General features: G+C 60.9%; 217 protein-coding genes, 6 tRNA genes, 2 pseudogenes and 1 riboswitch (2 of these 226 running past the window's edge). Of the genes and pseudogenes, 63 read left to right on the forward strand and 162 right to left on the reverse strand.

Features of this window, described 5'->3' with window-relative positions:
• The 4 genes from BUA36_RS00820 to BUA36_RS00835 form a co-directional block, all read left to right on the forward strand.
• On the forward strand, positions 1-33 hold the end of the coding sequence (locus tag BUA36_RS00820) for an SDR family oxidoreductase (RefSeq protein WP_072780587.1). It extends 693 nt beyond the left edge of the window; the window shows 33 of its 726 coding nt (coding positions 694-726); the start codon falls outside the window, past its left edge; it ends in the stop codon at positions 31-33.
• 98 nt (positions 34-131) lie between these two features.
• Complete coding sequence (locus tag BUA36_RS00825; RefSeq protein WP_072780588.1) at positions 132-2036, forward strand: M61 family metallopeptidase; 1905 nt, start codon at positions 132-134, stop codon at positions 2034-2036.
• A 3-nt stretch (positions 2037-2039) separates the two neighbouring features.
• Complete coding sequence (locus BUA36_RS00830) at positions 2040-2357, forward strand: carboxypeptidase-like regulatory domain-containing protein (RefSeq protein WP_072780589.1); 318 nt, start codon at positions 2040-2042, stop codon at positions 2355-2357.
• A gap of 103 nt (positions 2358-2460) precedes the next feature.
• Positions 2461-2877 carry a hypothetical protein gene (locus BUA36_RS00835; protein WP_139260320.1) on the forward strand — a complete coding sequence of 139 codons (417 nt, stop codon included), beginning with the start codon at positions 2461-2463 and terminating at the stop codon, positions 2875-2877.
• Between the two features lie 18 nt (positions 2878-2895).
• Here BUA36_RS00835 and BUA36_RS31055 read toward each other — a convergent pair whose 3' ends face one another.
• The 37 genes from BUA36_RS31055 to BUA36_RS01020 all read right to left on the reverse strand — a co-directional run bounded on the left by BUA36_RS31055 (position 2896) and on the right by BUA36_RS01020 (position 41774).
• Positions 2896-3651 (reverse strand): PEP-CTERM sorting domain-containing protein, encoded by a 756-nt coding sequence (locus BUA36_RS31055; protein ID WP_072780591.1) that lies wholly within the window; start codon positions 3649-3651, stop codon positions 2896-2898.
• Between the two features lie 94 nt (positions 3652-3745).
• Positions 3746-6004: an ATP-binding protein gene (locus BUA36_RS00845; RefSeq protein ID WP_072780592.1), complete on the reverse strand. Its 2259-nt coding sequence runs from the start codon at positions 6002-6004 to the stop codon at positions 3746-3748.
• 14 nt (positions 6005-6018) lie between these two features.
• On the reverse strand, positions 6019-6507 hold the full coding sequence (gene ispF, locus BUA36_RS00850) for a 2-C-methyl-D-erythritol 2,4-cyclodiphosphate synthase (RefSeq protein ID WP_072780593.1): 489 nt from the start codon (positions 6505-6507) through the stop codon (positions 6019-6021).
• On the reverse strand, positions 6504-7250 hold the full coding sequence (gene ispD, locus BUA36_RS00855; protein WP_072780594.1) for a 2-C-methyl-D-erythritol 4-phosphate cytidylyltransferase: 747 nt from the start codon (positions 7248-7250) through the stop codon (positions 6504-6506). The genes ispF and ispD overlap by 4 nt, the downstream gene beginning before the upstream one ends.
• A gap of 8 nt (positions 7251-7258) precedes the next feature.
• On the reverse strand, positions 7259-7945 hold the full coding sequence (locus tag BUA36_RS00860; protein WP_072780595.1) for a hypothetical protein: 687 nt from the start codon (positions 7943-7945) through the stop codon (positions 7259-7261).
• Positions 7942-8493, reverse strand: coding sequence for an NUDIX domain-containing protein (locus BUA36_RS00865; protein ID WP_072780596.1), 552 nt, complete (start codon positions 8491-8493; stop codon positions 7942-7944). Before BUA36_RS00865 ends, BUA36_RS00860 begins: the two co-directional genes overlap by 4 nt.
• A gap of 33 nt (positions 8494-8526) precedes the next feature.
• Positions 8527-8832, reverse strand: a complete 306-nt coding sequence (locus BUA36_RS00870) for a DUF2818 family protein (RefSeq protein WP_072780598.1) — start codon at positions 8830-8832, stop codon at positions 8527-8529.
• On the reverse strand, positions 8832-10337 hold the full coding sequence (nuoN, locus tag BUA36_RS00875; RefSeq protein ID WP_072780599.1) for an NADH-quinone oxidoreductase subunit NuoN: 1506 nt from the start codon (positions 10335-10337) through the stop codon (positions 8832-8834). Before nuoN ends, BUA36_RS00870 begins: the two co-directional genes overlap by 1 nt.
• 19 nt (positions 10338-10356) lie before the next feature.
• Positions 10357-11853 (reverse strand): NADH-quinone oxidoreductase subunit M, encoded by a 1497-nt coding sequence (locus tag BUA36_RS00880; RefSeq protein ID WP_072780601.1) that lies wholly within the window; start codon positions 11851-11853, stop codon positions 10357-10359.
• A 31-nt stretch (positions 11854-11884) separates the two neighbouring features.
• Positions 11885-13981, reverse strand: a complete 2097-nt coding sequence (gene nuoL / locus BUA36_RS00885; RefSeq protein WP_072780603.1) for an NADH-quinone oxidoreductase subunit L — start codon at positions 13979-13981, stop codon at positions 11885-11887.
• Between the two features lie 37 nt (positions 13982-14018).
• Positions 14019-14327 (reverse strand): NADH-quinone oxidoreductase subunit NuoK, encoded by a 309-nt coding sequence (nuoK, locus tag BUA36_RS00890; RefSeq protein WP_072780604.1) that lies wholly within the window; start codon positions 14325-14327, stop codon positions 14019-14021.
• Positions 14324-14953 (reverse strand): NADH-quinone oxidoreductase subunit J, encoded by a 630-nt coding sequence (locus BUA36_RS00895; RefSeq protein ID WP_072780606.1) that lies wholly within the window; start codon positions 14951-14953, stop codon positions 14324-14326. Before BUA36_RS00895 ends, nuoK begins: the two co-directional genes overlap by 4 nt.
• A gap of 87 nt (positions 14954-15040) precedes the next feature.
• The gene (nuoI, locus tag BUA36_RS00900; protein WP_072780607.1) at positions 15041-15529 is read right to left on the reverse strand and encodes an NADH-quinone oxidoreductase subunit NuoI; all 489 of its coding nucleotides are present in this window, start codon (positions 15527-15529) and stop codon (positions 15041-15043) included.
• A 12-nt stretch (positions 15530-15541) separates the two neighbouring features.
• The gene (nuoH, locus tag BUA36_RS00905) at positions 15542-16627 is read right to left on the reverse strand and encodes an NADH-quinone oxidoreductase subunit NuoH (protein WP_072780608.1); all 1086 of its coding nucleotides are present in this window, start codon (positions 16625-16627) and stop codon (positions 15542-15544) included.
• Entirely contained in the window at positions 16627-18945 is a 2319-nt protein-coding gene (nuoG, locus tag BUA36_RS00910) for an NADH-quinone oxidoreductase subunit NuoG (protein WP_072780609.1), read from the reverse strand. The genes nuoH and nuoG overlap by 1 nt, the downstream gene beginning before the upstream one ends.
• A gap of 21 nt (positions 18946-18966) precedes the next feature.
• Positions 18967-20262, reverse strand: coding sequence for an NADH-quinone oxidoreductase subunit NuoF (gene nuoF / locus BUA36_RS00915; RefSeq protein WP_072780610.1), 1296 nt, complete (start codon positions 20260-20262; stop codon positions 18967-18969).
• Positions 20259-20738 carry an NADH-quinone oxidoreductase subunit NuoE gene (gene nuoE / locus BUA36_RS00920; RefSeq protein ID WP_072780611.1) on the reverse strand — a complete coding sequence of 160 codons (480 nt, stop codon included), beginning with the start codon at positions 20736-20738 and terminating at the stop codon, positions 20259-20261. Before nuoE ends, nuoF begins: the two co-directional genes overlap by 4 nt.
• A 17-nt stretch (positions 20739-20755) precedes the next feature.
• Positions 20756-22009: an NADH-quinone oxidoreductase subunit D gene (locus tag BUA36_RS00925; RefSeq protein WP_072780612.1), complete on the reverse strand. Its 1254-nt coding sequence runs from the start codon at positions 22007-22009 to the stop codon at positions 20756-20758.
• A gap of 4 nt (positions 22010-22013) precedes the next feature.
• Positions 22014-22604, reverse strand: coding sequence for an NADH-quinone oxidoreductase subunit C (locus BUA36_RS00930; RefSeq protein ID WP_072780613.1), 591 nt, complete (start codon positions 22602-22604; stop codon positions 22014-22016).
• 17 nt (positions 22605-22621) lie between these two features.
• The gene (locus BUA36_RS00935; protein WP_008450353.1) at positions 22622-23098 is read right to left on the reverse strand and encodes a NuoB/complex I 20 kDa subunit family protein; all 477 of its coding nucleotides are present in this window, start codon (positions 23096-23098) and stop codon (positions 22622-22624) included.
• A gap of 3 nt (positions 23099-23101) precedes the next feature.
• A complete protein-coding gene (locus BUA36_RS00940) occupies positions 23102-23461 on the reverse strand; it encodes an NADH-quinone oxidoreductase subunit A (protein WP_072780614.1) in 360 nt (119 codons plus the stop codon).
• A 160-nt stretch (positions 23462-23621) separates the two neighbouring features.
• Positions 23622-23706: transfer RNA gene (locus BUA36_RS00945), tRNA-Leu, on the reverse strand.
• Between the two features lie 185 nt (positions 23707-23891).
• Positions 23892-24266 (reverse strand): preprotein translocase subunit SecG, encoded by a 375-nt coding sequence (gene secG, locus BUA36_RS00950; RefSeq protein WP_072780615.1) that lies wholly within the window; start codon positions 24264-24266, stop codon positions 23892-23894.
• Between the two features lie 60 nt (positions 24267-24326).
• Positions 24327-25073 (reverse strand): triose-phosphate isomerase, encoded by a 747-nt coding sequence (tpiA, locus tag BUA36_RS00955; protein WP_072780616.1) that lies wholly within the window; start codon positions 25071-25073, stop codon positions 24327-24329.
• A gap of 126 nt (positions 25074-25199) precedes the next feature.
• Complete coding sequence (locus BUA36_RS00960; RefSeq protein WP_072780618.1) at positions 25200-26180, reverse strand: NAD(P)H-quinone oxidoreductase; 981 nt, start codon at positions 26178-26180, stop codon at positions 25200-25202.
• 45 nt (positions 26181-26225) lie between these two features.
• Complete coding sequence (locus tag BUA36_RS00965) at positions 26226-26834, reverse strand: tetratricopeptide repeat protein (RefSeq protein WP_072780619.1); 609 nt, start codon at positions 26832-26834, stop codon at positions 26226-26228.
• Positions 26835-26859: 25 nt separating this feature from the next.
• A complete protein-coding gene (locus BUA36_RS00970) occupies positions 26860-27624 on the reverse strand; it encodes a GIN domain-containing protein (protein ID WP_072780621.1) in 765 nt (254 codons plus the stop codon).
• A gap of 154 nt (positions 27625-27778) precedes the next feature.
• Positions 27779-30238: a family 20 glycosylhydrolase gene (locus tag BUA36_RS00975; protein ID WP_229255581.1), complete on the reverse strand. Its 2460-nt coding sequence runs from the start codon at positions 30236-30238 to the stop codon at positions 27779-27781.
• 8 nt (positions 30239-30246) lie between these two features.
• A complete protein-coding gene (locus tag BUA36_RS00980) occupies positions 30247-31689 on the reverse strand; it encodes an ATP-binding protein (protein ID WP_072780624.1) in 1443 nt (480 codons plus the stop codon).
• Positions 31682-32389 (reverse strand): response regulator, encoded by a 708-nt coding sequence (locus BUA36_RS00985; RefSeq protein WP_072780625.1) that lies wholly within the window; start codon positions 32387-32389, stop codon positions 31682-31684. The genes BUA36_RS00980 and BUA36_RS00985 overlap by 8 nt, the downstream gene beginning before the upstream one ends.
• Complete coding sequence (locus BUA36_RS00990) at positions 32361-33659, reverse strand: ABC transporter substrate-binding protein (protein WP_229255582.1); 1299 nt, start codon at positions 33657-33659, stop codon at positions 32361-32363. The genes BUA36_RS00985 and BUA36_RS00990 overlap by 29 nt, the downstream gene beginning before the upstream one ends.
• 93 nt (positions 33660-33752) lie before the next feature.
• Positions 33753-36386, reverse strand: coding sequence for a TonB-dependent receptor (locus BUA36_RS00995; RefSeq protein WP_072780627.1), 2634 nt, complete (start codon positions 36384-36386; stop codon positions 33753-33755).
• Between the two features lie 46 nt (positions 36387-36432).
• Positions 36433-37572, reverse strand: a complete 1140-nt coding sequence (locus BUA36_RS01000) for an ABC transporter ATP-binding protein (protein WP_072780628.1) — start codon at positions 37570-37572, stop codon at positions 36433-36435.
• A gap of 12 nt (positions 37573-37584) precedes the next feature.
• A complete protein-coding gene (locus BUA36_RS01005; RefSeq protein WP_072780630.1) occupies positions 37585-38403 on the reverse strand; it encodes a carbohydrate ABC transporter permease in 819 nt (272 codons plus the stop codon).
• A complete protein-coding gene (locus BUA36_RS01010; protein ID WP_072781529.1) occupies positions 38400-39314 on the reverse strand; it encodes a carbohydrate ABC transporter permease in 915 nt (304 codons plus the stop codon). Before BUA36_RS01010 ends, BUA36_RS01005 begins: the two co-directional genes overlap by 4 nt.
• A gap of 107 nt (positions 39315-39421) precedes the next feature.
• Positions 39422-40672 carry an ABC transporter substrate-binding protein gene (locus tag BUA36_RS01015; protein WP_072780631.1) on the reverse strand — a complete coding sequence of 417 codons (1251 nt, stop codon included), beginning with the start codon at positions 40670-40672 and terminating at the stop codon, positions 39422-39424.
• A gap of 202 nt (positions 40673-40874) precedes the next feature.
• Positions 40875-41774, reverse strand: coding sequence for a LysR family transcriptional regulator (locus BUA36_RS01020; RefSeq protein ID WP_072780633.1), 900 nt, complete (start codon positions 41772-41774; stop codon positions 40875-40877).
• Positions 41775-41851: 77 nt separating this feature from the next.
• Between BUA36_RS01020 and BUA36_RS01025 the strand changes: the two genes are divergently transcribed.
• The 14 genes from BUA36_RS01025 (at position 41852) to BUA36_RS01095 (ending at position 59209) form a co-directional block, all read left to right on the forward strand.
• On the forward strand, positions 41852-42256 hold the full coding sequence (locus BUA36_RS01025; protein ID WP_072780634.1) for a CidA/LrgA family protein: 405 nt from the start codon (positions 41852-41854) through the stop codon (positions 42254-42256).
• Positions 42253-42933 (forward strand): LrgB family protein, encoded by a 681-nt coding sequence (locus tag BUA36_RS01030; protein ID WP_072780636.1) that lies wholly within the window; start codon positions 42253-42255, stop codon positions 42931-42933. Before BUA36_RS01025 ends, BUA36_RS01030 begins: the two co-directional genes overlap by 4 nt.
• A gap of 173 nt (positions 42934-43106) precedes the next feature.
• Positions 43107-44135: a LacI family DNA-binding transcriptional regulator gene (locus BUA36_RS01035; protein ID WP_072781530.1), complete on the forward strand. Its 1029-nt coding sequence runs from the start codon at positions 43107-43109 to the stop codon at positions 44133-44135.
• A gap of 2 nt (positions 44136-44137) precedes the next feature.
• The gene (locus BUA36_RS01040) at positions 44138-45349 is read left to right on the forward strand and encodes an AGE family epimerase/isomerase (RefSeq protein ID WP_072780637.1); all 1212 of its coding nucleotides are present in this window, start codon (positions 44138-44140) and stop codon (positions 45347-45349) included.
• Between the two features lies 1 nt (position 45350).
• The gene (locus BUA36_RS01045; protein ID WP_072780639.1) at positions 45351-46250 is read left to right on the forward strand and encodes a carbohydrate kinase family protein; all 900 of its coding nucleotides are present in this window, start codon (positions 45351-45353) and stop codon (positions 46248-46250) included.
• 103 nt (positions 46251-46353) lie between these two features.
• Entirely contained in the window at positions 46354-48462 is a 2109-nt protein-coding gene (locus tag BUA36_RS01050) for a TonB-dependent siderophore receptor (RefSeq protein ID WP_072780640.1), read from the forward strand.
• Positions 48463-48465: 3 nt separating this feature from the next.
• Complete coding sequence (locus BUA36_RS01055; protein ID WP_072780642.1) at positions 48466-49917, forward strand: histidine-type phosphatase; 1452 nt, start codon at positions 48466-48468, stop codon at positions 49915-49917.
• Between the two features lie 132 nt (positions 49918-50049).
• A complete protein-coding gene (fdnG, locus tag BUA36_RS01065) occupies positions 50050-53121 on the forward strand; it encodes a formate dehydrogenase-N subunit alpha (protein WP_139260322.1) in 3072 nt (1023 codons plus the stop codon).
• 18 nt (positions 53122-53139) lie between these two features.
• The gene (gene fdxH / locus BUA36_RS01070) at positions 53140-54054 is read left to right on the forward strand and encodes a formate dehydrogenase subunit beta (RefSeq protein ID WP_072780647.1); all 915 of its coding nucleotides are present in this window, start codon (positions 53140-53142) and stop codon (positions 54052-54054) included.
• Positions 54051-54704 carry a formate dehydrogenase subunit gamma gene (locus BUA36_RS01075; protein WP_072780649.1) on the forward strand — a complete coding sequence of 218 codons (654 nt, stop codon included), beginning with the start codon at positions 54051-54053 and terminating at the stop codon, positions 54702-54704. The genes fdxH and BUA36_RS01075 overlap by 4 nt, the downstream gene beginning before the upstream one ends.
• A gap of 83 nt (positions 54705-54787) precedes the next feature.
• Entirely contained in the window at positions 54788-55789 is a 1002-nt protein-coding gene (gene fdhE, locus BUA36_RS01080; protein ID WP_072780650.1) for a formate dehydrogenase accessory protein FdhE, read from the forward strand.
• Positions 55786-57210, forward strand: a complete 1425-nt coding sequence (gene selA / locus BUA36_RS01085; RefSeq protein ID WP_072780652.1) for an L-seryl-tRNA(Sec) selenium transferase — start codon at positions 55786-55788, stop codon at positions 57208-57210. The genes fdhE and selA overlap by 4 nt, the downstream gene beginning before the upstream one ends.
• Positions 57207-59102 (forward strand): selenocysteine-specific translation elongation factor, encoded by a 1896-nt coding sequence (selB, locus tag BUA36_RS01090; protein WP_072780653.1) that lies wholly within the window; start codon positions 57207-57209, stop codon positions 59100-59102. Before selA ends, selB begins: the two co-directional genes overlap by 4 nt.
• Positions 59103-59113: 11 nt before the next feature.
• Positions 59114-59209 (forward strand) — tRNA-Sec (locus BUA36_RS01095).
• On the opposite strand, the gene BUA36_RS01100 is transcribed toward BUA36_RS01095, so the two are convergent.
• Entirely contained in the window at positions 59194-59907 is a 714-nt protein-coding gene (locus tag BUA36_RS01100; protein WP_072780655.1) for an alpha/beta fold hydrolase, read from the reverse strand. The genes BUA36_RS01095 and BUA36_RS01100 overlap by 16 nt on opposite strands.
• Before the next feature lie 142 nt (positions 59908-60049).
• On the opposite strand from BUA36_RS01100, the gene BUA36_RS01105 reads away from it, so the two are divergent.
• Positions 60050-61705, forward strand: coding sequence for a methyl-accepting chemotaxis protein (locus BUA36_RS01105; RefSeq protein WP_084559934.1), 1656 nt, complete (start codon positions 60050-60052; stop codon positions 61703-61705).
• On the opposite strand, the pseudogene BUA36_RS01110 reads toward BUA36_RS01105, so the two are convergent.
• Positions 61702-62283, reverse strand: a pseudogene (locus BUA36_RS01110) (MBL fold metallo-hydrolase); the annotation flags it as partial. The gene BUA36_RS01105 and the pseudogene BUA36_RS01110 sit on opposite strands and share 4 nt — an antisense overlap.
• An 89-nt stretch (positions 62284-62372) precedes the next feature.
• On the opposite strand from BUA36_RS01110, the gene BUA36_RS01115 reads away from it, so the two are divergent.
• Positions 62373-63785 (forward strand): c-type cytochrome, encoded by a 1413-nt coding sequence (locus BUA36_RS01115; RefSeq protein ID WP_072780659.1) that lies wholly within the window; start codon positions 62373-62375, stop codon positions 63783-63785.
• A 42-nt stretch (positions 63786-63827) separates the two neighbouring features.
• Here BUA36_RS01115 and BUA36_RS01120 read toward each other — a convergent pair whose 3' ends face one another.
• From BUA36_RS01120 to rpsO, 16 genes are all read right to left on the reverse strand, one after another.
• Positions 63828-64217 (reverse strand): DUF29 family protein, encoded by a 390-nt coding sequence (locus tag BUA36_RS01120; protein WP_072780661.1) that lies wholly within the window; start codon positions 64215-64217, stop codon positions 63828-63830.
• Positions 64218-64220: 3 nt separating this feature from the next.
• The gene (locus BUA36_RS31490) at positions 64221-64496 is read right to left on the reverse strand and encodes a DUF29 domain-containing protein (RefSeq protein ID WP_072780663.1); all 276 of its coding nucleotides are present in this window, start codon (positions 64494-64496) and stop codon (positions 64221-64223) included.
• Positions 64497-64539: 43 nt separating this feature from the next.
• Positions 64540-65532, reverse strand: a complete 993-nt coding sequence (locus tag BUA36_RS01130) for an AAA family ATPase (protein ID WP_072780664.1) — start codon at positions 65530-65532, stop codon at positions 64540-64542.
• Positions 65529-66884: a phenylacetate--CoA ligase family protein gene (locus tag BUA36_RS01135; RefSeq protein ID WP_072780666.1), complete on the reverse strand. Its 1356-nt coding sequence runs from the start codon at positions 66882-66884 to the stop codon at positions 65529-65531. Before BUA36_RS01135 ends, BUA36_RS01130 begins: the two co-directional genes overlap by 4 nt.
• On the reverse strand, positions 66881-67468 hold the full coding sequence (locus BUA36_RS01140; protein ID WP_072780668.1) for a hypothetical protein: 588 nt from the start codon (positions 67466-67468) through the stop codon (positions 66881-66883). The genes BUA36_RS01135 and BUA36_RS01140 overlap by 4 nt, the downstream gene beginning before the upstream one ends.
• Entirely contained in the window at positions 67465-68259 is a 795-nt protein-coding gene (locus tag BUA36_RS31065; RefSeq protein ID WP_229255583.1) for a vWA domain-containing protein, read from the reverse strand. The genes BUA36_RS01140 and BUA36_RS31065 overlap by 4 nt, the downstream gene beginning before the upstream one ends.
• On the reverse strand, positions 68260-69231 hold the full coding sequence (locus BUA36_RS31070; protein WP_229255584.1) for a hypothetical protein: 972 nt from the start codon (positions 69229-69231) through the stop codon (positions 68260-68262).
• Entirely contained in the window at positions 69228-70214 is a 987-nt protein-coding gene (locus BUA36_RS01150; RefSeq protein WP_072780669.1) for a hypothetical protein, read from the reverse strand. Before BUA36_RS01150 ends, BUA36_RS31070 begins: the two co-directional genes overlap by 4 nt.
• On the reverse strand, positions 70211-71794 hold the full coding sequence (locus tag BUA36_RS01155) for an AAA family ATPase (RefSeq protein ID WP_072780671.1): 1584 nt from the start codon (positions 71792-71794) through the stop codon (positions 70211-70213). Before BUA36_RS01155 ends, BUA36_RS01150 begins: the two co-directional genes overlap by 4 nt.
• A gap of 277 nt (positions 71795-72071) precedes the next feature.
• A complete protein-coding gene (locus BUA36_RS01160) occupies positions 72072-72692 on the reverse strand; it encodes a TetR/AcrR family transcriptional regulator (protein WP_072780673.1) in 621 nt (206 codons plus the stop codon).
• Positions 72689-73054, reverse strand: coding sequence for a DoxX family protein (locus BUA36_RS01165; protein ID WP_072780675.1), 366 nt, complete (start codon positions 73052-73054; stop codon positions 72689-72691). The genes BUA36_RS01160 and BUA36_RS01165 overlap by 4 nt, the downstream gene beginning before the upstream one ends.
• Positions 73055-73182: 128 nt before the next feature.
• Positions 73183-73542 (reverse strand): hypothetical protein, encoded by a 360-nt coding sequence (locus tag BUA36_RS01170; RefSeq protein ID WP_072780676.1) that lies wholly within the window; start codon positions 73540-73542, stop codon positions 73183-73185.
• Between the two features lie 79 nt (positions 73543-73621).
• Positions 73622-74146: a nuclear transport factor 2 family protein gene (locus BUA36_RS01175; protein ID WP_072780678.1), complete on the reverse strand. Its 525-nt coding sequence runs from the start codon at positions 74144-74146 to the stop codon at positions 73622-73624.
• Positions 74147-75003: 857 nt separating this feature from the next.
• Positions 75004-75309: a hypothetical protein gene (locus tag BUA36_RS30105; RefSeq protein WP_139260323.1), complete on the reverse strand. Its 306-nt coding sequence runs from the start codon at positions 75307-75309 to the stop codon at positions 75004-75006.
• 929 nt (positions 75310-76238) lie between these two features.
• Positions 76239-78368 carry a polyribonucleotide nucleotidyltransferase gene (pnp, locus tag BUA36_RS01185; RefSeq protein WP_072780681.1) on the reverse strand — a complete coding sequence of 710 codons (2130 nt, stop codon included), beginning with the start codon at positions 78366-78368 and terminating at the stop codon, positions 76239-76241.
• Positions 78369-78547: 179 nt separating this feature from the next.
• The gene (gene rpsO / locus BUA36_RS01190; RefSeq protein WP_026637007.1) at positions 78548-78817 is read right to left on the reverse strand and encodes a 30S ribosomal protein S15; all 270 of its coding nucleotides are present in this window, start codon (positions 78815-78817) and stop codon (positions 78548-78550) included.
• 147 nt (positions 78818-78964) lie between these two features.
• Between rpsO and bamE the strand changes: the two genes are divergently transcribed.
• Positions 78965-79450 carry an outer membrane protein assembly factor BamE domain-containing protein gene (bamE, locus tag BUA36_RS01195; RefSeq protein WP_072780683.1) on the forward strand — a complete coding sequence of 162 codons (486 nt, stop codon included), beginning with the start codon at positions 78965-78967 and terminating at the stop codon, positions 79448-79450.
• 109 nt (positions 79451-79559) lie between these two features.
• The gene (locus tag BUA36_RS01200) at positions 79560-80372 is read left to right on the forward strand and encodes a hypothetical protein (RefSeq protein WP_072780685.1); all 813 of its coding nucleotides are present in this window, start codon (positions 79560-79562) and stop codon (positions 80370-80372) included.
• On the opposite strand, the gene BUA36_RS01205 is transcribed toward BUA36_RS01200, so the two are convergent.
• The 5 genes from BUA36_RS01205 to pssA all read right to left on the reverse strand — a co-directional run bounded on the left by BUA36_RS01205 (position 80369) and on the right by pssA (position 84232).
• Complete coding sequence (locus tag BUA36_RS01205) at positions 80369-81064, reverse strand: ArsR/SmtB family transcription factor (protein ID WP_072780686.1); 696 nt, start codon at positions 81062-81064, stop codon at positions 80369-80371. The two genes, BUA36_RS01200 and BUA36_RS01205, sit on opposite strands and share 4 nt — an antisense overlap.
• A complete protein-coding gene (locus tag BUA36_RS01210; protein ID WP_072780688.1) occupies positions 81061-81387 on the reverse strand; it encodes an antibiotic biosynthesis monooxygenase family protein in 327 nt (108 codons plus the stop codon). Before BUA36_RS01210 ends, BUA36_RS01205 begins: the two co-directional genes overlap by 4 nt.
• Complete coding sequence (locus tag BUA36_RS01215) at positions 81384-81689, reverse strand: NIPSNAP family protein (RefSeq protein ID WP_072780689.1); 306 nt, start codon at positions 81687-81689, stop codon at positions 81384-81386. The genes BUA36_RS01210 and BUA36_RS01215 overlap by 4 nt, the downstream gene beginning before the upstream one ends.
• A gap of 70 nt (positions 81690-81759) precedes the next feature.
• Positions 81760-83307 carry a 2-isopropylmalate synthase gene (locus BUA36_RS01220; protein ID WP_072780691.1) on the reverse strand — a complete coding sequence of 516 codons (1548 nt, stop codon included), beginning with the start codon at positions 83305-83307 and terminating at the stop codon, positions 81760-81762.
• Between the two features lie 55 nt (positions 83308-83362).
• Positions 83363-84232, reverse strand: a complete 870-nt coding sequence (pssA, locus tag BUA36_RS01225; protein ID WP_072780692.1) for a CDP-diacylglycerol--serine O-phosphatidyltransferase — start codon at positions 84230-84232, stop codon at positions 83363-83365.
• Between the two features lie 185 nt (positions 84233-84417).
• Here pssA and BUA36_RS31580 point away from each other — a divergent pair.
• The 3 genes and pseudogenes from BUA36_RS31580 to BUA36_RS01240 all read left to right on the forward strand — a co-directional run.
• Positions 84418-84747, forward strand: a pseudogene (locus BUA36_RS31580) (catalase); the annotation flags it as partial.
• Between the two features lie 175 nt (positions 84748-84922).
• Positions 84923-85399 carry a sigma-70 family RNA polymerase sigma factor gene (locus BUA36_RS31585; protein WP_371851412.1) on the forward strand — a complete coding sequence of 159 codons (477 nt, stop codon included), beginning with the start codon at positions 84923-84925 and terminating at the stop codon, positions 85397-85399.
• On the forward strand, positions 85396-85590 hold the full coding sequence (locus BUA36_RS01240) for a hypothetical protein (RefSeq protein ID WP_072780694.1): 195 nt from the start codon (positions 85396-85398) through the stop codon (positions 85588-85590). Before BUA36_RS31585 ends, BUA36_RS01240 begins: the two co-directional genes overlap by 4 nt.
• 1 nt (position 85591) lies before the next feature.
• On the opposite strand, the gene BUA36_RS01245 is transcribed toward BUA36_RS01240, so the two are convergent.
• The 4 genes from BUA36_RS01245 to BUA36_RS01260 all read right to left on the reverse strand — a co-directional run bounded on the left by BUA36_RS01245 (position 85592) and on the right by BUA36_RS01260 (position 88057).
• Positions 85592-86347, reverse strand: a complete 756-nt coding sequence (locus tag BUA36_RS01245) for an SIMPL domain-containing protein (protein WP_072780695.1) — start codon at positions 86345-86347, stop codon at positions 85592-85594.
• 61 nt (positions 86348-86408) lie between these two features.
• Positions 86409-87176 (reverse strand): SIMPL domain-containing protein, encoded by a 768-nt coding sequence (locus BUA36_RS01250; RefSeq protein ID WP_072780697.1) that lies wholly within the window; start codon positions 87174-87176, stop codon positions 86409-86411.
• A gap of 88 nt (positions 87177-87264) precedes the next feature.
• Positions 87265-87672, reverse strand: a complete 408-nt coding sequence (locus BUA36_RS01255; protein ID WP_072780698.1) for a hypothetical protein — start codon at positions 87670-87672, stop codon at positions 87265-87267.
• Positions 87665-88057 (reverse strand): hypothetical protein, encoded by a 393-nt coding sequence (locus BUA36_RS01260; RefSeq protein WP_072780700.1) that lies wholly within the window; start codon positions 88055-88057, stop codon positions 87665-87667. The genes BUA36_RS01255 and BUA36_RS01260 overlap by 8 nt, the downstream gene beginning before the upstream one ends.
• A 134-nt stretch (positions 88058-88191) precedes the next feature.
• Here BUA36_RS01260 and BUA36_RS01265 point away from each other — a divergent pair, with 134 nt between their 5' ends.
• The 3 genes from BUA36_RS01265 (at position 88192) to BUA36_RS01275 (ending at position 89780) form a co-directional block, all read left to right on the forward strand.
• On the forward strand, positions 88192-88632 hold the full coding sequence (locus BUA36_RS01265) for a hypothetical protein (RefSeq protein ID WP_072780701.1): 441 nt from the start codon (positions 88192-88194) through the stop codon (positions 88630-88632).
• A gap of 106 nt (positions 88633-88738) precedes the next feature.
• Positions 88739-89473: a LamG domain-containing protein gene (locus tag BUA36_RS01270; RefSeq protein ID WP_167544239.1), complete on the forward strand. Its 735-nt coding sequence runs from the start codon at positions 88739-88741 to the stop codon at positions 89471-89473.
• Between the two features lie 55 nt (positions 89474-89528).
• Positions 89529-89780: a hypothetical protein gene (locus tag BUA36_RS01275; protein ID WP_072780704.1), complete on the forward strand. Its 252-nt coding sequence runs from the start codon at positions 89529-89531 to the stop codon at positions 89778-89780.
• 42 nt (positions 89781-89822) lie between these two features.
• Here BUA36_RS01275 and ilvC read toward each other — a convergent pair whose 3' ends face one another.
• Genes ilvC through BUA36_RS01290 form a run of 3 tightly spaced genes read right to left on the reverse strand, consistent with a single transcriptional unit; the run spans position 89823 to position 93119 of the window.
• The gene (ilvC, locus tag BUA36_RS01280) at positions 89823-90839 is read right to left on the reverse strand and encodes a ketol-acid reductoisomerase (RefSeq protein ID WP_072780706.1); all 1017 of its coding nucleotides are present in this window, start codon (positions 90837-90839) and stop codon (positions 89823-89825) included.
• A 59-nt stretch (positions 90840-90898) separates the two neighbouring features.
• On the reverse strand, positions 90899-91390 hold the full coding sequence (ilvN, locus tag BUA36_RS01285) for an acetolactate synthase small subunit (RefSeq protein WP_072780707.1): 492 nt from the start codon (positions 91388-91390) through the stop codon (positions 90899-90901).
• A 1-nt stretch (position 91391) separates the two neighbouring features.
• Complete coding sequence (locus BUA36_RS01290) at positions 91392-93119, reverse strand: acetolactate synthase 3 catalytic subunit (protein WP_072780709.1); 1728 nt, start codon at positions 93117-93119, stop codon at positions 91392-91394.
• A gap of 461 nt (positions 93120-93580) precedes the next feature.
• Between BUA36_RS01290 and BUA36_RS01295 the strand changes: the two genes are divergently transcribed.
• The 5 genes from BUA36_RS01295 to BUA36_RS01315 are packed head-to-tail and all read left to right on the forward strand — an operon-like array spanning position 93581 to position 97972.
• On the forward strand, positions 93581-94144 hold the full coding sequence (locus BUA36_RS01295) for an RNA polymerase sigma factor (RefSeq protein WP_072780710.1): 564 nt from the start codon (positions 93581-93583) through the stop codon (positions 94142-94144).
• Positions 94141-94554: a DUF3619 family protein gene (locus BUA36_RS01300; protein ID WP_072780712.1), complete on the forward strand. Its 414-nt coding sequence runs from the start codon at positions 94141-94143 to the stop codon at positions 94552-94554. The genes BUA36_RS01295 and BUA36_RS01300 overlap by 4 nt, the downstream gene beginning before the upstream one ends.
• Positions 94555-94603: 49 nt before the next feature.
• Positions 94604-95287 carry a DUF3106 domain-containing protein gene (locus BUA36_RS01305; RefSeq protein WP_229255585.1) on the forward strand — a complete coding sequence of 228 codons (684 nt, stop codon included), beginning with the start codon at positions 94604-94606 and terminating at the stop codon, positions 95285-95287.
• Positions 95277-95789 (forward strand): RDD family protein, encoded by a 513-nt coding sequence (locus BUA36_RS01310; RefSeq protein ID WP_072780715.1) that lies wholly within the window; start codon positions 95277-95279, stop codon positions 95787-95789. The genes BUA36_RS01305 and BUA36_RS01310 overlap by 11 nt, the downstream gene beginning before the upstream one ends.
• A 50-nt stretch (positions 95790-95839) precedes the next feature.
• On the forward strand, positions 95840-97972 hold the full coding sequence (locus BUA36_RS01315) for a prolyl oligopeptidase family serine peptidase (RefSeq protein WP_072780716.1): 2133 nt from the start codon (positions 95840-95842) through the stop codon (positions 97970-97972).
• Here the strand turns inward: BUA36_RS01315 and BUA36_RS01320 are convergent, their stop codons facing one another.
• The 12 genes from BUA36_RS01320 to BUA36_RS01375 form a co-directional block, all read right to left on the reverse strand.
• A complete protein-coding gene (locus BUA36_RS01320; protein WP_072780718.1) occupies positions 97973-98644 on the reverse strand; it encodes an RNA pseudouridine synthase in 672 nt (223 codons plus the stop codon).
• A complete protein-coding gene (gene ltaE / locus BUA36_RS01325) occupies positions 98637-99647 on the reverse strand; it encodes a low-specificity L-threonine aldolase (protein ID WP_072780719.1) in 1011 nt (336 codons plus the stop codon). Before ltaE ends, BUA36_RS01320 begins: the two co-directional genes overlap by 8 nt.
• A complete protein-coding gene (locus BUA36_RS01330; RefSeq protein ID WP_072780721.1) occupies positions 99647-100546 on the reverse strand; it encodes a class I SAM-dependent methyltransferase in 900 nt (299 codons plus the stop codon). Before BUA36_RS01330 ends, ltaE begins: the two co-directional genes overlap by 1 nt.
• Positions 100533-100727, reverse strand: a complete 195-nt coding sequence (gene iscX / locus BUA36_RS01335) for a Fe-S cluster assembly protein IscX (RefSeq protein WP_072780722.1) — start codon at positions 100725-100727, stop codon at positions 100533-100535. The genes BUA36_RS01330 and iscX overlap by 14 nt, the downstream gene beginning before the upstream one ends.
• A gap of 1 nt (position 100728) precedes the next feature.
• Entirely contained in the window at positions 100729-101070 is a 342-nt protein-coding gene (gene fdx / locus BUA36_RS01340; protein ID WP_072780724.1) for an ISC system 2Fe-2S type ferredoxin, read from the reverse strand.
• A gap of 19 nt (positions 101071-101089) precedes the next feature.
• Complete coding sequence (gene hscA / locus BUA36_RS01345; protein ID WP_072780725.1) at positions 101090-102970, reverse strand: Fe-S protein assembly chaperone HscA; 1881 nt, start codon at positions 102968-102970, stop codon at positions 101090-101092.
• 58 nt (positions 102971-103028) lie between these two features.
• Positions 103029-103544: a Fe-S protein assembly co-chaperone HscB gene (hscB, locus tag BUA36_RS01350; RefSeq protein ID WP_072780727.1), complete on the reverse strand. Its 516-nt coding sequence runs from the start codon at positions 103542-103544 to the stop codon at positions 103029-103031.
• 6 nt (positions 103545-103550) lie between these two features.
• Complete coding sequence (gene iscA / locus BUA36_RS01355; protein ID WP_072780728.1) at positions 103551-103874, reverse strand: iron-sulfur cluster assembly protein IscA; 324 nt, start codon at positions 103872-103874, stop codon at positions 103551-103553.
• A gap of 45 nt (positions 103875-103919) precedes the next feature.
• Positions 103920-104312, reverse strand: a complete 393-nt coding sequence (gene iscU / locus BUA36_RS01360) for a Fe-S cluster assembly scaffold IscU (RefSeq protein ID WP_072780731.1) — start codon at positions 104310-104312, stop codon at positions 103920-103922.
• 24 nt (positions 104313-104336) lie between these two features.
• A complete protein-coding gene (locus tag BUA36_RS01365; RefSeq protein WP_072780733.1) occupies positions 104337-105593 on the reverse strand; it encodes an IscS subfamily cysteine desulfurase in 1257 nt (418 codons plus the stop codon).
• 19 nt (positions 105594-105612) lie between these two features.
• Positions 105613-106092, reverse strand: a complete 480-nt coding sequence (gene iscR / locus BUA36_RS01370) for a Fe-S cluster assembly transcriptional regulator IscR (protein ID WP_072780734.1) — start codon at positions 106090-106092, stop codon at positions 105613-105615.
• Positions 106093-106225: 133 nt separating this feature from the next.
• Entirely contained in the window at positions 106226-107002 is a 777-nt protein-coding gene (locus BUA36_RS01375; protein WP_072780736.1) for a uracil-DNA glycosylase family protein, read from the reverse strand.
• A gap of 118 nt (positions 107003-107120) precedes the next feature.
• On the opposite strand from BUA36_RS01375, the gene BUA36_RS01380 reads away from it, so the two are divergent.
• Both BUA36_RS01380 and BUA36_RS01385 read left to right on the forward strand, forming a co-directional pair.
• Positions 107121-108137 (forward strand): S41 family peptidase, encoded by a 1017-nt coding sequence (locus BUA36_RS01380; RefSeq protein WP_072780737.1) that lies wholly within the window; start codon positions 107121-107123, stop codon positions 108135-108137.
• 100 nt (positions 108138-108237) lie between these two features.
• Positions 108238-109935, forward strand: a complete 1698-nt coding sequence (locus BUA36_RS01385; protein ID WP_072781532.1) for a GGDEF domain-containing protein — start codon at positions 108238-108240, stop codon at positions 109933-109935.
• Here BUA36_RS01385 and maiA read toward each other — a convergent pair whose 3' ends face one another.
• Genes maiA through BUA36_RS01400 form a run of 3 tightly spaced genes read right to left on the reverse strand, consistent with a single transcriptional unit; the run spans position 109936 to position 112138 of the window.
• Entirely contained in the window at positions 109936-110580 is a 645-nt protein-coding gene (gene maiA, locus BUA36_RS01390; protein WP_072780739.1) for a maleylacetoacetate isomerase, read from the reverse strand.
• Positions 110580-111602: a fumarylacetoacetate hydrolase family protein gene (locus tag BUA36_RS01395; protein ID WP_072780741.1), complete on the reverse strand. Its 1023-nt coding sequence runs from the start codon at positions 111600-111602 to the stop codon at positions 110580-110582. The genes maiA and BUA36_RS01395 overlap by 1 nt, the downstream gene beginning before the upstream one ends.
• A complete protein-coding gene (locus BUA36_RS01400) occupies positions 111599-112138 on the reverse strand; it encodes a VOC family protein (RefSeq protein WP_072780742.1) in 540 nt (179 codons plus the stop codon). The genes BUA36_RS01395 and BUA36_RS01400 overlap by 4 nt, the downstream gene beginning before the upstream one ends.
• 88 nt (positions 112139-112226) lie before the next feature.
• Between BUA36_RS01400 and BUA36_RS01405 the strand changes: the two genes are divergently transcribed.
• From BUA36_RS01405 to BUA36_RS01415, 3 genes are all read left to right on the forward strand, one after another.
• Positions 112227-113141 (forward strand): LysR family transcriptional regulator, encoded by a 915-nt coding sequence (locus BUA36_RS01405; RefSeq protein WP_072780744.1) that lies wholly within the window; start codon positions 112227-112229, stop codon positions 113139-113141.
• A gap of 98 nt (positions 113142-113239) precedes the next feature.
• Complete coding sequence (locus BUA36_RS01410) at positions 113240-113803, forward strand: FMN-dependent NADH-azoreductase (RefSeq protein WP_167544240.1); 564 nt, start codon at positions 113240-113242, stop codon at positions 113801-113803.
• Positions 113804-113836: 33 nt separating this feature from the next.
• Positions 113837-114406 (forward strand): gamma-glutamylcyclotransferase, encoded by a 570-nt coding sequence (locus BUA36_RS01415; protein WP_072780747.1) that lies wholly within the window; start codon positions 113837-113839, stop codon positions 114404-114406.
• Here BUA36_RS01415 and BUA36_RS01420 read toward each other — a convergent pair.
• On the reverse strand, positions 114398-115555 hold the full coding sequence (locus BUA36_RS01420) for a PA0069 family radical SAM protein (RefSeq protein WP_072780748.1): 1158 nt from the start codon (positions 115553-115555) through the stop codon (positions 114398-114400). The two genes, BUA36_RS01415 and BUA36_RS01420, sit on opposite strands and share 9 nt — an antisense overlap.
• A gap of 175 nt (positions 115556-115730) precedes the next feature.
• Here BUA36_RS01420 and BUA36_RS01425 point away from each other — a divergent pair, with 175 nt between their 5' ends.
• The 3 genes from BUA36_RS01425 to BUA36_RS01435 are packed head-to-tail and all read left to right on the forward strand — an operon-like array spanning position 115731 to position 121017.
• Positions 115731-116318, forward strand: coding sequence for a DUF2760 domain-containing protein (locus tag BUA36_RS01425; protein ID WP_072780750.1), 588 nt, complete (start codon positions 115731-115733; stop codon positions 116316-116318).
• On the forward strand, positions 116315-118162 hold the full coding sequence (locus BUA36_RS01430; protein WP_072780751.1) for an Hsp70 family protein: 1848 nt from the start codon (positions 116315-116317) through the stop codon (positions 118160-118162). Before BUA36_RS01425 ends, BUA36_RS01430 begins: the two co-directional genes overlap by 4 nt.
• 2 nt (positions 118163-118164) lie before the next feature.
• On the forward strand, positions 118165-121017 hold the full coding sequence (locus BUA36_RS01435) for an Hsp70 family protein (protein ID WP_072780753.1): 2853 nt from the start codon (positions 118165-118167) through the stop codon (positions 121015-121017).
• On the opposite strand, the gene BUA36_RS01440 is transcribed toward BUA36_RS01435, so the two are convergent.
• From BUA36_RS01440 to BUA36_RS01480, 9 genes are all read right to left on the reverse strand, one after another.
• On the reverse strand, positions 121001-121627 hold the full coding sequence (locus BUA36_RS01440) for a tRNA-uridine aminocarboxypropyltransferase (protein ID WP_072780754.1): 627 nt from the start codon (positions 121625-121627) through the stop codon (positions 121001-121003). The genes BUA36_RS01435 and BUA36_RS01440 overlap by 17 nt on opposite strands.
• Before the next feature lie 21 nt (positions 121628-121648).
• Complete coding sequence (locus BUA36_RS01445; protein WP_072780756.1) at positions 121649-123361, reverse strand: methyl-accepting chemotaxis protein; 1713 nt, start codon at positions 123359-123361, stop codon at positions 121649-121651.
• Positions 123362-123464: 103 nt separating this feature from the next.
• Positions 123465-124301 carry a type VI secretion system protein TssA gene (gene tssA / locus BUA36_RS01450; RefSeq protein ID WP_072780757.1) on the reverse strand — a complete coding sequence of 279 codons (837 nt, stop codon included), beginning with the start codon at positions 124299-124301 and terminating at the stop codon, positions 123465-123467.
• Between the two features lie 9 nt (positions 124302-124310).
• Positions 124311-126869 (reverse strand): type VI secretion system ATPase TssH, encoded by a 2559-nt coding sequence (tssH, locus tag BUA36_RS01455; RefSeq protein WP_072780759.1) that lies wholly within the window; start codon positions 126867-126869, stop codon positions 124311-124313.
• Positions 126866-127324, reverse strand: a complete 459-nt coding sequence (gene tssE / locus BUA36_RS01460; protein WP_072780760.1) for a type VI secretion system baseplate subunit TssE — start codon at positions 127322-127324, stop codon at positions 126866-126868. The genes tssH and tssE overlap by 4 nt, the downstream gene beginning before the upstream one ends.
• Before the next feature lie 92 nt (positions 127325-127416).
• Positions 127417-127908, reverse strand: coding sequence for an Hcp family type VI secretion system effector (locus BUA36_RS01465; protein ID WP_072780762.1), 492 nt, complete (start codon positions 127906-127908; stop codon positions 127417-127419).
• Between the two features lie 25 nt (positions 127909-127933).
• Positions 127934-129421 carry a type VI secretion system contractile sheath large subunit gene (gene tssC, locus BUA36_RS01470; RefSeq protein WP_072780763.1) on the reverse strand — a complete coding sequence of 496 codons (1488 nt, stop codon included), beginning with the start codon at positions 129419-129421 and terminating at the stop codon, positions 127934-127936.
• A 1-nt stretch (position 129422) separates the two neighbouring features.
• On the reverse strand, positions 129423-129917 hold the full coding sequence (gene tssB / locus BUA36_RS01475) for a type VI secretion system contractile sheath small subunit (protein WP_072780765.1): 495 nt from the start codon (positions 129915-129917) through the stop codon (positions 129423-129425).
• Between the two features lie 9 nt (positions 129918-129926).
• Positions 129927-130526 carry a tetratricopeptide repeat protein gene (locus BUA36_RS01480; protein ID WP_084559939.1) on the reverse strand — a complete coding sequence of 200 codons (600 nt, stop codon included), beginning with the start codon at positions 130524-130526 and terminating at the stop codon, positions 129927-129929.
• Positions 130527-130707: 181 nt separating this feature from the next.
• Between BUA36_RS01480 and tssK the strand changes: the two genes are divergently transcribed.
• The gene (gene tssK, locus BUA36_RS01485; RefSeq protein ID WP_072780768.1) at positions 130708-132039 is read left to right on the forward strand and encodes a type VI secretion system baseplate subunit TssK; all 1332 of its coding nucleotides are present in this window, start codon (positions 130708-130710) and stop codon (positions 132037-132039) included.
• Positions 132036-132818 (forward strand): type IVB secretion system protein IcmH/DotU, encoded by a 783-nt coding sequence (gene icmH, locus BUA36_RS01490; protein WP_072780769.1) that lies wholly within the window; start codon positions 132036-132038, stop codon positions 132816-132818. Before tssK ends, icmH begins: the two co-directional genes overlap by 4 nt.
• Here icmH and BUA36_RS01495 read toward each other — a convergent pair whose 3' ends face one another.
• The 4 genes from BUA36_RS01495 to BUA36_RS01510 form a co-directional block, all read right to left on the reverse strand.
• Positions 132819-133568 (reverse strand): OmpA family protein, encoded by a 750-nt coding sequence (locus tag BUA36_RS01495; RefSeq protein WP_072780771.1) that lies wholly within the window; start codon positions 133566-133568, stop codon positions 132819-132821.
• Between the two features lie 10 nt (positions 133569-133578).
• A complete protein-coding gene (gene tagF / locus BUA36_RS01500; protein WP_072780773.1) occupies positions 133579-134526 on the reverse strand; it encodes a type VI secretion system-associated protein TagF in 948 nt (315 codons plus the stop codon).
• Positions 134523-138071 (reverse strand): type VI secretion system membrane subunit TssM, encoded by a 3549-nt coding sequence (gene tssM / locus BUA36_RS01505; protein WP_072780775.1) that lies wholly within the window; start codon positions 138069-138071, stop codon positions 134523-134525. Before tssM ends, tagF begins: the two co-directional genes overlap by 4 nt.
• Before the next feature lie 100 nt (positions 138072-138171).
• Complete coding sequence (locus BUA36_RS01510) at positions 138172-138927, reverse strand: M15 family metallopeptidase (RefSeq protein WP_072780777.1); 756 nt, start codon at positions 138925-138927, stop codon at positions 138172-138174.
• A gap of 24 nt (positions 138928-138951) precedes the next feature.
• Here BUA36_RS01510 and BUA36_RS01515 point away from each other — a divergent pair, with 24 nt between their 5' ends.
• Entirely contained in the window at positions 138952-139698 is a 747-nt protein-coding gene (locus tag BUA36_RS01515; protein ID WP_229255586.1) for a hypothetical protein, read from the forward strand.
• On the opposite strand, the gene BUA36_RS01520 is transcribed toward BUA36_RS01515, so the two are convergent.
• The 8 genes from BUA36_RS01520 to BUA36_RS01555 form a co-directional block, all read right to left on the reverse strand.
• Positions 139699-140403 (reverse strand): glutathione S-transferase N-terminal domain-containing protein, encoded by a 705-nt coding sequence (locus BUA36_RS01520; protein ID WP_072780778.1) that lies wholly within the window; start codon positions 140401-140403, stop codon positions 139699-139701. It abuts the gene before it with no gap.
• Between the two features lie 69 nt (positions 140404-140472).
• Positions 140473-141336 (reverse strand): substrate-binding periplasmic protein, encoded by an 864-nt coding sequence (locus tag BUA36_RS01525; RefSeq protein ID WP_072780780.1) that lies wholly within the window; start codon positions 141334-141336, stop codon positions 140473-140475.
• Between the two features lie 9 nt (positions 141337-141345).
• Positions 141346-141885, reverse strand: a complete 540-nt coding sequence (locus BUA36_RS01530; protein ID WP_072780781.1) for an STM3941 family protein — start codon at positions 141883-141885, stop codon at positions 141346-141348.
• 185 nt (positions 141886-142070) lie between these two features.
• The gene (locus BUA36_RS01535) at positions 142071-142955 is read right to left on the reverse strand and encodes a DUF6896 domain-containing protein (protein ID WP_208861844.1); all 885 of its coding nucleotides are present in this window, start codon (positions 142953-142955) and stop codon (positions 142071-142073) included.
• A 371-nt stretch (positions 142956-143326) separates the two neighbouring features.
• A tRNA-Asn gene (locus tag BUA36_RS01540) sits at positions 143327-143402 on the reverse strand.
• A gap of 57 nt (positions 143403-143459) precedes the next feature.
• Positions 143460-145643 carry a TonB-dependent receptor gene (locus BUA36_RS01545; RefSeq protein WP_072780782.1) on the reverse strand — a complete coding sequence of 728 codons (2184 nt, stop codon included), beginning with the start codon at positions 145641-145643 and terminating at the stop codon, positions 143460-143462.
• A gap of 412 nt (positions 145644-146055) precedes the next feature.
• The gene (locus tag BUA36_RS01550) at positions 146056-146748 is read right to left on the reverse strand and encodes a DUF3334 family protein (RefSeq protein ID WP_072780783.1); all 693 of its coding nucleotides are present in this window, start codon (positions 146746-146748) and stop codon (positions 146056-146058) included.
• Positions 146749-146758: 10 nt separating this feature from the next.
• The gene (locus tag BUA36_RS01555) at positions 146759-146974 is read right to left on the reverse strand and encodes a hypothetical protein (protein WP_072781535.1); all 216 of its coding nucleotides are present in this window, start codon (positions 146972-146974) and stop codon (positions 146759-146761) included.
• An 87-nt stretch (positions 146975-147061) separates the two neighbouring features.
• Between BUA36_RS01555 and BUA36_RS30115 the strand changes: the two genes are divergently transcribed.
• A complete protein-coding gene (locus BUA36_RS30115) occupies positions 147062-147595 on the forward strand; it encodes a ribosome-inactivating family protein (RefSeq protein ID WP_167544241.1) in 534 nt (177 codons plus the stop codon).
• Between the two features lie 21 nt (positions 147596-147616).
• Here BUA36_RS30115 and BUA36_RS01565 read toward each other — a convergent pair.
• From BUA36_RS01565 to BUA36_RS01590, 6 genes are all read right to left on the reverse strand, one after another.
• Positions 147617-147692 (reverse strand) — tRNA-Asn (locus tag BUA36_RS01565).
• A 67-nt stretch (positions 147693-147759) separates the two neighbouring features.
• A complete protein-coding gene (locus tag BUA36_RS01570; protein ID WP_072780786.1) occupies positions 147760-148386 on the reverse strand; it encodes a hypothetical protein in 627 nt (208 codons plus the stop codon).
• A 144-nt stretch (positions 148387-148530) separates the two neighbouring features.
• Positions 148531-148606: transfer RNA gene (locus tag BUA36_RS01575), tRNA-Asn, on the reverse strand.
• 34 nt (positions 148607-148640) lie between these two features.
• Entirely contained in the window at positions 148641-149969 is a 1329-nt protein-coding gene (locus BUA36_RS01580; protein WP_072780788.1) for a sensor histidine kinase, read from the reverse strand.
• Positions 149970-150128: 159 nt separating this feature from the next.
• Positions 150129-150204 (reverse strand) — tRNA-Asn (locus BUA36_RS01585).
• Positions 150205-150320: 116 nt separating this feature from the next.
• Positions 150321-151517 carry an amino acid aminotransferase gene (locus BUA36_RS01590; RefSeq protein ID WP_072780789.1) on the reverse strand — a complete coding sequence of 399 codons (1197 nt, stop codon included), beginning with the start codon at positions 151515-151517 and terminating at the stop codon, positions 150321-150323.
• Positions 151518-151631: 114 nt separating this feature from the next.
• On the opposite strand from BUA36_RS01590, the gene uvrB reads away from it, so the two are divergent.
• Positions 151632-153704 (forward strand): excinuclease ABC subunit UvrB, encoded by a 2073-nt coding sequence (gene uvrB, locus BUA36_RS01595; RefSeq protein WP_072780791.1) that lies wholly within the window; start codon positions 151632-151634, stop codon positions 153702-153704.
• A gap of 8 nt (positions 153705-153712) precedes the next feature.
• Here the strand turns inward: uvrB and BUA36_RS01600 are convergent, their stop codons facing one another.
• From BUA36_RS01600 to ndk, 22 genes are all read right to left on the reverse strand, one after another.
• On the reverse strand, positions 153713-154660 hold the full coding sequence (locus BUA36_RS01600; protein WP_072780792.1) for an alpha/beta hydrolase: 948 nt from the start codon (positions 154658-154660) through the stop codon (positions 153713-153715).
• A gap of 12 nt (positions 154661-154672) precedes the next feature.
• A complete protein-coding gene (locus BUA36_RS01605; RefSeq protein ID WP_072780794.1) occupies positions 154673-155308 on the reverse strand; it encodes an SdpI family protein in 636 nt (211 codons plus the stop codon).
• Entirely contained in the window at positions 155305-155592 is a 288-nt protein-coding gene (locus tag BUA36_RS01610; protein ID WP_072780795.1) for an autorepressor SdpR family transcription factor, read from the reverse strand. Before BUA36_RS01610 ends, BUA36_RS01605 begins: the two co-directional genes overlap by 4 nt.
• Before the next feature lie 74 nt (positions 155593-155666).
• Entirely contained in the window at positions 155667-156263 is a 597-nt protein-coding gene (locus BUA36_RS01615; RefSeq protein ID WP_072780797.1) for a MarC family protein, read from the reverse strand.
• Between the two features lie 66 nt (positions 156264-156329).
• Positions 156330-157007, reverse strand: a complete 678-nt coding sequence (locus BUA36_RS31075) for a choice-of-anchor E domain-containing protein (RefSeq protein ID WP_072780798.1) — start codon at positions 157005-157007, stop codon at positions 156330-156332.
• Between the two features lie 29 nt (positions 157008-157036).
• A complete protein-coding gene (locus BUA36_RS29870) occupies positions 157037-157696 on the reverse strand; it encodes a choice-of-anchor E domain-containing protein (RefSeq protein WP_084559940.1) in 660 nt (219 codons plus the stop codon).
• A 271-nt stretch (positions 157697-157967) separates the two neighbouring features.
• Positions 157968-158513, reverse strand: coding sequence for a phosphoribosyltransferase (locus BUA36_RS01630; RefSeq protein ID WP_072780800.1), 546 nt, complete (start codon positions 158511-158513; stop codon positions 157968-157970).
• A 17-nt stretch (positions 158514-158530) separates the two neighbouring features.
• Positions 158531-159841, reverse strand: coding sequence for an adenylosuccinate synthase (locus tag BUA36_RS01635; protein WP_072780801.1), 1311 nt, complete (start codon positions 159839-159841; stop codon positions 158531-158533).
• 4 nt (positions 159842-159845) lie between these two features.
• Positions 159846-161006, reverse strand: a complete 1161-nt coding sequence (locus BUA36_RS01640; protein ID WP_072780803.1) for an ATP phosphoribosyltransferase regulatory subunit — start codon at positions 161004-161006, stop codon at positions 159846-159848.
• A 151-nt stretch (positions 161007-161157) separates the two neighbouring features.
• Entirely contained in the window at positions 161158-162072 is a 915-nt protein-coding gene (hflC, locus tag BUA36_RS01645) for a protease modulator HflC (RefSeq protein WP_072780804.1), read from the reverse strand.
• Positions 162072-163376, reverse strand: a complete 1305-nt coding sequence (gene hflK, locus BUA36_RS01650) for an FtsH protease activity modulator HflK (protein ID WP_229215396.1) — start codon at positions 163374-163376, stop codon at positions 162072-162074. Before hflK ends, hflC begins: the two co-directional genes overlap by 1 nt.
• 17 nt (positions 163377-163393) lie before the next feature.
• The gene (hflX, locus tag BUA36_RS01655) at positions 163394-164581 is read right to left on the reverse strand and encodes a GTPase HflX (RefSeq protein ID WP_072780807.1); all 1188 of its coding nucleotides are present in this window, start codon (positions 164579-164581) and stop codon (positions 163394-163396) included.
• A 42-nt stretch (positions 164582-164623) separates the two neighbouring features.
• Positions 164624-164860: an RNA chaperone Hfq gene (gene hfq / locus BUA36_RS01660; protein ID WP_072780809.1), complete on the reverse strand. Its 237-nt coding sequence runs from the start codon at positions 164858-164860 to the stop codon at positions 164624-164626.
• 194 nt (positions 164861-165054) lie between these two features.
• On the reverse strand, positions 165055-166401 hold the full coding sequence (gene der / locus BUA36_RS01665) for a ribosome biogenesis GTPase Der (RefSeq protein WP_072780810.1): 1347 nt from the start codon (positions 166399-166401) through the stop codon (positions 165055-165057).
• Between the two features lie 4 nt (positions 166402-166405).
• Positions 166406-167545, reverse strand: coding sequence for an outer membrane protein assembly factor BamB (gene bamB, locus BUA36_RS01670; RefSeq protein ID WP_072780812.1), 1140 nt, complete (start codon positions 167543-167545; stop codon positions 166406-166408).
• Between the two features lie 46 nt (positions 167546-167591).
• Entirely contained in the window at positions 167592-168224 is a 633-nt protein-coding gene (locus BUA36_RS01675; RefSeq protein ID WP_072780814.1) for a YfgM family protein, read from the reverse strand.
• Between the two features lie 32 nt (positions 168225-168256).
• Complete coding sequence (gene hisS, locus BUA36_RS01680) at positions 168257-169600, reverse strand: histidine--tRNA ligase (RefSeq protein ID WP_072780815.1); 1344 nt, start codon at positions 169598-169600, stop codon at positions 168257-168259.
• Positions 169593-170852 carry a flavodoxin-dependent (E)-4-hydroxy-3-methylbut-2-enyl-diphosphate synthase gene (gene ispG, locus BUA36_RS01685; protein ID WP_072780817.1) on the reverse strand — a complete coding sequence of 420 codons (1260 nt, stop codon included), beginning with the start codon at positions 170850-170852 and terminating at the stop codon, positions 169593-169595. The genes hisS and ispG overlap by 8 nt, the downstream gene beginning before the upstream one ends.
• Positions 170853-170868: 16 nt before the next feature.
• Positions 170869-171867 (reverse strand): RodZ domain-containing protein, encoded by a 999-nt coding sequence (locus tag BUA36_RS01690; RefSeq protein ID WP_084559941.1) that lies wholly within the window; start codon positions 171865-171867, stop codon positions 170869-170871.
• A gap of 13 nt (positions 171868-171880) precedes the next feature.
• Positions 171881-172702 carry a type IV pilus biogenesis/stability protein PilW gene (pilW, locus tag BUA36_RS01695; protein WP_072780820.1) on the reverse strand — a complete coding sequence of 274 codons (822 nt, stop codon included), beginning with the start codon at positions 172700-172702 and terminating at the stop codon, positions 171881-171883.
• The gene (gene rlmN, locus BUA36_RS01700; RefSeq protein ID WP_072780822.1) at positions 172702-173874 is read right to left on the reverse strand and encodes a dual-specificity RNA methyltransferase RlmN; all 1173 of its coding nucleotides are present in this window, start codon (positions 173872-173874) and stop codon (positions 172702-172704) included. Before rlmN ends, pilW begins: the two co-directional genes overlap by 1 nt.
• Positions 173875-173946: 72 nt before the next feature.
• On the reverse strand, positions 173947-174354 hold the full coding sequence (ndk, locus tag BUA36_RS01705) for a nucleoside-diphosphate kinase (RefSeq protein WP_072780823.1): 408 nt from the start codon (positions 174352-174354) through the stop codon (positions 173947-173949).
• A gap of 262 nt (positions 174355-174616) precedes the next feature.
• On the opposite strand from ndk, the gene BUA36_RS01710 reads away from it, so the two are divergent.
• Positions 174617-175297: a Bax inhibitor-1/YccA family protein gene (locus BUA36_RS01710; protein ID WP_072780825.1), complete on the forward strand. Its 681-nt coding sequence runs from the start codon at positions 174617-174619 to the stop codon at positions 175295-175297.
• Between the two features lie 44 nt (positions 175298-175341).
• Here BUA36_RS01710 and pbpC read toward each other — a convergent pair whose 3' ends face one another.
• The 9 genes from pbpC to BUA36_RS01755 all read right to left on the reverse strand — a co-directional run bounded on the left by pbpC (position 175342) and on the right by BUA36_RS01755 (position 190816).
• Positions 175342-177438, reverse strand: coding sequence for a penicillin-binding protein 1C (gene pbpC / locus BUA36_RS01715; protein ID WP_072780826.1), 2097 nt, complete (start codon positions 177436-177438; stop codon positions 175342-175344).
• Positions 177435-183095: an alpha-2-macroglobulin family protein gene (locus BUA36_RS01720; protein WP_072780828.1), complete on the reverse strand. Its 5661-nt coding sequence runs from the start codon at positions 183093-183095 to the stop codon at positions 177435-177437. Before BUA36_RS01720 ends, pbpC begins: the two co-directional genes overlap by 4 nt.
• An 80-nt stretch (positions 183096-183175) precedes the next feature.
• Entirely contained in the window at positions 183176-184519 is a 1344-nt protein-coding gene (rlmD, locus tag BUA36_RS01725) for a 23S rRNA (uracil(1939)-C(5))-methyltransferase RlmD (RefSeq protein WP_072780830.1), read from the reverse strand.
• Between the two features lie 75 nt (positions 184520-184594).
• Positions 184595-185599: an RNA polymerase sigma factor RpoS gene (gene rpoS / locus BUA36_RS01730; protein WP_072780831.1), complete on the reverse strand. Its 1005-nt coding sequence runs from the start codon at positions 185597-185599 to the stop codon at positions 184595-184597.
• Positions 185600-185606: 7 nt separating this feature from the next.
• Positions 185607-186536, reverse strand: a complete 930-nt coding sequence (locus tag BUA36_RS01735; protein ID WP_072780833.1) for a peptidoglycan DD-metalloendopeptidase family protein — start codon at positions 186534-186536, stop codon at positions 185607-185609.
• A gap of 29 nt (positions 186537-186565) precedes the next feature.
• The gene (locus BUA36_RS01740; RefSeq protein ID WP_072780834.1) at positions 186566-187435 is read right to left on the reverse strand and encodes a protein-L-isoaspartate(D-aspartate) O-methyltransferase; all 870 of its coding nucleotides are present in this window, start codon (positions 187433-187435) and stop codon (positions 186566-186568) included.
• The gene (gene surE, locus BUA36_RS01745; protein WP_072780836.1) at positions 187432-188169 is read right to left on the reverse strand and encodes a 5'/3'-nucleotidase SurE; all 738 of its coding nucleotides are present in this window, start codon (positions 188167-188169) and stop codon (positions 187432-187434) included. Before surE ends, BUA36_RS01740 begins: the two co-directional genes overlap by 4 nt.
• A gap of 70 nt (positions 188170-188239) precedes the next feature.
• Positions 188240-190201, reverse strand: a complete 1962-nt coding sequence (locus BUA36_RS01750) for a KGGVGR-motif variant AAA ATPase (RefSeq protein ID WP_072780837.1) — start codon at positions 190199-190201, stop codon at positions 188240-188242.
• Between the two features lie 9 nt (positions 190202-190210).
• Entirely contained in the window at positions 190211-190816 is a 606-nt protein-coding gene (locus BUA36_RS01755) for a toll/interleukin-1 receptor domain-containing protein (protein ID WP_072780839.1), read from the reverse strand.
• Between the two features lie 170 nt (positions 190817-190986).
• Here BUA36_RS01755 and BUA36_RS01760 point away from each other — a divergent pair, with 170 nt between their 5' ends.
• Positions 190987-191967 (forward strand): NADPH:quinone oxidoreductase family protein, encoded by a 981-nt coding sequence (locus tag BUA36_RS01760; RefSeq protein ID WP_072780840.1) that lies wholly within the window; start codon positions 190987-190989, stop codon positions 191965-191967.
• 105 nt (positions 191968-192072) lie between these two features.
• Here BUA36_RS01760 and yoaA read toward each other — a convergent pair whose 3' ends face one another.
• Together yoaA and BUA36_RS01770 are read right to left on the reverse strand one after the other, a co-directional pair.
• Positions 192073-194109: a DNA repair helicase YoaA gene (yoaA, locus tag BUA36_RS01765; RefSeq protein WP_072780842.1), complete on the reverse strand. Its 2037-nt coding sequence runs from the start codon at positions 194107-194109 to the stop codon at positions 192073-192075.
• Positions 194110-194132: 23 nt separating this feature from the next.
• Entirely contained in the window at positions 194133-194333 is a 201-nt protein-coding gene (locus tag BUA36_RS01770; RefSeq protein WP_008450659.1) for a YdcH family protein, read from the reverse strand.
• A gap of 136 nt (positions 194334-194469) precedes the next feature.
• On the opposite strand from BUA36_RS01770, the gene BUA36_RS01775 reads away from it, so the two are divergent.
• Positions 194470-195273, forward strand: a complete 804-nt coding sequence (locus tag BUA36_RS01775; protein WP_072781537.1) for a PP2C family protein-serine/threonine phosphatase — start codon at positions 194470-194472, stop codon at positions 195271-195273.
• On the opposite strand, the gene BUA36_RS01780 is transcribed toward BUA36_RS01775, so the two are convergent.
• The 7 genes from BUA36_RS01780 to BUA36_RS01810 all read right to left on the reverse strand — a co-directional run bounded on the left by BUA36_RS01780 (position 195274) and on the right by BUA36_RS01810 (position 204304).
• Positions 195274-195930: a hypothetical protein gene (locus BUA36_RS01780; RefSeq protein WP_072780843.1), complete on the reverse strand. Its 657-nt coding sequence runs from the start codon at positions 195928-195930 to the stop codon at positions 195274-195276.
• 12 nt (positions 195931-195942) lie between these two features.
• A complete protein-coding gene (gene zapE / locus BUA36_RS01785; protein ID WP_072780845.1) occupies positions 195943-197040 on the reverse strand; it encodes a cell division protein ZapE in 1098 nt (365 codons plus the stop codon).
• 69 nt (positions 197041-197109) lie between these two features.
• A complete protein-coding gene (gene lpdA / locus BUA36_RS01790) occupies positions 197110-198540 on the reverse strand; it encodes a dihydrolipoyl dehydrogenase (RefSeq protein ID WP_072780846.1) in 1431 nt (476 codons plus the stop codon).
• Between the two features lie 3 nt (positions 198541-198543).
• Positions 198544-198867, reverse strand: coding sequence for a PspC domain-containing protein (locus tag BUA36_RS01795; RefSeq protein WP_072780848.1), 324 nt, complete (start codon positions 198865-198867; stop codon positions 198544-198546).
• Between the two features lie 88 nt (positions 198868-198955).
• Positions 198956-200209, reverse strand: coding sequence for a 2-oxoglutarate dehydrogenase complex dihydrolipoyllysine-residue succinyltransferase (gene odhB / locus BUA36_RS01800; protein WP_072780849.1), 1254 nt, complete (start codon positions 200207-200209; stop codon positions 198956-198958).
• 77 nt (positions 200210-200286) lie between these two features.
• Positions 200287-203142, reverse strand: coding sequence for a 2-oxoglutarate dehydrogenase E1 component (locus BUA36_RS01805; protein WP_072780851.1), 2856 nt, complete (start codon positions 203140-203142; stop codon positions 200287-200289).
• 274 nt (positions 203143-203416) lie between these two features.
• Positions 203417-204304, reverse strand: a complete 888-nt coding sequence (locus BUA36_RS01810) for a LysR family transcriptional regulator (RefSeq protein ID WP_072780853.1) — start codon at positions 204302-204304, stop codon at positions 203417-203419.
• 101 nt (positions 204305-204405) lie between these two features.
• On the opposite strand from BUA36_RS01810, the gene BUA36_RS01815 reads away from it, so the two are divergent.
• From BUA36_RS01815 to BUA36_RS01850, 8 genes are all read left to right on the forward strand, one after another.
• Complete coding sequence (locus BUA36_RS01815; protein ID WP_072780854.1) at positions 204406-205242, forward strand: MBL fold metallo-hydrolase; 837 nt, start codon at positions 204406-204408, stop codon at positions 205240-205242.
• A gap of 80 nt (positions 205243-205322) precedes the next feature.
• Complete coding sequence (locus BUA36_RS01820; protein WP_072780856.1) at positions 205323-206612, forward strand: leucine-rich repeat-containing protein kinase family protein; 1290 nt, start codon at positions 205323-205325, stop codon at positions 206610-206612.
• 18 nt (positions 206613-206630) lie between these two features.
• Positions 206631-207011 (forward strand): BlaI/MecI/CopY family transcriptional regulator, encoded by a 381-nt coding sequence (locus BUA36_RS01825; protein ID WP_072780858.1) that lies wholly within the window; start codon positions 206631-206633, stop codon positions 207009-207011.
• A gap of 36 nt (positions 207012-207047) precedes the next feature.
• The gene (locus BUA36_RS01830) at positions 207048-207458 is read left to right on the forward strand and encodes a hypothetical protein (protein ID WP_072780859.1); all 411 of its coding nucleotides are present in this window, start codon (positions 207048-207050) and stop codon (positions 207456-207458) included.
• 5 nt (positions 207459-207463) lie between these two features.
• Complete coding sequence (locus BUA36_RS01835; protein WP_139260326.1) at positions 207464-208237, forward strand: hypothetical protein; 774 nt, start codon at positions 207464-207466, stop codon at positions 208235-208237.
• Positions 208238-208331: 94 nt separating this feature from the next.
• Positions 208332-208434: riboswitch (SAM-I-IV-variant riboswitch) on the forward strand.
• 40 nt (positions 208435-208474) lie between these two features.
• Positions 208475-208801 (forward strand): hypothetical protein, encoded by a 327-nt coding sequence (locus BUA36_RS01840; RefSeq protein ID WP_072780862.1) that lies wholly within the window; start codon positions 208475-208477, stop codon positions 208799-208801.
• Positions 208802-208854: 53 nt separating this feature from the next.
• A complete protein-coding gene (locus tag BUA36_RS01845) occupies positions 208855-209502 on the forward strand; it encodes a glutathione S-transferase family protein (RefSeq protein ID WP_072780864.1) in 648 nt (215 codons plus the stop codon).
• Positions 209503-209530: 28 nt separating this feature from the next.
• Entirely contained in the window at positions 209531-210259 is a 729-nt protein-coding gene (locus BUA36_RS01850; RefSeq protein ID WP_072780865.1) for a class I SAM-dependent methyltransferase, read from the forward strand.
• 82 nt (positions 210260-210341) lie between these two features.
• Here BUA36_RS01850 and gltA read toward each other — a convergent pair whose 3' ends face one another.
• The 7 genes from gltA to BUA36_RS01885 all read right to left on the reverse strand — a co-directional run bounded on the left by gltA (position 210342) and on the right by BUA36_RS01885 (position 216373).
• Positions 210342-211643 carry a citrate synthase gene (gene gltA, locus BUA36_RS01855; protein ID WP_072780866.1) on the reverse strand — a complete coding sequence of 434 codons (1302 nt, stop codon included), beginning with the start codon at positions 211641-211643 and terminating at the stop codon, positions 210342-210344.
• Between the two features lie 59 nt (positions 211644-211702).
• Entirely contained in the window at positions 211703-211984 is a 282-nt protein-coding gene (locus BUA36_RS01860; RefSeq protein WP_072780867.1) for an FAD assembly factor SdhE, read from the reverse strand.
• A gap of 56 nt (positions 211985-212040) precedes the next feature.
• Positions 212041-212751, reverse strand: coding sequence for a succinate dehydrogenase iron-sulfur subunit (locus BUA36_RS01865; protein WP_072780868.1), 711 nt, complete (start codon positions 212749-212751; stop codon positions 212041-212043).
• Positions 212752-212762: 11 nt separating this feature from the next.
• Positions 212763-214541, reverse strand: coding sequence for a succinate dehydrogenase flavoprotein subunit (gene sdhA, locus BUA36_RS01870; protein ID WP_072780869.1), 1779 nt, complete (start codon positions 214539-214541; stop codon positions 212763-212765).
• 2 nt (positions 214542-214543) lie between these two features.
• Positions 214544-214915, reverse strand: coding sequence for a succinate dehydrogenase, hydrophobic membrane anchor protein (gene sdhD / locus BUA36_RS01875; protein ID WP_072780870.1), 372 nt, complete (start codon positions 214913-214915; stop codon positions 214544-214546).
• A gap of 1 nt (position 214916) precedes the next feature.
• Positions 214917-215339 (reverse strand): succinate dehydrogenase, cytochrome b556 subunit, encoded by a 423-nt coding sequence (gene sdhC / locus BUA36_RS01880; RefSeq protein WP_072780871.1) that lies wholly within the window; start codon positions 215337-215339, stop codon positions 214917-214919.
• 248 nt (positions 215340-215587) lie between these two features.
• Positions 215588-216373 (reverse strand): GntR family transcriptional regulator, encoded by a 786-nt coding sequence (locus tag BUA36_RS01885; protein ID WP_072780872.1) that lies wholly within the window; start codon positions 216371-216373, stop codon positions 215588-215590.
• Between the two features lie 236 nt (positions 216374-216609).
• On the opposite strand from BUA36_RS01885, the gene BUA36_RS01890 reads away from it, so the two are divergent.
• From BUA36_RS01890 to BUA36_RS01910, 5 genes are all read left to right on the forward strand, one after another.
• On the forward strand, positions 216610-217599 hold the full coding sequence (locus BUA36_RS01890) for a malate dehydrogenase (protein ID WP_072780873.1): 990 nt from the start codon (positions 216610-216612) through the stop codon (positions 217597-217599).
• Positions 217600-217700: 101 nt separating this feature from the next.
• Entirely contained in the window at positions 217701-218705 is a 1005-nt protein-coding gene (locus tag BUA36_RS01895; RefSeq protein ID WP_072780874.1) for an HpcH/HpaI aldolase/citrate lyase family protein, read from the forward strand.
• Positions 218705-219229 (forward strand): hypothetical protein, encoded by a 525-nt coding sequence (locus tag BUA36_RS01900; protein WP_072780875.1) that lies wholly within the window; start codon positions 218705-218707, stop codon positions 219227-219229. The genes BUA36_RS01895 and BUA36_RS01900 overlap by 1 nt, the downstream gene beginning before the upstream one ends.
• A gap of 86 nt (positions 219230-219315) precedes the next feature.
• Complete coding sequence (gene acnA / locus BUA36_RS01905; protein WP_072780876.1) at positions 219316-222024, forward strand: aconitate hydratase AcnA; 2709 nt, start codon at positions 219316-219318, stop codon at positions 222022-222024.
• A gap of 167 nt (positions 222025-222191) precedes the next feature.
• The gene (locus tag BUA36_RS01910) at positions 222192-223454 is read left to right on the forward strand and encodes a DUF2863 family protein (RefSeq protein WP_072780878.1); all 1263 of its coding nucleotides are present in this window, start codon (positions 222192-222194) and stop codon (positions 223452-223454) included.
• A gap of 31 nt (positions 223455-223485) precedes the next feature.
• On the opposite strand, the gene BUA36_RS01915 is transcribed toward BUA36_RS01910, so the two are convergent.
• Genes BUA36_RS01915 through scpC form a run of 4 tightly spaced genes read right to left on the reverse strand, consistent with a single transcriptional unit; the run spans position 223486 to position 226923 of the window.
• The gene (locus BUA36_RS01915; protein ID WP_072780879.1) at positions 223486-223773 is read right to left on the reverse strand and encodes a hypothetical protein; all 288 of its coding nucleotides are present in this window, start codon (positions 223771-223773) and stop codon (positions 223486-223488) included.
• A 28-nt stretch (positions 223774-223801) separates the two neighbouring features.
• Positions 223802-224266, reverse strand: coding sequence for a CYTH domain-containing protein (locus BUA36_RS01920; RefSeq protein WP_072780881.1), 465 nt, complete (start codon positions 224264-224266; stop codon positions 223802-223804).
• A 2-nt stretch (positions 224267-224268) separates the two neighbouring features.
• Complete coding sequence (locus BUA36_RS01925; RefSeq protein ID WP_072780882.1) at positions 224269-225396, reverse strand: M14 family metallopeptidase; 1128 nt, start codon at positions 225394-225396, stop codon at positions 224269-224271.
• A 33-nt stretch (positions 225397-225429) separates the two neighbouring features.
• Positions 225430-226923 carry a succinyl-CoA:acetate CoA-transferase ScpC gene (gene scpC, locus BUA36_RS01930; RefSeq protein WP_072780884.1) on the reverse strand — a complete coding sequence of 498 codons (1494 nt, stop codon included), beginning with the start codon at positions 226921-226923 and terminating at the stop codon, positions 225430-225432.
• 85 nt (positions 226924-227008) lie between these two features.
• Between scpC and BUA36_RS01935 the strand changes: the two genes are divergently transcribed.
• Entirely contained in the window at positions 227009-227890 is an 882-nt protein-coding gene (locus BUA36_RS01935; RefSeq protein ID WP_072780885.1) for a LysR substrate-binding domain-containing protein, read from the forward strand.
• Here the strand turns inward: BUA36_RS01935 and BUA36_RS01940 are convergent.
• On the reverse strand, positions 227887-227976 hold the final stretch of the coding sequence (locus BUA36_RS01940) for a patatin-like phospholipase family protein (protein WP_072780887.1). Its footprint extends 1017 nt past the window's final position; 90 of the gene's 1107 nt are visible here — the last part of the coding sequence; its start codon lies off the right edge, out of view — the gene reads right to left on this strand; the stop codon is at positions 227887-227889. The genes BUA36_RS01935 and BUA36_RS01940 overlap by 4 nt on opposite strands.

A 227976-nucleotide genomic window follows, 5' to 3' on the forward strand; every position in this document is an offset into this window, starting at 1 on the left:
CACGTGGTCGACGGCGGCGCGTTGCTGGTCTAAGCGGACGTCCGCGCGGACGCTTTCAGGCCGCGCGGACAGCACCATCGCCCTGGCATCAAGGGCTTATCACGTGGCATACATATTGCAAGTCAGGCTGCATGATCAAAAAAACCATTCTCCCCCTACTCGTCACGGCGTGCCTCGCACCGGCGCTTGCCAGCGTCGGCCCTCAGCCTGCGCCGCCAGCACCTGCAATCCAGGCGCCGCGCGATATCCCGTTCAAAGGCACGATCAAACTGCAGGTCGATGCGACCGACAGCGTTCACAAGATCTTCCGCGTGCGTGAAACCATCCCGGTGCAGACAGCGGGCAAGCTCGTGCTGCTGTATCCGCAATGGGAAACGGGCAGCCACTCCGCCACGCAGGAAGCCGCGCCGCTGGCGGGCCTCATCATCCAGGCTGGAACACGGCCGTTGGCGTGGCAGCGCGACGTCGTCAATCCATTTGCGTTTCATGTGGACGTGCCGGCAGGCGTGCGTGAGCTGGAGATCAGCTTCCAGTACCTGCCTGCGGCCACCGGCCCGCAGCTCATGTCGCGCGACATGCTGATGCTGCCGTGGCAGAAGGTCGCGCTCTACCCTGCCGGCTGGTTCACCCGCAATATCGCCGTGCAGGCGGCATTGACGCTACCCGACGGCTTCCAGTTTGCGACGTCGCTTGAAACCGCCAACGCACAGGCCAACCGCGTCGCATTCAAGCCCACCAGCTTTGAAGAACTGGTGGACGCGCCGGTCTACGCTGGCCGTTATTACAAGCGCGTCGATCTCGCACCAGCCGTCCACCTCAACCTGTTCGGCGACACGGCGACGGCGCTGGATCTGCCGCCAGAGTTGGTCAGCAAATTCAGCGCGATGGCGTCGGCTGTGCCGCAACTCTTCCGCTCGCAGCATTACCGGCATTTTGATTTCCTGATGTCGCTGTCGGATGTGCTGCCGGCCGGCGGCGGCTTCGAGCATCAGGAATCGACCGAGATCAACGTCTCGGCCAATTACGCGCATGATCCGGCGGAGCAGATGTTCCTGGCGAATCTGGTGGCGCATGAATTCATTCACTCCTGGAACGGCCGCACGCGCCAGCCCGCCGATCTGTGGACACCCAATTTGAATCTGCCGATGCGCGGCAGCCTGCTATGGGTCTACGAGGGCCAGACGGAATTCTGGGCGCACGTGATGACGCCGCGCCTCGGCATGCGCTCCGTCCAGCAAAGTCTGGACGCGCTGGCCGTAGACGCATCGCTGATGACGCACCGGTCTGGCCGCGCCTGGAAGTCGCTGCAAGACAGCACGGTTGACGCGCTGTACATGCCAGCCAAACCTGTGCACTGGCGCGACTGGCAGCGGCGCGAGGACTACTACCCGGAGGGCGTCATGTTATGGCTGGATGTCGATATGCTGCTGCGCGAACTGACGGACGGGCGCAAGAGCATGGAAGACTTCGCGGCTGTATTTTTCGGCGCCGGCCAGAACACGCGCACGATCAGCACCTACACCATCGAAGATGTCTGCAACACGCTGAACCGGATTGCGCCTTACGATTGGCCTGCCTACTTCAACACGCGCCTGAACGCGCACGACGACAGGTATGTGCTGGATGGCCTCAAACGCGCTGGCTATCGCCTGGTGTACAGCGATCAGCCTACCGCGTTCTTCACGCAGTACGAGGCGGACCTGGGCGGCATGGACCTGTCGACTTCAATCGGGCTATTCGTTGGCAGGAAAGGCGCGGTGAAAAGCGTGGCGTGGGAGGGGCCGGCATTCAAGGCGGGCATCAGCCTGGGCGCGAAACTGGTCGCTGTGGGTGGTCAGCCATACACCGACGACTTGATGAAACAGGCCATCCGCGATGCGGCTGCGCTCAAGCGGCCGATCGAATTGAGCTTTGAAGCGGATGGTGCATCCCACACCGTCAGCATTCCCTATTTTGATTCACTGCGCTATCCGCAACTGGAGCTGATTCCTGGCGCAAAGGATCGCTTACAACTTCTTTTAACTCCATCACACTGAATCATGAAAAAACTGATCTTTGCTGCGCTGTTCGCGCTCACCAATTTCGCCCTGGCCGCAGACAACACCGGCAGCATTGCCGGCGCTGCCGATGCCGGCGCACAGATCGTCGTCACCAATCTGGAGACTGGCGAAATCACCGGCATCATGGCCAAGTGCGACGGCAGCTACCGTGCGGAAGGCCTGAAGCCCGGCCGCTACCAGATCATCGAGGGCGGCCCTCACCATGCCGCGCGCGAGGTCGGTGTCAGTGCGGGCAAAGAGTCTCAAGTCGATCTGGCGCCCGCATCCAAAGCATCGAAATGCAAACCGCACGATTGAGCCAGGCGGCGCTGCGCAACGCAAGGTGAGAATCCGAGGATTTTGCAGACGGGCAAGATGTTATGCTGGGCGCGCCCAGTTTAACCGCACGTAAAGGTCACGAATGTTTCACAAAACCCGCGTTGGATACAACCCGTTTCTTGGCATGCGGGATTGGGGTATTTTTCTCGCCATTTACCTGTCCACGCCTGTCGTTGCTTATCTCATCATCAGCGCGTTGCATTTAAACGCTGCGGCAATTCCGTCCATCCTGATCGGCGCTTTCGTCGGCAGCCTGCCTGCGATGGTGATGTGCCTGCCGGTACACGGTTGGATCGCCAAAGATGATTTCGTCAAATTCAAGACGCAGATCATCAATCAGGGATTTCGGTTGTCGGCTGACTCCGAGGTGCAAAAAATCTTCACGTACAAAAGCGCCAGGTGGACAAGATGGGACTCAAACCGGGTGGTCATCGCTTCTGATGCAGCAAGCGACACCATCCCGGTCATCATTCCATTGTACGTCTACAAGAGGATGTAAGAACCACGGCCAGATGGCTTATGCCTTGCGCCGCGCCAGCAGCGCCAATACGCCCAGGCCAGCCAGCAGCATGGCGTAGGTTTCCGGCTCGGGTACAGGGGGCGTCGGGCCTGGTCCGGGGCCGTATGTCGATGCCGTCAGCGTATTGATGGCCATTGTCACGTTCAGCGCATCGTCACGTGAGGCGTAGGTAAAGCTGTTGTAGATGCCCATCAGGGTGTAGTCGACAGGCTTGATCTCTCCGGGCAGCGCATAGGAATTCAGTGCCAGGTGACGGCTATCGATGAAGTCGATGCCGACTTCCTGCTGCAGGCCGGTCTGGCCATTGGCCGCCAGTGCGACGATGTGCACCGCATCGACGTAGGGGTTGTTGACGACCGAGATCACCGGCGTATCCACCGACGCAAATTTCACGCCGTTGTTGCCCACCGTGTAGTTGACGCCGGCCAGCGTGTTGGCATAACCCGGGCCGCCGTACAGCGCCGACTGGGCGTCGGGCAAGGCTGGCGGTATCGCCAGGAACTGACCCAGCGTGGTGTCATAAAAGAAGTGACCATGCACCTGATCGCCCTTGGTAATCAGGCTACCCGCATAGCTGGACGAACCAACAACCACGCCGGGGCCAGGGCCGGTCGGCGAGGTGTGCGCGTAATAGGTCATGTCAGTGACCGTCGCGGTGAAGTCATAGGCGACGATGCTGGCATGCGCCAGTGGTGCGCTGAGTAACAGCAATGCTGCCGCGCAGGCGGTCGGACGGGTTGGTATCAGATGCATGGCTAGCCTTATCGTAGAAGAGTAATCGTCATATTAAATAATCATCAAAACATAAAACAGATTATAAAACATTATTGTTATTACAATTCTACTTTTATGACCTCATTTCGGCCAATGTCTGCGCCAGCTCCTGTACAAGTCTCACCAACTGCGGAATCACTGCGTCAAGCTCGCCGGCATCGGCCAGCTTTTCGATTTGCGCGCAGCGCGCGTACAGCGTGTCCGCCCCCAGATAGGCGGCAGCGCCCATCAGGCTATGCGCTGCCAGTGCGACTGCCTTGGCATCGTCATCGTTGGCGGCCTGCTCCGCCGCGGCCAACAGGCGCGGGCCTTCAATCAGGAATGCGGCCTGGATCGCGCTGAATAATTTGTCAGTGCCATCCGCAGGCAGCCCGGTTACGCCAAACATGGCGTCCAGCTCCGCCAGTGCCGGCGCCCCTGCAGCCATGGCGCGCTGCTCACCCACCAGAGCTTCGCCCTGTGCCAGCAAGGCTTCCAGCTGGCGTGCGACCTCCGCATGCAAATCGTGTTCGTCTATCGGTTTGGCCAGGAAGCCGCTGGCGCCCGCAGCCAGAAAGCGCTGACGGTCCTCGATGGTTGCATTGGCTGTCAGCGCAATCACCGGCAACGCCGGATTGCGCACGCCATCCCGTCCCGCGCGCAGGCGCTGCAAGGCGGCGATACCGTCCATGCGCGGCATGCGGCCGTCCATGATGACCAGGTCGTAATCGTGCGCCGCCAGCTGTTCCAGTGCCGTCTGCCCGTCTTCGGCGATGGTGACCATGTGGCCCATATCGCCCAGCAGTTCGCGCAGGATAATTTGATTGGTGGTCCCATCCTCGGCACACAGCACGGCCAGACGCGCCGAATGGGGACGTCGCTGCTCTTCCGCGCGCGCCGTCGCTGGCGTGCCACGTTCGAGCGGCAGGTACACGCGGAACACGCTGCCGACGCCTGGTTCGCTGCTGGCCTCGATGCGTCCGCCCATCGCAACAGCGATGTTTTTACAGATCGCGAGTCCCAGGCCGGTACCGCCGTATTTGCGCGAGGTGGCGGCATCGGCCTGTTCGAATTTCTGGAACAGCCGGCCCAGGGCCTCCGCTTCAATGCCGATACCACTGTCGCTGATGGTCAGGACAATGCCGCCACTGTGCTCGGCCGCGCTTACGCGCACTTCGCCATGCTCGGTGAACTTGATGCCATTGCCGACCAGGTTGACGATGATCTGCCGCAGTCTTGTCGGGTCGCCGCGCCACCAGGCCGGCAGTGCCGGTCCGATTTCGGCGATCAGCGAGATGCCCTTGGCTTCCGCACGGTCGGCCAGCAAGCCGACGACGTCATGCAGCAGCGTGTGGAGGTCGAAGTCCAGCGTCTCCAGCGGCATCTTGCCCGCTTCCAGACGCGAGAAATCAAGAATGTCGTTGATGATCTGTAGCAGCACTTCCGCGTTGCTCAGGCTGAGGCGCAGCTTGTCGCGCGTGTTGGAGACAAGCTGGGTATCCTTCAGCGACGAGCGCAGCATGCCGATCACGCCGCCCAGCGGTGTACGCACTTCATGGCTGATCATCGCCAGGAAATCGCTCTTGAGCTGATTCGACACTTCAGCCGCCCGCTGCGCCGCCAGCGATTCCGCATAGCGCGCCTGCGATGCGAGCAAATCCGCTTCACGTGCATGCAGCGTAAGAATTTGCGCTTCCAGCGTTTGCCGGTAACGCACCTCATTATCCAGGCTGCGCGCATGGATCGCGCGTTGACGCGCCAGTGCGCGGTCCAGTCCATGCAGCAGATAGGTGCAGGACACGGTCAGCACCGTGGAGATCAGCAGGAAGTTCACACTGAGGATGGCCCAGTGCGCGGCCTGGCTCACCACCACCACCGCCAGACCGGGCTCGATGCCGCCGAAATAACCAACCACGAACAGCGTCGCACTACACCACAGCAGCGCCGCCATCGCAGCCACGGTGCCGATTAATACCGTACACAGTACCGGCACCGCCAACAGATAGATCTGCGATAGCGGCCCAATCGAAAACAGCAGCACCACCGCAATCAGATAGGCGATGCCCAGAATCGCGGAAGCCCGCAAACGGTAAGGGATATCGCGCCGGTAGTTCAGCACCGCCATCCCGGCAACCGAGACGACGTCGGTCGCCACCAGCGTCCAATGCCCCTGACGCGCGCTGGCCCACATGCTGGGCAGCATGGCGAACAGGCCAAGCCAGAACGCCACCGCGCACAAGCCATCCAGCAACCGGTTGCGCCAGCCCTGCAAGCCTTGATCGCCCCGCCCGAGCGCCTCCATGCGCCGGTGCAGCGCGGCGCGTAGCGAACGTATGGGCAGGCTGTCGATCAAGGACGGCTCGCTGTTTACGCGGCGATCAGCAAGGCGACCGATTCGGCCGCGATGCCCTCTTCGCGTCCCAGATAGCCCAGTTTTTCATTGGTCTTGGCTTTGACGTTGACCTGGCTGATGTCCACACCCAGGTCTTCGGCGATGTTGGCGCGCATGGTCATGATGTGCGGCGCCATCTTCGGGCGCTGGGCGATGATGGTGCAGTCGATATTGCCGATGCTGTAGCCGGTGGCGACCACGCGTTTGGCGGCTTCCTTGAGCAGCTTGCGCGAATCCGCGCCTTTGAATTCAGGGTCGGTGTCCGGGAAGTGCTTGCCGATGTCGCCCAGCGCGGCGGCGCCCAGGATGGAGTCGGTAATCGCGTGCAGCAGCACGTCGGCATCCGAGTGGCCCAGCAGGCCCAGATGATGCGGAATGTCGACGCCGCCGATAATCAGTTTGCGGCCTTCCACCAGCGCGTGGCAGTCGTAGCCTTGGCCGATGCGGAATGGGAGTTTGCTCATATCAGTCTTCCTTCGTCCTCATTGCTGGCCAGGTACATCTCGGCGATGCGGATGTCCGCTGGCAGCGTTACTTTCAGATTGCGTGGATGGCCCTCGATCAGGCGCGGTGCATAGCCCAGCATTTCGATGGCGCTGGCGTCATCGGTGATGGCGTTGGCGTCCGGCGCGCTGCCCAAGGCACGCAGCAGCAGCGCGTAGCTGAACATCTGCGGCGTCTGCGCGGACCACAGGCCGTTGCGCGGCACGGTCGCGGCGCTGACGCTGATGCCGTCGGCGCCGGGGGCGCTGCGTTTCATGGTGTCCACCACCGGCAGTGCCAGCAGACCGCCCGCCGGGTCGTCGCCCACACCGTCGATGAGTTTTCCGATCAGGGCTGGCGTCAGGCCGGGACGTGCGGCATCGTGGACCATGATGAGATCATGCCCGGCCACGGCGCCGGCCAGTTCACGCAGGCCATTCAGCACGGAGTCCATGCGCGTGGCGCCGCCGCAGCGCAGGACGGTGACGCCCTCCAGATCAGCAGGCAGCACGGAGTCGATCACGCCGTCGTCAGGGCTGACCACCACGTAGGTGTGGGCAACCAGCGGGCTGGCGCGGAACGCGTCTACCGCGTGCCGCAGCATCGGTTTGCCGCCGACCGTCAGATATTGTTTCGGCCCGTTGGCGGCCATGCGCGCGCCGACGCCGGCGGCCGGCAGCAGCGCAAAATAGCGTCGTTGTTGCGGTGGTTGATGCGTAGTCATAACTCTCTTTATCTGCGGCGGCGCGCGAGGATCGCGGCGATCTCGCCATTGCATGCTTTGCCCAGGCGGGCGTATTCAGCGGGCGAGTCGATCTTTTCCTGCTCGGCCTTGCCCTTCTCAAATTCATCGCGGATGAAATTGAACCAGGTGCTGTTCACTTCATGCTCCAGCGCCGAACGCGCGGTGCCGGAAGGCGCGTACATCGGCTGTCCGCCGAAACGCTTGTTGAGCGCATCGCGCACCAATGCTTCCACGCGCGCCAGATTGTCGGTGTGCGCTTTCAGGTGGCGCATCTCGTGGTCAAGGATCTCCTTGTACGCACAGGTGCCCGGCGCAAACTCGTTGCCGACGTAAATCCGCACCGGCGAATAATACAGCTCGATCTCGACCTGCGGTGCGATGCACTCATAGCCGCTGGCCGGGTCCTGCAGCACCACCCCACCGACCTTGGCCCGGTGCTGCCCCTGCGTGACGGTCAGGCCCAGTGTCTCCATGCGGCGGTCCATGCTGCCGGTGCGCGCAGTCAGTGCGCGGTATGGTAGCTGGTTGTTGATGGTGTAGCCTTCCTGCCTGGCCGACAGCACCGACACCGATTTGCGTATCGTATCTTCACAGCGGACCTGGAATGGCGTGCGCTCCGCCGCCTGCGCACCGGCAGCGGCAAGCAGGCAGACGAACGCCAGCCAGAGTCTCATAGCTTCCAGTCACCCGCGCGCAGTTTATCCAGCCAGAAGATGCCGATGACGGTTTTGACGTCGGTGATTTTGCCTTCGCGTACCCACTGCAGCAGCTCGTCGATGGTGGCGGTGAAGGTTTCGAGGAACTCGCCCTCATCCAGTTTGGCTGCGCCGGCCTTGAGGCCGCGCGCCAGGTACAGGTCGAGGTGCTCGTCCGAATACGCAATCGCGTTATGGATCTTGGTGACGAATTGCCATTCGCCGCCGGTGTAGCCGGTTTCTTCTTCCAGCTCGCGCTTGGCGGCGAGCAGCGGGTCTTCGCCCTGGTCGATTTTACCGGCCGGGAATTCAATGAACACGTCATGCAGCGGATAGCGGTACTGGCGTTCCATCAGCACGGTGCCGTCATCGAGCAGCGGCAAGATCACCACTGCACCGGGGTGCAGGATGTATTCACGCGTAGTGCGTTTGCCGTCCGGGAGTTGTATGGTGTCGCGCTGGACTTTGAGGAAGCGGCCCTGGTAGGCCAGCTCACCGTCTACACGGGTTTCTTTGAGATTGTCCATTCCTGCTCCACATCGTTGAAGAACGATAGTGTATCAGCCGTGAGGCTTGCGCAGGTAACGAACGGTGAAACCGGGAAAGCCGAGTACCAGGAACATGCAGGCGGAGATCGCGTAGAACTCCCAGGTCTGCGGGAAGCGGGTGCCGATGTTGGCTTCGAGCGTGAAGCCAAGCGCACCAACAACAAGATACAGCGCCGTCATTTCCAGCAGGCGAATGGCGAGTGGCTTGCGCTGCCATTTGCCGCCGACGATGGCGAAGATCCTGTCGTTGAAGAACGGCAGGTTGGCGGCCGCAATAGCAATTGCGATCACCAACCAGCCGGCGGTGGCGGTATCCATCAGGTGGCCAGGGTCACTTTGATGGCGGTCAGGCAGGCTGCCAGCAGCGGGCCAGGCAGGATGCCCAGTGCCACGATGGCCAGGCCGTTCAGGCTCAGCACCAGCTTGACGTCGCCGTAAGCGGCGATTGGGGTGTTGTCGGCCGGCTCATCAAACCAGATGGCCTTGATCACGCGCAGGTAGTAGAACGCGCCGATCAGCGAGAACATCACGGCAAACACGGTCAGCCAGATCTGGCCGGTGCCCAGCACCGAGTTCAGTACCGCGAACTTGGCGGCAAAGCCCATCATCGGTGGCACGCCGGCCAGCGAGAACAGCAGGATGGTCATGACCACAGCGAACCAACCGCTGCGCTTGCTCAGGCCCTTGAAGTCGGCAATGTTGTCGGCGTCGAAACCGGCGCGCGACAGCAGCATCAGCGTACCGAAGGTGCCAACGGTGGTCAGCACGTAGGTGATGACGTAGTACATGGCGCCGCTGTAAGCTGCGGCAATACCGCTGCGGTCGGTGGTGCCCGCCACGCCCGACAGCAGGCCCAGCAGCACGAAGCCGATTTGCGCGATGGTCGAGTACGCCAGCATACGCTTGATATTGGTCTGGGCGATCGCGGTGATGTTACCGATGGCCAGCGACAGCACGGCCAGCACCAGCAGCATCTGCTGCCAGTCGAATGCCATGGGCAGCAGGCCTTCCACCAGCAGGCGGATGCAGATGGCAAAGGTGGCGATCTTCGGTGCGCCGCCCAGCAGCAGGGTCACTGCCGTCGGCGAACCGTCGTAGACGTCCGGTACCCACATATGGAATGGCACGGCGCCCAGTTTGAAGGCCAGGCCCGCCACCAGGAATACGATACCGAATACCAGGATGGTCTTGTTGATGGTGCCGGCATCGATCGCTGCCGAGATGCCACGGATGTCCAGCGTGCCGGTCGCGCCGTACAGCATCGACATACCGTACAGCAGGAAGCCGGAAGCCAGCGCGCCCAGGATGAAGTATTTCATCGCTGCTTCGGTGGCACGCACGTTATCGCGGCGCATCGCCACCAGTGCATACAGCGACAGCGACATCAGTTCCACGCCCAGGTAGATCGACAGGAAGTTCGAGCCCGAGATCATGATGAGCTGGCCCAGCATGGCGAACAGCGCCAGCACGTAGAACTCGCCGCCCAGGTTACCGCTCAGCATGCCACGGTCATCCGCGTACTGGCGCGAATACACCAGCGTCATGCCCACGGTCAGGTAGGTGAACAGTTTCAGCAGGTTGGCCATCGGATCGGAGACGAACATACCGTGGAAGGTATAGGTCGTCGCGCCCGAAGCGAAGTCGCAGTAGCTGAGGCCGGCGCACAGCACCAGCGTCAGCAGCGACAGCACGTAAGTGATCGAACGCTGTGCCTTGGACAGGAACATGTCGATCAGCAGGATGGCCGAGGCGCCGATCAGCACTGCGATCTCGGCGTAGACCGGGACCAGGTTGACGGCCTCTTGTATCATAGGTGTAGTCATTTATGTGTTTCCGTTCTTCTTAAGGCAGCTTGCTGTGTGCGACGTGTGCCAGCAGGTCAGCGACCGAGGTTTGCATCGTGTCGGTGAATGGTGCTGGGTACAGGCCCATGTACAGCGTGGCGACTGCCAGAATGCCCAGCATGAAGAATTCACGGCCGTTCAGGTCAACCAGTTCAGCCACATGGTGGTTGGTCACTTTGCCGAAGATGACGCGCTTGGCCATCCACAGCGAGTACGCTGCGCCAAAGATCAGTGCGGTCGCTGCCAGCAGGCCGATCCAGAAGTTGAACTGGGTGGCGCCCAGGATCACCATGAACTCGCCGACGAAGCCGGAGGTAGCTGGCAGACCGCAGTTAGCCATCGAGAACAGGATGAAGAAGGCAGCGAAACGCGGCATCTTGTTGACCACACCACCGTAGTCAGCGATCTGACGCGAGTGGGCCTGGTCGTACAGCACGCCGATGCACAGGAACATCGCGCCCGACACGAAACCGTGCGAGATCATCTGCATGATGGCGCCCTGCACTGCCATGGCGTTGAAGACGAAGAAGCCCAGGGTCACAAAGCCCATGTGCGCGATCGACGAGTAGGCGACCAGCTTTTTCATGTCTTTCTGTACCAGTGCCACCAGGCCGATGTAAATCACGGCGATCAGCGACAGGGTAATCACAAAGCCCGACAGGTAGTGCGATGCATCCGGCGTGATCGGCAGCGAGAAACGGATGAAACCGTACGCGCCCAGTTTCAGCATGATGGCGGCCAGCACGGCGGAACCGCCGGTTGGCGCTTCCACGTGGACGTCCGGCAGCCAGGTGTGGACCGGGAACATTGGTACTTTGACGGCAAACGCCATGAAGAAGGCGATGAAGATGAAGATCTGCTCTTTCATCGTCAGCGGCGTTTTGTGCCATTGCAGGATGTCCCAGCTACCGGTCTGGTTGTACAGGTAGACGATCGCCACCAGCGTCAGCAGCGAGCCGAAGAAGGTGTACAGGAAGAACTTGAACGACGCATACACGCGGTTGTCGCCGCCCCAGATACCGATGATGATGTACATCGGGATCAGGGTCGCTTCAAAGAAGAAGTAGAACAGCAGGCCGTCCATGGCGCAGAACACGCCCACCATCAGGCCGGACAGGATCAGGAACGCGCCCATGTACTGGGCCACGCGTTTCTGGATCACTTGCCAGGCCGAGATCACCACGATGATGGTGATGAACGCGGTCAGCGGCACGAACCACAGCGACAGGCCGTCAATGCCCAGCGAATAGAAGATGTTGAAGCGCTCGATCCACGGCGCTTTTTCCACAAACTGCATGCCGTGGGCGGCATTGCTGAAGTTGGTAATCAGCGGAATCGTTGCGCCGAAGCTGACGATCGAGCCGATCAACGCCAGCACGCGGCTAAAGCCGGCGTTGCTGTCGCGGCCTGTGGCCAGCACGATCAGGCCGAACAGGATCGGGAGCCAGATCGAGAGGCTCAGGTACGGAGGTAATGAAGATATTGTTGACATCATGGTTATCGTTATCTCTTTGCGTATCAGCTAATTAAGCGTGCCAAAACGGCAGGAAGTAGACCAGGAACCCCAGAATGCCGAGGATCATGACAAACGCATAGTGGTAGATGTAACCAGTCTGCGCCAGGCGGGTCAGCGTCGAGAACCAGCCGACTACTTTGGCGCTGCCGTTGACCAGCAGGCCGTCGATCAGGGTCTTGTCGCCGACATTCCACAAGCCGTTGCCCAGCAGGCGGGCGCCGCCTGCGAACACGATCTCGTTGAACTTGTCCATGTAGTACTTGTTGTCCAGCAGGGTATGGATCGCCTTGAACTTGGCGTAGAACCATGCCGGTACACGTGGATTGATCATGTAGCAGTAGTACGAGAACGCAACACCCGCAATCGCCAGCCACAGTGGCACCGACGTCAGCGAGTGAATCGCCATTGCCACCGGACCGTGGTATTCCTCTGCCAGCAGTTCCATCGCCTTGTGGTTTTCGCCGATGAAGATGACGCCTTTGAAGAAGTCGCCGAACAGCATAGGACCGATCGTCAGCGCACCGATGATCACCGATGGGATGGCCAGCATCACCAGCGGGAACCAGACCACGAATGGCGACTCGTGCGGCTTCTGGCCTGGGGCCAGGCCATGGTGGCCGTGATCGTCTTCCTCGTCATGACCGTGGTCATCGTGGGCGTGGTCGTCGTGCGCGCCATGGGCGGCAGCCGGAGCGTGATGGTCGTCATGGCCGTGAGCATGCGCCTGGCCGAAACGCTCTTTACCGTGGAACACCAGGAAGTACATACGGAACGAGTAGAACGCGGTCACGAACACACCTGCCAGGACGGCGAAGTTGGCAAAGCCGGCGCCCCAGATATGGGTCTCGGCCACGGCTTCGATGATCGAGTCTTTCGAGTAGAAGCCCGAGAAGAACGGCGTACCGATCAGCGCCAGCGAACCCAGCAGCGAAGTGATCCAGGTAATCGGCATGTATTTACGCAGACCCCCCATGTTGCGGATGTCCTGGTCGTGGTGCATGCCAATGATGACCGAACCGGCGCCCAGGAACAGCAGCGCCTTGAAGAAGGCGTGGGTCATCAGGTGGAACACGGCCACCGAATAGGCCGACGAACCCAGCGCCACGGTCATGTAGCCCAGCTGCGACAGCGTCGAGTAAGCCACCACGCGTTTGATGTCGTTCTGGATGATGCCCAGGAAGCCCATGAACAGCGCGGTAATCGAACCGATCACCAGGATGAAGCTCAGCGCGGTGTCCGACAGTTCGAACAGCGGCGACATGCGCGACACCATGAAGATACCTGCAGTCACCATGGTGGCCGCGTGGATCAGTGCGGAGATCGGGGTCGGACCTTCCATCGAGTCCGGCAGCCATACGTGCAGCGGGAACTGCGCCGATTTACCCATCGCGCCGATGAACAGGCAGATACAGGCCACGGTCAGCAGCATCCAGTCGGTGCCTGGCAGGGTCAGTGCGGCCAGCGCTTCGCGCTTGGCAAACACGTCCTGGTAGTTCATCGAACCGGCGTAAGCCAGCAGCAGGCCGATCCCCAGGATGAAGCCGAAGTCACCCACACGGTTGACCAGGAAGGCCTTCATGTTGGCGAAGATCGCGGTTGGACGGGTGTACCAGAAACCGATCAGCAGGTAGGACACCAGGCCCACGGCTTCCCAGCCGAAGAACAGTTGCAGGAAGTTGTTCGACATCACCAGCATCAGCATGGAGAAGGTGAACAGCGAGATGTACGAGAAGAAGCGGTTGTAGCCTTCGTCTTCCGCCATGTAGCCGATGGTGTAGATGTGCACCATCAGCGACACAAAGGTCACCACGCACATCATCATCGCCGACAGTGCATCGATCTGGAAACCGACTTCCATCTTCATGCCAGCCACGGTCATCCAGTTATAGATGGTGCCGTTGAAGCTTGCGCCGTTGATCACATCATTCAGCGTCATTGCCGAAATGATGAATGCTACCAGCACGCCCAGGATGGTCGCCGCAGTCGAGGTCTTGCGACCGACTACGTTGCCGAAGAATTTAGTTCCTAACAAGCCTGCCACAGCGGCGCCCGCCAAGGGCGCCAGTGGTACGACTAGCAGGAGATTAGGGTTAAGTGTAACCGCCATGATGAACCTTAATCGTTATTTTTCGAGAGGTTTTAAATTAGCCCTTCAGGCTGTCCAGGTCTTCTACGTTGATGGTGTCCAGATTACGGAACAGCACCACCAGGATCGCGAGGCCGATTGCCGATTCGGCGGCCGCCACGGTCAGAATGAAGAAGACAAAGATCTGCCCTGCCGCATCACCGAGGTAATGCGAGAACGCGATGAAGTTCATATTCACTGCCAGCAGCATCAGTTCGATGGCCATCAGCAGGATGATGATGTTCTTGCGGTTCAGGAAAATACCCACGATCGAGATCGCGAACAGGATCGCGCCCAGAACGAGGTAGTGAGCCAGGGATAAAGTCATGGTGCCTCCTTAACTTCAGTTTCGGCCTGGCCGCGCGTGGTGACCGGATCGATCTTGACGATCTTCAGGCGGTCATTGCGCTTGACGCGCACGGCGTCGGCTGGGTCGAAGTGTTTGGTGTCCTTGCGCTTGCGCAGGGTCAGCGCTACGGCTGCAATGATCGCGACCAGCAGAATGGCGGCGGCGATCTCAAAGCCGTAGATGTATTTGGTGTAGATCAGCATGCCCAGTTCCTTGGTGCCGCCGATATTGCCGGCTGCAACAGCCTGCTGGTCGAACGACAGGAACGAGCGCCACAGCACGGCGGCCATTTCCAGCACGATCACCACGCCGACCAGCGAAGCGACCGGCAGGTAGCTCCAGAAGCCTTCGCGCAGTTTCTCGGTGTCGATGTCCAGCATCATCACCACGAACAGGAACAGCACCATCACGGCGCCGACATAGACCAGCACCAGCACGATGGCCAGGAACTCGGCCTCCAGCAGCATCCAGATGCCGGCGGCGTTGAAGAACGCCAGCACCAGGAACAGTGCTGCGTGCACCGGATTGCGGGCCGTAATTACGCGCGTCGAGGCCAATACCATGATGGCCGCGAAGACGTAGAACAAAGCAGTTTTAAATTCCATAACTAACCCAAGAGACGTACAGTTTATTGATCACCGGTTGCGGCTGGTCCCCAACCTCGCCAAGGCGAGCCTAGGGCACACCGCATATCACCGATAAGGAGCGTCGGCTGCGCGGGCTTCAGCGATCTGGTTTTCATAACGATCGCCTACGGCCAGCAGCATCTCTTTCGTGTAGTACAGATCGCCGCGTTTTTCGCCGTGGTATTCCAGCACATGCGTTTCCACGATCGAATCCACCGGGCACGACTCTTCGCAGAAACCGCAGAAGATGCACTTGGTCAGGTCGATGTCGTAACGCGTGGTACGGCGCGAACCGTCGTCACGCTGTTCCGATTCGATGGTAATTGCCATCGCCGGGCACACTGCTTCGCACAGTTTGCAGGCGATGCAGCGCTCTTCGCCATTCGGATAGCGGCGCAGCGCATGCAGACCGCGGAAGCGCGGCGACATAGGCGTCTTCTCTTCCGGGTACTGCACCGTGATCTTGCGCGAGAACATGTACTTGCCCGTCAGCGCCATCCCTTTGACCAGCTCGGTCAGCATGAAGCTGCTGACGAAATCTTTTAATCGTTCCATTTTCTTTAGTCCTTACTTCCAGATATTCCAGGAGGTCTGCATCCAGCCAGCAACCAGCACCAGCCACACCAGGGTCAGCGGGATGAACACTTTCCAGCCCAGACGCATGATCTGGTCGTAACGGTAGCGCGGGAAAGTACCACGCACCCAGATGAACACGGAGACCAGGAAGAACGCTTTCACGAACAACCAGAAGAAGCCGCCGAAACCGCCCCAGAATTCCAGGAAGGCAAATGGCGCCGACCAGCCGCCCAGGAACATAATCGATGCCAGGGTCGCAATCAGGATCATGTTGGCGTATTCGGCCAGCATGAACATGGCGTAGGCCATACCCGAGTATTCCACCATGTGACCGGCCACGATCTCGGACTCGCCTTCCACCACGTCGAACGGGTGACGGTTGCACTCGGCCAGGCCGGAGGTCAGGTACACCACGAACAGCGGCAGCAGCGGCAGCCAGTTCCACGACAGGAAGTTGAGACCATGCTCAACCATCATGCCCTTTTGCTGGGAAGCCACGATGTCGCCGAAGTTCAGCGAACCGGACACCATCAGCACGACCACCAGTACGAAGCCCATCGGGATTTCGTAGGAAATCATCTGCGCCGAGGCACGCATCGCGCCCATGAACGAGTACTTCGAGTTCGACGCCCAGCCGGCGATGATGATGCCGTAGACTTCCATCGAGGTAATCGCCATCAGCAGCAGCAGGCCGGCATTGACGTTGGCCAGCACGGCTTCCGGACCAAACGGCACCACGGCCCAGCATGCCAGCGCTGGCATGATGGTCATGATCGGACCGATCACGAACAGGCCAGGGTTGGCCTTGGCCGGGGTAATGATCTCTTTGAACAGCAGTTTCAGCGCGTCAGCGATCGGCTGCAGCAGGCCCATCGGACCGACGCGGTTCGGACCCACACGAATCTGGATCCAGCCGATGAACTTACGTTCCCACAGGGTCAGGTAAGCAACCAGACCCATCAGTGGCAGCAGCACCACGATAATGCGGATCAGGGCCCAGACGACCGGCCACACAGGGCCGAGCACGCTGTTGGCGCCCAGGGTATTGATGGTAGTGACGAATTCAGGCAGCGCCATTATTTCACCTCTCCTGCTTTTTCAACGGTGATGGAGCCGAACATGCCGCCCAGTGCAGCGGTCGATGCGTGAGCAGCGGCCACGCGCACGGCGTTGGCTGGCAGTTTGGCATCGATAGCGGCGACCAGGATCGCACTGCCGGAACCTTGGCTGACCTTGACGTTGTCGCCAGCGGCCACACCCAGTTGCTGTGCCAGCGCGCTCGACAGGTGCGCTTTTGGCGCAGCCGCATCGGCCATCTTTTGCAGCGACTCGGCACGGCGCACGACGGCGTCGGCAAAGTAGATTGGCACGTCGGCGATACGCTCGGTGCCGGTCGACACGGCGGTCGCCGCGGTCAGCGCGACCTTGGTCACGTTGTTCAGCTTGGCCGAAACATCGGTCACGCCAGCGCCCAGTACTTCGTCGCGGATCGCTTCCGAGGTGTCGTAGTCGAAGCCCGGCAGACCCAGGATGTTGCCCAGTACGCGCAGCACTTTCCACGCAGGACGGGTTTCCAGCAGCGGCTTGACGGTGCCGTTGAAGCTCTGTGCACGGCCTTCGGCGTTGATGAAGGTGCCCGAGGTTTCGCTGAATGGCGAGACCGGCAGCAGCACGTCAGCGTAGTCCAGACCATGTTTGTACGCGGACATCACCACCACCATCTCGGCTTTTTTCAGCGCGGCGGTAGCAGCTTGCGGGTTGTACGCATCCAGTTCCGGCTCGGCGTTCAGCAGCAGATAGGCCGACTTCGGTTCGGTGAACACTGGCGCCTTGCCGCCGTTGGCCTTGGCGATGTACGCGCCCACGGTGTTGGCCGCTTCGGTCAGGTAGCCCAGCTTGGCGCCGGTCTGTTCAGCGATCCACTGTGCAGCGGCGTGCAGCGCGCTGGCTTGCGGGTGCTGCGCAGCGGCGTTACCCAGCAACACGGCCTTGTTTTCGCCCGACAGCAGCGAAGCAGCGATGGCAGCAGCAGCGTCGTTGGCTTGTACGCCTTCGAAGCCGGCCGGTGCGGCGATTTCCTTGGCCTTGGCGATAGCCACCACCACTTGCGACAGCGCCGACAGCCACTCCGACGGCGCAACGATCAGTTTGTTCGCGACATTCATCAGCAGGTCGTCGTCGGTTGCGCTCAGCAGCGACAGCTTGGCGCCGCCCTTGACCGCGGTACGCAGACGGGTGGCCAGCAGCGGGTGATCCTTGCGCAGGAACGAGCCGATCACGAAGGCGCGGTTCAGCGCGCCGAATTCGGTGATCGACATGCCCAGCCATGGGGTCACGTCCAGCGCGAAATCGCTTTGACGCAGGCGGGTGTCCACGCTGTCCGAGCCCATGGCGCGGGTCAGCTTTTGCAGCAGGTGCAGTTCTTCCAGCGTCGAGTGCGGGGTCGCGATCGACGCCAGCGCGTTGGCGCCGTGTTCGTGCTTGATGTTTTTCAGGCCGTGCGCGACGTATTCCAGCGCGGTTTGCCAGTCGACTTCTTTCCATTCGCCGCCCTGCTTCAGCATCGGCTGGGTCAGACGGTCAGCGGTGTCCAGGCCTTCGTACGAGAAGCGGTCCTTGTCGGAAATCCAGCATTCGTTGACCGCATCGTTTTCCAGCGGCAGCACGCGCTTGACCTTGCCGCCCTTGACCTGAACGATCAGGTTGGCGCCCAGGCCGTCGTGCGGCGAGACCGATTTGCGGCGCGACAGTTCCCACGAACGGGCGCTGTAACGGAATGGCTTCGAGGTCAGTGCGCCAACCGGGCACAGGTCGATCATATTGCCGGACATTTCCGAGTTGACGGTCTGGCCGACAAACGCGGTAATTTCGGAATGTTCGCCGCGGCCGATCATGCCCAGTTCCATCACGCCAGCCACTTCCTGGCCGAAACGTACGCAACGGGTGCACTGGATGCAGCGCGCCATCTCCTGCATGGAGACCAGCGGGCCGGCGTCTTTCGGCGCCACGACGCGCTTGTCTTCTTCGTAGCGCGACTCGCCCTTGCCGTAGCCGACTGCCAGATCCTGCAGCTGGCACTCGCCGCCCTGATCGCAGATCGGGCAGTCCAGTGGGTGGTTAATCAGCAGGAATTCCATGACCGACTTCTGTGCCTGCACGGCCTTGTCGGAAGCGGAGCGCACAATCATGCCGGCCGAGACCGGCGTTGCGCATGCTGGCAAAGGCTTAGGCGCCTTTTCCACTTCGACGAGGCACATACGGCAGTTTGCTGCGATCGACAATTTCTTGTGATAGCAGAAGTGCGGAATGTAGGTTCCCAATTTGTTGGCGGCGTCCATCACCATGCTACCAGCAGGGACTTCGACTTTTTTGCCGTCTATTTCGATTTCAACCATGGTGATCGTTACCTGTGACGCTTAGATGTAAGCGGGCACGCAGCATTGCTTGTGCTCGATGTGGTGTTCAAATTCTTCGCGGAATTGCTTGATGAACGCACGCATAGGCATTGCTGCCGCGTCGCCCAGCGCGCAAATCGTGCGGCCCTGGATGTTGTCGCAGATCGAGTTCAACACGTCCAGGTCCGACTTGCGGCCCTGACCGTTTTCGATACGGTGGATCATGCGGTACATCCAGCCCGTACCTTCACGGCACGGAGTGCACTGACCGCACGACTCTTCAAAGTAGAAGTACGCCAGACGTTCCATGGCCTTGACCATGCAGCGGGTTTCGTCCATGACGATGACCGCGCCCGAACCCAGCATCGAACCCGCCTTGGCGATCGAATCGTAGTCGAGGTCGGTTTGCATCATGACCTCGCCGCGGATCACCGGCGCGGACGAACCGCCCGGGATCACTGCCTTGATCTTTTTGCCGCCGCGCATGCCGCCTGCCAGTTCCAGCAGTTTGGCGAACGGCGTGCCCAGTGGCACCTCGTAGTTGCCCGGACGCTCAACGTCGCCCGAGATCGAGAAGATCTTCGAGCCGCCGTTGTTCGGACGGCCAATCGCCAGGTACTTCTCCGGCCCCATGTTCAGGATGAACGGTACCGCCGCGAAGGTTTCCGTGTTGTTGATGGTGGTCGGCTTGCCGTACAGGCCGAACGACGCCGGGAACGGCGGCTTGAAGCGCGGCTGGCCTTTTTTGCCTTCCAGCGATTCCAGTAGCGCAGTTTCCTCGCCGCAGATGTAAGCGCCATAACCATGGTGCGCGTGCAGCTGGAAGCTGAACTCGCTGCCGAGGATCTTGTCGCCCAGGAAGCCGGCGGCACGCGCCTCTTCCAGCGCTTCTTCAAAGCGCAGGTATTCCTGGAAGATCTCGCCGTGGATGTAGTTGTAGCCCACCGTAATGCCCATCGCGTACGCACCGATGGCCATGCCTTCGATCAGCGCATGCGGGTTGTAGCGGATGATATCGCGGTCCTTGAAAGTGCCCGGCTCGCCCTCATCTGTATTGCAGACCAGGTACTTCTGGCCCGGGAACTGGCGCGGCATGAAGCTCCACTTCAGGCCGGTAGGGAAACCTGCACCACCACGGCCGCGCAGCGACGACGCCTTGAGGTCGGCGATGATCTGTTCCGGGGTGATTTTTTCTTCGATGATACGGCGCAGCGCGCTGTAGCCACCGCGTTTGACGTAGTCTTCCAGATGCCAGTTATCGCCATTCAGGCCGGCCAGGATGACGGGATCAATGTGTCGGTCGTGGAGTGACGTCATTTCTTGAGTTCCTCCACGAGGGAGTCAATTTTGTCGTTGGACATGAAGCTGCACATGCGGTGATTGTTCACCAGCAGCACCGGTGCGTCGCCGCAGGCGCCCATGCACTCGCCTTCCATCAGCGTGAACTCGCCGTCTGCCGTGGTGTCACGGTAGTCGATGCCCAGCTTCTGTTTCAGGTGGTGCGCCGCGCGCTCGCCACCCGACAGGGCGCAAGGCAGGTTGGTGCACACGGTGATCTTGTGCTTACCAACTGGCTTCAGGTTGTACATATTGTAGAAGGTCGCGACTTCCTGCACGGCGATGGCCGGCATGCGGATGTAGTCAGCCAGTTCCTGCATGGTTTCAGGCGAGACCCAGCCCAGTTCAACCTGGGCGTGCGCCAGCGCGGCCATCACGGCCGATTGGCGCTGATCGTCTGGGTACTTGGCCAGCTCGCGATCGATTTTTTTGTAGCACTGCTCAGATAACAACATTCTTTTGCCTCTCGGACTTAGCGGTCAATACTGCCGAACACGATGTCTTGCGTGCCAATGATGGTCACAGCGTCGGCAATCATGTGGCCACGCGCCATTTCATCCAGCGACTGCAAGTGTGCGTAGTCTGGAGCGCGCAGTTTCACGCGGTATGGCTTGTTGGCGCCATCGGACATCAGGTAGACGCCGAATTCGCCCTTCGGATGCTCCACCGCCGCATAAGCCTCGCCCGGCGGCACGTGGAAGCCCTCGGTGAACAGCTTGAAGTGGTGGATCAGCGATTCCATATTGGTCTTCATGTCCACGCGCGATGGCGGCGCCACCTTGCGGTTGCTGGTCATGACCGGACCTGGATTGTTGCGCAGCCATTCAACGCACTGCTTGATGATCTTGTTCGACTGGCGCAGCTCTTCCACGCGCACCAGGTAGCGGTCGTAGCAGTCGCCGTTGGTGCCGATCGGGATATCGAAGTCCATCAGGTCGTACACTTCGTACGGCTGGTGCTTGCGCAAGTCCCACTGGATGCCCGAACCACGCAGCATGGCGCCGGTAAAGCCCATGGCCAGTGCATCTTCCGGCGCCACCACGCCGATGCCGACGGTCCGCTGTTTCCAGATACGGTTGTCGGTCAGCAGGGTTTCGTATTCGTCGACATAGGTCGGGAAACGGTTGGTGAAGGCTTCGATGAAGTCCAGCATCGAACCCTGGCGGTCCTTGTTCAGGTTATCGATGGCCTTGGCCGAACGGATGATCGATGGCTTGTGCTGCGGCATGCTGTCCGGCAGGTCGCGGTAGACGCCGCCCGGACGGTAGTAGGCTGCGTGCATGCGCGCGCCCGACACTGCTTCATAGCAGTCGAACAGGTCTTCGCGGTCGCGGAAGCAGTACAGGAACGGGCCCATGGCGCCAACGTCCAGCGCGTGTGCACCCAGCCACATCAGGTGGTTCAGGATACGGGTGATTTCATCGAACATCACGCGGATGTATTGCGCACGCAGCGGCACGTCGATACCCAGCATTTTTTCGATGGCCATGACGTAGGCGTGCTCGTTGCACATCATCGACACGTAATCCAGGCGGTCCATATACGGCACGGACTGCAGGTAGGTCTTTTGTTCCGCGAGCTTTTCGGTGCCGCGGTGCAGCAGGCCGATGTGCGGGTCAGCACGCTGGATCACCTCGCCGTCCAGCTCCAGCACCAGGCGCAGCACGCCGTGCGCGGCCGGGTGTTGTGGACCGAAGTTCAGGGTGTAGTTCTTAATTTCTGCCATGTTCTTACTTCCCGTAGTTTTCTTCGCGGATCACACGTGGCACGTTTTCACGTGGCTCGATCGTGACCGGCTGGTAGACCACGCGCTTCTGCTCGGGGTCGTAGCGCATTTCGACATAGCCCGATACCGGGAAGTCTTTGCGGAACGGATGGCCGATGAAACCATAGTCGGTCAGGATGCGGCGCAGGTCGTTGTGGTTCTCGAACAGGATGCCGTACATGTCGAACGCTTCGCGCTCGTACCAGTTGACGGCACGCCACAGCGGCGTCACCGACGGCAGCAAAGGCATGTCGTCGTCGGCGCAGAATGCGCGCACGCGCACCCGCCAGTTGTGCTTTACCGACAGCAAATGGACGACCACAGCAAAACGCTGGCCGTCCCAGGCGCCGTCGCCGTAGTTCAGGTAGTCCACGCCGCACAGGTCGATCGCCTGATCGAAACCCAGCGTTGCATCATCGCGCAGCGTCTGCATGACGCCGTAGTAGTCGGCGCCCTTCACTTCCAGCGTGATTTCGCCCAGCGCAACGAGGGTAGTAACGCGATCGCCCAGGGCAGTGCCGAGGGCGGTTTGGAGTTTTTCCAGATGAGTAGTCATTTCTTGTAGCGCCCCCGTTAGCGTGCGATGGTGTTGGTGCGCTTGATCTTGTTCTGCAGCTGCATGATGCCGTACAACAGGGCTTCAGCAGTTGGAGGACAGCCTGGCACGTACACGTCGACCGGCACAATCCGGTCGCAGCCGCGAACCACGGAGTAGGAGTAGTGATAGTAGCCGCCGCCATTGGCGCAGGAACCCATCGAGATGACCCAGCGTGGCTCTGGCATCTGGTCATAGACCTTGCGCAGTGCCGGGGCCATCTTGTTGCACAGCGTGCCGGCCACGATCATCACGTCGGACTGACGTGGCGATGGACGGAACACCACGCCGAAGCGGTCCATGTCGTAACGGGCTGCGCCCACGTGCATCATTTCAACCGCGCAGCAGGCCAGACCGAACGTCATCGGGAACATCGAACCCGTACGCGCCCAGTTGATCAGCTTGTCGGCCGAGGTGGTGATGAAACCTTCGTTTAATACGCCTTCAATAGCCATGGCTTATTCCCAATCAAGGGCACCTTTCTTCCAGATATACCAAAAACCGACCACGAATTCGGCGATGAACACCATCATCGTAACGAAGCCTTGCCAGCCCAGTTCGCGCATGGATACGCCCCAAGGGAAGAAGAATGCCGTTTCCAGATCGAACAAAATAAAGAGAATTGCGACGAGGTAGTAACGCACGTCGAATTTCATGCGCGCGTCTTCGAACGCTTCGAAGCCGCATTCATACGGGGACAGTTTTGCTGCGTCAGGCTTTTTCGGGCCAAGAATGTGGCCAAGCACTTGGGGAGCGATACCTACGCCGAGACCGACGAGGATGAACAGGAGAACGGGGAGATAATTTTCGAGGTTCACGATTGATGAGCTTATGTTGAACGGTCAGTTGAAAGGACACATCGCGGTGCTATGCGGTGCGCTTAACGTTCGCCCCAATCGTATGACTACTTAGACCAGGATCGAACGACACATCCTCGTAAAAAAGCCAGCTTGGTACCACCCTTGCTGGCCTATATTCTGGTGCCGACGACGAGACTCGAACTCGTACAGCTTGCGCCACTACCCCCTCAAGATAGCGTGTCTACCAATTTCACCACGTCGGCATAAGGCCGTTATTTTACTTCGTTTTTACGCGGTTGTTAATCCCGTATTGCGTCAAAACAAGAAGAAAAACGATAAATCCTTAATTATTTTTGCGTTCAAAACTGTTTCGCCAAGATACTGCTAAAACATTGAGCAAACAACTTAAAAAATTATCAACAGCACAAATTACTACAGCGAGATTATATTACTTTGGAATCGAGTTTGCAGGCGCCGGGGTCGAAGCGGCTGGCGCGGCCGGTGCGGCAGGGGCAGCCGCAGGGTTGGCAGCCGGTGCGGCAGGCGCTGCTTTATCCATCACACCACCGCTGACGCTGCTGCTTTGGTGGGTGGTGATGTACGACAGTGCCAGCGTGGCGCTGAAGAAGATCGCTGCCGCCACGCCCGTCGATTTCGACATGAAGTTCGACGAACCGGTAGCGCCGAACAGGCTGCCGGAGGCGCCGGAACCAAACGCTGCGCCCATGTCGGCGCCCTTGCCGTGCTGCAGCAGCACCAGGCCGATAATGCTGATGGCCGAAACGACCTGTACTACGATAACCAGATTGAACAAGCTGCCCATGTTATTCCATTCCAAAATAAAAGTTTTGTATCGTTTTGTTTCTACCACATAAACAGTGCTTTAAACCGACTGAATAATCCCGAGAAAATCAGTCGCCTTTAATGCCGCACCGCCGATCAGGCCGCCGTCGATATCCGGCTGCGCCATCAATTCTGTTGCATTTTCCGGCTTCATGCTGCCGCCGTACAGGATCTGCACGGCGGTTGCCGCCTCGGCATGCTTGTTCGCCACACAGTCGCGCAGGAAGCGATGGGCGTCCTGGGCAATCTGCGGCGTTGCCGTCTTGCCGGTGCCAATCGCCCATACCGGTTCATACGCCAGCACCAGCTTGGCCACCTGCTCCGGCTGGACCGCGTCCAGCACAGCCTGCAGCTGGGCGCAGATCACCTGTTCCGTCTGCCCGGCTTCGCGCTGCTCCAGCGTCTCGCCCACGCACACCACTGGCGTCAGGCCAGCCTCCAATGCCGCCACGGCCTTCTGCGCCACCAGCTCACTGCTCTCGCCATGATACGCGCGGCGCTCGGAATGGCCGCACAACACATAGGTGGCGCCAAAGTCCAGCAGCATATCAGCTGACACTTCCCCCGTGTAGGCGCCGCTGGCGTGGGTGGACACATCCTGCGCACCCCACGCCACCGCCGTCCCTTCCAGCGCCGCCTGGCACTGCGCCAGATATGGCGCCGGCACGCACACCGCGCAGTCCGCGCCGAAATCGTTCAGACCGGCGACTATGCCGGACAACAATGCCGTATTGCCGGCGCGGTTGCCGTTCATTTTCCAGTTACCGATTACGAGTTTGCGACGCATAGCTGACCTAAAGGTTAATAAGCCCGCCATTTTACCGCGCCCAAAAAGGCAGGGTCAAACAGGCAAAGCGAATCCCCGGCTAGCGAAAACCGTAAATTTACTACGCATTTTACAACGAATTGCCTCTCAAATCACCTGCAACATGATTTTTCCGACGTGCGAACTGCTCTCCATGAGCGCATGCGCGGCGGCGGCCTGTTCCAGCGGGAAGACGGTGTGGATGATGGGCTTGACCTTGCGCTCGGCCATCATCGGCCACACCTTTTCCTTGAGCTTGCGCGCGATCGCGCCCTTGAATTCCGCCGAGCGCGGACGCAGCGTGGAACCGGTCACGGTGAGGCGCCGGCGCAGCACCTGGCCCATGTCCAGCGTGGCCTTGCCGCCGCCCAGCGTGGCGATGATGGAAATACGGCCGTCATCGGCCAGACATGCGATCTCCCGGGGCAAATAGTCCCCTGCCACCATGTCCAGGATGACGTCCACGCCACGGTCATTGGTGAGCGATTTGACCACGGCCGCGAAGTCCTCGGTCTTGTAGTTGATGCCGCGTTCGGCACCCAGTTTCATGCACGCCGCGACCTTGTCGTCACTGCCCGCCGTGGCGAACACGCGGTGCCCCATGACCGAGGCCAGCTGGATCGCCGTGACGCCAATGCCGGAGCTGCCGCCCTGTACCAATAAGGTCTCGCCGGCACTCAAATGGGCACGGTCAAACACATTGCTCCAGACTGTGAAGTAATTTTCCGGAATGGAGGCCGCTTCCAGCATCGACCACCCTTTTGGTACCGGTAACACTTGCTGTACGGGCGCAACAACATACTCGGCATAACCGCCGCCTTGCACCAAAGCGCAGACATGGTCGCCAATATCGAGGGTGGTATAGTCGAGATCGCCGTCGACAATTTCGCCGGCCACTTCCAGGCCCGGGATGTCGGATGCGCCCGGCGGCGGCGCGTAATTGCCCATGCGCTGGAACACGTCGGGGCGGTTGACGCCGGCCGCATGCACCTTGATCAGCACCTCGCCCGCCTTGACGACAGGCATGGGGCGTTCGCACAGTTTCAGGACATCGGCCGGGCCAGGTTGGGTAATTTCAATTGCACGCATGTCTCGCCCTTTACAAAGAAAGGGCGATTTTACGCCAGGCGCGAATTAGCCGCCGCCCGTCCGCGACTTCTGCGGCAGCGGTGTGTTCGGCTTCCAGGCCGACGACAGGGCCTGCCCTTCCTCGATCTGCTCCGGCGTCATGATGCGTACCACGGCCGTACGCTGCTCGGCCGCGTTCATCGAACCATTGGCGGCCGCCAGATTCCACAGCATGTAGGCAATCACATTATCCTGCGGCATGCCGCCGATGTGATAGCGGTACATGAGGCCGAGCGCCTGCTGCGCGTCCGGGTGGCCCTGCTCGGCCGCCTTGCGGAACCACGCCACGGCCTGCTTGTGATCCTGGATCACCGCATTGCCCGTGTAATACATGGCGCCCACCACATACTGCGCGTCCGCCTTGCCCTTGAGCGCCGCCTTGCGGTGCCACTCCAGCGCCGTCTTGTAGTCCTGCGGCACGCCGCGGCCCATGTAATACATCAGGCCCAGCAGATGCTCGGCATCGGCGTTGCCGGCTTGCGCCAGCGGCCGTATCTCTTTTAATGCCACCGCGTAGTTCTTGCTGTTGTACGCAGTCGCCCCTTCGGCGAATCCAGCCATGGCGGCCTGTTGCAGGCCCAGCGCCATGGCGATCGCTAGTATGAATTTTTTCATATCGCGTTATATTTTGTAGGTATGTTTATTTCCAGCTGACCTTGCCCAAACCGTCGACGCTGACGTTGCGGTTCAATGGCTTGCCATAGACAATGACCGATCCCAGGCCGCTCAGGTTCAGCGTTGCATTCGTTTTGGCGTTGACGGTGGCGTTGCCCAGGCCGCTCAGCTCGACATTGACGGAGTCCGCCTGAAACTGCTGCGCATTGAGACCACCGACCCCGCCCAGATCCGCCTTGAGCAACTTGCTGCGCCCGCCCAGCGTGATGTAGCCGGCGCCACGCAAATCCAGGTCAGTACGGTCGTTTTCGCTGACCCACAGATTCATGCTGCCCACGCCGCCCAGATTGGCCTTGACCACGCGGTAATCGCACACCACCTTCATGCTGCCGGCGCCATCCATCGTCAACTCCAGTTCCTCGCCGCTGAAGCCATTGATCTCGGTCGAGCCCACGCCTTCCGACACCACCTCGCGCAGCATCGGCAGCACCAGTTCGGCGCGCGTGGCGCCACGGCCGATCTTGATGCCGCGCCCTTCGGTTTCGAGATGCAAGGTGTCGCCGCTTTGCGACGCCATCAGCTTGTCCAGGTAGCGCTTTTCGCCGATCAGGCGCAGCGAGGGCACATCGCCTTGCCGCAACTTCAGGTCGACGACGCCGTCCAGCTTGACGCGGACCACGCGGGCGTCAATGGTGACCACGCGCGTTTCAGTGTCGTCGGCGGCGTCGGCGCGGCCAAACAGGGCACAGAAAGCGGCAAACAGCAGGCCAAATTGGAAAAGCTTCTTCATGGGGGAAATCCTCGGATGTTGTTACAGCAATCATACCTAAAGCCAGTCGCCGGCCAGCCCGGGATTGCGACGAACTGCACAAAACGGCGACTGGACGACAAAAAGGCAGGAACGGAAGTCAAACCCGTCACTCCCGCGAAAGCGGGAGCGGCGGCTATCGGTTGACGATGCGGGCGACCAGGCCGGAGCGGCCGTTGCGGTCAAAGGCGGCGGCCTGGATCACGCCCCTGGCGCTGATCGGCCCGGTGACGGCCTTGCTCTGCACCGTCGGCACGCTGCCGTCGGTGGTATAACGCAGGGTCAGGCCCGGCAGGATGTGGTTGACCAGCACCTTGCCGCCCTCCACCACCATGCCTGGCGGCGCAATGCGGTACTGGACGTCGCCGCGCTCCAGGTCCAGGCGCGGCAACACCCGCTGCCCCAGCACATTCACAAAACCGGACCATGCCGCCCGGTGCGAGGCGGCCGCCAGCGCCGGATCCGGCGCCCAGGCCCGCTCCGCCACCGCCAGCAGGCGCGGCATCATGAGGTAGTCGAGACGGCCGACATCGCGGATGGTTTCCGAGAACAGCGTCGCCTCGATGCCGCGTATATGACGGCGGCCGGCATCGGTCAGTGCCGGGCCGTAGGGCTGGAAATCAAACACCGTGTCCAGGTCCACATAAGCGCCCCAGTTGACGCCCGGCTCCTCGGGATTGGGGTTGGTCGCCATGTCCAGATACATATTGGTCACCGGCGCCAGCACGATGTCGTAGCCGGCATTGGCCAGGCGGTAGGCGAAGTCCTCGTTGCCCGGCGTGTTATTCCACACATACAGGCTGAAACCACGCTGGGTGAAGCGCGGATTCGGCAACTGCTGCGCGCCGTCCTGCGCCGAGCGGCGCGCGCCCATCTCTTCCCAGCCGGAGGCGAACATGCCATGCTTGCGCAGGATGCCGTCCACGCGGTTGTAGAAGTAGTCCCACAAGTCGGCGGTGCTGGCCAGCTTTTCGCGCTGCATCAGCGCCTGGCTCACGGGCGAACGCTCCCACGCGCCATGCGGCAGCTCGTCGCCGCCCATATGCATGGTCTTCAGCGGCACGCCCGCCTCGCGGTGCAGCGCGGCGACCTGCGCCACCACCTGCTCGACAAACGCGTAGCTCGACTCCAGGCCGGGGTTGAGCACATGGTCGGTGTATTCCTGCGGCGAGCGGTACACCGAGCGGTCGTCGAAGTCGTTCAGCAGATACTTGTCCGCGCCCTCCTCGCCCGCTGCCTGCATGCGGTGATAGCGCGCTTCCATGGCCTTGACGGCGGCACGCGCATGGCCCGGCATTTCGATTTCCGGTATCACCTCGATGTGGCGCGCGGCGGCATAGCGCAGGATTTCGACGTAGTCGGCACGCGTGTAATAGCCGCTGCCATGCAGATCATCGGCGCGCGGGCCGGAGCCATAGGTCGGCGGTAGGCGCTGGCCTTCTTTGGTGCTATGGCCGCGCACCGCGCCGATTGAGGTCAGTTCCGGCAGGCCGGCAATCTCCAGACGCCAGCCTTCGTCGTCGGTCAGGTGGAAGTGCAGCTTGTTGAGTTTATAGGCCGCCATCAGGTCCAGCGTCTTCAGCACTACCGCCTTGGGCTGGAAGTTACGCGCCACGTCCAGCTGGAAGCCGCGATAGGCGAAACGTGGCGCATCGATGACATCCAGCTCAGGCAAATCGATTTGCGCCGCATTCGACGGCAGCGGCAGCAGGTCGTGCAGCGACTGCAGACCACGCGCCACGCCAGCAGCGGTGTTGCCGACGATGTTGATGCCATCATCGCTGCTCACCGTCAGCTCATAGGCTTCCGGCGACGACTGTCCGTCCACCATGCCGATGCGCAGACGCAGCGGCACCGGTGTGCGCGAAGCATCGCCCTGCGGCAGATAGCGCGCAAACAGCTCGCGCGCATAGGCTGTTTCGTATTGCAGGCCGGGACCGGAAATCACTTGCGGCGCACGCGCCAGCTGCACGCGGCCGCTGCCCGCTTTCAGCTCCAGCGGCGTCGGAAACACCGGTGGCAGTGCGCTGAACGGCAGCACCTCCGCGCGCGCGTTGCGGCGGTAGGTTTCCTGCACCGTCACCAGGTCATGCCGGCCAGCGGGCCGTTTCAGCTGCTCCGGGCGCGTCGGCAGCTGCTGCTGGAAGTCCGTGATGGCGTAAGCGACGTCCGGCGCCGCATCAAACACCAGGTACGGCCCGACCGGCGCGCGCGACATGGTGGTCAACATGCTCGGATAGTAGTAGTCCACATTCAGCGTGCGGCCTGCCGGCAGGCCCTTGAAGCCAGCCGTGGGGCGCACACGGAACAAGCTGCCGCCGACCACCTGCTCCAGTTGCAGATTGCCAGCCAGCGGCCCGGTGACCACGCCATCCATGCAGTTGAAGTACAGCGACCAGCCCTTGGCCGGCAGCGGCTGGCCGCGCGTGGCCGTCATGCTCAGGCGTGCCTTGGTACGGCCGCGGCCATCCGCGGTGGGGAATTCATTGCGCAGCACTTCCCAGCGCATCTTCAGCGGCTCCGTCGCTGGCGCGGCTTGCGCACCAAAAGCCAGCGCCAGCGCGCAGGCAGCAACGGTTTTTGTCATCAGTTTCATTGTCTCTCTCATACGGGCAAACGGATGGTGGCGTTCAAGCCGCCCTCCGGGTGATTCTCCAATATCAGTTGGCCGCCATGCGCCTCGATCACACCGCGCGCGATGCCGAGGCCCAGGCCCATGCCATTGTCATTCTGTTCGCGGCCATGCTCCAGCCGCACGTAAGGGTCGAACAGGCTGGCCAGCGCATCTTCCGGCACGCCCGGTCCATGGTCGCGCACCGCGATGGTCACGGCGTCCGTTTCTGCGCGGATGCGGATTTCGGCGCGCTTGCCATAGTACAGCGCATTGTCCAGCAGGTTGCCGATCGCGCGTTTCAGCGCCAGCGGCTTGGCGCGCACCGACAGTCCCGCTTCCTCATAGCCCACCTCATGCCCCGCCAGCCGTGCACTGCGCACCAGGCGGCCCAGCAGTGCATCCAGTTTCACTTCGGCCGGGTTCTCGTGGATATCGCTGTCCTTCACGCATTGCAGCGCGCCTTTCACCATCATATCCAATTCGTCGAGGTCTTCTTCAAACTCATTACGCAAGGCCTCATCGTCCAGCAGTTCCGAGCGCAGCTTGAGGCGCGTGATCGGCGTACGCAGGTCGTGCGAGATGGAGATGAACAGGCGCTCGCGGTCCTCGATGTAGCGCTGTATGCGCTCGCGCATGGCACTGAACGCGCGCGCGGTGTTGATGAATTCGCGGCTGCCCGTCTCCGGCAGCGGTGGCGCGTGCTCACCCTGGCCGAAAGCGCCGGCGGCATCGGACAGCGCAGCCAGCGGCCGGGTAATCCAGCGCACCACCAATAGGCACAGCAGCAGCACCGCCGCCAGCGACAGGCCTTGCAGCGCCAGGCGGTCCCAGGCCCATGGATCATTCGCGCTCAGGAAATAAGGATTCGGCATCAGCGCCGCCATGTACAGCCAGTTGCCCGGTTCAAGTTCGGTCTGGATCACCAGGATCGGCGCCGGTGCGGGCTGCACCAGAAGGATGTGCTGCACCCACGCATCCGGCAGGTCGTTGAGGTGCACGCCTTCCGACACTTCCAGTTCCTCCGGCCAGGCAAACGCCAGATGAAAACCCGGCGAATGCGGCAGGTCGCGTTTGAGCGTGGCGCCGACGGTGGCCTTGACGCTGTCCGCCAGCGACTGCGGCGCCATCTCCTTCACCGGCACATATTCGTGATTGAGGTTGACGAAGAAGCGCGTGCCCCCCATTTCGCGCATCTGCTGGATAATCAGCACGCGGTAGCTGAGCGGCAGGCTGCGGTAAAAACGGATCGCGGCAGCGGCGCTATGCGCCACATACTGAGCGGCGGATTGCGCCTCCACCTGCGATTTGGCGCGCAGCTGCCCGGCCCAGATGGCGTTGGCCGCCAGCTGCGTCACCAGCAGGCCGGCCACCATCACCAGCGTCAAACGGCCCAGCAGCGATGCGGGCCACAGGCGCTTGAGCCGTTCAAGCATGAGAGACGTTCACTTCGGCCGAGAACACATAGCCCGCGCCGCGCACCGTCTTGATTAATGCCGGCTGCTTGCCATCGTCGTTGAGGCGCACACGCAGGCGGCTGATCTGCACATCCAGCGAACGGTCCAGCGGGCCGGAGTCGCGGCCGCGCGTCTCCTCGCACAGCACGCTGCGGTCGAGGATCACGCCTGCGTGTTCGACAAAATACTTCAGCAGCTGGAAGTCCAGGCCCGTCAACGCCAGTGGCGTGCCGGCGCTATCGGTGACCTTGCGTTCCTTGAGGTCCAGCGTAAAACCGACAAAGCGGTAGTAGCGGATGGCCGGCGTCTCCACGGCCGTGCGGCGCAGGATGGCCTTGATGCGGGCCAGCAGTTCGCGCGGGCTGTATGGCTTGGCGATGTAGTCGTCCGCGCCCAGTTCCAGGCCGACGATACGGTCCGTCTCGTCGGAGCTGGCCGTCAGCATGATGATGGGGACGTTGGAGCGCTGGCGCACCTGCTTGCACAGCGCGAAGCCGTCCGTATCCGGCAGCATCACATCCAGGATCACCAGCGACAGCTGGTCCACGTGCGTCTGCAGCTCGGCCAGGAAGCTTTCGCCGTTATGCGACAGCACCACCTCGTACTGGTTCTTCTCCAGATAGGTTTTGAGCAGGACACGGGTTTTTTGGTCATCGTCTACGATCAGTATCTTGCGCACCGTATGCTCCTTGGCTTCTCAGGTTAAACAAGCGGAATAACACGCCCAGGCGGCGTTGCGCCTCGGCCGGTGTGGTCCGGTCGTCCAGAAAATAGCGCTGGATTTCGGCGATGATGGCGTCGCGGCTGGCTTCATCGGTCGCCATGCGGTGCACCAGGCTGGGCGCCTGCACCGCCGCGCCCAGCGCGAACGTGGTCCACGAGGCGCGCGCGCAGCTGTCCATGCGTGCCGGATCGGCGTCACGCCGTACCGGCACCGATCCCTTGAGCGTGTTGTATTCCACCTGCACCGGCGGCGATACCAGCAGCCGCGCCATTTTTTCCTGCGCGGCCATGTGGCGGTAATCGCCCGCAAACATGGTGAAGCTGTCAACGCTGTACAGGTGATACTTCGCTGTCCCCGGCGCCACGCCGCAGGCGAAGTCCTCGTCCAGCGTCATGCCCAGGTCGCGCAGCTCGGGTTTGGCCCAGTCGCCCATCATCATCATGGCCGCTTCGCGCCTGGCGAACTGGCGGGCCACATCCGGCCACGAACGCTCATCGATCTGGCCATTGGCCCAGCCCTTGATGGTGCGCAAGCGCTGCAAGGCTTCGGCGGTACGCTTGTCCGCAGCAGCGGCTGGGTCGCGCCTGACGAACAGCTGGCGATAGAATTCCGGCCCGCTCTCGGCCAGCACCAGGTTTTCGAACAGCGCCGCCACCTGCCAGGCCTCGCTACTTTGTGCCAATGGCACAACACCTGCGGCCTTGAGCTTCTGTGCCGCCGCCTCAAACTCCTCCCAGCTTTGCGGCGGCGCGATCTTCAACTGGGCGAATAGCTGGCGATTGTAGAACAGGGTATTGACGCGATGGATGCCCACTGGCGCCGCCACCACGTGCTTGCGGTGCGTAATCAGTGTCTGTATGGTCGGGAACAGCGTGGTATTCCAGTTGCCGCTGCTGGCCACATTGTCGATTTCCAGCAGCAGGCCGAGGTCCGCCCACTCAGCGATGGAGACGCCGATCATCTGCGACACTTCGGGCGCATCGCCCGCCAGCACGCGGCTCTTGAGCACCTTGCCGGCGCCCAGCCCGGCGCCGCCGGGGATGGCGGCATCCTTCCATTCGATGCCCTCGTCGGCCGCACGCGCGGCCAGCGCGTTGGCTGCCTTGCGCTCCGACGGCGACGTCCACCAGTGCAGTACCTGCAAAGTCGCCGCCGCCTGCGCAGACTGCGCCAACAAGCAGGCGGCCAGCAGGCCGCAGATGGAACGAAGATGTAACCGGATCACACAGCATCCCAAACGGAAATAATGACACGATTGTAATAGAAAAAAGCCCGACGCCAAACAGGCAATCGGGCTTGTGTCAAAACGAAAGCGTTATCAGAACTTGGCTTTCAGACCAAGGCTGTAACGTGCACCATTTTCATACACGCCGACTGGCAGACCGTCGGTGGTATTGGTGCGGATGACTTCATTACCGATGTTCACCGCCGTCAGGTACAGCGACAGTTTCGGCGTGATGTCCCAGCTGGCCGACGCATCCCACTGGCCATAGGCGCTGGTGACGTCCTGGCCACCTTCATCCAGCGCGCCGTACGACTTGGAGCGGTAGTTGTAGGACAGGCGTGCGCTGTAGCCGTTCTTCTCCCAGAAGCCGGTGATATTGGCCTGGTTGCGCGAGTTGCCGATCACATTCAGTTTGCGGCCGGCAGCGTTGGCGCCGGTTTTCGCATCGGTGAAGGTGTAGTTGACGATGGCGCCGAAGCCACTGCTGAAGGCCTGCTGCCACTGGATTTCCAGGCCGTTGACGGTGGCGCCGTTGCCGGCGTTGTAAGGACGCGTCACCGACCGCGATACACCGGCCACATTCTCGGTCGCGGTCTGCGTGTAGATGAAGGTGTCCAGCTTTTTGGCAAACAGCGTGGCGGACAGCAGCGACGCATCGGCGTAGTACCACTCGGTGCCGATCTCCGCCTGGTTGGCGTGGAAAGGCTTGAGCAGCGGATTGCCGGCGGTGGCCGCGTTGGTGGTGCCGCTGACTTCCGTACTGGCGCTCAGATCGCTGTAGGTGTTACGCGCCATCACCCGTGCCACGGCGCCGCGTATCAGCAGGTCCTTGCTGACGTTGTAGACCGCGTTCAGGTTAGGCAGCACGTCGGTATAGCTGCGCGACACGCTACCCAGTGCGTAATTGCCATTGCCGGTCAGGTCCTGGTAGGCCTCGGAAGTCTGGTCGGTCTTGACAACGCGGGCGCCAAAGTCGCCGCGCCATTGGCCGGTAGCGAAGTCCGCACGCACATAGGTGGCGTAGATTTTTTCCTTGATCTTGTAGTACTCGCCCTTGGCTTCCGCATACACCATGGCCTTGTCATACATCGGGAAACCTTTGGAATAGGCCAGGCCATCATCCACCCATGCGTACTGCGTCAGCGAACCGGCGTTGGCCGCTTCCTGGCTCAGGAGCGGCGATGGACCTTTGGACAAGTCGGCCAGCGAGAACGACTGCCAGCCAGGGCTGCCCGGACCAGCGGTGCCGATGATGCGGTGATTCTGCACCGTGGTATCGCGGAACTTGGCGCCAACCTTGATCGACTTGAAGAAATCACCGTTCAGGTCCAGCGTCAGATCACCCTGTGCGTAGTTCTCCTTGGTCTCCATGCGGCGCACCCAGTCACGCGCGCTTTGCAGCGTGAGCTTGGTCGGGTCCAGCGGGCTCATATCGAGGTATTTGACTTCGTAGGTGTCCGGCGCGATGTTGAAGGTGGTGCGGGTGTTACCGACGAACCAGAAGTTGCGGTCATGGTCGCTGCCGCCGGAGCCTTTGGTGGTGCCGGCCTGGCCGTGGAATTTCCAGTTGTCGCCATCGTAGGTGCCTTCCAGGTCCAGCACTTCCGACTTGATGTAGGACTGGCGGAAGATAGGCTCGAACGATACGCCGCCGGTCGGGCCGACGGTGCCGCCCACCAGCGCCTTGGTACCGTCCGAGGTGGTGATGAACTTCGGATTGGTGACCTGGATATTGCCCTTGGCATCGGCCAGGCCACCTGCTTCCCACAGGTAGTTCTGGTTGCTGTTGTCCATGCTCATGTCCGAGTTCATGTAGTTCAGCGTGATGTCGGTATTGACGTTCGGGCGCGCCTGCAAGGTCAGGTTGCCGGTGGTGCGCTCGCGGTCCTGGCGGAAGATGGCCGAGCCGCCGCCCCACGAGGCGTAGGCGCCCGGCGTGACTGCGCCATTCTGGTCAACGATGTTGTACTTGGTCGAGTCGGTGAAGTTTTCCAGGCCGTCGCGGCGCATGGTGCGTTTCTGTTTGCTGATGGCCAGCAGCGCGCCGAAGGTTTTCTCGTCATTGGTCCAGCTGATCAGGCCAGACAGCTGCGGGTCGGTTTTCTTCGGCAGTTCGCTGTAGGTCGCTTCCACCGATGCCTGCGCTACAAAGGACTTGAGCTGGAATGGCTTGCGGGTCTTCACGTTGACCAGGCCACCGATCGAACCTTCGTCCAGGTCCGCCGATGGGCTCTTGTAGACGTCAATGCTGCCCACCAGTTCCGACGCCAGGATGTCGTAGTTGAAGCCGCGGCTTTGCGAGTCGTTCTTCCACCAGTAACCGGAGGCCACGGCCTGGCCGTTCAGCTGCGTGAGGTTGAGGTTCTTGTCGGTACCGCGCACGAAAATGTCGCGGCCTTCACCCCAGGTGCGGTCCACCGAAATGCCCGGCACGCGTTGCAGCGAATCGGCCACGTTCTTGTCCGGGAACTTGCCCACTTCTTCCGCCGTGACGGTGTCGATCACATTGCCGGAGTCGCGCTTCTCGGCCAGGTTGCGCTTCAGGCGTTCGCGGATGCCGCGCACTTCCACGGTATTGGCGTCTGCAGCCGGTACGGCGTCGCTGGCTTGCGCTTGCGCGTCAACCGCGACAGGTTCTGCCGCGTGGCCGTATGCGGCAAAGCCACCGCTCATGGCCAACGCGATTACGTGAGGTAGTATTTTTTTCTTGAGTACCGGCTTGTTCATCAACTTCTCCCTGTTTTTATTAAAAAGTAAAAAAGCTCCTGTGATATCAGGCGCTGCGCACCAAGCCGCGCGGCGCCGATACCATATTTCCGGGGCGCAGGCGCCGCCGCGCCTGGCCCTTTTCGTCAAACACGTGGAAGGCAGTACTTTCGGCCGAGAAGGTAATGCACTGTCCCGGCGCGACATGGCGTTCGCCATCCCCGCGTATTACTACGTCCTCCCTGCCCTCGTGGCTGACGTAGAGGTAATTGGCTTCGCCCAGGTGTTCGACCACACTGACCTCGCCGGTGAAAACTTCCGAACCGCTGCGCGATTCGCTGATGTGCTCCGCGCGCAGGCCCAGCGTGATGCTGTCCCCGGCGCGCAAACCGCTGCCGTCCACTGCGGCGCGTATGGTTTCGCCGCTGTTCAGCAGTGCCGTGACACCGTGGGCATGGGCGTCAACGACGGTAGCGGCCAGGAAGTTCATCCTGGGCGAACCGATGAAGCCCGCCACAAACAGGTTGCGCGGCTGCTGGTACAGGTCCAGCGGCGTGCCGGCCTGCTGGATATGCCCTTCATGCATGACGACGATCTTGTCGCCCAAGGTCATGGCTTCCACCTGGTCGTGCGTGACGTAGACAATGGTGGCATCCAGCTGACGATGCAGCTTGGCGATCTCCAGGCGCGTTTGCACGCGCAGTGCGGCATCCAGGTTGGACAGCGGTTCATCAAACAGGAACAGCTGCGGTTCTCGCACGATGGCCCGGCCGATGGCGACACGCTGACGCTGGCCACCGGACAGCTCGCGCGGCAGGCGCTCCAGCAGATGGTCGATCTTGAGGATCGCCGCCGCTTCACCGATACGCTGCTTGATGGCTGCCTTGTCCTTGCCGGCCACCTTGAGTCCAAAGGCCATGTTCTGGTACACCGTCATGTGCGGATACAGCGCGTAGCTCTGAAACACCATGGCGATGCCGCGCTCTGCGGGCGGCAGTTGATTGACGACACGGTCGCCGATCTTCATGGTGCCGCTGGTGATGTTCTCCAGTCCACACAACATGCGCAGCAGCGTGGATTTGCCACAGCCGGAAGGGCCGACCAGCACCACGAACTCGCCATGCGCAATCTCCAGGTCGATGCCGGCCAGGACGTCGGTCTTGCCATCATACGATTTGCGCAGCTCTTGTAAACTTACACCTGCCATTGAGGCCTCTCCTTATTTCACAGCGCCAGCCGTCAGGCCGCGTATCAATTGGCGCGAGAACAGCGCATACAGAATCAGCATCGGAATCACCGCCAGCGACAGCGCAGCCAGTACCGAGTTCCAGTCCGTGACGTACTGGCCGATAAACTGCTGCACGCCCAGCGTCACCGTCTTGGTGCGGTCGGACGGCGCCAGGATCAGCGGGAACCACAGGTCATTCCAGGCCGGGATCATGGTGAACACCGCCACCGTGGCCATCGCCGGACGGATCAGCGGCAGCACCACCTTGAAGAAGATGCTGACCTCACCGACGCCATCGCAACGCGCAGCATCCTTGAGCTCCGTCGGTACTTGCCGCATGAACTCGGACAAGATCATCACCGCCAGCGGCAGTCCCTGCGCCGTGTACACCAGCACCAGCGCCGTCAGCGTATTGACCAGATCCAGCTTGACCATCAGCTCCAGTATCGACACGGTGCCGAGGCGAATCGGGATCATGATGCCCAGCGCCAGGAACAGCGTCAGCACGCGGTTGCCCATGAAGCGGTACTCCGACAGCGCCCACGCCGCCATGGCGCCAAACAGCAGGATGCAGAACAGCGCAGCCAGCGTCACCAACAGGCTGTTGCCGAAGTAAAGCAGGAAGTTGGTGCTGGCCAGGACCTTCTGGAAGCCGATGAAGGTCAGCGACTCCATGGTCGGCAGCGCCAGCGGATCGTCAAAAATCGCTTCAAGCGTCTTGACCGAATTAATCAGGATCAGCGCAATCGGGAACAGCGCCAGCACCGTGTACGCCATCAGGGCGCCATGCACCATCAGACGGTTCTTCATAGCGCAAACCTCGTCAGACGGCGCTGTACGCCGACAAAGTACACGCCGACACCGGCCAGTATCACAAGGAACATCAGCGTCGCCACCGCAGAACCCAGATAGGCATTGCCTACCTGCGCCTGATAGCCAAAGAACGTGCGGTAGAACAGCGTACCCAGAATATCGGTGGAATAATTCGGCCCGGCCAGCGCGCCCTTGATCGAGTAAATCAGGTCAAACGCATTGAAGTTTGCGACAAAGGTGAGGATGGTGACGAGGCCCAGCGTCGGGTAGATCAGCGGCAGCTTGATCTGCCAGAAAATACGCATGGCACTGGCGCCTTCCACGTGGGCAGCTTCGACGATTTCATCCGGTACGGCCAGCAGCGCCGCGTAAATCAGCATCATCGGCATGCCGATGTACTGCCACACGGAGACCATGGAAATCGCCGTCAGCGCAGTCTCCTCTTCGCCCAGCCACGGCACGAAGAAATCGGCCAGGCCGGCAAAGCCCATCAGCTTTTCACCCACACCCCACAGCGGCGACAGGATAAGTTGCCAGATGAAGCCGATGATGACCACCGACAGCAGCGTCGGCAAAAAGATCAGCGTGCGGTAAGTGCGCGCACCACGCAGCCCTTTGAGGCTGAATAAGGTCGCCAGCAGCAGGCCGACCGGATTTTGCAGCAGCATGTGGACGCAGAAGAATTTGGCGTTGTTGGCTATCGCGTTCCAGAAACCGGCCGACCAGTCGGGGTCCAGCAGCACCGTGCGGAAATTCTCCAGGCCGACAAAGGACGCGCTGCCACCATCATCGGCGCTGAAGAATCCCTGTCCCAGCGTCTGCACCAGCGGCAGCGCGCTGAACACACCGTAGACGATCAACGCCGGCGCCAGAAACAGCAGCAACTGCCAGGGCCGCACCGTATTCACCACATGCTTCAAGACTGCCTCCAGAATTCGATTAAAAAAAGGCCGGCGCCGCGCCCGGCGCCGGCAATGAATCACACTTCATCAAGGGGAGGGATTTCCGTGTGATGCTACTTTTGCTGTGGTTTGTACCACTTGGCAAAACCGTTTTGCAGCCGCGCCGCTGCATCCTTCGGCGCCAGCTTGCCGTTCAACACCTGTGAATTGATATTCCAAAGTTCGCTCTCCATGCTGGGCTGGCCGCGGTTCAGCACCTGCGCATTGAAGCGGATGGTGGAGGCGCAGCTATTGCGCCACTCCGCCATCTGCTTGGCCACCGGGTCGCGCACGGAGATCAGATGATTCGACAGTGAGAAGAAGCCGGTCACGCGGTTGGTGTAGATGTCGGCAAACTCCTGCGAGCCCACCCATGCCAGAAACCTGTAAGCGTCTTCCTTGTTCCTGGCTTTCTTGTTGACGCCTATGCCGATATCCATATGGTCGGAGATAAAGCAGGCATCGCCCGCCTTGCGTACCGGTGGCGCAAACGCGCCCAGTTCCAGTCCCGGCGTCTGGCTGAAGTACGAGATATCCCACGAGCCGGTGGGATAGATCGCCGCACGGCCCAAGGCAAACTGGTTCTGGCTATCGCCATAGGTCTGTGCGCTGGCGCCGCGTCCCAGGTAGGCGCCCATGCGCTGTTCAAACGTCAGCGCTTCGACAAACGGCGCGTCGGTCAGCCTGGCCTTGCCGGCGATGAGCGCCTTGCGCCCTTCCTCACCGCGCCAGAAATTGGGACCGATATTGGTATAAACCATTTGGCTCGATTCCCATTGGTCGGCCGTGCCCAGCGCCAGCGGCGTGACGCCACTCTTTTTCAGCGTCTCCAGCACCGTAAAGAATTCGTCCACCGTTTTAGGCGGTTGCAGGTTCAGTTTTTTGAAGATCTTCTTGTTGTACAAAAAACCGTGGATCACCGAGGCGACCGGCATGCAGAACGTGTCTTTACCGTCATCGGTCTGCCAGGCCACGGTGGCGGTCGGCGAAAAATTCTGCATGCCCGGTTTGCCATCCAGCTTTTCGAGGTGACCTTTTTTGTACAGCGACAGCGAGACGTCGAACGGACGGCAGGCGATCAGGTCGCCCGCCGTGCCGCCGGCCAGGCGCGCGGCCAGGCTGGAATCGTATTCGGTTGGTGCGGTGGGTGCGAACTTGACTTCGATGCCCGGATGGTTTTTTTCAAACGCCGGGATCAAGACCTTTTCCCACAGCGTTTTGTCGTCCACACGCCAGCTTTCAATCACCAGCGTGCCAGCGCGGGCAGCCGTTGCGGAGAGCATGGCGAGCAGCAGTGTGTGTCGAACCAACCGGCGGAAATGCATGTTTGTGTCCCTTTCGTTACAACGATGGGACCATACTAGCTTGCATTTTGCGTAACAGCACTTGCGACCGGTTGAATGCTAAGTCCTTGATTTCACTCAATCTGGTATGCAGCTGGTATTACATTTCCTAACAACGATGGGTATAGACAAACTTTCAACTGCAACGCTACGTAAGAAAAACTTACAAAACTTAACAAAAAGGTCAGCGACCTGTTGTTGGTTTGCTGCGCACCAGGTCCAGCCACGCCCGCGCGGCGAACGACAGGTGGCCGCCACGGCGCCACGCCAGCATCAGATTCCAGTCCAGCGCCGGTTCTTCCAGTTTGGCGATGGTGAACTGGCCCGGTGTCAGCGTGTCGCAAAAGACCTTGGGCAGCAGCGTGATGCCCACACCCAGCCGCACCAGCGAGGCGACGAAATCCCATTGACCACTGCGGCCGGTAATGCGGGGCTTGAAGCCTGCACGCAGGCAGGCGTCGGCGATGATCTCGTTCAGCGCGAAGCCTTCGCCGTAGAAGATGAAGGGACTATCGGCCAGCTCGCGCAAGGCCACGCGCTTGCGGCTGCGCCAGGCAGAGTCCTTCGGCGCCAACAAACACATGGGCGAGCGCACCAGCGGGAAGGAGTCAAATTCCTGCCAGAGCTGCTGGTTGGATGGATGGTCGAGCAAGGTGCCCATCTCCAGCACCCCGCTGCGCAAATCGGCCTCGATGCCGTGTGAGCCGCCTTCAAACAGTTTAAGTTCGATGTGCGGATGGCGGCGGTGATAGGCCGCCAGCAGTGGCGCCAGCGAAGCATGCGATTGCTGGGTCACGCCCAGTCGCAGATCGCCACGCCGCAGCTGCTGCAAATCTTCCAGCTCCACGCCCATTTCTTCGTGCATGGCCAATAGCGCGCGGCCCCGTTGCAGCACCACCTGGCCGGCATCGGTCAAGGTGAAGCGCTTGCCGCTACGCTCCAGCAGCGTGAGCTCCAGCGACTGCTCCAGCTGCTGGATCATCTTGCTGACAGTAGGCTGGGTGACGTGCAGATGCTCCGCCGCGCGGCTAAAGCTCTGCTGCTCGACGACGGCGACAAAATAGCGCAGCGCGCGGATATCCATGATCTATTCCAATTCAGAATGATTTTTATAAATTTAATTCATTTTATCTTTAATCCTTGCGCACCTAGAATGGCATCATGAAACGCATAGGTTGTACATTGATGCAGGTGGTGGGACTGATCGCGGCGTGGTATGCCGCCGACTGTGCCTCCGCGTGGCTCGGACTGCCCTTTTCCGGCGGCGTGGTGGGCCTGATTGTGATGGTGGCGCTGCTGCAAAGCGGCGTGCTGCGGCCTGCCGCCATCGAGCACGGCGCCGACTGGCTGCTGTCCAATATGCTGCTGTTCTTTATTCCGCTGGTGGTGTCCGTGGTGCAGTTCACCGGCCTGCTGGAAGCCGAGGGCCTGCGCCTGTTTGCGGCGATTGGCCTGGGCTTTGTGTGCGTGCTGCTGGCTACCGCCTTCACCGTGGAATGGGTTTGCCGCTTTGAACGCGGCCGCCGTCTGCGCCGCCTGCGCGCACAACGCGGAGCATCACAATGAAGCCGCTGCTGTTCCTGCTGCTGACACTGGGCCTGTTCCACGCCAACCAGGCTTTGCACAAACGCTATCCGCGCGTCTGGCTGACACCGGCCATTGCCACATCCGCCGTACTCATCGCAGTGGTGCAGCTTTCGTCCACACCCTTCCCTGTCTACTTTGGCGATACGCGCTGGCTGTCATGGCTGCTCGGTCCCGCAACCGTGGCGTTTGCGCTGCCGATTTATCAGTATCGCGATCTCGTGAAAAAGCACTGGCTGGCGCTCACCTTGGGCAGCATAGCCGGCATCATTGCCTCGCTGGCCAGCACGCTGCTGCTGGACCGCTTGCTTGGGCTGGACGGCAGCATGGCGCACAGCCTGCTGGCACGCTCCGTTTCGACGCCGTTCGCGCTGGAGGCCACGCGCCACCTTGGCGGCTCGGCGCAGCTGACCGGCGTGTTTGTCATCATCACCGGCTTGTTTGGTCTGCTGCTTGGCCAGGTGCTGCTGGCGCGCCTGCCGCTGCGCATGCGGATTGCGCGCGGCGCCCCGTATGGCGCGGCAGCCCACGGCTTCGGCTTGAGCAAGGCGCGCGCCATCGGGCCGCAGGAAGGGGCGGTCGCCAGCCTGACCATGATTTTCAGCGGCGTGCTCATGGTGCTGCTAGCGCCCGCGCTGGGCCATCTTCCACTGCTGTAAGCAGCTTTTCGCTAAACACCCGGCAAGCCTTGCAGGCTGCTACGGAACCCCTTCCATCGCGCCCGATTCTTCCTGTTTAGTAAAACATCGCTAAACTGCTGGACAAAATCGTCAGATCGTTTGACCGCCCATAGACGGCTATGCAAGACTGATTGCACAGCGAGGAGACAAAAGTGGGCACCAATATAACGATCAGAGACATCGCCCGCGTCGCAGGAGTATCGGCAGGGACGATTTCACGCGCACTGAAAAATGAACCCGGCCTGACCGAAGTGACGCGCCAGATGGTGGTGGAAACCGCACGCAATCTGGGTTACGATTTTTGCAAGCTGCGTACCAAACGGGTGCGCCGCCTGACCTTTCTGCTGCATCGCCAGCACGACACCGCAGCCGCCAGTCCTTTCTATTCGCCCGTGCTGCACGGCGCCGAGGAAGCCTGCCGCAAGCAGGGCATCGTACTGTCCTCCCTCGCGGTGCGTCCGGCCGATGGCCTGATCGACCAGATTCCTTTGCACGCCACCGACGGCATTGTCTGCGCCGGCTTCTTCGAGCCTGAGATGCTGGGCGCCCTGCGCGCGACCGGCAAGCCGCTGGTGCTCATCGACATGCAACTGCGCGGCTACAGCTCGGTCAATCCGGACAATATGATGGGCGGCTACCTGGCCACCAAACACCTGATCGACACCGGCCGCACGCGCGTGGGCTTCATCTCAGGCCCGATGTCGCACTACAGCATCTGCAAGCGCGCCTTTGGCTACCGGCAGGCGCTGTTCAGGGAAGGCATCCTTGCCGATCCGGCGCTGGAGGCCTGCATGCCGGATGGCGTGGACCTGGAAACCGGCGCATGGGAGGCGATGGAGCAGTTGCTCGACCTGCCCGAGCCGCCGGATGCGGTGTTCTGCTACAACGACAGCGCGGCGCTGGTCGCCATGCGCTGCTGCCTGGCGCGTGGACTCAAGGTGCCGCACGATATTGCAATCGTCGGCTTTGACGACATCTCGAATGCCATGCTGGGACACCGCCCCCTGACCACGCTGCGTATCGACAAAAAAGCTTTGGGCGCATTGGGCGTAGAACTTCTGCTCAATGGCCCGCACGACGTACCGGTGGAGAAGATCTCACCGGTGGAGTTGATCATCCGCGCCAGCACTGTTATCGACAGCTGGCGCCCCAAGAACCTGGTAACTTTCAAACGGACCTGAAGATGGCCCCTGATTTCCGATCCCGCACCACCCTGCTCAACCACATCCGCCACACCAAGCAGTTCTATGACAGCCGCTGCATCGACGCCAGCGGCGGCCTGTATCACTTCTACAAGGACGACGGCACGGTCTACGATGCACATACGCGCCATCTGGTCAGCAGCACGCGCTTCGTGTTTAACTATGCGATGGCATGGCGGCAGTTCGGCGACGTCGAGGATCGTCAGCGTCTGCGCCATGCCTTGTCCTTCCTGCGCAATGCACATCGCAATCCGGCCACCGGCGGCTACGCCTGGCAACTGGACTGGAACAATCGCGAGCGCCACGTCACCGATGGCACCAACCACTGCTACGGCCTGGCCTTCGTGCTGCTGGCTTACAGTCACGCACTGATGGCGGGCGAAACCCAGGCCGGCCCATGGATCAACGAAACCTTTGAGCTCATGGAGCAGCGTTTCTGGGACCCGAAATATGGCCTGTACGCCGACGAGGCCAGCGCCGACTGGTCGCACCTCGACGGCTACCGCGGCCAGAACGCCAATATGCACGCGTGCGAAGCGCTGATCGCCGCGTTTGAAGCAACCAACGACCGCGCCTACCTGCTGCGTGCCGAGACGCTGGCACACAACATCACGGTGCGCCAGGCCGCGCTGGCCGACAATATGGTGTGGGAACACTATCACGCCGACTGGTCGGTGGATACGGAGTACAACCGCCATGACAAGAGCAATATCTTCCGTCCATGGGGCTACCAGCCGGGTCACCTGACCGAATGGGCCAAGCTGTTGCTGCTGCTGGAGCGCCATGGCGCGCACCTGGCCAACAATCCCAACTGGCTGCTGCCGCGCGCGGTGGAGCTGTTTGATGCGGCGCTGGCCAAGGCGTGGGACCATCAGCACGGCGGCATCTACTACGGCTTCGCGCCGGACGGCAGCATCTGCGACGATCTCAAATACTTCTGGGTGCAGGCAGAGAGCCTGGCCACGGCAGCACTGCTGGCGGCACGCACGGGCGAGTCGCGCTACTGGACCTGGTATGACAAAATCTGGAACTACAGCTGGGAGCATTTTGTCGATCACCAGTACGGCGCCTGGTACCGCATCCTCGGCACCGACAACAGCAAGCTGACCGACGAGAAAAGCCCGGCCGGCAAAGTCGACTATCACACCATGGGCGCCTGCTATGAAGTGCTCAACGTATTGAAGAAGGATTAAGATGTTTCCGTCATTTGTAGCAGCGGGCGAAGCGCTGACCGACATGATTGTGCAGGATGGCGCGCAAACCCAGTGGCTGAGCCAGACCGGCGGCTCCACCTGGAACGTGGCGCGCGCCATGGCCAGGCTGGATGAACCGTCCGCGTTTGCGGGGGCCATCAGCCGCGATGTGTTTGGCGACGCGCTGTGGCAAGCCAGTGAAGCAGCGCAGCTGGACCTGCGCTTCCTGCAGCGTTACGACCGCGCGCCCTTGCTGGCCATCGTGCACCGCACCGATCCTCCCAGCTATTTCTTCATCGGTGACGACAGCGCCGACCTGCACTTCGACGCGGCGCAGCTGCCGGACGGCTGGATCACGCGATGCCAGTGGATCCACTTCGGCGGTATCAGCCTGGCGCGCCAGCCGCTGGCCGGCAAGCTGGTGGCGCTGGCCGAGCAGCTCAAGCTGAAGGGTGTACGCATCAGCTACGATCCGAACTTCCGCCTGCTCATGGACGCCAGGTACGACGCCACGCTGCGCCACATGACGGAGCTGGCCGACGTGATTAAAGTATCTGAAGAAGATCTCGAAGGCCTGTTCCGCACCAAGGATATCGCGTCCGCATTCCAGACGCTGCGCAGCTGGAACCCTGCTGCCACCTACCTGTACACCAAAGGCGGCAACGGCGCCGAGCTGCACATCGGCAAACAGTCATGGTCATTGCCCGCGCCGAAGATCGACGTGGTCGACACCGTGGGCGCGGGCGATGCCAGCATCGCAGCGCTGGCGTGGAGCATGATGCACCGTGCGGACGCTGCGCCCTTGCAGCATCTGCAGTTCTCGGTAGCGGCCGGCGCTGCCGCCTGCCTTGGCGCGGGCGCGTCACCACCATCGCTGAGCGATATCGAAAAACTGCTGTAAACTTCAACCACCTGAAGAAGCGACGATCGCTGCGTCATACGGTCGTCATATAAAGCCTCTAGGATGTTGGGCTTTATCGTTCGTCCAACTTCTTCAGGTTCCCATGTCCTCGAAAAATCCTTTCGCTCCATCCCGTCTACAATTGGCGCTGGCCGCCGCTGGCCTGTGTGTGCTCCATATTTCCGCTGTCGCGGCGGAGGATGTGGGCGGCGCGCTGTCCACGGTGGAAGTGAAAGCCACGGTTGAAAAGAAACGGCTGGGCGACAGCGTCAGCAGCGGTGCACTGGGCCGCAAGTCGGAACTGGATACGCCTTTCTCCACCAAGGCTGTCTCCAGCGAGGAAATCGAAGACCGCCTGGCCACCAGCATTTCCGAAGTGCTCAAGTACGACGCTTCGGTGACGGCAATTTCGCCACCGATCTCCACCCACCCTGCCACCATCCAGATGCGCGGCCTGCGCCTGGATGACCTGAACGGCTACAAGATCAATGGCCTGGCCAACATCAACCGCGGCACCGAAATGCCGCTGGAGATGTTTGAAAGCGTGGAAGCGCTGAAAGGCCTGACCGGCTATATGTACGGCTTCGGTTCGCCGGGCGGCATCGTCAACTACGTGAGCAAACGCCCGACCACCAGCCAGAGCTTCAGCGCGGCGATGGGCTATCAGGAAGGCGGCGCAATCAAGGAACATATCGACATGGGCGGCCGCCTGGGCGAAGAAGGCGATTTCGGCTACCGCCTCAACCTGCTGCATGAAGACGGCGACCTGAAACAGGAAAGCGGTTCGATCAAGCGTAACGCCGCCGGCGTGAACCTGGAGTGGCGCGTGACCAAGGATCTGGCGCTGACCTATGATGCGATCTACCAGCGCCGCCGTAGCGTGGGCGGTACCGACATCATCATCGCGCCATCGTTCAAGGTGCCATCGCCGATCGACGGCGAGAGCAAGCTGAATAGCATCGGCGCCGGCAGCGATGTGGAATACACGCTGGCCACCACCGGCATCGAATATGTTCTGGCGCCGGACTGGGTACTCAACGCCTCCTACCGCACCTCGGATTCGACGCGCGTGTACAAGAAGGACCAGTACTACATCACCGCCAACAACGGCGACTACAAGGACCGCGTCACCTCGGAGCTGCACGGCTACCATTTTGACCAAGTGCAGGCCACCATCAACGGCAAGTTCAACACCGCAGGCCTGGTGCACGAGGTGGTATTTGGCGTGATGTCGCAGAACCTGGTGTCGACGTCCTCGGTCGTCACGCCAAAAACCTATATCGGCACCGGCAACCTGTACGCGCCCAACATCATGAGCGTCGCGAACATCAACTACAGCGGCGGCACCTACAAGGACGAAGCCACGCGCCAGGAAGCCGTGTTTGCCAGCGATACGCTCAAGCTGAACGACAGCTGGTCGGTCGTCGCCGGTGCACGCTACACGCGCTACAGCGACGTCGCCTACTCGACCAAGGGTGCGGTCACCGCCAGCTACCCGGCCAACAAGACCACGCCAACCGTGGCCCTGATGTACCAGCCAGCCGCCGATACCACGCTGTACGCCAGTTACGTGGAAGCGCTGGAACAGTCGGCCAGCGCGCCGACGTCCACGCTCAACGCCAACCAGACTTTTGCGCCGATCAAGAGCAAGCAGTCGGAAGTGGGTGTGAAAACGGAACGTAGCTGGTGGAACGCCACCGCTTCGCTGTTCAGCATCAAGCGCGGCGCGCAGTACACCAATGCAGCCAATGTGTTCGTGATGGATGGCGAAACCAAATACCAGGGCGCGGAATTCAACACCGTGGTGCAGGCGGCGAAAAATGTGTCGATCGAAGGCGGCATCATGCTGCTGGATGCAACGCTGGAAAATGCTGCGCAAGGCTACAGCGGCAAGCGCGCTGTTGGCGCCCCGCGCCGTCAGGCGTCGGTGCAGGCAACCTGGCGCGAAGTGCTGCCAGGCCTGGCGCTGCATGTGGGTAGCCAATATCTGGGCGAGCTGCCGATGGACGCCGCCAATGTGAACACGCTGCCGGCCTACACGCTGTTTGACGCGGGCTTCAACTACCGTCACCGCTATTTTGGCAAGATGCTCAGCGTACGCGCCAACATCTCCAACATCGCCAACCGCAAATACTGGACCTACTACCAGGAGAATTACCTGAACATCGGCGCACCGCGCACCGCTAGCGTCAATGTTCGCGTAGACTTCTAAGGTATGAAACCATACCGCCTTGCGGCTGGCGCCGCGCTATCCTTGTTGCTGTTGAACGCTTACGGCGAGCAGTTTTATCAAACCAAGACGCCGTATGCGCCGCAGCAGGCCAGCGCCAGCTACGAGGCGGCGCCGTCCGGCTACAAGGCGGTGTACACACAGATGCTGGCCCGCCATGGCTCGCGCGGGCTAAGCAGCTTCAAGACCGACCTGGCGCTGTACAACCTGTGGCAGCTGGCCGCCAATGAGGACGCGCTGACGCCGCTGGGCCGCGCGCTGGGTCCGGACCTGGAGCAGATGATGCAGGCCAATGCGCTGCTGGGCTACGGCGTGGCGGGCATTACCAAGGCTGGCTATGGCAACGAGACCGCACAGGGCGTGGCCGAACACACGCAACTGGCCCAGCGCCTGCGTGCGCGCCTGCCGGAGCTGTTCCGCGATGCACCAGCGGCCAAGCGGCGCGTGCTGATCGTCACCTCCGGCAAGGACCGCGCCGTGGACAGCGGTTATTTCTTCGGCCGCTCGCTGGTAAAGCAGCAGCCTACGCTGGAACCGCTCATCGACGCCAGCATCGACCGCTTCCAGCTCTACTTCCATAAGCTGAATACCAAACAGGACACGCTGGTGACGGAGTCCAGCCTGGCCTACCAGCGCTGGGCCAAAAGCGATGAGCTGAAAGCACGCGAGGCAGCCGTCCACGCGCAACCACGCCTGCAAGCAGCGGCGCGCGCCACGCTGGAACGCCTGTTCACGCCCGCCTTCATTGAGGCGCTGGACCGGGGCCAGCGCAGCGCGGCCAACACGGGCACACGCAGCTACACCAGCGCCGATGGCAAATTCACCAGCGACCTGACCGGCGATGGCGAAATGAAAATCGCCAGCGTTACTGACGCGGCACTCGCGCTGTACGAGCTGTATGCGGCGGCGGCCGACATGCAGACCGAACTCAAAGCCGACTTCACGCGCTACGTCCCGGCCGAACAGGCACGCGTCTATGCAGAGGCGGAAGACGCCATCGCCTTCTACGAAAAGGGACCGGGCATCGCGGAAAACGGCGACGTCACCTGGCGCATGGCCGGTGCGCTGCTCGACGATTTCTTCGCCGAGACAGACACCATCGCCAACGGCGACCTGTCGCACGCCGCCAAGCTGCGTTTCGCCCATGCGGAAATCGTCATCCCGTTTGCCAGCGCCCTGGGCCTGCCCGGCATGTCCGGGCAACTGCCGCGCGCCACAACCTATAGTTACGAAACCAGTCCGTGGCGCGGCGCGCAAGTGGCGCCGATGGCCGCCAATATCCAGTGGGATGTGTATAAAAATGCAGCCGGCCGCATGCTGGTACGCATGCTGTACAACGAAAAAGAGATGGACTTCAAAAGCGCCTGCAACGACGCCAGAATCGCCCCCGCCAGCCATTTTTATGATTACAGCAAGCTGAAACGTTGCTATAAGTAGCATCAAGATTATCAAATGCGCTATACCAAAAGGTACTTCTGGCCGAATAGCAACAATTAATACAAATCGGAACGCACGTTTCTATTGTGCTCGGTGTAAACTCAAGCGGTCACTAGACTAAGAGAGGACACCATGAACCAGATGTCGAGACGCCAGTTCCTTCGGGTGACTGGCGCGACCATCGCGGGTTCGAGTATCGCGCTGCTTGGCTTTGCACCGGCGACGGCTTTGGCCGAAGTCCGCCAATACAAGCTGGCGCGCAGCACCGAAACCCGCAACACCTGCCCCTACTGCTCCGTCGGTTGCGGCTTGCTGATGTACGGTCTGGGCGACGGCGCCAAGAACGCCTCGGCCAGCATCATCCACATCGAAGGCGATGCCGACCACCCGGTCAACCGCGGCACCCTGTGTCCGAAAGGCGCGAGCCTGATCGACTTCATTCACTCCCCCAACCGCCTGCTGGCGCCGAAGTACCGCGCACCCGGTGCGAGCGACTGGTCGCCGATGTCGTGGGATGAAGCGCTCAACCGCATCGCCAAACTGATGAAGGCGGACCGTGACGCCAACTTCGTCGAAAAAACCGAAGACGGCAAAACCGTCAACCGATGGACCACCACTGGCATGCTGTGTGCATCGGCCAGTACCAATGAAGTCGGCTACTTGACCCATAAAACCATGCGTGCCACTGGCATGCTCCCATTCGACAATCAAGCACGCGTATGACACGGTCCAACGGTGGCAGGTCTTGCCTCGACATTTGGACGTGGTGCGATGACGAATCACTGGGTAGACATCAAGAATGCCGATGTCATCCTGGTCATGGGCGGCAACGCAGCAGAAGCACACCCTTGCGGGTTTAAATGGGTCACGGAAGCGAAAGCGCATCGCGGCGCCAAGCTGATTGTGGTCGATCCGCGCTTTACCCGAACCGCTTCGGTGGCGGACTATTACGTCCCTACCCGTACCGGTGCGGACATCGTTTTCCTGGGCGGTATCATCAACTACCTGCTCACCAACGACAAAATCCAGCACGACTACGTCCGCAATTACACGGACATGCCGTTTATCGTGCGCGAAGATTTCGCCTTTAACGACGGCCTCTATTCGGGCTGGGACGACAGCAAGAACAAGTACACCGACAAGAGCAGCTGGAACTACGAGATGGGCGACGACGGCTATGCCAAGGTCGATCCGACGCTCGAGCACCCGCGCTGCGTGTACCAGCTGATGAAGAAGCACTATGCACGCTACACGCCGGAGATGGTGGAGCGGGCCTGCGGCGTGCCGCCGGAGAAATTCCATCACGTGGCGGAAGCGCTGGCCTCGACCGCAGTACCGGGACGTGCCGCGACCATCCTGTATGCACTGGGCTGGACCCAGCACTCCACCGGTGCGGAAACCCTGCGTACCGGCGCCATGATCCAGCTCCTGCTGGGGAATATGGGCATTGCTGGCGGCGGCATGAATGCGCTGCGTGGCCACTCCAACATCCAGGGCCTGACTGACCTGGGCCTGCTGACCAATATGCTGCCGGGTTATCTGACCCTGCCAGGCGAGGCGGAACAGGACTGGGATGCGTATGTGGCCAAGCGCGCGTTGAAACCGCTGCGTCCAAATCAGCTCAGCTACTACAGCAACTCCAAGAAATTCCTGGTCTCCTTCATGAAGGCCTGGTGGGGCGATGCGGCGACCGAGGAAAATAACTGGGCCTTCGACTACCTGCCCAAGCTGGATAAGCCGTACGACATGATGCAGGCCTTCGAGCTCATGATCCAGGGGAAGATGACCGGCTATATCTGCCAGGGCTTCAACATCCTGGCGTCGGCGCCGGACAAGCAGAAGACCACCGATGCCTTGTCCAAGCTGAAATGGCTGGCCATCATGGACCCTCTGCAGACCGAGACGTCCGAGTTCTGGAAACCGCATGGCGACTTCCACAAAGTCGATCCAACGCAGATCCAGACCGAGGTATTCAGCCTGCCGACCACCTGCTTCGCGGAAGAACGCGGCTCGCTGGTCAGCTCCTCGCGCGTGCTGCAGTGGCACTGGCAAGGCGCTGAAGGTCCTGGCCAGTCGAAGAGCGATCTGGAAATCATGTCAGGCATCTTCCTGCGCATGAAGAAGGCGTACCAGACCGACGGCGGCAAGTTCCCGGATCCGATCCTGAACCTGACCTGGAACTATGCCAACCCAGCCTCGCCGACACCGGAAGAACTGGCGATGGAATACAACGGCAAGGCGCTGAAAGAGATCACCGATCCGAAAGATGCGACCAAGGTTATCCTCAAGAAGAACGAGCAGCTGGCAGGCTTCGCGCAACTCAAGGACGACGGCAGCACTGCCTGCGGTTGCTGGATCTTTGCCGGTTCGTGGACTGCGGCCGGCAACCAGATGGGCCGCCGCGACAACAGCGATCCGTCCGGCATCGGCCAGACGCTGAACTGGGCGTGGGCCTGGCCGGCCAACCGCCGCGTGCTGTACAACCGCGCATCGTGCGACCCGAAAGGCAAGCCATGGGATCCAACCCGCAAGCTGATTGCGTGGAACGGTACCGCGTGGGGTGGCGTCGATGTGCCGGACTACAAGGTGGATGAGCCGCCGGAAAACGGCATGGGCCCATTCATCATGCTGGCCGAAGGTGTGGCGCGCTTCTTCGCGCGTGATGCGATGGCGGAGGGTCCGTTCCCTGAGCACTATGAACCGTTCGAATCGCCGATCGGCCATAACCCGCTGCACCCGAACAACCCGAAAGCCTTCAACAACCCGGCCGGCCGGATGTTCCCGAACGACCGCAAGAAGCTGGGCAAAAAGGAGCAGTTCCCGCATGCGGCGACCAGCTATCGCCTCACCGAGCACTTCCACTTCTGGACCAAGCATGCGCGCTTGAATTCCATTATCCAGCCGGAGCAATTCGTCGAAATCGGCGAAGCGCTGGCCAAGGAAGTCGGCGTGGTGCATGGCGACCGTGTCAAGGTGACGTCGGGACGCGGCTACATCATCGCGAAAGCCGTGGTGACCAAGCGTATCAAGCAGTTGACCATCGATGGCAAACCGATGCACCACGTCGGCCTGCCGATCAACTTTGGCTTCAAGGGGCTCACTAAACCGGGCTACCTGGTTAACACGCTAACGCCTGTTGTGGGCGACGGCAATTCACAGACACCGGAATCGAAGTCGTTCCTGGTGAAAGTGGAAAAAGCTTAACGGCCGGAGGAGATAAACATGGCATTACAATCACTTGATATCAAACGCATGTCGGCAACGACGGTGCAGACACCGATGGCCCGTACACCGGTGACCGGCACTGTCGCCAAGCTGATCGACGTCTCCAAGTGCATCGGCTGCAAGGCTTGCCAGACGGCCTGCATGGAGTGGAACGACCTGCGCGACGAGGTGGGTGAAACCACCGGCGTGTACGACAATCCGCTGGACCTGACGCCGCAATCCTGGACCGTCATGCGCTTCTCGGAATACGAGAACACCAAGGGCGACCTGGAATGGCTGATCCGCAAGGACGGCTGCATGCACTGCGAAGATCCGGGCTGCCTGAAGGCCTGTCCTTCGCCGGGCGCGATCGTCCAGTACACCAACGGCATTGTCGACTTCCATCAGGAGAACTGTATCGGCTGCGGCTACTGTGTGGCCGGCTGTCCGTTCGACGTGCCGCGCATTTCCAAGCACGATAGCCGTGCGTACAAGTGCACCCTGTGCTCGGACCGCGTGGCCGTCGGCCAGGAACCTGCGTGTGTCAAAACCTGCCCTACCGGCGCCATCACCTTTGGCACCAAGGAGGACATGAAGGAACACGCGGAGGAACGCATCGAGGACCTGAAGTCGCGCGGTTTCGCCAACGCCGGCCTGTACGACCCGGCCGGTGTCGGCGGCACGCACGTGATGTACGTGCTGCACCACGCAGACCAGCCGACCTTGTACCACGGCTTGCGCGAGAACCCCAGCATCAGCGCCACCGTGGGCTTGTGGAAGGGCCTGACCAAGCCGTTGGCATTGGCCGGCATGGCCATCACTGCGCTGGCGGGCTGGTTCCACTACTCGCGCATTGGTCCGAATGAAGTCAGCAAGGAAGAGGAAGCCGAAGCAGTCGAGGAAGCACAACGTATCAGGGAGGAAGCAAAATGAGCTCGCCCAACCGTGATAAAGACGGCAATCCGCTGATCCAGCGCTACACAAAGAATGACCGTAGCAATCACTGGGTCACGGCGATCTGCTTCGTTCTGCTGGCGGTCTCCGGTCTCGCCATGTTCCACCCGGCGACGTCGTGGCTGGCGGTATTCCTCGGCGGCGGCCAGTGGACGCGCATCCTGCATCCGTTTATCGGGCTGGTGATGTTTGTGTCGTTTGCGTTGCTGGTGGTGCGCTTCTGGCACCACAACCACATCGACGCAGCCGACAAGCAGTGGCTCAGGCAGATGGATGATGTGCTCAACAACCGTGAAGACAAGCTGCCCAAGATCGGCATGTACAACGCCGGCCAGAAGCTGCTGTTCTTCGTGCTCATCGCTTCGATGTGCGGCCTGCTGTTGTCGGGCATCGTGATCTGGCGCGCCTACTTTGCGTTCTACTTCCCGATCGAAGTGGTGCGCTTTGCGGCGCTGCTGCATGCGTTCAGCGCGTTTGTGCTGATCTGCTCCATCATCGTGCACATCTACGCGGCGTTCTGGGTCAAAGGTTCCATCGGCGCCATGGTGCGCGGCACGGTCACCTACGGGTGGGCGCGCAAGCACCATCCGCGCTGGTTTGAAGAAGTGGTTCGCAAGAGCCAGGACTAAGCCTGCGGTGGTGGCTGTCGTTTTAGGATTAGAATACTCCCTGAGCCGGCAGCCACTCGCCACCGGCAATACGGGAGATTTTTTTGGTACAACGCTTGTTAGAACCAGGCGAGATCGAAACCCTCGATCACACCGCCATACCTCGTCTGCTGCTCCCCGAAGCACGCAGTCTGTTTACAGCACGCGCCACACGGCTGCGCCAGTTGGCAAATAATCAAATCAAAGGCATTCCCGTTGGCGAAACGCTAAGCGGCTACCTGAACATGATGGCAGCCCTGGTGGATGCACAGGCAGCAGTGATCCGTACGCTGCCGCCGGAGACGTTTGCCCTGCCCGATGCGGCGGGCATCCAGATGGCGATCGATCATCACATGCCGCCGCTACCCGTCAGCGGCCAGCGCCCGCCGACGTGGCGCCGTGTGTTTGACGCCATCCTCGATCAACTGGACTCGCTAGCAGCAAGCCAGCCGCAATTGGCGGTGGTGCTGGCGGAATTGCGCTCGCTCGACACCGCGCAACTGGAAGGCTGTGCTGATGCGGTGCTGGCCGAGCTGACGGAGGGCGTGCATCCGCTGCATGCGCCGTTTGTGGCGGCGGCCCTGCAAGTGATGTGGACCATGCGCGCCAGCCAGCTGGAGGCGCCGCGCGTGCAGCCGCTGGTGACCAATACCTTGTGCCCGGTGTGCGGCTCGCATCCGGTGGCCAGCGTAATCCGCATCGGCGGGCAGTCGCAGGGCTATCGCTACCTGCAATGCGCGTGCTGCTCCAGCGAGTGGCATATGGTGCGCGTGAAGTGTTCGTGCTGCGAAAGCACGTCGAACATCGCTTACCAGAGCATCGAGCCGGAAGGCGGCCTGCCAGCGCCGGCGGAGCCAGTCAACAAAGCCAACGATCCAAGCAAGGTAGCGCGCGCCGAGACCTGCGATGACTGTCATACGTATCGCAAGATCTTCAACCAGGAGCATGACTTCTACGTCGATCCACTGGCTGACGATCTGGCCAGCCTGGCGCTGGACCTGCTGGTCGGCGAGGCCGGCTACGCGCGTGCCAGCGGCAACCCGCTGTTGTGGTTCAACGCGGAATGAACACGTCGTCCGCCACCGCGCCGGCAGGCGCAATCCGCCTCCCCGCCGTCCACCTGATCCTGTCGGACGCGGGCTGCGAGGCGCTGATTGCCGAATATGGCCGCGTGCAGACGCTGGAAGGCGCCCGCGCGCTGCTGGCCGAGCTGCGCGCCAAGCTGCTGGCTGACCGCGATGGCGGCGACACCAGCATTCCGGCTTTGCTCGCCATGCTGTCTGCCCGCCTGCGCGAGCAAAATGCATCGCCGCTACGTCCGGTCTTCAACCTGACCGGCACGGTGCTGCACACCAATCTGGGCCGCGCGCTGCTGCCCGACAGCGCAGTGCAAGCCGTGGTTGACGCCCTGCGCTGGCCGATGAACCTCGAATGGGACATCGACACCGGCAAACGCGGCGACCGCGACAACCTCATTGAAGACCTGCTGCTGGAACTGACGGGCGCCGAAGCCGCGACCATCGTCAACAACAACGCCGCCGCCGTGCTGCTGATGCTGAACACGGTCGCACTGAACAAGGAAGTCATCGTCTCGCGCGGCGAGCTGGTGGAAATCGGCGGCGCCTTCCGCATCCCCGACGTGATGACCCGCGCCGGCGCTGTGCTGCGCGAAGTGGGCGCCACCAACCGCACCCATCTCAAAGACTACGACGAAGCCGCCGGTCCGCAAACCGCGCTGATGATGAAGGTCCACACCAGCAACTACGCCATCACCGGCTTCACCAAGAGCATCGAGCTGGATGAACTGGCCCCGCTAGCCAAGAAGCACAACATCCCGCTGGCCGTGGACCTTGGCAGCGGCACGCTGGTCGACCTGGAACAATACGGCCTGCCGCACGAAACCACCGTACGCGAGACCATCGAAGGCGGCGCCGACCTGGTCACATTCAGCGGCGACAAGCTGCTGGGCGGGCCGCAATGCGGCATCATCGTCGGCCGCAAAGACCTGATCGCGCAGATCAAAAAGAATCCGCTCAAGCGCGCCCTGCGCGTCGGCAAACTGACGCTAGCCGCACTGGAACCGGTGCTTGCGCTCTATCGTGCACCGGACCTGCTGCCGGAACGCCTGACCACACTCAAGCTGCTGACGCGTCCCGCCGCCGACATGCGCGCGCAGGCGCAGGCCATCCTGCCGTTGCTGCAAGCCGCGCTGGGCGCTGGCTATGTCGTCACTGATGAAGCGATGATGAGCCAGATCGGCAGCGGCGCCCTGCCCGTCGACCAGTTGCCCAGCTACGGCCTGGTGGTACGGCCTGCCGCCGAGGGCCGCATCAGCAACGCATTGGGCGTGCTGGAACAACGCCTGCGCGCGCTGCCACTGCCCGTCATCGGCCGCGTCGCGCAAGACGCGCTGTGGCTCGACCTGCGCTGCCTGCAGGACCACCAGCAGCAGCGCTTCATTGAACAACTGGGCCAGCTCGCAGCATGATCGTCGGCACCGCTGGCCATATCGACCATGGCAAAACCACGCTGACGCGCGCCCTCACCGGCGTCGATACCGACCGCCTGAAAGAAGAGAAGGCGCGCGGCATATCGATTGAACTGGGCTACGCCTACACGCCGCTCGGCGACGACGTGCTGGGCGTGATCGACGTGCCCGGCCACGAAAAGTTCATCCGCACCATGGCGGCAGGCGTCACCGGGATCGACGCCGCCCTGCTGGTGATTGCCGCTGACGATGGCATCATGCCGCAGACGCTGGAGCACCTGGCCATCCTGCGCCTGCTGGGCGTGAAGCGCGGCGCCGTGGCCGTGACCAAGATCGACCGCGTGGATGCCGACCGGCTGGAGCAGCTGGAAGCCGAGATCCACGCGCTGCTGGCGCCAACCGATTTCGCCGGCGCGCACATCTTCCGCACCAACGCCACGGCCGAAGGCGACGTCGGCGTCAAGGCGCTGCTGCAACATCTGGCGCAGATGTCCGCGACACTGCCGGCCAACGATGAGCGCCGCCTGTTCCGCCTTGGCGTCGACCGCGTATTCACCCTGGCCGGCCAGGGCACCATCGTCACCGGCACCGCGCTGGCAGGCAGTGTGCGCGTGGGCGACACGCTGCAACTGGCGCCTGGCGGCCAGCAGGTGCGCGTGCGCAGCATTCATGCGCAGAACCGTGCGGCGGAGGTGGGGCGGGCCGGCCAGCGTCTGGCACTGAATCTGAGCGGTGCGGCAAAAGAAGACATCACGCGCGGCACATGGGTGGTCGCGCCTGCGCTGGGCGAGTGTTCGGAGCGCATCGATGTCGAACTGACCTTGACGCCAGACTGCGGCCTCACACTCAAGCCATGGTCGCCAGTGCATGTGCATTTGGGCGCGGCCCATCACACGGCCAATGTGGTGATGCTGGAGGGCGACGTGCTGGCGCCCGGCCATACCAGCCGCGTGCAGCTGGTGCTGGACGCGCCCGTGCATGCCGTGCCCGGAGACCGCTTCGTGATCCGCAATGCACAAGCCACTGCCACCATCGGTGGCGGCATGGTGCTTGATCCCTTCGGACCGGCGCGCAAACGGCGCAGTGCGGCGCGCACGGCGTGGCTGGATGCGCTGGCGGCTTACATCGCCAATGGCGACATCGGCGCCCTGCTCGCGCGTGGTCCGCTGGGTTTGCGCATGTCCACGCTAGTGCGCCTGTCACAACTGCCGGCGCTGCAAATCAGCGCGCCCGCCGGCACGCTGGAAGTCGCGCTGCAAGGCGGCGACAAACTGTTGATCGCTACCGCCGAAGTGCAGGCGCTGCAGACACGCATTCTGGCAGCGCTGGCCGAATTCCACGCACGCGCACCGGACGATGCCGGGCCGGAGCTTTGGCGATTGAAGCGCATCGTCGCACCGGACATGGAAGACCGTCTGTGGAGCCGCCTAATTGAAACCCTGTTGGCCAGCGGCGAGATCAAACAACGCGGCCGCAGCTTGCACCTGCCAACCCATAGCGTGGAACTGAGCGCCGAAGAACAGGCGCTGGCCGCACCGCTGATGGCGTCCTTGCTGGCGGGCGGCTTCGATCCGCCATGGGTACGCGATCTGACGCTCGAGCATGCGATGCCGGAAGCGGAGGTAAGGCGCCTGCTACTCAAACTCGCCAAGACGGGAGAGCTGAACCAGGTGGTGCCGGATCTGTTTTATCATCCGCAGCGGCTGGATGAACTGGCGCAGCTGGTCGCCACGCTGGACGAAGTACAGGCTTCATCGTTCCGCGACGCGACCGGCCTCGGACGCAAGCGCGCCATACAGATATTGGAGTTCTTTGACCGCGTCGGCTATACTCGGCGGGTCGGCAATGTGCACCTGATACGGCCCAACGCCGTGTGGTCGTACAGCGTTTAAGCAGCACCTACGGAAGGCATACTCATCCGGTGATGGGGCCGGGCTTCAAACCCGGTGGGGGGCGTCAGCCGCTCCCTCGTAAGTTCGACTCCTACTGCCTTCCGCCATTCACCGTAGCCACGACCATGTCGATCGCCGCATCGAAGTCCGCCGGGGTTTCCTGCAGCAGGGACCACATTCGGTTATGTTCGGCGCCTTTCACCACATGCAGCACCCGCGATTCGGCACGGCGCGCGGCATCGACCAGGCGCTCGGGAATCTCCAGCGGGATGGTGGCGTCGTGCTCGGCGGCGATCACCAGCAGACGGCCTTCAAAGTGCGACAGGATCTCCCAGGCATCGCTGTCGCACCAGCTGCGCTCACGGCGGATCACGGCTGAAAAATCAGGGCCAAACGGCACTTCATAGGCGGATGGCGTGTAGACGCCGGGGACCATGAGCACCAGCGCATCCACCTGCTGGCTTTGCGTCAGCCGGATGGCGTTGTACGCGCCCATGCTGGCGCCAAACACGGCCAGCGGCTGCGGCAGCGCGTGCGCCGCAGCGACCGCCGCAGCCTGGCGCGTACGGCTGGCCACCGACGACTGCGCCAGCGTGCCGCCTGTCTCGCCATGGCCGATGCAATCAAAACACACGCTGCCCAAGCCACGCTGCTGCAGCGTGGCGCGCACCAGGCGATGCCCGTGACGGTTGCTCTGGCCCGCGCCATGCACATAGAGGATGCGATTGCTGTCGCGGCCCACATAGTGGTCGGCTTTCAGCGCCATGCCGTCAAACGACACTTCAAATTGAACAATGGTAGACATGGCCCGCAGCCTACCCAAACGCGACAGTTTTGTAAATCCAGGTAAGGAATCGCTAGTTGCTTTGCAGCATTTTTTCTTCAGTGATAAAATGTATTTTAGAAACGAATATTTCTTTTATATAACATTTTAACGCGGAGCTGCCATGAGATTATCCGATATGAAGGTCAGCAACCGGCTGGCCATAGGCTTCGGCGCCACTTTATGCCTGCTGCTGGCAGTCGCCATCGCCAGCTGGATGAGCATACGCCAGACCGCCGCCGATACCGACGCCCTGCTCGCCCAGCAGCTCAGGACCGAACGCCTGGTCACTGCGTGGCGCGGCATCGTGGAAACCAATGTCCAGCGCGCGCTGGCGGCGTCCAAAACCAGCGATCCTGCTGCGCAGAAGATGTTTGAAGACGGCATCGCCACCAGTTCCCGGCGCGCCGAGGACAACCAGCGCCAGATCGTCGAGCTGCTCGATGACGCGCAAGCCAAGGCGCTGTTCGCCACCGCGCAGGAAAAACGCAAGGCCTATCAGGCCGTCCGCAAGCAAGCCTTTGCAGAGAAGGCGGCAGGCAATGTGGACCAGGCCAACCAGATCATCGAGCAGCAGTTCATCCCTGCCGGCGACACCTACGTGGCGGCCATGGGCGCGCTGGTCGATCGCCAGAAGGCCGTGATTGATGAAATCGGCGTGACCATCCATGACCGCAGCGCGGGCTCGGCGTGGATGATTTTTATTCTGAGTACGGCTTCGGTCGTGCTGGCCGTGCTGCTGGGCTGGCTCATCAGCCGCTCGCTGCTGCGGCAGCTGGGTGGTGAGCCGGGCTATGCGGCCGGCATCACGGACCGTATCGCAGCAGGCGACCTGACCGTGCATGTGGACCTGGCGGCCAACGACCGCACCAGCCTGCTGTTCAGCATTGCAGCGATGCGTGATCGCCTGGCGGCTATCGTCAGCGAAGTCCGCCACAGTACGGATGCAGTGGCGACGGCTTCCGATGAAATCGCCAGCGGCAATCAGGACCTGTCTTCGCGCACCGAGCAGCAGGCCGGTTCGCTCGAGGAAACCGCGTCCGCGATGGAAGAGCTGACAGCCACCGTCAAACAGAATACCGAGTTTGCGCGCCAGGCCAATCAGCTGGCAGCCAGCGCCTCGGGCGTGGCGGTGCGCGGCGGTGAAGTGGTGGGCGGCGTGGTATCGACCATGGAAGCCATCAGCGCCTCGTCGCGCCAGATCGTGGACATCATTGGCGTGATTGACGGCATAGCGTTCCAGACCAATATTCTGGCACTGAATGCGGCAGTGGAAGCGGCGCGCGCTGGCGAACAGGGCCGTGGCTTTGCCGTGGTCGCAACGGAGGTACGCAACCTGGCGCAGCGCTCCGCCAGCGCGGCCAAGGACATCAAACAGCTCATCGGCGAATCGGTGGAAAAGATCGCCAACGGCGGCATGCTGGTCGACGAGGCGGGCAAGACCATGGAAGAGATCGTCCACAGCATCCGCAATGTCAGCGAGATCATGGAGCAGATCACGGCCGCCAGCGGTGAGCAGGAAGCCGGCATTGAGCAGATCAACCAGGCCATCATGGAAATGGATGGCGTGACGCAGCAGAATGCCGCGCTGGTCGAGCAAGCGGCGGCAGCGGCCGAATCGCTGCAGGGTCAGGCCGGCAATCTGGCCGAGCTGGTCAGCGTGTTCAAGGTGGACGCCGCGCGGCGGCCGGGCAGCGCCAGCGTAACGCCCATTGCCGCAGCGCGTAGCGGTACGGCTGCGGCATCCGCGCCGGCCCTGCCACGCCTGCGCGCCGGCTAACGCGGGCTTACTGCGCCGCGTTGCGTTCGCTGGTTGAGACGGGCTTTGAGCCCGTCGCGCGAGGCGGCAACGTAGCGCTTGCAGGCGCCGCCGTCGCTAATCAGCGTGCCGCGCGCGGCCTGCTCGCGCAGGGCAGCGGCGTCCGGGTGGGACGCCACCATCACATCGCAGGGCAGACGGCTTAGTGCGGTATAGCTGGCGCCGTAGTTCTGCACGATGCTGCTGTGGGCGCTGAAACGGTAGCCTTCGCTGGCCAGGGGATTGAGGCTGTCGGCAAACACCATCGACGCGCAGCGCCCTTGCTGGCACGCGGTCCATGTCCAGCTGACGCCGCTGATGGTATAGCCCGGCGTGTAGACCGCCGTCACCGCCAGCGGCCCTACCCGCACCGCTTCGCCATCCGCCACCGCCTGGGCGGCGCCAATCTGCGGGAACGGCGACAAGTTCTTGAATTGCGGATCATCCTCCCCGGCCATTCCCTGGCGCAAAGCCTGCACCGATGCCGGACTGGCAACCACAATTGCGCCACTCAGGCGCTGCAACTCCGCAATGCCGCCGGCGTGATCGCCATGCACGTGCGAGTTAAGGAGTCATGAAGCAAGTTGATGAGTTGGTCTGGGACGCAGATTGTACAATGGCCATATCACTCATCCGGGGAAAACAAGCAATGAAAAAGATCGCTCTGCAAGCCGCCGCTATCGGCATGGCGTTCGCCTCCTTTGCCGCAACTGCGGCGCCGGCACAAACCGCCGCACAACTCTATCAAGCCAATTGCGCTGCCTGCCACGGCAGCAAACTGGAAGGCGCGGTGGGTCCGACGCTGGGCGAGCACGCCTGGCTACACGGCGCACCGACCAGGGACAATCTGATCAGGATTATCAGCCAGGGCGTGCCGCAGAAGAATATGCCGGCCTGGTCGCCTGCACTCAGCGCTGCACAGATCGGCATGCTGGCCGATTACATTGCCGCCAATGCGAACAAAAAACTGGCGGCGGCGCCTGCTGCTACGGCTACGACGACGGCGGCAGCCAAGCCGGCGGCGACTGATCTGCTGAGCGGATTCAAGCTGCCGAAAGGCTTCCGCATCAGCGTCTACGCGGATGGTGCGGCGACAGCGCGCAGCATGGCGGTGTCCGATAGCGGCATCGTATATGTCGGTTCGCGCAAGGCCGGCAAGGTGTATGCGCTGGTGCCGCGCGCGGACAAGCAGAGCGCCGAGGTGGTGACCATCGCCGATGGCCTGGAAAATCCCATCGGCGTCACCTTGCTCAATGGCGCGTTGTACGTGGGTGAAATCAGCCGCGTGATCCGCTTTGACGATATCGATAAGCGCTACGCGCAGAAGCCTTCGTATGAAGTTGTCAAGGTCAGCCTGCCCAATGACAAATGGCACGGCGAGAAAGTCATGCGCGCGGGGCCGGATGGCAAGCTGTATATTCCGGTGGGCGCACCGTGCAATATCTGCGATACGGACAGCACCCGCAGCGCCAAGATCTACAAGATGAATGCAGATGGCAGCCAGCTCGAGGAAGTCGCGCGCGGTGTGCGCAACACCGTGGGCTTTGACTTCCATCCAGCCACCAAACAGCTGTGGTTCACGGACAATGGCCGCGATGAGCTGGGCGACAACACACCGTCCTGCGAGCTGAATGTGGTCACCAAACCCAATCAGCACTTCGGCTTCCCGTACTGCCACGGCGGCGTGGTGCCGGATCCGCAGTTTGGCAAGGGCCGTACCTGCGAGGAATTCGAACCGCCAGTGGCTAAGCTGGGACCCCACGTAGCACCGCTGGGCATGAGCTTCTACACCGGCAAGCAATTCCCTGAAATTTACCGCAACAACATCTTCGTCGCCGAGCACGGCTCGTGGAACCGCGAGAACAAGATCGGTTATACGGTCCATCTGATCACGCTGTATAACAGCAAGGTCGTCAGCGACACCGCCTTCATCGACGGCTTCCTGCGCGGCGACGAAGTGGTTGGCCGTCCGGTGGATGTCGTCACGCTGGCCGACGGCTCCCTGCTCGTCTCCGACGACTACGGCGGCCGCGTCTTCCGCGTGACTTACGACGGCAAGTAATTGGTCTGGGAAGAAATCCTGATCCAGCGCCTGCGCCATCGGTCAGAGGCTGGCATCAGGCAAGTCAAAGCAATTGTGTTCACCGGCCACCTTGAGCAGCGCGTCCAGCCAGGCATCTTCCAGCAGTTCGCGGCCGTACAACGACTCCCGCAAACTGGGCATGCGCATCAGCATGCGATGGATGCGCTGACGCTGCAATTCATTCAAACGTTGCCAGAGTTGGCAGCGGTTACCTTCCTGCCCGCGCCATCGCGCGAGGTGCGCCAGCAATTCGGCACACCGGTCACACAGCATATGCTGCCAGCGTGTATTCACGCCGTCGATTTCTTCGGCGACGTGCTGCGCATCAATCAAGGTGTAATCGCCTGACCGCAACCAGAAAGCCTGCTCCTGCGCCCATGCAACAACGTCACGCTCGTATGGGTTAGTCATTTTTCACCCCGGCAAAAATTCCTGAGACAGCACCATCTCAATAGACCACGGCATACAGGCTGGCAAGTCTGGCAAGCCGGTTTCAACGAAGGTACTGGTTCGGGCATGAGCGATCAGCACGTACAAGCGGCTTTGCAGCTCGCGTTTTTCGCTCTTGCCCACATCATCGATCTCCTCTGCGAGGTTGCCAATATCAAGCTGCGACCACTGGCCCGTGCGCAGTAGATGAGCTTGCTGTTCAGCCCAGGCGATGACGTCTTCGTCATAGAGATTGTCCATGGCGTCCTCCTCTGTTACTTGGACAGCCGGGCGTTAAATAAGTTCAGCCCAGATGGGACAACAGGGTTGCGATGCGCTGCTCTACCGAGCCGGAGAGCAGGATATAGGGGATACGGCGGCGCTGGAGTTCGGCAAGATACCACGCGTGCTGCTGCAGTCGGAAACTGGCTTCGCGGCGCGTGCCGTCCTGGATAAAGTCGATGTCCGGCGCGCACAGGAAGACATGGTCATAGCGGCGCTCAGCGCGCTGTTCGAGTTCAGCGTCAGCCTTGCCGAACATCTCGCGCGAATAGAACAAGGTGGTCAGCGCGGAAGTATCGCAGAACAAATAGCGGAAAGCCTTCAGGCGCAATGCATCTTCGCGCTGCTGCTGCACCACGGCGATCTGACGCATATCTTCGTATTCCAGATGGCCGTCTTTTTCTATCCACAGTTCACGCCCGTATTCGGCCACCCAGGCCGTTTCCATGCGCGCGGCAATCGCCTCCGCCACCGTGGACTTGCCGCTTGATTCGCCGCCCAGGAAGCACACGGTCTGCACAAAACTTGCGTACACCTCGGCCGACAGGAAAGACCGGTGCGCGTGCGGATCGTTGCGTATGCGCGTGCCGGAGATCGGCACCGCCTTGCGCGCCTGGTCCACCTGCACATGCTGCACGGGATGCCCGCCAAAGTAGCGTGTCAGTTCAGCGGCAAAGCCGTCGCCATAGTCTTCGCTCGTGAACACGGCATCGACACTACGGTTCAGGAAATGTGTGCACGCCCATCCCATCAAACGTCGATGGATCAGTTCATCGGCGTCGTTATGCGGCAGTGCGTGTTGGTCGTTGTGCAGCACCAGCAGGATCGCCTCTGGAAAGCGCGCCCGCAGCCATTGCTCGCGCCTGCGCGAGTCGCAACCTGGCAGCTCAGATTCCGAGTAGCTGATGATGACGGTTTCCTCGCACGCTGTCATGGCACGGCGTATCAACAGCTCGTGCCCAAGATGCAGGGGACTGAATTTACCCACCACTAAACCGGTGCGGAATTGCTTCATGCACGCGCGCCTTCCATGTCCGACGTGTATTGCACAGTCTTGTCTTCCGCAGTCAACTGTTCCAGTGTCACGGCGCCGGGGCCAAACAGATGCTCGAGTGCGGCGCGCGCCTGTTCGCCCAGTGGCGTCATTGCCTGCGTCAGGCGCAAGACCACGCTGCCATCCGCATGCTGGTGCACTCTGAAATGCGGTATCGCCAAATGCTGTAAAGCGTGCGTCACGTCGATATTGTTGATCCAGCCGCCAAGCGCGCAATAACGTACCGGTGAACGCCCGGACAGTCCGACCAGCACAGGCTCGCCGTCGCCGCTCACCGCCATTGAGGCGAAATCGCCAGTGCGGTAGCGCAGCAGCGGCAGGCAGAAATTGAATCCACCCGTCAGCGTAATTTCACCGCGCTGCCCTGCTGCCACCGGCTGTCCCGCCGGGTCCAGTATCTCGACATAGAGCTGTGGCTGCAGCAGTACGTGACCACCCACGCGCGCATCGTACACCGCAACCGGGCCAACCTCGTTGAGCGAATAGATGTCCAGTACCGGGCAGGAAAAGCGCTGCTCCAGCTGGGCGCGCAAGGCAGGCAGCAACAGCATGGATACCGACAGCAAGGCGCGTGGCCGCATCGTCAGCGGCAGCTTTAACAGTTCAGCGAACGAGATGGGATCACCGGCCAGCACTTCCGGCGCCAGCGCATCCAGATACACGGCCCGGTCCTCCGGCACACGCCACTCATCGGGATACAGGTTAATCTTGGCCAGCCCCGATTCCCCCATGGCCGGCGTCACCGACACATAGGTAAAGCAGCGCTGCTGATAGCCGAGCAGCACCACGCCTACCTGCCCTTGTCCGTGCGTCAGCTCGACGCCAAAACGGCGCAGTGCGCGCTTGTGAAACGCCAGGTAGCGTGCCGCCACCACAGGATGCGATGCGATCAGCAGCGGATGGCCCGTGGTGCCAGTGGTGCGGAAATTGATCATGCGCGCGACGTCGGCACTATCCGGCACAAAGGCCGCGATGTCGGTGGCAAAATCCGCACGGCTGACCACCGGTATTTCCTCCAGCTCGCGGAATGGCGAACCCAGTTGGCGGTAGTACGGCACACTGGCAAAAGCCGTCCTGATAAACTCATTCAGCCACGCAGGCTTGGCATCGGCTGGCCAGCCTACGGCGGCGGTAGCGATATCCCTCTCGAACTGGCGGACCTCTTCCACCTCATGTGCCAGCAGCTTGTTGCCACTGTGATTGCGGTACACCGGTGCAGCAGGATGTTCACGCATGAAGGCCAGCATCGCGCGGCCAGCAGCAGTCAGTGTAGGAAAGCGCTCGCGGTCTTCAACGGCATTGGTGCCATTCATTCGCGCGACCACTTGTCTGCCGATTCTTCGGCTGCCTTGCGTGCCAGTGCAGCGCGAATATCGGCGGCGCGCTGTTCCGCTGCGCGGCTGGCTTCCAGCAAGCGCTTGCGCTCAACGCCACTGATGCCAGACAGCCTGTCCGTCGCTTCGGCGACCGATTCCCCGGCAGGGCGGTAATCCAGCCGCGCCAGCACCACGCGCACCAGTTCCTCCCGGCGGTCAGGATCGTGGACAAACTTGTGGGCAGCGTTGGCTTGCGCCATCTCGGCGACTGTTGCTCCCAACAGATTCAGGACCATATTCTGCGGCGGCGTGACACTGGCGAACCACTCTTCCGCAAGCAGCCAGCAAGCGATCATTACCAATGCCAGACGATTACGGTCGCGCCGCGCATCACTGCTCACAAAGTACTCCAGCGCAGACAAGGGCGCGCGTTGTCCATGCAGCGCCAGCACGTCGTTGACCAGCGCCGCCACATGCACTTTTCCGGACGTGCCGACGCGCGGTTCGTCGAGGAACTCGGTAGGCGTTTCGGCCAGGCGGTGCACCAGCGTTTCAAGGGTAGGACCGGATTTTTCCATCATGCGTGCTTTTTCTTTGGCGTCTTGAGCGGTCCATAGTGGCGCCGGCTGAAGGCTTGTGCGAATTCTACCAAGTCTTCAAACCGGGCGATCGCGTTAATGTTCCAGCCCTGCTGGTCGCGTGCGCGCTTTAAGGCCTTATACGCATCCTGGTACCATTTCGAAGCCTTGGTGTTATCCCAGTCGGCCGGCATATTCAGCGCCATGGTGCCGCCAGCACCACCGTTGTCCAGCGCCCTGGCGGAGATGTCCCAGCCATCGTTGCCTTGTTCGTCCTGGTCAAACATGGTGGTGATGCCGTCATCCGAAATCATCAGGATGTGCGTATTGTGTGCGCGCCTGGTTTTAAACGTCTCACGCAACAGATGTATGGGAAAGCTGGTGCCACCGCCAAAGAAACCAGTCAGCACGGCCAGCACCTCATGCTCGTTGCGCACAAAGCCCTTGGTTGCCAGCGTGTGGCCCTTGCCGCTCCACAGCGTAACCTGGACACTGGAACCAGCACGCAAGGCAGACAAGGCGATGATGGCGCCCGCCAGCGCAAGGTACGAAATGCGCTGGCGCGGGTCGGGCATGGAACCGGAACTGTCCACATACATGTCCAGGTCTACCGGCACCGGCTTGGTTGGACGGCCAGCACCGGGGCCGTAGCTGCGCTGCACGGTGGTCAGGCCCGAAATCACACGCGGGCTCTGGATCACGCTTTGCAGCCAGTCGATCTGCTCCAGTGGCTCGCCAATCTGCCACGGCTCCCATCCTTCCGGATGCAGTTCGGCCGACTCAGGCTGCGGCACCTAGGGAAAGGAGATCAGATGCGGCAAGGCGCGCTCTCGATAGTAACGTATGGCGATTTCTTCTTCGCTCAGTTTTACACCGCTGGCCTTGAGGATTTCGCCATACTCATAAGGCTCGCGTGTCTGGCCGGTCTGCTGGTCTGCGGGCTTTTCCGCAGGCGGTGTTTCGTCCAGTCCTGAAATGCGCCGGTCGTGCACAGGATGGATGGGTTCCTCCAGTTCCCCCGGTTCGATCTGCTGTCCTCCGGATGGCTCACAGCCTTCCGCAGCGTCACGCGTATCGAACATGCGCTGAAACTCGGCCGATGTCTCCTGCCCTTCCACCAGATATGGCAGCAGCAGCGTAGCGAAGCGGGTCGTGCCGTCCATCCAGTCCTTCGCATAGACGCGGATCAGGCGCGCGCCCAGCCAGGCATCGGTATCCATCGCTTCCGTCGCGGCGCCGCCACCAAGATCGCCCTTCGGCAGCTTCCACAGCTGCTCATAGATGCGCATGTATAACAGCCATATTTTGCTGCTGGCGGGCTTTTTACGATGTCCTTCCAGACGGCGGTAAATATCATCCATCCGCAAGCCCGCCTGGCGCTGCAGCCTGTCGTTGATGTAAAGATCCGTGTACAGATTGGCGACCAGCGGCGCATGCGCCTCCAGTGTCGGCAAGGAGCGGCGCAGACGGGCCAGCAAACGGAATTGATCCGCGGCGCTGGCAGGCGCCAGAACGTGATGGCCAATTTCATGGGCCAGGATCTCGACCGCGTAATCTTGCAGGCCTAGCTGCTCGACGCTTTCAAGGTCCACCACCACGCTCTGGTCCACTAGCCGTATCACCGCAAAGCTGCCACTCAAGCCTTCTTGCGCAGCTTCCATCGAGGTCTGGCACAAACGCGCATCGCGCAGACGCGTGAAGCGGCTCCAGGTCGCCAATGCTGGCTCCCAGCCTGCGCGCCATTGCTCCAGCAGCGGCGTATTCATCGCAGCGGCAGCACGCGGACGGCGTGGCTGAACGGGGAAACGATGGCCGCAGCGCTGGCGTTACACACGACCTTCACTTGCGCTCCTGGCAGGTCCAGCTCTACCAGGCGGCCGTTAAGCGTCAACCGCTGGCCAGAGATACTGATGTGCGATGCGGTTGCTGGCGGCTGCGGATGGGCGTATTCGTCTTCGGTGGCGGGATGCAGTATCGCGCCGCAGGCATCGGCCATCAATAGAAAATACCGCTCACCACTACGCACCCAGAATCCCAGATCGGCCGGGCGCACTTCAGGTGGTTCACTGAATTCGCCGCCAAAGCCGGCAAAGCTGCCGATCTCGATGCCCGCAGCAAGGCGCTGGCGCGCAGCCTCATTCGGCGTCCACCACGGGTCGCGCAACAAGACCTCGCGCAAGGCTGGCCAATCGGTGCCGCCGTTAGCACCAAAAGCGGCCAGCGCCAGCGTTGCCGGCAAATTGTCAGCAGCGGCAATCGCACCAGCGCGGTAATGCGCCATGCCGGCACGCCAGGCACAGATCTGGCCCACGGCGCCAAGCTGCTGCAGGTCACTGACCTGCAGCGCCAGTTGCTGCATCAAATCCAGCCACTCCTCAACGCGTACACCCTGCCTCTTCTGCAGATGCAGCGCGGCGTTAGTCAGCATGCCCAGAACTGCTGACGGCCGTTCCGCCAGCAGCCCCGCATAGCAAGGCGCCAGTTCGCTCCAGACGCGCCGCACCAGTGCGCCGGTGTGTCCGTGCGCCGTCAGCTCCAGCGCCAGGTCATAGACAGCGACGGCTGCCGCACCAGCACGATCAGGCGCACGCTCTGACACCGCGCAGACGACAGCATCTGCCGCCGACGACAGGAAGGCGCTGAATGCGTCAGTATCAAAGCCCTGATGGCGGCGACGCGCTTCGGCCACGCGCCGGTTGAATTCCGTGCGGCCCGCCATCAGCAATTGAGCGAATTGAGCGGAGATCATGCTTGCGAGCGCACCCAGACCAGATAGTTGGTGTAGCGCTGGTGCAGGTACTTCAGCTTGAGCAGATCGTCGTACAGATGGCCATACAGCTTGCGGCCTTTGATCTGCTCATTCACATGGCGCTCGATCTTGTTCAGGCGCGCCAGCACATCGCGTTCGCTCAAGCCATCCAGGCCTTCTGCAAACTGCGCTGCCAGCTCGCCCACAGGATCGCGCTGGTCCAGATCCAGACGGTCGTAGTCGGCGTTCGACAAATCGAACAGGCGGCGCAGCCAGCTGATACGGTCGGTCCGGTAGGCGGCGTTTTCCGGCAGCCCGAAGAACGGCGCATCCAGATCCGGCTGCAGCTTGTCGTGCAGGACGAACGGCAGCACCTGGCGTACGTCATCCAGATCGATTTCGCCATTACCACGGAAGTAAGCCAGCGCTTTCGCGTAGATCAGCAGCGTCATCAAATTACGCACCGAGATGCCATTCAGCGTCTGGCAGCCCAGGTCTTTCAAGCGATCCCGCCCGCTGTCCGCAGCAATGACCTGGCCCCAGTCGAAGCCCGACAGGCGTGCCGTATCCTTGGTCATGTACTCAAACTGCCCGCCAGCCGTCTCCAGCAGTTCGAACTGGCTGGTGAAGAACTCCAGTCGGCGGCGTATCGGTTCCGGCACGACGACTGCACGGACTTCTTCACCCATGCGGTCCACCTCTTCCGGCGTGAAGATGATTTCTGCCGGGACCAGCTCCTCCGGCTTGAGGTTTTCCTCGATGCGCACCAGCAGCTCGCCCAGGAAGCGCGGATTGAAAGCCAGCGCCTGCACGATGACATCAATGCGGTCGCGCAGCGCTTCGATCACCTCATACGTGCCGCCACCCTGATCGTCATTGGCCGTCAGGTACCACGCCGACTCCGGGCATTCGTAGATATGGTTCAGGACTTCCGCATAGTTATCGCCCATCAGCGTCAGCAGCGCACTCTGCGTGCGTGGCGGGATGCGGTTGTATTCATCGATGATCTTGACGCGCATGCCCAGCCAGGTGCGCCAGGCGATACGGATATCGTCCATGTTCTGCGCATTGACCAGATCTGCGGGCAAAGGATTACCGAGTAAATCAGCAATGGTCATCTGCGGGTGGCCGTGCTGCATCGCGCGCTTCACCTGCTTGACACTTGCGCCGGACAGCACGCCCATCAAGATGGCGCTGGCCGTTTTGCCGCGTCCCGGGCCGCCAACGAACAGGCATTTGCGGCGCGTGGCAAAGGTCAGCAGCGGCAGCAGCACAAAGCTGGAATAGCTCTGCGCCGACGGCAGATTCAGCGGCCGCTTGCTGTCGCCAACCGAATACGATTGCGCCGGACCGTGGTTGTACTCGATGTCGTAGTGCGAGCTGATGATCGCGTTATTGACGATCCAGAAGTAAGCCTGCCGCAGCTTCTCGTCCAGCGGCTGCGCGCCGGCGTCGCCCTGCTGCGTGACGTTGAGCGGACCTTGGTAAAGATCCGCGACATCAAACTGGCGCGGCTTCGGTGGCGCCTTGGGATTGGTGGGCGCTTTGGAAATGCGCTGGAACAGATTAAAGGGAGGCATCCGCACATCCGCTTAAGAAATTGGCAACAGCCAAGTATAACGGAGCAGGAATAAAACGTTCCGCACGGATTGTTCAGTGCTCTTTAGCGGACCGATCAACACCACTAATCGAATCGTAGATACGCCTAAAATCAGTTCCCTAACAAGCATAGCGCAACAGACCAGGTTTCACTTTTTGAAGATCACAAAGTGTGTTTTACATGACAGTCCGTTACCGCCCCTTCTCGGACATTCGCACTGATTCCCTTAGATTTCCGATTCGCCGTAATTATCGGAGTCAGCTGTATATGTGGTACAGCAAATCCACGCCCCTCTCGGCCCTCAATCTGATTTGGGCCGGGGTCATTGGTGGCAACACCTTTAAATTCACCTTTAGTATCGTGTAGCCATACCATAGGCCCGTCAGCTCCTCGGCAGCGGCGGCTGGATCGGGAATGTTGAGATTCCCTTTGTTGTGCGCTTCTCGGAGGATTTCTGCCAGCAGTCGATACGCTCGACCGGGCCCCGCGTCATAAAAGCGCAAGGCCAGTTCAGGATAGAAGTCGTTGGCTGACGCGATCAACCTATCCCAAGCGGCCAGCCGTAGCTCGTTAGCAAACGTAAGGTATTGAATGCCAAACCTGACTAAGGTCTCCCGCAGTTCGCCCTCATGCGCAGAAAGGAACTCCTCGTCGGTAATTGTCCTAGTGGACTCTCGCAACATGACTGCTTCGACGAACGCCTCCTTATCCTTGAAATAGGTATAAAAGGTTGTCTTCGCCACTTGGGCTTTGGCAACGATCATGTCCACAGTTACGCGTAGCCCGTAGGCCAGCAGCAATTCCTGGCCGGCGCTCAGCAGAGCGTCTATGGCAGCGAGTTTTCTCGGCCGTCCCCGGCCACGCTTCATGACGTTCATTGCTGTCTCAGATAGTAAGCGCATAGCAATAGCCCTCCGACCACAGTAAGATGCTCCATCGCAATGTGCAATTCAGCTGTCCTTCGTGGTTCAGCAAAGCTCCAGAACGCGTGGCCAAATGGGATGGTTAGTACTGTGAATAATGCTAACGCAAGCGCGCCCAGCCAGCCGAGCTTTGCAAAGTTGCTAATGACAAGAAGAGAGCCACCTAATTGCAAGAGTATCGCTGCAGATGCAGTCAGTGTTTCATTCGGCAACCCAATCTCTCGAACTTCTGATACCACTTGGGGAAAGTTGAACACCCCGAATATCCCTGCACTCCAAAACAGTAGGGTTAGCACTGCGCGAAGAAAAGTAGCCATTGATTATCCTTTCAAAAAGAGGAAATCAATATATCCTACTTCCCAGTATGAAAAAACGGGACACTTCCGGCTCGATGCTTGAGCGTCGGCTAACCTCACAAATTTTGTATGTCCGGTTGTGGCCGAAACTAGCCTTCCGGTGATTCATAACGCGCCTCAATGCCGCGCCATTTGCAAGCATCAAGCACACCGCCAGCATAAGCCATTACTTCGTCCCAGGCGTGGGTCTTAAGAAGCCCATCCAAGGAATCAGGCAACAGCGCTAGCCGCTCATTGTAATAGGCATCGAACTGTTTCAGCAGTACCAGCTCATCGGCAGAAAACTGGCTCGCAAGCTGTGCATCCGCAGGATGGTAGAAGTCGTCGAACCATTGATTAACCAATTCATTCGCTACGTTCACTGGCGCTGATTCTTGGTACTCAAGCTGCTCGCTGCGTGATGCGATAAGGTTTAAAAAATTAATGATGTTGACCCTATGCGGCCCCATGAAAGCTCCAAAAATTTATGCCCTCGCCGCAGGCAGCTATTGGCCGAATCCCGCTAAATTCATACAGTAAGTCAGATAGTCAATGCTGCGAAGTATTCTCCTCGGCTGACCAAACGACTGATGCAATCTTCCATCCGTTCTCGGTTCGAGCGAGCTGCCAGCTTTCCTTTCCCCAAGCACTTTTATATTCCCCAACGATGAAGATGTAGTCAAACCATACTTGTGCGATGTCACCGTCAGTATCAATACGGACATTAGAAAACAACTCAGACTGCTGGGTCTTAGCCTTTACTATGCCCTCAATGAATTTCCGGGGAGTTCCACCCGTTTGAACTCTTTTTGCTAAAGGCTCCTGCGCAGCCCTTTGCTCAACGTTATACCGCTCAACGCTTGAATCCGTGTACACCGCAGTCCATGTAATGCCCTCATGAACAAAAAGCTGCATGAAGCCGTCGACATCTTTATTTTTTATCGCAGTTTGAAACTGATCGACGATTTTCTCAACCATTTTCTTGCTAGTTGAGATGTCTTCTGCAAAAGCCATGTGGTGCGTGAGAATGAACAGTCCAATACATTGGACAATAAGTGAAAATATTTTTCTCATCAGTTATCCTAAAAAAGCGTCGGTTTTTGGCCGATCGCAGCCAGCAGCGGCCAAGGTAAGATCTTGAATCAACGCGGCTTTGCAGCGTCCTCTTCATTCCAAATACTACTTTTGACATTCGATCCGTACTTATCCGTGATCTGCTTGTTCGCATCGTCGAGGCTCAAGGCGAGGACTGTGAGACGTTCACGAGGGCGCGCAGAATCGTCAGTCCACCAAATTATTTGATATTCCCGAAGTTCTTCATTTTCCATCGTCATCTCTATCCTTCGCCCCCCTGTTAAACATAGGCTTTTGGCTCCTGCCTGTCTTGACCGGCAAGACCCGCCCCTTAGCGGAAGTTGAAATAAAAATGAATGCGCCTAGTCTTCTTCATGCTTTAGAATTTCCAGTCTCACACCCACTGCCGACAACTTGGCTGTGAGCTCCTGCTCACGATGTAGCGGAATGTTGCTGACCATTAGACCGCCGTCCGATATCAGCTCGTTGCGTAAAGCTCCCAGGGACATAACCCTTGCAGGAAGATGCTCCGCACGAATAACCTTCAGCGCATTTGCAGACACTGGAGGTGCTGCCTTAGCAACGAGAAATTTCGTGTGTATTGAAGAAAATAGTGGCTGACTACACGTGCCCTCTTCAGACCAGCCACAAGAATAGCATTTAATTAAAAACAATCCGCCTTGCGTTTCCATTGAAACGCGAGCGTGACATTTCGGGCAAGACGGCTTCATAAGCCAAGTCCAAGGCGAAATAATTGAGGATACTCAGGAAAATAAGCTGTCATTTAAATCTGTCTAGTGACTGTCTGCTGCTGGCCGGTTATTGACGCTCAAAATGCAGTTACGAAAAAAATTTATTTAATTAAAAATCTCGTTTCCAACCAATCCAATTGAACCTTCAATTTTTGCATCGTGCATTGCAGCGAGAGTCTCATCGATTCGTGCCCGCGTAACGCCCGGCTGATTTTTTAGATATATGTTTTGTAGTGGCGGGTACTTGGCCAAAGCAGCCGTCAACTCTGCCGATGTGTGGAATTCACGGCCATCGACTATGAAACTATTTGGACGAACTTCGATACTAAGCCGCGAAATTTCTTGTCGATGACCGCATGAGACTAACATTGTTACAAGAGCCAACAGAACTACATTGAATGTAATCTTCATTTTGTCCATTGCAAATAAATTGTGCCGACCTTCCGATTGTGGCCGAAGCCGGTTAGACTCTAGGCTTTTTTCTTATGACGACAGCGAACGTAAATGCTGTCGCAATGCCTATTCCGATGCCGAGCGCAAATCCCAAATTCGAATTGTGCAGGGCAACTGCGAGTGCTGTTCCTATTCCGACTCCGGTACCAAGTAATAAGGGTAGTATCATCTTCGCTGCTAGTTTAGAAAATCATTTGCGACCTACAACTGAGGCTTTTGACCGTTAGACGTCAAGACAAGTAATCGACCTCGTCGTCAAGTTCGTAAGGCCCTATGAATTTAACGCTTAACTATAGCAGCGAGAGTTGACAAGAAAACTCACAGATAGTTTCACTTCGAACGTCTGCTCCTGGCCATTATTGGACCTCATTCAGTGACTGTGGCTTTTTAAGACCGCGACAAAAGCGTTGGGTCGCCCCCTTTGTCATCAGGTTCAATCTTGGACTGAAGTTCGGTAAGCTTTCCATAATGGCTTTATCAGCTCGGCATTTTTTCTTCAGAACCACAAGTTTTGAATTCGTGCTAAAAAAAACGAAACTCAACAGGCAGCTTCTGGCCGATCTCGACCAATGAGACAAGATAGCATCTTGCTCTTTTAGAAAACTCACATATTGTCACGACTAGATTTCGGCAATGCTGCTGTACAGCAACTGCTAGGGACCAGAAAATTCGCTGCTGATTTCATTCACCACCATGTAGCGTCCACTCCTCCATAAAAGGCACCATTGGTCGGATACTCTGCCGAATGCGATGTTTGGTCGCACAAACGCAATAACTCTTCCTTACTGCTCTCTTGCGTTGACTGCAGGTCATCCCGGACTTCCGCGATGAACCAAAAAAAACCGCCGGGCTTGCGCGCCGGCGGCTTCTAACGGACTACTCAGCGATTACTGTGCGTTGGCAGCAGCAGCGGCAGCTTCTTCAGCAGCAGCTTTCATCGACAGTTTCAGGCGGCCGCGGTCGTCGGTTTCCAGAACCTTGACGCGTACTTGCTGGCCTTCTTTCAGATAGTCGGCCACGGCGTTCACACGCTCGTTGGCGATCTGCGAGATGTGCAGCAGGCCGTCTTTGCCTGGCATGACCTGAACGATGGCGCCGAAGTCCAGCAGTTTCAGCACAACGCCGTCGTAGGACTTGCCTACTTCAACCGATGCGGTCAGCTCTTCGATGCGGCGCTTGGCTTCCTGACCGGCAGCAGCGTCCACCGAAGCGATGGTGACCACGCCTTCGTCGCTGATGTCGATCTGGGTGCCGGTCTCTTCGGTCAGCGCGCGGATCACGGCGCCGCCCTTGCCGATCACGTCACGGATCTTCTCCGGGTTGATCTTGATGGTGATCAGGCGTGGTGCGAAGTCCGACAGTTCGGTCTTCACGGTTGGCACGGCCTTTTGCATTTCGCCCAGGATGTGCTCGCGGCCTTCTTTGGCTTGCGCCAGCGCCACTTGCATGATTTCCTTGGTGATGCCCTGAATCTTGATGTCCATCTGCAGCGCGGTGATACCGTTGCGGGTACCGGCTACTTTGAAGTCCATGTCGCCCAGGTGGTCTTCGTCACCCAGAATGTCGGACAGCACGGCGAACTTGCCGCCTTCCTTGATCAGGCCCATGGCGATACCCGCCACATGCTCTTTCATTGGCACGCCGGCATCCATCAGCGCCAGGCAGCCGCCGCAGACCGAAGCCATCGACGACGAACCGTTCGATTCGGTGATTTCCGATACCAGACGCACCGAGTAGCTGAACTCTTCCTGCGAAGGCAGTGCAGCGATCAGCGCGCGCTTGGCCAGACGGCCGTGGCCGATTTCGCGGCGCTTAGGCGTACCAACGCGGCCGGTTTCGCCGGTGGCGAACGGTGGCATGTTGTAGTGCAGCATGAACGGGTCGGTGAACTCGCCCATCAGCGCGTCGATCTTCTGCGAATCACGGGCGGTGCCCAGGGTTGCAACGACCAGTGCCTGGGTTTCGCCGCGGGTGAACAGTGCCGAGCCGTGGGTACGTGGCAGCACCGAGGTACGGATCGAGATTGGACGCACGGTGCGGGTGTCGCGGCCGTCGATACGTGGCTCGCCTTCGAGGATCTGCGAACGGACGACTTTCGATTCCATTTCGAACAGGATGTTGCCAACGTCAACGCTGTCCGGGGCAGCGGCGCCAGCGGCGGCAGCTTCGGCGCCCAGGTCGGCGATGACTTCAGCCGACATCGCGCGCAGCTTGTCGGTACGGGCTTGCTTGTCGCGGGTCTGGTAGGCATCGCGGATTTTCGCTTCGGCGAAATGGGCCACGCGGCCGATCAGTGCTTCGTCCTTGGCCGGTGCGGTCCAGACTTGTTCAGGCTTGCCGCCGTCGCGTACCAGGTCGTGGATGGCGTCGATGACGGCTTTCATTTCGGTGTGGCCGAAGACCACGGCGCCCAGCATGATTTCTTCCGACAGCTGCTGCGCTTCCGATTCCACCATCAGCACGGCGGTTTCGGTACCGGCAACCACCAGATCCATCTGCGAGGTTTTCAGTTGCTCAACGGTAGGATTCAGGATGTACTGGCCGTTGGCGTAACCCACGCGGGCGGCGCCGATCGGACCATTGAACGGTACGCCCGACACGCACAGCGCGGCCGAAGCACCGATCATCGAAGCGATGTCTGGATCGATTTCCGGGTTGACCGACAGCACGTGAATGACGACTTGCACTTCATTCAGGTAGCCCTCTGGGAACAGAGGACGGATAGGACGGTCGATCAGGCGGGAAGTCAGCGTTTCTTTTTCCGAAGGGCGACCTTCACGTTTGAAGAAACCGCCAGGGATTTTACCCGCAGCATAGGTTTTCTCCAGATAGTCCACGGTCAGTGGGAAGAAGTCCTGGCCTGGCTTGGCGTCTTTGCGCGCTACCACGGTGGCCAGAATGACGGTGTCTTCAATCGACACCATCACTGCGCCGGAGGCCTGGCGAGCGATTTCGCCAGTTTCCAGGGTGACAGTGTGTTGACCGTACTGGAAGGTTTTCGTAACTTTATTAAACATGGGTAATCCCTTTCTATTTGCCGACAGATTTTCAGGGGCTGTCGTTCACCTCACCACAGGCAGCCCGGAAGCCACCTTTACTACATACCACTTAGCATTTTTTTAATGCGCATAAAGACAAAATGCCCGCGACAGCAAACTGGCGCAGGCATTTCGTTTTAAGCCGGACGGCGCAAAAATTACTTACGCAGACCCAGTTTGGCGATCAGATCGCGGTAACGGGTTGCATCCTTGTTCTTCAGGTAGGACAGCAGGCTCTTACGACGGTTAACCATCATAATCAGACCACGACGCGAGTGGTGATCTTTGCTGTGGGCTTTGAAGTGGCCGTTCAGTTCGTTGATGCGTGCGGTCAGCAGAGCAACTTGAACTTCTGGCGAGCCGGTATCTTTTTGGCCACGTGCGTTGTCAGCGATGATCGCTGCTTTGTTGATGTTTTCTACGGTCATGATATTTACCTTTAACATGCGGTGCGCGGAGTCGTAACCCTGCCCACCGTGATTTACAATAAAACCCGGTCTGAAAAGACCAGACCCGGAAGTATAGCGGAAAAACCTGCGCGTGTATCTGTTTTCCGCGCTTTTCAGGGGAGCTTCATGAAAAAACTGATTGTTTTAACCATTTTTTCCGCTGCATTGGCGGGCTGCGCCCATTTATTCGCACCGCCGCCCCAGCCCGGCGACAGCGCCGACGCCGTGCGCGCCCGCCTTGGCCGCCCCACCAATACCTACGCCGACGGTGCCGACACCTTGCTGGAATACGCCTGGGGACCGTGGGGCCAGTACACCTGGATGGCGCGCCTCGGCTCCGACGGCCGCCTGGTTTCCTACGAACAGGTGCTGACCAGCGCCAAATTCGCCACCATCAAACCGGGCAAGGACAACAAGGACACCATCCTGCGCATCCTGGGCCGTCCAACCCAGGTGACGCACTACGCCAGCGTCGACGGCGACGTCTGGCTATACCGCTACAAGGAGCAGGATGTATGGAATTCCATGATGTCGGTGGAATTCAACCGCGCCGGCATCGTGCAAGCCATGGTCAACGGCCCCGACGAGGAACGCGAGGTACGGCGGCGTTAGCTCAGCAGGTAGGAAAATTCCCACGTGCACTATGGACGTGCGCCGACGCAAATTGGCGCGCGCGGTTGCTATGATTATTTCATTAACATTGCAACCAAACGGAGTTCTCATGTCCTTACGTACGCCCCCAGCCCGCCACGCCATTTACACCGCGACCTTGCTAGCACTCAGCACTGTCAGCGCCATCGCCTGGGCCGATCCTTCGCCGGCGCTGGACCGCGCCGGCGTGTCGGTCGGCGCTTTCTACACCGAACCGCGCATCAGCTACGAAGGCGACACCAACTACGGCCGTATCGACACTGGCACCTACAAAACCGACCACGTCACGCTGCCGCGCGTAAAAGCGCAGCTGCTGCTGGGCGACTCGCAGGGCCTGGACTTCGATTACTACCGCTACGACAAAACCTATAGCCCAACCCTGAGCGGCAGCACCAACTACAACGGCCTGCCACTGAGCGGCAACGGCAAGCTCGATGCCAAGCTCAAGCTGGACCTGGCCAACGTCGCCTATAAATGGTGGCTGGGCAGCGGCAATGACGTGTTTGGCATCGGCGTGGGCGCGGCCTACTATAGCGCCAGCCTGAAAGGCACGGCCAGCGGCGTGCTGAACGGCGTATCCGGCAACTCCTCGTATGAAGAAAGCGAGCACGCTTACGCGCCGCTGCTGGAACTGGGCTGGCGCCACGCTGTGTCGGAAAACGTGCGCGTGTACGCGGACGCTTCCGGCATCAAGAAAAACGGTGGCAACATCCGCGGCCACATCTACGGCGGCGCCCTTGGCGTTGAATGGTATCCGACCAAGGCGATTGGCGTGGTGGCGGAATACAGCGCCAGCAAGATCAGCCTGAACCGCAACCGCGACGGCGCCGACCTCAATGTCCGCCTGAACGGCCCGGCGGCTTACGTCAAGTTCCGCTTCTAAGCAAGCGGCACGTCCAGCCAGTGCGCCAGCGCCTTGCGGCCTGGCGCTGTCACGTCGAGCGCGCGGCTATCGTCGCTGCGCCGCAGCCAGCCGCGTTCGACGAAGTTATCCAGCAGCGCCACGGCCAATGGCCCGGCAAAGTGATCGCGCCGCTCCGACCAGTCGACGCAGCCGTATAGCTGGCGCGGGCCTTCGTTGACGACGATGCCCAGCTCACGCAATTGCGCCGCGCCGACCGCCGTCAGCGGATAAGCATGGCCGTCGCCCTCGCCTGCGTGCACCCAGCCCTTGTCGATAAAGCAGCGGCACAGGTCTACACCGAGCACGCCCGCCAGATGGCCGTAACAGCTGCGCGCATGCCGCAGCTTGCGCATGGCCGGCGCCTGCCAGCGCGTGGTCTCCGGCAGGGAACCATCCGCCACGCGCAGCAGCGCCTCCAGCGCATGTGCGACATTGCCATCCGCAAGCATGTAGTAGCGGTGCCGCCCCTGAGCCCGCACGCGCGCCAGCCCTTCTTCCACCAGCAGCTTGAGATGCTGCGACGCCGTCGGCGCCGATACGCCCGCATGCTGCGCCAGATCGGTGGCAGTGTAGAAACGGCCATCCAGCAGACGCGAAAGCATCAGCGCCCGCGTCGGGTCGCCGATCGCGGCGGCCACCCGCGCAAAACGTGGTTGCGCGGTGGTGTTCACGATGCGGGTACCTGTACCCGGTCGTTCATGCCGTAGTCGCGGGTTACCGAAGCCACGCGCAGGCGGTAGTCTTCAAACAAACCGCCGCGCCCTGCCCGCTGCGCTGCGCGATGCTCTTCCATCTCACGCCAGGATCTGACCGACGCTTCATCGCGCCAGAACGACAGGGACAGCAGCTTGCCCGGCGTGGTGATGCTGGTGAAGCGCTCCACCGAAATAAAGCCATCGACATGGGCCAGCATAGTCCCCAGTTGCGCGGCGCGTTCCATATATTCCGCGCGCCCATCGCCACTGGGCTGCACCTCAAAGATCACGGCAATCATGACACGGCCTCCGTAAAAGTACGCTCTTCGCGCAGGATGAAGCGCTGCTGCTGGGCGAACGCAAAATTATCTTTGGCCTCCGCATCGGCGCGCAGCCGTGCACGGTAAGCTTCGTAGTCAGCCAGCGAGGCAAAGCCCACCAGCCCCCACGCTTCGTAGTTGGTGCCTTCGAGCGGCAGGAAGTAGCCGATCAACTGGCCGCCCAGGCGCGGGATGATGCGGCCCCAGTTCTCCGCATAGCGGCGGAACGCCTCGCGCTGGAATGGATCGATTTCGTAACGGATAAAGCAAGTGATAGCCATCTAAGCCTCCTGTTGAAAACACCAGAATAGCTTTTGAAAACCGCCAATGCTTAGGCCTGGAACGAAGTATTCATGGCTGCGGATTGACACGCTCTATCTTCGAATGCAGCTTGTTCAGCGCCGACAGGTAGGCCTTGGCCGATGCCACGATAATGTCCGGGTCCGCGCCCACACCGTTGACGATGCGGCCATCCCTGGATAGGCGCATCGTCACCTCGCCCTGCGACTGGGTGCCGGTGCTGATCGCATTCACCGAGAACAGCACCAGCTCAGCGCCGCTGCCCACTTCGCCCTCGATGGCATTCACCGTCGCGTCCACCGGCCCGTCGCCGCGGCCTTCGCTCACATGCTCCTCGCCGTCGATGCTGAACACTACTTTGGCGGTCGGCATCTCGCCGCTGGCAGAACGCTGCTCCAGCGCGACAAAGCGATAAAACTCGCGCTCCTGCGATTGCTGTTCGTCCGACACCAGCGCCAGGATATCTTCATCAAAGATGTCAGCCTTGCGGTCCGCCAGCTCCTTGAAGCGCGCAAACGCCGCATTGACCTCGGCCTCGGACGCCAGGTCGATGCCCAGCTCCTGCAAGCGCTGCTTGAAGGCGTTGCGGCCCGACAGCTTGCCCAGCACGATCTTGGTCGCGGTCCAGCCCACATCTTCCGCGCGCATGATCTCGTAGGTCTCGCGCGATTTCAGCATGCCATCCTGGTGGATGCCGGAAGCATGGGCAAACGCATTCGCGCCCACCACCGCTTTATTCGGCTGCACCGCAAAGCCGGTAATCTGCGACACCATCTTGGAGGCCGCCACGATCTGCGTGGTATCGATGCCGCACTCCAGGTTGTAGTAGCCGCCGCGTGTGCGCAGCGCCATCACCACTTCTTCCAGCGCTGTATTCCCGGCCCGCTCGCCGAGGCCATTGATGGTGCACTCGATCTGCCGCGCGCCGCCGATCATCACGCCAGCCAGCGAATTGGCCACCGCCAGTCCCAGGTCGTTATGGCAGTGCACCGACCATACGGCCTTGTCGGAATTGGGAATCCGCTCGCGCAGGCGGCGGATGGTTTCGCCAAACAGCTCCGGCACGGCATAGCCCACGGTGTCCGGGAAATTGATGGTGGTCGCGCCCTCCTCGATCACGCCTTCCAGCACGCGGCACAGGAAGTCCTCGTCCGAACGGCTGCCGTCTTCCGGGCTGAACTCAACATCGTCCGTATGCTGGCGCGCGAAGCGCACCGCATTGCGCGCCTGTACCAGCACCTGTTCCGGCAGCATGCGCAGCTTGGCCTCCATGTGCAGTTTGGAAGTGGCGATAAAAGTGTGGATGCGTTTGCGCTCGGCGGGCGCCAGCGCTTCGGCGGCGCGGGCAATGTCGCGGTCATTGGCGCGCGACAGCGAGCAGATGGTGGATTCGCGCACCGCCGTGGCGATGGCCTTGATGGACTCGAAATCGCCGGGCGATGCCGCCGCAAAGCCAGCCTCGATGACATCCACGCGCAAGCGCTCGAGCTGCCTGGCGATGCGGACCTTCTCGTCGCGGGTCATCGACGCGCCCGGCGATTGCTCGCCGTCGCGCAGCGTGGTGTCGAAAATAATCAGGCGGTTGGATGAGTTGCTCATGATAGCTCCGTGGCTGGTGCTGCGTTGCTTGAATCTCAGGGCCTACCGCCCGGGTTTAGCGCCGTTCGCTCGGATCGTCGCTGTCCATCTCGGTCTGGATCAGGCTTACCTTCTTGCCCTTGGCGGCGCGCCAGGCGGCTACCACGTAGCCGGACAGGCCGTACACCGCAAACAGCGGGAACAGCGTCACCGCAGGCTTGATCGCGATCAGCGCCAGAGCCAGCGCAATCAGGAACACCGCAATAAACGGTACCGACTTGCGGAAGTTGATGTCCTTGAAGCTGTAGAACGGCACGTTGCTGACCATGGTCAGGCCCGCAAACACGGCGATGCCCCACGAGGCCCAGGCCATTTCCAGGCCGGACACCTCCAGCTCCACCATCATCAGCACGATGCCGGCCATGAGCGCAGCCGCCGATGGCGACGGCATGCCCTGGAAGTAGCGCTTGTCCACCACTTCGATATTGGTATTGAAGCGCGCCAGCCGCAGCGCAGCGCCGGCGCAGTAGACAAAGGCCGCGATCCAACCCAGCTTGCCCAGGCCGCGTAGCGACCATTCGTACACCACCAGCGCCGGCGCCGCGCCAAACGACACCATGTCCGACAGCGAGTCATACTGCGCGCCGAATTCGCTCTGCGTATTGGTCAGGCGTGCGACGCGGCCATCCAGGCCGTCGAGCACCATGGCGATGAAAATGGCCCACGCGGCATGCTCGAACTTCTGGTTCATCGCCATCACGATGGCGTAGAAACCGCAGAACAGCGCGGCCGTCGTGAATGCATTCGGCAACAGGTAGATGCCACGGTGGCGCGGCCGGTCGAGATCCTCTCCGCGGGCGCGGCGCGCAAAACGGCTGAAGCGTGACGTTTTAGGCAGCTTGGCCTGGGCCGCGGATTTGGCGCGGCGGCGGGGGAAGTTGGGCATAGGAGTCCGTTTTCTCTTTATTAAGGTTGCTCCGTCATTATAGAGGAGGCGACCATAAAAATGGATCTGTTACCATGGGTCATCGAAAATAGCTGTAACAAACCGCTGGATGCTGCGACTTAACGTTATCTGAACCCTTTTTGGAGAACAACGTGAAACCAGCCGTCCTCGCCGCCTGTACCCTGATGCTGAACCAGCTGCCCGCCGTCGCCCAGACCGATGCCCCCGGCCCCGCCGCACTGGTCGATGCGCTCAACGGCACGTTCGGCAAGCATGCGGGCAAGCGCGCCTCGCACGCCAAAGGCTTCTGCGCACGCGGCGACTTCATCCCGGCCGCCAAGGCTGCACAATTCGCCCACAGCCCCTTTTTCGCGCAGTCCAAGGTGGACGCGCTGCTGCGCTTTTCCATCGGCGGCGGCAATCCTGGCGTCTCCGACAAAAGCCGCTCCGTGCGTGGGCTGTCGATGCGCCTGACGGGCGGCGGCGAGACTTACGACCTGCTGCTGATTTCCGAGCCGGTGGCATTCACCTTTTACGCGCAGCTGCCGGCGCCAGGCGACGCGCTGAACGATTCGTCCCAGCAGTGGCAAGGCACTGACCGCGTGACACTGGGCACCCTGCGCGTGACCAGCCTGGCCGGCGCCGACGCCTGCGATGGCATCGTCTTCATGCCCGTCACGCTGCCAGCCGATGCGGAAGACGCGGTGCAGGAAGCGCTGCTGGGCGCCATCAAGGCCTGGGACAGTTACCAGGGCACGCGCCAGTCTGCGCAGCTGGCTGACCGCCATCCTGCGCCACAAGATCGTCGACGCGATCCGCGCGCGCCGCTTTGCCCCGCCCTCACCGGATGGCATCGATGCCGACCTGCGCGAGTTCGACGCGCTGTTCACGAACGACGACGCCTGGCATCCGGAAGTGTTTATCGATACCGTCTGCGGCGCCACCAGGACGGCGGAAAGGCAGCTGCTCGACATTATCGAAATCTGCATGAACCGTTTGCCGCAGGAGACTGCGCGGCTATTCCTGATGCGCGAATACCTCGGCATGGAGCTCAAGGAAATTGGAGACAGCTGCACCGTGAGTGCGGGCAATCTGCGCGTGGTGCTGTACCGCGCGCGCATGCGCTTGCGTGAATGCGCCGTGCGCGGCTGGGGAGAACTGGAATGAACAAGCCACTGACTTGCCGCGAGACGACCTACCTGGTCATCAGCGCACGGGACGAGCCGCTGCGGCGCGACCAGCTGGATGCGCTCGCGGCGCACCTGCAAATCTGCAGCTACTGCCGCACCGCCAATGCGCAGTTTGGCGCACTGTTCGCGCAGCTGGACACGTTGCTGGCGCGCGGCGTCCAGCAGTGAATCATTTGAAGCGTACCTTGCCGACCATGCGCATGGTCAGTGTGGTTTCGCCCGGCTCGAAACTTGGTTCTTCCACTGCCGGCGCACCTGCGGCGGCGGGCGCCATGGCCATGACGCGCGATCCGGCAATGCTTACGCGTTCGGTGTAATTGCCTGAGCCTTCGAAGTCCACCGTATCGAGCACGGCGTCGCCAACCTTACGGCCCATGGCCCTGGCGATGGATTGGACACGCTCATTCAGATTCAAGTAAGTCGCGGCAATGCGCTGGTCATCGAGCAGACGGGTGGTTTCCGGCGTCAGGCCGAAGTGCAGATTATTCAGACTCAGGATGGACTGCGCAGCAGCCACGGTTTTCGGCAAGGTGCCCAGGCTGGTGGTGACTACCTGCAGCGACTGGCCCACGCGCCATGCGGTCGGCACGCGCTGCTTGCGCGGCTGGCCTGGCGGCGGCGCCACTTCTTCCGGATAAACGGGATAGGTGTAATAGCCTTGCGTTTGCAGGCTGGCCTGCGGATCAGCCTTCTTGACGATCTCCAGGCCCTGCTTCATTTTCTGATTGACGCGGGAGGCAGCCAGCGCCTTGTCCTTGTCCACCTCTTCGACCGACAGTGTGATCGTGGCCTGGTCATTGACGTGCTTTACTTCTCCAAACGCCGGCACCACAATCAAGGCGCCGTTGGTCGGCAAAGGCTCCAGTGGTGCGGCGTGCGCGGAAACGGCGCACGCCATCAGGACGGCGGCAGCGATATATTTCATTGCAAACTCCCAGTGTTGAAAAAAACCACACTGTACTGCAAACGCTGCCGCCGCTATCGCCTTATTTGAAGCGGACCTTGCCCACGACCTGCATCTGCAGCGTGGTTTCGCCAGGTTCAAAGCTCGGCTCGGCCACTTCCACCGCATCGGCAGCTTTCATACGCATCGCCATCGGTGCAGGTGCGTAGGCCTGCTCACGCTGGGCGTAATTGCCCGAACCTTCGAAGTCCACCGTGTCCAGCACGGCATCGCCGACCTTGCGGCCCATGGCGTTGGCGATCGAGGTGATACGCTCGTTGAGGTTCTTGTAGGTGGCGGCAATGCGCTGATCGTCCAGCTTTTTGGTGGTCTCCGGCGTCAGGCCGAAGTTGATGCTGTTCAGGGTCAGGATTTTCTGCGCAGCGGCGACCGTCTTGGGCAGTTTATCCAGATTGGTGGTGGTCACTTCCAGATACTGGCCCACACGCCATGCGGTCGGCATGCGCTGCTTGACCGGCTGGCCGTTCGGCAGCATGCGCTCTTCCGGATACACCGGGTAGGTGTAATAGCCCTGCGTTTTCAGGCTGGCTTGCGGATCTTCTTTCTTGACGATCTCCAGGCCCTGCTTCATCTTGGTATTGACGCGCGAAGCGGCAGCGGCCTTGTCCTTGTCCTGCTCTTCAATCGCCAGCGTCACGACCACCTGGTCGTTGACGTGCTTGACTTCACCGAAGGCTGGCACCACGACCAGCGTGCCTGCGGTTGGCACGGAATCCGTAGGAGCGGCATGCGCAGCCAGCGCGATGGTAGTGATTGCAGCGACGGCGGCGAAGTTTTTCATGATGGTCATACAGGCTCCATAGTTAAGGTTACGACAAGCCGCACTTTACATGAATTTACAAACGAAACCTGTAAGACATAGTGACTGTTTGTAACATTTACTCAATTGCCACGCGCCTTGGCCCGGTCTTCACCAGCAGCCAGCCCAGGCCCGCATTCAATGCCAGCAATGCGCCACCCGTGTAGAAGCTGGAGAACGCGTTGAAGGCGTTCTCGCCCGTCAAGCGGACAAACTCTTCGCTCTTGAACAGGCAGACGATGCTCAGCATCATAAACGCCGTCACGCCCGCCACCGACAACAACACCAAGCCGGTATCCCGCTTCCAGTAACGAAAGCCGCCAAACGCCAGACCAATCAGATGCGGAACCAGCGCCGCGCCCGTGAAGATCGCCAGCGAACTCAGCTTGCCGACGAGCGGCAAGCCAGAAAGGAAGGCCAGCACGTTCACGATAAAAAACTGCAGGCCGGACAGACTCAGGAAAATAACGCTCAGGACCTTACGCATTGCCCGGGGCGCCCTGCGGAACAAAATAGGCATTGGCTTTCGGGCGATACAGGAAATACGCCATGATCGCCAGCACCACTGCGCCCGGGATCAACGCCACTTTCAGCGGCGAAGTCGCCAGGGCGACGATCATGCCAAAGAGACTCCAGCCGAAATACAGCTTGCGGCCCCAGTCCAGGCCTTTCAGCATCGCCACTGCGGCCACGCCGGCAATCACCAGGCCCAGATACATCATGGCGTATTGCAGCGACATCGGCAGCAGGCTCTTGGCCATCAATTCCACCACCAACGGATTGTCCATATTCTTGTAATTGACCACCAGCGAAAACACCGAGGTGGCCAGGATGATCCAGGCAATAACGCTGACAGAGGTAGGTCGCTTCATGATCGCAAACAGAAAGTTGATAGACCGGCCATCATACCTTGTTGAAACATTGCAATATACGCACATTCTCACATTGTGGAATCGTCCTGAAACTCTGCTAGGATGCGCCATCTTTCACTGGCCACGTGCGAAGGATGTTTTCCATACTGCTGCTCAAACTGTTTCTGGTGCCGTGTCTGATCTACTCCGTTACGCTGGTGGGCCGCAAATGGGGGCTGGGGGTCGCGGGCTGGCTATCGGCATTTCCCATTGTTTCCGGTCCCATCCTGCTCACCATCACGCTGGAGCAAGGACCGGCATTTGCAGCGACCGCAGCGGAAGACACCTTGCTGGCGGTGGTTGCCATCCTCGTATTCAGCGTCGCCTACGCGTGGGCGGCGCAACGCTATGCCATGGCCGGCGCCATGCTCTGCGCCGTGGCCTTCGCGGTATTCTGTGTCAGCCTGTCGATGCTGCTGCGCCAGCAGCCGCCAGTGCTTGCCTTCAGTTGCGCCTTCATCTGCGCGCTGCTGGTCCAATTGGGCATGAAGAAAATGCTGTCCATGTCCAAAACGATGGCAGCCAGCAAAGTTTGATCTCAGAAACTTGCGTGGTTTAACGCGAACAAATTCGCAGAAGTAGCTGGAAGGCTGCGGGGATGAGTACTATCATAAAATGCACACCTGCCGCGAGGAGACAAAAATGAACGCTAACAAAGCGCTTTCCGTGGTTGCATTCTGTATGCTGACTGGCGCACCACTCGCTCAGGCGGCAACCTTGATTCACCACTATGACTTCAGCTCGGGCGTCATCGACAGCGCAGGTAGCGCGAACGGTACGCTGGTCGGCGATGCCAGCACTGCGGGCGGCGTCCTGACGCTCGATGGCGATGGTGACTACGTGCAGTTTTCCTCGTTCCTGGTGCCGACCAGCGGCAGCTATTCCGTCAGCTTTTTCGCTACGCGCGCTGCCAGCCAGGGCAGTTACACCGAAGTGATTTCGCAAGCCTACAGCGGGGCCGGCTTCTACATCGGCACCGACCCGGGCGGCAATATGCGCGCCAGCGATGCCTGGGGTGCGACCGGTGTCGCCTTCGCCGCGCCTGGCGTAATGACGCACTATGCACTCACAGTTGATGCCGGCAGCAACACCTCCAGCCTGTATGTGAACGGCACGCTGGCCGCTTCGGTCGGCTATGCCTATGGCAGCGGCACCAGCGGCACCGCCACCCGCTTCGGCGCCCAGTTCGCCCCCTACGGCGAATACTTCAACGGCACCATCGACGATGTCCGCATTTACAGCGGCGCCCTGAGTGGCAACGAAGTTGCATTGCTGGCCAATCCGGTTCCGGAGCCGGCAAGCTATGCGATGTTCGCTGCCGGACTCGGCCTGGTCGGCGCCCGCGCGTGGCGGCGGCGCAGGCAGCTTAAGCCCTGACTAATCGGTCGCCGCATGACGTTTGCTATGATGCGATTTCACCAAGGGGATCGCCATGGCTTTCATCGCAGAGTGCCTGATATCGCTGCTATTCAACGTCGTGTTCTATAGCATCGGGCGCCTCATCATTCCCGTGCTGTCGCTGGGCCACGCCCGTGCAGAAAACGTCCGGGAAGTATTCGACGACCGCACGTTTGTTTACTCGCGTCGTGACGGTAAAGTCAGCTTTTCCGAACCGGCCACATCCCTCATCGGCCTGGCCTTTCTGATCCTGCTGGCCATCCTCTATCACTACATGAGCAAATAAAAAAGCCGGCGCGAAGCCGGCTTTTGCGTGAGAAGGAACTGCTTAGTTCTTCGACTGGTCAACCATCTTGTTCTTGGCGATCCAAGGCATCATGGCGCGCAGCTTGGCGCCGACTTCTTCGATCTGGTGCTCAGCGGTCAGGCGGCGGCGCGAGATCAGGGTCGGTGCACCGGCCTTGTTTTCCAGGATGAAGGACTTGGCGTATTCACCGGTCTGGATGTCTTTCAGGCACTGGCGCATCGCGTCCTTGGTGGCCGAGGTCACGACCTTAGGACCGGTCACGTACTCGCCGTACTCCGCGTTGTTCGAGATCGAGTAGTTCATGTTGGCGATGCCGCCTTCATAGATCAGGTCAACGATCAGTTTCAGTTCGTGCAGGCACTCGAAGTAAGCCATTTCCGGCGCGTAGCCCGCTTCGGTCAGGGTCTCAAAGCCAGCCTTGATCAGTTCAACCGCACCACCGCACAGCACGGCCTGTTCGCCGAACAGGTCGGTCTCGGTCTCTTCGCGGAAGTTGGTTTCGATGATGCCGGCCTTGCCGCCGCCGTTGGCCGATGCGTACGACAGCGCGATGTCACGGGCGACACCGGACTTGTCCTGGTACACAGCGATCAGGTGTGGCACGCCGCCACCCTGGGTGTAGGTCGCGCGCACGGTGTGGCCCGGGGCTTTCGGCGCCACCATGATGACGTCCAGGTCGGCACGTGGCACAACCTGGCCATAGTGCACGTTGAAACCGTGGGCGAAGGCCAGTACCGCGCCTTGCTTGGCGTTCGGCGCGACGTTTTCGTTGTAGACCTGGGCGATGTTCTCGTCCGGCAGCAGGATCATGATGACGTCGGCAGCTTTGACTGCTTCGTTCACTTCAGCGACCTTCAGGCCAGCCTTCTCCACCTTCTGCCACGAAGCGCCGCCTTTGCGCAGGCCGACGGTCACGTTGACGCCGGAGTCGCTCAGGTTTTGTGCGTGTGCATGGCCTTGCGAACCGTAGCCGATGATGGCGACGTTTTTGCCTTTGATCAGGGAGAGGTCAGCGTCTTTGTCGTAGAAAACTTTCATGTTCATTCCTATGTATTTTGAGTGTGAGGTGCTAGTGCATAAAGCCGGGTAGGCTGTGCTTAAACTTTGAGGATGCGTTCGCCGCGTCCAATGCCGGAGCCGCCGGTACGTACCGTTTCCAGGATCGAGGCGCGGTCGATCGAATCGATGAACGCGTCGAGCTTGGTCTTGGCGCCGGTCAGTTCAATCGTGTAGCTCTTCTCGGTGACGTCGATGATGCGGCCGCGGAAGATGTCCGCCGTGCGTTTCATCTCTTCGCGTTCCTTGCCTACGGCGCGCACTTTAATCAGCATCAGTTCGCGTTCGATGTGCTGGCCTTCGGTCAGGTCCACCACCTTCACCACCTCGATCAGGCGGTTCAGGTGCTTGGTGATCTGCTCGATGATGTCATCCGAACCGGTGGTCACAATGGTCATGCGCGACAAGGTGGGATCTTCGGTCGGCGCCACGGTCAGCGTTTCGATGTTGTAGCCGCGTGCCGAGAACAGGCCCACTACGCGAGACAGCGCGCCGGCTTCGTTTTCCAGCAAAACAGAAATAATGTGTCGCATATTAGAGGTCCTCCGAGCCCAGCAGCATTTCAGAGAGACCTTTGCCGGCTTTCACCATTGGCCAGACGTTTTCTCCTTGATCCGTAATGAAGTTCATGAAGACCAGCTTGTCCTTCATGGCGAAGGCGTCACGCAGCGCGCCATCCACATCACCCGGTTTTTCAATGCGCATGCCGACGTGGCCATAGGCCTCTGCCAGCTTCTCGAAGTTCGGCAGCGAATCCATGTAGGACTCGGAGTAGCGCGAACCGTAATCAATCTGCTGCCACTGACGGACCATGCCGAGGAAGCGGTTGTTCAGCATGATGATCTTGGGCGTCAGGTGGTACTGCTTGCAGGTCGCCAGCTCCTGAATGCACATCTGGATCGAGCCTTCGCCCGTGACGCAGGCCACGGTGGCGCCTGGATTGGCCATCTGCACGCCCATGGCGTACGGCAGGCCCACACCCATGGTGCCCAGGCCGCCGGAATTGACCCAGCGCTTAGGCTTGTCGAAGCCGTAGTACTGCGCGGCCCACATCTGGTGCTGGCCGACGTCGGAGGTGATGAAGGCGTCGCCCTTGGTCACTTCCCACAGGCTTTGCACCACGGCTTGCGGCTTGATCACCAGGTCCGAGCTAGGGTATTTCAGACAGTCGCGGCCGCGCCATTCGGTGATCTGCTTCCACCAGTCCTTGAGTGCCGGCTGGTTGGGCTTGGCATCGCTGGCATCGAGCTGGGCCAGGAACTCGATCAGCACGTCCTTGACGTTGCCGACGATCGGAATGTCGACCTTGACGCGCTTGGAGATCGACGATGGATCGATGTCCACGTGGATGATCTTGCGCGGGTTGGAGGCAAAGTGTTTCGGATTGCCGATCACGCGGTCATCGAAGCGCGCGCCAATCGCGATCAGCACGTCGCAGTTCTGCATCGCCATATTGGCTTCGTAGGTGCCGTGCATGCCCGGCATGCCAACGAATTTCTCGTTGCTGGCCGGGTAGGCGCCCAGGCCCATCAGCGTGTTGGTGACCGGGAAGCCGAGCTTGTCGACCAGCTTGTTCAGTTCCGGCGAGGCATTGGCCAGGATCACGCCGCCGCCCGTGTAAATCATCGGGCGTTCAGCTTGCAGCAGCAGCTGGACTGCCTTGCGGATCTGGCCGGAATGGCCTTTGTCTACCGGTTTGTACGAGCGCATCTCGACCTCTTTCGGGTACGAGAAGCTGGTTTTGTGCATCGAGATATCCTTCGGAATATCGACCAGCACAGGGCCAGGACGGCCGGTGCGGGCGATGAAGAAGGCTTTCTTGACGGTTTCCGCCAAATCCTTGACGTCTTTGACGAGGAAATTGTGCTTGACCACCGGACGGGTAATCCCGACGGTGTCGCATTCCTGGAACGCATCCTGGCCGATGGCGTGGCTAGGCACCTGGCCCGAGATCACGACCATGGGAATGGAATCCATGTAGGCGGTAGAGAGGCCGGTCACGGCATTGGTCACACCCGGACCCGACGTCACCAGCGCAACGCCAACCTTGTTCGACGAGCGCGAATAGGCATCGGCAGCATGGATTGCAGCCTGCTCATGGCGTACCAGAACGTGTTGGAATTTGTCTTGCTTGAAGATGGCGTCGTAGATATACAGTACGGCTCCGCCTGGGTAGCCAAAGACGTGTTCAACGCCTTCTTCCGCCAGACAGCGCACCAGTATTTCTGCGCCTGTGAATTGTGATGATGCTTCGGTATTCATGAAACATTCCTTTCAAGGTCCATAGGAGATTGATTGGATGCTCTGTCCTAACGAAGTATGCCCACCGCTACAGCTCTGCCCTGCTTCCCTTTATTTATGCGGTCGCACTGCCTCTTCCGCCAACCGTAGTGGCGTGCAAAGCGGTGCTAGCGCAAACTCTCGTTTGGCCGGGTTTTCTGTAGTTGGTGTTGCGTACCTCTCACGCTTGTGGCGTGGGCGAGAGCAAACTGCCTACTAAATGAAAGCGCGTCGTGTCGTTTGCGGCGTTGTGTGCCTGCTGCGACCAGACCATAGAGCTTCGGGGTTGTTCAAAGCGTCCCATACGGTACCACCGCATATCGGCTTTGAGCAAGAGCTAATTCGGAAATTGATTGTATTTGACGCAAAACCATGCAAAACCTGACGTTTTTTGCTAGCATGCGCCTCAGTTCAAAACACCCGGCAGCCCCCTTTCCCGACGCATGGCCACAGACAAAGAATTATCCGACTTCCTCGAAAACGTCGAACGCCGGGCCTTCAAGCAAGCCGTCTACGCAGTACGCAAGGACGAATCCGCGCTGGACATTGTCCAGGACGCGATGATCAAGCTTGCCGAAAAATACGGTGACAAGCCGGCAGCCGAGCTGCCGATGCTGTTTCAACGTATCTTACAAACAACTATCCTCGACTATTTCCGGCGCGAGAAAGTGCGCAACTCCTGGGTCAGCCTGTTTTCCGGCATGGCCCCGGCGGGCGACGAGCATGAGGACTTTGATATACTCGAATCGTATGCCGGCGAGGATGGCGGCGGCGAATCGAGTGCCGACCAGGTCGAACGCCAGCAAACGCTGGCCATCATCGATGCCGAGGTACAAAAACTTCCGGCACGTCAACGCGAAGCCTTCCTGATGCGTTATTGGCAGGATATGGACGTCGCCGAAACCGCCGCAGCCATGGGCTGCTCGGAAGGCAGCGTCAAAACGCATTGCTCACGTGCAACACACGCGCTCGCCGAGGCGCTGGCAGCCAAGGGAATTAAATTATGAACACCGACGATCTGAACTTCGCTTACAAGGTGCGCCACGCGCTCAATGACAAGCTGGACGAGCTGCCTGCTTCGACCACAGACCGCCTGGCGCAGGCGCGCAAGATGGCGCTCGCCCGCAAGAAAGCCCACGTGGAAGTGCCGCTTTCCGTGCGTGTTGCTAAAACCGAACTGGCTGCCGCCGGCGGCGGCATCAGCGGTTTCTTCTCGCAATTCAGCTGGCTGGGCCGCGTAAGCATGGTGGTGCCGGCGCTGGCGCTGGTGATCGGCATGGTGGGCATCTACCAGTACGAACAGCAGGAACGCATCGCGGACCTGGCGGAAATCGATGCGGCCGTGCTGTCGGACGAGCTGCCGCTGAACGCCTATCTGGACCACGGCTTTAACGCTTATCTGTCGCAAAGCGAGTAACGGGATGGCATGGAGCGGTCGCGCCAAATGGGGCGCAGGAACAGTAGCGGTGTTAGCGGTAGCAGCAGCGGGCGCGGTCTGGGTCGGCAATCAGCCTGACGCGCCGGAGTTGGTGAAGGCGCCAGTGGCCGCCATCCAGGGCAAGAACGCCGCCAATGCGCCGGAAAAAATCCTGTGGAAAAATCTCTCGCCTGCCCAGCAGCAGGCGCTGGAGCCGCTCGCTGGCGAGTGGGACCAGATGGACGCTGTGCGCAAGCAAAAGTGGCTGGGCATCGCCAACCGTTACGCCAAGATGAAGCCGGACGAGCAGGTACGCGTACAGGAACGCATGCGCGAGTGGGTTCGCATGACGCCGGAAGAACGGCGCCAGGTGCGCCAGAATTACGCGCGCGCGCAAAAGCTGAACCCGACGCAGAAATCGACGTCGTGGGAATCCTATCAGCAGCTGACGGACGAACAAAAGAAAGAACTGGCGGCCAAGGCGGCGACCAAGAAGCAGGTCGCCAACCTGCCAACGCCAACGCAAGCCAAGGCGCACACGGTGGCGCCGATCAAGCCTGCCACGCCGAGCGCTTCGCCGGGCGTGGCCACGCCGGTGGTGCCGCCCGTGGTGCCGCCAGCGGACGCAAGCGCTCCGTTGCCCAACGCATCGAATGTGACACCGGTGCCGACCGGCCCGGCGCCAGCCGCCCTCACGCCCCAACCTGCCCCTGCCCCTGCCGATGTCAAATAATCCGACCGTCAAACGCCGTCTGATTTCGATGGTGTACGAATCCCTGCTCGGCTTTGCCGTGCTGTTCCTGCCTTTCCTGATTTTTGAGGTCGTCACCCAGGCCAGCCACGCACCGCTGATCGAACACATGCGCCAGGCCCTGGCCTTTATCGTGCTGGGTTTCTACTTCATCCACCAATGGCATCGCGACGGCCAGACGCTGGCCATGAAGACCTGGCGCATGAAGCTGGTCGGCGCCGACGGCGGCCTCGTGTCGCCGCGCGTGGCCGCCATGCGCTACCTGCTGAGCTGGATGTGGGTACTGCCCGCACTGATCGCCGCGTTGGCACTGGACCTGCATCGCTGGCAGGCCCTGGGCGCCGTCCTGGCCGGCATCCTACTGTGGTCGCTCACCGCCTTCCTCGACAAAGACCGTCAATTCCTGCACGATAAACTGGCCGGCACCCGCCTGGTCCAGCTGCCGCCGCTGGAAAAGAAAAAGAAGACCGCAGCCGCCGTGTAATTTTCGCAATCTTTCGTGGCAGAATAAGCTTTTCTGCCACGAGGACCGAAATGAAACCTGCCATCTACGCTGCGCTGCTCGCCCTGGCGGCATCCGCAGCCACTGCCGCCGACATTCCACCCGCCCCCGTCGCGCGCGTGGAGCCCGTCAGCGATACCTACTTCGGCGAAGCCATCGTCGACCGCTACCGCTGGATGGAGAACGACAAAGATCCCGAGTGGCTGCCCTTCCTCAAGCAGCAAAACGCCCACACCCGCGCCATCCTCGACACGCTGCCCCGGCGCGATGAACTGCTCAAGCGCATCCAGCAGCTGTCCGGCGACATCGCCGCGCCCGCGCATATGCAGAAGACCGCCACGCGCCTGTTCTACCAGCAGCGCCCGGCCGGCTCCAACAACTTCAAACTGTTCGTGCGCGAGAACGGCAAGGACCGTGTGCTGGTCGATCCACCCAAGCTCGATACCAAAGACAGCCACATCTCGCTGGACTGGTGGCAAGCCTCGCCGGACGGCAGCAAGCTGGCTTACGGCCTGTCGAAAGACGGCAGCGAAGACTCGGTGCTGCACATCATGGACGTCCGCAGCGGCACCGTGCTCAAAGAACGCATCGCCGACACGCAAGGCGCCAGCCCTAGCTGGCTGGCCGACAGCTCCGGCTTCTTCTACAACCAGCTGACCGGCAAGGTCAACACGCCGGAACGGTTCCTCGACTCGCAAGTACGCTTCCACAAAGTCGGCAGCGACGCGGGCAAAGATCCGATCCTGATGAAGCGCGGCCTGGATCCAGCCGTCCAGTACGAAAACATCCAGATGCCGCTGATCTTCGCCTCGTCGCACTCGGCCACCGCGATCCTGATGCTGGCCGACGTGCGCCAGGAAAAGCGCATCTACACCGCACCGTTGAAAGACGTCCTGGCCCGCAAGGCCAAATGGCAGCTGGCCGCCGACTTTGCCGATGAAGTCAGCGAGTTCGATCTGACTGGCGACAATCTGTACCTGCTGTCCACGCGCAGCCATCCGCGCGGACGCATCGTGAAGACGTCCGCCAAAGCGCCATCGTTTGCAGCCGCCACCGAAGTGGTGCCGGAATCCACGCTGGTATTGCAAAGCATGGCGCGCGCCAGGGAAGGCTTGTACATCCGCTCCATCGATGGCGGCCTGGGACGCCTGCAACGCCTGAACAACGACGGCAAAGTCACCAGCATCGCCCTGCCCTTCGACGGCACGCTGGGCGCCATCGACGCCGATCAGGATGCACCGGGCGCACTGGCGATTCTGTCCGGCTGGTTGCAGCCGACCGGCATCTGGTCCGTCAATGCGGATGGCAAACTGGCCGATACCGGCATCACGCCCAAACCGGCCATCGACGTCAGCGCCTATACCACCGAGCGCCGTTTCGCGACCGCCAAGGACGGCACGCAGATACCGTACAGTGTGATCTACAAAAAAGGCCTGAAGCTGGACGGTAAAAACCCTGCCTTCATCTCCGCTTACGGCAGCTACGGCGCGGCCGCGTATTCGCCTGCCTTTGCGGGCCGCACGCTGGCATTGGTCGATCAGGGAGCAGTTGTCGGCTACGCCAACGTCCGCGGCGGCGGCGAGTTTGGCCGCGAATGGCACCGTGCAGGACAACTGGAAAACAAGCCGAACACCTGGCGCGACCTGATCGCCGTGTGCGAAGACATGCAGGCCAAGGGTTACACTTCGCCGGCGTATCAGGCGATCGGCGGACGTTCGGCGGGTGGCATCACCATGGGCCGCGCGCTGGAAGAACGTCCGGACCTGTTTGCGGCCGTGGTGTCCGGCGTCGGCTGGCACAACCCACTGCGCTACGTGGCGGAACAAAACGGCTATGGTGAAGAACCTGAATGGGGTGCGATTGCCGATCCTGCCGGCTTCAAGGCATTGAAGAGCATCGACAGCTACCAGCAGGTGGTGGACGGCGCCAGGTATCCTGCGATCCTGCTGACCACTGGCGTCACCGATCCGCGCGTCGCGCCGTTCCATCCGGCGAAGATGGCGGCGCGCCTGCAAACCGCGACCGCCAGCGGCAAGCCTGTGCTGTTGCGTGTGGATTTTGACGCCGGCCACGGCATGGGCTCGACGCGTGCGCAACAGGATGCGGAGGCGGCAGATACTTACGCCTTCATCCTGTCGCAGACTGCGGGCGCCGCCGCGCGGTAATCAGAACCTTTCGTATTCCTGCAGGTAGCGCCACTCGCCTGCCGGCAGGCTGGCCATGGAGATGCGTCCGATGCGGATGCGCTTCATGGCCACGACCTTCAGACCGACTTCCTTGCACAGCTTTTCGATGGTGCCGAACTTGAGGCCTTTGACGGCCCAGCGCATGCGCGTCTCGTTCTGCCAGCTCACCTTGCCGTTGATCTGGTTCAGCTGCTGCAAACCGCCTTCGATAATGGTGCCGGCAACTTCAACGATGATCTCCTGCTCCACCATGTCGTCGCTGAATTTGCGGTTGACGCGGAAGTCTTGCGTGAACACGGTCAGGCCGCTGGCCTTGGCGTCCAGTGGCAGGTGTTCGGTGAGGTTCGCTACATGGCGCTTGAGGAAGCGTTGGCCTGGCGCGGTGCGGGTCAACGTATCGGCACGCAGCAGGTGCTGCGGCTGAGCGGCGTCCGCCGGTTTATGCAGCAGCAGTGTGACGGGCACGATCTCCAGCAGCGTCGCGTCTTCGGCGACGGTGACTTCCTGCTCGGGCCTGACGCGCGCGCCCGGTTCTTCGACGACGACGCCATCAATGCTGACGAAACCGCCTTCGATATAAATTTCCGCTTCGCGGCGTGAGCATGGGCGGTCTTCCGCCACACGTTTGGAGAGGCGTACGCTGTTATCCAAAGAAGTCTCCAAATACGGTGATGGCGCGCTCGATGTCTTCGCGCCTGGTGTCCATGTGGGTGACGATGCGCAAACGCGGCGACATCGACACACGGATGCGCGTCAGCTCCAGCACGTCGTTGAGGCCCTTGCAGACAAACGACGGCACATCGACGTAGAAAATATTGGTCTGCGGCGTGCTGACCTTGATGTTCTTCATCTTCGCCAGTTCGGTAGCGAAGTAAGTGGCATTGTCATGGTCTTCGGCCAGGCGCTGGATGTTGTGTTCCAGCGCGTACAGGCCACCAGCCGCCAGGATGCCGGCCTGGCGCATGCCGCCGCCCAGCATCTTGCGCCAGCGCCTGGCTTCCTTGATGAACGGACGGCTGCCTAGCAGCACCGAACCGACCGGCGCGCCCAGACCTTTGGACAGGCACACCGAGACGGAGTCGAAGCCTTGGGCGATGTCGCGCGGGCTCACACCCAGCTTGACCGCTGCATTGCACACGCGCGCGCCGTCGAGGTGCGTGGACAGGCCTTTGCCGTGCGCCAGCGCGGTCGCCTGCTGCACGTACGCCATCGGCAGCAAGCGGCCGTTGATGGTGTTTTCCAGCGCCAGCAGTTTGGTGCGCGCAAAATGGAAATCGTCCGGCTTGATGTAAGACTCGATGTCGGCCAGCGCGATGCTGCCGTCAGGCTGATTGATGATGGGCTGCGGCTGGATGCTGCCCAGCACCGCAGCGCCGCCGCCTTCATAGCGGTAGGTGTGCGCTTCCTGACCAACCAGGTATTCGTCGCCACGGCCGCAGTGGGCCAGCAGCGCCAGCAGATTGCTCTGCGTGCCGGATGGCGCAAACAGCGCATCTTCAAAACCGAACAAATCGGCAGCATATTCCTGCAGGCGATTGACGGTCGGGTCGTCGCCGTAGACGTCATCGCCAACCGGCGCAACATTCATGGCCGAGCGCATCGCGGCACATGGTTGGGTCACAGTGTCGCTGCGCAGATCCAGCCATTGCTCCATTACGCTGCCTCTTCGGTAAAGAACCGGTTGCCCATTTCCTGAAGACCGACAGTCTCCAGCACTTCTTTCAGACGTTCCGCCGGGCGCTTGCGCGGCAGGTTTTTGTAGGTCGCGATGATGAGTTCATTCTTCATCGAGTGCTCCCAGCCCACCAGCTCCGTCACGGTAACGCTGTAGCCGTGCGCTTCCAGTTGCAGGCAGCGCAGCACGTTGGTGATCTGGCTGCCGAATTCACGGGTGTGAATCGGATGGCGCCAGATTTCGGTCAGCGCGGATTTGCCCAGCGACTGGCCCTTGTTCTTCTTGAGGACCGAAGCCACTTCGGCCTGGCAGCACGGCACCAGCACGATGTGCCTGGCCTTCTTCTTCAATGCAAACTGGATGGCGTCATCGGTCGCCGTATTGCAGGCGTGGAGCGCGGTGATGATGTCGATCTGTTCCGGCAGCAGTTTGGACTCGGTGGACTCGGCCACCGACAGCGGCAGGAACGACATGCCGGGGAAGTTGAACTGCTTGGCCAGCTCCTGCGAGCGCGCCACCAGCTCTTCGCGCGTCTCGATGCCGTAGATGTGCGAGCCGCGATGTGCGTCTCCCTGCAGCGCCTTGAAGAACAGGTCGTAGATGATGAAGCCCAGGTAGGACTTGCCCGCACCGTGATCGACCAGCGACACGCTGTCCTTTTCGGCCAGCACTTCCTTGAGCAGCGGCTCGATGAACTGGTACAGGTGATAGACCTGCTTCAGCTTGCGGCGGCTGTCCTGGTTCATCTTGCCATCGCGCGTGAGGATGTGCAGTTCCTGCAGCAGCGCCACGGTCTGGCCTTCACGGATTTCCGGCATGTTGTCGGCGCTGGTGACGGTGGCGCCGATCTTTGCCGCGGTGTTCTTAGGCTGCTTCATCGATCCACGCCTGCTGAACTGCTTCGAGGACCTTTTCACCACCGCGCGACGTGTCATCATCAAACTCGTCGAGCGCGATGATTTTGTTGTGCAGATCGGTAAAGCGGATGGTGGCCGGATCGACGTCCGGATACTTGTCGTACAGCGCTTCCGCAATCGCGGTGATGTCAGTCCACTTCATATCAGTGCCCGCCTTCGCTTGCGTGATTGATGGTGTACTTCGGAATTTCAACTACCAGGTCTTCGTCCGCCACCACAGCCTGGCACGACAGGCGCGACACGGCTTCCAGGCCCCAGGCCTTGTCCAGCAGGTCTTCTTCGGTTTCGCTGGCTTCGTTGAGCGAGTCGAAGCCTTCACGCACCAGCACGTGGCAGGTGGTGCAGGCGCACGACTTCTCGCAGGCGTGCTCGATGTGGATGTCATTTTCCAGCATGACGTCGCACAGGGTTTTGCCGGCTGGGGCTTCAACGACCGCGCCATCTGGGCACAGCTTTGCGTGGGGCAGGAATACGATTTGTGGCATGAGAACTCTTTTCTAAATATCAGACTACTTGATCCAGCGCTTTGCCGGCCAGCGCGCTACGCACACTGCGGTCCATGCGGCGCGATGCAAATTCTTCGGTGCCGTGAGCCAGCGCTTCAACCGCCGCCTTCACCGCCTGGTGATCCACCGCACCGGTCAGCGACTGGGCGACGATCTCGCGGGTACGCACCATCAGTGCATCGACCGCCACGCGCTCATCATCGGACAGCAGCGCGCCATCTTCATCCAGCGCCGATTGCGTCGCCAGCAGGATGCGCTCCGCCTCGACCTGCTCTTCCCGCAGCGCACGCGCCTTCATGTCGCCTTCGGCCGATGCGTGCGAGTCCTGCAGCATGCGCGCGACGTCATCGTCACCCAGGCCATACGACGGCTTGACGGTGATGGACGCTTCCACACCCGAGCGCAGTTCACGTGCCGACACCGACAGCAGACCATCCGCGTCCACCTGATACGTGATGCGGATACGCGCCGCACCAGCCGCCATCGGCGGGATACCGCGCAGTTCAAAGCGTGCCAGCGAGCGGCAATCGGCCACCAGTTCACGCTCGCCCTGCAGCACATGCACAGCCAGCGCGGTCTGGCCATCCTTGAACGTGGTGAACTCCTGCGCGCGCGCGCAAGGAATCGTCGAGTTGCGCGGGATGATCTTCTCAACCAGGCCGCCCATGGTTTCAATACCCAGCGACAGTGGAATCACATCCAGCAGCAGCCAGTCATCGCCCGCCGCGCGGTTGCCGGCCAGCAGATTCGCTTGTACGGCGGCGCCCAGCGCTACCACCTTGTCAGGATCGATATTCGCGTGCGGCGTGGTGTGGAAATGCTCGCTGACCGCGCGGTGCACATGCGGCATGCGCGTCGCACCGCCGACCATGACCACGCCATCGACATCGTCCGCATCGACATTGGCGTCGCGCAGCGCTTTCTTGATGGCTTTCATGGTCTTTTCGATCAGGTGTTTGGTGATCTCCTGGAACTTCTCGGCGGTGATGGTCAGGTGTACCTGCTCGCCCGACTTCAGTGCGGCATCCACCGTCACTTCGGCCTTGGTGGACAGCAGTTCCTTGGCTTCACGCGCTTTCACCATCAGCAGCGCGGTGTCTTCGTCCGATAGCGGCGCCAGCTTTTCTTCCTGGTGAATGTAGCAGAACAGGCGATGGTCGAAGTCGTCGCCACCCAGCGCTGAATCGCCGCCGGTGGCCAGCACTTCAAACACGCCCTTGCTCAATTTCAGAATCGAGATATCGAAGGTGCCGCCGCCCAGATCGTAGACCGCGTAGACGCCCTCCGAGCCGTTATCCAGGCCATAGGCGATCGCGGCGGCCGTCGGCTCGCTCAGCAGGCGCAGCACGTTCAGGCCGGCCAGCTGCGCTGCATCCTTGGTCGCCTGGCGCTGCGCGTCATCGAAGTAGGCCGGCACGGTGATGACCGCGCCCACCAGATCGTCGCCCAGCGAGTCTTCCGCGCGCTGACGCAGTGTGGCCAGAATCTGCGCCGACACCTCCACCGGGCTCTTGACGCCAGCAACGGTTTTCAGCTGCACCATGCCCGGAGCATCAACAAACTGATACGGCAGGTTCTCTGCGTAAGCGATATCCGCCAGGCCACGGCCCATGAAGCGCTTCACCGACACGATGGTGTTCTTGGGGTCAGTGGTCTGCGCCGCCTGCGCCTTGTAGCCGATGTTGGCATGGCCGTTCGGCAGATAGCGCACCACGGATGGCAGCAGCGCACGGCCATCTTCATCGTTGAGCACTTCTGGAATGCTGTTGCGCACAGTCGCCACCAGCGAGTTGGTGGTGCCCAGGTCGATCCCGACCGCCAGCCGGTGCTGGTGCGGTGCAGTGGACATGCCTGGTTCGGAAATTTGCAGAAGTGCCATGAGACGGGACCTGTATTTTTTGTAGTACTTGAAGCGGCGCCAGACAGGCGCCAGCGCATCAAGCTTCGATTGCTTCAAAGGCGAAGCGGACTTCTTCGCCGAATTTTTCGAGGAACATCAGCGCGCGCACGCCTTGGGCGGCGGCGGCGAAATCACCTGCGTTGATCTGCTGTTCGATCTGCGCCAGCTGCTGCTTGCGCGCTGCGCGCAGCTGACCGTCCAGCGACTCCAGCGCATCGCTGTCCCTGGCGGCGCGGGCATCGCCCAGCTCTTCACGCCACTCCATCTGCTGCATCAGGAACGCCATCGGCATGGCCGTATTCGACTCGGTCTGCAAATCAACGCCATGCAGCTCGCACATATACTGCGCGCGCTTCTGCGGATTTTTCAGGGTCTGATAGGCTTCGTTGGCGCGGGTGGCCCACTGCATCGCCACGCGCTTTTCAGCGTCGGTGGCATTGACGAACTTGTCGGGATGGACGCGGCTTTGCACGTCGCGGTAGGCGCTGTTCAGCGCATCCGCGTCGACGGCAAACTGCTGTGGCAGATGAAAGAGCTCAAAGTGATTCTGCATGACGTGTCAGACGCGGAAGCTTTCACCGCAACCGCAAGCGTCTTTCTCGTTCGGGTTGTTGAACTTGAAGCCTTCGTTGAGGCCTTCACGTGCGAAGTCCAGCTCCGTGCCGTCGATGTACGGCAGGCTTTTCGGATCGACGAACACTTTCACGCCGTGCGATTCGAAGATGCTGTCTTCGGCCGTCACTTCGTCCACGTATTCGAGCTTGTAGGCCATGCCCGAGCAGCCGGTGGTACGCACGCCAAAGCGCAAACCGATGCCCTTGCCGCGGCGCTCGATGTAGCGGTTGATGTGTTTCGCTGCTTTTTCGGTCAGGGTGATTGCCATTTGATTCTCCCGCGCCCCAGCGTTGACTGGGGCGACGTGTCGTAATTACGCTGCTACGGTTGCGTGCTTGTTCTGGTAGTCCAGCACCGCTGCCTTGATGGCGTCTTCCGCCAGGATCGAGCAATGGATCTTCACTGGCGGCAGCGCCAGCTCTTCGGCGATCTGGGTGTTCTTGATGGCCAGTGCCTGATCCAGGGTTTTGCCCTTGACCCATTCCGTCACCAGCGAGCTGGAAGCGATGGCCGAACCACAGCCATAGGTCTTGAACTTGGCGTCTTCGATCACGCCATCGGCGCCCACTTTGATTTGCAGCTTCATCACGTCGCCGCAAGCAGGCGCGCCCACCATGCCGGTGCCTACACTGTCGTCGCCTTTTTCGAAGGCGCCAACGTTACGTGGGTTTTCGTAGTGGTCCAGTACTTGTTCCGAGTAAGCCATTTTGATGCTCCTGTATCTGTAAAATTAGTGGGCTGCCCATTGGATCGAGCTGATGTCGATACCTTCTTTGAACATATCCCACAGCGGCGACAGTTCACGCAGTTTGTGTACCTTGGACTTCATCAGTTCAATCGCGAAGTCGATATCGGCTTCAGTAGTGAAGCGGCCGATGGTGAAACGGATCGAGCTGTGCGCCAGTTCGTCGCTACGGCCCAGCGCGCGCAATACATAAGATGGTTCCAGCGAGGCCGAAGTACAAGCGGAACCCGACGACACGGCCAGGTCTTTCACCGCCATGATCAGCGACTCGCCCTCGACGTAGTTGAAGCTGACGTTGAGGTTGTGCGGCACGCGGTGTTCCATGTCGCCGTTGATGTAGGTTTCTTCGATCTCTTGCAGGCCTTTGGCCAGACGGTCGCGCAGCGCCTTGATGCGGGCGATTTCGCTGTCCATTTCCACCTTCGCCAGGCGGAAGGCTTCGCCCATGCCGACGATCTGGTGGGTTGGCAGCGTGCCGGAACGCAGGCCGCGCTCATGGCCGCCACCGTGCATCTGGGCTTCGATCCGCACGCGCGGTTTGCGGCACACGTACAGCGCGCCCACGCCTTTCGGGCCATAGGTTTTGTGCGCGGTGAAGGTCATCAGGTCAACCTTGGTCTTTTGCAGGTCGATCACCACCTTGCCGGTCGCTTGCGCGGCGTCGCAGTGGAAGATGATGCCTTTCGAACGGCAGAATTCGCCGATTTCCGCGATCGGCTGGATCACGCCGATCTCGTTGTTGACGTACATGACCGAGATCAGGATGGTGTCCGGGCGCACGGCGGCAGCGATCTGCTCGACGGTGACCAGGCCATTGTCCTGCGGTTCCAGGTAGGTCGCTTCAAAGCCCTGGCGCTCCAGTTCACGCACCGTGTCCAGTACCGCTTTGTGCTCGGTCTTGACGGTGATGATGTGCTTGCCCTTGGTCTTGTAGAACTGCGCCGCGCCCTTGATGGCCAGGTTGTTCGATTCGGTGGCGCCCGAGGTCCAGATGATTTCGCGCGGGTCGGCATTGACCAGCGCCGCAACGTTGGCACGCGCCTCTTCCACCGCCTTTTCCGCGGTCCAGCCGTACATATGGCTGCGCGAAGCCGGATTGCCGAACTGCTCGCGCAGGTACGGAATCATCGCATCGGCAACGCGTGGATCGATTGGCGTGGTAGCCGAATAGTCCATATAGATCGGGAAATGCGGCGCGGTCTGGAACTTCACGTCAGCGATGTTTTTTTCTGGGGCGTTCATCTGGTTACTCCGTTAGGGCTTACAGCGGGGCGTGGTTGCCGTTGAGATGCATTACAACCACGTTCTGCTCAGCATTCTTTTGCTTTTGTTGATCGACCAGATCCTGCAGCGAAACGGAATCCAGATAATCAACCATCTTTTCATTCAGCGTGGCCCACAGTTCGTGGGTCATGCAGCGCGCGCCACTGGCAGCGTCGGCGCCATGGCAATTCTCCTTGCCGCCGCACTGGGTCGCATCAAGCGGCTCATCCACGGCAATGATGATGTCGGCGACCGTGACCTTGTCGGCGCGTCGCGCCAGACTGTAGCCACCGCCCGGACCGCGGATCGATTCAACGATCTCGTGGCGGCGCAGCTTGCCGAACAGCTGCTCCAGGTAAGACAGCGAAATCGCCTGACGCTGGCTGATGCCGGACAGCGTCACTGGACCTTTGCCTTGGCGCAAAGCCAGATCGATCATCGCAGTCACAGCAAAACGGCCTTTGGTGGTCAGACGCATCACTACCTCGGTTGGGTTAAAATATCGCCCTTGTTGCTAATCGTAAAGCCCGATTAGTTGAACGATTTAGTCAAGTATACCAAACTTTAATAAAGCTTGCTGGCGCCCCCTCGGTCAGCCCGGTCAGCCCCGGTTAGCCCTTAAGCAACTGCATCGGCTGGAACAGCTGGTGCATGTCCTTGTTGCCGATAAAACTCAGGTTGTAAGGATGTTCCGCGACGATTTGCGGGAAATCTTTCATTACAGGCAACTTACTCAGCAATTCGGCGATTTTTCCCCACAGCACCATGGTAGGCACGGTCCGCGCCTGCGCGGCCAGTCCCCGCATCACCGTTTCAAAGAACGGCAGCCAGGCTTTGGCGTCCTTGGCCGGGGCCACATGGCTGCGGAACACCAGAGAAGCGTTGAGCAGCAGAAAACCCTGCTGCGTCAACTTGTGCTGCATGTCGGCCAGGGTCTGGATGTGGGTGCCGGCGCCGCTGCGGGCACGGGCCGACACCGCCGCCATGGCTTCGCCAGCCGTATTTTCCAGCTGCAATTGACCATCCGCCACCAGCAGCATCTTCATGAAGTTGCGCAGCGAGGTGGCCTTGTTGACTGGCTTGGACAGTCCACCGCCGGCCTCGTCCGACCACAGGCGGCCAACTGCCCCATCCATGAAACAGACGCCCGTGGCACTCTCTGCTCGGGGATATGGCCCCTCGCCCACCAGTACATACTTCACTTGCTGCATCGGCAGGGCGAACGCGGCAAACAGCCGCTGTTCGGTCGGCAGGTACTGGTCCTGCGCCAGTTGCGGCAGGTAATCCGGCGTGGCCGCCATCATGGCTTCCAGCCCCTCGATCAGCAGCGGGCGCCAGGAAATATCGGCGCGCTCGAGCGCCGCCAGAATGGTGGTCGGGATCGTCATCAGGGAAAAATGCTTTCGGGGAAAGGTGAGATTGTAACGTGCCCGGCCCCGCAACGGCACTTTCTGATGGGAAAGTGATAATATAATTTTCAAATAAATGTCTAACTGTGGGGAATAAATGGGTCGTACGCGCTGGATTACCGTGGCTGTGCTGATGTGCTTGTCGAATGGCGCTGGCGCCCAGGCGCCGATGCCCGCGCTTGACGAAGCACTCGACGCGCCCACCCGCGCCCATGTGGTCAACGAATATGCGCGCCGCCTGACCGCCCAGCATGTCGATCCAGGCCGCGCCAAGGCCGTCGCCGACAACCTGCGCCAGCGCCTGAACAACGGCGAATACAATGACCAGACCACGGCGCGCCTGCTGGCCGCGCGCGTCAGCCGCGACGTCGCGGCCATGTATGCGGACCGCCAGACCTACCTTGAATACGTGCCTTACGACCTGGGCGACGAGCGCCAGCGTCCGCCGCCACCCGTGCAGTCGGCCGACAACTTCGGCCTGCGCAAATTCGAAACCCTGGGCGACAACATCGGCTACCTGCACATCAGCCGCTTCGCCCCGGTGGACCGGGCCTCCGCCAATGCCGCCGCCCGCTTCATGTCGCAGGCTGGCGACTGCGCCGCCCTCATCATCGACCTGCGCGATGCCGGTGGCGACAGCGAGGCGATGGCCGCCCTGCTGTCCAGCTATCTGCTGGTCGACCGGCGCAGCTACATTTTCAAGGACAAGCAGATCCACCTGCACGACCAGGTCGACCGCGAAGGCAAGGTCATGGCCGAGTACTGGACCACGGCCGACGCTCCCGGCAAACACTTCGGCGGCTACAAGCCGCTCTACCTGCTCGTCAACGAACGCACCAGCAGCGCCGCCGAAGCCTTCGCCTACGATTTGCAGCAGTACTACCAGCGCGCCGTCATCGTGGGGATGCCAACCATGGGCGACGCCCGCGTCGCCGCGAAGCAGCGCGTGTCACGCCAACTGCAAACGGTGATCGCCGCCACCCAGGCCGTCAACCTGAGCACCCGTGGCAACTGGGAAGGCACGGGCGTCCAGCCGAACCGCGTGGTGACGGCCGCCGACGCGCTGAACGCCGCCATCGCCATGGCCCAGGCCAGCCTCAAACCGAAAAGATAAGCTGTACCCGGGCACCAACAGATTACGCGAAAAAGCGTGCTAGACTTGCCTTAGTGCAAATTTCGCCAACCGCTGTTTTTTGCTGTTCATGGTGCCGACCATGCTGCTCAGGGATGACAGATTCGCCGTCGCCGCGCTGCGCCAGTTATGGCGCGGCCTGCTGCTGTGCGCAGCGCTCGTGCTGATGCAGGCAGCGGCACAGGCGTCCGAGCGCAAGGTGCTGGTGCTGTATTCGCTGGGGTCGGACGCGTCCTCCGCCTGGCAAAGCCTGCTGCGCAAAGGGATGACTGCCGAACTGTCGCAGCACAGTCCCGCCTCGATCCCTGCCATTTTCGAAGAACGCTTCGACGCCGTGCGCGTGGGCGACGAACAGGCGCTGTCCAGCATGGCGCCCTACCTGCGCGCCAAATACGCGGGCATCAAGTTCGACGCCATCATCGCGGAAAATTATGTGGCCGGGCGCTTCCTCAACGAGCACCCCGACCTGTTCCCTGGCGTGCCACGCCACTACATCAACCATGGCCGCATCGGCTGGAAACCCAGGGATGGCATCGGCTACCAGGTGCAGGCGGATTTCACGCGTACCATCGGCATCATTCCGCAAGTGGCGCCGCAGGTAAAGCGTGTCATCGTCATCGGCGACAGCACCGAGCGCATGCAGGAATCGGTACGCGCGGTGCGCGATGCCGCCAGCGCCCATCAGCACAGGCTGGCGTTTGAATACTGGGACAACCTCACCTACGCCGAGATGTTCCACCAGGCGGCGCGGTTGCCGTCCGACAGCGCCATCTTCCTGATGCCGATTTACCACGACCGCACGGGCGAGCGGCGCCGCCCCGTGGACATTGCGCGCCAGCTGGTCGCCACCACGCAGGCGCCCATCTTCACCAACTGGGAGGCCATCGTCGTCCCCGGCGTGGTGGGCGGCTATGTGGTCAGCGGCGAACGTATCGGCCACGCCATTGCCGACCTCCTGATGCAGCACCAGCCGGACATCGCCGGCATTCCCGGCTACCTGTTTGACTACGGCGCCATCCAGCGCTTCCATCTGCAAAACATCCCGCCGACCGCACAATACCTGTATCGCCCGCAAAGCGTGCTGGAACAGTACTGGTGGCAGATCCTGACGGGACTCACGCTGATTGTGCTGCAAGGACTGCTGATCTCCGCGCTGGTGTTCTCGCTACGCAGCCGCCGCCAGACACTGCGCGCACTCAACGAAGAGCGCGACCAGCTGGAGGCCCGGGTTGCGCAGCGCACGCTGGAACTCATGGCGGCCAACACCAAGCTGGAACAGCAGGCCACCACCGACCCGTTGACCGGCATCGGCAACCGCCGCCGCATGACGGAGCAGATCAACAAGGAACTGGAGCGCAGCCGCCGCTTCAAGCATCCGCTGTCGCTGCTGATGGTGGATATCGACCACTTCAAGAACGTCAACGACATCTACGGCCATGAGGCGGGCGACCGCGCCATCGTTGCGATCTCGCACGCGCTGGCCAGCGGCATGCGCAGCATCGACATGGCGTCGCGTTTTGGTGGCGAGGAGTTTGTGCTGCTGATGCCGGAAACGGAAATCGATGTCGCCGGCGCGGCCGCCGAACGCCTGCGCAGCGATATTGCGGCATTGCGCATCGCCGGCGACAACAGCGAGGAAATCCGCCTGACCATCAGCATCGGCGTGGCCTCGTCCGATCCCAGCGGCACCATGGACAGCGCCTCGTCGCTGCTCTCGCGAGCGGACAAGGCGCTGTATCAGGCCAAGCACGAAGGCCGTGACCGCGTCGTCAGTTGCTGATCACTCGGCGTCCGGCTGCTGCGATGGGTGGGCTTGCTGGAATGCCGGCAGTTCTCCGCATGCGGCGTGAATACGCATGACGGTCGGATACGGCGACATATCGACACCAAAACGCTGCGCGCCAAACACTTGCGGCGCCAGGCAGCAATCCGCCAGGGTAGGCGTGTCGCCGTGGCTGAAACGGCCGGTGCGCGCATCATTGGCCAGCAAGGCTTCCAGCGTGGCCAGGCCCGTGCGCAGCCAGTGCTGCTGCCAGCCCAGCTTGACCTCTTCCGTCACGCCCAGTTGCCCGGTCAGGTATTTCAGCACGCGCAGATTGCCCAGCGGGTGGGTATCCGCCGCCACCGTCAACGCCAGCGCGCGCACGCGGGCGCGGCCGAGGGCGTCGGATGGCAGCAACGGCGTCGCCGCATGCGTCTCTTCCAGATACTCGATGATGGCCAGCGACTGGCCAATCACGTTGCCGTCGTCTTCCAGCGCCGGCACCAGCATGGCTGGATTGACCGCGCGGTACGCGTCGCTGAGCTGCTCGCCACCGTTACGCAGCAGATGCACCGGCGCCGCATCGTAAGCCAACCCTTTCAGGTTGAGCGCGATACGCACGCGGTAAGCGGCCGAGCTGCGGAAGTAGGTGTACAGCTTCATCAGCCACGCTCCTTGTAGTGCGTGACGGTCTGATCGATCACGCCGAAGATGCTGGCGCCCTGGGCATCCTGCATCTCGATGCGCACCGTGTCGCCAAACTTCAGGAACGGGGTTTGCGGCTTGCCGGTCTCGATGGTTTCGTACATCCGCACCTCGGCCAGGCAGCAGTAGCCCACGCCGCCATTGGCGATGCTGGAACCATGCAGGTTGCCCTGCTTGTTCGATACGGTGCCCGAGCCGATGATGGCGCCGGCGCCCAGTTCGCGCGTGGACGCGGCATGCGCCACCAGCTGTGCGAAGTTGAAGGTCATGTCCTCGCCCGCATTCGGCTTGCCGAAAGGCTGGCTGTTCAGATGGACCAGCAGCGGCAGGTGCAGCTTGTTGTCGACCCAGTCGGCGCCCAGTTCATCCGGCGTCACCGCCACTGGCGAGAACGCGCTGGCCGGCTTGGACTGGAAGAAGCCGAAGCCTTTCGCCAGTTCGTTCGGAATCAGGTTGCGCAGCGAGACGTCGTTGACCAGCATGACCAGGCGGATCGCCTTGGCCGCGTCTTCCGGTGTCGCGCCCATCCGCACGTCGCCCGTGATGACGGCGACTTCCGCTTCCAGGTCCACGCCCCACTCTTCCGACAGCACGTAGACCGGATCACGCGGGCCGACGAAGCTGTCCGAACCGCCCTGATACATCAGCGGATCGGTGTAGAACGATGCCGGCACTTCGGCATTGCGCGCCTTGCGCACCAGCTCCACGTGGTTGATGTAGGCCGAACCGTCCGCCCACTGATAGGCGCGCGGCAGCGGCGAGTGGCAGTACTGCTGGTCGAAAGGCTGGGCATCGACCGCATCGCCCGCGTTCAGCGCGGCATACACCTGCTCCAGGCGCGGCGCCACCAGGTCCCAGTTGTCCAGTGCGTGCTGCAGGGTGGCCGAGATTTTTGGCACGTGCTGGTAGCGCGACAGGTCGCGGCTGACCACCACCAGGCGGCCATCGCGGCTGCCGTCTTTCAGGGTCGCGAGCTTCATGCGTGCTCTCCTTCCGGTGCATGCATCCATGCAGCGTGGCTCGGCGCCTTCTTAGTCTGCGACCATTCTTCCAGCATCTCCCACTTCACGTCGTCCAGCTTCTTCATCATTTCCGGCGTACCGATATTGCAGGCCAGCTCCAGGCGATGGCCGTTCGGGTCGAAGAAGTAGATCGACTTGAAGATGGTGTGGTTGACCGGGCCGATGACATCAATGCCCGCCGCCACCAGGCGTTCTTTGGCGGCCAGCAGTTCTTCCATGCTGCCGACTTCCATCGCCAGGTGCTGCACCCAGGCCGGGGTGTTCTGGTCACGGCCCATGTCCGGCTGGGTAGGCAGTTCGAAGAAGGCCAGGACGTTGCCGTTGCCGGCGTCCAGGAACACGTGCATATACGGGTCCGGCGCTTTGGTGGATGGCACTTCGTTTTCGGCGATGGCCAGGACGAAGTCCATATTGAGGTGTTTGACATACCACTCGACGGTTTCTTTCGCGTCTTTGCAGCGATAGGCGACGTGGTGAATTTGCTTGATTTTCATGGGAGGTCTCCAACGTGATGCCAGCATTAGACGCTGGATTCAGATATCATACAAATCGTATTTTTCTCTTCATTTATCATTTTTCCCAATGAATCCTAGCCTGAAGCAGATGCGCGCACTGGTGGCGCTGGCCAAGACCGGCAGCTTTACGCTGGCGGCCGACCATTTGAACGTGACGCAATCCGCGCTCAGCGGCCAGATCAAGGAGCTGGAACAGCTACTGGGCATACGTGTGGTCGAGCGTACCACGCGCAAGACCCAGTTATCCGAACTCGGGCGGGAACTGTATCCCCTGTTCGACAAGATGCTGCACGACCTCGACCGCGCCATGGCCGACATCGCCAGCCGCAAGGCGCTCAAGCAGGGTTCGGTGCGCGTGGCGGCGCCGCAGATGCTGTCCTGTACGATGGTGCCGGAAGTGATCGCCGGCTACCGTACCCAGCACAAGGAAGTGCAGGTGCGCCTGACCGACTGCCCGCTGGAGCAGGTCACCGCACGCGTGTTCAGCGGCGAGGTGGATTTTGGCATCGGCCCGGAGCGCGATGCGACGGCGGAAATTGAATCCCAGCCACTGTTCGAGATGCCGTTTGTGGTGGTCTATCCACCCGACCACCCGCTGGCCAGGCGCAAGCGCATCACCTGGGGCGACGTCAACCAGTTCCCGTTTATTTCGCTGCAAGGCCAGTTCACCGAGCGCCTGCTGCGCGATGTGCACGTCTCGTTCCGCGAATTGTCGCTGAGTCCGTATAACGAGGTCACGTTCATGACCACCGCGCTGGCCATGGTGCATGCCGGCCAGGGCATTACGGTGTGCCTGCCATATGCCGAGAAAATGGTCGAGTTGTACGGGCTGAAGATGCGTCCGCTGGAAGCGCCGGCGTTAACGCGGCGTTTCTTCATCTACACGCGCAGCGCCCGTGCGCTCTCCCCGGCGGCCGAGAGTCTTGTAGCGTATTTGCACCAGTTTATTGCCTCGCACGAATGGAATCGTTCGGCATCCTAGTCCGCATAATCAACAGCCTTACTATTTATTTCAATTTGGAAAAGATTGTTGCCATTAATCCATTGTGGAAGCGGTTTCCGATTGTGTATGCTTTATTTATGAACATTTTGCACATCGACTCCTGCGCCCTAGGCGACAATTCCGTTTCCCGCCAGGTTACTTCGGCAACCGTGGCGGCTTTAACCGAAGCAAACGCACAAGCGACCGTGCTCTACCGCGATCTGGCAGCCTCGCCGCTGTCCCACGCGAGCGGTCCGTTATTGCAGGTCATCAGCCAGCGCTGGGATGCCGACATCCCGATGAACGCCGAACTGCGCGCGGAAGCCCTGCAAAGCGCCTCGCTGGCACAAGAGTTTCAGGATGCCGACGTGGTGGTGCTGGGCGCGCCACTGCACAATTTTTCCGTGCCATCCACGCTCAAGGCCTGGATGGACCGCTTGCTCGAACTACAGACCACCAGTAGCAAGCCGCGCGATGATTTGCACTTGCTGCTGGTAACCTCGGGCTGCGGCGTCATGGGCCTGGCGTCCGTTGATGAGCTCATGAACAACCACGAAAACCAGCTCAAAGCCGCCTTCCAGTTCCTGGGCGTCAGCCGGGTGAACGTGGTGCGTGGCCTGGCCGACGTGCCGCAGGCGCTCCGCTTGCGTAGCGCGGCCTGATGATAGCGCTATCGCTGTCTTATAATGGATGCCATGACAGCGAATACCATCGCCATCAATCAAATGATGGACAAGTTTGACGGCCGCCACAGCGTCTGGCTGTTTGGCTACGGCTCCTTGATCTACAAGGCGGACTTCCCCTACCTGCAACGCCGCCCCGCCAGCATCGCCGGCTGGACGCGGCGTTTCTGGCAGGGCTCGCACGACCACCGTGGCACGCCGGAAGCGCCGGGGCGCGTGGTGACCCTGATCGAGGAAGCCGGCGCCATCTGCCATGGCATGGCCTATCTCATCACGCCGGAAGTATTTGCGCATCTGGACCACCGCGAAAAGAATGGCTACCTGCGGCTGGCAATGCCCATCACGTTTGAAGACCGCGACGAAGTGGAGGGCCTGGTGTACATCGCCACGCCAGACAACACTGCCTTCCTCGGCGCTGCCTCCGAACAGGACATCGCGGCCCACATCGCCCGCTCCGTCGGCCCCAGCGGCCCGAACAGCGACTATCTCAACCATCTCGCGACAGCATTACGCGAACTGGGCCGGCACGATCAGCATGTTTTTGAGATTGAGCGCCACCTCGCCGCGCTACAATCAAAATAAATCCATTTGTCCGGCATCCGCCGCCGCTTTGGCGCGCGCGCCCAACGGCGGCACCACGAGCGGACGGGTGAACTGGGACGCATCCATGCGGTGAAAGCGGCTGCCCTGCCCCGTCAGCCCCAGCCGCTCGCTGGCAATCTTGAAGCGCTGGCGTATCAGCTCGGCCCACACGCCCTCGCCTTTCATGCGTGAGCTGAAATCACTGTCGTAATCTTTGCCGCCGCGCATTTCGCGCACGCGGTTCATCACGCGCTGCGCCCGCTCCGGGAAGTGCGCTTGCAGCCACTCCTTGAACAGCGGCGCCACTTCCCACGGCAAACGCAGCACGGTGTAGTGAGCACTGACCGCGCCCGCTTCCTTCACCGCCTCGAGTATCCGTTCGATGTCCGGCTCGGTAATGAAGGGGATGATGGGGGCGATGCTGACCGCCACCGGAATGCCCGCATCCGTCAGCGTGCGGATGGTGCGCAGGCGGCGTGCCGGCGCCGCAGCGCGTGGCTCCAGTGTGCGCGAGATGGCCGGGTCGAGCGTGGTCAAGGTGATGGCCACGCCGGCCTGCTGCCTGGCTGCCATGGGCGCAAGGATGTCGATATCACGCTCGATCAGCGAGGACTTGGTAATCAGGCCGACCGGATGCTGGCATTCCTGCAGCACTTCCAGCACGCGGCGCGTCAGCTTGAGTTCGCGCTCGCAAGGCTGGTAAGCATCCGTGTTGACACCCAATGCGATCGACAAGGGTTCATAGCCGGGCTTGGCCAGCTCGCGCCGCAATACCTCGGGCGCGTTGACCTTGGCGAAGATCTTGCTCTCGAACTCCATGCCTGGCGACAGCCCAAGATAGCTGTGGGTGGGCCGTGCAAAGCAATAAATGCAGCCATGCTCGCAGCCCCGATAGGGATTGAGCGAAACGCTGAACGGCAAATCCGGCGAGGCATTCCGGCTCAGGATGGATTTGCAGATTTCTTCCGTGACCTGTGTTTTAATCGGCCGGGTTTCGTCCTCTTCCCGCTCCCAGCCGTCATCGTAGGCCTCGCGTGCGTTGACTTCGTACCGACCCTGTATATTCGATACCGCGCCACGCCCCTTCTGCGCCTTGAGCGACGGCGGCGGTAGCATCACGTGTTCCTGATTGTTTTCATCGTAAGACATGGCGGAAATCAAAATACTGTATATATATCCAGTATTCTAGGCTTTACCCACCGCCATTTCAAGCGAAATATCCGCCTGCGTCCTTGGGGAGCGCTTGGTCAAGCTGGTATCATGCCGGGCTTCGCCATATCGTGCGCCCAGCGCAGCGTTCGGCAACCTCACAGTGAGTAAAAACATGAACCAACCGAGCCAACCTTTGCCGTCTTTCTTTAGCCGGATTTCTATTGCCATCGGCGCCTTCTTGCGCGCCCTGTCCGATGCTGAATACGCTGCCCGCCTGACACGCATCGACGACACGCCTCAGCCAGCCGCCGCACCGGTGGCCGCACCAGCACCGGCGCCGGCCCCAGCACCTGCACCTGCACTGGTCACGCTGCGCGTCGCCACGCCAGACGCCGCCCTGCAACTGCTGTCGCTGTTCCAGCGCGAAGCGCGCCTGATCGACTTCACCCAGGAAAACCTGAGCGCCTATTCCGACGCCGACATCGGCGCCGCTGCGCGCGTGGTGCACGAAGGCTGCGCCAAGGTCCTGAAAGAACACTTCACCATCCAGCCAGTCCGCAGCGAAGTGGAAGGCAGCCGCATCGAACTGCCGGAAGGCTTTGACGCTGCCTCCGTACGCCTGACCGGCAATGTGGTCGGCAAAGCGCCGTTCCGCGGCACGCTGAGCCATCGTGGCTGGCGTTCGGCCGACGTGCGTCTGCCTAAACTGGCGGAAGCGCACGACGCCGCCATCCTGGCGCCAGCGGAGGTGGAACTGTGAGCACGCCACGTTACGCCATCGGCATTGACCTCGGCACCACGCACAGCGCGCTGTCGTATGTCGACCTGCAAGCCAGCGATGGCGAGAAAACCAAGCACGGTGTGCTGCCGATTCCACAGCTGACCGCACCAGGCACGATTGAAGACCTGCCGCTGCTGCCGTCCTTCCTGTACCTGCCGCACGCGGAAGAACTGGCGCCCGGCGAGAACAACCTGCCATGGCATCAAAGCGCCGAAGAGCAAACCGGCGTCGCCGGCGAAATGGCGCGCAGCCGTGGCGCCACCACGCCGATCCGCCTGGTCTCCAGCGCCAAGAGCTGGCTGAGCCACCCTGGCGTGGATCGCCGCTCCGCGCTGCTGCCCAACGACGCGCCGGAAGAAGTTACGCGCGTATCGCCGCTGGAAGCCTCGACCCGCTACCTGGCGCACCTGCGCAAGGCGTGGGAACAGGCACACCCTGAAGCGCCGTTCGGCGAACAGGCAGTGACCGTGACCATTCCTGCCTCCTTCGATCCGGGCGCGCGCGAACTGACCGCAGAAGCAGCACGCGCAGCCGGCTACACCAGCCTCACGCTGCTGGAAGAACCGCAGGCAGCGCTGTATAGCTGGATCCAGGGCAGCGAAGGCCGCTGGCGCAAGGAAGTCAAACCCGGCGACATCATCCTGGTAGTCGACGTCGGCGGCGGCACCAGTGACTTCTCGCTGATCGCCGTGCTGGAACGCGATGGCGTGCTGGAACCGCACCGCATCGCCGTGGGCGACCACATCCTGCTTGGCGGCGACAATATGGACCTGGCGCTGGCCCACCTGGTGGCCCGCAAGCTGGCCACCAACGGCACGCAGCTGGATGCGTGGCAGATGCGCGCACTGACGTACGGCTGCCGTACCGCCAAGGAAAAACTGCTGGCCGATGCCACTGTCGCCACCTGGCCTATCGTGGTGCCGAGCCGCGGCTCCAAGCTGATTGGCGGTTCGATCCGCACCGAGCTGACGCGCGAAGAAGTATCAACCTTCATCCTCGACGGCTTCTTCCCGCAGGTGGAAGCATCGGCGCGTCCGGCCGTGCGTACGCGCGCGGGCCTGACGCAGCTTGGCCTGCCATACGCGCAGGACGCTGGCGTCACACGCCATCTGGCCGCCTTCCTGGCACGCCAGGTTGGCGCGACGGCGGAACTGGAAGGCTACGCCGGCAAGCAAAGCGCGGACGCCACCTTCCTGCATCCAACCGCAGTGCTGTTCAACGGCGGCGTGTTCAAGTCGGACCTGCTGGCGCAGCGCATCATGGGCACCATCAACGACTGGCTGTACATGGAAGGCGCGGAGCCGGCACGCATGCTGGGCGGTGCGGACCTGGACCTGGCCGTGGCACGCGGTGCGGCCTACTACAGCTACGTGCGCCGTGGTACCGGCGTACGTATCCGTGGCGGCACGGCGCGCTCGTACTACGTGGCGATCGAGTCGGCCATGCCGGCGATTCCCGGCATGGAGCCGCCGATTCAGGCGCTGTGCGTGGCGCCGTTCGGCATGGAAGAAGGCAGCGAGATCGAATTGCCGAACCAGGAATTTGGCCTGGTGGTGGGCGAGCCGGTACAGTTCCGCTTTTTCGGTTCGTCGGTGCGCCGTCAAGACCAGATCGGCGACCTGCTGGACTTCTGGGGGCCGGATGAGCTGATCGAGATGAACGAGATTCAGGCCAACCTGTCGCCGGAAGGCCGTCAGGCTGGCGATGTAGTGCAAGTGCGTCTGCACGCACTGGCCACGGAATCCGGCACGCTTGAACTGGCTGCTGTCGCCAACGATAGCCAGCGCTGGAACGTGGAGTTCGACGTCCGTACCAGCGCCTGAGCATGAGTCAATACGTCGTCAGCATCGACCTGGGAACCACCAACACGGTGATGGCCTACGCGGAAACCGGTAGCACGCAGATTCAGTTGTTCGAGATCGAGCAACTGACCGCGCCCGGTGAAGTAGGTGCTGCGGCGTTACTGCCTTCTTTGCGCTACCACCCAGCCGACGGCGAGTTGGCTGACGGTGAGCTGCAACTGCCATGGCGTGCGGACGACGTGGCTGGCCTGCCGCAAGTGGTGGTTGGCCGGCTGGCACGGCAACGCGGTGCGCAGGTGCCTGGACGTCTGGTTGCCAGCGCCAAGAGCTGGCTGTCGCATCCCCAGGTTGACCGCATGGCGCCGATACTGCCGTGGGGCGCAGAGGCCGATGTGGCCAAGGTATCGCCGGTCGCCGCCAGCGCCTCTTATCTTGCGCACTTGCGTGGCGCCTGGAATGCACGCTTCCCCGCACATCCTCTGGAAAAGCAGCAGATTGTGTTAACCATCCCCGCATCCTTTGACGAAGGCGCACGCGCGCTGACGCTGGAAGCGGCACGCATGGCAGGCTTGCCGTCATTGCGTTTACTGGAAGAGCCACAAGCGGCCTTCTACGACTGGCTGTTCCGCGAGCGCGCCGCGCTTGCCGGGCAGCTTGCGGACACACGGCTGGTACTGGTGTGCGACGTTGGTGGCGGCACCACGGACTTCAGCCTGATGAAGGTGGAATCCGGCGATGGCCAGCCAGTCATCAGCCGCATCGGTGTTGGCAATCACCTGATCCTGGGCGGCGACAATATGGACCTCGCCCTCGCCCATCTGGTCGAATCGCGCCTTGCGGGTAGCGAAGCGCAGGCACGCCTGTCCGCCAGCCGCCTGTCGCAACTCGCGGAACGCTGCCGCGCAGCGAAAGAACAGCTGCTGGCGGCTGACGCACCGGAACGCACCACCGTCACGCTGCTGGGTTCCGGCTCCCGCCTGATCGGCGGTTCACGCTCGGCCGATCTGACGCGCGATGAAGTCTCGGCCCTCGTTGTCGACGGCTTCTTCCCGCTCAATGAAACGCAGACTGGCGCCAAGCGTGGCCGTGGCGCGATCATTGAATTCGGCCTGCCCTACGCCAGCGACGCGGCCATCACGCATCACCTCGCCGACTTCCTGCGCCAGCACGCCGCCGCCATGCGCGAAGCACTCGGCTTGCCCGCAGATAGCAGCGCCGTTCCCATCCCCGATACGCTGCTGCTCAACGGCGGCGTATTCCGTGCGGACGCCCTGGCGCGACGCCTGGAGGCCACGCTTGCAGGCTGGCGCCAGCAGCCGTTGCGCGTTCTGCACAACGACAATCCGGACGTCGCCGTCGCGCGTGGCGGCGTTGCCTATGCGCTGGGACAGGCGGGGCAAGCTCCCGTCATTGGCGGCGGCTCGGCGCGCAGCTACTTCCTGCTGCTGGACGATGCAGGTCCAGCAGACAAGCCACGCCGCGCTGTCTGCATCCTGCCGCGCGGCGCCGGTGAAGGCCGCGAGATCCTGCTGGCCGACCGCACGTTTGCCTTGCGCCTTGGCCGGCCGGTACGCTTTCACCTGGCTTCCTCCACCTCCGACGCGCCACAGGCAGGTGATATCGTCCAGCTGCAGCCGGAGGAGTATGTAGAGTTGCCCCCCATCGCCACCGTCCTGCGCGATAGCAGCGCCAGCGACGCGCGCAAGGAAATCCCCGTGCAACTGGCGGCCATGCTGAGCGAGGTTGGCACGCTGGAAGTACACTGCGTCGCCAAGGAAGACACGCAACGCTGGCTGCTTGAATTCCAGCTGCGCGGCGACAGCACGCCAGAACCCGCAGCAGCGGAGGACACGCCGATGCCGGCAGGCCTGAGCGCTGCGATTGAAAAAATCGAACGTATCTTCGGCAGCCGCGCGCAGCAGGTGGACATCAAGGAAGTCAAGCAGCTGCGCACCCAGCTTGAGCAGCTGCTGGGCAGCCGCGAAAGCTGGACGACGCCGGTGCTGCGCCGCCTGTTCGATGCGCTCATGGAGCGCGCCAAAGGCCGCCGCCGTTCGTCGGAACATGAACGCGCCTGGCTTAACCTGAGCGGTTACTGCCTGCGGCCCGGCTTCGGCCATGCGCTTGATGCGTGGCGCATCGAACAGCTATGGGGCGCGTACGACGCTGGCGTACAGCATCACAAGGACAGCCAGGTTTGCGCAGAATGGTGGACGCTGTGGCGCCGTGTCGCCGGTGGCTTGAGCGTGACGGCGCAGTTGCGGGTGCTGGACGATTTCGCCTTCAACGTGCAGGCCGATGCGGCCGAGCGCGGGCGCCGTCCCGTCACGCTGGTCAACGGCAGCGAAGAAGACATGCTACGCCTTGGCGCCTCGCTGGAACGCATTCCCGGCAACTACAAAGCCGAAATCGGCGCATGGATGCTGGGCCAGTTGCATGCCGCGACCAAGGCTGCCGTCAAAGCCGCCTCCAACAAGACCCGCAGCGGTGCCGCCGACCTGGCGAAAGCCGAGGCGGCACAAGGCCGCTTCCTGTGGGGCCTGAGCCGCGTCGGCGCACGCCAGCCGTTCCACGGCAGCGCGCATGATGTGGTGGACACCGCCACCGTGGAGACTTGGCTGAATGATGTGCTGTCGCTGGACTGGAAAAAGGTCGAGCCGGCAGGCTTCGCCGCCTCGCACCTTGCGCGCATGACGGGCGACCGTTCGCGCGATATCAACGACACCCTGCGCGCCGAAGTGCTGCGCCGCTTGCACGCCGTCAGCGCCCCGGCCAACTGGAGCGCGATGGTGCGCGAGGTGATGCAGCTCGATCAGGCCGATGAAAAGCGCATGCTGGGCGACGCCCTGCCGCCTGGCCTCAAACTGATCGCCTGACGTAACTGGCCTGCTGCGCGACAAAGCCGTCAAAGGCCGCAATCAGCGGATCGAATTTATTGTGGTCGTTTTCCAGCTGCGCCAGCGCGTACACCGTAGCTTCCAGTGTTGACAGCTGGTCCGGCAAATGCGCCTTGCGGATCAGGTAGTGCGACGGTGGCGTATCGCGCAGCGGCATGCGCGGCAGCGCTTGCAGCAGCGGATTCAGATACAGCATCTTGCGGCTTTTGCGCCAGGTCCCATCCAGCACCACCAGCCGCAAAGGTTCGCTCAGCCAGGCCGCATCAAACGTCTGCGGCGCCGCCAGGCCGAGGGCCATATCTTCCGTATCCGGATATAGCAGCACGCTGCGCCGCTGCGGCGACAGCCATGTTTGCAGTTGCGAAGGCGCGAACGTCTCGCCGACTTCGAGACGGCTGTTGGCCAGGCTCAAATGCAGCAGGCGCGCGCTGCCCTTGGCATTGCTGACTTCCATCGGATGCTGAAGGATCAGGACTTCGACCTGATTGGGAAGCGCTGTCACCCAGCGGCAGATGCAGGTCTGCTGTGGGCGCAGGCACGCGGCACACAATGCGCGCCGCGCGGGACGTTCGGTACTGGCGGTATTCATAGCCCGCCATTGTACCGTGGCTTAGAACTCTTCCCAGCCGTCCGATTCGTTGGCGGCGACGGGTTTGCGCTTGGCCGCAGGTGCGGACGCAGGAGTCGGTGCAGGCGCTGGCTTGGCCGCAGCCACCACCGCCGTCCGGCGCGGCAATGCGGCCTTGCGTGGCGCCGGACGCGGCAAGGCAGGCGGCGCATAAGACGCATCGATCTTGAATACGCTGACCACATCCGCCAGCTTGGCCGATTGCTCCTGCATCGACTCCGCCGCGGCTGCAGCTTGCTCAACCAGGGCGGCATTCTGCTGCGTCACCTGATCCATCTGCGTGATGGCGTCGTTGACCTGCGCAATGCCCTGGCTCTGCTCTTCGCTGGCATGGCTAATCTGCGTCATGATCTGGGTGACGCGGCCGATGCTTTGGACGATTTCATCCATCGTCTGGCCAGCCTTGTCCACCAGGTCGGAGCCTATCTGCACTTTCTGCACCGAGTCATCGATCAGGCCCTTGATGTCCTTGGCAGCCGATGCGGAACGCTGCGCCAGGTTACGCACCTCGGACGCCACCACCGCAAAACCGCGCCCCTGTTCACCGGCGCGCGCCGCCTCCACCGCCGCATTAAGCGCAAGGATATTGGTCTGGAAAGCGATGCCGTCGATGACCGAAATAATGTCCACAATCTTGCGGGAGGAATCGTTGATCGAGCCCATGGTATTCACCACCTCGCCCACCACGGAACCGCCACGGCTGGCAATTTCCGACGCACTGATCGCCAGCGCATTTGCCTGCCGCGCGTTCTCTGCGTTGAAGCGCACGGTGGAGGTCAGCTCCTCCATCGACGACGCGGTTTCTTCCAGCGAGCTGGCTTGCTCCTCGGTGCGCGAGGACAGATCCTGATTGCCGGCGGCGATTTGCGTGGATGCAGTCGCAATCAGCTCGGTGCCGTTGCGCACCTGGCCAACGATGCTCACCAGGTTGTTGTTCATGGTCTTCAAGGCGTTCATCAGCTGACCGGTTTCGTCATTGCTGTTGACCTGGATATCGCTGGTCAGATCGCCCGAGGAGACAGTCTCCGCGACCTTCACCGCCTCATTGATCGGCGCCGTGATGGTGCGTGTGATCCACCATGCGGCAAACACGCCCATCACAATCGCCGCCAGGCCAAGCATGATGAGCAGCGTGCGGCCGCTCTTGTACTGCTGCTGGATATCGACCGCAGAGGCATCCAGCAGGGCTGCCTGTTTATCCGCGAAGCTCTTCAGCGCCGCCAGATAACGGATGCGGCTCTGGGTCATGTCGCCTTCGTAGATTTTGGTGGCGCTGTCGATATCGCCTTTGTTCTTGGCGGCGAACACGGACTTGCGCAGCTCGGTGTAAGTCTTGCGCGTATCCAGCACCTGTTTGAACAGTGGCTTGAGTTCCTCCTCATCCAGGCTGGCGCCGATCATGTCCTGAATCTGCGTGGCGCGGCCGGAGGATTCCGCCATCAGCGCTTCGAGCCTTTTCTGGTCGGCGGCATTACTCACCATGAAAGCGCCGGTGGTGCGCGCCGCGTTCACTTCGATGATCTTGCCCCACTCCGAGATCAGGCGCTCATCGCGGATCTTCACGTTGATCATTTCATCGGTGGTGGCACTGGCGCCGCTCAGACGCAGTATGCCGATGGCGGTCATCGCAACCAGCAGTAGCAAAATCAGCGAGAAACCGAAGCCGAGGCGTGTACCGATCTTCAGGTTGTTCATGGAGGACTCCCTAGCTAAAGTCTGGATTTTCCAGACCATGCTAGCACTATTTGTCCACAATCTATAGTTTCAAAAGAAATATTTTCCGCTGCAGCGCATCAAATTAAACGCGCAGCGGCGCGGCGCCCAATAACTCCTCCACGCCGGCGATAGCGGCGGGGTCTTTAATCACCGCGCGCAGCCAGACATGCAGCGGCATCTCGCCCCAACTGGCCGCGCGTTCGGCAAGGTAGGCCACCGGGCTATGCGGTTCGGTACGGCGGAAAAAGTCAGCAATCAGCCGTAATTGTTGCAGCGCCTGCACGCGGTCCTGCAGCGTCGTCACGGGCGCGATCCCGTCATCATCGCTCATTATCGCCACGAACTGGCTGTGCGGCGCGAGACTTCGAATCACAGTTTGCAAGGCATCTTTGGCCGGCGTAAAACCGGGGCCTTCGACACCCAGTTGCGTATCTACCACGCGCTCCAGCTGGATCAACGCGGACAGGCAAAACTCGGCATCCTGCACCGCAGGTGACGCGCACTCGCGCACCAGCACGGGCGTGCGCGTGAGCAGCCAAAACAGATTCCCGACGCGCTGGTCGCAGTCATCGCCATTGGCCAAGGGATACAAGTCATCCCAGTATTGTTGGCACAGGCCGGCCAGCAGTTGATAGCCCTCGCCCAGTCCGCGCAGGCCGTGGGTTCTGGCCTGCGCCTCCGCGAACCAGACGGCCAGGCGCAGGTCTTTGCTGCGGGTGGCGATCAGGGTCGCGCAGCGAGTGGCCACGAACGGCCAGTTAGCCTCCTTGAGTGCGGTCTGCCATTCGCCCTGGTCCAGCGTAGGATCGTCGTATTGGCGTGCCTGGGCGATTTCGTCTACTTCGCTACTGAAGGACAGGTCTTCGCCACAACGCTGTCCGACACTGACAGGCTGTAGCAGCTGCTCGATGCTCAACATAAGCGCCTCCTATTGGATGACGTAATTGAATTCGCCCTGATCGCTGGCGCCGACCTGGATGCTGAGGATTTTTTCTTCCTGCGCCATCCGCTCCAGTACCGCCTGGGCCAGTTGCGGCAGCAGCGTGCCATTCAGGATATGGTCTACATTGCGGGCGCCTGAATCGACTTCCGTGCAGCGCGCCAGTACGGCGTCAACCAGCGATGGTTCGTAGCTGAACTCCGCGTGATGGTGCTCGCGTATGCGCTGCCCGATGCGGTTCAGCTTTAGCGCGATGATCTGCGCCAGCACCTCATCCGCAATCGGATAGTAGGGAACCACTTTCATCCGCCCCAGGAAGGCGGGCTTGAAATGCCGATGAAGCTGGGGGCGCAGCAGCTGCTCCAGTTCCTCAGGTTCAGGTCGGGTCGTATTCAGGCAGGCTTGCATGATGGCTGCGGAGCCGGTATTGGCCGTGGCAATGATGACGGTGTTGCGGAAGTCGATCTCGCGGCCTTCCGCATCGTCCATGACACCTTTGTCCAGCACCTGGAAGAACAGTTCCGTCACATCTGCATGGGCCTTTTCAATTTCATCCAGCAGCACCACGCTGTAGGGATTGCGGTGCACGGCTTCTGTCAGCACGCCGCCTTGGCCGTAGCCGACGTAGCCAGGCGGCGAACCTTTGAGACCGGAAACGCTGTGCGCTTCCTGGTATTCGCTCATGTTGATGGTGATGAGCTTGTGCTCACCGCCATACAACAGCTCCGCCAATGCCAGCGCCGTCTCCGTCTTGCCTACGCCGGAAGGGCCGACGAACAGGAAAGCACCTTTCGGCTTATTGGGGTCATCCAGATTCGCGCGCGCTGTCTGCACACGTTGCGCAACGGCGGCAATTGCATGCTGCTGGCCGAGTATCCGGGCTTGCAATGCGGCCTGCAAGGACAGCACCATGCTGATTTCATCCTTCACCATTTTACCCAGCGGGATGCCGGTCCAACCGGAGACGATGGCGGCCACTGAGGCAGCATCCACGTCCAGCGGCACCATCGGCGTTTCGCCTTGCAGTGCCGCCAGCTCCTGTTTCATCGAACGTGCCTCCTGCTCGTCAACGCCATCGGTCCGCAGACGGATAATCGCGGCGACGATGGCCTGCTCGCGCTGCCAGCGCAGGGTATGCCGCGTATGCTCTTCAGCCAGCGTTGCATGTTCGGCTTGCAGTTGCAGGAGACGCTGCCGCATAGCCGTGCCCTCTTCCCGCTGCAATGCCGTTATCTCCTGTGCGATGCGCTCCATCTGCCGCGCTGCATCTTCCATCAAGGCTGGCGTACCACTCTGTGCCAGCGCGACGCGGGCGCACGCGGTATCCAGCACGCTGACTGCCTTGTCGGGAAGCTGCCGGCCGCTGATATAGCGGTGGGAAAGCCGAACCGCTTCGGTCACCGCTTCGTCGCGGATACGCACGCCGAAGTGCGCCTCCATCAGTGGCGCCATTGCGCGCAGCATGGCGGAGGCGATTTCTTCGCACGGTTCTTCCACCTTGATAACCTGGAAGCGCCGCGCCAGCGCTGCATCCTTTTCAAAATACTGTTTGTACTCGCTCCACGTCGTGGCGGCAATGGTGCGCAGCTCGCCGCGCGCCAGTGCCGGTTTCAGCAGGTTGGCGGCATCGTTCTGGCCTGCCGTGCCGCCGGCGCCTATCATGGTGTGCGCCTCGTCGATGAACAGGATGATGGGGTGTGGGCTCTGTTTGACTTCGTCGATAACGCTTTTCAGCCGGTTCTCAAACTCGCCTTTGACGCTGGCGCCAGCCTGCAACAAGCCCATGTCCAGCGTGCGGATATCCACATTCTTCAGCGTTGACGGCACATCCCCGGTAGCCACGCGCAGCGCCAGCCCTTCCACGACAGCAGTTTTGCCAACGCCGGCTTCACCAGTCAGTATCGGGTTGTTCTGGCGCCTGCGCAGCAGAATGTCCACCATTTGCCGGATTTCACCCTCACGACCGATGACCGGATCGAGCTTGCCGCCACGCGCCTGTTGCGTGAGGCTCGTCGTGTACAAGTCCAGTGCTGGCGTGTGCGCGCAACGGGCAAGCGGTGCATCGGCGACTGCTTCCTCCTGTGAGTCATGCGTATATTTCTCCAGTTGATGTTTGATTTCGCCGATGGGGATACGGGCGAATTGCGCGGAGGCGCGCAGCGCCAACTGACTGAGCTCCGGCTCGGACAGTAAAGCGATCATCAGGTGTGCGCTGCGGATTTGCGCCGGCGCCGCCAGCGACGCGATCAACCACGCGTGCTCTAGCAACAACGGCAGATGGCGCGAGAACACCGGCGTGCGCGTGCTGCCCGCTTTAAATTGACTGACTTCGCGATGCAGCTCTGCCGCCAGCGTGTCAAGATCAACGCCGCACTGTCTGACGATCAGCGTGAAGTCGCACCGCTCCTGCTCCAGCAGCGCCAAAAGCAGATGCTCGACCTCCACCTCATGCTGCCCCAGCGCGACACAGATGTTGGCTGCCCGCGTGGCCGCCAGGCGGCAGCTGTCATTGAGTTTACTGATGAGCGTTTTCAGATTCGTATTCATTTCCGGCCTCCGCGCGCGCTGCGGTTGATGGAGTAATGCAGCGATGACGGTTGCAGCACAGCGTCAAAGCTGACGGCCTCTGTATGTGGCACCCCGGCCAGCGTGCCGTAGATAACAAAGCTGACGCGGTTGATGGTGCCGGGATGATGTTCCAACCTTGTCTGCACGTTGCGCAGGCGTGGCTCATGGCGTTCAATGGTCTTCTTCAGCGCGGCGCAGATGCGGGCGCGGTCATCGCTACTGTTCAGGCACATGCCGGCGAAATCCATCAGGCCGTAGTTGGCAATGGAGCGGGAACATTCGGGATAGGCGCGCATCATTTCCTCCGGCAGCGCGCAGCGGGTGTTCAGCAAGTCTTCCAGGTCGCGTGCGACACTGTCCTTGAACTGCTCCAGCGTCATGTTGCGCTCTGCGCCGAACAAACGGTCAAGCAGGCCGGGAGTAAAGCCGTTCATCGTATGCTTTCGAAAAAGGGCCAGGCCGGAATGGCCTGGCCAAAGGCGCACAGCGACGGTCGCCACGATGCCGCCGCAGGCGCTGGGGAAGTTCAGACGATGCGATTGCTGGCCAGGTCCCAGCCGCCGGACGTGTTGCCGCCAGCGCCGCCGCTGATTTTTTGCTGCGTGTACTTCCACTTGATCTTGGAGAATTTGAACGCGACGTCTTCGGTCAGGATGTCGCCCTCCTCGACCGCTGGCGATACAGCGCCAATCAGCACGTTCTCAATTTCGATTTCGTAGTACTTCACACGTTCGCCCTGTGCGTCCGCGCGCATGAACTCGAACTTGGCTTTGGGGATGGTGCGGCCGGCCGAGCAGGTTTGCAGCAGCACCGGCGACGACAGGTCGGTCAGCTTGGAGATGACGATGTCGCGGTGTTCGCAGCGTTCCGCCGTATGGCCGCCACTGGTGGAGGCGGTGGCGGACTTTGGCTGTTCCACGCCGAAGCTGACCGATTTGCACTCGATCCAGTCCTTGTGACGATCATCGCTGGATTCGCCCTTGATGCCGTCAATGTACAGATAAACGTCGATTGCCATTGCATGCTCCTCTGATTTGTTGGGTTTAGTGGTTGGTCGATTGCGGCAACTCCGCGACCAAACGGAGTGAAACGGAGAGCTCGTCCAGCTGGAAGTGCGGACGCAGGAAGGACACGGCACGGAACACGCCCGGCCGGCCAGCGACTTCCTGCACCTGCACCGATGCCTCGCGCAGCGGAAACTGGGCTTTCTGCTCCTGGCTGGCGTTGTCGTCCAACAGCACGTATTTCATGAGCCAGCGATTGAGGAAGTCTTCGACGTTGGAGGCGGAAGCAAAGCTGCCCACTTTGTCGCGCATCATCGCCTTCATGTAGTGAGCGATGCGCGACACCGCAAAGATGTACTGCAATTGCGACGACAGCACGGCGTTGGCGTTTGCCGCGTCCGAGCTGTATTTGCGCGCCTTTTGCGCGGACTGTGCGCCAAAGAAGGCTGCATAGGCTGTGTTCTTGCAGTGCACCAGCGAGATGAAACCGAGATCGCTGAGTTCCTTCTCCCGGCGGTCGGTGATGGCAACTTCGGTCGGGCATTTGAGTGCGATTTCGCCCTCGCCGGTTTTGAAGGTATGCGTCGGCAGGTCATCCACCAGGCCACCGCCTTCGACGCCGCGTATCGCCGCGCACCAGCCGTAGTCCTCGAAGGCCTTGGTCAGCTTGGCGCCGAAAGCGTAGGTCGCGTTACACCACAGGTATTTCTGATGGTCGGTCCCATCCACTTCCTCGACAAAGTTAAAGCCTTCCACCGTCGTGCCATCGACGGGATTGAATGGCAGGCGGCCAAGAAAGCGTGGCAGCGTCAGGCCCACATAGCGTGAGTCCTCGGATTCGCGGAAGGCCTTCCATTTGGCATATTCCACGGTGTCGAATACCTTGGACAGATCGCGCGGCCTGGCCAGGTCGCCATAACTTTCAAGGCCAAACAGTTCCGGGGCAGCGGCGGTAATGAACGGCGCGTGCGACGCTGCCGCCACATGCGACATCTGCTCGATAAAGTACATATCCTCCGGCTGGCGCGAGATTTCAAAGTCGCCCAGCAGCGCTGCATATGGCGCACCGCCGAAGGTGCCGAATTCTTCTTCATAGACTTTCTTGAACATGACGCTCTGGTCGAAGTCCAGTGCCGACTGAAAGTCCTTCACCAGTTCACGCTTGGTCGCGTTGAGCATGCGGATTTTCAGACCGGGGCCGGTGGCTGAACTCCTGACCAGATAATGCAAGCCGGTCCAGCTCTGCTCCAGCTTTTGAAAGGATGGTGCATGCATGATGGCGCTGAGCTGGCCGGAAATCAGCTGATCCAGCTCGGCGATGCGCGCGTCCAGCGTCGCCGACAGGTTGTTAGAGACAGTGACCGTTCCCGCCATCACCTGCGTGACCAGCTCCGTGATGATGTCCCTGGCCCGCTCATGCTCCACGCTGGACTTGGCGACCTTGCTTTGCTCGACGATCTGGTCCAGCAGATCGGCGCTTTCCGTGGCGGCTGCAGCGGCTTGTACCTGATTCAGTTGTGCGGACATATCAGCCTCCCTTCTTCAAGCTGGCCAGCTTGTCGGTATTACCCAGTACTTCGTTGAGGATGTCTTCCAGCTTGTCATTGCCGGCGATCTTGTTGCGAAGGTCGGCCAGTTTGCCGCGCGCCTCCAGCAACTGCGCCAGCGGTTCGACCTGCCGTACAATCGACTCGGGGCGAAAGTCAGCCATGCTTTTAAACCGCAGTTCGACGTTAAAGCTGCTGTCGTCATCCTTGAGCTGATTCGGCACCTGGAACCGTGCGACGGGTTCGACGCCGCTCAGCACCTCGTCGAAATTGTCGCTGTCGATGCTGACGAACTTGCGGTCCTTGAGGCGCTTCTTCTCGACCTCCGAATTGCCGCCAAAGTCGCCGACCACGCCCACCACAAACGGCAGTTCCTTGTTCTCCATCGCGTCGCCAATCTCGACGTCGTAGGTCATCTGCACGCGCGGCGGACGAAGCCTGCCCAGACGCTTTTGAATGCTGTCACCGTTAGCCATACAAGCTCCTTATTTCAGTCCACCAAAGGGATCGCTGCTGTTAGATTGATTGCCGGTTTTTGGCGTCACGCCGGAAGCGGGAGCCGTGCTTTTCTTCGCAGGCGTTTGCGGCGCCGGCTTGCGCGCGGCGGAATTCGCCCCCGGCACCAGCACATCCTCACCAAGGCTGGTACGCAGCAGCTTGGCCAGGTCCTGCGCTTCGGAGCGCAAGGAGCCATTGAGATTGTTTTGCTGACTCAGGTCTGCCAACGCTTTGGTCGACAGACGCAAACCGCTCACCGCGACGATGCTGTGGCCAAGCTTGTCGTTGGGGTCGCGCAGCAAGGCCTCCTGCGCGTTGATGATGGCTTCACCGTAGCTGGCGCGGTCGAACTTCATTTGCGCCATGTGCAGCCATGGTGTCTTGTCGGATGGGTAGCTGGCCGCAGCAGCTTTCAGTATGGTCTGCGCCTTGTCGGTATGGCCGCCACTGAGCGCAGTGTCGGCCTCCGCCAGCGCGCGGTCCAGCGTGGCGGGCTGCGGCTTGTCGACGCGGATGGCAGCACCGTCTGTCGCGCAAGCCGATAGCAATAACAGGCTGACGATGTACGGCAAACTCTGGGTTCTCATCGCTTTCTCCTTTTGCATAAGCGGGCAGGAAGATGGTCATTATTCAGGAATGCCGTGAGGAACAATTGCGCTTACGCAAGTACTGGTTGGTTTCCTTTTTGCTTGCGCAGACGCAAATATTCAGCCTGAAGGTTTCGCTCTAATGGACGGATCGTCTGCACGATCAACCATGGGAGACAGCATGAGCATTCCATCCAAAGTCTTGTGGGGAGAGGGCCTGTTTTTGCGGCCGCAGCACTTCCAGCAGCAGGATCAGTACCACGAAGCGCGCCTGCGCCATACGGTGCAAACGCTGCATCCCTGTCTGTGGGGTGTACGTGAAATCGCCTGGGATAACGATGCACTCAGGGCGGGAAAACTGCGGCTGGAGACGCTGTCGCTGATCTTCCGCGATGGCGAAATCATCGATGCGCCGTCCAGCGTTCCTCTGCCCGAACCAGTCGATTTGGCGCGCATTCCGGCCAATGTCATGGAAGTCAGCTGGTACGCGGCGCTGCCGTTGCTGGTGGCAGGCGCCAGCAACGCGGATGCCCAAGGTGGGCGCTATCGGCAGGCCAGCCGGAACATGGCCGACCTGTACACGCAAGCCGTCAGCACGGAGGTCAGTTTCCTCAACAGCGCAGTGAGGCTGCTGTCGGACCTGGAACCGCTGGGCGCATTTGAATGCGTGCCGGTGATACGGTTGCGGCGTACAGTCACGGGCGGCTTTGAAGCAGATCCCGCATTCATTCCTCCCGCCCTCTCGATCGATAGCGCACCGGCGCTCAAGGCCGTGCTGGACCGGCTGCTGGATGCGCTGCAGGCCAAGGTGCAGTCGCTGCAAGGCCATATGCGTGAACCCAGCCGCAATGTGATTGAGTTCCGTTCGGGTGACGTGTCGTCGTTCTGGCTGCTGCACACTGTGAGCACGTCCGCGGCAACGCTGCTGCACTATGCCCGCAATCCAGAACTGCATCCAGAGCGTCTGTTTGAAGCGCTGCTGTCACTGGCAGGCGCCATGATGACTTACTCCAAACAGTATGCGTTGATCGACCTGCCCAGCTACCGCCACGAAGACCCCGCCACCTGCTTCTACGCGCTGAGCGACATCATTCGCGACTTGCTGGATACCGTAATCTCCACCAAATACTTCGCCATCGCGCTCAGCGAAGACAAACCGAGCTACCACTTCGGCAAGCTTGATTCGGGAAAGATCGACCAGCGCACGACGCTGTATCTCGCGGTGAGCGCCGCGCTTCCCGCACTGGAACTGGTGGAAGTCGTTCCGCTGCGCGTCAAGGTTGGCGCACCGGACGACGTCGAGAAATGCGTACTCTCGGCCATGCCCGGTGTCAAACTCACGCACGCGCCGCAGGTCCCGGCGGCGATACCGATCCAGCCCGACACCTATTACTTCGCATTGGAGGGCAAAGGCATGCTGTACGAGCAAATGCTCAAGGCACAGTCGATTTCGATTTACGTACCTGCCGGCATACGCGACTTGCGTCTCAGCCTGATCGCGGTGACAGCATGACGCGGCCAGTCGAACGCCGTGCGATTCCTACGCTGATGGGCGGTCAGCGCAAACAGGTGCAGCCAGGCTACGGCCATGTAAGCACGATGGTTGATCTGCTGCAGGAAGGCTTCTATCTGCTGTTCATGCTCAGGAACGGCAGTGAGCCGCCATCAGAAAGCGCGCTCCTCGACACCATCACAGCGTACCTGGCGGACTTCGATGGCGAGGCGCGCAAGCTGCGCGCAGGCGGCCAGGATATCGACGACGCCAAGTACGCATTTTGCGCGGCGCTGGATGAAATCATCCTGTCGTCGCAATTCTCCATGCGCTTTGCGTGGGAGCGCAGGCCGCTGCAACTGGTGATCTTTGGCGATCAACTCGCAGGCGAGCATTTCTTTGATCGCCTGGAAGCGCTACGCAGCGCAGGCAGCAACAGACTCGCAGCGCTGCAGGTGTTCCATATGTGTTTGCTGATCGGCTTCCGTGGCAAGTACACGCTGGATGCGAGCGACAAGCTGGCTTACCTGACCGCGCGTCTGGGCGAAGAGATCGCACACATGCAAGGCAAAAGCAAAGGCTTTGCGCCACAGGCGGAACGGCCGGACCAGATCGTGCACAAGCTGCGTTCCAATACGCCGCTGTGGGCGATGGCCGCCGTGTTTGGGGCGATAGGATTGAGCGTCTATATCGCGCTGGATGCATCGCTGTCCAGCAGCACGCAAACCACGCTGGCGGCATATTCAGACCTGGTGAAGCTGGCGCCACGTCCAGCTTACGTGACCATCACTTTACCCTAGCTACTGCGCTACGCGGAATTCAATCCGCCGGTTGCGCGCACGGCCTTCCGCGCTGGTGTTGTCCGCCACGGGGCGATCTGGCCCCTGGCCTGACACCAGCACCATCTCCGGACTGATGCCCCGTCCAGACAAATAGGTCCTCACCGCTTCCGCGCGCGCCTGGCTGAGCGCAAGGTTGCTGTCCCGCAGGCCGACGTTGTCCGTATGACCGATAACCTCCACCCTCTTGCCTTTGACTTTTTGCATCGCCAATGCCATCTCGTCAAGTATGGTTTTCCCGGATGAAGTCAGTGTCGCCCTGCCGCTCTCGAATTCGATGATGCGCCGGGCCAGCGTCGTATCCAGCAGATTCTGCTCGGCCGCGCTAACACGCAGGCCATTGTTCACTGTGTAGCTGGGATTGAGCACGGTGGCGATGTCGCTGGCGATCTGCTGCCGCTGCACCTCGTTTGCCACCTCGCCGCGCAGCGTAACGTTGGTGCCATCGATTTTCAATTCCCCCTTGCTGACCAGTTTGAGGTTGGGACTAATCAGCTTTTGCACATAAGCGTTCCAGTTTGGCGGTAACGATACCTGTGCGATGGTCAGCTGGTCCACCACGCGGTCTGCGCCATACAGCGCCCGCAACTGCGCCAGCACGCCCGCCTTGCTGGCTTCATCCGGCACGGCGCCGGTGGCGACAATCTGGCCGGGTGTTTGCGCGGCGGCGACGGATGTCAGCAGCGTCAGTAACGTCAAGATCTTGAGCATGAAACACCTCTCAAAAAAAGGTTTCGTGGAACAGCGCCTGCGCAGAGCGCAGCGATAACTGGCCCTGCTCCAGGTACGCCGACAGCTTTTGTACCTGTGCGTTACCCATCGCCTCATCGACCCAGCCGGTGTCATTCAGATTGATTTGATGTTCGGTTGCGCTTTGCGGATCCATGATGGCGGCCAACACTTCCGGCGCAGCGCCACTAAAGCCGACAACCAGCGATGGCAGCTGGGTCAGAAACAGGCTGAGTTCATAATCCGCTTGCCGGAGAAACGGGACGATCAGGTCCAGCCAGAAAGCCGCGACCAGATAGCGTAGCTGCGGTGACGACGGCAACGGTAGTACCAGACTTTTTTCCAGCCGGCCTGCCGTGGCACGTTTTACCGGCTCCAGTAGTAATGCGATGGCCAGAATGACGCGGCGTACACAGACTCCTGGCAGTATGGCTTCCATCGCCGCGACGGTATAGCCATCAAGGAAATCGCCGAAAGACGGTTGATCGGCAGAGAGGACTTCAATCAGCGTTCCAGCAAGTGTATGTAGTGCAGCGGCAGGCTGCTGCGCTGCCAGCACTTCGCGCGTCAGTTCTTCCAGCGTATCCCACAACGGCGAAAATATCAGCGGACAGCGCGAAATGAAGAGGGAGGGATCGTCAACCTCGATAGCGCTCATGCCGAGAAATGGATAGCGCCGCTGGGAGCTGTCTGCACTGGCGACCAGATGCCCCGCTACGGCGCACCGGCTGCGCGTGCCGACGAAGGCGAAATGCAAGGGCCGCGTGGCATCGTAATTCAGCTTCCAGCGGGGATCGGTGCTCAACAGATTCATGACATCAGCCAGCCAGTCATCCAGCAGGCTGGCCAGCGCCAGGTTATCCACCGCTTTCACAAAATCGCTACGCGCAGCCAGTTTACCGAAATAGCCGATGCGGGCCATCTGCATGCCGCGCTTCATTGCGCACCTCCCATTTGCGCACCGGGCGATCCCACAACCACCTCGGGCAACTGCATGCCGCGATAGCCCTGTCCTTGTCCTTGCGCGCCGCCGCTTTCAGGACTGCTGACGATCTTGAGGCCCATCGCCACGGTAATCGCCCCGCTGGTCCAGCGCAGTTCAAACTCGCCGCTGTCGCGCCGCTGCTTCGCCGCCGAGTCGATCATGCGCTTGAGGCCAAACTGCCCTGCTTCATTGACGACATCCACATTGCGCCCATCCAGCATCGTCACCGTGATGCGTGCGCCGGGTATTCCCTGAGCACTGGGGTGCACCATACTGGCCCACTGGGCTGGCGTGTTGCGGTAACGGAGCTGCTGGCCGTCTATCTCCACCGTGTATTCCTGCGTTCCGGGTGCCGGCATGGGCTGGATCTGGAAAATGGTCTGCGCATTGGCGCTCGCCCCCATGGGCGCGATCCATGACGCAAAGCGCGCGATCGTCTGCGGTGACAAGGCAATGCCCATATCAGCCCAGGTGCGCGGCGCCAGCGCATCGCCGCGCCGCAGCACCAGCGGCCCCATTGCGCTATTGGCGAATTTGGCGATGGCGCCATCGGGGCCAAAGAACTGCGCGATCTCGGAATTGGCCGCTTCTATCCGCGCCGTCGGCGCGAATGGATATTTATCCGCCAGCGATTGCTGGAAAGGCCGATACACCTGCGCTGACCAGGTCTTGTTCAATTCCGCCTCCACCGAGGGAATCAGCACGGCAAACGTCTGCATCAGCGGCCGGACAAGAACAGGGCGCAGGCCCTGTTTCTGCGCATCGGTCATCCCGGCCAGCATCTGCTCATCGACATAGCGCAGTGCATCGCTTAGCTCGGAGCCATTGCCTTCCAATGTCTGCTGCATTAGCTGCCGTGCGCCAGGTCCGGCATCTCCCTGGTTTTTGAGCTGATTCAAACGGCTGCGCAGTTTGGACAGCGCATCCAGATAGCCGCGCATCAGTGACGGTTCTTTTGCGGCCAGCAGCCGGCCCAGGCCAGTAAGGTCCTGCCCAGCTGGCGCCTTGGCATCCAGCTGCACGGTGAACGATGCCGGCGTCTGTCGCAACAAGCTGTATTTGATCCAGTGGATCAAGCCTGTCTGCACCTGTGCAGCTACAACACCTTGGCTATCCCACGCGGTTTGCTCATGAATCGCCGTCAGCACGCGCGATATGGGCGAAGACTGCGGATCACCCAGCCGGTTCATGGCTGCGACAGCGGCATCGAGTCCGTTCAGATTGGCGACATTCACGCCTTGCAGGAACTTCTGCCACTCGCGTGCATAGTCAGCCTTGTAGAGTTCAGTCAGATTTTTCTGGATCTGTTCGGGGCTGCCTTCCAGCGTCAGATCATCACGCGCGGCAGTCTTTAGCACCCAGTCCACGCTTTGCAGCTCATGGTTGGCCGCTTCGCGGATCGCGTCCTTCACGAACTTCTCCCAGGCCTCGCGCGTGTACGCGCCCGGCACGGCATAGCTGCCCGTGACCAGCGCCTGATCCTGTTCACCAACCGCGCGCGCTACCGTCATCGCAGCGAAGCGCGTATTGGCACGGGTGCGGATTTCGACATACACGCGTTCACGCGCCGGCATGCCGCGCACCACGCGACGCAGGCTTTCACGCGCCTGGTCCACCAGTACCAGCCGTGGTTCGATACGCGGCCAGGCTGGGTCGGGAATCTGGCCGAGATAAAAACTCATCAACCGCTCCGCGCTGTGTATCATCAGCTCGCGCGGCATCGTTCCGCGATTGTTTTCCAGCCATGCGCGCCAGTGGCGTGGCAGCTGGTCGTTCAGGTGCGTCGCTTCAGCATGCGATTTATCGGCCAGCATCAGATAGCTCTTAAGCGCGTTATACGCCTCATCGACATTTTGCGAGCCAGGCTTGAATTCGGAGAGCAGCATCTCAAGATTCGCGACGACTGGCATCAGCATGACGTTCTTCACGCCAGCGAAGTACTCTTCCCGCAGTTTACGCTCCAGCAGTTCGCCCTGATAAAGCCCCATGCGCAGCGACCACGGACGCGCTGCGCGATATTTTTCAAGCTGCGCGATACGGTCCTGCATAATCTCCAGCGCTTCCAGCCGTGATTGCAGATCGATCCGCCTGGCCTGCAGTTTGGTGACCTTGTCGAGATCCGCCTGCACATTGCTAACCAACTGGCGGTTCGCCATGTACGACCAGCTCCATCCACCCAGCGATGCGCCCAGCAACAGCACAGCCGCAAAGAAGGCGGCGTACTTCAAGCGCAACCGGGTCTTGCTGGCATACTGCGAAACCAGGTCCTTGTCCGCAAAAATCACTTTGCGGAATAGCTGCAGCAGGAAGAAGCCCGCGTGCCCATCTCCCGCCGTCACCGGAGCATCCGGCGCAGTCAAGGAAAACCGCTTGGCCACGCGTTGCGCCTGTTCGCAGCGCGGCATGCCTTCCTGTAGCGCGCTGGTGAAATAAAAGCCGCGAAACACCGGTTTGAACTGGAACGGATTTTCTTCAAACAGCGTGACAAGAAACGCGCGCAACGGTGCGCGTATGGTCGAGAACTCCTGCGGGAAGGTGAACACACCCGGCTCGATACGTCCACGCCGCTGCTGGCCCATGTTCGCCAGGCTGAGTGCTTTCAAGCCATCGCACAGCTCATCGAAAGTGTGATCGAAGAATGCCATCACCTGCTGGCTGGTGGTCTTGTGCTGATACGGCATGGTCGCGCCCCACACGCGCTCACGCTCATTGCGGTCGGCCTGGGCGAAGAAGTCGCCGAAGCCCGCAATCAGGTCCGCCTTGGTGAAGACCACATACACTGGCGCGTAGACTTCCAGGCGTTCGATCAGATCCTGCACCCGCTTGCGCAGGCTACGGGCCAGCTGAATCCCAAGTTCGGGGTCATCGCCCCGCAGCTCGGCAATGCTCACCGCGATGATGATGCCGTTGATCGGCGCACGGCGGCGGTACTTTTTCAGCAGCCCCAGAAAACCAAACCACTCGGCGCGGTGTTCCTCCTGCACTGCGTAGCGGCCTGCGGTATCCAGCAGAATGCCCTCGGTCGTGAAGAACCAGTCGCAGTTGCGCGTACCGCCTACGCCTTGCAGCACTTTGCCGTCCGCGAAAGGAAACTGCAAACCAGAGTTGCCGACCGCCGTGCTCTTGCCCGCCGCCGGATTCCCGATCAGCATATACCACGGCAGTTCGTACAAGGCCTGCGCGCCGGAGACGATACCGAGCCGGGAGCCTTTGATGGTGTCGATCGCCTTCAGCAGATTATCGCGGATCGCTTTCACCTCCGCGACGGAAGCATCCACAATGGCTTCGCCCAGCCGGGCCGACTCGCGCCGTGCGCGCCAGCGGCGCCAGCCCCACACCGCGCCGGCCAGCGCCAGCATCAACGCCATCGCGGCCAGCGCCCATATCAGCGCCAGCTCCAGCACTTGGGCGCCGAGATAAAAGAACGCCGCCATCGCTAGCATGCCCAGCACAGTGAGGTGGCGGCTGTCAGTCAGAAAATCCCAGGTTCTGCGCAGCATAGAGAATGTCCGGCGAAGACCGCAACGCCCAGGTGACGGGCGGACCAGATCGATGTTGCCATCAATAAAGCCGGGAATTCTTGCGCAAGAACAATAGCGTTTAATGCTTGACGACACCTGCCACACGCAATTCGGTGTGGCCGAAATCCATCATTGTCCAGCGCCCGCCCCAATGCAGGCCGAGCGCTTCCGCTGTCTGGCCATAGAGCTGATAACCGCGCATCGCCCATGGATCTTTTTCCGATATCACCAGCCGGCCATCGCGTAAAAATCCACAGTCCGCCGCAAGGCCAAACTGGTGATAGCTCTGGAACGCTTTGGCGTTGGTCACGCCCGGACCTGCCGCCGCCAGCGTGTTTTGCCGCTCCGGGCTGCGATATCCCTCCAGTATCGCCATGTCATAACCATGGCGCTCTTTCATGATGTTGAAGACCACCAGCAGCCGCTGCGCGAACGCGGGATCGAGCTGCTGCCAGTTGCGGTTTGCGCTCTCCAGCATGGGGCGCAGCAACGTGACTTCGGCAGTGGAAAAGGCCACCGGCGGCAAGGGCGCGGGTGCACTGAGCTGCTCACCTTGCAGCAAGCCCGCAATGTGGTCATTGATGGCGCGGGTATCGCTGTCGTAACCCGACAGCGCGATGCGGCCACTGAGCAGCAGCGCCAGCAACGGCGGCACTGTCAACAACACCGCAGCCGCCAAGACAAACAGTGAGCGCCGGTGCAGCACGCGCCGCCCGATGCTGCGGCCAGCCACATCGATCGACTGCATCACCACCTCGCGCCCGCCGGGAAACAGCAACAGCCAGGCGCCCAGACACGTCAGCAGGAAGAACAGCAGCATGAAAAAGAGAAACATGGTGCGCTCCATCAAAACGGGCCTATGCCACAAACCAGACACTGCATCGTAGGCCGTTCGCAGCACCGCGACCCGGGCCAGATCAAATGCGAAGGGGATATTGTGGAGACGTCGAAATCAAAGCCCGTATTGCTGGAGGCAGTATCCCGGCCGACCGAGAGCAAGCGCATCCTGGCGCAACTGGAGCACGGCACACAAACACATCACACCGGCTGGACGGTGGATGGCTGGACCGTCGCCTTGTTTGTCTTGCTGCTGTCGATGTGCGGCGTGGCGTGGCTCATGCATGATGGGAGCGTGACGCCGCAGCGGAATAAACACAGTTACAGCACGCAGGTACGCGGCGTCACGCCAGCACTGGCGCCGGCCGATGGCGAACCGCAGCCCGAGCAGGCAGCCACCATCATCAACGTCGCCTCCACAGACACAAGCGACGTCCCAACAACGGCAGCCACACCAGCGCGTGCACCAGCAACGCCAGCAAAACCCGTTCAGCCAGTGGCGCGGGTAGCGGCGGTACCCCGTGCTGCCGCACAGCCGGCAGACAGCGACGTCACGCTGCTCACGGCGCTGGTGGCGCACGCCGGCAAACCGAGCAAGGTGACGCCTGAACGCAACCGCGACGTGGTCGAACGCCAGGACGGCGACACCACTGCGCAACTGCTGGCGCGCTGCAAACAGCTGGGGCTCATCGAAGGCATGCTATGCCGTTCGCGCATCTGCTCCGGCCGTTGGGAAGCGGATGCGGCCTGCCGCACGCCGAGCCGCTAATCAACCACGCTTGGGAATCTCCAGCCCTTTGGCCACAGCCGGCCGTGCCACAAACGCCGCCAGCACGCGCTGGACGTTGGTGAATTTGTCGAACTCCACCAGCTCCCCGGCGCCGTAGAAGCCAACCAGATTACGCACCCACGGGAAGATGGCGATATCGGCGATGGTGTATTCATCGCCCATGATCCACTGGCGGCCTGCCAGACGCTGCTCCAGCACCGCCAGCAAGCGGCGGGACTCGTTGATGTAGCGGTCACGCGGACGCTTGTCCTCATACTCCTTGCCGGCGAACTTGTGGAAGAAGCCAACCTGGCCAAACATCGGCCCGATCCCGCCCATCTGGAACATCACCCACTGGATGGTTTCGTAACGGCCGGCCGCGTCCTTCGGCAGCAACTGGCCAGTTTTCTCGGCGAGATACAGCAGGATCGCGCCCGACTCAAACAGCGGCAGCGGTTTGCCATCCGGGCCATTGGGGTCAATGATGGCGGGGATTTTGTTATTCGGATTCAGCGACAGGAATTCCGGCGACAGCTGGTCATTGGTGTCGAAGCTGACCAGGTGCGGCTCATACGCCAGGCCGGTTTCCTCCAGCGCGATGGAGATTTTCACACCATTCGGCGTCGGCAGCGAATACAGCTGGAGGCGTTCCGGATGCTGGGCCGGCCACTTGGCGGCGATAGGAAAGGCGGTCAAGTCAGACATGGTGAACCTACTCTTCAAGTCAAAGATGGACTGATTATCCACGAAGCCCGGCAATCCTGCTGAACAGCCCTATTTTTCGTTGGGGTGATACCAGAGCTCATGCCGTGCCAGCGGCGTGGCGGACGGCAGCAGCGGATTCTCCAGATTGAACACCCGGCGCCCCGGCAGCGCCGCGCGGCTGACTAGCTTGCCGTAGTAGGCCTCAAACAGCTGATCGTAACTGCCATCGGCCAGCATGCGTTTCATGCCGGACTCGATATCCGCCGCCAGCGCCACATTCGCCTTGTTGACGAAGTAGTAGAACGCGCTGGGATAGTGCAAGGCCAGGCCCGGCGCCACCACCAGGCCGTTGCGCGCGTGCTGCGCGGCTTCATCCCAGATCTCAAACGTCGCGCGCGGGAAGTAATCGACGCGGCCTGAAGCCAGCATCTGGAACATGCCGTTGTAGGCGGAGGCGGTCTGCACGCGGAAGCCGTTCGCGCGCAGGATGTCGGTATCTGGCCAGTCATGGCCTTGCAGCGCTTCGAGCGCGCGCAGATCGGCCACCCGCCGCAGCGTCTTGAAACGCGGCAGATCGTGCGCGCGTATCAGCAGCAGACGCCAGCCGATCAGGCCACGGTCCAGCGGTATGCGGATCGGCAGCAAATCCTTTTCGCGCTGCTGCGAAGTCATGGTCCACATCACATCGATGGTGCGGGCATGTTGCAGCTCCAGCAGCGCGCGGCTCTGGCGCATCAGCGGTCCCGCAGCCTGCAGCGCGTAATCGCCGGAGGAACGCGCCAGCGCCATGCGCAGCAGCCGCACCGGATAATGCTCGGCCTTGGGCTCCGGTCCATCGGAACGGGGAAAGCGCACCACCGTCGCCGCAGCGCGCACCGACGGCAAACTCATGGCCAGCAGGCCACCAAGCACGGAGCGTCTGAGGAGCTTCATGCGGTCAGCTCAGCGCGCATGCTCCAGGTACTGCTGATGATAGGCGATGCACAGTGCATGCAGTTCGTCGAAGCTGATTGCCAGCGCATTCGAGGCCAGCGCAATCGGACTGCCGACCAGCTTATAGTTCATGCGGTTGAAGACGCGCTTGATGGCGCCGCCAGACTCCACGTACTTTTGCGGATCACTCAAACGAACCACCAGGCTACGCTGCCGATTCACCGCAAACACCGCAAAGCCCTCGATCTCGGACCAGGGCACCAACCCGCCAGCGCCAAGCAGCAAACCGTCCCGGTTCAGCACCAGGCCAGGCTTCGTTGAAAACAACTTGCATAAGCCCACGACACCACACAGTCCGAAGAACACCATGGTCACGACACCAAGGCCGTGGACTAACACCGGACTATCGAGACGCCGATTTTGCTCGATCTCGGCAGCATCCAGCTGCAGTAGCCAATATCCCAGCCAAACAAATACCAGCGCGCCGACTACGGCGATCCAGATCTTGGTTTTACTGACCTCAATGACGCGCTCGCCAAGCTGTTGCATAACATTTCCACATCGTTAGTAGATACGCAATACTAACAGAAGATGCCCAAAAGAAAAAAGCCATCTGTGACCTTGCAACGAACTTAACGTTGCAAGCACACAGATGGCTTTAGAATTCTGGCTCCCCGACCTGGACTCGAACCAAGGGTCAAGACAATAGGAGAACTAAGCGCCCGGTATGTCCACTAAGATCTTAAGGAGTGGCGGAAAAGGTCTCCTCCAATATCCAACTCGCCTTTTCGGTTGTTCATGAAGTAGTGGACTTCGCAGAGAATCCGATAACTCGAGAAGAAGCCCTCCAATGCATCGTGCAGCTCTCGAGCCCAAGTAAGACGGTCTGCGTCTTTCGAAAAGAATTTGCGAATCTTCTCCGGGCTATCGCGGAGGTGGAACACATTGTTTCTGAAGTCCCTAAGCGGATGCCAGTGGGTGTTAATCAATTTCCCCAACGCGTTGGACAGGGGGAGCAATTCCTTAAATTCCCCAGGCCGTTCATCCATGAGCAGTCGGCGCATATTTACACCCTTGAATCCCTCACATGTGACAGCAAGGAATCCAAGCCAAGAGAAGAAGTAAATCCTACTCTGGACTTCGTCATTGCGACTCAATTTTCTAGCTTTCTTCCTTTTCGTTTTGAGCTTTTCATAATTCTCCCGCATCAGATCGGCCGCTTCGAAGTAGTGGGAATACAAGGTCATAACCATGTCGCGATTCCGGCTTGGGAGCATGTCACCGGGTTGAGTGGAATCGATATCTATGGCAAGAACCCGCGTGGCATCGGCGAAATATAGCAGGCCGGACCTCGAATGCTCCAGTTCACCGGATGCTATCGCTGCGTCGAAAGATTTTTCGATTTGCTCCGCACTGTCGAAACCGAAACAGGGCAATCGGTCCCTTGTGAAGTGAGCTAACCGCCACAAGTCAAATCCGTCGATCTCGCCGTTTTCGCCAAAATCGAAGTCAACTTTTCCGGTATCCAGTTGCACCTCGCAACCGGCGCCATGCTTGTGATATTTAATTCCGCAGGCAAGAACGCCACTACCCGGAATATCGTATTTCCAGCCATGCAAAAGAGCTGTACGGCATTTTTATACCGGACCTGTACATCAACGCTACAGCGTCTCTCACGCGTGTTTGGTATTCGTTGATTAGCTGCTCGAGGTTCTTGTCCATGCATGTCCCTATTCGGGCGCTAGGAAGCTGCGTATGTCGATAGTTGGCAAACGACAGCTACGCTATCCATGGGTGCTGGTAACATAGTACGATTAATTTCTCCTCCAGCCAAGTGACCTCATCAGGTGGGTGCTAAGCTGTACGTCTCGCCGAAGCCAAAAGACCAGCCCCCCCCACCGGCAATCTAGTCCCAGTACCGAGCCCCAAATGACAAAAAAGGGGTTACATCCCGAAGCATGTAACCCCTTAATCTGTACTACTAATATTCTGGCTCCCCGACCTGGACTCGAACCAGGGACCTGCGGATTAACAGTCCGTCGCTCTACCGACTGAGCTATCAGGGAAAAGAGGCCGCATTATATACGGCCATTTTTCAGCTGTCTAGGCTGAGGCGGATTTAATTAAAAGCCGCCGCGGAACTGCACGCCAAACTGACGTGGCTCGTTGACGAAGCCGGTCAGGTTGTTGAAGTCGATGCCGCCGATGATGCGCTCGGTGTTGGTGATGTTACGCGCGAAACCAGCAACTTCATACTTGCCGCCGGCCCAGTTGTAACCCACGCGCAGACCGCCTTCCACCATCGACTTGCCGGTGAACTCTTTCGACTCGTACAGGAAGAAGTTGATCTTGCTGCGGTACGACCAGTCGGTCAGCACGAACAGGTTGCCGTCCGCCAGTGGCCAGTTGTAACGCGCGGTGGCGTTCACGATGACCTTGGCAGCTTGTGGCAGCGGATTGCCGTTGATCGACACCAGGCCGTTGGCACCGATCGGATCGGTGATGGTGCACTGGGCGCACTTGGCCACGTACAGGTTAGGATCTTCGATCTTGGTGAAGTTGTACGAACCGCTCAGGCTGACTTTGAAGTCCGGGGTCACGAAACCTTCGATCTCGCCTTCCAGGCCACGGCCAACAGTCTTGGCTGCGTTGATCAGCTTGGTCACGTTGGAGTTACCACCCACCACGGTCAGCTGCTGGTTCTTGACTTCGTAGTCAAACACGCTCAGCGACGCGCGGGCGCGGCGGTTGAACAGGTCGGCCTTGATGCCGGCTTCGTACGAGGTGATGGTTTCCGCATCGGCCACGGTGATCGGCACCGACGCCGAAGCAGCGGCGATCGATGGTGCGCGGAAGCCGGTCGCTACGCGGGCGTAGGTGCTGACATCCTTGTTGATCTTGTAGGTGCCGCTCAGGTCCCAGTTCGCCTTGTTCTTGCTCTCTTCAACCGACTTTGGACCGATCTGGGTCACGTTCCACGATTCCACGGTGCGGAAGTCTTTCTGGTCGTGGGTGTAACGCAGGCCGCCGCGTACGGTGAAGTCGCTCGACACGTCATAGGTCACCGAACCGAACGCTGCGTACGCGGTGTTGTTCTGGTGGCTGGCCAGGTGCGAGGTCTGCACCTGGGTGTTGCTGTCGAAGTTGTCGCTGAAGCCGTCGCCGCTTTCCTTGAAGTAGTAGACGCCGGTCTGCCAGTTCAGCGGGCCAGCGTTTTTCGACTCGACGCGGAATTCCTGGCTGTACTGCTTCAGGCCGGTCAGCCCGCCACCGGTTTGTACCTGGAATGGAATGAAGCCAGGGCCGGTTGGGGTGCCGCCGTCGATGTCGCCACGGCTGTAGTAGTTGTCCACGGCTTCGTAGCCGGTGATCGAGAACAGCTTGACGGCGCCCAGGTCCCAGGTCAGGCGGGCATTGGCGCCGTTGGTGCTCAGGTTCTGGAAGTTCTGGCCGTTGGTGTTGATCTTGGTGAAGTCGTAACCGTCAGCGAAGTCGTTGGTGCCCTTCTTGATCAGGTTGGCGCGGAACAGGCGCGCGCTACCGTCGGTGGTACGCGAGTGCACATTGAACAGCGCGTTGAAGGTGGTGCTCGGCTTGTACAGGAACTGCACGCGCTCGGCGTGTTCGTTGTAGCCTTCCAGCGCATCGTTCTGCTTGGTGAAGGTGTTGTCGACGAAGTTGTCGCGGTGCTGGCGCAGCGTCGACACGCGCATCGCCCATTCGCTCGACAGCGGAATGTTGGCGGCCGCTTCCAGCGCAGCGGTGTTGTGGGTGGCGATCGAGGCGCTGTAGTAGCCTTCGATCTTGTCCAGGTTCGGCTTGGCCGATTCAAACTTGACCACGCCAGCCGGGGTGTTACGGCCGAACAGGGTGCCCTGCGGGCCGCGCAGCACTTCCACGCCCGCCACGTCAAAGACCGGGTAGCCTTTCAGGATGCCGTTCTCTTGCACCACGTCGTCATAGATCAGCGACACTGGCTGCGAGGCGAAGGTGCTGAAGTCGGTGTTGCCATAGCCGCGGATGTAGAAGCGCGGGAAGGTACGGCCGTTCGACGATTCCACGTTCAGCGACGGCACTTTGCCTGCCAGGAAGCGGATGTCCTGGCCGCCGGACAGCAGCACATCGAGTTTTTCATCTTTCAGCAGGGTGACGGAAACCGGCACATCCTTGATGTTCTCGGCACGGCGCTGTGCGGTCACAGTCACGGTTTCCAGTTGCGGCTCGGTGCTTTGTGCCAGGGCGGTGCCAATAGGCATAAGGGCGCTCAGCGCCAGCAGGCGCTTGTGCATCTTCGACAGTTTGATCATTCAATTTCCCGATTTAAATGTAGTGCAAAGAGTTAAAAACAGTGTCCCCTGTTCTCTCTTTTCTGGTCACTACCCGTTCATCTGTCGTGATCGTGGTAGCGCGTGGCAGCCCTGAATCCGCCCGCGGTGGCTTTCAATAATGCACTGACTTTTTTGAAAGGCGATATTCTCTTTGATGCATACCATGTATTGCAAGTCGAATATAACAACCAGCCAATTAACGGTTAGAAATTCGGCTAAAGATATGCAATAACTGAATATTCAGTGGCTTAGGCGTGACAGTACAGCCACACAATGGCAGGAACAGCAAGCTTGCTGTCGAAACATGAACCTGGGAGAAGATGGGCGCGTGTAGGAATTTCGCCACAAAAACAGCACGGCCAGCGCGACGCTGGCCGTGTGGGAGGGAGGATTACATGCCGAGCGATTTCAGCAATTCGTCAGCGTCAGGATCGGACGATGCGGTGGACGACGACGGTGTGGACTGGTGGGCCACGCGTTGCTCGTCGAGCAAGGCATCCGGATCGTCGATTTCGCTGGAGTCAAAGTCGTGCAGGCGGATGAACTCGGTGCGGTCGATGGCCAGTTCCAGGTAGAAGATATTGCCCTTCTCCGTGTAGAAGCTGACGCGGCGCATTTCCGGGCGGTCCAGCGGGGTATCGACGCTGAGCACGATCTGCTTGTTCAGCACCAGCATCTTCGGCTGATTCTGGGTGATATTGGTTTGCAGTTCACGGCGGATCTTGCCCGTAAAGTCGCCGACGATCTGGTTCATGAGCTCGCCCATGATGTTGGCCACTTCATCCGAGGTGTGCGAGCTGGCCAGTTCCGACTTTGGCATGCCCATGTGCAGCATGTAGCGCTCGTAGATTTCCATGGCGGTATCGGCGGAGAAGTTCAGCACCACCAGGCCGGTGAAGCCGCCATCGAACAGCACGAAGCAGCCGATGTCCGGCTTCAGCCCGACCTTGGTAATCCGCTGCACCATGCCGGAATAGTTGACCTTGCTTTGTGTGGCGACGTTCAGCACCCGGCTCACCGAGTTGCACAGACTCATCAACAAGTCTTCCGTACCGTAGACAATTGCATCGTTTTCGTCGCTCATATCACTACCTCTACTTATTTTTTAAAGATGAAAGTACCGTTTCCCGGTCCAACGCGAGACGAAACAAGGCCACCTCGGCGAGCAAGCGGACTACCTCATCTTTCCATTGCTGATCCTGCAGCGCGGCGGCCGGCGTGGCAGCCAGGGTTCGGCGCAAGATCTCGACTTCAAGTTCCAGGTCCCGGACACGCCGCACGCTCGCGCGCGCCTCAACGCTCATGACCATGACTTCCCCTTCGGGCCGGAAATAAGATTCAGAATACCGACGCGCAAGATTCTCGTCCACTTGTATCGTGTATTTTGTGAATTTTGCGTGCCAAAATGCAAAAAGCGGCATGTCCCGCGTGCGCCAGGCTCTCAACACGGCGGCACTTACAGCGCCGATATCGGTGCGCTGCGTAACACTATCCGCGCCAACGGCGCCGTTGCCCATATCCAGGCGATTCCAGTCAGCCATCCATTGCAGCCCGCCGCCAACCTTACCGTGTTCGTGAATCTGGCCTATCAGTCCAACGGCGCGCTGGCGCTCGGCTATGCCCATCCGCCGCTGCCCAACATCACGGACGCCACGCTCAGCAACGCTGTTGCGGCCCTGTCCGGCTATAACGGCGGCGAGCTGAACGCCGCCTTGCTCGACAGCCTGGCACGCGTGAACGTGGCGGTCAGCGAAGCGGCACGTTTCAGCGATGTCAGTGGCGGCGTCGCCGGTGTGCTCGGCAGTGCCGCGCCTAGGTGCCGAATCTGGGCCAACTGCACGCCTGGGGCGGTCATACGCTGGGCGGCTGAGCGCCATGGTCGGCGCAAACCCTCTGCGCGGCAGCTGAAACGCAAAAAGCCCAACCGGTGAAGGTTGGGCTTTTCTGTATTCTGGCTCCCCGACCTGGACTCGAACCAGGGACCTGCGGATTAACAGTCCGTCGCTCTACCGACTGAGCTATCAGGGAATTGAGGCCAGAATTATAGCTGCCGAAATTGGGCTTGGCTAGTCTTTATGATTTTTTACAGCCTAGCTCAGACAAAGGCGACGGTCACGCGCACGGCGCCACGTTGATTCGCCGGTAACAGGGAATCGCCGATTTCAGCACGCAGACTTGCCGCCACCTGATCGCGGACGGCAGCCGTGGCAGCGGCGTCGAAATGCGCCAGTGCCGCATTGATCGTGGCTTGTGCAGTCGCAGTGGGGAGATTCAGTTCGGCAGCCAGGCCGATCACCTTGACATTGTCCTTCCCATAATCCCAGGCATTGATGCCGCGGTGAATCGACACCTCGATGCCCTTGGGCGTGCTGGCGACCGCCGTGTCGGCGCCGATCTTGAGCTGAACATTGACCGGGCGCGCGGTAAAGTGCACATTGGTCACCTCGACCCGGACTTCCGGACTCGGCACCTTCGTCGTCGGGACAAAAATCTGGTTGATCGTGAACGTGACGTGGGCGGCCAAGTCCTGGTTGGCACCGGCCACGGGCACGCGGCGCATGCGCGACACCATCAGTTTGCCAACGCAACCATCCGCGCCGCCAATCGGGAAGGTCCAGATATTGTCGGTGGAAATGCGGACATTGAGTCCATTGGCCAGCGCAGTGCGAATCTGCTCAGTGGTGTTAAGCTGCTGGTTCTTGTCGCCGATCGTGATTGTCATGATGCTCTCCTGAAAATAAGTTGATGAACCACACAGAGGTTCAGGAGAAATATTATTGTTGGTGACACGCTGCGGTCTGACCATTGCTGACGCTGCCACAAACGAAAACGGCCCAGCGATTTCGCGCTGGGCCGTTTAATATTCTGGCTCCCCGACCTGGACTCGAACCAGGGACCTGCGGATTAACAGTCCGTCGCTCTACCGACTGAGCTATCAGGGAATTGAGGCCGGAATTATAGCCGTCCTTTGTCGAATTAGGCAACTTCTTTCGGCGCGATGCGCGGCAGGCGCAGCGTGAAACGGGCGCCATGGCCCAGCTCACTGTCCACCCGCACACTGCCGCCCAGCGCCGATGTGATCTGGTTGTAGACCACGCTCAGCCCCAGCCCGCTGCCGCCCTGCCCCAGGCGCGTGGTAAAGAATGGATCGAACACGCGCGCCAGATTGGCGGGCGAGATGCCGACGCCATCGTCGATCACGCCGATCTCCACCCAGTCGTCGGCATCGCTGCGCGCTGTAATACGAATCCGTCCCGCCAGCCCGCTGGGGTAGGCGTGCAGCAGCGCATTGTTGACCAGGTTAATCAGCACCTGCTCCAGCGCTCCCGGATAGCTGTCCATGACGATGTCATCCGGCACCTCACACACCACCTCATGGCCGCTCTTGCGTATGGTCGGCCCCAGCGCCACCAGAATTTCGCCGCAGGTTTTTTCCAGCCCGAACTCGCGCCGGCGCATGCTGGACTGGTCGACCGCCACCTGCTTGAAACTGGTGACCAGCTCCCCTGCCCGCCCCAGACTGTGCAGCAGGATATCCGCGCCCTGATTGACCCCGTCAATGAAATCCTGCATGCGCTTGCGCGTCACGCCTGCTTCGAGTTCCCGCGTGATATCCACGGCATTGCTCTTGAGCGTACTGGCCAGCATGAGTCCGTTGCCGATCGGCGTGTTGAGTTCGTGCGCAATGCCAGCCACCAGCTTGCCCAGCGCCGACATCTTTTCCGCGCGCAGCAAATCGACCTGCATCGTGTTGATTTTCTCCAGCGCCGCCTTGAGCTCCTCGTTGCTGCGCGCCAGCGCCTGGTTGGCATCACGCAGTTGCGCATTGCCGGCGATGAGTTCCTGCTGCTGCGCCATGACCTTGAAATCCGCCTCGATTGCCCGCTTGATCTCCCACAGCAACGCCACATAGCGCTCCTGATATAGGCGCTTTTTGCTATCGAGCACGCAGATGGTGCCAAACACCTCCTGATCCGGCCACAGCAAGGGCACACCCAGGTAGGAAATCATGTTCAACGCGACATCGGGATTGTCTTGCCAGTGCTCGTCTTCCAGCGCGTGGGGCACCTGGAGCACGTCACGCGTGGCCATCACGGTTTCACAGTACAAGCCGGTGCTCAGGTTGGCCTTCTCGTGCGCTTCGTAGGGATTGCCCGGCGTATGGCTGGACACCAGCACTTCGATCTGCTCCGGCCAGACGCGCATGATCAGACCAGCCGGCACATCAAAAATGCCGGCCATGACATTGGTGGTCTGCTGCCACTTTCCCAGGAAATCATCAGAAACGACGTGATGCTGCATCATAAGCCGGCTCCTTGGTCAGTCGGCCCTCGGAAAACGTGCCGATAGTCAATGGTAGGCCGATTTGCGGAATATTTGTAAAAATAATCTGCGATGCATCAAGCCAGCCCAAAATGCAAAAACCGCATATTTCCATAAGAAAATATGCGGTTTTCAGTATTCTGGCTCCCCGACCTGGACTCGAACCAGGGACCTGCGGATTAACAGTCCGTCGCTCTACCGACTGAGCTATCAGGGATTAGAGACAACATTTTATACTGTTTAGTTCACATCAGCAAGATGCGCTACTGCAGGTATTCCATGTTGCCATTTCTTCGCCTCATGCTTTGCAGCGCAATGCGAAGAAACAAGAGTTTAGAGCACTTTGGCGATGGCGTCAATAACGACATCAATATTGCGCGAATTCAATGCAGCCACGCAAATCCGGCCCGTGTCCACAGCGTAGATCGACTGCGCGCGCAACTGCTCCACTTGCGCCTTGCTCAGGCCCGAGTACGAGAACATGCCGATCTGGTCACGTACGAAGGCAAAATCGTGGCCCTTGGCAGCCAGTTTGGTCACGAACGCTTCGCGCATTTCCTTGATACGCACGCGCATGCCGGCCAGTTCGTCTTCCCACAGTTGGCGCAGTTCCGGCGTGGTCAGCACGGTGGCCACCACCTTGCCACCATGGACCGGCGGGTTGGAGTAGTTGGTACGCACCACGCGCTTCAGTTGCGACATCAGGCGCGCCGCTTCTTCGCCGCTCGACGCCACCACGCTCAGCGCGCCCACGCGCTCGCCGTACAGCGAGAACGACTTCGAGAACGAATTCGATACCAGCAGCGGGCCGCCCGCTTCCGCAAAGCGGCGCACCACCGCGCCATCTTCCGCGATGCCCGCGCCGAAGCCCTGGTAAGCCATGTCCAGGAACGGCACCAGGCCGCCGGCGGTAATCGCCGCAATGACTTCGGTCCACTGGTCCGAGGTCAGGTCAGCGCCGGTCGGGTTGTGGCAGCACGCGTGCAGCAGCACAATGGCGCCGCGCGGCATGGCTTTGAGGTCAGCCAGCATGCCGGCGAAGTTCACGCCGTGGGTGGCCGCATCGAAGTAGGCGTAGTTGTTGACTTTGAAGCCGGCGCTTTCAAACAGCGCGCGGTGGTTTTCCCAGCTTGGGTCGCTGATGTAGACTTCGGCATCCGGTGCGAAACGCTTGAGGAAGTCGGCGCCGATTTTCAGTGCGCCAGTGCCACCGATGGCTTGCACCGTGACCGCACGCTTCTCTTGAATTACCGCGCTGTCGGCACGAAATACCAGCTCTTGCACCGCTTTGTCGTAGGCCGCCAGACCTTCGATCGGCAGGTAGGTGCGCGGGGCTGGTGCTGCGATCAGGATTTCTTCCGCTTTCTGCACGCACGATAGCAGCGGCACTTTACCGTTGTCGTCATAATAAACACCGACGCCCAGATTGATTTTGTTTGGATTCTGGTCGGCGTTAAAGGCTTCGGTAATACCCAGGATAGGGTCGCGTGGTGCCATGTCGATGGCGCTGAACAAGCTAGGATTCGTCATGATAAGATTGGATTCGATTGGAAGCGGTTCGCAGCAGAGATGTATAGACAGCGCCCTTTAAAATAACGACTTCAGGCCGCTGGCAGGCCATTATTCTAACAAAGGTCTGACAAGATGGCTGATTTACCTGTAGCTGATACCCCCAAGGCAACCGTGGTGACGTTCCCCGATTCGCCCTTTAAATTGCACCAGCCCTTCCCGCCTTCCGGCGACCAGCCGACGGCAATTGACCAGCTGTGCGAAGGCGTCAACGACGGCCTGTTTTTCCAGACGCTGCTGGGCGTCACGGGCTCCGGTAAGACCTATACGATGGCCAACACCATCGCCCGTCTGGGCCGCCCGGCCATCGTGTTCGCGCCCAACAAAACCCTGGCAGCACAGCTGTATTCGGAGTTCCGCGAATTCTTCCCGGAGAACGCAGTCGAGTACTTCGTGTCCTACTACGATTACTACCAGCCGGAAGCTTACGTACCGCAGCGCGACCTGTTCATTGAAAAGGATTCGTCCATCAATGAGCACATCGAGCAGATGCGCCTGTCGTGCACCAAGTCGCTGATGGAGCGCCGTGATGTGGTCATCGTCGCTACCGTGTCGGCCATCTACGGTATCGGCAATCCCAACGAATACCACCAGATGATCCTGACCTTGCGCCAGAAGGACCGCGTCTCGCAGCGCGACATCATCGCGCGCCTGATCCAGATGCAGTACACGCGCAACGAAGTGGACTTCGGCCGCGGCACCTTCCGCGTGCGTGGCGATACGCTGGACATCTTCCCGGCCGAGAATGCGGACCTCGCCGTGCGCCTGGAACTGTGGGACGACGAGCTGGAATCGATCCAGCTGTTCGATCCGTTGACTGGCCGCGTCAAACAGAAGATCCCGCGTTTCACCGTCTACCCTGGCTCGCACTACGTGACGCCACGCTCCACCGTGCTGCGCGCGGTGGAAACCATCAAGGCCGAGCTGCGCGAGCGCCTGGAGTTCTTCCGCAAGGAGAACAAGCTGATTGAAGAGCAGCGCCTGGAACAGCGCACCCGCTTCGACCTCGAGATGATGGCGGAAATCGGCTTCACCAAAGGCATCGAGAACTACTCGCGCCACCTGAGCGGCGCCAAGGCGGGCGAACCGCCGCCAACGCTGGTGGACTATCTGCCGAAAGACGCGCTGATGTTCCTCGACGAATCGCACGTGCTGATCGGCCAGCTCAGCGCCATGTACAACGGCGACCGTTCGCGCAAGACCAATCTGGTGGACTACGGCTTCCGCCTGCCGTCCGCGCTGGACAATCGCCCGCTGAAATTCGAAGAGTTCGAGCAGAAAATGCGGCAGACGATTTTCGTCTCGGCGACGCCGGCCGACTACGAAAAAACCCGTGCCGACCAGGTGGTGGAACAGGTGGTGCGCCCGACCGGCCTGGTGGACCCGCAAGTCATCGTGCGCCCTGCGCTGTCGCAGGTGGACGACCTGATGTCCGAGATCACCGACCGCGTCGCCAAGAACGAGCGCGTGCTGGTAACCACGCTGACCAAGCGCATGTCGGAACAGCTGACGGAATACCTGGCCGACCACGGCATCAAAGTGCGCTACCTGCACAGCGATATCGAAACCGTGGAGCGCGTGGAACTGCTGCGCGACCTGCGTATCGGCACGTTCGATGTGCTGGTCGGGATTAACCTGCTGCGCGAAGGCCTGGACTTGCCGGAAGTGTCGCTGGTGGCGATTCTGGACGCCGACAAGGAAGGCTTCCTGCGTTCCGAACGCTCGCTGATCCAGACCATCGGCCGCGCCGCGCGTAACCTGAACGGCGTGGCCCTGCTGTACGCTGACCGCATGACCGACTCGATGGAGCGCGCCATCGGCGAAACGGAACGCCGCCGCGCCAAGCAGATCGCCTACAACGAAGCAAACGGCATTACGCCGCGTGGCGTGAAGAAGATCATCAAGGACATGATCGACGGCGTCTACAGCGAGAAGGAAGCCAAGGTAGAGCTGGAGGTGGCGCAGGAAACTGCCAAGTACGAGGCCATGAGCGAGAAGCAGATCAGCAAGGAGATCAAGCGTCTCGAGAAGGCCATGCTCGATCACGCGAAGAACCTGGAGTTCGAGAAGGCCGCGCAGGTGCGCGACCAGCTCCATCACCTCAAGCAGCAGCTGTTCGGCGCGCCAGGCGCCGACACACTGTCTTAAATCTGCGCTTACGGCGCCTTGACGAAACTGCTCAAGGCGTCGATCAGTTGCGGCGCCACAGGCATGTCAGGGCTGCCGTAAGATTTCTGCTGCAAGGCCTCGTCCTTGCCGACCATTTTCAGCAGATGGTTCATGCCTTCGACGATCACCAGCCTGGCCTTGGGCGCGGCTGCGGACAGCTCCTTCGCCTCCGTTTCCGGCACCTGAATGTCGGACGTGCCTTGCAGGATCAGCACCGGCATCTTCAACGCTGCGATGGCCTTGCGCGGATCGTGCTGCAGCGATGAAATCAGATACGGCTGCACTTCCGGGCGATACAGCACCATCAACGGCGGCGGTACCTTGTCCACCGTTTTACCCTCCTTGAGCGCGGCCAGTATGCGGTCGCTTTCGTCCATCAGCGGCGGCGGCAGCTTGTCCTTCAACTGCTCGCGCAGGACTTCATCCAGCGCATGCGCCGGACCGGCGATCAGCACGCAAGCATCGGCGCCGCCCTGCGCACAGGCTTCCGATGCGATCTGTGCGCCTTCGCTATGCCCCGCCATCACCACGCGCGAGAAGCGCGGGTCGGCGTGCAGCTTGCGCAGCCATGCGGCGGCGTCGCCAACATAGTCATCCAGGCGCAGGTTCTCTTCCTTCCACACCGGCAGCGCGCTGGCGCCGATACCGCGCTTGTCGTAGCGTACGGATGCGATGCCTTGCCTGGCCAGGCCTTCCGCCACCATGCGCAGCGCATCGTTCGGGCCAGGCAGCAGCGTGTTGTTGCCGTCGCGGTCGGTCGGGCCGGAGCCGGCATGCAGCAGCACCACTGGCACCTTGCCACTGACGCCATCCGGCGTGAGCTCGGTGCCGTAGACTGTGCCGCCGCCCACATCCAGCGACACCGGGCGCTGCGCGGCGAACGCCGGCACCGACGCGGACAACATCATCAAAGACAGCAGTAACTTACGACGCATACTTTTCTCCATTCATTGAGGAAGACGTTTGTACATCACGAACGAGTAACCGATCACCGCCGGCGTCCAGGCCAGCATCAACACCAGCAGCAGCCATTGCGGTGCACCGAGCGCCATTGCGCACAGTCCCAGCAGACCACTACCCACCATCAGCTTGCCCGCCAGGCGATGCGTGACGTACCAGACGCGCTCACTGGCCAGCGTCCACGGCGTGCGGATACCGACAAAGAAATTGCTGCGCACCTTGCCCATCGGATTCCCCATCAGGACCAGCACCACAAACAATATCCCCTGCAGCAGATGCACCACGCCGAACTGCATGCCCAGCGCATTGCACAGCACAAGCAGCTCGATCGCGCCAAACAGTGCAACCGGCAGCATCATGAGGTAACTGTAGGTGTCGCCGGAGGCCTCCAGCGCGTACTGCTTCGGTGACAGGAAGGGCAAAACCACGCCCAGAGCCAGCATGCCCGTCATTGTCCCGGGACCGAGCAGCCACAGTTGCCAGCGCGGCCCGTAGCCATCCACCTGGCCGGCAAAGTTCCAGTGCATGGGCATCTTCTCGGGCAGCGCGGAATAGTAGTACCCGGTGATGGCCGCCATGGCCAGGATCATCAGGATGCACAGCAATAAGGCACGCGGCTTCATTTCTTTTCTCCTTGATTTTCAGCGCTGGTCAGATCCATCATCCAGGCCAGCACGTCCTGCAGCACGGTGGTGTTGAGGCCATACCAGATGGTCTGGCCTTCGCGCCGACGCGTAATCAGATCCGCGTCGGCCAGCACCGCAAAGTGGTGCGACATGGTGGGCTTGCTCATGTCGAAGTGTTGCGCCAGGTCGCCAGCCGTCATCTCGCCCTGACGCAGCAGGCGCAGGATCTCGCGGCGGGCGGGATCGGCGATGGCTTTGAAGGCGCTGTTGGAGGCGTTCATTAGGCGAATATCTAATTAGACGGTTATCTAACTATAGATGTAAAAAAAGCAGGCGTCAAGCGCCTGCCTTCGGATTACAGGGTTTTAACGAACTCGCGGATGCCGCCCAGCAGCATCTCGACCGACATCGCCGTCAGGATCAGGCCCATCAGGCGCTCGAAGGCCGTCATGACCTGCGGGCCGAGCACCTTCTGCAAGCGCTCGGCACTCAGGAACACCAGCAGCCAGATCACGCCGACCGAAGCCAGCGCCGCCACGTGCACCAGCACCTCGCCCGTGCTCTCGCGCGAGAACAGCAGCACCGTCGCCAGCGCGGACGGCCCGGCCAGCGCCGGTATCGCCAGTGGCACGATGAACGGCTCGGCGCCGTCCGTGCGGCCCAGCACGCCGTCGGGATGCGGGAAGATCATGCGAATCGAGATCAGCAACAGGATCACCGCGCCGCCGATGCGCAGCGCCACTTCGGACAGGTGCAGCGCCGTCAGGAAGTGGCGGCCGAAGAACATGAAGATCAGCAGCAGCACAAACGCAATCGCGCATTCGCGGATCACGATGCGCGGCCGGCGTGAGATGGGCACGGGATTGAGCACGCTGGCAAACAGCGGCACGTTGCCGAAGGGGTCAGTCACCAGCAGCAGCAGGATGAAGGTCTGAAAGAAGTCCTGGGTCATGTAGTCTCTTAGGCAAAATAAAAACGGGAGCCGAAGCTCCCGTTTAAGTGTACCACCAGATTCAGCTTAAGCCGATTTACGGCGACGTGCTACCACACCTACCAGGCCCAGGCCGGCCAGCAGCATGGCGTAGGTTTCTGGTTCAGGTACTGCGGTAGTGACATAGTTGTAGGTCACTTTGGCGTAGCCATTGAATGCCGCAGTCGGTACCGTACGGGTGTTGCCAGCAGTATCCGAGAACGCAATGGTCGGCGCGCCAGCCAGGCCAGCGTGCAGATTACCGGTGCCGGTGAACAGCGACAGTACCGGCGCGGTGCTGTAGCTTGCGCTGCTGGTCAGCGGTGCGTTGAAAGAGTACACCGCGCCCGAAGTACCGGCGAAGTCACTAACGGTGTCAAACGCGGTCATGTTAAAGACCTTGGTAGCGCTCTGGTTCAGCGTCTGGGTCACACCCGTCAGCGTGAAGGTCAGCACGGCGCCCGCTTTGGCGGTAATGTCGGAAGCCGAGCTGGTGCTCAGGTTTTCTACACGCACGGTGGTTTTCAGATCGCTGAACAGCTGAACATCCACCGATTGCAGGGAGCCCAGGCTGGCGTTGAACTTGGCGAAGTCCAGGCCTGCGGTCGTGCCCTTGGCATTGGCGATGACATTCGAATTAACGGTATAGCTCTGCACAGCTGCCGATGCGTCAACAGCGGCGCTCAGGGCGGCGACGGCCAGCGCGATTTGAGTCAGTTTTTTCATGTTATTCCCTTGTGATGGTGCCGTCTGAATTACGCCTTGGCAGCGCGTTTGCGTTTTGCAGCAACGCCCAGTACGCCCAGGCCCAGCAGCAGCATGCCGTAGGTTTCCGGCTCAGGTACTGCCGAGGTGTAAGTGTAGGTGATGGTGCCGTAGCCGCCAGCCTTGGTGGCGAATTGCGCATCGATGCCATCGCCTTGAACCGACGACCAGCCTTTGGCCAGGATCTGGGTTGCGATGCTGCCGGTGCCGCTGAACAGCGCCAGGTCCGACACGTCGGAATAGACCGCGCTGTTGTGCGCCTGAACGGTTTTGCTGTTGGTGTAGGTATCGCCCGCTGCAACGTCGACGGTGGTCGAGAACACTGGCGCGTTGATCAGCACCAGGTTGGTGGCGTCAGGACGCTTCAGGGTCACGGTGGCGCCCAGGCTGAATGGCACGCTGGTGACGTCGTCGTTGTAGTTGGTCAGGCTGACATTGCCGGTGATGTCCGAATACAGGTCAAACTTGACCGAAGTCAGGGTGCCCAGCGAGGTGTTGAACTTGGCGAAGTTCAGGAAATCGGTCCAGTTGGTATCCTTGCTCAGGATCACATTGCTGTTATTCGATACCGTCACGGTAGCTGCCGAGGCAGATGCGGCTGCAAAAAAAGTAGCAACCAGCAGCGCTTGCGAAAGTTGTTTCAGTTTCATGGATTTTTTCTTTCCCACTAGAAATTATATATTCTGTTTGCCAACTTACTTCTGCAAGTGCCGTCGGCATGTATTTAAGCTGTAATTCACTTACTTCCAAACTTAAAGCTATCTTAACACAAAATATCCAAGAGTCATTTCTTTTTTACATTTTTAAAGTCAAAAAAGTAATTATTATTTCCCAACATAAACTTTGTGTTGTTCAGGACAGACAGCGATAAAAAAAGCGGCCCGCAGGCCGCTTGGGTGGACGTAAAACGCTAAGTAACCCTTACGCGCTTGCCTCACCTTTTTTGATCCAGGCCGCCAGCTGATGCGGGCGCAGCGCGTCGTAGTCCTCAAACGGCTGATGAATCCATGGGTTGTGCGGCAGTTCTTCCATCTGGTAGTCCGGACGGAATGCCGAGCTGCCCTTGGTCCAGATCACTGCGGTCTTCACTTCGGTCACGCCGGTGAAGTTCTGCTTCAGGTGGTCTACCACCTTCATCAGGGTCACGCCGGAATCGGCCAGGTCGTCCAGCAGCAGGATCTTGCCCGACAGCGGACCTTTGGTCATGGTCATGTATTTGGCGATGTCCAGGTCACCTTGCACGGTGCCCTTGTCTGCGCGGTACGAGCTGGTCGACAGGATCGCCAGCGGCACGTCGAAGATGCGCGAGAATACGTCGCCAGGACGCACGCCGCCGCGCGCCAGGCACAGCACCATGTCAAATTTCCAGCCCGACTCATGCACCTTGAGCGCCAGGCGCTCGATCAGGCGGTGGTATTCGTCCCAGGAGACCCAGAGGTGTTTTTCGTTCGATTGTGGGGTGTTCATTGTTACTTGTTCCTAAATTACGCGAACGGATGACGCAGCACGATCGTTTCTTCACGATCCGGGCCGGTCGATACCATGTCGATCGGCACGCCGACCAGTTCTTCGATACGCTTGATGTAGTTGCGGGCAGCCACTGGCAGAGCGTCCATGGACTTGGCGCCCACGGTGCTGTCTTTCCAGCCTGGCATTTCTTCGTACACTGGCACGCAGCGGGCAGCTTCTTCAGCGCCCGATGGGAAGATGTCCACGGCTTCACCGTCAATGGTATAGCCGGTGCACAACTTCAGCGATTCCAGGCCGTCCAGCACGTCCAGCTTGGTCAGGCACATGCCGGTCACACCATTGATCTGGACCGAGCGGCGCAGCAGCGCAGCGTCGAACCAGCCGCAGCGGCGGGCACGGCCCGTCACGGTACCGAACTCGTGGCCAACTTGCGCCAGGTGATGGCCGACGCCAGCATCGGTTGGCAGTTCCGAGGGGAACGGACCGGAACCCACGCGGGTGGTGTAAGCCTTGGTAATGCCCATCACATAGTGCAGCATGCTTGGGCCCACGCCAGCACCGGCGGCGGCATTGCCGGCCACGCAGTTCGACGAGGTGACGAATGGATAGGTGCCGTGGTCCACGTCCAGCAGCGAGCCTTGCGCGCCTTCGAACAGCAGGTTGGCGCCGGCCTTGTGCGCCTTGTACAGCGCGCTCGAGACGTCGGTCACCATCGGGCGCAGGCGCGGCACGTAGGCCAGCGCGTCGTCCAGGGTTTTCTGGTAATCGATCTTCGGTGCTTTCAGATAGTGTTCCAGCACGAAGTTATGGTAGTCCAGGTTTTCTTTCAGCTTTTCTGCGAAGCGGGTTTCGTTCAGCAGGTCGGCGACACGGATAGCGCGGCGCGCCACTTTGTCTTCGTACGCTGGGCCGATACCTTTGCCGGTGGTGCCGATCTTGGCTTCGCCACGGGCGGCTTCACGGGCCAGGTCGAGTGCCGAGTGGTATGGCAGGATGACCGGCGCTGCGTCCGACACTTTCAGGCGCGAGGCGACTTCTACGCCTACGGCTTCCAGCTTGTCGATTTCGCGCAGCACGTCCGGCACCGACACCACCACACCGTTACCGATGTAGCAGGCCACGCCTGGACGCATGATGCCCGAAGGGATCAGCTGCAGTGCAGTTTTCACGCCGCCGATGACCAGCGTGTGGCCGGCGTTGTGGCCGCCCTGGAAGCGCACCACGCCTTGGGCGTGGTCGGTCAGCCAGTCGACAATTTTGCCTTTACCTTCATCGCCCCATTGGGTACCGATGACGACGACGTTTTTTGCGTTTTTGTTTGACATCACATTAACCTAAGTTTTTAAGAATCCAGTTACTACCATGCTCGTCGAGGACCAGCGCGCGATCGCACTCGAACTCGTCCAGTTCGTGGCTGTGACCCGGCATACTCTGGATCACCACTTCGCCGGACTTGCGCAGCTCGGCGATTTTTTCCTTCAATTCCGGCGCATTGCCCCATGGCGCGCGGATCGAATGCTTACGTTCCGCGGTTGGCAGCAGGCGCGCCAGTTCGCGCAGGTCGAGCGAGAAACCGGTGGCGGGACGTGCCCGGCCGAAGGCCTCGCCTACGTGATCGTAACGGCCGCCGCGCACCACTGCGTTCGGCAGGCCGGGTACATACAGCGCGAACATCGCGCCGCTTTCGTATTGGTAGCCGCGCAGGTCGGCCAGGTCGATGGCCACTTGCGCACGGCCGATCGCCGATGCCGCCAGCGCCGCCAGTTCGGCCAGCGCCCTGGCGATGCCCGGCAGGTCCGGCAGCACTTCGCGGGCTTTTTTCAGCACGTCGATGTCGCCGTACAGATTCGGCAGCGCCAGCAAGGCGTCGCGCACCAGTGGCGCGTAGTCCGCGGTCAGGGCCTGCAGATCCGGCACGTCTTTGGCACGCAGCGCTGCATACAGTTTAGCCTCATCTTTTTTCGCTGCAGGACAGTTTTCCAGCAGCGCGCGCAGCACGCCGACGTGGGTCAGGTCCAGACGCACATCGGTGAAACCGGCCAGGGCCAGCGACGCCAATGCCAGCTCCTGGATTTCCGCATCGGCTTCCAGGCCGGCATGGCCATACATCTCGGCGCCGATCTGCAGCGGCTCGCGGGTGGCGTGCAGGCCCGATGGACGGGTATGCAGCACGCTGCCGGCGTAGCACAGGCGCGTCACCGAGGCGCGGTTCAGCAAGTGGGCGTCGATGCGCGCCACCTGCGTCGTCATGTCCGGACGCAGGCCCAGCATACGGCCCGACAGCTGGTCCACCAGCTTGAAGGTGCGCAGGTCGGTGTCTTCACCGGCGCCGGTCAGCAGCGACTCCAGGTATTCCAGCAGCGGCGGCATCACCAGTTCGTAGCCGTACAGACGGAAGTTATCCAGCATCAGACGACGCAACTCTTCAATCTTGCGTGCTTCCGACGGCAATACGTCGGCGATATTCTCGGGCAGCAGCCAATTTGGCATGGGTCTATTAATTAAGAAATGAACAATGCGGCGCGCAGGCCTTGGCCACATAAGCGAATGGCCGAACCTGATATTTTACGCGAAAATGCGCTTAACGAGGGGAAAAAGATGCGATCCAGCGAGCCACAGGCCCGCTGGATCATGTGCGGCGTTACTTCTTGGCCGGGGCCGGGGCGGCTGCACCGCCGGCGCCGGCGCCTTTGAAGTATTTGAAGAAGTCGGAGCTGGCGTCGAGCACCATCACGTCGCCGTGATTTTTGAAGGTGGCGCGATAGGCTTCCAGGCTGCGGTAGAACTTGTAGAACTCAGGATTGCGGCCAAAGGCTTCCGCGTAGATGGCCGACGCTTTCGCATCGCCTTCACCACGGATCTGCTCCGCATCGCGATAGGCTTCCGCCAAGATCACCGAGCGCTGGCGCTCAGCATCGGCACGGATCTTCTCCGACTCCGCCGAACCGGTCGAACGCAGTTCGTTGGCGACGCGGGTACGTTCAGCCTTCATGCGCTCGTACACCGAGTTATTGATCTGCTCGACATATTCCACACGCTTCAGGCGCACGTCGATGATCTCGACGCCGATCTGCGCGGCTTCCTGCACCACCTTGGCGCGGATGCCTTCCATCACCTTGCCGCGCTGGCCGGAGATCACTTCGGCGACGGTGCGCTTGGTGATTTCTTCGTTCAGTGCTGCCTTGATGATTTGCGACATGCGGTCACGCGCGCGGCTTTCGTCGCCGCCAAAGGTGACGTAGTACAGCTTCGGCTGATTCTCGCCGCGGCCGATACGCCACTTGACGAAGCTGTCCACCAGAATGTTCATCTTCTCAGCGGTGATGAAACGTTCGGCGTCCGGCGACTCGATGGTCATGATGCGGTTATCCAGCAACAGCACATTCTGGAATGGCGGTGGCAGTTTGAAGTGCAGGCCCGGCTCGCGGATCACTTCCTTGATCTGGCCCAGCGCGAACACGATCGCATATTTGCGCTGGTCGACCACGAACACGGTCGACGACAGCAGCATCAAAGCGATGAAGGCCAGGACAACGGTACTAGCTATGCGATTCATTAACGGCTCTCCCGGTCACGTAAGCTGGCGTCGCGCGAACGCTGGTCACGCGTGCGATTCACTTCCACCGACGGCATCAGCTCCGACGGCAGCGTCGTGGTGGCTGCTGGCGTATTGGCATTCTGCGCCGCGATGCGTGCAGCGCTTGCCTGCGCATCGCCTGCCGCCGCCTGGGCGATCAGCTTGTCCAGCGGCAGATACAGCAGGTTGCTGCCGCTCTTCGCATCCACCATCACTTTGGAGGAGCTGGAGAAGATCTGCTGCATGGTGTCCAGATACATGCGGTCACGCGTCACGGCCGGCGCCTTCTGGTACTCGACCAGCACCTGTTTGAAGCGCGAGGCATTACCGGTGGCGTTTTCCACCACCATCGAACGGTAGCCTTCCGCTTCCTGCATCAGGCGCGATGCGGTACCGCGCGCCTTTGGAATCACGTCGTTGGCATACGCCTGGCCTTCGTTCTTCTGGCGTTCGCGGTCCTGCCCTGCTTTCACCGCATCGTCAAAGGCGATCTGCACTTGCTCCGGCGGCTGCACGGCCTGCAGGGTCACGCTGGAGATCATCACGCCCGAAGCGTAGCGGTCCAGGATCTGCTGCATCAGCTGCTGGGTTTCAAACGCCACCTTGTCGCGGCCTTCATACAGCACGAAGTCCATCTTGTTCTTGCCGACGATTTCGCGGATCGAGGTCTCAGCCACCTGGCGTACGGTGTCCTCCTCGTCGCGGTTGTTCATCAGCCAGGCAACCGGATCTTTCAGTTTGAACTGCACGGCAAACTGGATGTCGATGATGTTCTCATCATCGGTCAGCATCAGCGATTCGCGCGTCTGCTTGTTCTTGATATTGCCACGGTAGCCAATTTCCACCATGCGCATCTGCGACACTTTCACCGTCTCGTCGCTCTGGAACGGATACGGCCAGCGCCAGTTGAAGCCGGAGCCGGTCGTGTGGCTGACTTTACCGAAGGTGTAGACCACGCCGGTCTGGCCTTCCTGCACGATGAACGAACCGCTGGCGAGCCAGATCAGCGCCACCACTGCGCCAATCGCACCAGCCGTGGCGCGCACGCCGCCAGCCATGTCGGGACGATTGCCGCCGCCGTCACCACCGCCGTTGTTATCGCCATTGTTATTGCCAGGACGTTTTTGGCCGAACAGGTTGTTCAGCTTTTGATTGAAGTCGCGCCACAGCTGTTCCATATCGGGCGGACCTTCGCCGGGCTTCTTGCCTTCATTGGCCTGCGGCTTGTTGTCCTTCCCCCAGCGAGGGTCGTTCAGCGACAGCTTCAGGCCAAGTCGTTTCATAAGTGAGGAGACACGCATTAGTGTGATCCAACGTGAGTGTGGGTGGGACTGCTCTCTGGTTCTTCTGCTTCTTCGGCTTCTAATTCTTCCGGCGGGTCCTGGTCGAACACATACGGCTGCTGCAGGCGCGCGCCTGGCGCAGCCTTGGCCCATTCAGTGATGGCGCCGCGCAGCAGATCCAGTCCTTGTCCGGTGCGCGCACTGAGGAAGACCCTGGAAATCTTATCATATTCATCTCGCTCGACCGAAGGTTCCAGGCCGGCCGCGTCGATCTTGTTCCACACCAGAATCTGCGGAATGTGATCGGCGCCGATTTCGCGCAGCACCAGGTTGACCTGCTCGATCTGCTCCATCCGCACCGGCGACGCGGCGTCGACAACGTGCAGCAGCAAATCAGCGTGGATGGTCTCTTCCAGCGTGGCGCGGAAGGCGGCCACCAGCTGGTGCGGCAGCTCGCGCACAAAGCCAACGGTGTCGGACAGCACCACGTGCCCTACTTCCTCGTTCATGTAGACACGGCGCGAAGTCGTGTCCAGCGTGGCGAACAGCTGGTCGGCAGCGTACACGCCGGCCTTGGTCACCGCGTTGAACAGGGTCGATTTGCCGGCATTGGTGTAACCCACCAGCGAGATCGAGAACGTCTGGGTGCGGTTGCGTGAACGGCGCTGGGTCTCATGCTGCTTGCGCAGCTTGGCCAGGCGCGCGCGCAAGGCTTTGACACGCTCGCCGATGAGCCGGCGGTCAGTCTCCAGCTGCGTTTCACCGGGGCCGCGCAGACCGATACCGCCCTTCTGGCGCTCAAGGTGAGTCCAGCCGCGGATAAGCCGTGTGGCCAGATGCTGCAACTGCGCCAGCTCGACCTGCAGCTTGCCCTCGTGGCTCTTGGCACGCTGGGCGAAGATATCAAGGATTAAGCTGGTCCGGTCCAGCACCCGGATGTTGAGGCGCTTTTCCAGATTGCGTTGCTGCGCCGGCGACAGCGCGTGATTGAAGATGACGATTTCGACGCGGTCAGCCAGCACGGCCTGGCCGATTTCGTCGGCCTTGCCGCTGCCGACAAAATAAGCTGCATCCGGCGAGGAGCGCTTTGCCGTGATCGTCGTCACCGGATCTGCACCGGCTGAACGGGCCAGCAGCTGCAATTCCTCGATGCTGGCGGCAAAGTCGCCCTGGCCGAAATCGATACCGACTAGAGCTGCACGCATACGACGGTCAGGCTAGATAAAAAGAAGCGATGCTGCAAATGCTTATTCCGCTTCGTTTTCAATATTGAGATTGACGGCACGGGCCGGCACCACGGTGGAGATGGCGTGCTTGTAGACCATCTGGGTCACGGTGTTACGCAGCAGGACGACGTATTGGTCGAACGATTCGATATGGCCTTGCAGCTTGATGCCGTTGACCAGATAGATCGAGACAGGAACGTGCTCTTTACGCAGTGCATTCAGGAATGGGTCTTGTAACAGTTGCCCTTTGTTGCTCATAACAGCTCCATTTTATGTTGTTGTGTTGGAAGTGGAGGCGAAACGCTTGGTTTCAAGGTCGTGGCTCAGCGAAAAGTCATCAAAAAGTCAAACTATTTTCGCTGAAACACCGCTCGCCACGTCAAAAGTGGTGCTTCTAAGCCACTGTACCCTGTTTTTGCATTTTTTGCAGGGTGTTCCTGCAAAAAAACGCCTTATTTGTCCTGATTTTTCGCGAATGGGTTTTTACCGGTGCGCAGCTCGATGCGCAGCGGTGTGCCGACCAGGTTAAACGTCTCACGGAAGTGCTTTTCCAGATAGCGTTTGTATGGCTCGGCAATCGCATCCAGCGCATTACCGTGAATCACGATCACCGGCGGATTCATGCCGCCTTGGTGCGCGTAGCGCATCTTCGGACGGATCGAACCTTTACGCTTCGGCTCCTGCTTCTCCACTGCCTCGATCAGCGCGCGCGTCAGCTTCGGCGTCGACAGGTCGGCAAACGCTGCGGCGTAAGCCTGGTCCAGCGACTTCATCAGCGGACCAATGCCCTGCGCCTTCAGCGCCGAGATGAAGTGCATCTTGGCGAAGCCGAGGAAGTCCAGCTTGCGGTCGATATCAATTTTGATCTCGTCGCGCTGCCACGATTCCAGACCGTCCCACTTGTTGACGGCGATGACCAGCGCGCGGCCCGTCTCCAGCACGAAGCCGGCGATGTGGGCGTCCTGCTCGGAGATGTCCTGCTGGGCATCCAGCATCAGCACTACCACGTTGGCTTCCGAGATCGATTGCAGCGTTTTCACCACCGAGAACTTCTCGATCGCTTCAAACACCTTGCCGCGGCGGCGGATACCGGCCGTGTCGATCAGCGTGTACTGCTTGCCATCGCGCTCGAACGGAATCTCGATCGAGTCGCGGGTGGTGCCCGGCATGTCGAACGCGATCACGCGCTCTTCGCCGACCAGGGTGTTGATCAGCGTCGACTTGCCGACGTTGGGACGGCCCACCAGTGCGATCTTGACGCCACGGTCGGTCTTCTCCAGCTCCTGCGGATCTTCCGGACGCTGCTCGAAAGCGGTGTCCAGCGCCAGTTCCACCAGATCGTGCACGCCGTCGCCGTGCGCCGACGAAATGACGGCCGGTTCGCCCATGCCCAGTTCATAGAAGTCCGCCACCACCGAGGTGTAGCGCATGCCTTCAGACTTGTTCACGACCAGCAGCACCGGACGTCCGCTCTTGCGCAGGAAGTCAGTGATGGTCTTGTCGTGCGGCGTCAGGCCCTGGCGGCCGTCGACCAGGAAGACGACAACGTCGGCTTCGGCCACGGCCTGCTTGGTCTGCTTGGCCATCTGATGGAGGATGCCTTCCTTGGCCACCGGCTCAAAGCCGCCGGTGTCAATAACGAGGAAGGGACGTTCGCCGACACGGCCCTCGCCATAGTGACGATCTCGCGTCAACCCAGGCAAGTCCGCCACCAGCGCATCGCGCGAGCGGGTCAGACGATTGAACAAGGTCGATTTCCCTACATTGGGTCGACCCACTAGTGCGATTACCGGCTTCATTTTATTACTCGACCGCGAGAGCGGTCACTGTCCCTGATTGGGTTTGGAAAATCAAATTCGTGCCGGCGATGACAGGATCAGCGTTGATTGCGCTGCCGTCGGTCGCCACACGACCTATAAATGCGCCATCTTCCCGCGACAGGAAGTGGATATAACCCTGGTAGTCGCCTACTGCCACCGCGCGGCCATACGACACAGGGGTCGACAGGTTGCGATACGACAGTTTGTCGTTCTTCCAGGCGTTGGCGCCGTTTTCACGGCTATAGGCGCCAACTTCGCCTTTGTCGTCAGAGACGAATACAAAACGCTGGTCCACCGCCACGCCCTTGTCGGACGACGTCGGTTTGCTCCAGTGCGGTGCGCCGGTGGCGGCGTCGAAGCAGGCGACACGGCCCTGATACGACACGGCACAGACGTCTTTTTCAAAAATCACTGGCGCGCCAGCGATGTCGGTCACGCGTTCCAGTTCCGTCGCGCCGCGTGGCTCACCGACCACCACTTCAAAACGCTGGATCCCGGTGGCCAGCGTCAGCGCCAGCAGCTTGCCGCCTGGCTGGGCGATGTAGACGTTAGGGCCGTTGATGACCATGCCGGGTGCGTTACGCAGCGTCAGTGCCGGCGTGGTGCGCGGCATGCTCCACTTCTTCGCGCCGGTCTTGGCGTCGTAGCCGTTAATCATGTTGTCGACGCTGCGCACCACCACCAGGCCGCCGCCCACCACCGGCGACGACAGCACTTCGCTGCTGGCCTGTGCTTTCCACAGCTGCTTGCCGCTGGCGTCATACGCCAGGATCTGGCCTTTGACGCCGCCGACCACGATTACCTCGCCGTCACTGCCCACGCCTGCGGTCAGGTCGGTGCCGGTCTTGACGCGCCACTGCTCCTTGCCGCTGGCCGCGTTCAGGCGCACCAGCGCGCCGTCGGCATCCGCCACGTACACGCTGTCGCCAGCCAGCGCCGGCGAGAACACTGCGGTGCCGGCCTTGCCGGTCGAATACTTCCACACCACCTTCGGCGACAGCGATGGATTTTTCAGCTCCACCAGTGGCGCCGGCTGGTTCTTGGTATCTTTGGACGAGAACAAGGAACAACCGGCCAACATCGCAAACACGCTTGCTGCAACTACTGTTTTGGTCATACGCATAAATTTATTCAACCTTGATCGTGACTTGGCGTGGGAACGGACGCGCTTACGCAGCGCCGCCGACGGCTTCCAGTTTCATCTGGATCAGCTGGCGGCCAGGGTTCTTCTTGTCGGCAGCATCCAGGGCTGCCTTGTAGGCAGCGCGGGCTTCAACCAGCTTGTTTTGCGCAGCCAGGATGTCGCCCTTGCGGTCGGCCACGGCGCTTGCGAATTGTGCAGGCAGGTCGCCTTCCAGCGTTTTCAGCGCGTCAGGGTAGGCTTTTTCATCCAGCAGCACGCCAGCCAGGCGAATCTTGGCAATCGCCTTGAACTCAGCGGCGCCATTATCGGCCGCCCATTGCAGCTGGGCCTTGGCCGATTTCAGGTCGTTGGCATCGAACGCGCTTTTCGCTGCTACCAGTGCGGCCATCGGCGCGTAGGCGGTGCCGCCAAATTTGCTTTCCATGTCGCTGGCGGCGCGCAGCGCCTTGGCGTTGTCCTTGGCTTCCACAGCAGCTTGCAGTTCGCCGTACAGTGCCGAGGCCTGGGCAGACTGGTCGCGCTGGTGATACTTCCAGTAGGTATAGCCAGAGTACGAGGCCAGAGCGGCGATCAGCACCCAGGTCGCTGCATTGCCGTACTTGTCCCACCATGCTTTGAGGGACGCGAGTTGTTCTTGTTCTTCAAGATCGTATGCCATGGTATTCGTCTGCCGTTGTTATGAGTTGATGATTAATGGTTGCAGTGTTCGTCGTGCACGTGGTGGTGATGATCGCCGCTGTCGGTGATCTGGTCCACCACGAAGTCTACTACCTGGTCGAACGGCACCGTGGTTTGCTGCTGCTCGCCTTCCGCAGCGCGCATCGACTTCACCGCAGCAGTATTGTTGGCCACTTCATCTTCGCCGATGATGATGGCATAGGCGGCGCCAGCGCCGTCGGCCTTCTTCATCTGCGACTTGAAGCTGCCTGCACCGGCCAGCGTGGCGCCGTGCATGATGACGTCCAGCCCGGCGTCGCGCAGGCGCTCGCCCAGCACGAAGGCTTGCAGCTGCGCCGCTTCGCCCTGGTGCACCAGGTAGACGTCGCACTGGTTAGGCGCTTCCGGCTCGCCCGCTTCTTTCATCAGCTCCAGCAGGCGCTCGATGCCCATGGCGAAACCGACAGCAGGCGTCGGCTTGCCGCCGAACGAGGCGATGAGCGGATCGTAACGGCCGCCGGCGCACACGGTGCCCTGCGAACCCAGCGAGTCGGTCACCCATTCAAACACGGTGCGGTTGTAGTAATCCAGACCGCGCACCAGGCGGGTATTGATCACGTATTGGATGTTGTTGTGGTCGAGGATCTTGCGCACACCGTTGAAGTGGGCCAGCGACTCTTCGCCCAGGTAGTCCATCAGCTTCGGCGCGGCATTGACCACGTCCTGCAGCGCCGGGTTCTTGGTGTCCAGGATGCGCAGCGGGTTGCTGTGCAGGCGGCGCTTGGCTTCCGCATCCAGCAGGTCTTCGTGCTTTTCCAGATAGGCGATCAGGTCAACGCGGTGACGCGCGCGCTCTTCGGCGTCGCCAATCGAGTTGATCTCCAGACGGATCTCCGGCAGGCCCAGATCGTCCCACAGGCGGCGGCACATGATGATCAGTTCCGCATCCACGTCCGGGCCGGTAAAGCCAACCGCTTCGCAGCCGAACTGGTAGAACTGGCGATAGCGGCCACGCTGTGGTTTCTCATGGCGGAACATCGGGCCGGTGTACCACAGGCGCTTTGGACCTTCGTAGACCAGATTGTGTTCGATCACCGAGCGCACCGCGCCGGCCGTGCCCTCGGGGCGCAGCGTCAGCTGGTCGCCGTTCATCGAGTCTTCGAAAGAGTACATCTCTTTTTCCACGATGTCGGTCACAGCGCCGATGGCGCGCTTGAACAGCGCGGTATCTTCCACAATCGGTGTGCGGATCTGCTGGAAGCCATAGCTCTGCACCACCGACTGCGCGGTATTTTCAAACAGCTGCCACAGATGCGAGTCGGTAGGCAGGATGTCGTTCATGCCTTTTACGGCGACGATTTTTTCGGTCTTAGACATATTCTTTGCTGTAGTTCTTCTTGACGTAATTCAGTACGATTTCCTGGAACTCTTCGACGATGCGTTCACCGCGCAGAGTTGCCACTTTGGCGCCATCGACAAACACTGGCGCGGCCGGCGATTCGCCCGTGCCCGGCAGGCTGATGCCGATGTTGGCGTGTTTGGATTCGCCCGGACCGTTGACGATGCAGCCCATCACGGCCACGTTCATCGCCTCCACGCCCGGATAGGTTTTTTTCCATTCCGGCATCTGGTCGCGCAGGAAGGTCTGGATGTTGTCCGCCAGTTCCTGGAAGGTGGTCGAAGTGGTGCGGCCGCAACCCGGACAGGCAATCACCATCGGCGTGAATTTGCGCAGGCCCATGGTTTGCAGGATCTCCTGGCCAACCACCACTTCCTTGGTGCGGTCGCCGCCCGGTTCCGGTGTCAGCGAAATGCGGATGGTGTCGCCGATGCCTTCCTGCAGCAGCACCGACAGCGCGGCCGTCGACGCGACGATGCCCTTGCTGCCCATGCCCGCCTCGGTCAGGCCCAGATGCAGCGGATAATCGCAGCGCTTGGCCAGCTCGCGGTAAACGGCGATCAGGTCCTGCACGCCCGAGACCTTGCACGACAGGATAATCTTGTCGCGGCCCAGGCCCAGTTCTTCCGCGCGCACGGCGTTTTCGATGGCCGAGGTAATCAGCGCCTCATACATCACCTGCTGCGCGGTCCATGGGTTGGCGCGGCCGGCGTTTTCGTCCATGATGCGCGCCAGCAGCGCTTGATCCAGGCTACCCCAGTTGACGCCGATCCGCACTGGCTTGTCGTAGCGCGCGGCCACTTCAATCATCTGCGCAAACTGCGTGTCGCGCTTGGCGCCCTTGCCGACGTTGCCCGGGTTGATGCGGTACTTGGACAGGGCCTTGGCGCATTCCGGATAGTCGTTCAGCAGCGTATGGCCGTTGTAGTGGAAGTCGCCGACCAGCGGTACGTCGACTTCCATTTTATCCAGCTGTTCGCGGATATACGGCACCGCTTCGGCGGCTTCCGGACGGTCCACGGTCAGGCGCACCAGCTCCGAACCGGCACGCGCCAGGTCGCGGATCTGGATCGCCGTTTCGATGGCGTTGGCGGTGTCGGTGTTGGTCATCGACTGCACCACTACCGGGGCGTCGCCGCCCACCCAGATTTTGCGCTCGCCGTGCGAGATCAACACGCGGCGGCTGGCGCGGCGGTCGGTTGGTCCCGATGGAATAGCAGTTTGCGTCATGGTTCTAACTCTGTTTTTACTTAATGTTCACACGCGAAATCGTGCCGCCCGGGATTAGCGGCAGCGACAGTGGCGCACCACTCAGCGTGGCTTCCACGCCGCCTGGCTTACCGACGATCAGCAGCGCTGGATCCTTGATATCAAAGGTCTCGGTGCTGCCGGCCTTCACCACGCGCGAAATCAGCGAGGTGGTGCCTGGACGGCGGATTTCTACCCACGAATCTTCGTTCACCTTCAGCACCAGCTGATGCCCAGCGCCTGCCACGGCAGGTGCTGCTGGCGCCGGGGCTGGAGCAGGCGCCGGCGCAGCGGCCACTGGCGCTGGTGCAACCGCAGCCGGAACTGGCGTCGGCGCAGGCGCGGCAGCCACGGGCGCAGCTTCGGCAGCGGCAGGCGTTGCCGCTTGTTCGCTACCTTGCGGCGGCACCGAAATCAGCGGCACGTTCTGCGTCTGCAGCACGGTAGTTTCCTGGCCTGGCTTCACCAGCGTGGTATCAATCGGCGCCGTCGTGGCTTCCGCCGGCTTGGCTTCTTCTTCCTTGCGCTCAAACAGCGAGGCTGGAATCATGCCGCTCTGGTAGGCATAAGCAGCCGCGCCGCCTACCACCACCACGGCGGCCAGGCCCACCAGCCAGCCAGCCGGACCGGAGGAGCGCCCCGTCATCGACGGGAAGCGCGATTCCGAGAACGACTGCGCCAGATCCTTGCGCGGCGCAACCACGACCTCGGGGCTGGTCGGCTGCGCTGCTTCAATCATTGCGACCAAGGGCGCCGCATCCATCTTCAATACCTTGGCGTACGCGCGTACAAAGCCGCGCGTCACCGCCGAATTAGGTAGCGCAGCATAATCGCCGGACTCCAATGCCTTCACCTGGCGCACGGCCAGTTTCAGCTGGTCTGCAATCTGTTCAACCGTCCAACCCATCGCTTCGCGCTGGGCCGCCAGCAATGCGCCGGGCGTAGCCTTGCCAGTGTTGCCCTGCTCCTGCGGCGGTTCTGCCCACTCAGAATTCATTGGTACCCCTGTTTCACTCATCAAACGCCCCACGTTGATAAGCAGCATACTCAGGCGAGCCAGGGTGGTGACGGCGCAATTGCGTCGCCCAACCAGATTCCGCACCCGTATCGCCCAGCTTATGCTGCACCTTAATCGCGAGCCACAGCACATCGGCCGTCAGGCTCTCCATCTTTGCCACCTTGTTCAAACGGGTGATGAAGAAATTGGCGCGCACATAATCGCCTTTTTCAACATAGACCCGCGCCAGATTGGCGTTGGTGGCCGGCAGATCAGGCGTCAACTGCAAGGCTTGCAGCAGATAACGCTCCGCGCTGGCGTAATCCTTGATCTTCAATGCGCAAGAACCGGCATTGTTCGCGGCACTGGCCGGCGAACGGTAACTCCGGTTATTCAGGGCCGCATCAAACAGCGGCATGGCTTCCTTCACGCGGCCGGTCTGGCACAGGAAGGAACCATAGTTGTTGTCCAGCTCAGGGCTGTTCGGCGCCAGTTTGCGGGCACGCACGAAGTTGTCTTCGGCCAGGCCGTTCTCGCCCATCTGCTGGTAAATCAGGCCGCGCATGCCAAAGGCTTCAGCGTTGTTCGGATCCGCTGCCAAGGCCCGTTTGACTTCATCCAGCGCCACAGCATACTGGCCTTGCTCAAAATAGCCAATTGCCAGCTGCATGCGGATGTCGACCTTGCGCTGCGCTGCAGTCTGGTCGGACGCCGTTTGCAGTTCGGCCTTGCCGCTGTTGCCCGGCTGGGTTCCTGGCGAAGCGCAACCGGCCAGCACCCCTGCCGCGCACAGCGCGACAAGATGGAAGCGGCTAGGCTGCGCCAGGAGGATCATCAGGAACGGATCTCCACGATCTTGCCGAAGTTGGCGCCGAATTTATTTTGATACTCGGCCATTTTTTCCATCCGCTGCTGGACCTTGGTGCGGTCCTGCACCTCGCCGGCCAACTGGCCGCAGGCGGCGTCGATATCGTCGCCACGGGTTTTGCGGATGGTGGTGACGATGCCGGCATCGAGCAGGATTTGCGCGAAGGCGGCAATGCGCGGGTTCTTCGAGCGCAGCAGGCCCGATTCCGGGAAGGGGTTGAACGGAATCAGGTTGAACTTGCAGTTCACGCCGTACTCGGGATGCTGTACCAGCGCCACCAGCTCACGTGCGTGCTGGTCGGTGTCATTGACGCCATCCAGCATGCAGTACTCAAAGGTGATGAAGTCGCGTGGGGCAAACTCGATGTAGCGTTTGCAGGCGGCCATCAGCTCCTTGAGCGGGTATTTTTTGTTCAGCGGGATCAGGCCGTTGCGCAGCTCGTCGTTGGACGCGTGCAGCGAGACCGCCAGCGCCACCGGCACTTCCTGCGACAGCTTGTCGATCATCGGCACCACGCCCGAGGTGGACAGCGTAACGCGGCGGCGCGACAGGCCATACGCGTTATCGTCCAGCATCAGCTTCAGCGCGGTGGCGGTCGGCTCGAAGTTGAGCAGCGGCTCGCCCATGCCCATCATCACCACGTTGGTGATCTGGCGTTCGCCTTTCGGACCGGGCTCGATGCCCTTGGTGCGGCGCAGTTCAAATTCCGCCATCCACAGCTGGCCGATGATTTCGCCCACGCTCAGGTTGCGGCTGAAGCCTTGCTTGCCGGTCGAGCAGAAACGGCAGTTGACGGCGCAACCGGCCTGGGTCGAGATGCACAGCGTGCCGCGGTTCTCTTCCGGAATGAACACGGTTTCCACGGCGTTGCCATTGCCGACATCCACCAGCCATTTGCGGGTGCCGTCGGTCGACGTGTGGTCGCTGATGATGGCCGGCGCCGCCACGAAGGCGCGGGTTTTCAGTTTGTCGCGCAGCGACTTGGCCAGATCCGTCATGCTGTCGAAATCCGACGCACCGAATTGGTGGATCCAGCGTTGCAGTTGCTTGGCGCGGAACGGCTTCTCCCCCAACTCGGCGCAATACGCGGTGAGTTGCGCGGGATCGAAGTCCAGCAAGTTGGTCAGAGGAGCGTTCATAGTGGGGCTCAAAACAGTACTAATCATTTATCCCGTTTCCGCACCGCAGCGCGGAAACGGAATCCTTACAAATTACTTACCGAAGAAGTAAGCGATTTCAACAGCAGCGGCTTCAACAGCGTCCGAGCCGTGAACAGCGTTAGCGTCGATCGAGTCAGCGAAATCAGCACGGATGGTGCCTTTGTCTGCCTTCTTAGGATCGGTAGCGCCCATCAGTTCGCGGTTTTTCAGTACTGCGTTTTCGCCTTCCAGCGCCTGGATCATGACTGGACCGGAGACCATGAAGTCCACCAGGTCTTTGAAGAAACCGCGCTCTTTGTGCGCAGCGTAGAAACCTTCGGCTTCTTCACGCGACAGTTGCTTCATTTGCGCAGCAACAATCTTCAGGCCGGCTTCTTCGAAGCGGGTGTAGATTTTGCCGATCACGTTTTTTGCAACTGCGTCTGGTTTGATGATCGACAGGGTGCGTTCGATTGCCATTTGAAAAACTCCAATAAAAAGAAAGGTTTAAAACAATAATTGATAATCCAATCAACCTTTGATTTTACCATAGAACACCCCACATTCCGAATAAAGGGCCGTCGATAAGCTTGCATTAAGGCTATAAAGCCGATTTGGCGCGGGTATGAAGGCGGTTTAAGTCCGGATTAAGTGCATTTTTGGCATGTTTTTGCGTATTCTCACCATGACATGCTATGCTTTTATCAAAGCTTTACCTGAAATCCTTTACTGGAGGCAATATATGAACAACGTGCAAAACACCTACGATCTGGCGGGAAGCCGCCGATTGGTGCAGCATAACGTGCTGCGCAACACCTACTGGCTGCTGGCCCTGTCGATGGTTCCGACCGTATTCGGCGCGGCCCTCGGCGTCTCGCTGCATCTGCCACTCGGTGGCGGCATGATGGCACTGCTGTTCCTGGCAGTGGCGTTTGGCTTCATCTGGGGCATTGAGAAGAACAAGGATTCCGGCGTGGGCGTGGCCCTGCTGCTGGGCTTCACCTTCTTCATGGGTCTGATGCTGACGCCGCTGCTGTCACGCATCCTCGGTTACTCGAATGGCGGCTTCCTGATCATGACCGCGTTTGGCGGCACGGCAGCCGTGTTTGCGACGCTGGCATCGGTCGCCACCGTCTCCAAGCGTGACTTCTCGGGCATGGGCACCTGGCTGTTCGCCGGCGTGATCATTCTGCTGCTGGCATCGATCGCCAACATCTTCCTGCACATCCCGGCGCTGGCAATTGTGATCTCGGTGGTGGCCATTGCGATCTTCTCGGCCTACATCCTGTATGACGTTCAGCAGATCATCAACGGCGGTGAAACCAACTACATCCGCGCCACCCTGGCACTGTACCTGGACGTGTACAACATCTTCACCAACCTGCTGTCTCTGCTGGGCATCTTTGGCGGCGACCGCGACTAAGCGCTTACCGCCCACTCAAAAAGCCGGCCTCTGCGCCGGCTTTTTTATTGCCGATCCGTTCCACGCACCTGGAAGCTGGTGGTGGCGACAGGCTTGGCGTTGGCGTCAATGAGGGCCAACTGGTGTGCGCCCGGTGTCGGCCGCCAGCTGTAGCTGACGCTGGCCTGGCCGAGCGGCTCGCCATCCAGCTGCCAGCTCAAGCCCTGCCCTGCCTGCGCCTGGAAGAACACGCGCTGGGTGGCGTCGGGAATATCGGGATCGAGCGCGATGATGCTGGCATCGCCGGGATACAGTATCTTGGGCCCGCGCTGGCCGTCCTGCACCAGCGCGATGAGCGGACTTTCGGTGCCGGCAATGAACCACTCGTTGCGCGACGCCTCCACCGCCGGATGATAGGTGATCTGCTGGCGCACCACGCCGGCCGGCGCTTTGGGCGCACGGCTGCCCTGGCTGCGGTGCAGGTAATCCATCACGTCACGCCACACCGGCGCCGCGCCGCTGACGCCGGAAACGTCCCACATCGACTGGCCGTCGAAGTTGCCGACCCAGACGCCGACTGTATAGCGGTCCGAGTAGCCGACGCACCAGTTGTCGCGCATGTCTTTGCTGGTGCCGGTTTTGACCGCGGCCCAGAAGGTGGTCGCCAACTCATTCTTCAGACCGAAGGTCAGGCTGCGGGCCGCGCGGTCGGCCAGGATATCGCTGACGATAAAACTGGCCCGCGCATCGAGCACGCGGCGCGGCGCGGCGGCGGCCCTGGGCAGCAGCGTCGCCTCGCCATACAAACCGCCATTGGCCAGGGTGCGGTAGGCGTTGGTCAGTTCCAGCAGCGACACTTCGGCCGAACCCAGTGCGAGCGAATAGCCATAGTATTCCGCCGGCTGCGTCAGACTGCCCAGCCCCACGTCGCGCAAGCGCTCATGGAAGCGCTCCAGCCCTGTCATCATCAGCGTGCGGACGGCCGGCACGTTGAGCGAACTGGCAAGGCTGGTGCGCGCGCTGACATAGCCTTTAAAACCCTTGTCGTAATTCTGCGGCGCGTACATGCCGGATGCCGTAGAAATATCAATCGGCGCATCATCCATCAACGATGCCGCCGTCAGCTGCCTGCGCTCCAGCGCCAGCTCATACAGGAAGGGCTTGAGCGTGGAACCGGCCTGGCGCAGCGCCGCCACGCCGTCCACCTCGCGGCCGCCGGCATTGCCGACATAGGCGAGAATTTCGCCGCTCGCGTTATCCAGCACGATCACCGCGCCGTCATTGACATTGCGGCCATTGAGCGCCGTCAGCTGCTGGCGCAGCACGTTTTGCGCGTGGCGCTGCAAGTTGGCATCCAGCGTGCTGCGCACCGCCTGTCCACTGCGCATCAGCAGTTGCTGCGCCACTTGCGGCGCCGGCGGCAGATTGGCGGCCAGCTGCGGGCGGCTCATCGCAATGATGACGCGCAGCTGGATCTCGCTGCAGGTCGCTGGCAGGTGCAGTTCATGCGCCAGGCCGCACGCGCGCTGCGCCACGACTTTCTGCGCCGCCGCCGGCCCGCGCAGCAGACCGGCCAGGATCACCGATTCGCTCAGGTCCAGCCCGGACGGCGCCTTACCGAACAGGCCGCGCGAGGCCGCGCCGACGCCTTGCAGCTCGCCGCGGTACGACACCAGGTTCAGATAAGCCTCGATGATCTGCTGCTTGCTCCAGCCGTCATCGAGCTCGCGCGCAGCTTTCACCTGATCCCACTTCTGCGACCAGTTGCGGCCTTGCGAGGTAGACTGCAGCGCCGGGTCCAGCAGCGCCGCCAGCTGCATGGTGATGGTTGACGCGCCTCGCGGACGCTTGCGGAACAGATTGTCCCAGGCCGCCTTGGCGGCGGCGCTCCAGTCCACGCCATTGTGTTCGTAGAAGCGCTGGTCTTCCGCTTGCAGCACCGCTGCAGGCAATGCCGGCGAGATGTCGTTCAACGCCACCCACGGCAGGCGGCGTACCGCCATATCGATACGCAGCGACTGGATCACTTCCCCATGCCGGTCCAGCAGCTCGGCATCCGACGAGCGATACGCGGCGCGCACCTGGTCAAAGGTCGGTACCGCATAGGCAGCGGCACTGGCCAGCGCCAGCGCCACCATCAGGGAGCCAGTCCTCAGCTTCATTTCACACTCATTGCCGCATTCGGCAGCGCGCCAAACATCTCGGGGCTATACATGGCCTCCACGCGCGTCGGCGGCAGGTTGAACTGACCCGGATTGTTCAGGCGCACCGTGTACTCCACGCTCCATTTGCCTTTCGGGACAAACTGGTAAAACGCGCGATAACCTTCAAAGGTGCGTTCCTGGAAGGCCGGATAGGCCCAGCCGGTGTCCTGCTCGTCCGCACTCATGATCTGGGAGTCGCCACCCAGACCGGAGCCCAGCACAGTGGCGCTGGCCGGAATCGGATCATCGACCACCACCCAGGTCATGTCCGACTGCGCTTCCAGGTCCAGATGCACGCGGTAGACATCGCCACGCGACCACGCACCACGCACCTTCTGCTCCACCGGCGTGACGGTCTTGGCGACCTTGTAGCCACTGGACAGCGGCGCCTTGAGCGGCAATGCCGACAAGGTCTGCACCGTCACCCACGGCTTGCCCGTGCCGGTGTGCTCCAATTCCAGCGGACCCGCGCCGCCGCGCGGCCACGGCAGCATCGCCGTGCCGCCGGCCGGCTCGCCGCCGTACGCGATGCTCTTGCTGGCATTGCCCAGCGTTGCGCCGGAGGTGCCAGCCACCTTGTCTTTCTCGAACACGCGCGAGAACTTGTCGATGGCCAGCACGCCCCAGGCGTTGGCCACGGTCGTCCCCCAGCGGCCCTTGTGCTGACGGCCCAGCGCACCGCGCGCCAGACGGCCGATATCATCCTTCCACGCCGGATTGTCCGCCATGAGCAGCAGCAGGCGGTTGGCATTGGCGTCCGCCGAAGACATGAGCCACCACCAGTCATCCGTGCGTTCGGTAGAGAAGGTCATGGTGGTGCCCTGCAGATTGAGGCGCGAACGCAGAATCTGGTCGGCCTCTTTCAGGCGTTGCGCATGCTGCGGCAGCTTCGGCGAGCGTTGCAGGATCTGGTACCAGTCGATGACCGCCGATGTCGGCCACAGATTCGGCTGAATGCTGAACGACTCCAGCTCACTGGCGTTGACGGCTCTGGAGCGTGACAGTGCCGCCAGCGCGGCGATCTTGCGCACCGCCAGATCAGCGGTTGGCAACGCCGAGTTGCGCATCACCTTCCCTTGCACAAAGCCCAGCAGCGCCGACTCCATGCGTCCTTTCAGCGTATCGGGAATCTCATAACCTGCTTCATTCGCGGCGGACAGCACATACGCGGTCAGCGTATCGCTGCCCCGGTACATGCCGGAGAAGTATTTGACCAGGCCATCGGCATCCAGATGCGCCGGCAGGGTTTCCAGCGCCGCCTTCCACATCGCCTCATCATGCAGCGCGATGGAACGCGAGGTCACCTGTTCAAAGCAGCGGTAGGGATAGGCCAGCATGTAGTCACGCACGCCAGGCAGGTCGCCGCCCAGCTTGGGGCTGAACTGCACCTGCACGCCGCCACGGCCAGGCAAGGCGTCGTCCGGCGACTTGACCTGTATGTTCTGCTTGCGGTCCAGTTGCAGCAACGTCGCCTGCATGGTGGTCACGGGTACCGCCGGCACCACCTTCTGTTTCACCTTGAGCCGGTCGGAGGATGCCGGGCCGCCGCCTTCCACGGCCGCGCTCACGTCCCATGCCAGCGTGGTTGCGCCTTGCGGAACCTGCACGTCCCACGCTACTTCGCGCGCCTGCCCCGGCTCCAGCGCCACCTGCTGCGGCGACAAGGCCTTGCCGCCGGCGCTGGCGTTCAGCGTGGTCTTGACGGCGGCGTCGGTCGTATTGCGCAAGGTGAAGGTAGCGCGGAAGCGGTCACCCTCGCGCACCAGCGCCGGCAGGCCAGACAGCAGGATCAGGTCCTGCGAGCTGCGCACCTCCGTGCGACCAGTACCAAACAGGTCTGCATCCGCACTGGCGATAGCGACGATGCGGAAGGCCGTCAGCGAATCGTTGATGGGAACCTGCACGCTGGCCTCGCCATTGGCATCCAGGGTCACGCGCGCTTTCCAGAACAGCAGCGTATCGAACAGCTCACGGCCAGCGCCCTTGCCGCCGCCACCGCCGGCCGGCACGGCTTTGCGGCCGAAGTGGCGCTTGCCAACCACCTGCATCTGCGCGGTGGAGGTGGTGACCTGCAGATTACGCTGCTCCATCATCGCTTCCAGCAAATCCCAGCTGGTGTTCGGCATCAGCTCCAGCAGCCCCACATCCACAGCCGCCAGCGCCACCTCGGCGCCAGCAGGCGGCACGGAACCATCCGGCCGCGCCACCTTGACCTTCACCGTCGCCTTCTCGCGTACCTTGTAGACAGGTTTGTCCGCCGTCACCTGCACCTTCAGCTCATTGGCCGACCAGCCCACACGCAGCGGCGCGATACCCAGTTTGTAAGCAGGCTTGCCCAGGTCGACCAGCGCAGTTGGCTGCACGCCGTTCACGCGGCCACGCACCACCAGCGCAGACACGTAGACGTTCGGCGCATACTGCTTCTTCACCGGGATCGAAAATACCGGCTCGCTGCCCGACAGCGGGCGCACATAGGTATCGATCACGCCTTCGCGCTCCACCGTGATGAGCGCGGTCGCCTCGCGGAACGGCATGCGTACCTGGAAGGTGGCGGTATCGCCAGGTTCGTAGCGCTTTTTCTCCGGCAGCAGATCGATGCGGTCGTTATCGCTCGCGGAGAACCACCAGTCAGCACCGTCGGCGACCCAGGTCTCGCGATTGGCGACCGCCACGCGCTGCTGCGCATCCTGTGTTTTGGCGCGCAATATCAGGTTGCCCGATGCGGGGGCCTTGACCTGGCAGATCAGCAGGCCCTTGTTGTCGGTCTTGCCCTCGCAAGCGGCGCCCAGCGCCTTGATCTCACTGCTGTTCTCGTAGGCGTAGAAACCGCCAATCAAGCGGCGGCGATGCGAGTAGGACTGGCGCTGGAAGAAGTCCACCGATACCGGCGCATCCACCACCGGCTTGCCTTGCAAATCCAGTACCACTACGGTGAACTTGAGCGCCTCCTTGCTCACCACCCAGCCATCGGGCTGGATGCCGATGACATAGCTGGAGGGCCACAGCGGAATACGCGTCGCCGAGGACAGGGTTTCGCCGTTGGCGTCCTGGTAGGTCATCTCCGCCATCAACTCCCGTGGGATTTTCACCTCGGGCAGTTGATCCAGCTTGACGCGCGCACCGCCCGCCTTGTCCAGCACCAGGCTGCGGGTCTTGATTGCGCCAGGGGTGGCGACTGCGTTCTCGTCACCTTCATACATGCCTTCGTCGTCGTCGAAGCTGCCGCCACTGCGTTCAAGGCCCACCTTCACATCGCCGTTACTGAAGCTGAAGTCGGGATAGTCTTCAAAGCTTACGCCCTTGTCCTGCACCACGGTGCGCAACTGCACCGGCGCATCGCCAGCACCACCGCCGGACAAATAGCTCAGTTGCACATCCAGATCGACAGAAGACACCTGCACCGCTGGCGACTTCGGTCCTTGCAGCAGCGCTTTCATGGTCGGCACGCGGAACTGCTCCACGCGGAAGCGGCCCGACGCGCGGCCGCCTATCATCAGCTCATACCAGCCTTGCTTGGCATCGGCGGGGATGGTCCAGGTGTTTTCCGCCGAACCGTTCGCACTCCATTTCAGCGGCAGCTCGTACTGCTGGCCACTGCCTTCGTGGATGATGAACATATTGGCAGCCTGCTCCCTGGCTACACGCACCAGGCCCTGCTCCACATGGCGGCGCATGAAGTGCTTCATGTGCACCGTCTCGCCGGCACGCAGCAGCATGCGGTCAAACACCGTCGAGGCAATCACATTGTCTGCGCCGAAGTCGCCGGTTGGCAGGTTGAAGCGCCACATCTCAATGCCGCGATCCCAGTCGGACAGGGTGAACGTCATGTCGCCACCCAGCCGCGCGCTGATGAAGTAGCGGCCATTGCCATCGTCCTTGGCGCTCGGCAGGTCCTGGCGGATGTGGGCCAGCCCGCCGCTATCCGTCATGCCCTGCCACAGCTGCTTGCCCGTGTAGTCGCGCACCACGACTTGTGCCTGCGCCACCGGTTTGCCGTTATCCAGCGACGTCACCCACACCAGCGACGACTCGGCGCCATGCTTGAAGTGCGCCACCATATTGGTCACCAGCGCCGCTGCGCTGACATAGGCAGGTTTACGGCCCAGCGCCAGCCCGGCGCCCAGCCTGGGGCTGGCCAGCTCCACCACATAAAAGCCCGGCTTGCGCAGCGGGATGCCAACCACTTCAAACGCCTTGCCGCCACCCGGCTTGGGCATGGTGAAGCGTTCGACCTTGCCGGCATTGGCGTCCAGCAGCGGCTTGGTCATTTTGTCGACATACAGTTCCTGCGGCTCCCAGCCGTAACCGGACATGCGCTTGAGCCAGGAAATCACCTGCTGGTCGGACGATGCATCGCCATCATTGACGCGCAATGCGGCGCCGTCCACCTTGCTGCCTGCCAGGCTGGCCTCCACATTGCGCACGGTAACCGGCAGCAGCTTGTCGCCCTTGGCTTCGATGATGCCGAAGCGCGCGGGGAACTTGACCAGCGGCGGCTGCGCATCGGTGCGTATCGCCATCGGGAAGCGCGCCTGGTTGACCAGTGCGCGGCCAGCATCGTCTTTCAGATTTGCCGGCAGCGACAGCGTGAGTTTGGCCTTCTCCGGGAACGGGCCTTTGATATTCAGCCACGTCAGGTACTCGCTCTTTTCGTCATCCTTTTCCAGCGCAGGCTTGAAGACTTGCCCACCCGGACCGGTGACCTTGACCGCCAGCGCATCCGCGCGCCTGACCGGCGCCGTAAACTGCAAGCGCATCGGCAGGAAAGGCACGCAGCCTGCATCGGCACTCGACCTGTCGCAGCTGAAGCGCGCAGTAAAATCCTCGCGCGTTTTGTATGCCAGCGTCTGATCCTGGGAGGTGCTAATCCCGCTATCGGCGCTGATGCCCGCGCCCCACACCAGCGACACCCCGGTGCCCGGTGGCAGATTGCGCCGGCACTGCAGGACCGTCAGCGGCAGCTTGTCCAGCTTCTTGTTGTTGACGGATGCCGTGGCGCGCCATAGCACGCCACGCGCCTTGAAGTACACCGACAGATAGCGTTCAGTGAAGGACTTGCGCAAGTTCAGCACCTGCTGGCGTTCCGCGCCCTGCAGCACGCGTACGCCGATTTTCTCGTTGATGCCATCGGCGCGGCACCAGGCATGCGCCGCCACCGTTTCATCGCTGGCCGGTGCGTCAAGGCCCAGCAAAAAGATCTGCTGTTCGTCGATATAGCTGGAGCCTTCGCGCGGCACGGCCTCCACAATCGCAGGACCGCCGGTATCAAAGGCGAACTGGCGCTCGCCGGTCAGCGCCTTGCCGCTCAAATCCTTGATGCCGTCTTTCAGTGTGAAGCGGCAGGCGACGCCGGCGGGCAGGTCGCGGACAAAGTCGTAGCTCCAGTTCTGGCCATCGATCCAGCGTCCCTTGCCCTCTTCCGGACAATCGACCGTGAACGGATCGCCCAGGCGCATATCGCCCAAGGGGACCATTTGCCCATTGAAGCGCGCGGCTACCTGGCGTACGCCCTTGACGGTGCCCGATGGTGAAAACGAGGTGACTGAGGTGTCGGCCAGGACGGCCAGCGGACTACAGAGCGCAGCGAGCGCGATAAGGCGGGACAGGAGGCGCATACCAACTCCAGATGCTGAAAGTGAATCAGCTCAGTGTTGCGCACGCCTCCTGCAAAGTCAATAATATTAGAAGAAAAACATTAGACCAGATCGAACACCGCCATCGACTCGACGTGCGAGGTGTGCGGGAACATATTGACCACGCCGGCCTTATCCAGCTTGTAGCCCGCCAGGTGGACCAGCGTATTGGCGTCGCGCGCCAGCGTCGACGGGCTGCACGAAACGTAGACGATACGCTTGGGCAGGAACTCAGGATGGGTGTTGCGCAGTTCGCCCAGCGCCGCCACCAGCGCCATGGCGCCATCACGTGGCGGGTCGATCAACATGCGGTCGAATTTGCCCAGCGCGATCAAGTCTTCCGGCGTCACTTCAAACAGGTTGCGGTTGTAGAACGTGGTCTTGGCATCCAGGCCATTGGCCTTGGCATTGCTCAGGGAACGGTCGGTCAGCGCCTGGCTGCCTTCGATGCCGACCACTTCACGCGCCAGCGTGGCCAGTGGCAGCGTGAAGTTGCCCAGGCCGCAGAACAGGTCGGCCACGCGGTCTTCGGGCTGCACGTCCAGCAGGCGCAAGGCCTTGTGCACCAGCACGCGGTTGATGTGGTGGTTCACCTGCGTGAAGTCGACCGGTTTGAACGGCATGCGTACGCCAAATTCCGGCAGCAGGTAATGCAGCTCCGGCTCGAGCGGATAAAACGGCGCGGCGGTTTCCGGGCCTTTGGTCTGCAGCCAGAACTGCACTTTGTATTCATCGGCGAAGGCCTTGATCTTGGCTTCGTCGTCGGCGGTCAGCGCGTCCATGATGCGCAGTACCAGCACCGTCACGTCCTGGCCGATCGCCAGTTCGATCTGCGGGACCTGGCTGTACAGGGTCAGCGAGCCAATCAGCGCGCGCAGCGGCATCAGCATATCCGACACGTGCGGCGGCAGGATCTGGCAGCTCTTGATGTCGGCCACGTAGACCGAGCGCTTTTCCTTGAAGCCGACCAGCACCGTGCCCTTCTTCTCGACCCAGCGCACCGACAGGCGCGCGCGGTAGCGGTAGCCCCAGGTCGGGCCGTACATCGGCCGCATGATGGTTTCGGACGTGACTTTACCGATGTGCCACAGATTATCTTCCAGCACGCGCTGCTTGATGGCCACCTGGGCGCTCGGCTCGATGTGCTGCATCGAGCAGCCGCCGCAATAGTCGAAGTGCTCGCACTTCGGCTTCACGCGCATCGACGATTCGCGGTGCAGCGCGGTCATCCTGGCCGCTTCCCAGTTTTTCTTCTTCTTGAAGGTCTCGAAGCTCACGCGCTCGCCTGGCAGCGCGCCTTCCACGAACACCACTTTGCCCGGCGAGCCGTCTTCATTGTCCTGCAGGTGGCCGACGCCACGGGCGTCCATGTCGAGCGATTTGATGTCGATGGTATTTTCTTGCATAGCGTTCAATATTGGAAAAAGAATGGCGCGGCCGGCCCGCGTGCAGGGGCAATATGATAGCAGAACAGGAAGGGACTACAGCAGGGAATCGCGGACCACGCCGCGCGCGGCCATCGCCCGCTTGAGTTTGACCAGCGCTTCCTGCTGGATCTGGCGCACGCGCTCACGCGTAACACCCATCTCTTCGGCCAGGGTTTCCAGCGTGGCCGGGTCGTCATTATCGAGGCCGAAACGGCGCATGATGACGATGCGCTGCTTGTCCGGCAGCTTGGTCAGCCAGTCGCGCACCAGCACCGTCATTTCATGATGTTCGGCGCGGGCGTCGGGACTGTCATCGCTGTCGCCGGGCAGCATGTCCATGAGCGAGGACTGGGGATCGTTGTCGAGCGGCGCATCGAGCGAGGTGGCATGCTCGGACAGCGCCAGAATGTCCTGCACCTCCTCCACCGGCCGGCCCACCAGTTCGGCGATGTCTTCGGCGGTGGCGTCCTTGCCGTTGTGGTGCTGGGCTTCGAGATGGTATTTGCCGCGCAGGATCTGGTTCAGCTCACGCACCATGTGCACCGGCAGGCGCACGGTGCGGGCCTGGTTCATGATGGCGCGCTCGATGCTCTGGCGTATCCACCAGGTGGCGTAGGTCGAAAAACGGAAGCCGCGCTCGGGCTCGAACTTGTCGATGGCGCGCATCAGGCCGATGTTGCCTTCTTCGATCATGTCCAGCAGTACCACGCCGCGGTTGATGTAGTGCTTGGCAATCGACACCACCAGCCGCAGATTGTGCTCGATCATGGTCTGGCGCGCGCTGAAGTCGCCGGCCTTGGCCAGCGTGGCGTAATGGACTTCCTGCGGCGCGGTCAGCAGCGGGCGGGTGCCGATCTGGTTCAGATAGTGCTGGGTGGTGTCGGTGGACAGTTCGGCGGCCAGCACTTTCTTCAGCTCGTCGACGGTTTCCAGCACCGTGCTGCCTTCAGGCAGATCGGCTTCGTCCGCACCATCAATTGCGACATCCTCATTCGCTTCGTCCCGGAAATCGTCCGGGAGAGCGTCGTCATCCATTTGATCGTGCGGCGTATGTGTCATGGTTCAGCTAGCGGTTAGGCAGGAATCTGGACGGGTCCACCGGTTTGCCTTGCTGTCGTATTTCAAAGTGCAGCTTGACGGAGTCGGTATCGGAATCACCCATTTCCGCAATCATTTGCCCCTTGTTGACGCTTTGCCCTTCCTTGACCAGGATGGTCCGGTTGTGCGCGTAGGCCGACAGCAAATTATTACTGTGCTTCACAATAACGAGATTACCATATCCGCGGATGCCGCTACCGGCATACATCACTTTTCCTGCCCCGGCAGCCACGACCTGCTGACCGGCCTTGCCGGCGATGTCCACGCCCTTGTTCTTGCCTTCGTCAAACGTGGCGATCACCTTGCCTTCCGCCGGCCAGATCCAGGTCAGGCTGGCGTCGTCGGCCGCCATGGCCGGTGCGGCTGGCGCGGCCGGCACCGGCGCCGCTGGACGCGTCGCGGCCGGCGCTGGCGCAGGCGTTGCCGCGACATCCTTGCCGGTATCGGCGCGTTGCAGCTCGGCCAGATTGGCTTCGGAATAAGGCTTCTTGTCGCCTTTCGGGCTGGTCTTCTTGACCACCGGCGGTGGCGGCGGCGTCTTGTCGGATGGCGGCATGACGACAGCAGCGGTTTCGACGCCGCTCACATTTTCGGGAGGCAGTACGCGCAGCACCTGGTCAACCTTGATGTCGTTGGGGTTGGACAGATTGTTCCAGGCCACCAGGTCGCGGTAGTTCTGGCCGAACTCCAGCGCAATGCGGATCAGGGTATCGCCCTTTTTCACGGTGTACAGGCCGCGCTCGTCGCGCGCCACCTGCGCCGTTTCGCTTGGGGTGGCGGGTTTGACGGCCGGCGGGATCGTGCGGTCTACGACCGGGGCCTGATTAGGAGGAGTAGTACACGCGCTTAATAAGGCAAGCGCAAAGCTCATTGCGAGCAAATTACTTTTATTCGTCATTCTCATCGTATTGTCTAGTGGTGCGGGCGCTAAACCACGCCCGGACGCAAAGGCACAAAGTGGCAATCTTCCAGCGTTTCGCTGGTCCACTCCGTCTTGCCGATGCGGGTAATCAGTTCCAAATGCTGTGAGCGGGACCCCACTGGCGCGACCAGGCGACCGCCGATGGCCAGTTGTTCCAGCAGGGCTTGCGGCACTTCCAAACCGGCCGCGGCCAGAATGATACCGTCAAATGGAGCGGCTTGCGGCAGCCCAAGCATACCATCTCCGTAATGCAGACGCAGGTTCGGCACGCGCAGCGGACGCAAATTGGCCTTGGCCAGCTCGTGCAACGGCTTGATGCGCTCGATGGAATACACCTCTTGCGCCACGCAGGACAGCACGGCCGCCTGGTAGCCGCAGCCGGTGCCGATCTCGAGCACGCGCCGGAGCTGGCCACCGTTGCGCATAACCTCGATCATGCGGGCGACAATGTAGGGCTGGGAAATGGTCTGGTGATGGCCAATCGGCAGCGATGCGTCGATATAAGCTTGCGGCGCCAGGCCTTCATCCATGAACAGATGGCGCGGCACGGTTTCCATGGCGCCCAGCACGACCTGGTCCTTGACGCCCTGCTTGGCGATGCGCTGCACCATCGCACGGCGCACCGCATCGGATACCAGCGGATTCTGGCGCGGCACCTGCACCGGCGCGGCCTGCGCCCGCTCCATCGCATAGCTGTGCGACTTGGACGGCGTGGCGACCGGGCGGGGAGCGGGATACAGCGGCGGCGCATGGCGCGCAGCATTTTGGGTGGCGGTTTGCGGTGTTGCCACCGGCGCGAATACCGTTGCCTTCTTGGCCCCCTTGTCGACTACTGAGGACAGCGGCAAGGGAAAGGTACGGTTTTTTTCGGTCATGCCAAGGCCTTTGCCAATGCATCGAGTTGGGTGGTGTGCGTCAGATCGACTTGCAGCGGCGTGATCGATGTGCGGCCATGGGCGACAGCATGGAAATCCGTGCCCTCCCCGGCATCCTTGCATGCACCCGGTGGGCCGATCCAGTAGATATCCCTGCCGCGCGGGTCCTTGGCCTTGATCACCGGCTCGGACTGGTGGCGCCGGCCCAGACGGGTGGCGGCCAGCACATTCAGCTGCTCGTAAGGACGATTCGGGATGTTCACGTTCCACAAACAGGGGCGCGGCAACGTTTCATAATACCGCTGGATAATGTCGCGCGCATGACGTGCGGCGTCATCGATATGCTCCCAGCCGTATGCGCCCTGGGAAAAGGCGATGGCGGGAATGCCAAACAAAAAGCCCTCGGTGGCGGCGGCGACCGTGCCGGAATACAGCGTGTCGTCCCCCATATTGGGACCGTTGTTGATGCCGGAAACCACCAGGTCGGGCTTGTAATCGAGCAGCGCCGTCAACGCCACGTGCACGCAATCGCTGGGCGTGCCGTTGACAAAGTAAAAGCCATTGGCGGCCTGCTGTACCGACAAAGGCCGGTCCAGCGACAGGGAGTTCGATGCGCCCGAGCGGTTGCTGTCCGGCGCCACCACCACGATGTCGGCGATGGGGGCGAGCGCACTGGCCAGCGCATTGATACCGGGCGCCAGGTAGCCGTCGTCATTGCTTATCAGGATTCTCATACAGGGGATTTTACCCGAAGCAATGGCCGCACTGCGCATGGCAGAGGCCCGGAAAACATATAAATTTCTATCAACGCGGCGGACTGCGCATGCCGGCCAGATGGCCGTCCAGCGCCAGCAATTCATCCGGGGCGTGTGACCACAAACTATGGGCTGGCAGCGGGTTGCGCGGCCGCAGCGGCCGGACCAGCGCATCGCCGTAGTCGTCCATGGCGGCATTCTGGTGCAGTTCGGTCACCATGGGCAGGTCGGCGGATGGCATCCCCAGTTGCAATTGGACCTCCATGAGCTGCTCGCGCGCCTTGAGGGTATCCCGGTGATCCGGTCCCAGACGGAGCAAATGGGCATGCAGCACGGCTTCCAGCAGACTGCGGGCTGCATCCAGCTCCTGCATCTGCACCAGCGTTTGCGCCAGCGCCGTCTTGCTGTGCAGCGTATCGACATGCTCGGCACCCAGCATGCGCTTGCGCGCCGCCAGCACATGCTCCTGCAGGCTGCGCGCATGCTCGGTTTCGCCGCGCCGCAGCAGCAGTTCCGCGCGCACCGCCTTGGCGGACAAGGTCAGCAGATGTTCAGACCCCAGCAGACGCATATAAATATCGATCACCGCGTCCTGCATGGCCAGCGCCTCGGCGACATGCCCCTGCTGCCCCAGCGTGGTGGCCAGACTGGTACGGGCGGACAAGGTGTCAAAATGTTCATTCCCCAGTTGCCGCTCACGCGCTTCCACCACGCACTCATCGAGGAACTGCGCTTCATCCAGCCGCCCCTGCTGGCGCAAACCGGCCGCCAGATAGGCTTTGCTGGACAGCGTATCGGGATGGTCTTCGCCCAGAACGCGCTGGCGCAAACCGAGGCTTTCCTCGAAACAAGCCAGCGCTTGCCGCAAGCTGCCGTCGCGCCGGTACAACTCCCCCAGCAGATTGAGATTATGCGCAAGTGACTGGGCAACAGCGCGCGATGCGACGCCGCCCTCCTCCAGCGCCTTGCGCGCCTGATTGATCGAGCCCAGCAGATGAATTTCACGGCTGCACTGCCACGGAAAATAGCCCGGCGCCAGCCAAGCAAGAAACGCTTCGAAAGTACGCGTCAGCGAAAAACGGTCGCCGCCCTGATCCAGCCGCACCGCAAGCTGCTCGCCATAGGCAAAAGTACGGGTCTGCTGTAGCTGGACTTCGTCAAAATAGCTCTCCAGCGACACATCCTGCATGCCATAGCACTCGCCGATCAGCTCCTCAAAGCCAGGCTGGTAACCCAAAATGCGCCGACGCTCGTCGCCGCGCCGCCACTGGGCACGCTGGGCGCTATCGGCCATTTCCATACGCGACGGCAAGGGGTAAACCAGCAATGGCCGCTGCTCGTCTTCGTGACTGCGCCGATAAGTGGTGGCGCGTATCACCAGCGCCTGCACGCCTTCCAGACTCTGACGGTTGGGCGTAAACACCACGACGAGCTTACGAGGAAGCAAGGTGGTGCAGATGCCGGCGCTATCGCTGCGGCCAGTACGCGAATCCACCAGCACGTAACTGAAATGCCGGGTCAGCCGCTCGGCAAAGCAGCGGAACAGCGCCGGGCAACTATTAAACAGCTCCTCCCAGTGCAGGGCAGCGAGCCGCTCGCCATAACTGTCGTCAAACCGGCCGGCGCGCATCAGGTAAAGCTGACTGCTCTGGTCAACACGGCTGATATATTGCTCCCAACCAACAGCCGCCAATACTTCATGGGCGAGTTCTTCATCGTCGAGCGCCACGGCGCCGTTGCGGCGACGCTGCAACTGCTCGCGGCAAGCCTCAAACAACTCCAGCACCCCCGGCCTGGGCTCGGGATGGTGGTCAAAATAATGGTGCAAGCCCGGCGCCTCCAGGTCCCAGTCGATCATGAGCACGGGCGTGGTGGCGTTCTGCTGACGCGCCAGCAACACCGCTATATTGGAGAGTGCCATGGTGCGACCGGTGCCGCCCTTATAAGAATAGAAAGTAATGACTTCGCCGTTGGTGCTGAGCGGCGGCAGCGACAAGGGGATGGATTCCATGGCAAACCTTTAGCGAGGGAAGTGTGGAGGAGGAATGACACGCCATTCCGGCGGGATTTCCGGCAACACAAAACGACTGCAGTCATGCCCCGGCGGCGTGCTTCGTTTTAGACAGTGGTAATGCTCGGCAATGCGGTGGACGATTTTTTCAATGTCCGGGATGAAATCTGGATTGGTTTTCAAGTCGCCGCTGGCCAGCGTGTAGCGGGAAAAATCCACATACATGCCCGGCCCGGCAATTTGCGGCGGCAAGCCGACCGGATGGCGGGTCATGATGACGGGGATAATCAAATGGCTGGGCAGCGTGTACCACTGTTTGCGCTCATATTCGATAAGTTGCATGGCTGCAAACTCCCGGCGGGTATAGCCGTGGGCTTCGTATTTCGGTGTATAAATGGCAATCATGCAAACACTCTCACACAAAGCGCGCGCGATTTTTTCATCCAGATCATCTCCGCCGCCGAGTTGCTCACTGTCTACGAATAACTCGTCTTCGTTATCAAAATGCGGTTCCAGATAGCATTTCAAGGCATCGACCAGATCGTCCTTGAATTTGCTCATGTAGGCATGCTGGCCATGGGCATAACTGAAAAAGCAGCCGTGACGGATAGTCATGACATCCTCCCTGCGTTTAACCAACTCTAACAAGCCAGAATGCAGACACTTTGCGCCAACACAAACGTGTGCCAGCCATAACTTTGCGCAAGCGGCTGGCAGTTTGGGGTAAGATAAAAATATAACGAGCGTTCTTTTTTCGCTCTTTTTTTAAAAACAAGGAGACCAGAATGAAAGCTGTGGTGTGCGAAAACTGGGGAGCGCCAGACACCCTGAAAGTACAAGAATTGCAAGATCCGCAAGCGGGTCCCGGACAGGTAGTCATCGACGTGCAAGCAGCCGGTGTGAATTTCCCAGACGTATTGATCGTGCAAGGAAAGTATCAATTCAACCCAGAGCTGCCATTCGTTCCGGGCAGCGAAGTGGCCGGCATCGTCCGCTCAACCGGTAGTGATGTGACCACCTTTAAAGCCGGCGACAAGGTCATCGCCTTCGCCCCTACCGGTGGTTTTGGACAACAACTATTAGCGCCAGTGCAATCGCTGATTCCAATGCCGCCCGGCATGGATTTCGACACCGCAGCCGCCATCACCCTCACCTACGGCACCTCCTATCACGCGATAGTCGACCGCGCCATGCTAAAAAATGGTGAGAACATGCTAATTCTTGGCGCAGCTGGAGGGGTGGGCCTGGCTGCGATAGAGATAGGAAAAGCCCTTGGCGCCCGCATTATTGCTTGCGCCTCCACCGATGAGAAGCTGGAAGTCTGCCGCCAGCACGGCGCCGACGTCCTGATTAACTACAGCAAGGAAGATTTACGCGAAGCGGTAAAGGCCGCGACCGGCGGCAAAGGCCCGGACGTGATTTATGACCCGGTCGGCGGCGAGTATGCCGAACCGGCATTCCGTTCGATCGGGTGGGGAGGACGCTACCTGGTGATCGGCTTCGCCAACGGCGAAATTCCGAAATTGCCGCTGAACCTGACCTTGCTCAAAGGTGCATCACTGGTCGGCGTGTTCTGGGGTGAATTCACCAAACGTGATCCAAAAGGCAACACCAGCAATATGCGCCAACTGCTGCAATGGTTACACGAAGGCAAAATCAAACCCCATATTTCCGGACGCTATAAACTCGAAGACGCCGCGCAAGCGCTCAAAGACATGGCCGCCCGCCAGGTCACTGGCAAGGTGATTGTGTTGCCACAATCATAAAACCCAATCCGGGGTCAGTTCTTGCAATCCAACACGAGCTCAGCTATTCAATAGTTGAGCTCGTGTTGGATTGCAAGAACTGACCCCGGATTTTGATACTGGAAGTTACTGATCAGAATTCTTGTTTTTGAAGAATTCGAGGACGACGTCTTGTTCGCGCGTGCGTTTGAAGGACGGTAAACTCTGCCAGATGCGCTTGCCGTAAGGCTTGGAAATCACGCGCGGATCGCACAACATCAGCACGCCCTGGTCTTTTTCATCACGGATCAGACGGCCAGCGCCCTGCTTCAGGTTGATGATGGCTTCCGGCAGAGTGTGGTGCATGAAGCCGTTTTTGCCCTGTTTTTCCATCACTTCGATGCGCGCGGCCAACACCGGATCATCCGGCGGCGCGAATGGAAGCTTGTCGATAATCACCAACGACAGCGCATCACCCCGCACGTCCACGCCTTCCCAGAAACTCTGGGAGCCGATCAGCACGCCATTTCCTGCTTTCCGGAACTGATCCAGCAGCTCGGTACGGCCTTTGTCGCCTTGCACAAACAGCGGGAATGGCAGACCGCGTTTCTCGAATTCGTCGCGCAGGCGCTCGGCGGCACGCTTTACCGCGCGCAAAGTCGTGCACAAAAGGAAGGTTTTTCCGCCTGCCGCCTCGATAACCGGCAAGGCCAGATCCAGCACAGCGTCTGTATAACCGAAGGAATTCGGGTCCGGCAGGCCGGTGGGCACGTACAAAATGCCCTGCTCTTCGTAGTTAAACGGGCTGGGCCACGACATCGACGGCTCCTTGTCCAGGCCCATTTGCTCGGAGAAATGGCTGAAGTCGTTTTTCACCGCCAAGGTTGCGGAGGTGAAAATCCAGCTGCGCGGCACGCCTTCGCGCTGGCCGTTGAAGATCGGCGCGATCGACAGCGGTGTCTTGTGCAGCTGCAAGGATGAGGCGAACGCTTCGACCCAGAACACGGCCTCTTCGCCTTTGGCGACCCTGGCCTTGGGATCAAATTTCCATGCCGCCAGGCGCGCCACCAGTTCCACGCCGCGCTGGCGGCATTGCTCCAGCGTTTCCGCGCGTTCGGCCTGCTTTTCCAGCACGGCCATCATGCCGTCCAGCTCGTCCTTCAAGGTTTCCAGCGCCGGGAAGAAGTCGCTCGACGGCGCGATCTGCGGCAGCGACAGGCGCACGATGTCCTGCGGGAAGGTCAGGCGCAGGTCGCGCGCTGCCTTTTCCACCACGGTCACGACCTTGCCCCAGTCGGCGCCGTCGCGCGCGTTGGACAGGCCTTCGGCCAGCACATCGCGGCACAGTTCCAGCACCTGGGACGTGGAAAACGTGTCGCCGAAGAACAGGGTGGCGGTATCCGGCAGTTGGTGCGCCTCGTCGAAGATAATCGTGTTGGCGGACGGCAGCAGTTCGGCGACGCCCGAGTCCTTCAGCGCCACGTCGGCGAAGAACAGGTGGTGGTTGACCACCACCACATCCGCCTGCTGCGCTTCCTTGCGCGCCTTCATGATGAAGCAATCCTGGTAATACTGGCACTCCGCGCCCATGCAGTTGTCGCGCGTGGAGGTCACCAGGTTCCAGATCAGGGCGTTTTCCGGCACTCGCGCCAGCTCGGCCTTGTCGCCGGTCTTGGTCATCTTGAGGAAACGCGAGATTTCGCGCAGGTAGCCGACGTCATCGCGCGAGGTCATGCGGCCATTCTGCAGCGTGCGCTCCAGATGATAGTGGCACAGGTAGTTCGAACGCCCCTTCAGCAGCGCCACCGACACCGGCGCCTGCAGCGCGCTGCGCACTGAAGGGATATCGCGCAGGAACAGCTGATCCTGCAAGTTCTTGGTTCCGGTCGAAACAATGGTCTTGCCGCCCCACAGCAGCGCCGGCACCAGATAGGCAAAAGTTTTGCCCGTGCCCGTGCCCGCCTCGGCAATCAGCGTGGTCTGGTTGGCAATCGCCGACGCAATTGCCTTGGCCATCTCGGTCTGCGATCGGCGCGGGCGGAAGTCGCCCACGGCCGGTCCCAGCGGGCCGCCAGCGCCAAACAGGCGCTCGACCTCGGAATCGTACTTGCCGGGAGGCTGTTCAGGGGTGGCGCCGATGATGGCGGGCGTGGCGTCTGCGGACGGTGGGAGGTGTTCGGTCAAAATAAATCGGCTTGTGGCGTTATTTACGCCGGGACGTCAGGTACCAGCTGCATTTTAAGCAGAGTGATATGGTCTTTCAGTTGCAGCTTGCGCTTTTTGAGACGGCGCAACTGCAGTTGATCGTGGTGTCCGTCCAGCGTGAGCATATCGATGACCGCGTCCAGATCGCGGTGTTCGACGTCGAGTTCGATCAAACGACGTTGGATATCTTGTACATCAGTCATATTTCTCAGCCAAATAGTTTCACTGGAACAACAGGGGCGCGACTACACATTGCAAACAAACTGGGACACGGTGCATAGTTTAATCTACGGCGGCGCTGCCGCCAACAGAATGATCGCGCAGGATACCGTGTCAGCCATGAGCGCCTACAAAATCGAAGCCGGGACCGCCCAGCACATCGGCCAACGCCCCCAGCAAAACGACCGGGTCGCGCTGTACACGGCAGCCCAGGCGCCCGGCTATGTCATGGCGGTGCTGGCGGATGGCAACCACAGCCCCATCGCCGCCGATCAGGCTTTACTCACCAGCAAGCACCTGTTTGATGAATTCCGCGTCGGCAACAGCGCCAACCTGCCCCGCCTGCAGGAGCTGCTGCGCAGTATCGCGCTGGAAGTCCACCAGGTCATCAAGATGAACCCGATCGCCGCCGTGGCCGAGCCGCAAAGCGCGCTTGCCCTGCTGGTGCTGACGCCGCAGGCGCAAGCCGTGTGGGCGCATGTGGGCGATGCACGCATCTACCGTTTTGCCGGCGAGACCTGCGCCATGCGCACCAACGACAGCGCCTATCTTGAGCATCTGGTCAATGTCGAGCAGCTGCCGGCGGACGCGGCAAAGAAGCACCGCAGTTCGCGCCTGCTGCATAACGTGATCGGCAACAGCATGAAAGAGCCGTTTGTCACCGTCGGCTGCCACCAGGGCTTGCAGGCCGGCGATGCGCTGATGCTGTGCTCCGATGGTTTATGGCAGCTGTTCCGGCCCGAGGAGCTGGCCGCAGCGGTGGCCCGCAACACGCCGCGCCAGGCGGCCGAACGCCTGATCGGCAAGGCCGGCGAGCGGGCGCAAGGCAAAGGCGACAACTGCTCCATGGCCATCATCAAGCTGGTGGCGCCACTGCCGCAGGCGCCCGCTTACACGGTGCAGCAGATGCGCCGCGCCGTGTGATTACTTCTTGGAGGCTGCGGCGGCTTGTGCTTCCGCTTTTTTCTTGTCCGCTTCGGCGCGCTCGGCAGCTGCCTTCGCTTTCTCGGCGTTTTCCGCTTTCTTGCGCTCGACCTGGGTCTGGCGACGTTCGGACTCGGCTTTCTTCTTCTCGTAGGCCTGGACATTGGCGGCGCGCTTGGCAGCCTCGGCAGCGTCCTGCTGTTCCAGACGCTGGATCTTGGCGGCGTGTTCGGCCTCACGGTCGGCGACGCGCAGGCCGCTTGGCGCCGGCGCAGGCGCCTTCTCTTCCTTGGCCGGCTTGGGCGGCTGGGCGGCACGCAGCGCCGCTTCGTCCGCATCCTTGCGTGCGCGTTCGGCCAGGTCGCCATCGCGCCTGGCGACAGAGTCGGCACGCTTGAAGTGCTGCGCATCGACTTCCCGCGCACGGATCGCGGACAGCGCCACGCGGCGTTTTTCCTTGGCCTTGTCGAGGCAGTTATTGACGAAGAACTTGGCCGAGCATTCGCGCTCGCTGGCGGCAAATTCCTCGTTGACGGCGGCGCGGTCGTTGGCCACCTGCACCAGCGCGGCATCGGCCTGCGCCACCGAAGTAACGTTCTGGGCCTGTGCCGCCATGGTGATGACGGCGGCGCCCAGCAATGCGATAAGTGCTTTCATATCCTGATCCGATTACGCCAGCGACGCTGCAGCGCCGCGCTGCTGGCGGTTCATGTATTCCTGCGACTGCATCTCGACGATGCGCGACACGGTGCGATGGAATTCGTTGGCCATGGCGCCCGTCGTGTACAGCTCTTCCGGCTCGACTTCGGCCGACATCAGCAGCTTCACGCCCTGATCGTAGAACACGTCGATCAGCCAGGTGAAGCGGCGCGCTTCCGACGACATCGATGCCGACATCATCGGCACCCCGGACAATATCACGGTATGGAAACGGCTGGCGATTTCCAGGTAATCGTTCTGCGAGCGCGGCCCGCCGCACAGCGTATTGAAATCGAACCAGATGATGGTGCCGGCGCGGCGCAGCGCGCGGATCTCGCGCGCCTCAATCCGGATCACCGGATCTTCGTCGGCCGTCTCGGCGACGCTGGCGTAGGCGTCGCGCAGCGCCTGGTCGGTCTGCGCGTTGAGCGGCGTGTAGTAGGCCTCGACCTGCTCCAGCGCGCGGCCACGGTAGTCGATGCCGGCGTCGATATTCATGACGTCCAGCTTTTCGTACAGCAGATCGATGGTGGGCAGGATGCGGTCGCGGTGCAGGCCGTCCGGATACAGCAGCTGCGGATCGTAGTTGGAGGTCATGATGAAGGACACGCCGTTATCAAACAGCGCCTTCAGCAGGTTGTACATGATCATGGCGTCGGCCACATCGGAGATGTGGAATTCATCGAAGCAGATCAGACGGTATTTCTTGGCCACGCGCTTGGCCACTTCATCCAGCGGATCGGCGACACCGCGCAGATCATCGAGCTGCCGGTGCACATCGCGCATGAATTCATGGAAGTGCAGGCGCGTCTTGCGCACCAGCGGCACCACCGAGAAGAAGCTGTCCATCAGGAAGGACTTACCACGTCCCACGCCGCCCCACATGTACACGCCTTTCGGCACGGCCGGGCGGTTAATCAGGCGCTTGAAGGTGCTGGAGCGCTGCGACTTGTATTCCACCCACTCGTCATAGCATTGCTGCAGACGGTTGATCGCGCGCAGTTGCGCGTCATCGGGCTTGTAGCCGCGCTGCGAGAGCGCATTGTGGTAGTACTCTTGGACGTTCATCGTGTTCATTCGGCACAAACAAAAACGGCGGGCCATGGCGGCCCGCCTTACAACGGCTACGTCATCAACTTAGAAGTTGAGCGTACGTTTATCGATTGCCAGCGCTGCTTCCTTGGTCGCTTCCGACAGCGAAGGGTGCGCGTGGCAGATACGTGCGATGTCCTCAGCCGAAGCTTTGAACTCCATCGCCACTACCGCTTCCGAAATCAGTTCCGAAGCCATAGGACCGATGATGTGCACACCCAGGATTTCGTCGGTGGTGGCGTCGGCCAGGAACTTGACCATGCCCGAGGTATCGCCCAGCGCGCGTGCGCGGCCATTGGCCAGGAACGGGAAGGTGCCGGCTTTGTAAGCGACGCCGTCGGCCTTCAGTTGCTGCTCGGTGCGGCCAACCCAGGCGATTTCCGGCGAGGTGTAGATGACCCAAGGGATGGTGTTGAAGTTGGTGTGGCCATGCTGGCCAGCGATACGCTCGGCCACTGCCACGCCTTCTTCTTCCGCCTTGTGCGCCAGCATCGGGCCGCGCACCACGTCACCCACTGCCCATACGCCTGGCAGGTTGGTTTTGCAGTCGTCGTCGACCGCCACGAAACCACGCTCGTCCAGCGCCAGGCCAACTTTGTCCGCCGCCAGGCCATTGGTGTTCGGGGTACGGCCGATCGATACGATCAGCTTGTCGAACACGGTGGTGGTGGCTTCGCCCTTGGCATTTTCGTATTCCACGGTGACGTTGTTGTCGCCCTTGGTGATCTTGCCGATCTTGCAGCCCAGGTTGATGCTCAGGCCCTGTTTGGTGAACAGCTTGTTGGCTTCCTTGGCGATCTGCTCGTCCACGGCGCCCAGGAACACTGGCAGGCCTTCCAGCACGGTCACTTCCGAACCCAGACGACGCCATACCGAGCCCATTTCCAGGCCGATTACGCCGGCGCCGATCACGCCCAGCTTCTTCGGCACTTCGCCGATGGTCAGCGCGCCGGTGTTCGACAGGATCAGTTTTTCATCGAAGTCTGCGCCTGGCAGCGCACGGGCGTTGGAGCCGGTGGCGATGATCACTTGCTTGCCGGTGATGGTCTCGTTGGCAGGCGCCGAGATGGCCAGCGGGTAGCCTTCAGCGGTAGCGGCGCCAGCGAAGGCAGCGCGGCCGTGGAAGAAGGTCACTTTGTTTTTCTTGAACAGGAACAGGATGCCGTCGTTGTTTTGCTTCACAACGGTGTCTTTGCGCTTGATCATTTGCGGCAGGTTCAGCGACAGGCCGGCGACGTCGATGCCGTGGTCCTTGAACGCATGGCCGGCGTGCTCGTAGTGTTCCGACGATTGCAGCAGTGCTTTCGATGGGATGCAGCCGACGTTGGTGCAGGTGCCGCCAGGTGCCGGGCCGCCCTTTTCGTTTTCCCACGCGTCCACGCAAGCAACCGAGAAGCCCAGTTGTGCAGCACGGATAGCGGCGATGTAACCGCCAGGACCGGCGCCGATGACTACTACGTCAAATTGTTTACTCATTTTTTAATTTCCAATCAGTTCGTCTTCTGGGACGAAGATCCACAAGAGAATGTATATCGCCAGACCGAAACCAAAGGTCAGCACAAACAGTACAAACAGCAAACGCCAGATCCACGATTCGACACCGCTGATGCGGGCCAGACCACCGCAGACGCCACCGAGCCAGCGGTCGGTGCGCGAACGGCGCAAGCGCGAAAAATCGCTGCTGGCGCCCGGGCTTTCTTCCTTGTTCAGCAAACGGGCCTTGGCAGCCGCGAACTCTTCGTCCGACAGCGCACCCGCCTGATGCAGTTCGTGCAAACGCTTGATTTCTTCAGCAACGCTCATTCCACGATCCTCTTAGTTAAACCCTGCAATCGTCAGGGTCTGACCCCGTACGGGGTCAGACCCTGGTGTGCCGGGGTCGCCGGACAAATTACAGGTCCAGCAGCAGACGTGCAGGATCTTCCAGCGCTTCCTTCATGGCCACCAGGCCCAGCACGGCTTCGCGGCCGTCGATGATGCGGTGGTCATAGGACATCGCCAGGTAGTTCATCGGACGAACAACGATCTGGCCGTTTTCAACCACGGCGCGGTCTTTGGTCGCGTGCACGCCCAGGATCGCCGATTGTGGCGGGTTGATGATCGGGGTCGACAGCATCGAACCGAAGGTGCCGCCGTTCGAGATCGAGAAGGTACCGCCGGTCAGGTCGTCCAGGGTCAGCTTGCCGTCCTTGGCTTTGGCGCCGAATTCACCGATTTTCTTCTCGATGTCAGCGATCGACATTTGGTCAGCATTGCGCAGGATAGGCACCACCAGGCCGCGTGGCGAACCCACTGCGATACCGATGTCGAAGTAGCCGTGGTAGACGATGTCATTGCCGTCCACCGATGCATTGATGATCGGGTATTTCTTCAGCGCGGCAACTGCAGCCTTGACGAAGAACGACATGAAGCCCAGCTTGACGCCATGCTCTTTCTCGAACTTGTCTTTGTACTTGTTGCGCAGTTCCATGACTGGCGCCATGTTCACTTCGTTGAAGGTGGTCAGGATGGCGTTGGTCGATTGCGACTGGATCAGGCGCTCAGCGATACGCGCACGCAGACGGCTCATCGGCACGCGCTCTTCTGGACGGTCGCCCAGGCTGGCAGCGGCTGGTGCAGCAACTTGTGCCAGTGCCGGTTTGGCAGCTGGTGCGGCCAGTGGCGCAACGGCCGGGGTAGCAGGCGCCGATGCGGCCAGGGCGTCGCCCTTGGTCACGCGGCCATCTTTGCCCGAACCGGCAACGTCGGACGCCGACAGGCCTTTTTCCGACAGGATCTTGGCAGCGGCAGGCATCGCCACGTCGCCTTTCGAACCACCGGTTGCAGCAGCTGGTGCAGCGGCGGCAGGCGCAGCGGCAGGTGCTGGAGCCGCAGCGGCAGCAGGTGCGGCAACAGCAGCGCCGCCTTCGGTGTCGATAATGGCGATCAGTTCGTCAGCAACCACGGTGCTGCCGTCGCCCTTGATGATTTGCACCAGGGTGCCGGCCGCCGGTGCTGGCAGTTCCAGAACCACTTTATCGGTTTCGATATCGATCAGGTTTTCGTCGCGCGCAACGGTGTCGCCGACTTTTTTATGCCAGGTCAGCATGGTCGCTTCAGCGACGGATTCCGACAGTTGGGGAACTTTGACTTCGATTTTTGCCATGTAAAACTCCGTATATTTTGTTTTTGCGGCACCGCCCCGCGTAGCAAGGCGGCGCTCCGTTCAATGTGTAGTGACGCTTATTTGGTGAGGATGAAGCCTTTGAGCTTCGAGAAGGCGGTTTCCAGCAGCTCTTTCTGTTGAGCGTAGTGCTTGTCGTAGTAACCGACCGCTGGCGATGCCGATGCAGGGCGACCAGCGTAAGCCAGGCGCTGGCCAGCGTCCATGCTCTCGAAGATGTTGTGCTGAATCTGGAACCATGGGCCCTGATTCTGCGGCTCGTCCTGCGCCCACACCACTTCGGTCAGGCCTGGGAACTTTTTCAGTTCGGCAGCGAAGGCCTTGTGCGGGAACGGATACAGCTGCTCAATGCGGACGATGGCGGTATCGGTCTGGCCGCGGGTTTTGCGTGCGTTGACCAAGTCGTAGTAGACCTTGCCCGAGCAGGCGATCACGCGTTTGACCTTCTTGGCGTCGATCTTCTCGTCCACCTCACCGATCACGGTCTGGAACGCGCCTTTGGCCAGGTCGGTCAGCGGCGAGCCGGCGTCCTTGTTACGCAGCAGCGATTTCGGGGTCATGATGACCAGCGGCTTGCGGAACTGGCGCACCATCTGGCGACGCAGCACGTGGAAGATCTGCGATGCGGTGGTTGGCTGCACCACTTGCATATTGTTGTCCGCGCACAGCTGCAGGAAGCGCTCTGGGCGCGCCGACGAGTGCTCTGGACCCTGGCCTTCATAGCCGTGCGGCAGCATCATGACCAGGCCCGAAGCGCGGCCCCATTTCACTTCGCCGGAGCTGATGAACTGGTCGATCACCACCTGGGCGCCGTTGACGAAGTCGCCGAACTGGGCTTCCCAGATGGTCAGGGTGTTGGGTTCAGCGGTCGAGTAGCCGTATTCAAAGCCCAGCACTGCCTCTTCCGACAGCACCGAGTCGATCACGGTAAATGGCGCCTGGCCTTCAGCGATGTTCTGCAGCGGCACGTAGGTGCCAGCATCCCAGCGTTCACGGTTCTGGTCGTGCAGCACAGCGTGACGGTGCACGAAGGTGCCGCGGCCAGCATCCTGGCCGGTCAGGCGCACTGCGTAGCCCGACGATACCAGCGACGCGAAGCCCAGGTGTTCGCCCATGCCCCAGTCCAGGTTGACTTCACCGCGGCCCATGGCAGCGCGGTCAGCCAGCACTTTTTCGACCAGCGAGTGGACTTTGAAGTTTTCCGGCACGGTGGTGATGCGGGTGGCCAGGCGTTTCAGTTCGGTCATCGGCACGGCGGTGTCGGCAGCGTCGGTCCATTTCTTGTTCAGGAACGGCAGCCAGTCAACGGCGTACTTGTTCTTGAAGTTGGAGATCACTGGATCGACGGTGTGCTTGCCGGCGTCCATCGCATCGCGGTAGGCGGTTTGCATCTGTTCGCCGCCGTCGGCCGGGATCACGTTCTGGGTAGCCAGCTTGTCAGCATACAGCTTGCGGGTGCCTGGGTGCTTGCCGATTTTCTTGTACATCAGCGGCTGGGTCAGCGCTGGCGTGTCTTGCTCGTTGTGGCCCAGTTTGCGGTAGCAGATGATGTCGACCACGATGTCCTTACCGAACTCGGTGCGGTAGTCCATGGCGATCTGCGACGCCAGCACGGTGGCTTCCGGATCATCGGCGTTCACGTGCAGCACTGGTGCTTCGATCATCTTGACGACGTCCGAGCAGTAGATGGTCGAACGGGCATCGCGCGGGTCGGAGGTGGTGAAACCGATCTGGTTGTTGATCACGATGTGCACGGTACCGCCGGTGCCGTAACCACGGGTCTGCGCCAGATTCAGGGTTTCCATGACCACGCCCTGGCCAGCGAATGCAGCGTCGCCGTGGACCAGGATAGGCAGGACCTGTTTGCCGCCATGGTCGCCACGGCGATCCATACGGGCTTTGACCGAACCTTCAACCACTGGGTTGACGATTTCCAGGTGCGACGGGTTGAACGCCAGCGACAGGTGGACCGGACCGCCAACGGTCGAGATGTCCGACGAGAAGCCCTGGTGGTATTTCACGTCGCCCGCTGGCAGGTCGTCACCGTGCTTGCCTTCGAATTCTTCGAACAGGTCTTTTGGTGCTTTGCCCAGGGTGTTGACCAGCACGTTCAGACGGCCGCGGTGGGCCATGCCGATGACGATTTCTTGCACGCCTTTTTCGCCGGCGCGCTGGATGATTTCATCGATCGAGGCGATGAAGGTTTCGCCGCCTTCCAGCGAGAAGCGCTTCTGGCCGACGTACTTGGTGTGCAGGTAGCGCTCCAGGCCTTCGGCCGCAGTCAGACGCTCCAGGATATGCTTTTTCTTTTCCGGGGTGAAGTTCGGGGTCGAGCGGATCGACTCCAGACGCTCTTGCAGCCAGCGCTTTTCGGTCGGGTCGGAGATGTACATATACTCTGCGCCGATCGAACGGGTATAGGTGTCGCGCAGGTAGTTCAGCAGGTCGCGCAGGGTCGCGGTCTCTGGGCCGAAGTAGGTGTTGCTGATGTTGAATACGGTGTCCATGTCCGCATCCGAGAAGCCGTAGAAGCTTGGCTCCAGTTCAGGAATGCTTGGACGCTCCTGACGTTGCAGCGGGTCCAGGTTGGCCCAGCGGGAGCCCAGGTAACGGTAGGCTGCGACCAGCTGAGTCACGGCAACGCGCTTGCGGCCCATTTCGGCGTCGGCGGAGGCGGTTACGGTGCGGATGGGACCTGCTTTGGCGCGCTCGGCGAAGGAGGCGATGACGGAGGCGTGGGCCACGTCGGGTTTGTTGGAACCATCGACTGCCGGGACGTGCTGCATGGCGTCGAAGTAAGCGCGCCAGTTGTCTGGGACGGAGCCTGGATTGTCGAGGTACGCTTCGTACAGTTCCTCAACGTACGGGGCGTTCCCACCAAACAGGTAGGAGTTGGACGTGTATTGTTGCATCATTCTTGCTCACCTTTCTTCGCGCTTCGCGAGGAATTAGCGGGTTAATCTAACCTTCCGCGACACGGCCTGACCGGTTAGCGGATTGCACATCAAGTTGTGGGGAAGGGCTATTTGTTTGGGTTATACCTAAAACGGGTCCTTCAGCATAGCACCGGTATTGTATCCCAACAACCATTGGCGCGACAAAATCCGGATGAATCTTTCAGCATTAATTTTAATTTAAGCCGCATGGATACTGGCCGGAAGCGTAATGTTTTCATATTTTCAACGGCGTTTACGCAGCGAACCAGTCCAGCAGAAAGTCCAGCATGGTACGCAAGGCCGGTGGCATGTGCTGGCGCGAGGTATAGATGCCATAGATCCCCATACGCTGGGGAGTGTATCCAGGGAGCAACGCCACCAGGCGCCCCTCGGCGATCAACGGGCCGGCGCTATACAGCGGTTGCAGTGCAATGCCGGCGCCCTGGCTGGCCGCCTTGAGCAGGACCAGATCCTCATCGGCGGACAGGTTGCCGCTCACCGGTACCGATAGCGCCTCGCCACTTTGCTCCCGCGTGAACTGCCACAGGCTCTTGCCAAAGTAGTTGTAAGTCAGGCAGTTATGGCCAGCCAGATCCTGCGGGTGCTGCGGCGTACCGCGCTGTTGCAGATAAGACGGCGCGGCGCAGACCACCGAGTCCGAGTGGCCCAGCTGGCGCGCGATCAGATTGGGCTCCAGCGTGTTGGTCACGCGGAGCGCCAGGTCGATGCGCTCCTCAATCAGATTGACCGCACGGTTGCTGATTTGCAAGTCCACCGAAGTCAGCGGATAGCGCCGCAGATACTGGCCTACGGCGCCCACAAGCAAGGCCTGCGCCAGCGACTGCGAGCACGTGATGCGCAACAGGCCGCGCGGTAGGTCAGCGTCACTACCGGCGGCCACTGCCATATCATCGGCCACTTCCAGCATGCGGCGGCAGCGCGCCAACGTAAGGTCGCCGGCATTGGTCAGGCTCAGGCGGCGCGTGCTGCGGTGCAACAGACGGGCGCCGGCCCATTCTTCCATCTCTGCCAGATAGCGCGTGACCATGGCGCGTGACATCTCCAGCGCCTCCGCAGCGGCAATCATGCTGCCGCGTTCGGCAATCGTGACAAATACGCGTGCGGCGCTAATCCGATCCATGATTCGTCCGTTTTAAGCAATTAACAAGCGCAGAATAGCGTATTTTTCTGTCGGAATAAGAAATTTAAGATAACGCCATTCTTACTTTTCTGGAGTGAACCATGTTCAAACAAGTGATACTGACCGCCGCCCTCGCCACCGCCATCAGCGCTCACGCCGCGCCGCTGCACCTGGACGTCTTCAATCCCGGTGAAGCTGCAATCATGCCGGTCGCCTCGGTGATCGTCAGTGGCGCCAAGGACGCCGTGCTGATTGACGCCCAGTTCTCGCGCGGCGAGGCGGTCAAGCTGGTGGAGAAGATCAAGGCCGGCGGCAAGCACCTGACCACCGTCTACATCAGCAACGACGACCCGGACTACTACTTCGGCCTGGACGTGATCCACGCCGCCTTCCCGGACGCGAAAATCGTCGCCCTGCCAGACGTCATCGCCGGCATCGAACGCAAGAAAGTCGCCAAAGTCGCCCACTGGGGTCCGATCCTGAAAGAGAACGCACCGCACGAAGTCATCGTGCCGCAGCCACTCAAAGGCAACAGCATCACGCTGGAAGGCCAGAAACTGGACATCACCCGCGAATACGTCTGGATTCCATCGATCAAGGCCGTGGTCGGCGGCGTCGATGTATTCAACGGCCTACACGTATGGACTGCCGATAGTCAGACGCCGGAATCGCGCAAGCAGTGGCTGTCGACGCTGGACCGCATCGCCGCGCTGAAGCCGGTGACCGTGGTACCGGGCCATTTCACGCCAGGCGTACCGCTGACGCCAGACAGCATCAGCTACACCCGCGACTACCTGATCAAGTTTGAAGGCGAAACGGCCAAGGCCGCCGATTCATCCGCGCTGATCGCGCGCATGCAGCAGCTGTATCCCAACGCTGGCCTGCCAGTTGCGCTGGAAATCGGCGCCAAGGTCGCCAAGGGCGAAATGAAGTGGTGAAGTGGTAATGCGCTGAGACGAGGCGGCGACAGCGGCGGTGAAGTGATACACTGCGCCGTCGTTGTTTATCCCCTCTTCCCATGCACACCCTTGAGCAGTTGCGCAGCGGCGCGCTGGCAGGCATCACGCGCCTGACCTTGCGTTGCGGCCTCACCGAATTCCCGCGCGAGATCTACGCGCTGGCCGACAGCCTGGAAATTCTCGACCTCTCCGGCAATGCCCTGGGCGCGCTGCCGGACGATCTGCACCGGCTGCACAAGCTGCGCATCATTTTCTGCTCGGACAATCTGTTTGAAGAACTGCCCGCAGTGCTGGGCAAGTGCCCGGCGCTGACCATGGTCGGCTTCAAGGCCAACCGCATCCGCCACGTGCCCGCCGCCGCCCTGCCCGCTGCGTTGCGCTGGCTGGTGCTGACCGATAACGCGATTGAAGAACTGCCTGCGGCCCTGGGCGAACGCCCGCTGCTGCAAAAGCTCATGCTGGCCGGGAATCGCCTGCGTGCGCTGCCCGCGTCCATGGCCCAGTTGCACAAGCTGGAACTGCTGCGCATCGCCAGCAACCAGTTGAACGCGCTGCCGGACTGGCTGCTGTCGCTGCCGCGCCTGACCTGGCTGGCCTATGCCGGCAATCCGCTGTGCGACCAGCTGGAAGACACACTGGTGCACACGCCGTCCGCCGCCATCCCGTGGTCCGCGCTGACGCTGCGCGACAAGCTGGGCGAAGGCGCCTCCGGCATCATCCACCGCGCCGACTGGCAGCGTGGCGCCGGCGCCGCCCAGCCAGTCGCCGTCAAGCTGTTCCGCGCCGCCATGACCAGCGACGGCTCGCCGCTCAGCGAAATGGCGGCCTGTCTCGGCGCCGGTGCGCATCCGAACCTGATCCCGGTGCTCGGCCACGTTGCAGACCATCCCGACGCCACCCACGGCCTGGTGATGGCGCTCATCGATCCCGCCTTCCACAATCTGGCCGGCCCGCCAAGCCTGGACAGCTGCACGCGCGACATCTACGCCGCCGGCAAGCGCTTCGGCCTGCCGGCGGCGCTGGCGATCGCGCGCGCCATCGCCTCCGCCGCCGCGCAACTGCACCGCCACGGCATCATGCACGGCGACCTGTACGCCCACAACATCCTGCACGACGACCACGGCCACACGCTGCTGGGCGACTTTGGCGCCGCCTCCTTCTACGACGCCGCCGGCCCGCAGGCCGACGCCATGCAGACATTGGAAGTGCGCGCCTTCGGCAAGCTGCTGGAAGAACTGCTGGACCGCTGCGACGCCGCGCCAGCCGCGCTGCGTGAACTGCAAGCCGCCTGCCAGCAAGGCCAGCCACGCTTCGCCCGCATCCAAGAACAGCTAGACAATCCATTCTAGATATTTTATTCTACATCCATGAGTACCGCTAACCTGCCCAAACCGACCGCCTCCGAACTGGAGATGCTGCGCCTGCTGTTCGCGCTCGGCCCCGCCACCGCGCGGCAAGTGCACGAAGCCGCTCTGGAAACGCGTCCAGACATGAACTACGCCACCGTGCTGCGCGTGCTGCAAGTGATGCACACCAAGGGCTTGCTGGCGCGCGATGAAAGCCAGCGCGCCCACGTCTACGCGCCGGTACAGGAGCAGGACTCCGTCCAGACCAACCTGCTCAAGGACCTGATCCAGAAAGCCTTTGCCGGCTCAGGCAAAGCGCTGGTGCTGGCCGCCCTGCGCGGCGGTCACGTCAGCAAAAAAGAACGTGAAGAAATCCAGGCCCTGCTCGACCAGGAAAAGTAGCACTACAATGGTGCTCCTTCCACTGCGCACCATCAGATGACTACTCGCTTCTCTTCCTGGCCCGAACGGGCGCATCCTGTCCTGGCTGTCATGCTGGGCGTGGCGATATGCGCCGTGCCTGTCGTGCTGCCGCACGCCGATCTGGCAAACCTGCCCGCCAATCTGTTTGCCTATACGTTCTGCTGCGTGCTCGTGTACCCGTTTGCGGCGCTGCTGCGCCACCGCATCACCAGCCTGCCGTCCATCTGGGGCATCGCCGCGCTGTTCCTGCTGGCGGCCTGCTTCTACCACACCAATATCATCGCCGAAACCGCCAGCAGCGCCTGGCCGCAGCGGCGCGATGTGACGCTGGATAAATTCCTGTACAACCTGCCTCAGCTGACGCTGGGCGTGCTGGGCTGGTGGCTGCTGGTGCTGCGCCCGGACCGCCGCCACCGGGAGTCGTGACAGCCATGCCAAAGAAACTAGCCTCACTGGACGACCACGTTCAAGATATCACCGAGTCACGCGGCCGCAGCCACGCGGGGCGATTCCAGGCCGTGCCTGAAGGAACCGAACTGGTGGGTGACGTGGTGCTCGACAGCTGCAGCGCCGTTGCCGCAGCATTTGCCGCCGACGGCTTCAAGTGGGCAAAAAGCGGACTGCGGTTTTCACGCAAGGCCGGCCCATTCACCCAGATCGTGTCGTTTCAGGCCGACAGCGCCAACACCTCCGGCCATCATGTTGCCGTTGCCATGCACGCCCAGGTGAAGTCCGCTGCGCTGGAAAAGTGGCGTCAAATAAACCATGGCGTGACGGACAGCGCCACCGTCTGGACCACGCAAGCCGGCTATCTGGGCCCGGCGCACACTTATCTGAAATGGCAGCTGGTGGATGCACACACCCGCGCCGACGAAATCCAGAGCATGATCGAGACTGTGCGCGGTATCGTGCTTCCCGCGTTCGATGCCTGCTCGTCCATGGAAAGCCTCAGCACCCATCTGCTTGCGCGTCCGGAGATCACCCGGTTTCCGGACTGGGCGCTCGACATTGCACTCTGGGTTGGCAACAAGCAGGCGGCCGAAGGCCTCATTAAAATCTTCCTGGAATCCAGATCCGACCTGGCGGCCTTCTTCTATCAGGAATATCAACGCCAGCGCCAGACGCCTGTTGTTGGCAAAGCGGCAAACCGCTACCAGGCGTTTGTGCGGCTTTGCATAGACGCCTCGCTGCAGATACCGGCGTAGCGCGCACCGGCCTATTGCCTCATCAGGAAATTTCCGCTATATTGAACACCAGTTCTTTATAGCGGATTTTGTTCGAGCTAATCTGTTGTAAATTATTTAGCATCAAGAGTCGGTTATCCGACGCCAACCTGCCTACCCGGGCAAGGTGGAAGCCTTTACGGCGATGCGGCCTATTAACGGCAACGAAGCGGGCGCACATGGTTTGCTCCGAATCGAGCCAAGCTTTCTGGAGAAACCATGACGACTCTTACCGCCCACTCCCACGACAACGTCAGCGCACTGCACAACCAGTTCCGCATGACCCACACCTTTCATCTGCTGCTGGGCGCCAGCGAACCGGTCGCCGGCCAGCTGGAATCGACCTTGAAAAGTTCACACGCGCGCGTCGACAAATGGCTTATCCTGCGTCGTGGCGGCTGTTACGAGCACAGCATTACTGTGGGCGGCATCGGCGAGGCGTCCGCGCGCGCGTTGCGCAAGGCGTTTGCCAGCCTCAACAACGAAATCAAGGTCCACGTCGAACACATGCTGCACTTTGATAGCGCCGTGTCGATTTCGCGCTAAGTCATACGTCGTCATGTCAGGATGGCGGCGTGCCATCGCACCAGGAGACCAGCATGACGATCACGATTACTGCATTTGAACGCTCGCCCGATGGCGGCAAGGGACTGGCGCGCGACACGCGCGTACGGTGGGCGCTGGAAGAAGCCGGTCTGGCCTACGAAGTACGGCCCGTGTCGTTTGCTGCGATGAAGGAGCCGGCGCATCTGCATCTCCACCCTTTTGGCCAGATCCCGACCTACGAGGAAGGCGAGCTGGCGCTGTTCGAGTCCGGCGCCATCATTTTTCACATCGCCTCGCACCATCCAGGCTTGCTGCCGGATGACACCAATGCCCGCGCCCGCGCGGTCACCTGGATTTTTGCCGCCCTCAACACCGTGGAGCCGCCGATTCTGGAAATCGTCACCGCCAAGTTCCAGGAAGGCGACAAGCCGTGGAGCAAAGAGCGTATGCCGTTGATTGCAGACCGCATCCGCCAACGTCTCAATCAGCTTTCCGCACGTCTCGGTGATGCCGACTGGCTGGATGGCGCGTTCAGCGCGGGTGACTTGATGATGGTTTCGGTGCTGCTCCGGCTAAGACCATCCGGCATCCTGGACGAATTCCCCCACCTTGCCGCCTACGTCGCCCGTGGCGAAGCCCGCCCTGCCTATCAACGCGCCTTTGCCGATCAACAGGCGTTCAACACGCGGCCGACAGCCTAGCCGCATCTGCTGTCTTCAGGAACCCATCATGTCCCAGAATATCTACGACAACCAAGCCTTCTTCGATGGCTACGCGCAACTGCCACGCTCGCAGCGAGGTCTCGATGGCGCGCCCGAATGGGCCGCAATCCAGGCCATGCTCCCGGACCTGTCAGGAAAACGGGTGATCGACCTTGGCTGCGGTTACGGCTGGTTTTGCCGCAGCGCCCGCGCCGCTGGTGCAGCGGAAGTCGTTGGCGTCGACCTGTCCGAGAAAATGCTGGCCCGTGCACGGGAGCTGACCGACGATGCCGGCATCAGCTACCGGCTCGACGACCTCGAACAGCTCGCACTGCCCGCACAAACGTTCGATCTGGTCTACAGCTCGCTAACGCTGCACTACCTGCCCGACCTCGCACCGCTGCTGGCCGCCATCCATCATGCGCTGCAGCCGGGCGGATGGCTGGTGTTCTCCACCGAACACCCGATTTACACCTGCCCGACACGCCAGGCCTGGCTCACGGATGACGAGGGCCAGCGCTCCTGGGCCGTCAACAATTATCAAAACGAAGGCCCGCGTATCAGCAACTGGCTGGCCGACGGCGTACGCAAGTACCACCGGACCTTGGGCACCACCTTGAACGCGCTCATGGCCGCCGGCTTCACACTTCGCCATGTCGAGGAATGGGGACCGGGCGCGCAGCAGATCGCGGCCACGCCGGCACTGGCGGAAGAAGCGCAGCGGCCGATGCTGGTGCTGGTCTCGGCGCAGCGTTAGCGCATCCATCAGCGATTGCTCGCCGTAAGGACGAAAAAAAACGGGCCGAAGCCCGTTTTTTTGTGCTGCATACAACCGTGGATTAACGCTTGTCCAGCGGTGGTACGTCGCGGGTGGTCGCGCCAACGAACAGCTGGCGTGGACGGCCGATTTTCTGTTCCGGGTCGGCGATCATTTCGTTCCACTGGGCGATCCAGCCGATGGTACGTGCCATCGCGAAGATGCCGGTGAACAGCGAGACCGGGATGCCCAGTGCCGACTGCACGATGCCCGAGTAGAAGTCGACGTTCGGGTACAGTTTGCGCGACACGAAGTATTCGTCGTTCAGTGCAATCTTTTCCAGCTCCATCGCCAGTTTGAACAGTGGGTCGTCTTGCAAGCCCAGTTCGTTCAGCACTTCGTAGCAGGTTTCGCGCATCAGCTTCGCACGTGGGTCGAAGTTTTTGTAGACGCGGTGACCGAAGCCCATCAGCTTGACGCCGGAGTTCTTGTCTTTGACCTGGGCGATGAAGGCCGGGATGTTCTCGACCGAGCCGATTTCTTTCAGCATGTTCAAGGCCGCTTCATTGGCGCCGCCGTGAGCAGGGCCCCACAGGCAGGCGATACCAGCAGCGATACAGGCGAACGGATTGGCGCCCGACGAACCGGCCAGACGCACGGTCGAAGTCGAAGCATTCTGTTCGTGGTCAGCGTGCAGGATCAGGATACGGTCCAGCGCGCGCACCAGCACGTCGTTGACTTTGTATTCTTCGCATGGGTTACCGAACATCATGCGCATGAAGTTGGCCGAGTACGACAGGTCGTTACGTGGGTACATGAACGGCTGGCCGATCGAGTACTTGTACGCCATGGCGACCAGGGTAGGCATCTTGGCGATCAGGCGGATGGCCGAGATTTCACGCTGCTTGGCATCGTTGATGTCCAGCGAGTCGTGGTAGAACGAGGCCAGCGCGCCAACGGTACCGACCAGCACCGACATCGGGTGCGCGTCGCGGCGGAAGCCGCGGAAGAAGAATTGCATCTGCTCGTGCACCATGGTGTGCTTGCCGACGGTCTCGACGAATTCTTTTTTCTGCGCCGCGTTTGGCAGTTCGCCATTCAGCAGCAGGTAGCACGATTCCATGAAATCGGCGTTCACGGCCAGCTGTTCGATTGGGTAGCCGCGGTATTGCAGTTCGCCTTTGTCGCCGTCGATGTAGGTGATCGACGAGTTGCACGCTGCGGTCGACATAAAGCCTGGATCGTAGGTGAACTTGCCGGTCGCGCCGTACAGCTTACGGATGTCGACGACGTCAGGACCAACGGTGCCTTTGTAGATCGGGAATTCGACCGATGGGCTGCCATCGGAGAACGACAGAGTGGCTTTGTTATCAGAGATATTCATGGACTCTTCCTTCTTGGAGAGATGATGCGAGTAAAAAAAGCAAAAATTCTGGGTGTGTCTTACGCTAGGCGCAAGCGCTGCAGCAACGCGTGAACGTGCGGCAGATCGACGTCGCCTTCCGGCTCTTTACGGGCCAGTACCAGATCCATCAGGGCATTGTCCGACAAGTCGAGGAGCCGCGTGAACGCGTCCACTTCGTCGTCGGTCAATTCGGTTTCATGCGCATCGAGAAAACGGGTGAGGATGATGTCGTTTTCCAGCAGACCCCGGCGGGAGCGCCAGCGCAGGCGGGCGCGGTTGGCTGGGTCGGACTGATGCGCAGAGTGATTTGTTTCAGTCATAGTCATGCTACTTTACACAAAAACGGGCGGCGCAGTCGCCACCGCCCGTGTGCGCCTTAGATTGCGCGACGGACCATCAATTCCTTGATCTTGCCGATCGCCTTGTTCGGGTTCAGACCCTTAGGGCAGACATCGACGCAGTTCATGATCGAGTGGCAGCGGAACAGGCGGTACGGATCTTCCAGGTTGTCCAGACGCTGGCCGGTGGCTTCGTCGCGCGAGTCGGCGATGAAGCGGTAGGCTTGCAGCAGGCCGGCAGGACCGACGAACTTGTCCGGATTCCACCAGAACGACGGGCACGAGGTCGAGCAGCACGCGCACAGGATGCACTCGTACAGGCCGTCCAGCTCTTCGCGTTCTGCTGGCGATTGCAGGCGTTCTTTTTCAGGACGGATCGAATCGTTGATCAGGTAAGGCTTGATCGAATCGTACTGCTTGAAGAACTGGGTCATGTCGACGATCAGGTCGCGGATCACCGGCAGGCCTGGCAGCGGACGCAGCACGATAGGCTCGGTCAGCTCGTTCAGGTTGGTGGTGCAGGCCAGACCGTTCTTGCCGTTGATGTTCATGGCGTCCGAACCGCACACGCCTTCGCGGCACGAGCGGCGCAGGGCCAGCGAGTCATCGACGTCGGACTTGATGCGCTGCAGGGCATCGAGCAGCATCTTGTCGGTGTCTTTCAGCTCGACAGTGACGTCCTGCATGTACGGCTTGGCGTCCTGGTCCGGATCGTAACGGTAAATCTTGAGTTTGAGAGTGCGTGCCATGTTATATAGCCTTAGAAAGTACGTGGTTTCGGTTTGAAGGTATCAACCGTCAGCGGCTTGGTAACGACTGCCTTGTAATCCAGGCGGTTGCCTTCCGAGTACCACAGCGTGTGCTTCATCCAGTTGTCGTCGTCGCGGTGCGGGTAGTCATCGTGGGCGTGGGCGCCGCGCGATTCCTTACGCGCTGCAGCCGACACGATGGTGGCTTTCGCGGTTTCGATCAGGTTGTCCAGTTCCAGCGCTTCCACGCGGGCGGTGTTGAACACTTTCGACTTGTCCTTGAACGAGACGTGCTTGCGGCGCTCGTCCAGCTTCATGATCTCTTCGACGCCTTTTTGCAGCATGTCGTCGGTACGGAACACGCCGCAGTACTTCTGCATCGAAGCGCGGATGTCGTTGGCGACGCCCTGCACTTTTTCGCCGCCGGTCGAGGTTTCCAGCTTGTTCAGACGGTTCAGCGCGAAGTCGGCCGCGTCTTTCGGCAGCGGCTTGTTTTCCTTCTGCTTCAGGTTCGATGCCACCACGTGGTTGCCGGCTGCGCGGCCGAACACCACCAGGTCCAGCAGCGAGTTGGTGCCCAGGCGGTTGGCGCCGTGCACCGAGACGCAGGCGCATTCGCCGATTGCGTACAGGCCGTTGACCACTTTCTGGGTGCCGTCGCCGTTCGGCGTGACCACTTGACCGTGGATATTGGTCGGGATACCGCCCATCTGGTAGTGGATGGTTGGTACGACCGGGATTGGTTCCTTGGTCGCATCGACGTTGGCGAACTTGTGGCCGATTTCCAGAATCGACGGCAGACGCTTCTCGATGGTGTCCTTGCCGATGTGGCGCAGGTCCAGCATGACGTGGTCTTTGTTCGGACCGCAGCCGCGGCCTTCCTTGATCTCCTGGTCCATCGAGCGGGACACGAAGTCGCGCGGCGCCAGGTCTTTCAGCGTCGGCGCATAACGCTCCATGAAGCGCTCGCCTTCCGAGTTGATCAGGATACCGCCTTCACCGCGTACACCTTCGGTGATCAGCACGCCCGCGCCGGCCACGCCGGTCGGGTGGAACTGCCAGAATTCCATGTCTTGCAGCGGCAGGCCGGCGCGTGCCGCCATGCCCATGCCGTCGCCGGTGTTGATGAAGGCATTGGTCGAGGCAGCGAAGATACGGCCAGCGCCACCGGTAGCGAAGATGGTGGTTTTCGCTTCCAGCATCATGACTTCGCCGGTTTCCATTTCCAGTGCCACCACGCCCACCACGTCGCCGTCGGCGTCGCGGATCAGGTCCAGCGCCATCCACTCCACGAAGAAGTGGGTACGGGCGCGCACATTCCGTTGATAGAGCGTATGGAGCAGCGCGTGGCCGGTACGGTCGGCTGCGGCGCAAGCGCGCTGCACAGCCTTCTCACCGAAGTTGGCAGTGTGGCCGCCGAACGGACGCTGGTAGATGGTGCCATCCGGATTACGGTCGAACGGCATGCCGAAGTGTTCCAGCTCGTACACGACCTTCGGTGCTTCGCGGCACATGAATTCGATCGCATCCTGGTCGCCCAGGTAGTCGCCACCTTTGACGGTGTCGAACATATGCCAGAACCAGTTGTCTTCGGCCATATTGCCCAGCGAGGCGCCGATGCCGCCCTGCGCTGCCACGGTGTGGGAACGGGTCGGGAACACTTTCGACAGCACGGCCACGTTCAGGCCGGCTTCGGCCAGTTGCAGCGATGCGCGCATGCCGGAGCCGCCGGCGCCGACGATTACCGCGTCAAAGCGGCGGGTAGGGATTGCAGATTTAATAGCTGCCACGATTACACACTCCAGATAATTTGAATCGACCAGACGGCGCAGCCGATCAGCCAGGCCATGGTGGCGATTTGCAGGGTGAGGCGGAGGCCAACGGCTTTCACGTAGTCCATCCAGACGTCACGCATGCCTACCCAGGCGTGGTAGAACAGGCCGATCAGGGTCACGGCCGTGACCAGTTTGAACCACTGCTGGGCGAACAGGCCGGCCCAGCCTTCATAGGTAAAGTTCTGGCCGGTCAGGAAGGCCAGGACCAGGGTGGCGGTGTACAGCACCATGATGACTGCGGTGACGCGTTGCGCCAGCCAGTCGCGCATGCCGTAGGACGCGCCAACCACGCGGCGCTTAGGGCCGATACCGTTATCGTTGATGGACATTTCAGAATACTCCAAACAGTTTCAGGGCGATCAGTGCGGTCAGCACCAGGCTGATAACCAGCACCGTGGCGGACGACTTGCGCGCCGAATGCTTATCCAGACCGATGTGCAGGTCCATCACCAGGTGACGGATGCCGGCGCACATATGGTGCAGGAAGCTCCACGACAGACCCAGGATGATCACTTTGACCAGCGGGTAGGTGACGAAACCTTCGTAGTACGCGAAAGAGATCTCGGAGCGCAGGCTGTTCTGCAAGAGATAGAGCACGAATGGCAGCAGCACGAACATGCCGACACCGGAAATACGGTGCAGGATCGACACGGTGGCAGCCAATGGCATGCGGTAGTTGGACAGCTCGGTAACATGAATGTTACGGAACTCCGGCCGTTCTTTTTTAGGGGCTTCCCTTACGGCTTCTGACATAACAAGACCTCCTCAGGCTTATACAAAAATTTGGTGAGACTGCGATTTTCGCCGATTTCCACTCTTATAACCAATATCTATTGTTACACATAACAAAAATAGTGGTTGGCAACATCGGCCCCGGCTACCTTTCCGTAGCTCAACGTATTATCAGCGCAACAATGCTACGGGCGTGTGACCACGCCTCTTTCTGCGCTGCGTCTCCTTCAATTCAACGTGCTTAATTCAACGCGCTTAGTTCAACTCGCTTAGTTCAACTCGTTATGATAGTGATGACTTTCAGTCAGATACAAGCCGCGGCGCAGCTCAACCGGCTTGTCGCCGTACGTAAACGAGACCCGCTCCGACGCCAGCAAGGGCGTGTTGGCGGCAATATGCAGTAGCGCCGCGTCGCCATCGGAGGCACACACTGCGCGGATTTTTTCGGTGGCACGTATCATGCGCGTGCCGAATTCGGATTCAAACAGGCCATACATCGGCCCCTTGTATTCTTCCAGGCGCTCGGCGGTCAGGCCCTTGAAGGTCAATCCCGGCAGCCACAGCTCTTCGACAATGGTCGGCACCGCGTCAAACGACTGCACGCGCTTGATGAAGATGACGGCATCGCCGGACTTCAGGTCCAGCAGGCGCGCCACATCAGCCGGCGCGCGGGTGCGCTTGACTTCAATGAACTTGCTCTCGGGGTAGTGCGGCACGCCTTCGTCGGGCATCAGCCGCAGGAAGCGGAAATGGGCGCGCGCCTCATGGTGGGTCGACACGAACGTGCCCTTGCCCTGCTTGCGCATCACCAGGTTCTCGGCAGCCAGCTCGTCAATCGCCTTGCGGACGGTGCCCTGGCTGACCTTGAAACGGTTGGCCAGTTCGACTTCGCTGGGGATCAGTTCGCCCGGTTTCCATTCGCCGGACTGCAGACTCTGGGTGATCAGGGCCTTGATTTGCTGGTACAAAGGGGAGAAAGTTGGGGACGAGCCACCCGCACCACCGGCGCTGGCAGCGGTGGGATTATTATTCGGATTGGGGGGCGCGGAACTCATAGGCCAAGATTTCACCACAAATACACAGTGCCGTCCAGAAAAAACAGTACAAACTTATCTGTCTTATATAAGACATAAGATAGGATTGACAGATAGTGGTGGCAGGCCTACACTCCCGAGCCAACGCTTATCGAACATAATTATAAGCGTTGAATTTTGCAGTATGATTACGGTTTCCCGGACCGGCCGCCGGTCCAGCTTCAAGAACGTTTTACTTCCCACTTTGGAGATTCATCATGGCTAAAACCCCAATGCGTGTTGCTGTTACCGGCGCCGCCGGCCAAATCGGTTACGCACTGCTGTTCCGCATCGCCAACGGCGACATGCTGGGCAAAGATCAACCAGTCATCCTGCAACTGCTGGAAATCGCCGATGAGAAAGCACAGAAGGCGCTGAAGGGCGTGATGATGGAAATCGACGATTGCGCGTTCCCGCTGCTGACCGAGATGACCGCCCACTCCGACCCGATGACCGCCTTCAAGGATGTTGACGTTGCCGTGCTGGTAGGCGCCCGTCCACGCGGCCCAGGCATGGAGCGTAAAGACCTGCTGGAAGCCAACGCCCAGATCTTCACCGTACAAGGCAAGGCACTGGATGCCGTCGCTTCGCGCAACGTCAAAGTCCTGGTGGTCGGCAACCCAGCCAACACCAACGCCTACATCGCCATGAAATCGGCGCCATCGCTGCCAGCCAAGAACTTCACCGCCATGCTGCGTCTGGACCACAACCGCGCGCTGTCGCAAGTGGCTGCCAAAACCGGCACCCAGGTGAAAGACATCGAAAAGCTGACCGTCTGGGGCAACCACTCGCCTACCATGTACGCTGACTACCGCTTCGCCACCGTCAACGGCAAATCGGTGAAAGAGCTGATCAACGACCAGGAATGGAACGCCAACACCTTCCTGCCGACCGTCGGCAAACGCGGCGCAGCGATCATCGAAGCGCGCGGCCTGTCGTCGGCTGCTTCGGCTGCCAACGCTGCCATCGACCACGTACGCGACTGGGTACTGGGCACCAACGGCAAGTGGACCACCATGGGCGTTCCTTCGGATGGTTCGTACGGCATCCCTGAAGGCACCATGTTCGGCTTCCCGGTCACCACCGAAAACGGCGAATACACCATCGTTCAAGGCCTGGAAATCGATGCCTTCTCGCAAGAGCGCATCAACCTGACCCTGAAAGAACTGACCGAAGAGCGCGAAGGCGTCAAGCACCTGCTGCCATAATCTTCGTTCCGTCAGTGGAACCGGTCAAAGCACCGATCCGCCGTACCCGCCGCGCTGCCGAGAGCAGCGCGGCGGTTGTTTCACCCTCTGACCAGTCACGCATGCACCCATCCGAGGTTTTATTCCAGGGCAATCTCCAGCCGACGCTGCTACCGGCTTGCGACCACTACGCCGGCTCCGAAAAGCTGATGCGCAAATCGATGGCCTTGCAACAAGAACTTGGTCCCCTGTTCGACATCACCCTCGATTGCGAAGACGGCGCCAGCGCCGGCAACGAGGAGGCGCATGCCCGCCTCATCGTCGAACTGCTCAATTCCGACGACAACAAATTCAACCGCATCGGCGCCCGCGTGCACGATGTTGCCAGCCCGTGGTTTGCCAGGGATGTGGAAATCATCTGCGCCGCCGCCCAGCGCCTGGCCTACATCGCCCTGCCCAAGGTTAACAGCGTGGACGAGGTGGCGCGCGCCATCAAGCTGATTCATACCCATGCCGCCAGGGCCGGCCGCAAGGACCTGCCGGTCCACGTGCTGATTGAAACCCACGGCGCCCTGCGCGACGCCTACGCGATTGCCGCCCTGCCCCAGGTGGAGTGCCTGTCGTTCGGCATCATGGATTTCGTCTCCTCGCACTATGGCGCCATCCCGGGCAGCGCAATGCGTACGCCGGGCCAGTTCACGCACCCGCTGGTGGTGCGCGCCAAGCTGGAAATCGCCGCCGCCTGCCACGCGCACGGCAAGGTGCCGTCGCATAACGTCACCACCGAGATCAAGGACACCGCGGTGGCCGCCAACGATGCCCAGCGCGCCGCCGCCGAATTCGGCTACACGCGCATGTGGAGCATCCATCCCAACCAGATCAAACCCATCATCAAGACCTTTACGCCGCGCCTGTCCGAGGTCGGCGAGGCCGCGGCCATCCTGCATGAAGCAGCCGCCGCGCAATGGGGGCCGATTTCCCAGCATGGCCGCTTGCATGACCGCGCCAGCTACAGATACTATTGGACCGTTTTACAGCGCGCCAGACTGGCCGGGCTGACCTTGCCCGAATCCGTGGCCCCGCTGTTCAACGGCACCTCCACCGCACACCCACAGGAAGCAAACTGATGTCGATCTCCAAATTATTCATGGCCTGCAGCCTCGCGCTGGCCTCGCTGACCATGGCCGCCACCGCCCACGCGGAAGGCGACGCCCCAGCCAAGAAAACCGTCAAGAAAGCGGCAGCCAAGAGCACCAAGAAAGCCGCTGCCGCCAAAACCGCCGAGGCCAAAGCGCCGGACGAAGAAGCCGACGAACCTGCCATTACCGACTCCTCCGTGGTCGATTTCGACTGCGAACTGGGCAACAAGATCACCATTTATCAGAATGCCAGCGACGAATCGCACATCGCGCTGCGCTGGAAGAAGCGCCTGCACCGCCTGACGCGCGTGGGCACCACCACCGGCGCCAACCGCTTTGAAAACAAGCTGTATGGCCTGATCTGGATCGGCATTCCCGCCAAAGGCATGCTGCTGGACTCCAAACAAAACCGCCAGCTGGCCAATGAATGCCGCAACGCTGAGCAGCTGAAGCCGGCCCCGGCCGCCACGGCGGCCAATGAGCCGACCAGCGCCAAGATCACGATTCAATAAACGCAGTGCCGATAGCGGCGCGCCGGCACGGGCGCCAGCGCTTACGCTTCTTTAATAATAGACAATACTCACCCGAAGGAGAGGTCATGTCCCACAACACGCTTAACACGCTGAAGGAATTCAATATCTCGGGCAAGAAAGCGAAGTTCTATTCGCTGCCAGCCCTGGAAAAGAGCCTGGGCGTCAAAATCTCCCGCCTGCCGGTCTCGATCCGCGTGGTGCTGGAGTCCGTTCTGCGTAACGTCGACGGCAAGAAAGTCACCGAAGAACACGTCAAGCAAGTCGCCAACTGGTCCGCGACCGGTGAGCGTACCGACGAGATCCCGTTCGTCGTCGCCCGCGTTGTACTGCAAGACTTCACCGGCGTACCGCTGCTGGCCGACCTGGCCGCGATGCGTAACGTCGCCTACAAAATGGGCGTGAACGCCAAGAAAATCGAGCCACTGGTGCCAGTCGATCTGGTGGTTGACCACTCGGTCACCATCGACCACTTCCGCGAGCCGAAAGCGCTGGACCTGAACATGAAGCTGGAATTCTCGCGCAACAACGAGCGCTACCAGTTCATGAAATGGGGCATGCAAGCCTTCGACACCTTCGGCGTGGTGCCACCAGGCTTCGGCATCGTCCACCAGGTCAACCTGGAATACCTGGCACGCGGCGTCCACAAGGACGCCAACGGCGTGTACTACCCGGATTCGCTGGTCGGCACCGACTCGCACACCACCATGATCAACGGCATCGGCGTGGTCGGCTGGGGCGTGGGCGGCATCGAGGCGGAAGCCGGCATGCTGGGCCAGCCAGTCTACTTCCTGACCCCGGACGTGATCGGCGTTAACCTGACCGGCGTGCTGCGCGAAGGCTGCACCGCGACCGACCTGGTACTGACCATCACCGAGATGCTGCGTAAAGCCAAGGTCGTGGGCAAATTCGTCGAGTTCTTCGGCGAAGGCACCCAGACCCTGTCCGTGACCGACCGCGCCACCATCGCCAACATGGCGCCGGAATACGGCGCCACCATGGGCTTCTTCCCGGTGGACGATGCCACCATCGAGTACTTCGAAGGCACCGGCCGCACCAAGGAAGAAATCGCCGCGTTTGCCGCCTACTTCAAGGCGCAAGGCATGTATGGCGTCGCCAAGGCTGGCGAACTGGACTTCACCCGCGAACTGCAGCTGGACCTGTCGACCGTGACGCCATCGCTGGCCGGTCCTAAACGTCCGCAAGACCGTATCGAAATCGGCAATGTGAAGAACAACTTCATCGAACTGTTCTCGAAACCGACCTCGGACAACGGCTTCAACAAAAAAGCGGAAGACCTGAGCCAGACCTACACCACCACCAATGGCGTGCACGTGAAAAACGGCGACGTGCTGATCGCCGCGATCACCTCGTGCACCAACACCTCGAACCCGAGCGTGCTGCTGGCCGCCGGCCTGCTGGCCAAGAAAGCCGTGGAAGCCGGCCTGACCGTGGCGCCGCATATCAAGACCTCGCTGGCCCCTGGCTCGCGCGTGGTGACCGAGTACCTGACCGCTGCCGGCCTGCTGCCTTACCTGGAAAAACTGGGCTTCGGCGTCACCGCTTACGGCTGCACCACCTGCATCGGCAACGCTGGTGACCTGACCCCGGAACTGAACGCGACCATCACCTCGAACGACATCGTGGCGTCGGCTGTGCTGTCGGGTAACCGTAACTTTGAAGCGCGTATCCACCCGAACATCCGTTCGAACTTCCTGGCTTCGCCACCGCTGGTGGTCGCTTACGCGATTGCCGGCAACATGACGGTTGACCTGATGACCCAGCCAGTTGGCAAGGGCAAGGACGGCAAGGACGTGTACCTGGGCGACATCTGGCCGACCTCGCAAGAGATCGCCAAGCTCATGAAGTTTGCGATGAACTCGAAAGTGTTCAAGTCGAACTACGCCGACGTCAAGGGCAACCCAGGCAAGCTGTGGGAAAACGTATCGTCGACCGAAGGCCAGGTCTACAACTGGCCAGCCTCGACCTACATCGCCGAACCACCGTTCTTCGATGGCTTCGAGATGACCCCGAAAGAGACCGATCCCAACATCACCGGCGCGCGCGCGCTGGGCGTGTTTGGCGACTCGATCACCACCGACCACATCTCGCCAGCCGGCTCGATCAAGGAAGACGGCCCGGCCGGTAAATGGCTCAAGGAAAACGGCGTGCAGAAAGCCGATTTCAACTCCTACGGCTCGCGCCGCGGCAACCACGAGATCATGATGCGCGGTACGTTTGCCAACGTGCGTATCAAGAACAAGATGATCCCGCCAAAAGCCGACGGTTCCGCAGTCGAAGGCGGCATCACCATTCACCAGCCATCGGGCGAACAGCTGTCGATCTACGACGCCGCCATGAAATATGTGGCAGCCGGCACCCCGACCATGGTGTTCGGCGGTGAAGAGTACGGCACCGGCTCGTCGCGCGACTGGGCGGCCAAGGGCACCCAGCTGCTGGGCGTGAAAGCCGTGATCGTGCGCTCGTTTGAACGCATCCACCGCTCCAACCTGGTCGGCATGGGCGTGCTGCCGCTGCAATTCATCGGCAACGACTCGGTCGAATCGCTGAACATCACCGGCAAGGAAACCTACGACCTGAAAGGCCTGGACGGCGAGATCAAGCCGCAACAGCTGGCGACCCTGGTCATCAACCGTGCAGACGGTTCAAGCCAGGAAGTCAAAGTGCTGCTGCGTATCGATACCCCGATCGAAGTGGACTACTACAAGCACGGCGGTATCCTGCCATTCGTGCTGCGTCAGCTGCTGGCTGCTTAATCTTCCAGCAGACAAGGCGCCCCGTGTGCTGCGACGGCCCAGGCCGCCGCACGCTCACGGGGCGTTTTTTTATGCACGTTTGCCGAATCAACTACAATAGGGTCCATAAGGGTTATCATCTGCATGACTGATCCGTTCTATTCACTTTTAATGAGACTCTTTGCGCGATGCGTCGTTTAAAAAAAGCTTCATCCCAAAAATTGTCTGCCGAGAGCCAGCGCCTCGCCACCTACGCCCAGGCTGTCGGGCAGGCGGCCAGCCGTATCGAAGAGCGGGCCTGGGAACACTCTCTCGATGCACAGCTCCAGAAACTCCTGAAGACCGGCCACCAGGAAACCGTTGATGCCACCCTCAACGCGCTGTTCAAGGAAGACCTGAACGCGTATGACGTGCTGATGGACAGCGTGGAAGCGGTCAGCGAATCGGGCACCTTCTCGATCGACACCGCCGACGGCGTCAGCAAGCCGTTTGACGTGCTGCTGGTGGCCGCGCCTCTGCTGGCCTGGACCCGCTTCGCGATTGCCTCCGGCGCGATCCCGGCGGACATCCTGCAAACGCTGTCGGCGCACTTCTCCGCCCACCTGCTGGCCGACGGCACGCAGATGGCGATGTCGCCTACCCTGTTCTCGATCGACCAGCTGCCGCGCAGCCACGTTGAAACCTATGGCAAGGTGCACAAGCTGGCGCAGGCCGCCGTCAAAGGCACGGTACTGAAGGCGGATACCAAAGTCCCTGAAACGGCGCCGTTCCTGGCCGACACGCGCTATCTGCTGGCGGCCGTGGTGGCGCCAGCGGGCGCACCGCTGTTCCGCTGGCAGATGCCCGAACACCAGGCCAGCTTTGCCGCCGAGCGCAGCGCCGCGCTGGAGCAATGGCGCTTACAGGCAACGCCGACCGTCAACCGCCTGCTGCCGGGCTGCGGTGTCGAGCTGCTGCTGCCGGAAGCGTATTACATGGCCTGCCGCGAGGCGGACAAGCTGATCCGCCCGGTATCGATCCGCGCTGCGGTGCACTACCTGACGCACACCTTGTCGGTCGAGCCATCCGAACTGCGCGCCGTGATCGCCGGCTTTGGCGAGGAAAGCGCCGACGGCCAGATCGATGAATACCGCGTGGCCTTCACGCAGCGTTCGTCGTCCGATGTGATCTACGGCGTGGTGTGGCCGTTGTACGGCCAGGAAGACGAGGAAGGCATGCCGCCCGAAGGCCCTGGCGCGCTCAGCGCGGTGCAAAAGCCGATGACGCCGGTGGAAGACATCATTTCCCACCTGAACGCGGCTGGCGTCACGCAGGTGAAAAAGCATAGCGAACGCTATGTGGTGGAGTTCTGCGATGACTGCGGTGCGCCCCTGTTTGCCGACCCGGTCGGTGAACTGGCGCATGCCGAAATGCCGGAAGATACACCGGCCGGCACGGAACACTTCCACTAAAACAAAAGCCCCTGATCTTCAGGGGCTTTTTTCATTTTGGCGGCGACAAGTAAATGACGATCGGTTGATTGGCTTGCGGTACAGCTTGTGCCTGAATCGGTTGAGTCTGTACCACGACTGGCGTTGCCGGAGCTACGGGCTTGAGTAACTGCCCCATCGCGGCCGCCAAACCGCCAAAGCCGATGAACAGGCCGATCATGCTGCCTACCATCCACTTATGGATATCCGCACGCAGCGCCTCCACGTCCGCCTTGGTTGCCAAGGTCGGCAGTATCGTATCGAAGCGCGCTTCCAGCGCGGTTTGTCGTTCGCTGTCCATCCACACAGCTTAGGACAAACCGGCTGCTTTACCAAGCGGAGTATGGGTGCTTGATCAGGTTGGAGTTGAGGTAGCGCAGATCGCTGGTGACTTCCTCGCCGATCCAGTCCGGCTTGTCGAACTGCTGGTCTTCCGACTGCAATTCAATTTCCGCCACCACCAGGCCGGCATTCACGCCGAGGAACTCATCCACTTCCCACACATTGCCGCCAAACGCGATGCGGCGCCGATACTTCTCGATCAACGGCTGCTCGCACAAGCCATCCAGCAGCTCAGCCGCTTCGGCGACGGGAATCTCGTACTCCCATTCGCCGCGCGTGGCTCCCTTGTTGGCGCCCTTGATCGTCAGCACCGCACGCTCGCCCTCGATGCGTACGCGCACCACGCGCTCCTTGTTCGACGACAGATAGCCCTGGCGAAAATGCACCGGCTCGCCAAGACGCATCCAGCCATCGCCGGACAACAGGAACTTGCGTTCGATCTCGACGCCCACGATCAGTAGTCGCCCAGCGACAGCAGGATAGGCTGCAGGATCGCCGCGCCCAGCGCCGCACTGCGCGCGCCATTCCAGCCCACGTGCGCATCCGGCAGATCCGCGTTGTCCTTGAACGGCATTTCCAGCGTCAGCGCCAGGCAGCCGAAGTGGTGGCCGACGTACTTCGAGGCCAGCGTCAGCATGTCTTCCTTGTACTTGCTGGCGGCATAGCCATACTTGTCCTGGAAGTCCGGCGAGGCGTTCTTGTAGCGGTCAATGAAAGCCTGCTGCTTGGCGCGGCGCTCGTCGCTGAAGTTCTCCAGCATCTCGTTACCCGCCACGAAGTTGTACGGCAGCGCTTCATCACCGTGGATGTCGAAGAACATATCGATGCCGGTTTCGTGCATCTTCTGCTTCACGTACAGTACTTCCGGGCTACGCTCAACGGATGGCGTCATCCATTCGCGGTTCAGGTTGGCGCCAGCTGCGTTGGTACGCAGGTTGCCGCGCACCGAGCCGTCCGGATTCATGTTCGGCACGATGTAGAACACGCAGCTTTGCAGCAGCTTGCGCGCGATCGGGTTCGCATCGTCCAGCAGCGAATCGATCAGGCCTTCGATGAACCATTCCGCCATCGACTCGCCAGGGTGCTGGCGCGCGATAAACCAGATTTTCTTTTCCGCTTCCGGCTTGCCGATGACCACCAGATTCATGTCGCGGCCATCCACGGTGCTGCCCAGGTCATGCACGCGGGCCAGCGGATGCTCACCCACTTCGCCCAGCAGGCGCAGATGGCGCTCGAACGAATACGGCTCGAAGTACGCGTAGTAGATGCTGTCCGTATCCGGCGCGTGGTTGATCGTCATGACCTCGCCATCAAAGCTGGTCGGCACGCGGAACCAGTTTTCCGTGTCGTAGCTGGCCACGGCCTGATAGTCCTCGTAGCCCTTGGCGTAGGTGGCGCTGCCGGCATTCAGGAAGCGCATAGTGAGCTTCTGGCCACGCGCGCCCTGCACGCGGAAGTGGAACCACTGGTGGATGTCCGCGTGCGAATCCTTGCGCAGATTCAGTTCGATGTTGGCGGCACTATCGGCGCGCAGCACTTCAATGGCGCCGGAGTCGAAGTTCTGGCTGATTTTAATGGTCATGTTGATCCAATATTAAGTGAATACTGATGACCATTATTTTACCAGCATGCTCCCTTCCCGTTTATAGCGGGCGTGCCACGACAAGGCCTTCTCCAGAACGTGCGGCGTCTGGCCGCCGCCTTGCAGCGCTTCCTCGAGATAGGTGCGCAACTGCGGGCGGTAATCCGGATGGGCGCAATTTTCGATGATCAGCGGCGCACGCTCACGCGGCGCCAGGCCACGCAGGTCCGCCAGGCCGTGCTCCGTCACCAGCACATCGACATCGTGTTCGGTATGATCGACGTGCGCCGCAAACGGCACCACGCTGGAAATTGCGCCATCCTTGGCCACCGATTTGCTGACAAAGATGGACAGCTGGCCGTTGCGCGCAAAGTCGCCCGAGCCGCCGATACCGTTCATCATGTGCGTGCCGCCGACGTGGGTCGAATTCACATTGCCGTAAATATCAAACTCCAGCGCCGTATTCAGCGCGATGATGCCGAGCCGGCGCACCACCTCGGGATGATTGCTGATTTCCTGCGGGCGCAGCACGATGCGCTCGCGGTACTTCTCCAGATTGTGGATGAACTTCTCATGCATGGCCGCCGACAGCGTGATCGACGACGCCGATGCCATCGACAGCTGGCCGGAGTCCAGCAGCTCAATCGCGCTGTCCTGCAGCACCTCGGAGTACATCGTCATGTCGCGGAATGGCGAATCGATCAGGCCATGCAGCACGGCGTTGGCGATGGTGCCAATGCCCGCCTGCAGTGGACGCAGCGACGGGTCCATGCGCCCTGCCTTCACCTCGCCTTCCAGGAAGCGGATGACGTGGCGCGCAATGGCATCCGTCTCTTCATCCGGCGGCAGCGCATTCGACGGGCTGTCCGGACTATCGGTAATGACAACGGCGGCAATGCGGTCCGGATGAACCGGAATCGAGGTCCAGCCCATGCGCTGCCAGGGCGTCAGCAGCGGAATCGCGCCCCGGTGCGGACGATTGCCCGGCACATAAATATCGTGGAAGCCTTCCAGCGCCAGCGGCGCGCTCAGATTGATCTCGACAATCACCTTGTCCGCCTGCTGCACGAAGTTGGCCGTGTTCCCGACTGACATGGTGGGAATGATGCCGCCATCCGGCGTAATCGCCACCGCCTCGATCACCGCGATGTCCACCGCTTTCAGGTCGCCAGAGCGCAGCTGTTCTGCGGTCTCGGACAAGTGCTGGTCAATGAACATGACCTCACCGGAATTGATCTTGCGGCGCAGCGCCGCATCGGCCTGGAACGGCATGCGGCGCGCGACCACGCCTGCATTGGCCATCAAACCATCGCTGTCATTGCCCAGCGACGCGCCGGTCAGCAGCGTCAGGTGCAGCGGCGACTGGCGCGCACGTTCGACCAGTGCGGCCGGCAGCGCCTTGGCGTCTCCGGCGCGGGTAAAACCGCTCATGCCGACGGTCATGCCGTCTTTGAATAACAGGGCAGCTTGTTCAGCGCTCATCAATTTGTTCATGAGCGCCGAGCGGCGAATGCGATCTTCGTACATGGGTTCTCCTCATTCTTTGTTTCAGTATAGAATCAGGAAAAAGTCGTATCATGACTAAAATTCTCCATTTCCAGTCGCAAAATTCATGGACCTGCGCTCGCTCCGCTACTTCGTCGAAACCATCCGCCTGAACAGTTTTACGCAGGCAGCGGAGTCGCTGCACGTTACCCAGTCGACTATCAGCAAAATGGTGCGGCAACTGGAAGAGGAAGTCGGCGCGCAGCTGCTGCTACGCGAAGGCCGCAAGCTGACGCTGACCGACACCGGCAATGTGGTCTACGCGCGCGGCGTGGAGATGCTGGCCACCATGCGCCAGCTAGCGGCCGAAGTGCGCGACACGCAGTCGCTGGAACGCGGCCACCTGACCGTCGGCATCCCGCCCATGATCAACCTGTTGTTCACGCCCGTACTGAAAGCCTTCCGCCAGCGCCATCCCAACATCACGCTGACGCTGCAGGAGGATGCCGGCCAGGCGATAGAACGCCAGGTGGCGCAAGGCGATCTGGAAATCGGCATGACGGTGCTGCCTGCCGATCCGCTACTCGGCCTGCAGTCCGCGCCCATCGCCAGCTATCCGGTCTGGGCGCTGGCGGCGCGCGGCACCTTCCAGAAAGGCCGCAACACGATCAAACTGAAGTCGCTGGCGAAGACGCCGCTGGTGCTGTTGAAAGACGATTTCGCCATGACACGCGCGCTGCGCGCAGCCTTTTCCGACGCCGGCTTCGAGCCCGTCATCGCAGCGCAAAGCGGCCAGTGGGACTGGCTGGTGGCCATGGCATCGGCCGGCATGGGCGTCGCGCTGCTGCCCGAGCCTTTTATCCATCGCCTGGCCATCGGCCGCCTGGATGCAGTCAAGCTGGTGGATCCTGAGCTGCCGTGGCAACCAGCCCACGTCTGGCGCGGCAGCTATCTGTCACACGCAGCACGGGCATGGCTGGACGTGTGCCACGACGTGCTGGGCGCCTAGTGCTCCGGCAGCTCGTGGATGGCAATGCCTTCGATAGGATCAATCGGCTGATCCCACGGGCGTAGCGTGATGAAGCGCTGCGTATC

Source organism: Duganella sacchari (assembly GCF_900143065.1).
Classification (GTDB): Bacteria; Pseudomonadota; Gammaproteobacteria; order Burkholderiales; family Burkholderiaceae_D; genus Rugamonas; species Rugamonas sacchari.

What these genes read in the sequence shown, in the direction of transcription:
- pilW (WP_072780820.1), bottom strand. Translation starts at nt 172,702, where the DNA reads ATGATCCTCCTGGCGCAGCCTAGCCGCTTCCATCTTGTCGCGCTGTGC.
- BUA36_RS31070 (WP_229255584.1), bottom strand. Translation starts at nt 69,231, where the DNA reads ATGAATACGCCGCTGCTGGAGCAATGGCGCGCAGGCTGGGAGCCAGCA.
- BUA36_RS01330 (WP_072780721.1), bottom strand. Translation starts at nt 100,546, where the DNA reads ATGAAGCAGCCTAAGAACACCGCGGCAAAGATCGGCGCCACCGTCACC.
- ilvC (WP_072780706.1), bottom strand. Translation starts at nt 90,839, where the DNA reads ATGAAAGTTTTCTACGACAAAGACGCTGACCTCTCCCTGATCAAAGGC.
- BUA36_RS01740 (WP_072780834.1), bottom strand. Translation starts at nt 187,435, where the DNA reads ATGACCGAAAAAAACCGTACCTTTCCCTTGCCGCTGTCCTCAGTAGTC.
- BUA36_RS01570 (WP_072780786.1), bottom strand. Translation starts at nt 148,386, where the DNA reads ATGACAATCACGATCGGCGACAAGAACCAGCAGCTTAACACCACTGAG.
- BUA36_RS01605 (WP_072780794.1), bottom strand. Translation starts at nt 155,308, where the DNA reads ATGAAGCCGCGTGCCTTATTGCTGTGCATCCTGATGATCCTGGCCATG.
- BUA36_RS01810 (WP_072780853.1), bottom strand. Translation starts at nt 204,304, where the DNA reads ATGGATCGGATTAGCGCCGCACGCGTATTTGTCACGATTGCCGAACGC.
- BUA36_RS01590 (WP_072780789.1), bottom strand. Translation starts at nt 151,517, where the DNA reads ATGACGAATCCTAGCTTGTTCAGCGCCATCGACATGGCACCACGCGAC.
- der (WP_072780810.1), bottom strand. Translation starts at nt 166,401, where the DNA reads ATGAAGCCGGTAATCGCACTAGTGGGTCGACCCAATGTAGGGAAATCG.
- BUA36_RS01550 (WP_072780783.1), bottom strand. Translation starts at nt 146,748, where the DNA reads ATGAGCGACGAAAACGATGCAATTGTCTACGGTACGGAAGACTTGTTG.
- BUA36_RS01610 (WP_072780795.1), bottom strand. Translation starts at nt 155,592, where the DNA reads ATGAACGCCTCCAACAGCGCCTTCAAAGCCATCGCCGATCCCGCCCGC.
- uvrB (WP_072780791.1), top strand. Translation starts at nt 151,632, where the DNA reads ATGGCTGATTTACCTGTAGCTGATACCCCCAAGGCAACCGTGGTGACG.
- hscB (WP_072780727.1), bottom strand. Translation starts at nt 103,544, where the DNA reads ATGCAGAATCACTTTGAGCTCTTTCATCTGCCACAGCAGTTTGCCGTC.
- BUA36_RS01150 (WP_072780669.1), bottom strand. Translation starts at nt 70,214, where the DNA reads ATGATCTCCGCTCAATTCGCTCAATTGCTGATGGCGGGCCGCACGGAA.
- BUA36_RS01440 (WP_072780754.1), bottom strand. Translation starts at nt 121,627, where the DNA reads ATGAATACCGCCAGTACCGAACGTCCCGCGCGGCGCGCATTGTGTGCC.
- nuoH (WP_072780608.1), bottom strand. Translation starts at nt 16,627, where the DNA reads ATGGCGCTGCCTGAATTCGTCACTACCATCAATACCCTGGGCGCCAAC.
- BUA36_RS01420 (WP_072780748.1), bottom strand. Translation starts at nt 115,555, where the DNA reads ATGTCTTACGATGAAAACAATCAGGAACACGTGATGCTACCGCCGCCG.
- BUA36_RS01175 (WP_072780678.1), bottom strand. Translation starts at nt 74,146, where the DNA reads ATGAGAAAAATATTTTCACTTATTGTCCAATGTATTGGACTGTTCATT.
- iscU (WP_072780731.1), bottom strand. Translation starts at nt 104,312, where the DNA reads ATGGCTTACTCGGAACAAGTACTGGACCACTACGAAAACCCACGTAAC.
- BUA36_RS01165 (WP_072780675.1), bottom strand. Translation starts at nt 73,054, where the DNA reads ATGGCTACTTTTCTTCGCGCAGTGCTAACCCTACTGTTTTGGAGTGCA.
- fdx (WP_072780724.1), bottom strand. Translation starts at nt 101,070, where the DNA reads ATGCCACAAATCGTATTCCTGCCCCACGCAAAGCTGTGCCCAGATGGC.
- rlmN (WP_072780822.1), bottom strand. Translation starts at nt 173,874, where the DNA reads ATGAACGCTCCTCTGACCAACTTGCTGGACTTCGATCCCGCGCAACTC.
- BUA36_RS00865 (WP_072780596.1), bottom strand. Translation starts at nt 8,493, where the DNA reads ATGGACAATCTCAAAGAAACCCGTGTAGACGGTGAGCTGGCCTACCAG.
- BUA36_RS01050 (WP_072780640.1), top strand. Translation starts at nt 46,354, where the DNA reads ATGTCCTCGAAAAATCCTTTCGCTCCATCCCGTCTACAATTGGCGCTG.
- hflX (WP_072780807.1), bottom strand. Translation starts at nt 164,581, where the DNA reads ATGCGTGCAGCTCTAGTCGGTATCGATTTCGGCCAGGGCGACTTTGCC.
- BUA36_RS00965 (WP_072780619.1), bottom strand. Translation starts at nt 26,834, where the DNA reads ATGAAAAAATTCATACTAGCGATCGCCATGGCGCTGGGCCTGCAACAG.
- BUA36_RS00860 (WP_072780595.1), bottom strand. Translation starts at nt 7,945, where the DNA reads ATGAGACTCTGGCTGGCGTTCGTCTGCCTGCTTGCCGCTGCCGGTGCG.
- BUA36_RS01795 (WP_072780848.1), bottom strand. Translation starts at nt 198,867, where the DNA reads ATGAGCGTTGCTGAAGAAATCAAGCGTTTGCACGAACTGCATCAGGCG.
- BUA36_RS01300 (WP_072780712.1), top strand. Translation starts at nt 94,141, where the DNA reads ATGAACACCGACGATCTGAACTTCGCTTACAAGGTGCGCCACGCGCTC.
- pbpC (WP_072780826.1), bottom strand. Translation starts at nt 177,438, where the DNA reads ATGAAGCTGAGGACTGGCTCCCTGATGGTGGCGCTGGCGCTGGCCAGT.
- BUA36_RS00975 (WP_229255581.1), bottom strand. Translation starts at nt 30,238, where the DNA reads ATGAAACTGATGACAAAAACCGTTGCTGCCTGCGCGCTGGCGCTGGCT.
- BUA36_RS29870 (WP_084559940.1), bottom strand. Translation starts at nt 157,696, where the DNA reads ATGAAACTGAAACAACTTTCGCAAGCGCTGCTGGTTGCTACTTTTTTT.
- BUA36_RS01555 (WP_072781535.1), bottom strand. Translation starts at nt 146,974, where the DNA reads ATGGTCATGAGCGTTGAGGCGCGCGCGAGCGTGCGGCGTGTCCGGGAC.
- BUA36_RS01830 (WP_072780859.1), top strand. Translation starts at nt 207,048, where the DNA reads ATGACTACTCGCTTCTCTTCCTGGCCCGAACGGGCGCATCCTGTCCTG.
- BUA36_RS01640 (WP_072780803.1), bottom strand. Translation starts at nt 161,006, where the DNA reads ATGCCAAATTGGCTGCTGCCCGAGAATATCGCCGACGTATTGCCGTCG.
- tssE (WP_072780760.1), bottom strand. Translation starts at nt 127,324, where the DNA reads ATGAACGGCTTTACTCCCGGCCTGCTTGACCGTTTGTTCGGCGCAGAG.
- BUA36_RS01925 (WP_072780882.1), bottom strand. Translation starts at nt 225,396, where the DNA reads ATGACCATTAAAATCAGCCAGAACTTCGACTCCGGCGCCATTGAAGTG.
- BUA36_RS00930 (WP_072780613.1), bottom strand. Translation starts at nt 22,604, where the DNA reads ATGACTACTCATCTGGAAAAACTCCAAACCGCCCTCGGCACTGCCCTG.
- icmH (WP_072780769.1), top strand. Translation starts at nt 132,036, where the DNA reads ATGACGCGGCCAGTCGAACGCCGTGCGATTCCTACGCTGATGGGCGGT.
- BUA36_RS01900 (WP_072780875.1), top strand. Translation starts at nt 218,705, where the DNA reads ATGTCGATCTCCAAATTATTCATGGCCTGCAGCCTCGCGCTGGCCTCG.
- BUA36_RS00895 (WP_072780606.1), bottom strand. Translation starts at nt 14,953, where the DNA reads ATGGAATTTAAAACTGCTTTGTTCTACGTCTTCGCGGCCATCATGGTA.
- BUA36_RS01525 (WP_072780780.1), bottom strand. Translation starts at nt 141,336, where the DNA reads ATGAAGCTCCTCAGACGCTCCGTGCTTGGTGGCCTGCTGGCCATGAGT.
- ispG (WP_072780817.1), bottom strand. Translation starts at nt 170,852, where the DNA reads ATGACGCAAACTGCTATTCCATCGGGACCAACCGACCGCCGCGCCAGC.
- BUA36_RS01105 (WP_084559934.1), top strand. Translation starts at nt 60,050, where the DNA reads ATGAGATTATCCGATATGAAGGTCAGCAACCGGCTGGCCATAGGCTTC.
- BUA36_RS30105 (WP_139260323.1), bottom strand. Translation starts at nt 75,309, where the DNA reads ATGAAGATTACATTCAATGTAGTTCTGTTGGCTCTTGTAACAATGTTA.
- tssA (WP_072780757.1), bottom strand. Translation starts at nt 124,301, where the DNA reads ATGTTGAGCATCGAGCAGCTGCTACAGCCTGTCAGTGTCGGACAGCGT.
- BUA36_RS01380 (WP_072780737.1), top strand. Translation starts at nt 107,121, where the DNA reads ATGGGTCGTACGCGCTGGATTACCGTGGCTGTGCTGATGTGCTTGTCG.
- iscR (WP_072780734.1), bottom strand. Translation starts at nt 106,092, where the DNA reads ATGCGTCTGACCACCAAAGGCCGTTTTGCTGTGACTGCGATGATCGAT.
- acnA (WP_072780876.1), top strand. Translation starts at nt 219,316, where the DNA reads ATGTCCCACAACACGCTTAACACGCTGAAGGAATTCAATATCTCGGGC.
- BUA36_RS01260 (WP_072780700.1), bottom strand. Translation starts at nt 88,057, where the DNA reads ATGAAGCGACCTACCTCTGTCAGCGTTATTGCCTGGATCATCCTGGCC.
- ndk (WP_072780823.1), bottom strand. Translation starts at nt 174,354, where the DNA reads ATGGCAATCGAACGCACCCTGTCGATCATCAAACCAGACGCAGTTGCA.
- BUA36_RS00870 (WP_072780598.1), bottom strand. Translation starts at nt 8,832, where the DNA reads ATGGATACCGCCACCGCCGGCTGGTTGGTGATCGCAATTGCTATTGCG.
- nuoF (WP_072780610.1), bottom strand. Translation starts at nt 20,262, where the DNA reads ATGACGTCACTCCACGACCGACACATTGATCCCGTCATCCTGGCCGGC.
- BUA36_RS01220 (WP_072780691.1), bottom strand. Translation starts at nt 83,307, where the DNA reads ATGAGCAACTCATCCAACCGCCTGATTATTTTCGACACCACGCTGCGC.
- BUA36_RS31075 (WP_072780798.1), bottom strand. Translation starts at nt 157,007, where the DNA reads ATGAAAAAACTGACTCAAATCGCGCTGGCCGTCGCCGCCCTGAGCGCC.
- BUA36_RS01690 (WP_084559941.1), bottom strand. Translation starts at nt 171,867, where the DNA reads ATGAATTCTGAGTGGGCAGAACCGCCGCAGGAGCAGGGCAACACTGGC.
- BUA36_RS01365 (WP_072780733.1), bottom strand. Translation starts at nt 105,593, where the DNA reads ATGAACGCCCCAGAAAAAAACATCGCTGACGTGAAGTTCCAGACCGCG.
- sdhC (WP_072780871.1), bottom strand. Translation starts at nt 215,339, where the DNA reads ATGTCAGAAGCCGTAAGGGAAGCCCCTAAAAAAGAACGGCCGGAGTTC.
- maiA (WP_072780739.1), bottom strand. Translation starts at nt 110,580, where the DNA reads ATGAAGCTGTACACCTACTTCCGCAGCTCGGCCGCTTACCGCGTGCGT.
- BUA36_RS01130 (WP_072780664.1), bottom strand. Translation starts at nt 65,532, where the DNA reads ATGAAGCAATTCCGCACCGGTTTAGTGGTGGGTAAATTCAGTCCCCTG.
- BUA36_RS01865 (WP_072780868.1), bottom strand. Translation starts at nt 212,751, where the DNA reads ATGGCACGCACTCTCAAACTCAAGATTTACCGTTACGATCCGGACCAG.
- BUA36_RS01005 (WP_072780630.1), bottom strand. Translation starts at nt 38,403, where the DNA reads ATGAAGAACCGTCTGATGGTGCATGGCGCCCTGATGGCGTACACGGTG.
- BUA36_RS01675 (WP_072780814.1), bottom strand. Translation starts at nt 168,224, where the DNA reads ATGGCATACGATCTTGAAGAACAAGAACAACTCGCGTCCCTCAAAGCA.
- nuoN (WP_072780599.1), bottom strand. Translation starts at nt 10,337, where the DNA reads ATGACTACACCTATGATACAAGAGGCCGTCAACCTGGTCCCGGTCTAC.
- BUA36_RS01545 (WP_072780782.1), bottom strand. Translation starts at nt 145,643, where the DNA reads ATGATCAAACTGTCGAAGATGCACAAGCGCCTGCTGGCGCTGAGCGCC.
- ispD (WP_072780594.1), bottom strand. Translation starts at nt 7,250, where the DNA reads ATGACTACGCATCAACCACCGCAACAACGACGCTATTTTGCGCTGCTG.
- BUA36_RS01520 (WP_072780778.1), bottom strand. Translation starts at nt 140,403, where the DNA reads ATGTCTGACTTGACCGCCTTTCCTATCGCCGCCAAGTGGCCGGCCCAG.
- BUA36_RS01100 (WP_072780655.1), bottom strand. Translation starts at nt 59,907, where the DNA reads ATGTCTACCATTGTTCAATTTGAAGTGTCGTTTGACGGCATGGCGCTG.
- selB (WP_072780653.1), top strand. Translation starts at nt 57,207, where the DNA reads ATGATCGTCGGCACCGCTGGCCATATCGACCATGGCAAAACCACGCTG.
- BUA36_RS01045 (WP_072780639.1), top strand. Translation starts at nt 45,351, where the DNA reads ATGTTTCCGTCATTTGTAGCAGCGGGCGAAGCGCTGACCGACATGATT.
- BUA36_RS01120 (WP_072780661.1), bottom strand. Translation starts at nt 64,217, where the DNA reads ATGACTAACCCATACGAGCGTGACGTTGTTGCATGGGCGCAGGAGCAG.
- BUA36_RS01155 (WP_072780671.1), bottom strand. Translation starts at nt 71,794, where the DNA reads ATGCCTCCCTTTAATCTGTTCCAGCGCATTTCCAAAGCGCCCACCAAT.
- BUA36_RS01415 (WP_072780747.1), top strand. Translation starts at nt 113,837, where the DNA reads ATGACAGCGAATACCATCGCCATCAATCAAATGATGGACAAGTTTGAC.
- BUA36_RS01835 (WP_139260326.1), top strand. Translation starts at nt 207,464, where the DNA reads ATGCCAAAGAAACTAGCCTCACTGGACGACCACGTTCAAGATATCACC.
- BUA36_RS01495 (WP_072780771.1), bottom strand. Translation starts at nt 133,568, where the DNA reads ATGCTCAAGATCTTGACGTTACTGACGCTGCTGACATCCGTCGCCGCC.
- BUA36_RS01425 (WP_072780750.1), top strand. Translation starts at nt 115,731, where the DNA reads ATGAACCAACCGAGCCAACCTTTGCCGTCTTTCTTTAGCCGGATTTCT.
- BUA36_RS01760 (WP_072780840.1), top strand. Translation starts at nt 190,987, where the DNA reads ATGAAAGCTGTGGTGTGCGAAAACTGGGGAGCGCCAGACACCCTGAAA.
- pnp (WP_072780681.1), bottom strand. Translation starts at nt 78,368, where the DNA reads ATGTTTAATAAAGTTACGAAAACCTTCCAGTACGGTCAACACACTGTC.
- BUA36_RS01400 (WP_072780742.1), bottom strand. Translation starts at nt 112,138, where the DNA reads ATGAAAATCAAGCAAATTCACCACGTCGCCTATCGCTGCAAAGACGCG.
- BUA36_RS31055 (WP_072780591.1), bottom strand. Translation starts at nt 3,651, where the DNA reads ATGCATCTGATACCAACCCGTCCGACCGCCTGCGCGGCAGCATTGCTG.
- BUA36_RS31585 (WP_371851412.1), top strand. Translation starts at nt 84,923, where the DNA reads ATGCGGAAGACGCGGTGCAGGAAGCGCTGCTGGGCGCCATCAAGGCCT.
- BUA36_RS01755 (WP_072780839.1), bottom strand. Translation starts at nt 190,816, where the DNA reads ATGACTATCCGTCACGGCTGCTTTTTCAGTTATGCCCATGGCCAGCAT.
- BUA36_RS01245 (WP_072780695.1), bottom strand. Translation starts at nt 86,347, where the DNA reads ATGAAATATATCGCTGCCGCCGTCCTGATGGCGTGCGCCGTTTCCGCG.
- rpsO (WP_026637007.1), bottom strand. Translation starts at nt 78,817, where the DNA reads ATGACCGTAGAAAACATCAACAAAGCAGCGATCATCGCTGACAACGCA.
- BUA36_RS01025 (WP_072780634.1), top strand. Translation starts at nt 41,852, where the DNA reads ATGAAACGCATAGGTTGTACATTGATGCAGGTGGTGGGACTGATCGCG.
- ilvN (WP_072780707.1), bottom strand. Translation starts at nt 91,390, where the DNA reads ATGCGACACATTATTTCTGTTTTGCTGGAAAACGAAGCCGGCGCGCTG.
- BUA36_RS01250 (WP_072780697.1), bottom strand. Translation starts at nt 87,176, where the DNA reads ATGACCATCATGAAAAACTTCGCCGCCGTCGCTGCAATCACTACCATC.
- BUA36_RS01860 (WP_072780867.1), bottom strand. Translation starts at nt 211,984, where the DNA reads ATGACTGAAACAAATCACTCTGCGCATCAGTCCGACCCAGCCAACCGC.
- BUA36_RS01750 (WP_072780837.1), bottom strand. Translation starts at nt 190,201, where the DNA reads ATGGAATCCATCCCCTTGTCGCTGCCGCCGCTCAGCACCAACGGCGAA.
- BUA36_RS01510 (WP_072780777.1), bottom strand. Translation starts at nt 138,927, where the DNA reads ATGTTTCTCTTTTTCATGCTGCTGTTCTTCCTGCTGACGTGTCTGGGC.
- BUA36_RS01850 (WP_072780865.1), top strand. Translation starts at nt 209,531, where the DNA reads ATGTCCCAGAATATCTACGACAACCAAGCCTTCTTCGATGGCTACGCG.
- BUA36_RS01270 (WP_167544239.1), top strand. Translation starts at nt 88,739, where the DNA reads ATGAACGCTAACAAAGCGCTTTCCGTGGTTGCATTCTGTATGCTGACT.
- nuoE (WP_072780611.1), bottom strand. Translation starts at nt 20,738, where the DNA reads ATGTTGTTATCTGAGCAGTGCTACAAAAAAATCGATCGCGAGCTGGCC.
- nuoL (WP_072780603.1), bottom strand. Translation starts at nt 13,981, where the DNA reads ATGGCGGTTACACTTAACCCTAATCTCCTGCTAGTCGTACCACTGGCG.
- nuoI (WP_072780607.1), bottom strand. Translation starts at nt 15,529, where the DNA reads ATGGAACGATTAAAAGATTTCGTCAGCAGCTTCATGCTGACCGAGCTG.
- hflC (WP_072780804.1), bottom strand. Translation starts at nt 162,072, where the DNA reads ATGAATCGCATAGCTAGTACCGTTGTCCTGGCCTTCATCGCTTTGATG.
- hfq (WP_072780809.1), bottom strand. Translation starts at nt 164,860, where the DNA reads ATGAGCAACAAAGGGCAACTGTTACAAGACCCATTCCTGAATGCACTG.
- BUA36_RS01805 (WP_072780851.1), bottom strand. Translation starts at nt 203,142, where the DNA reads ATGATGCAACAATACACGTCCAACTCCTACCTGTTTGGTGGGAACGCC.
- bamE (WP_072780683.1), top strand. Translation starts at nt 78,965, where the DNA reads ATGAAAAAACTGATTGTTTTAACCATTTTTTCCGCTGCATTGGCGGGC.
- hisS (WP_072780815.1), bottom strand. Translation starts at nt 169,600, where the DNA reads ATGTCTAAGACCGAAAAAATCGTCGCCGTAAAAGGCATGAACGACATC.
- selA (WP_072780652.1), top strand. Translation starts at nt 55,786, where the DNA reads ATGAACACGTCGTCCGCCACCGCGCCGGCAGGCGCAATCCGCCTCCCC.
- BUA36_RS01615 (WP_072780797.1), bottom strand. Translation starts at nt 156,263, where the DNA reads ATGACCCAGGACTTCTTTCAGACCTTCATCCTGCTGCTGCTGGTGACT.
- BUA36_RS00880 (WP_072780601.1), bottom strand. Translation starts at nt 11,853, where the DNA reads ATGATGTCAACAATATCTTCATTACCTCCGTACCTGAGCCTCTCGATC.
- BUA36_RS01075 (WP_072780649.1), top strand. Translation starts at nt 54,051, where the DNA reads ATGAGCTCGCCCAACCGTGATAAAGACGGCAATCCGCTGATCCAGCGC.
- BUA36_RS00960 (WP_072780618.1), bottom strand. Translation starts at nt 26,180, where the DNA reads ATGCGTGCAATTGAAATTACCCAACCTGGCCCGGCCGATGTCCTGAAA.
- BUA36_RS00830 (WP_072780589.1), top strand. Translation starts at nt 2,040, where the DNA reads ATGAAAAAACTGATCTTTGCTGCGCTGTTCGCGCTCACCAATTTCGCC.
- sdhD (WP_072780870.1), bottom strand. Translation starts at nt 214,915, where the DNA reads ATGTCCATCAACGATAACGGTATCGGCCCTAAGCGCCGCGTGGTTGGC.
- BUA36_RS01055 (WP_072780642.1), top strand. Translation starts at nt 48,466, where the DNA reads ATGAAACCATACCGCCTTGCGGCTGGCGCCGCGCTATCCTTGTTGCTG.
- BUA36_RS01215 (WP_072780689.1), bottom strand. Translation starts at nt 81,689, where the DNA reads ATGGCTATCACTTGCTTTATCCGTTACGAAATCGATCCATTCCAGCGC.
- BUA36_RS01375 (WP_072780736.1), bottom strand. Translation starts at nt 107,002, where the DNA reads ATGACGATCCCGACCACCATTCTGGCGGCGCTCGAGCGCGCCGATATT.
- BUA36_RS01445 (WP_072780756.1), bottom strand. Translation starts at nt 123,361, where the DNA reads ATGAACAACCTGAAGATCGGTACACGCCTCGGCTTCGGTTTCTCGCTG.
- odhB (WP_072780849.1), bottom strand. Translation starts at nt 200,209, where the DNA reads ATGGCAAAAATCGAAGTCAAAGTTCCCCAACTGTCGGAATCCGTCGCT.
- tagF (WP_072780773.1), bottom strand. Translation starts at nt 134,526, where the DNA reads ATGAAGCGCGGCATGCAGATGGCCCGCATCGGCTATTTCGGTAAACTG.
- pssA (WP_072780692.1), bottom strand. Translation starts at nt 84,232, where the DNA reads ATGCCCAACTTCCCCCGCCGCCGCGCCAAATCCGCGGCCCAGGCCAAG.
- BUA36_RS01735 (WP_072780833.1), bottom strand. Translation starts at nt 186,536, where the DNA reads ATGACGAATAAAAGTAATTTGCTCGCAATGAGCTTTGCGCTTGCCTTA.
- BUA36_RS01210 (WP_072780688.1), bottom strand. Translation starts at nt 81,387, where the DNA reads ATGATTGCCGTGATCTTTGAGGTGCAGCCCAGTGGCGATGGGCGCGCG.
- BUA36_RS01710 (WP_072780825.1), top strand. Translation starts at nt 174,617, where the DNA reads ATGAACAACGTGCAAAACACCTACGATCTGGCGGGAAGCCGCCGATTG.
- BUA36_RS01170 (WP_072780676.1), bottom strand. Translation starts at nt 73,542, where the DNA reads ATGGGGCCGCATAGGGTCAACATCATTAATTTTTTAAACCTTATCGCA.
- BUA36_RS01775 (WP_072781537.1), top strand. Translation starts at nt 194,470, where the DNA reads ATGAGCGCCTACAAAATCGAAGCCGGGACCGCCCAGCACATCGGCCAA.
- BUA36_RS01030 (WP_072780636.1), top strand. Translation starts at nt 42,253, where the DNA reads ATGAAGCCGCTGCTGTTCCTGCTGCTGACACTGGGCCTGTTCCACGCC.
- hflK (WP_229215396.1), bottom strand. Translation starts at nt 163,376, where the DNA reads ATGAAACGACTTGGCCTGAAGCTGTCGCTGAACGACCCTCGCTGGGGG.
- iscX (WP_072780722.1), bottom strand. Translation starts at nt 100,727, where the DNA reads ATGAAGTGGACTGACATCACCGCGATTGCGGAAGCGCTGTACGACAAG.
- BUA36_RS01410 (WP_167544240.1), top strand. Translation starts at nt 113,240, where the DNA reads ATGAACATTTTGCACATCGACTCCTGCGCCCTAGGCGACAATTCCGTT.
- BUA36_RS01135 (WP_072780666.1), bottom strand. Translation starts at nt 66,884, where the DNA reads ATGAATGGCACCAATGCCGTTGAAGACCGCGAGCGCTTTCCTACACTG.
- BUA36_RS01315 (WP_072780716.1), top strand. Translation starts at nt 95,840, where the DNA reads ATGAAACCTGCCATCTACGCTGCGCTGCTCGCCCTGGCGGCATCCGCA.
- BUA36_RS01895 (WP_072780874.1), top strand. Translation starts at nt 217,701, where the DNA reads ATGCACCCATCCGAGGTTTTATTCCAGGGCAATCTCCAGCCGACGCTG.
- BUA36_RS01310 (WP_072780715.1), top strand. Translation starts at nt 95,277, where the DNA reads ATGTCAAATAATCCGACCGTCAAACGCCGTCTGATTTCGATGGTGTAC.
- tssC (WP_072780763.1), bottom strand. Translation starts at nt 129,421, where the DNA reads ATGTCCGCACAACTGAATCAGGTACAAGCCGCTGCAGCCGCCACGGAA.
- tssM (WP_072780775.1), bottom strand. Translation starts at nt 138,071, where the DNA reads ATGCTGCGCAGAACCTGGGATTTTCTGACTGACAGCCGCCACCTCACT.
- secG (WP_072780615.1), bottom strand. Translation starts at nt 24,266, where the DNA reads ATGGGCAGCTTGTTCAATCTGGTTATCGTAGTACAGGTCGTTTCGGCC.
- ispF (WP_072780593.1), bottom strand. Translation starts at nt 6,507, where the DNA reads ATGAGCAAACTCCCATTCCGCATCGGCCAAGGCTACGACTGCCACGCG.
- BUA36_RS01580 (WP_072780788.1), bottom strand. Translation starts at nt 149,969, where the DNA reads ATGATGCAGCATCACGTCGTTTCTGATGATTTCCTGGGAAAGTGGCAG.
- BUA36_RS01820 (WP_072780856.1), top strand. Translation starts at nt 205,323, where the DNA reads ATGCACACCCTTGAGCAGTTGCGCAGCGGCGCGCTGGCAGGCATCACG.
- iscA (WP_072780728.1), bottom strand. Translation starts at nt 103,874, where the DNA reads ATGGCAATCACCCTGACCGAAAAAGCAGCGAAACACATCAACCGCTAC.
- BUA36_RS01295 (WP_072780710.1), top strand. Translation starts at nt 93,581, where the DNA reads ATGGCCACAGACAAAGAATTATCCGACTTCCTCGAAAACGTCGAACGC.
- BUA36_RS00825 (WP_072780588.1), top strand. Translation starts at nt 132, where the DNA reads ATGATCAAAAAAACCATTCTCCCCCTACTCGTCACGGCGTGCCTCGCA.
- BUA36_RS01115 (WP_072780659.1), top strand. Translation starts at nt 62,373, where the DNA reads ATGAAAAAGATCGCTCTGCAAGCCGCCGCTATCGGCATGGCGTTCGCC.
- BUA36_RS00980 (WP_072780624.1), bottom strand. Translation starts at nt 31,689, where the DNA reads ATGCTTGAACGGCTCAAGCGCCTGTGGCCCGCATCGCTGCTGGGCCGT.
- BUA36_RS01160 (WP_072780673.1), bottom strand. Translation starts at nt 72,692, where the DNA reads ATGAACGTCATGAAGCGTGGCCGGGGACGGCCGAGAAAACTCGCTGCC.
- BUA36_RS01040 (WP_072780637.1), top strand. Translation starts at nt 44,138, where the DNA reads ATGGCCCCTGATTTCCGATCCCGCACCACCCTGCTCAACCACATCCGC.
- BUA36_RS00925 (WP_072780612.1), bottom strand. Translation starts at nt 22,009, where the DNA reads ATGGCAGAAATTAAGAACTACACCCTGAACTTCGGTCCACAACACCCG.
- gltA (WP_072780866.1), bottom strand. Translation starts at nt 211,643, where the DNA reads ATGAATATCTCTGATAACAAAGCCACTCTGTCGTTCTCCGATGGCAGC.
- rlmD (WP_072780830.1), bottom strand. Translation starts at nt 184,519, where the DNA reads ATGCAAGAAAATACCATCGACATCAAATCGCTCGACATGGACGCCCGT.
- ltaE (WP_072780719.1), bottom strand. Translation starts at nt 99,647, where the DNA reads ATGGAGCAATGGCTGGATCTGCGCAGCGACACTGTGACCCAACCATGT.
- BUA36_RS01915 (WP_072780879.1), bottom strand. Translation starts at nt 223,773, where the DNA reads ATGGACAGCGAACGACAAACCGCGCTGGAAGCGCGCTTCGATACGATA.
- BUA36_RS01465 (WP_072780762.1), bottom strand. Translation starts at nt 127,908, where the DNA reads ATGGCAATCGACGTTTATCTGTACATTGACGGCATCAAGGGCGAATCC.
- BUA36_RS01200 (WP_072780685.1), top strand. Translation starts at nt 79,560, where the DNA reads ATGTCCTTACGTACGCCCCCAGCCCGCCACGCCATTTACACCGCGACC.
- BUA36_RS01770 (WP_008450659.1), bottom strand. Translation starts at nt 194,333, where the DNA reads ATGACTGATGTACAAGATATCCAACGTCGTTTGATCGAACTCGACGTC.
- BUA36_RS01840 (WP_072780862.1), top strand. Translation starts at nt 208,475, where the DNA reads ATGACGACTCTTACCGCCCACTCCCACGACAACGTCAGCGCACTGCAC.
- BUA36_RS01600 (WP_072780792.1), bottom strand. Translation starts at nt 154,660, where the DNA reads ATGCGTCGTAAGTTACTGCTGTCTTTGATGATGTTGTCCGCGTCGGTG.
- BUA36_RS01405 (WP_072780744.1), top strand. Translation starts at nt 112,227, where the DNA reads ATGAATCCTAGCCTGAAGCAGATGCGCGCACTGGTGGCGCTGGCCAAG.
- hscA (WP_072780725.1), bottom strand. Translation starts at nt 102,970, where the DNA reads ATGGCACTTCTGCAAATTTCCGAACCAGGCATGTCCACTGCACCGCAC.
- BUA36_RS00995 (WP_072780627.1), bottom strand. Translation starts at nt 36,386, where the DNA reads ATGAACAAGCCGGTACTCAAGAAAAAAATACTACCTCACGTAATCGCG.
- BUA36_RS01000 (WP_072780628.1), bottom strand. Translation starts at nt 37,572, where the DNA reads ATGGCAGGTGTAAGTTTACAAGAGCTGCGCAAATCGTATGATGGCAAG.
- BUA36_RS01290 (WP_072780709.1), bottom strand. Translation starts at nt 93,119, where the DNA reads ATGAATACCGAAGCATCATCACAATTCACAGGCGCAGAAATACTGGTG.
- tpiA (WP_072780616.1), bottom strand. Translation starts at nt 25,073, where the DNA reads ATGCGTCGCAAACTCGTAATCGGTAACTGGAAAATGAACGGCAACCGC.
- bamB (WP_072780812.1), bottom strand. Translation starts at nt 167,545, where the DNA reads ATGCGTATGACCAAAACAGTAGTTGCAGCAAGCGTGTTTGCGATGTTG.
- BUA36_RS01935 (WP_072780885.1), top strand. Translation starts at nt 227,009, where the DNA reads ATGGACCTGCGCTCGCTCCGCTACTTCGTCGAAACCATCCGCCTGAAC.
- scpC (WP_072780884.1), bottom strand. Translation starts at nt 226,923, where the DNA reads ATGTACGAAGATCGCATTCGCCGCTCGGCGCTCATGAACAAATTGATG.
- BUA36_RS01720 (WP_072780828.1), bottom strand. Translation starts at nt 183,095, where the DNA reads ATGCGCCTCCTGTCCCGCCTTATCGCGCTCGCTGCGCTCTGTAGTCCG.
- tssB (WP_072780765.1), bottom strand. Translation starts at nt 129,917, where the DNA reads ATGGCTAACGGTGACAGCATTCAAAAGCGTCTGGGCAGGCTTCGTCCG.
- BUA36_RS01890 (WP_072780873.1), top strand. Translation starts at nt 216,610, where the DNA reads ATGGCTAAAACCCCAATGCGTGTTGCTGTTACCGGCGCCGCCGGCCAA.
- BUA36_RS01885 (WP_072780872.1), bottom strand. Translation starts at nt 216,373, where the DNA reads ATGAGTTCCGCGCCCCCCAATCCGAATAATAATCCCACCGCTGCCAGC.
- zapE (WP_072780845.1), bottom strand. Translation starts at nt 197,040, where the DNA reads ATGAACGTCCAAGAGTACTACCACAATGCGCTCTCGCAGCGCGGCTAC.
- nuoG (WP_072780609.1), bottom strand. Translation starts at nt 18,945, where the DNA reads ATGGTTGAAATCGAAATAGACGGCAAAAAAGTCGAAGTCCCTGCTGGT.
- BUA36_RS00835 (WP_139260320.1), top strand. Translation starts at nt 2,461, where the DNA reads ATGTTTCACAAAACCCGCGTTGGATACAACCCGTTTCTTGGCATGCGG.
- BUA36_RS01825 (WP_072780858.1), top strand. Translation starts at nt 206,631, where the DNA reads ATGAGTACCGCTAACCTGCCCAAACCGACCGCCTCCGAACTGGAGATG.
- BUA36_RS01815 (WP_072780854.1), top strand. Translation starts at nt 204,406, where the DNA reads ATGTTCAAACAAGTGATACTGACCGCCGCCCTCGCCACCGCCATCAGC.
- BUA36_RS01240 (WP_072780694.1), top strand. Translation starts at nt 85,396, where the DNA reads ATGAACAAGCCACTGACTTGCCGCGAGACGACCTACCTGGTCATCAGC.
- BUA36_RS01395 (WP_072780741.1), bottom strand. Translation starts at nt 111,602, where the DNA reads ATGAAGCTCGCGACCCTGAAAGACGGCAGCCGCGATGGCCGCCTGGTG.
- BUA36_RS01480 (WP_084559939.1), bottom strand. Translation starts at nt 130,526, where the DNA reads ATGAGAACCCAGAGTTTGCCGTACATCGTCAGCCTGTTATTGCTATCG.
- BUA36_RS01845 (WP_072780864.1), top strand. Translation starts at nt 208,855, where the DNA reads ATGACGATCACGATTACTGCATTTGAACGCTCGCCCGATGGCGGCAAG.
- rpoS (WP_072780831.1), bottom strand. Translation starts at nt 185,599, where the DNA reads ATGACACATACGCCGCACGATCAAATGGATGACGACGCTCTCCCGGAC.
- BUA36_RS01780 (WP_072780843.1), bottom strand. Translation starts at nt 195,930, where the DNA reads ATGAAAGCACTTATCGCATTGCTGGGCGCCGCCGTCATCACCATGGCG.
- BUA36_RS01140 (WP_072780668.1), bottom strand. Translation starts at nt 67,468, where the DNA reads ATGATGGAAAAATCCGGTCCTACCCTTGAAACGCTGGTGCACCGCCTG.
- BUA36_RS00935 (WP_008450353.1), bottom strand. Translation starts at nt 23,098, where the DNA reads ATGGCTATTGAAGGCGTATTAAACGAAGGTTTCATCACCACCTCGGCC.
- nuoK (WP_072780604.1), bottom strand. Translation starts at nt 14,327, where the DNA reads ATGACTTTATCCCTGGCTCACTACCTCGTTCTGGGCGCGATCCTGTTC.
- BUA36_RS01385 (WP_072781532.1), top strand. Translation starts at nt 108,238, where the DNA reads ATGCTGCTCAGGGATGACAGATTCGCCGTCGCCGCGCTGCGCCAGTTA.
- BUA36_RS01530 (WP_072780781.1), bottom strand. Translation starts at nt 141,885, where the DNA reads ATGCAACAGCTTGGCGAGCGCGTCATTGAGGTCAGTAAAACCAAGATC.
- tssH (WP_072780759.1), bottom strand. Translation starts at nt 126,869, where the DNA reads ATGAATACGAATCTGAAAACGCTCATCAGTAAACTCAATGACAGCTGC.
- lpdA (WP_072780846.1), bottom strand. Translation starts at nt 198,540, where the DNA reads ATGAGTAAACAATTTGACGTAGTAGTCATCGGCGCCGGTCCTGGCGGT.
- BUA36_RS01020 (WP_072780633.1), bottom strand. Translation starts at nt 41,774, where the DNA reads ATGGATATCCGCGCGCTGCGCTATTTTGTCGCCGTCGTCGAGCAGCAG.
- BUA36_RS31490 (WP_072780663.1), bottom strand. Translation starts at nt 64,496, where the DNA reads ATGGACAATCTCTATGACGAAGACGTCATCGCCTGGGCTGAACAGCAA.
- tssK (WP_072780768.1), top strand. Translation starts at nt 130,708, where the DNA reads ATGAGCATTCCATCCAAAGTCTTGTGGGGAGAGGGCCTGTTTTTGCGG.
- BUA36_RS01255 (WP_072780698.1), bottom strand. Translation starts at nt 87,672, where the DNA reads ATGCGTAAGGTCCTGAGCGTTATTTTCCTGAGTCTGTCCGGCCTGCAG.
- surE (WP_072780836.1), bottom strand. Translation starts at nt 188,169, where the DNA reads ATGAGAATCCTGATAAGCAATGACGACGGCTACCTGGCGCCCGGTATC.
- fdxH (WP_072780647.1), top strand. Translation starts at nt 53,140, where the DNA reads ATGGCATTACAATCACTTGATATCAAACGCATGTCGGCAACGACGGTG.
- BUA36_RS01515 (WP_229255586.1), top strand. Translation starts at nt 138,952, where the DNA reads ATGCCACAAACCAGACACTGCATCGTAGGCCGTTCGCAGCACCGCGAC.
- BUA36_RS01910 (WP_072780878.1), top strand. Translation starts at nt 222,192, where the DNA reads ATGCGTCGTTTAAAAAAAGCTTCATCCCAAAAATTGTCTGCCGAGAGC.
- BUA36_RS01630 (WP_072780800.1), bottom strand. Translation starts at nt 158,513, where the DNA reads ATGAACACCCCACAATCGAACGAAAAACACCTCTGGGTCTCCTGGGAC.
- BUA36_RS01265 (WP_072780701.1), top strand. Translation starts at nt 88,192, where the DNA reads ATGTTTTCCATACTGCTGCTCAAACTGTTTCTGGTGCCGTGTCTGATC.
- BUA36_RS01275 (WP_072780704.1), top strand. Translation starts at nt 89,529, where the DNA reads ATGGCTTTCATCGCAGAGTGCCTGATATCGCTGCTATTCAACGTCGTG.
- BUA36_RS01635 (WP_072780801.1), bottom strand. Translation starts at nt 159,841, where the DNA reads ATGTCAAACAAAAACGCAAAAAACGTCGTCGTCATCGGTACCCAATGG.
- BUA36_RS00970 (WP_072780621.1), bottom strand. Translation starts at nt 27,624, where the DNA reads ATGAAGAAGCTTTTCCAATTTGGCCTGCTGTTTGCCGCTTTCTGTGCC.
- BUA36_RS01435 (WP_072780753.1), top strand. Translation starts at nt 118,165, where the DNA reads ATGAGTCAATACGTCGTCAGCATCGACCTGGGAACCACCAACACGGTG.
- BUA36_RS01015 (WP_072780631.1), bottom strand. Translation starts at nt 40,672, where the DNA reads ATGCATTTCCGCCGGTTGGTTCGACACACACTGCTGCTCGCCATGCTC.